Origin of the sequence: Corynebacterium ulcerans (genome assembly GCF_000767685.1) — a bacterium.
Taxonomy (GTDB): domain Bacteria; phylum Actinomycetota; class Actinomycetes; order Mycobacteriales; family Mycobacteriaceae; genus Corynebacterium; species Corynebacterium ulcerans.
In genome coordinates, this window is sequence record NZ_CP009622.1 from 517680 (window position 1) to 748365 (window position 230686).

Sequence of the window (230686 nt, forward strand, 5' to 3'; positions counted from 1 at the left end):
TTAAAGGAAACTTTACGGGTTTCAATAAAGAAGCCATGGCTATTTTGTCGGAGACCAATGACACCATGAATGCCACTACGATTTTCATGGACAACGCAGGACACTTTCTTGATTCTTTGAAAGACTTTGAAACGCGTGGGACTGGAGCGGGGAAAACTGAGTCGACAAGTAGGGGCGTCCGGGCGGGCAATGCCACCACGGCAAGCGGTCAAGATTCTGGAAGGAATCGTCAATTCCTTCCTAAAAACGAGACTCAAACCGCCCCCCAGCCTTCCCAACAACCTTCTGGAAGCACCAACTCTCAAACATGTGAAGCCGGTTCTGTAGGAATCCAGAGCGCTTCGGCTCGCTGGGGCGTAAAGAAGTCTTTCCAGTCGTATATCACCGGTTCGATAGCAAAAGGAAAGTGGAGCTTGGACCAGGCGACTCACAGTGGTGGCCAATTTGTATTTTCAGGGAATTCTGGAGCCGTGGATGTTTCGAAGCGTTCAGGGAAAATTAAATTTGTGGGTGGAGTGAACTTTAGCGGTCACAATGGTGTGTTGGATTTAAGTATCTCCAACGTTGAAATTGGATTTAATGGACGCAGTGGCGTGCTCTATGCCGATGTTCGTTCGTCTGATATGCAGGGCAATAAGAGCGATTATGGGCATATACCGCTGGCTAACCTGAACTTTAGTTCGTTGGATTTTTCAGACTCTAAAGTTTCGGGCAAGGCTACTACGACCTTAACTAAGGAAGGTTCTGGAGCTTTCGCTGGTTTTTATGAAGCGGGAACGGAACTAGATTCTTTAGATTTTGATGCTGCTTTGGGTGGTGCCGCAGATTGTGCTTCTGGCGCTGCTAAAGCAAGCGGAGCAAAGAACGGCAACAAAGCATCTGGTGTTGCGGCATCCGCTGGAATCGACCAAGAGGATAAAGATAATAGTGGCGCGTCGGTTGCGGACGATCAGAGCCTGAATGAGTCTGGTTACAAGAATGGTGCAAAGAACTTTAAGATCCGACCAGCCGCTGACGATAAAGAAGGCATCGATCCCAACATGTATCTGTTGCTCATCGTTGCTGGGTTTGTGATCGCCGGAGGTAGTATGGGGCGTTTAGTGCTTAATAATCCGTCGTAGTTGCAGGTTTTCCGTTACTTATTGCTGGTTTGTATGTGATCAACGCTGTCGGGTCAACCATAGGTAAAAGGCTATGGAGCTAGACGGGCTCGACAGCGCCGAGAATAGGATTTTTGATGAATAAGTTTGTGCGCGTAGCTGCATCAGTGGCGTGTGCGTTGTCGTTGATAAGCTGTGGCGTTCAAGGATCGTATGATTCCACTAAGGAGTTGCGTGAATCCCTTCCTACGGATGTGAAGGATCCTCGAAGCTTTAAAGGGGTATCGGAAGTAAAGAACTTTGACGACGTTCAACCGGTTGCAGACTCAGTTTCCCCAAAGCTGCCTGTGAAGTTGACTGATGCTGATGGTCATGAGGTTGAGGTCACGGATGTTTCACGAATTCTGGCTTTAGACATCTATGGCACATATACCAAAACACTTGAGGGCCTAGGTCTGACAAAGAACATCGTAGGCCGTACGGTGTCTTCAACGGAGAATGCGTTGAAGGATCTTCCTGTAGTCACAGAAGGTGGCCACACCATTAACGTGGAGGCTGTACTGAATCTTCGGCCTTCGTTGGTTATTGTGGATCACTCTATTGGGCCGCGGGACGCCATTGATCAGATACGTGCTGCTGGTGTTACCACCGTGGTCATGGAGCCAACACGCACTATTGACTCAGTGTCTGAGGACATTAAAAACCTTGGTGGGGTTGTTGGGCTTAACGACGAAGCCGCGAAGCTAGCAGAACGAAGCATCAATGAGATTAACTCTGCACGGGAAACTATTAAGAACATTGCGCCAAAGGACCCAATGAAGATGGCATTCCTTTATGCGCGTGGCAACGGCGGAGTCTTTTTCATCATGGGTGACGGTACGGGTGCTAAGGATCTCATCGAAGGCTTAAGCGCTGTTGACCTTGCTGCTGAGCACAAGCTTTCTTATGCAGAACCTGCCAATGCAGAAGCGCTGGCCAAGATTAATCCTGAAGCAATCATCATGATGTCGGGAGGTTTGGAGTCTACAGGCGGCATCGACGGTTTGTTGTCTCGTCCAGGCGTTGCCCAAACGACTGCGGGTAAAAACAAACGAGTGATCACGATTCCTGATGGACAGTCTTTGGCATTTGGCCCGCTGACTGGACAGACTCTTCTCCGAACCGCACAGGCTTTGTATGCTCCACAAACGTAATACTTTGGTCCAGGATGTTTTTGAGCACCGAGCTAGGCGCAGGACGATACTTTTTATCGTCCTCGCCGGTTTGGCGTTCGTAGCGTTTGTCACCTCTCTTGCGCTGGGTCAATACTATGTTCCACTGCAAGATCTGCCTTTTATCTTATTGAATCGGGGCGACGAGAGTCTTACCACCAGTGTGGTGTGGGAGATTCGACTGCCACGTATTGTTTTAGGCTTTTTGGTCGGTGCTTGTTTGGGCGTTGCCGGCACACTGATGCAAGCAGTGTTTGCAAACCCACTTGCGGAACCTTCCATCATCGGTGTGACCTCAGGAGCCGGTGTAGGGGCTGCTGCCGTCATCGTGTTTAATATCGGTTTTCTAGGGACTTTTACTGTCCCTGTTGCTGCGTTCATGAGCGCAGTTTTGGTTACCGTGATTATTTATCAGTTGGCACGTCATCAGGGAAAAGTGGCCGTGGTCAACCTCATCCTTACGGGCATTGCGATCAACGCCGTATGCAACGCGTTGATTTCTTTCCTGGTTTACTTAGCCCCGACCGCAAACCGCGAACAGATTGTCTTTTGGCAAATGGGTTCGCTTAATGGATCGCAATGGAAGCATGTCTGGGTGGTGCTGCCGATAGCAATAGCTGGAGTTTTGATAGCCATCAGGTTAGGCCGTCAACTTGATGTTCTTGCGTTAGGTGAACGAGCAGCTGTCCACACGGGTATTCATGTTTCACGATTACGGATTATCGCTATTGCGGCATCGACGATTCTGACCGCCGGTGCGGTTTCCTTTGCTGGCCTGATTGGATTCGTCGGCCTTATCGTTCCACATTTGTTGCGTAGTATCGTTGGGCCGGAAAACAAGATTCTTTTGCCGGCCTCTGCGCTAACGGGTGCTGTGCTCATTGCTTTTGCAGATGTTGCGGCCCGTACGTTGATTCCTTTTGCTGATTTACCCATCGGCATCTTCACTGCAATAGTTGGCGGGCCAACATTTTTTGTCTTGCTTCGTCGTATGCTCAAGAAAGGTTCGGTCCATTGAGTAGGCAGCCTGCAGTCGTCGTAAGCGATCTTACCGTCGCCGTCGGTGAGAAAGTTCTGCTGGACAAGGTCACTTTTGAAGCCCGTCGAGGAGAAATCACCGGCCTGATAGGTCCTAATGGTGCGGGAAAATCGACGCTTCTTGCCGCAATCAGCGGTGACCTTGAGCGAACGAGGGGCACCATCGACATCTTGGGCCACGACCCCGCAACTAGCTCTCCGAAAGATTTGGCGCGGGTCCGTGCCGTCATGATGCAAGATGTGAGTGTCTCTTTTGAGTTCCTGGTACGCGATGTAGTCGCGATGGGTCGACGTCCTTGGGAGGGCACAGAAAAACAGCTTTTCGACGACCACCTCATCGACGCCGCTCTCGCCGCCACGGATGCTGCTCATCTTGCTGGACGCGATGTCATCACTCTGTCTGGGGGCGAACGTGCGCGTGTGGCTTTATCTCGAGTCTTAGCCCAACAGACACCGGTAGTGATGCTCGATGAACCAACTGCTGCGCTAGATATCCGCCATCAAGAACAAGTTTTAGGTCTTATGCGTACGATTGCTCGTGAAACGAATGTAGCGGTGATCGTTGTGCTTCATGATCTCAACGCGGCCGCCGCATACTGCGATCGGATAGTCTGCTTAGCCAATGGCTGCGTTGCGAAGGAAGGAATCGTCGATTCCGTCTACACAGACGAGAATCTGTCTACGGTATACGGATGGCCGATCCATGTAGAAAAACGTGCTGATGGTTCTCTTTCCGTCCACCCTGCACGCGATCAGGGGGGTAAACAAGAATCAGATTTCGTTTCCCTGGTGCATCAGGCAGAGGCCACTGCTCTCTAGGGAAATGAAAAGTGAGGTTGGCTTGCCGACGGTTTAACGCCACAGGGGTATTCGGGGTGAGTCTTTAGTTCTTGAGTTAGGTAAGGCATGCCCTTTTTTAATAAGGTATGCCTTGCCTTTAAAAATCTCTAAAGATAGGATCCCCGCGTGTTTAAGCGACTTGCTGTCCCTGTGGCAGCCACCATGATTGCTGCCGGTATTGCCGTCCCTCAGGCTGTGGCATCTGAAAAATGTTCGATCGAAGTTGTAAGCGGAACGCTAAATTGGGGAATTAAGACTAGTTTTCGAAACTATATTCTTAATGAGAGATTGGCAAAGGGAAATTGGAAGTCTGAAGGTGCGGTAACGGAGTCTGGCTCTAATAAGGCTGGAAATAATTACCAGTTTAGTTTTGAGATTGATCCGGATCATTCTTCTATCCATCTCGAAGATGGGAAGGTTGTTAGTTCTGATATTAGAACTAAGGATTCTTCACTGACCTTCAGTGGGCACCATGGTGCCCTGCATACTGTGATTAAGTCTCCCTTCGTGAAAACCTCAGGCCTTGACCTGGAAGCTGGCAGTGGCTACGTGGGGTATTACGTTCCTGGAAAAGCGATGACTGAGTATCGAGAATCTGATCGGACCTTGGAAAATAAGAAAGAAGGCGAAGGCGTTTTTGCGCATGGAAAAACTCAGGGATGGAGCCTGAAGGGGGAGACCTTGACGGCTAAGGGGGAATCGCTTCGTTATCGGCCTCAACCAGGTACAAAAAATGGCGTGATAGATGGAGTGGACGTTATATTTATGGGAATTTATAGTGCAGAATATAATCCCGAAATTGACGACGTAAACATTGAGCTAACAGTTAAAAACAACTGCGGAATTAAAGACGGTCGAGTCCCTGATGCAGGAAAACCGGATTCTCCGAAAGACCCTTCGCTCGGTAATTTCCCTAAGATTTGGAGCATCGTCCTGGGAGTCGCTGGACTGGTGGCTACGGTAGCTGTTTTGTTCCAGGTTGCAATGAAGTCCGGCGTTTTGCGGAATCTTCCATTCATGAACGTGTAAACTGTTCAATAGACTTTGGGTGGGGCGGGCTAAATAAAGCACGTGAGACAAGAAACAAAAATCTTGTCTCACGTGCTTTGTCTTATCAGATAGCGCTAAGGCCTGCTTGTAGGTCGGCGATTATGTCTTCGATTGACTCGATTCCGACTGAAATACGCACTGTGGCAGGCGTAATGCCAGCAGCTTCAAGGGAAGCTCTATCGGATTGGGAGTGAGTGGTGGTGGCTGGGTGAACTACCAGCGAACGAACGTCTCCGACATTAGCTAGGTTTGAATGGAGCTTGAGGGCGTCGATAAAGCGCCATGCTTCCTCTTGTCCTCCGCAGATATCAAAGGACAAGACTGAGCCTGTGTGGGAAAGATTGAGTTTTTCTTTCGTAGCAAACCACGGGGAGTTGGGGAGTCCGGCGTAGTTAACTTTGGCTACTTTAGGGTGTTTTGCAAGGAACTCTGCGACGGCCTGTGCATTTTCATTGTGGCGCTGGACGCGTAGTGAGAGTGTATCCAGGCCTTGCGCGGTTACCCAGGCATTAAAAGGGGAGGGGGCTGCGCCGGTATCGCGAAGTAGTCCGACACGTGCCTTGAGGCCAAATGCCGCTGGTCCAAGGTCTATGTATCTGAGGCCGTGGTAGGCGGGGTCGGGGGTTACAAAATCAGGGAAGAGGGGTTTTCCGTGCTTTTCGACGCTCCAGTCGAAGCGGCCGCCGTCGATAAGCACTCCGCCCAGGCCTGAACCGTTGCCGGTGTAAAACTTTGTAAGGGACGCTACGACGACGTCGGCGCCAAGATCCAGCGGTCGAACGAGTGCTGCGGTGGCAAGGGTGTTATCGACGATCAATGGCACGCTGTTTCTATGTGCGACGTCTGCGATTGCGGGAATATCAAGAATGTCGGCTTGGGGATTAGCAAAGGTTTCGCCATACAGGGCGACAGTGTTGTCCTGTATAGCGTTTTCCCACGACGCGGGGTCGTCAGGATTATCCACGAAAGTCGTTTCTATTCCGAGGCGCGCAAGAGTGGCTGTAAAAAGGGTTTCCGTGCCGCCGTAGATTCTTGGGGAAGAAACGATGTGAGAGCCGGCGCGTGCGATGTTGAGAATCGCCGCGGTCTCTGCAGCCATTCCGGAGGAAAATAGGACGGAATGGACACCTCCTTCCAGGGAAGCGAGTCTTTCTTCGACCGCATTGACTGTTGGATTAGTGAGCCGGGAATACACCGGTCCTGCGTCGGAAAGGTTGAAACGATTCGCAGCATGTTCTGCGTTGTTGAAAACGTAAGAGGACGTGAAATAGATGGGGAGATTCCTCGCGCCGGTGTCCGTGTCGACGGTTTGGCCGGTATGGATAGCGCGGGTATCAAAGCTCCATTGAGCAGATTGGGAGTTGTCGTACTTGGTAGTCATTTCTTGCCTTTCTGAATAATGTGCATTGGCAAGAACGCTAGACTGCATCAATGAAAAAATAAACAGCTTGGTCTATTTTTTGAAGAAAATGCAGGCAGTGAGTGAATTAAAATATAGACTAAGCGGTTTTGGGGATGGGAAAAGCCGCCCTCACGTGTGAGTGCAGGGCGGCTTTTTAGGAGACTACTTTATGGAACTAATGATGTTGTTGTAGCTAGCGACGGGACGCATGATCGCGGTGGTCTTGGCGTCATCGGGCTGGTAGTAGCCACCAAGATCGGCAGGGGTGCCTTGAACTGCGAGCAGTGCATCGGCGATTTCATCCGAGTGCGCCTCCAAGGCCTCTGCGACAGGTGCGAATGTGGCGGCAAGGTCGGCGTCTTCGGACTGAATCGACAATTCCTTCGCCCAGAACTTGGTAAGGAAGAAGTGAGAGCCACGGTTGTCGATTTCGCCCGCCTTGCGCGATGGAGAGTAACCCTCGTTGAGAAGGGTTTCGGTGGCGCGGTCGAGGGCGTCGGCAAGTATTCCTGCCTTGGTGTTGCCTTCGGTGTTGGCAAAGTGGCGCAGAGATTCTGCTAGGGCGAGGAACTCTCCAAGAGAATCCCAACGGAGGTGGTTTTCCTCGACAAGCTGTTGGACATGCTTTGGAGCGGATCCGCCGGCGCCTGTCTCAAAGAGTCCGCCGCCAGCCATAAGCGGAACTACGGAGAGCATCTTTGCGGAGGTGCCGAGCTCAAGGATTGGGAAGAGATCTGTGTTGTAGTCACGGAGTACGTTTCCGGTAACCGAAATGGTGTCCTCGCCGCGGCGGATGCGGTCGATGGAGAACTGGGTGGCGTCGACAGGGCTCATGATGCGGATGTCGAGTCCCTCGGTGTCGTGGTCGGCGAGGTACTTTTCCACGAGAGTCGTGAGGTTGCGGTCGTGCGCGCGCTCAGGATCGAGCCAGAATACTGCGGGCATACCGGACAAGCGTGAACGAGTAACTGCCAGCTTAACCCAGTCCTGGATAGGGGCATCCTTGGCCTGGCAGGCGCGCCAAATGTCGCCGGCCTCTACGTTGTGCTCGATCAGGACTTCGCCAGCGGAGTTAACAACCTGTACGGTGCCGTTAGCTTCGATCTTGAAAGTCTTATCGTGTGAGCCGTATTCCTCAGCTTTTTGTGCCATCAAGCCCACGTTGGGGACGGTGCCCATGGTGGTTGGATCGAATGCGCCGTTCTTCTTGCAGTCTGCGATAACGGTTTGGTACACGCCTGCGTAGGAGGAATCGGGGATGACGGCCAGGGTGTCCTGCTCTTCATCGTTCTTGTTCCACATGTGGCCAGAGGTTCGGATCATAGCCGGCATGGAGGCATCAATGATGACGTCGGAGGGGACGTGGAGGTTAGTGATGCCCTTGGCGGAGTTGACCATGGCGATGTCGGCACCCGATTCGAGGGCTGCATCGAAAGCTGCTTTGATCTCGGCGCCATTGGGGAGAGGCTCTAAACCAGAGTAAATCGCGGCAAGGCCGTTCTCGCCATTGAGCCCGGCTGCCTCTAGCTGCTCGCCGTAGGTTGCGAACACGTCTGCAAAGTAGGCGCGGACGACATGGCCGAAGATGATGGGATCGGAAACCTTCATCATGGTGGCCTTGAGGTGTGCAGAGAAAAGGACGCCTTCATCTTTGGCGCGCTTGACCTGCACTGCTAGGAATTCGTCGAGGGCGCGGGCAGAGATGAAGGTGCCGTCTACGACCTCGCCTTTGAGGACCTTAAGTCCTTCTTTGAGAACCTTTTCACCGTTGTCGGTCACCAATTTAATGGTGAGGGTGTCGTCGGAAGGCATGATGACGGACTTCTCGTTATGGCGGAAGTCGTCGCTTTCCATGGTGACCACGTTGGTCTTGGAGTCTGCCGACCATGCACCCATGCGGTGAGGGTGCTTCTTGGCAAAGTTCTTCACTGCGATAGGTGCGCGACGATCGGAGTTGCCCTCGCGGAGCACTGGGTTGACGGCCGAGCCTTTGACTGCGTCATAGCGGGCGCGGATGTCTTTTTCCTCGTCAGTGGAGGGAGAATCTGGGTAATCCGGAAGTTTGTAGCCTTGGGACTGCAGCTCTGCAACCGCGGCTTTGAGCTGAGGGACGGAAGCAGAGATGTTAGGAAGCTTGATGATGTTTGCTTCCGGAGTCTTGGCAAGATCGCCGAGTTCCGCCAGTGCGTCGTCGACCTTTTGGTCCTCCGCAAGGAATTCGGGGAATTGCGAGAGGATGCGGCCTGCGAGGGAGATGTCGCGGGTCTCCACCTCAATGCCTGCGGTGGAGGCGAAGGCCTCAACGACAGGCTTGAGAGAGTAAGTGGCGAGAAGCGGTGCTTCGTCGGTGCGAGTGTAGATGATCTTTGCCATGAGTCTCCTCTTTATTCGGGCTCGTTGTACAAACAAAAAGAATACCTGTTGTACAGCACAAATGCCTCCCCACTGGGGAGAATATGGCCATATGCTGGGGATAGTGGTTGGGGAGTCGGGGGTAAAAACAGTACAACTGTCCTGTTTATCAGGCGGGGGCTCTGCGCTAAATGTCCGCTTACGGTGGTCTGGCAGTAGAGGGCTCAGCCCTCTTGCGTAAAAACGAGCTCGTTAGCTGTAAGGTAGTCCGATGTGCAAAAAATGATGCGTCGCCCGATTCCCCGACAAACTGAAATTTCCGAGCAACATCGGCTCGCCACCATGATCGCCTTGGCGCTCGGAACATTTGGCCTGGGGATCACGGAGTTCGTCACAATGGGGCTGCTCAATCAGATCGCCGCAGATTTTCGTGTCAGCGAAGATACCGCAGGTCACGTCATTGCCGCTTATGCCCTAGGTGTGATGATCGGCGCGCCTCTCATTACCGCATTAACTGGCATGATCCCGCGCCGTAGGCTCCTCCTCATCCTCACATTCGCTTTTGTGGCCGGCAACGCATTGACTTTCTTCGCCTCCAGTTTCTCTGTGCTTATCGTGGCGCGTGTCATTGCAGGATTGCCACAAGGTGCGTTCTTCTCCGTCGCAAGTTTGGCCGTTGCGTCGATGGCCCCTGAAGGCCAACGGGGCCGTTCGCTTGCGTTTGTTGGGATGGGGCTTCCTATCGCCACCGTTCTTGGCGTACCTGCCGCACAAGCTCTGGGACATGCCACAAGCTGGCACGCTGCATATTTGCTGGTTACTGTCGTAGGACTGATCACGCTTGGCTTGCTCTGGTTCCTTATGCCTCATATGACCAAGATGAAGCCAACCAGCCCTTTGACGGAATTGGGAGCTTTGGCCCGTGGGCAGGTCTGGGCGTCGCTGCTCATTGGTTCTGTGGGATTTGGTGGCATGTTTGCCGTCTATACCTATATCTCTTGGACCATGACCCAACAGGCTGGTCTGCACGAAAACCTTATGTGGCTCGTGCTTATGGCTTATGGAATCGGAATGATCGCCGGAAACTGGCTCGGTGGACGTTTGTCTGATTGGAGCGTGGAATACGGAATCTTCTGGGCATTGATTGCCATCGTGGTCACCCTGGCCGGTTTCTTCTTTACAAGCCATAACGCTGTCCTCGCAACGATCAACTTTGGGCTCATCGGGCTTTCCGGCTCGTTGCTGATTCCCTCTCTGCAAATCCGTTTGATGGACGTTGCTGGCCGAGCACAGACCTTGGCTGCTGCCCTCAACCAGTCTGCTTTGAACATCGCCAACGCGGCAGGGGCACAATTCGGAGGCCTCGTGATCGCTGCCGGCTACGGCTATTCTGCACCTGCGCTCGCTGGCGCCGCACTAGGAATCGCAGCCATTATCTTGTGGATCCCCGCTCATATTTTCCGCGTGCGATCTGAGCAGGCGTTGGCGTCGACAAGCTAAGCCCACGACGGATTATCCACATCAACGCCCCCGCGCCGCGCAGCATCACGAACAAGCTCCAAAAGATAAGGCGCAAGACCCTGGTAGTGGGCGGCAAAACGCTCGTCGCTCACGTACATGTTCGCCAAAATGAGCTGTTTTGAAAGCGACGACTCATACCATTGAGCAATTTGCTGGCTATGTAGCTCAACAATGCGGTCCGCGGCTGCGGTGCCCGGACGCACGCCCGCTTGCCATGCGCGATGTAGCTCGGACACAAAAGCTGCATCTGAGGCCTTAGCTTGCTGCCAGTCGCTCGCGGACATCGAACGCGCTGTGCTTTGCGACGCCGCCCACTCCTCCGAATCGCCCCAACGCGACTCCGCCTCATCCTGGTACTCGACGTAATTCTCGCTCCAGTCATGGGAAAAAGTATCGGCAAAGTCTTGTGGGGTCATGGGGGTTTCTCCTCGGAGTAGCTTTTCGACGGAAAGAATTGTCGATTCTTTCCTAAAAATCTCTTGTTTAAGCAGCTTTAGCTGTCTCTGAAGATGCTCTTTTTCTGTTGACGGTTCTTCCAAAATCCTCTGGATGGTTTTTAAGCTCAGCCCTGCTTCTCGATACACCAAGATGGTAAAAGCCTTTGTGAGGTCTTCTTCGGTGTAGAGCCGGTAGTCGCTATGGTTGCGCCATTGAGGTTCCAACAGTCCAATCGCGTCCCAGTGCCGCAGTGCTCGTGTGGTTATGCCGAGGAATTCGGCTGCTTCACCTATGGTGAGTTCGTTCATGCTTCTATTGTGACGCTTGACGCTGGGGCAAGGTCAAGGAGCACAAATTAAAGTTAGGATGAAGATCATGCAGATTACGACGGTCAACGTTAACGGCATCCGCGCAGCCGTGAAAGAGCGCAGTGAAACAAATCTGGGCATGCTCCCATGGTTGGAAAGCGCCGGTTCCGACGTAGTGCTTTTGCAGGAGGTTCGGGCTTCTGAGAAAGACACCCTGGCAGCACTTGCCCCGGCGCTTGATGCTGGTTGGCATTATGTAGGAGCACCGGCGGCTGCTAAAGGCCGCGCCGGGGTGGGGATCTTGAGCCGTTCTGAGCTTTTCGACGTCCACGTGGGCATCGAAGGATTTGAAGATTCTGGTCGGTACATCCAGGCAACGCTTCGCGACGGTACTGATGATGTGACAGTCGCCTCGCTATATCTACCTTCTGGTTCCGCCCAGACGGAGAAGCAGGATGAGAAGTATCGCTTTTTGGACGTCTTCGAGCCTTTCCTTGAACAGGCAGCTAAGGACCACAAATACATGGTGATAGGTGGAGACTGGAACATCTGCCATCGTCGGGAAGACCTGAAGAATTGGAAGACCAATAGAAAGAAATCGGGATTCCTTCCAGACGAACGTGCTTTTATGGATTCAGTGTTTGGCACATTCCCTGACGCGGCCTCTCAAGTAGAGGATGCTGGGCAATGGGCTGGTGCTGTGGAGTATGCGTCGGATGCGAAGCGTAAGCCTGCGCTAAATCCTCAATGGTTTGATGTGGCGCGACGGTTACAGCCTCAGGATGCTCCTTACACGTGGTGGACGTATCGCGGTCAAGCCTTTGACACGAACGCAGGGTGGCGTATCGACTACCAGGCTGCGACACAGGCGATGCTAGATCGCGCAGAAAAGACATGGGTGGATAAAGCAGCTGCTTATGATCTGCGATGGTCCGATCACTCGCCATTGAGCGTTATTTACCATTAAAAGGTGGAGGCTTTCGGCACTCACAGAATTTTCGAGTAGGATACACCGGGTTGTCATTCCTGTGTACGTTATTTTCTAGGAGCTTTCATGCGGGTTAAGAGTTTCATTGCGATTGCCGTTGGTCTTGTTTTGTTTGTTGGGTCTCACTTCATGATTAACGCACATGACATTAACTCAATGATTGCTTCCATCATTATGGGAATCGGGGGAGCGATAGTAGTCGGCGGAGTAGTAGGAGCTCTTTGCAAAGAACCGCGAAAGCAATAACACATACTTTGTGTAGTCTTCGGATTAAGGCCTGTCGCTTATAGCGGCAGGTCTTTTGCTTATGCATAAGCTTTGCGACGCCCCTCACCAACCAAATTTATTTCCTAAAACAGCATTTAGTTTTCTTATGTTGGAAAACCATATTCCATAAGTGTTTAGTGACTTAAAAGCGCAATATATTAATTTTATTTTTTATTGACCTCTTAAAGGGGTATTCCTGCTAAAATGCTTGCCAACATCTGGGAAAGAGGTAGCTTTATTTTTAGTTTCCTTTTCGCGTGTGGGGGTGTGGGGTCCTTTCTATAGGTGCGAAATGGAAAATTACTTTTATTCATTTTTGTTTTTTGGAACGTTTTAGCGGAATGTGAAAATGATAATTCGTAAGATCGCTACTTTATGCACTATCGGAATAACTGTGCTGGCTTGTGCTATCACTCCAGTTCAAGCAATGGAAGGGGGAGTGGAAGTAAGTAGTGATGATCAATTAGCGCAGATGGTCATACGGGTTCGGCATTGCACCGGGACCGCAATTGCACCGCATTGGGTAGTGACAGCAACACATTGTTTTCCGGAAAATGCGGAGAAAAGCTATGTTCGTTTAGGTATTGAACGAGGAACAACGGGAAATCACGTAGCAATTGACCGTTTTGTAGAGGCGGATAAACCATTGTTTATTCCTAATTCTGACGTGGCATTGCTACACACCACTCAAGACATGAAACTTCCTCGTTATGCGGAGCTGGACTATAGCCCTATAAGCCCTGAAACCCGCGGCACAGGATATGGCTGGGGGAAAGGGACTGGCAATGTGCTTAAAAAGGGAGAACTCATTGTTAAAGCGGTAGGAAAATCCACGTACCGCGGGCCTGCTCTCGAGGCTTATCACACAGATAACAGCAACACTCAGTCTGGTGATTCGGGTGGGCCATTATTTGTCAATGGAAAGCTAGTCGGCGTGGCTTCCCACAAGCCGTGGGGGTATACATCTCAATGGGTTAATTACTCGCCTCTCAACGGTCTTGAGCATGCGATAACGCAAGCGAAAACCTCAGCAACTTTTTCAGAGACCGATCGGGGTCCGTTTCAGCGGAGATGGAACAACGGTCAATGGGAGGACATGGAGTCCACTGATAGCTCTGAATTTTTAGACACTACAGAAGAAAAAACAGAGCAGCCGCCTTTGCTGGAGGTACGCACGGAAGACTTGTTGAACTCAGAAGGCGAAGAAACGAAGAAGCCGGATGCTGATGTAAACGCACATAGCCCCAACCTTGCTGAAGAAAAGGAAGAGTCGCAGACACAGAAGACGACGGGGATCGTAGGAATTGTCATGGGAATACTTGCTGGTCTCGCAGGTATTGGTACTCTTATCGCTTTCTTCCTGCAGCACATGAAAATTTGGGGCTAACGCTTAGTACGTCTGAGCGTGGCTCGCTCATAGCGACGCGTGACTTTATGCTCAGCGTGGGGCGTCGAAAAGCAATGACGGATTAAGCGATTCCCATAGGGGACGACAGACTACGCAATACTAGAATGGCAACCATGACTGAACCGAAAGCTGTAAAAAAGCAACGAGTGCTCTCGGGAATCCAGCCGACTGCGGATTCCTACCATCTAGGTAACTACCTCGGTGCTTTGAAACAGTGGATTGATCTCCAAGATGGATATGATGCGTTCTATTTCATCCCAGATCTTCATGCCATCACCGTAGATCAAGACCCTAAAGAGCTACGTCAGCGCACAATCGCAGGAGCTGCGCAGCTTTTGGCACTGGGCATCGATCCCGAAAAATCGACATTGTTTGTCCAATCGCATGTCCCAGAACATGCTGAACTGGGATGGATCATGACATGCCTTACCGGTTTCGGCGAGGCAAGTCGCATGACGCAGTTCAAGGACAAATCCGCGAAGCGCGGCGCCGACCGGACGTCTGCCGGCCTATTCACCTACCCCATGTTGATGGCAGCGGACATTCTCCTGTATCGGCCTCAGCTCGTTCCTGTTGGTGAAGACCAGCGCCAGCACCTGGAGCTGACTCGTACCCTTGCAGAGCGCTTTAACTCGCGTTTTAAAAAGACCTTTGTGGTTCCAGAAGGAATCATTCCGGAAGGCGCTGCCAAGATTTACGATCTGCAGGAGCCTACATCCAAGATGAGTAAGTCGGGAACGAATCCTAAGGGACTCATCAACCTTCTCGACGACCCTAAAGTATCTGTGAAACGCATCAAATCTGCCGTCACGGACAGTGATGGCGAAATCCGCTACGACAAAGCTAACAAGCCAGGCGTCTCCAACCTCCTTGTTATCCAATCGGCGCTGACAGGTAAAACGATCGATGACCTTGTAGCCGGATACCAAGGCCAAGGCTATGGCGCCCTCAAAACCGACACGGCCGATGCCCTTGAAGCTTTTGTGACGCCACTCAAAGCCAAATATGACATGTATATGTCTGACCGGGCAGAGCTTGAGAGAGTGCTTGCCCTTGGAGCGTCTAAGGCGCGCGAAGTGGCTTCCCGCACCCTCGCGGATGCGTATGAGCGCATCGGTTTTCTGAAGGTTGGGAAAGAATAGGCGATTCTTTCCAGAAAACATCTAACAAGTTGACAACGATCCGGCCCCGATAGCTGAAATCTCGGGCCGGATTTTGCTTGTCGTCTCTATCGTGGAAGAAGTTAGTAAGAAAACTTTTGTCAAAAGGAATCCCTCATGTCCACAACTCCCACCTCAACCCGCCAAGATAAAAACAAAACTGACGAATACGGGATTGAGCGATCCAATGCCGATGAGCCAGGATTTGTGGATAAGTATCGGAATAAATGGCAGTGGTTCGACCACATCATGCGGATGAACGAGCGGTATAGCAAAGAAGGCGGCAATCAGTACTCCGCTGGTATTACATACTTCTCAGTCCTGTCGATGTTCCCCTTGTTGATGCTCATCATGGCAATTGCAGCGTCGATGCTGGCGCAGCGTCCTGACTTGCTTGCTCAGATTCAGGAGAAAATTGTTGCTTCTGTCGATGGCTCGATTGCTGAGACGTTGACCAAGATTTTGGATACCGCTATTGATCAGCGTGGTGCCATGTTTGGCATCGGTGGTTTAACCGCTTTGTGGTCGGGGCTCGGGTGGATGGCTAACTTGCGCTACGGAGCGTCGAAAATGTGGTGCTATCCCGTTACCGGAGAAAATTTCTTTAAGGCAAAACTGCAGGATTTGCTTGGGCTAGTGGGCCTCCTTTTAGCATTCATCGTGGCCTTCGGCGTTACCGCGATTGGCTCTTCGGGCCTCACAGAGCGTTTGCTCGTTGCGTTTTCGCTTGACGACGTCCCCGGTATCTTCCTTCTCACCTTCGCAGTTGCCATTCTGCTGGGACTCGTCGCTAACTTCTTTGTTTTCTTGTGGATGCTTAAATACCTTCCACGCGGGGAGGTCCCCATGAAATCTGCAGTGCGCGCAGCCGTCATCGGGGCGGTCCTTTTCGAGATCTTCAAACAGCTTGCCGCACAGTTCTTCTCAAACGCTTTGAACAACCCAGCGGGTGCTACTTTCGGCCCGATCATCGGTGTAATGGTTTTGTTCTACTTTGTTTGGCGAATCCTGATGTATTGCTCTGCATGGGCAGCCACAACAGAAGAAGCTTTGGCGATCGCTAAGCTTGATGTTCCAGCGCCTGCAGTGATTCGAGTGCGTGAAGAAGTTCGGATCAGTAACGATAAAGGTAAAGGAATCGGAATTGGAGTGGCAGCAGGCGCTGCGGCTGCGGCAATAGTTACTGCTTTAAGGAAAAAATAAAATCAGGGGAGCCATTCATGGGCTCCCCTTTCTTTACGCTTTCTTGTCGTTCCTTTTCCTACCTAGGAGCCATGTCAGCGTCCCTAACATTATTAACCCTAGGATTGCGCCTCCGATGACAAGAGCCGGGGCATGATTTCGGTCGCGGCTAGGAGCATCGCCCTCGCCAGGTGTAGGTGGAGTCGGTAGCTCTGAGGGGGAAGGTTGGGAAAGAATCGACGTTTCTTTCAGATTCCCCACCTTTTCACCTTTTGGAACAGCGTAGGCGGCGTCGATAAGCTTTTGGGCCTGTTGCCACGGGCGGCCCTGTTCCACGGTGGTATCTAAGATCACTGCGGCGAGGCGGCGACCGTCGATATCTTTCGCTCCGACAAAGGTGTGGTGGGCGTCGTCGGTATAACCGGTCTTTCCGCCGATGCCGTGCTCGTCGTTGAGGAAGAGCCCGTTATCGTTCCATACCTGGAATGTGGGCGTGGCGGCGTTGCCGGGAAGCTCTATGTGTTCTGTGGCCACCATTTTTGCAAAAGTTGGATTCTTCCAGGCATGGCTATAGATAAGTGCTAAGTCGTGCGCGGAGGTGGACATTCCGGGGGCGTCGAGGCCGGAATAGCTGGCGGCGTAGGTGTCCACGGTTCCCAAGGACTGGGCGAGAGCGTTGACCTTTTCCAGGGTTTTGTCATTGCCACCAAGCCGTTGCGCGAGGGCGTGTGCTGCGTCGTTTCCGCTATTGAGAAGCAGGCCGTAGAGAAGCTGCTCGTTGGTGTATTCGACGCCGTCTACGTAACCCACCGCAGAGCCTTCTTGGTTGGCGTCTTCAGCGGTGATCTTTACTTTTGCTTTCAGATTGAGTTCGTCGAGTGCAACAAGCGCGAGCAGGGCTTTGATAACGGAGGCTGGTCTATAACGTCCGTGCGGGTCTTTGGTAGCGATGACGTCGCCATTGTCCAGATCAAAAACCATCCACGCAGAGGCCGTATTGGCTGGTTCGTTGAATCCTTTGGCTTTGGTCACACCGCAGCCACCCGGGTATTCATTAATGACCGTAGGTCGAGGCGTGGGGGCAACTTGACCAGGCTTTAGCTGTTCAGAAGTGGTTTCTGCGGGTGGGGGAGTAAGCGCGTACTCGCAGTTATTGGTGTTAGGTGCCGATGATCGCGGGGTAGGGTCGGCTAGCGCCGCGGGGGTAAAAACAAACGCTAATGTAAAAGATGATGCAGTTAAGGCTGCGATCGTTGATGACACTTTCATATCAATGATCGTGCCTGTGCCTTAATGTTATATGCATGTACGACACCCCAGATTTTCGAACAGAGTTTAAGATCCTAAAACCGGAGTTGCTTCACGCAATGCCAAAGGTCATTCTTGGCGACGCCGGTGACGCAGCTTACCTCAAAGCCCGGATTCGGGAACTGGGCGACGACACCGTTGCTTACTACGAATGCACAGTGCCTCTCGACGCCGCTGACGCCGCCATCGCAGCCGCGGACTCTTCGCCCTTCCCCGTGGGCATAATCCTCGATCTTGGCGATCAACCAGCCCCACTCGACCGCCTCCACACACCCGGCGATCTTAGCTGCGTGACCTCCGACGCCCATACCGCCCGTGTGCTGCGAGAAAACCTCATCGCTTACGACTTCACTGGCCCGCTCGAACAACAAATACATGCCGGCGCCACCCGTATCACCCACGGAATAGAGCTTTTCGACGACTTCTGCGTCACCGACGGCGACCTTAAACCCGGACAACTTTCCGCATGGGTTCTGGACCGGCGCATCCCCGTGCTGACCAATCCCTTCGACGATCTCGACTCCGGAGACATCGACGACCTCTCAGATCATCCGCTGCCCCTCATGCATAAGCTTGGTTTCAACGCAGCCTCAGCTCTACTAAGCAGTGATCGTATGAACGAGCTCGTCGAGCACTTTGACTACTCGATCGAAGACCTCTACGCATTAACCATGACGGCGGTCTCCGCCTCCTACCTGCCAGAGCCTGCCCGGATTCAACTGATCGAATCAACCATTAGTCCTTTCTTCGCCAGCCTCAGCGACGACGATAACGGCGGAGCAGAAGATCTTGCGGAAGATACTGAGGATATTAAAGATCTTGAGAAGGTTCGGAAAGAATCGTCGATTCTTTCCGAACCACCACTAGAACTCATCGCTGAGATGGGCATCGATCTCAAGGATCTCGGTCTCAACGAATAGATCCCAGAGAAAAAGCCCTACGCATTATGCGTAGGGCCGGAAAGAATCGACGATTCTTTCCGATTCTTTAGAACTTACTAAAACGCTTGGTCAGCATCGCTTCGAGTTCTTTCCAACCTTCTGCGTGGTCGTCGAAAGGCGGGGTTGGGGTGTAACCCGATGTTTCGCTGGACCCAAGCATGTAGGAGATGTAATCCTGCATGCGGGGGTTGGCCAGGAAGTAGGAGTTAAGAGAGTCGTCTGCGGCCCAGTCGGCGGCGTCGGCAAGCAGTTCGTAGGCGCGAGCCATCTGATCGGTGTCTACTGCATCGACACTGGAGTTGATGTCGCGGGACAAGCCGTTGAAGGAGTAGACGTTGTCGGAGTGCACGGTGACATCGAGCTCTCCGGCGTTAAGCGGAACCATGAGGTCTTCCCATGTGGAGACTTTTGCGAGGTCGTGATCGTCGTGTTCGACGAGCCAACGCAAGAGCGCTTTGGACGATGAGAAGGTGAAGATCTCACCAAATTTTCCGAGGAAAACGGGCTGCGCCTCAACATAGGTGCGCAATGTGTAGAGGGTGCGGCCGTCGATTGAGACCTTGATAGGGTCGATGCCGGATGCTGCCCAAGCGGTGGTGTCGTAGGGGTCGACCTTTTCGGCGTTGGCCTTCTTTTCCTCTTCAGCCTTTTCGCGTGCGACGCGAGCTGCTTCTTCAGCGTCTTTGATCCGGGTAGAGGCATCCTCGATGGAAGCGGAATCGCCTGTGAGATCTTTGATCGTGATCAGAGTGTCTAGGCTGTCGACGACAGTGTCCCAGTTGCTCAGGACCACACGTCCGATCGCGCTCCATTCCCCAAGGCCGTTTTCGCCTGCGAAATGATCGACGCCGCGCTCGGGGTTGCTCAGGATGGAGTGGGAGGAGAAGAAGACGAGGATATCAGTGGTGCCGGTGACGTCGCCAAGGCTGCGCGCAATCTTGAAGTTGCGAGCTACTGCGGAGACGTTGTCATAAGAGGGGCGCTCGGCAAGTAACTGGGGCGTGCCGACGATGTCGAATTCTTGGCGTGCAGTGGGAACAACGCGGTTGGCGGCTCCTGCATTAAAAGAATTCCACTTGGGGTGGTCGCTAAGATCGTGCTTTGCGCCGGATTCGAGGAAAAGTAGAAGCTCTTCAGGGGATGCGAATACGTAAAGATCGTCATCTTTTCCGAGGAATGCTTGCCATTCTGCGCCGTGTTCGCGCCATTCGGGCGCCCAGAGAGTGTAGAAGTCGCCCTCAGTCAGCGACAGTTTGACGGGAACGATTCCTTTATTAGCCATGGCTACGTATCCTAGCGGGTTTAGCCCGTTGGTCGGAAGTAACCCTTAAAAGCCATTCCCATATTCGTTGTACGTAATGGATTTATTTGAACGGGGTCTCCGGCCTCGATGATAGTTCCGTCCCCTGCATACATTGCTACATGCCCGTCCCAGACCACGAGATCGCCAGGGAGGAGCTGTTCATGGGTTACTTGTGTGCCCACTGTTTGTTGCTCCGCCAGGCGGGGGAGCTCTACGCCGGCTTGTCGCCAAGCCCATTGGGTGAGACCAGAACAATCGAATCCTGCAGTGGAGGTTCCTCCCCACTGATATGGAGTTCCCAAGGCGCTTTTGGCTGCAGTGACTGCCAACGCGCCGGGCAATTGGTGTATTGGTGTGCTTTCGTTGAGATTAGGCGTATGTGGCTCAGAAGAATCGGAGGCAACGCTGCCTGTCTCGATGGTGTCTACCCCGATGCTGGCTAACCGGTTCAATTCAGTGGTGACGTCGGAAAGCTTGGTAGAAGCTGTATGCAGGCGCGCGTAGGCAAGTCGAACATATGTGTCCGGTAACGCCGTGATTTCTGCCAGTGCGGGTACTGAAATAGCAGGGATTGGACTAAAAACGCGGGGTAATAACAGCGCTGCTTCTTTAAGGAAATCAGCCGCCATGTGGCCTAGCTCTGCACGAACTGCATCGATTTCGGCGTGGGCTCGGGGGAACACTCGATGTGCTTGGTCTATGTCGGTTGCTAGTCTGCGCGCGTCGTCGACAAGCTTTGGATGAGAGCCGAAAGCTGCGGCTAGAGGAACAGCAGCGTGGAAAAGTGAGACGCGGGGCAGCGTGAGTCGTTGTGCAGGCGGCGCGAGTGCGCTCAGCATGGAAACGACTGCTGCGAGGTTAATCACAATGACTCCAGTGAGGCTGCAAGGGAGGTGTCAGTGTTCTCTATAGTTTCGAGGTTGCGTAGCGCCGTGGCCGCGAGGTTTTCTGCGCGGGAACATTGCTCTGTAGCACGCGCCATAAAAGCCTCAACGCAGCTGTTATAAGCAGCGAAGAAACTGCCAAGCTCGGGCAGATTTGCTCCAGCATTGCGCACAATGGGGGCAGGGGCGGTGGCGTCGTCGACAAGCTGCGCAATGAGCGTGCGTGCGTGGTCTGGCTCGATCCTCATGAACACTTAGACGTTTGCGAGCGTAGTTCTGGTTCCCTGTCATAAGGAGGCTACGATGGAGGGCATGGAGATTACGATCGTTGACCACCCCCTTGCGGCGTCCCGACTAAGTATTATGCGAGATAAGCGCACCGATAACGCCGGCTTCCGAGCTGCGTTGGCCGACCTTGGAGCGATGCTGATCTATGAGGCTTCCCGAGAGTTAGAGGTGGAAAACTTTCCGATGAGCACCCCTGTGGCTGAAACCCAGGGGATTAGACTGCAAGATCCACCCATCATTGTCCCTATCATTCGCGCAGGCCTGGGCATGGTAGACCCAGCATTGTCGATGATCCCTGACGCTCAGGTTGGTTTCCTTGGGCTTGCTCGGGATGAAGAAACCCATGAGCCGGTGCCGTACTTGGAAGCGCTTCCGGCGGATCTTTCTGGGCGCACAGTGTTCTGTGTGGATCCTATGCTGGCTACGGGTGGATCGCTGCTGCATGCGATTAAATTGTTGGCAGACCGTGGTGCGACGGATATTACTGCAGTGTGCATGGTGTCTGCTCAGGCCGGAGTTGATGCCCTTGCTAACTCGGGGTTGCCGTGTCGATTGGTCACAGCAACGATCGACCCGGAGCTCAACGAGAACGCCTACATTGTGCCGGGCCTTGGTGATGCTGGCGACCGCCTCTACGGGCCGAGAAATATCGATCTCTAACACTTAGCTTATCGACGCGCCAGGGCGCGTTTTTCCAGGTGTACACAGCGCCTGCCACTGCCTATAACACTTAAATTATTGGTCCACCGCAAGCCATATTAGGATTGGAGAATATTTTCCAACAGGGATCCGGTGGCAATGGTCAAGGTATTGCACAATATATTGTGCGGACTTTGCCTATTGCGGTGGGCAGTGTGTGTTGCATGGTGAATGGTTGGCAGCAGTGGCCGAGTTTTGGTCACGCGTTGAGCGTGCGGTTGCGCACCCTTCGCAAGATGCGTGGCCTAAGCCAGGACCGGCTTGCAGAACTTTCTGATGTGAGCCGCAACCAAATCTCCAACCTTGAGCGCAATGAGAATAGCGCCACTAAATCCGCTGATCCCACGATGTCCACAGTCTATCGCTTGGCCCGGGCTTTGCATGTGCCACCTGCAGTGCTTTTACCTGCAGCGACGGACATTGTGCAGGATATCTGCAAAGATAACGCTGCTGATCTTGAAGTGGACCTCGTATGGCCCGCAGCCCCTGAAGACACACTGGCTTTTGATATTCAGCATCTCTACGGGCTGCGTATGGGGGAGAATCCACGATTCGTTGATCCTTCCGGGCCTCAAGCAGTACCGGGGGATATCCCAGACTGATTTCCAGGGGACGCGTAGAGCTACGCTAAAACCACTGAACAATCGCTAAAAGCGCAGCGCACGATTTCGTACCTCGTTGCACAACTGTGCAAGGAGCTCTTCAGCTTGTTCAACACTGGTAGCCTGTGACACCTCCACATACATTTTGACTTTAGACTCAGTGCCCGATGCCCGAACAATAGCTCTAATTGAGGCGTATTTGTTGCTGCCGCTGAGCTTGAGTCCACGAATCTCCGGCAGTTGTGTAGCTGTGACGGTAATACCGGCAAGGCACTCCGGTGGGTTGGCGATCCAATCGGAAACAAGCTCTGTGGGGTCGATAGTCCTCACCGCGATCTGGGTACCGGTGAAATAACCATATTGGCGATACAGATCATGTAGCGCACGATGCAATCCCACTCCTAACCCCTTAAGCTCTGCGGCCCATGCGCAGGCCACGAGGGCCGTGACCACGCCATCTTTGTCCCCCACTCGATGCAAATCGGGGGCCACGCCGTTTGCTTCCTCACATGCATAGGCGATCCCGCCATCGTGCGCAACGGAAGCTGCTGCGGCTGCCAGGTTTTTAAAACCAGTGGGGGTTTCTTGATACAACCATCCTCGATCCTTGGCCATCACACTAAGAAGCTGAGAAGAGACGATAGTAGTAGCTACGACTGGTTGCGGCTGAACATCTTCTGGAGTCCAATTGGGAACAAGACGAGCCGCAAGTAATGGGCCTAACTCGTCGCCTCTGAGCATGCGGAGGGTACCGTCTTCGGTGCGGATTCCCACGGCGCAGCGATCAGCATCTGGGTCTAGTGCGATGAGAATGTCGGCGTCGGTGGCTTCCCCATGCTCCAGTAACGCTGCCACTGCCGCGGGTTCCTCTGGGTTAGGAAAGTCCACCGTGGGGAAAGTGGGGTCGGGATACAACTGGGAATAGACGGGAAAGACGTGTGCAAACCCTGCGGCCTGAAGGCACACTTGTAACGTACGTCCGCCCACGCCATGCATGGCAGTAAAAGCGACGCGAAGATTAGCGCGGTCGGAATTGACGCGTAAGAGATCTGATTGGGCGGGGATGATCGTGGAGACTGCGTCATCAATGTAGCGGCGTAGGAGATCTGAGCTTGGTCGCACAGAGACGCGGGGTATCTGGAAAGAATCGTCTATTCCATCATAAATAGCTTCGATGCGACGCGCGCTGGCGTCGATAAGCTGCCTGCCGTTGTGGCAGTAGACTTTGTAGCCGTTATCCGCAGCGGGGTTGTGAGATGCGGTGATCTGAACGCCGCCATCGAGATCCCAAGTGCGGATGAGCCAGGGGATGAGTTGGGTGGGGGCGGGCATAGGCATGAGGAAGACCTCAAAGCCGGCGCCGGCGAACACCTCTGCTGTTGCAGTGGCAAAGGCATGTGAACCATAACGGGCGTCGTACCCCACGGCAACGCGCAGTGGAGCGGCATCATCGTGGAAGACGTCGCCGATTCCCTTGACCGGATCCTGAGGATACGTTCTTGCGTGATGTGTAGGGGAAGCTGCGGCTTCCTCCGCTAACCACATGGCCACCGCTGATGTGAATTTAGTGACGTTTCCTACGTTCATCTGATTGGAGGCTGGACCCACGGGAGCACGGACGCCTGCTGTGCCAAATCTTAAGGACATGTTTTGCCTCTTTTCTTACGTGAACTGGTGGAACGGATAAGAGCTGTGAAGTCACGGAAGGATCGACCGAGGTGTCGCTAACCTGAATTTATAAGTTTAGAGATTTCTTTCCTTGTGTGTCGGAGAATCAACTCTGCTCCCGGTCGGATGGTGGCCTTAGCGTGGTTTGTCGTAGTAATCCCGCATATATAGGTGTGTGCCAGTTACCACGCGCCCCGAGACATTGCTGCTGCAGTACACCGGAAGTGCGCTTGCAGTACATTTGCTACGCAATGCTAGCGTGGCCACCATATGGGTAGCTTTCCGCGGTTGACCCTCTAGGATGATCAGTCGAGGATGAAAGGGGTTGGTCGTGGCTACTTCGATTTCCGAGCATGTGAACGCTTGGATCGCGGATCATCAGGAGGAGGTGATCGGGTGGCGCAGGCATCTGCATCGTCACCCTGAGCTATCCCATATGGAGTTTGCTACCACTGACTTCATCGCAGAGACTCTCATCTCTTATGGACTGACCCCGCACAAGTTTCCCACGACTGGCTTGATGGTGGACATTGGCCCAGAGACGGAAGAAAAGTTGGCGTTCCGGGCAGACATAGATGCGCTGCCCATTAGCGAGCAGAACGACCTTGACTTCGCCTCCACCAACGCCGGGGTCATGCATGCGTGTGGGCACGATATCCACACAACAATAGCCCTAGCTACTGCTTGTGCACTCGCATCGGCAGAACTGAGCATGGGTGTTCGCATGATCTTTCAGCCAGCAGAGGAAGTCATGGATGGCGGTGCGCCGGATGTTATTAAGTATGGGGCGCTGGAGGGGATAGCCAATATCTTTGCAATCCACGCCGAGCCCAAGCTTAAGGTCGGATACGTAGGGGTGCGTGCAGGCGCCATTACCAGCGCATCTGATGTTGTTGAGGTTCATGTTGCGGGGCCAGGTGGGCATAGCTCGCGTCCGCATCTCACGGTGGATATTGTGTATGCGCTTTCCAAGCTGGCGATCGACCTGCCCGGTTTACTTTCTCGACGTGTGGATCCCCGCACCGGAACGGTATTAGTATTTGGATCTATTAATGCAGGGTATGCGCCAAATGCTATTCCAGAATCCGGTTCGGTAACCGGTACGATTCGCACAGCGGACATTACCGTATGGCGGAAGATGGGGGAGCTTCTGCGCGAGCTTATTCCACAGATTCTTGCGCCTACAGGATGCGAGGTATCTATCGTTCATCACAAGGGGGTTCCCCCGGTGCTCAATGATGACGTGGCTACAGCAGTGCTTGCCGACGCCGCCCGCAGCATAGATCCCAACGCAGTCGTGCAGGCACCGCAGTCATCGGGCGGCGAAGACTTTTCGTGGTACCTCGAACATGTGCCGGGCTCGATGGCGCGGCTGGGATGTTGGGACGGGGTAGGAGAGCCCGGTGACCTGCATCAGGCGGACATTCTTATAGATGAGCGCTGTATTGCTGTTGGGGTTAAATTATTCGGTGCAGTTGCGGAGAGGTATAACCACAACGCTGAACTCTTTTCAAAGCCTTCGTTGTGAGACGAGGGGGTGGCGTCGAGAAGCTCAAGGCTGAGCTGCCCCTGTTTTACCCACGACTTGTCGTATGTCACAAGGCATGTCTTGTGCTGCGTTAGACTATGTGCGGATTAACTAACCAGCCCACCCATGTCTGGAGGAATTTTGACTCGAATCGTCATTATCGGCGGCGGCCCCGCTGGATACGAGGCCGCACTTGCTGGTGCTAAATATGGTGCCCAGATCACTATTATCGAGGATCGCGGTTTGGGTGGGGCGGCCGTCATCAACGATTGTGTGCCATCAAAGTCCTTTATCGCGGGCGCCAATATTAAGACTGACCTGCGGCGTGCGGATGACATGGGGCTGAACAAAGGGATAGGCGAGGCCAATCTTCTTCTGGACGCGCTGAATGCCCGCGTGCAGGCCTTGGCAGGGGAACAGTCTGGAGATATTCGCCGTTCCATGATCAATCATGGGGTGCGGGTGCTCGATGGGCGGGGATCGTTCGACGATTACAACCCAAAGCAGACCCTCCACTACATCAAGGCCGAACTAAACGACGGCACCGTGGAAACGATTGAATGCGACCTGGTCCTCGTGGCCACTGGTGCCACCCCGCGTATCCTCCCTGGTGCGCAACCAGATGGAGAGCGCATTCTTACTTGGCGACAGGTCTATGACCTTAAAGACCTTCCTGAGCACCTTATTGTTGTCGGCTCAGGCGTAACGGGCGCGGAATTCGTATCGGCGTTTGCAGAACTAGGCGTCAAGGTGACCATGGTGGCTTCCCGCGACCGCATTTTGCCTCACGACGATGCCGACGCCGCCGATACACTTGAAGCCGTGCTCGCTGAGCGGGGCGTCTCGTTGGAGAAGCATGCTCGCGTGGACTCGGTTTCTCGTACTGAAGACGGCGGTGTCTGCGTACGCACCTCCGACGGCCGTGAGATTTTTGGTTCTCATGCGCTTATGACCGTAGGTTCTATCCCCAATACCAAGGATTTGGGGTTGGAGAAGATCGGCGTAGAGATGACTCGCTCGGGACATATTCATGTAGACCGTGTCTCTCGCACCAACGTTCCCGGTGTGTACGCCGGTGGTGACTGCACCGACCTTTTCCCGTTGGCTTCTGTCGCCGCCATGCAGGGGCGTATCGCCATGTATCACGCGTTGGGTGAGGGTGTGAAGCCGCTTCGTTTGAAAACCGTTTCCACGGCAGTGTTCACGCGCCCGGAGATTGCAGCAGTAGGTGTGACACAGCATCAGATTGAGTCCGGTGACGTCAATGCACGCACGGTGATTCTTCCGCTAGAGACTAACCCGCGGGCGAAGATGCGTTCCTTGCGCCATGGTTTTGTCAAGATGTTCTGCCGTAGGCACTCGGGCATTATTATCGGCGGCGTTGTTGTGGCGCCTACTGCGTCGGAACTGATTCTTCCGATCGCAGTGGCTGTAACTAACCAACTCACGGTGTCTGACTTGGCAGAAAGCTTTGCCGTATATCCTTCTCTGTCTGGTTCCATTACAGAGGCTGCACGCCAGCTTGTGAGCCACGACGACTTGGAGTAAAGCTTTTGGCTGAAGGTCCTTCCTATCGTTCTTTCTGCCTTTTTCGATCCTGTATAGATTGGAAGCCCAGCGTGGGCGGAGGGAACGGTGGCGGCTCGTTGCAGGGATCTCCTAGGGGGTGCAACGGGCCGGCGACTGGAAGACGTGTGGCGATGCTCCCCGTTGTAGGGGCATCCTCAACGAATTGAACAAAAGAGGGGTGGGGGAGAGCACGTTTTATGGGGAACGCTCTTGCGCTGTTGCAAGAAAACTCCATTTAGGCGCTTACATGTGTTGCCTGGTGCGGATGGAAAAAGCTCGGCAAATTTTGCATAACAGGTGTAGTAAAAGCGTGAAATATACCGCTAACCGGAAACCTATGCTGATTCTTTTGTTGCGGGTGGGTAGACTCAACAACCGTCGTTGTAACTCTGCTCACAAGCTGGGTTTTCTGCCTGAAGGAACACCTTTTTGGGGTTGTTCTTGAGGAGATAACTAGGCCTTGAGGGCAAGGGTTACGTGTCTCGTTAAAACACAAGGACTCTTTAGCCGTGCATCACTCCACGCAGAAAACCGCGACGCACCACCCGACGTCGTTTTCCAAGATTTTGGTCGCTAATCGCGGCGAGATTGCAGTTCGTGCTTTCCGTGCCGCATTTGAGACTGGGGCTTCAACGGTAGCTGTCTACCCAATGGAAGACCGGAACTCCTTCCACCGGTCATTTGCCTCCGAGGCTGTTCTCATTGGTGAGGGCGGGTCCGCAGTTAAGGCATACCTCGACATTGATGAGGTCATCCGTGCCGCTAAACAAACAGGCGCCGATGCCGTGTATCCAGGCTATGGATTCCTTTCAGAAAACGCCCAATTGGCCAGGGAATGTGCAGCAAACGGACTTACCTTCATTGGCCCGCCTCCTTCGGTGCTCGACCTGACGGGCGATAAGTCTGCAGCTGTAGCTGCAGCACGCGAGGCAGGTCTTCCGACTCTCACTGAGACCGAGCCCACAGATGATCCGAAAGAATTGGCGATTCTTTCCAAAGACCAGGTCTACCCACTCTTTGTCAAAGCCGTTGCAGGCGGTGGCGGCCGAGGGATGCGTTTCGTCGAAAAGCCAGAGGATCTGGAGAAACTAGCGGCGGAGGCTTCTCGTGAGGCCGCTGCTGCATTCGGCGACGGACGCGTCTACGCTGAGCGCGCTGTGATTAATCCACAGCACATTGAGGTCCAGATTCTGGGTGACGCCGAGGGCAATATCGTTCACCTCTACGAGCGCGATTGTTCGCTGCAACGCCGACACCAGAAGGTCGTGGAGATTGCGCCAGCGCAGCATCTCGATCCTGACTTGCGTGATAAGATCTGCGCAGATGCTGTGGCTTTCGCTCGCCACATCGGCTACATGGGCGCAGGAACCGTGGAATTTTTGGTTGATGAGGACGGAAACCACGTCTTCATTGAGATGAACCCCCGCATCCAAGTGGAGCACACGGTGACTGAAGAAGTCACCCAGGTGGACTTGGTTAAGTCGCAGATCATGATTGCGGCTGGCGCGACGCTAGAGCAGCTGGGGCTGCGCCAGGAAGACATCCATACTGAAGGTGCGGCTTTGCAGTGCCGCATCACCACGGAAGACCCTAATAACGGCTTCCGCCCAGATACCGGAACTATCACGGCGTATCGCTCCCCAGGTGGCGCCGGTGTGCGTCTCGACGGCGCTGCCATGCTTGGCGGAGAGATCAGCCCGAATTTCGACTCCATGCTGGTAAAGATGACCTGCCGTGGCGCGGATTTTGAAACGGCAGTTGCCCGTGCGCAGCGTGCGTTGGCGGAATTCGTGGTTTCTGGTGTGGCTACCAACATTGGTTTCCTGCGTGCTTTGCTGCGCGAAGAAGATTTCCAGTCCAAGCGTATAGCCACCGGCTTCATCGCTGATCACCCATGGCTGCTCCAGGCACCTCCCGCGGATGACGAGCAGGGCAGGATCCTGGATTACCTTGCAGACGTGACCGTGAATAAACCACATGGTGTGCGCCCCGCTGTGGTCAATCCGGTGGAGAAGCTTCCTGCGGAATCCAAAGAGGAACTCCCCAGGGGCTCCCGCGATCGACTTCTCCAGCTAGGTCCGGTGGAATTTGCACGCGCCCTGCGCAAACAAGACGCACTCGCGGTTACTGACACCACGTTCCGCGACGCGCATCAGTCGCTGTTGGCTACGCGCGTTCGTTCTAACACGCTTATCGACGCCGCCCGCCACGTCGCACGCCTCACACCTGAGCTCCTCTCTGTTGAAGCGTGGGGCGGTGCAACCTACGACGTTGCCATGCGATTCCTCCACGAGGACCCGTGGGAGCGCCTAGACCACCTGCGCGAGGCCATGCCCAACATCAACATTCAGATGCTGCTGCGCGGGCGCAATACCGTGGGCTACACCCCCTACCCAGATTCCGTGTGTGCCGCTTTTGTCAATGAGGCAGCACGCTCAGGTGTAGACATCTTCCGTATCTTTGACGCACTCAATGACGTCTCCCAGATGCGCCCCGCTATCGACGCAGTCCTCAACACAGGAACCACCATTGCCGAAGTCGCAATGGCCTACTCTGGTGATCTCACTGACCCGAACGAGAAGCTCTACACGCTGGATTACTACCTCAAGCTTGCAGAACAAATCGTTGACTCAGGCGCTCACATCCTGGCGGTCAAGGATATGGCTGGGTTGATGAAGCCAGCCGCTGCCACCAAGCTGGTTTCTGAGCTGCGCAAGAACTTTGATCTGCCGGTGCACGTTCACACTCACGACACAGCAGGCGGCCAGCTGGCCACGTACTGGGCTGCGGCAGCCGCCGGCGCAGACGCTGTGGATGGCGCTTCCGCACCGCTGTCGGGTACCACGTCGCAGCCGTCGCTCTCCGCCATCGTGGCGGCCTTTGATAATACCTACCGCTCGACGGGGCTTTCCCTCGACGCTGTCGGATCTCTGGAGCCGTACTGGGAGGCTGTTCGCAAGCTGTACGCGCCGTTTGAATCCGGAACCCCCGGGCCAACCGGACGCGTCTACCTCCACGAAATCCCTGGTGGTCAGCTTTCCAACCTACGGGCACAGGCCATTGCCCTAGGCTTGGCTGATCGCTTTGAGCTCATCGAAGACAACTATGCAGCTGTCAATGAGATGCTCGGACGACCCACTAAAGTCACCCCGTCCTCCAAGGTCGTTGGCGACCTAGCCCTTTACCTGGTCGGCGCGGGAGTCGACCCCAAGGACTTTGCAGCCGACCCACAAAAGTACGACATCCCTGACTCTGTGATCGCTTTCCTCCGGGGAGAATTGGGAACTCCTCCCGGCGGCTGGCCAGAAGAGCTGCGCAACAAGGCTCTCGCCGGACGCAAAGAGCCAAAGGACACCCTTGCTGAGCTTCCTGCCGAGGACGCTGCGGCACTGGCGGACCAAGCTACCGTTCGCGGGACTTTGGATCGTTTGCTGTTCCCTAAGCCGGCACAGGAGTTTTCGGAGCACCGTCGTCAGTTCGGCGACACCACAAAGCTGGGTGACGCAGAATTCCTGTACGGCCTGGTGGAGGGCAAAGAGACCGTCATCCATACCGCGGACAGCAACGTTCCTATGATCGTAAGGCTCGATGCAGTGGGTGAGCCTGATGAGAAGGGCATGCGGAATGTTGTATGCAACGTCAACGGGCAGATCCGTCCGATCCTGGTCCGGGATCGAAACGTCGAATCCATCACAGCCTCCGCTGAAAAGGCGGACGCATCCAACGTTGGACACGTTGCAGCACCATTCTCTGGTGTGGTTACCGTGACTGTAGAACCTGGCACGAAGGTTGCGGCAGGAGATCCCGTTGCAGTTATTGAAGCCATGAAGATGGAAGCCACCATTTCGGCCACCACAGATGGAATTGTGGAACGCATCGTGATGACGCAACCCACCAAGGTTGAAGGCGGAGACCTACTACTGGTTATTGCCTAAGGCTCACACAGCCTCAAAGGGCGGCCACTCGTATGTGAGTGACCGCCCTTTGAGCGTCGATACGCAAAGTTATCATTCAGGTTGAGTCGAATGGACCTTAGTCGCAGCAACAGGCGTGATAAACAATGAAGCCGCCAAAATTAGTCCAGTGAAAACGGTGCCCGCCACGAACGCGGAGGTCGTGCCTTCTGCCTGCGCTACTGCAGGAGCAGCCGCAGAACGCGTTGCGACGATAGCCATAATTCCGATCATCACCGCAGTCCCCATAGCGCCGCCTAGCTGCTGAAGCGTATTCACGATCGCCGAGCCATGTCCATAGAGGCGTGTAGGAAGGGACGACAAAGAGACTGCCATCAAAGGGGTCATCACCAAAGCAAGTCCTACACAGAAAAGGCAATCAACAACGACCACAATCAGCACTGAAGCCTCAGCCGTGAACATGAGAGCCGCAGCAAGCATTGACCCGAACATCAAGATCGCGCCGGGAATTACCAGGGGACGAGGGCCTGCGCGGTCGTAGAAACGGCCAATAAAGGGTGAGACCAGACCCTGAAATAATCCGCCGGGCAATAACACTAGGCCGGTGGTGAGGGCAGAAACGCCGATTCCTTCCTGCAAATAAATCGAGATCACATTTACCGTTCCCAAGAGCGCAGTGAGGCCCAGCATGAGGACTATTGCTGATAAGACGAAGTTGCGGACAGCAAAGGGAGAAAGGTCTAAAAGTGCACGGCCTGATTGCGCCAACCGTAGCTGTCGGCGCACAAAGATCGCTAAAGCCCCTAGACCCGCGAAGAAGACTGCGGCGGGCAGCCAGTGGCCGTCGACAAGCTCGCGCATGGTGGAAAGCCCGTAGATCATCCCTCCGAATGCTAGGGCTGAGAGAATTAGTGAGGCTGTATCGAAGGGCACGCGAGAGACTTCTTGCACATTGGTTACTACAACAAAGCCCAGAATAAAGACGGTCACAGCGATCGGGATCACGACCCAAAACAGCCAGTGCCATGACAAAGAATTCAGAATGAATCCAGACAAGGTTGGGCCAAAGGCCGGAGCTACTGAGATAACAACTGCGTTGACGCCCATTATCGTGCCGCGTTTGGCTGGCTCCACCAGCGTGATCGTCATGGTCATGAGCAAGGGCAGAACTATGGCGGTGCCCATCGCCTGGACAATTCGCCCTGCGACCAATACCCAGAAAGCAGGGGCGATGGCACACATCAGTGTTCCCAGGATGAACAGACCCACGGCAGTTAAAAAGTTCATCCGGGTAGTAAACCGTTGTAGTAGGAAGCCGGTTGCCGGAATGACGACGGACATAGTGAGCAGAAACCCAGTGGCCAACCACTGAACGACGTCGGCGGTAACTCCAAAATCGGTCATGATTGATGGAAGTGCCACCGACAGCACCGTTTCATTCAGAATCATGATCATCGTCGCGACAACGACGACGCCAAGAATTAATCCCACCCGTGGTTTTGGAGATGTTGTGGTTCCCTGAGTTGGCTCGGGGATGCGTTGCGGTGAAGTCGCCACGGGACGTCCTATCTTTGTTTTGATTACTCTTCTGTGGTGCGAAGGGGAAACGCGTAAGCCGCCACAAAGCATGACAGCTTACGCGGCGGCGGGGAGTTTGGGAAAGAATCGTCGATTCTTTCCCACAAAGATCATCTTGTCAGGGTGATCCCATGCGCAGCGCACCACCGCTCGATGGGCCCCCGGATTTCCAGAACACCGTCGCCGACCGTCTTTTGGTCGAGGATGGGGTCGTTGGGTAATTCCCGTGCGGGGTCACCTGCGGGAGCGATGTCGAGTATGCCGCTGAGACCGTGTTCTGTCGTAGTCAGATGGAGAACCGCGAGAGCAATCATATCGATGTTTGTCTGTTCGCATACTGCCCAGGAGTACATGGAATTGTCGTGCCAACGGTGGTGGGCTTCATCCACATCAAAGTGGGCGTCGATCAGACGGATGGCGGGGGTGTCATCGATTCGGTCGTCGTTATGCAGGGGGCGTGCATAGAAGCGTCCGCCGTTGATATCGGTTGGTTCCATAGCAAACATTCTAGAACGTTGTTCAATGATCGCACAGACACACAAAGGCCGCATGCTTTTCGACGAAACATCGATGAGCACGCGGCCTTCAAGCAGATAAAGCTGGTGTGGCTTGCTACTTAATTTCGAGTAGAACCTGTCCCTTAGTCACACCTTCGCCTGCTGCGGCGACAAGGCCGGTGACGGTGCCGGACTTGTGGGCCTTGACGGGGTTTTCCATCTTCATAGCTTCGAGCACTACAACGGTGTCGCCTTCGGCAACGTCAGCGCCTTCTTCTACGTTGACCTTGATAACGGTGCCCTGCATTGGTGCTGCGACTGCGTCACCGGAGACTGCAGCCTTGGAGCCGCCAGCACGGCGCTTCTTGGCCTTCTTCTTTACACCGCCGGAGCCACCAAGTGCGAGGTCGCCAGGCAGGGCGATCTCCACGCGGCGGCCGTCGATTTCCACGACGACCTTTTGGCTTGGGGTTGCTTCCTCGTCCTCAGCGACGTCCGCGGGATCGACGTACGCAGGGATTGGGTTATCCCATTCTTCCTCGATCCACTTGGTGTACACGTCAAAGCCGGTGCCGTCGCCAACGAAGGCGGGGTTTTCAACGATGTGGCGGTGGAAGGGGAGGACGGTTGGCATGCCCTCTACGACGTATTCATCGAGCGCGCGACGCGCGCGCTGGAGAGCCTCATCACGGGTCTCTCCATAGACGATGAGCTTTGCCAGCATAGAGTCGAATTGTCCGCCAATGACAGACCCCTCAACGATGCCGGAGTCCATGCGTACGCCGGGGCCCGAAGGCTCAACGTACTTAGTGACCTTGCCTGGGGCTGGCATGAAGTTGGAGCCTGCGTCCTCACCGTTGATGCGGAACTCAAAAGCGTGGCCGCGTGGTGTGGGGTCTTCCTTGATGTGGAGTTCTTGTCCCTCGGCGATACGGAACTGTTCGCGGACAAGATCGAGTCCGGTGGTTACCTCGGTAACTGGGTGTTCCACCTGGAGTCGGGTGTTGACCTCAAGGAAGGAGATGAGGCCATCGGCGCCCACGAGGTACTCCACGGTGCCGGCGCCATAGTATCCGGCTTCACGGCAAATCCGCTTTGCAGACTCGTGGAGGGAAGCACGCTGTTGGTCTGTGAGGAACGGGGCAGGGGCCTCTTCGACGAGCTTCTGGAATCGACGCTGCAAGGAGCAATCGCGGGTGCCTGCAACGACGACGTTTCCATGCTGGTCTGCAATCACCTGGCACTCAACGTGGCGGGCTTTGTCCAAGTAACGCTCGACAAAGCACTCACCGCGGCCGAATGCGGAAACAGCTTCGCGGGTAGCGGACTCGTAGAGGTCTGCGACCTCGTCCATGGTGTAGGCGACCTTCATACCGCGTCCGCCGCCGCCAAAGGCTGCCTTAATGGCAATGGGGAGACCGTGCTCTTCTGCGAAAGCCACAACCTCGGCTGCATCCTTGACCGGTTCTTTGGTTCCGGGAGCCATTGGTGCATCGGCTTTAAGAGCGATGTGGCGAGCCGTAACTTTGTCTCCCAGGTCACGGATGGATTGCGGGGATGGTCCGATCCAGATGAGTCCTGCGTCGATGACTGCTTCTGCAAAGTCACCGTTTTCGGAGAGGAAGCCGTAGCCGGGGTGAATAGCGTTGGCGCCGGACTTGCGGGCTGCGTCGAGAATTTTTTCTACAACGAGGTAGGACTCAGCGGAAGTCTGTCCGCCGAGCGCAAATGCCTCGTCTGCCAGGGACACGAAAGGGGCCTCGGCGTCTGGCTCTGCGTATACAGCAACGCTTGGGATGCCGGCGTCGCGCGCGGCGCGAATGACTCGAATGGCGATCTCGCCGCGGTTAGCAACGAGAACCTTCGTGATCTTCTTCTGTTCCACAGACACTGAAGCTCTCCTAGTTCTTGTGAAAGTATGGTGACCAATGTGACGATGGCCTTCGTAGCCACGTTAATCGCATAAGTCCGAACGGTTATCGATTATGCAGAGTGGCCTACCGAATTTTTCAGCAGGCCGTTGAATATCGATGCGTTGTGCATCACATATTGTTGCACATTCGGCACTTTTTCAAAGCAAAAACTCCTAGAGATTTCACTGCATGAGCTTTTGCTGCCGAAAGTAATTATAGACTCCTAGGCTTGGCCCGGCTCATCTCCGGTGGCGATGGGCATCTTGACCATGTTGCCCCATTCTGCCCAAGAGCCGTCATAGTTCCGGACAAAATCGTATCCAAGCAGGTGTTTTAGTACGAACCATGTATGGGCTGCGCGATCTCCCACTTGGCAGTAAACGATTGCTTCGGAGTCCTTGGGGACCTCTGCATAGAGTGCGGCGAGTTCTTCGGCGGAACGGAAGCGGCTATTGGGGTGTACAGATTTTTCCCAAGGAATATTCACTGCGGTGGGGATATGCCCCCGCCTTAGGACCCCAGAAGAGGGGGAGCCGGCGTCGGCGGTGCCGTTGTATTCTGCGGCGCTGCGGACGTCGATAAGCTTTGGTGCGCCGAGTTTTTCTAGGAGTTCCTGAACGTAAATGCGGTCTGGATGGTCGGCACGCTTAACCACTGGATAATCGGTGGCGGGATATTCCGGTACGGCGTAAGAGGTGTCGCGTTCTTCTGCCATCCAGGCGTCGCGTCCGCCGTTGAGGATGCGGACGTCTTCATGTCCAAAGAGTTCAAAAATCCACAGGGTGAAGGCTGCCCACCAGTTGGACTTATCTCCGTAGATAACCACCGTGTCATCGCGTGCGATGCCCTTGGCGCTCATGAGCGCGGCAAAGTCTTCGCCGGTGATGTAGTCACGGACCGTCTTGTTATTGAGGTCTTTTGCCCAGTCGATGCGGACGGCGCCGGGGATATGTCCGATGTCGTAGAGCAGGGAGTCCTCGTCAGACTCCACTACTCGGAGTCCCTTCGTGCCCAATCGTGCACTGAGCCACGAGGCGGAGACGAGTTTCTCGGGATGTGCGTAGTCCTGGAATAGGGGATGGGGATCGTAGGGTGCGGGCATTGGACGACCTTTGCGCTTACGTGAAATTACGGATGATTGATGAATTGTGGATGCACTTCTTGATAGATATCAAAAATTTTAAACCACTCGGCGGAGAGAGGTCAGTGCCTTAATCGCCACGATGTGACCACTGTAACCATTTTTGGTCATGTTGTAGTGGTAGGGAACGGACATTAAGAGCCCCCGTGACGATGTCGTCTAGTGCGCTCCTTTTGTGCAATTTCCCATTTCCTGCACTGTGAGGTCAGGCCTGAACTTTTACAACCGAGATACTTCTAGCTTATGCAATATAAGGGTTCTACGTCACCGGAAAAAGTAGATGTGTTTTTCATTACTGCAGTCTTTGTTGTGATCCCTCGGAGCCTAGAGATCTAATACGATGAAAGTGAGGTGTGTGACACGAGACTATGAATCCGCGCGTCACGCCAGCAATAACATGGTCAGGCCTGTGCAATTGAAATCTCGAAACTTTTAGTTTGTGGTCTGGCTTCCGTTGGCGTCGTAAAGCTTGCAACGGCAACAGCGGTTAACGGTGGTGTGTCGCGGGGGTGGGTTTGAAAAAGTAGTGCCACGTTATGTGCATTGTTGTGTCCTGTTGATCGCTGATCCTCTCTAGGCGACTGGGTAGCAGTTGTCTCGTTTAATAGTTCGAGGTGCTTTTTGGAAGGCATCGCGAGCATGCGTAGGTCCGGAGGGCCTCCGAAGATCCCCGAAAGGTTAGATACATGCACAAGAGCATCGTTGTATTCGAAGTAGAAGGCGGAAGTGACAAGCAGTTCAACGGTCACCGCAAAGATACGCTGCCCATCGTTGACGCAATCAAGGAAAAAGGGTGGCATTCTGAGGTAGTTTTCTACCGTCCTGAGTGGTCTGAACAGCTGTTTGACTATGTATCGCAGAACTTTGATGGCTATATTTCTCGCGTTAACCCAGGCAACATTCCTGGCGGAGAAAAAGGCTACTTTGAGCTGCTTACTAAGCTTTCCGACGCCGGCCTCGTGGGCATGTCCACCCCGGCAGAGATGATGGCCTACGGTGCAAAGGATGCCCTGGTTAAGCTCAACGACACAGATCTAGTCCCCTCGGATACCGCCGCTTATTACGACGTCGAGTCCTTCCACAGCACTTTCCCCACATCCCTGTCGTATGGCGAGCGCGTACTCAAGCAAAACCGCGGCTCCACCGGTTCCGGTATTTGGCGCGTGCAGCTGGAAGATAAAGAACTTGCAGCTTCTGTCGTTCCAGGAACCGCGCTGTCACTCGATACCAAGCTGCGCTGCACCGAGGCAGTGGACAACCACACGGAGATCCGCGAACTCGGTGAGTTCATGGACTTCTGCGACCAATACATCATCGGCGACAACGGCATGCTGGTAGACATGCGCTTTATGCCGCGCATTGTGGAAGGTGAGATTCGCATTCTCCTCGTCGGCCCGCATCCAGTCTTTGTTGTTCACAAGAAACCAGCTGCAGGCGGAGACAACTTCTCCGCGACACTCTTCTCCGGCGCAAAGTACACCTATGACAAGCCAGAGGCATGGCAGTCGCTCGTGGATATGTTTGCCGACGCTCGCCCCGTGATCGCGGAGAAGCTCGGCGGCGACAACATCCCACTGATCTGGACTGCCGATTTCATGCTTGCCGACGGCGCCGACGGCGAGGACACCTACGTTCTAGGGGAAATCAACTGTTCTTGCGTTGGTTTTACGTCTGAATTGGACATGGGAATCCAAGAGCTCGTAGCCCAAGAGGCAATCCAACGCGTAGAAAAGAAGTCGGAAGCTAAGAACGCTTAACCGTCCCCTTTCGCGATGTAAAAGCCATGTTTTAATGCGTGACGTGTGGCGTATTTTCACGCGTCCTCGTAGGTTTGTAACTCCAACTCCCGCCTTACCCCCAACCAGGGGAGGGGGCGGGAGTTGCTTGTGACGATGGTGTTTGACGCAAAGTAGCAAGAACTTCCTATGTGTCGACCATGCAACCGTGTGCGGAATAGGTAAAGCGGTGCCGATTTGGTAAGAAATAAAAGGACTTTTTAGGCACCACAATCGGGATAGTTTAAAGCTCAGGTATCAATGGCCGCTGGGACAACTCAACAATCGCAAGCGAAAGCTACCAAATACAGGTTTGATCTTGACGGCCTGCGCGGTATCGCCATCGCTTTTGTCGTCGTATTCCACGTTTTTGTCGGCCGTGTTTCTGGCGGCGTTGACGTCTTCCTCTTATTGTCTGGCTACTTTTTTCTCGGCTCGCAGCTGCGTTATGCAATCAAGCCAAACGCGAGCCTGAACCCATGGTGGCCTGTCTGGCGGACGATCCGTCGTCTCTTCCCCGCATTGCTGGTTACGCTGATGTCCACGATATTGGCGGTGCATCTGTGGATACCAGAGCTACGAACCACCAACTTATCGGACCAGTTGCTGGCGTGCATCGGTTATTTTCAGAACTGGGAGCTTGCCACCCAAGGTGCTGCCTATGGCGCGGCGTCAAGCACGACAAGTCCGCTGCAGCATCTATGGTCGATGGCAGTTCAAGGGCAGTTCTACCTCATGGCCATTGCCTTTGCCTGGCTGCTAGCAATTGGTGTGAAACTGATGCGTCGTCGACGGAAAGTCGTTACGACGCTGCGTATAGCAGCGGGCATCCCGTTGATCCTGATAACCCTAGGTTCATTCGGCTATGCGGTGTACCTGCATTCAGTAGATCAATCGCTCAACTACTACTCCACATGGTCCCGTTTGTGGGAGCTCACCCTCGGCGCTGTGCTCGTTTTATACGCCGAAAAACTCCGGATTGCTAAGCGACTAAGCGTTGTCTTTACCTATCTGGGGTTGTTGATGGTGGTTTCTACGGGGCTGCTTTTCGACGGTGCAACGCTCTTCCCCGGCCCCGCAGCGCTTTTCCCGCTCGGCGGTGCTGCCCTTGTGATCCTAGGTGGCGGGCAAGGTGCGACCTGGCTCAGCAGTCGCTTTATGTTGTGGCTAGGAAAGATTGCTTATCCGCTGTATCTCTGGCACTGGCCCATTCTGATTGTCTCCACTGCTTACCTTGGTGAAAAACGGCCTAGCGTGGCATTGGGCCTTGGCGTGGTTGTCGTCTCAATCCTTGTGGCACAACTTACTCACGTAGTAATCGAGGAACCATTTAAACAGCACGCAAAGCGTCCGGTTTCTTTGGAAGGTCGTAGTCGCATAGCAGTGGCTTCTCTTTCCACCCCCAGCGGCGCGATTCGTGCTGTAGCGGCGCTGTGCGTGGCGACTCTGTGCTGGACCGCAGTGTGGATTCCTTCTGTCTGGCAAGAGGAAGTTGACCGTGTGAGCGGAACACAGCTCAACCCGGTGCTGTACCCGGGTGCCGCTGCCCTCAAAGGTGTTCGAGTTCCCAACGTTCCTTTTGAACCGGATCCGTTTGTACTCGCAAATACGCTTTCACCGGCGTGGACCGACGGCTGTATTTCTTTGCTTGGCGACGACCCCGAGATCATCGCCAACGATAACCTAGGTCCTGACCACTGCTTGTACGGTGATATCCACGCTAAAAAAGTGGCATACCTCGTAGGTGGCTCTCACGCAGAGCAGTGGATGGCTGCATGGGACGAGATAGGCAAACAACATGGGATAAAAATTGTCCCCTTTGTGCGCCAGGGATGCCCTATGTATAAGGAAGAAAAAGACGACGTCTTTTCTGAAGAGTGCACGACTTTTAACCAAAAGGTTATTGAGCGGATTACAGAAGATCGTCCTGATTTGGTGATCAGCAATTCCACCCGACCACTTCTGGAAAAAGGTCACACTCGTGATGAAGTTCCCCAGAGTTATCCCACGTTCTGGGAGTTTCTGAAGAAGGAAAAGATTCCGTTCATCGGGCTAAGGGATAATCCTTGGTTCGTCCTGGCAGAGGGCGAAGGCTGGATGGTCTCCCAATGCGTAGAAAACGGTGGAAGCATCGAAGAGTGCGGGCTGCCGCGTTCGCACGTGTATGCCGATACTGATCCCTCCCAGAAGTTTTTTACCGAAGACTCGATGCTATCTGTGGATACTGCAGACTGGTTCTGCCCAGACGATTTTTGTCCAGCGGTCATAGGCAATATCTACATCTATCGCGACGGCAACCATATTTCTGACGCTTACGCGTTGTCCTTGGTGCCGCTTCTCTGGGCTCAAATCAGCACGTTTGTGAGCAAGATTTAGGAAAGAATCGACGATTCTTTCCTAAAAACAGCAATGTTTAAAGCAGCGTTGCTACTGACTCAGGGTCGGCGTCGGAAAGCATTTGTCGGCAGCGGTCGTATTCGGCTTGATCGCCAATGAGCTGGGAAGCGCGTGCCAGAGCGGCGATGGCGCGCAGAACACCTCGGTTAGGCTCATGAGAGTAGGGCACAGGACCCCATCCCTTCCAGCCATTCGCGCGGAGCCGGTCAAGGCTGCGGTGGTAGCCGGTCCGCGCAAAGGCATAAGCGGCTGCGAGAGCGTCGAGATCAGTGGTTGTGACAGCGTCGAGTTGAGCTTCCGCTAGACGCGCCCATGCTAGGGGGCTCGCGGGGTGTCGGAGTGCAACTGCTGCGGTGATTTCGGGCTCAGCGGCGGCTTCGTCGACGGGAAGCATGACGGGTGGGGGCGCGAGCATGTCGTTGAATTGGGTCATGCCGTTATTCTTCCAGACTCTGTATATTCCAGAAATCCGAAACGTTGAGTCCAAAGGAATAAAGGGCTCGACGAACCACAGGCAGAGAAAGGCCAATGACGCTGGATGGGTCTCCGTCGATGGCGTCGATAAACCAGCCCCCAAGCGCTTCGAGGGTAAAAGCCCCGGCACACTGCAATGGCTCACCGGTCTGGGCGTAGGCTTCGATGTCGTCGTCGCTTGCCTGTGCAAAACGAATCTTGGTAACAGACGTCTCCACATGTTGATAGCTTGTCGACGCCCCATCAACACCGTAAACAATGCAGTGCCCGGTAATGAGGTGGGCAGTACGGCCGCGCTGCTCTTTCCATCGTTGAATCGTGCGTTCGACGGTGTGAGGTTTTCCTTGTAGCTTTCCGTCGAGGAGCAGCATGGAATCTCCGCCGATTACAATGTGGCCGGGATGTTGGCCAGCCACGGCGTGTGCTTTTGCTGTGGCAAGCTGCGCGACAATCTCCTCCGGTTGCAGGTCCTTGCATTGTTCAAGGAGGCTGTCCTCATCAATGTCAGCGGGGTCGATGATGGGATCCACGCCGGCAGAACGGAGGATCGCGCGTCGGGATGGTGAAGAAGATGCAAGGACGATTCTCATTCCTTACATCTTATTCGGGCTAACTGGGGAGTTCAGCGTCCGCGTGTGGGTAGGAGGCTTGGGCGCCTCGATACTGCACGGCGTAGGCCCCGACACGGACCGCATGCTGGGCGGCTTCCACAGACGACGCCCCACCGAGCAATTGGGCTACAAAGTCTCCAGCGAAGGCATCGCCTGCTCCGGTTGTATCCACTGCTGTTACTTTTGGCGAAGGCACCATGACTCTGGACGCAGGGTCTGCCACAAGTGCACCCTTGCTTCCTAGTGTGAGGACAACTGAGGCAAAACCCTGGGCCAATAGTTCTTGAGCGAGCTCGTGCGGATCATCACTGTTGATGCTACTGCCGAGCTGTTCCAGGATGAGGTTGGCCTCGTGCTCGTTAGCCATGATGGGGTCTGCTTTGAGCAATGCTTCGCGATCCACAGGAATAACGGGAGCAAGATTGACCACAACGCGACCAGTTGCGGCCTCGATTGCTTCCCGGAATCCATCGGCGGGGATTTCTCCCTGCAGGAGCACGATGTCTGCGTCTGCAATGGTTTCCGCATGCGTGGCGACGCAGTCGGCGTCGACAGTGGCATTCGCGCCAGGGATCACAATGATGGAGTTTTCCCCGTCTTCAGAAACCGTGATGACTGCGGTGCCCGTGGGGCCTTCGACCTCCGAGATGTGGTCCAGACATACGTTGGAAGTACGCAGTAACTCCAGGGCTGGTTCTGCGTAGGCATCTTTGCCCACAGCGCCGACAAAGATCACTTTTGCCCCTTGGAGAGCTGCTGCTACTGCCTGGTTGGCGCCTTTGCCACCGGGGGAAACGGAACTATCCATGCCGAGGACGGTCTCTCCCGGGTTGGGATGCCGCTGAACACGCACGCTTAAATCTGCGTTGATAGAGCCTACGACGGCAACAGTCTTTAGCATGGTGAGTTACTCCTAACTGGTGGGCGGGCACTGTGTCTTTGTTTACCGCAACCGATGCACAATCAGATCACATGTCCTTTTAAGTAGCTAACACATAGCCCTGCGACTACCTTAAGCAACCAGAGAAGTCACAAGTTTTGTGTTTCCCGTGAAACATGTAAACAAAAAATATAGAGGCACAGTGAAAATGCTCGTTATTTAATTCTATTGTAGGAACACGTTTTTTAGCTTAACGTGTGGGAATCTCTGACTTTGAGCACCGTAGGGATGACAACGGACTCAGGTGTTGCATCGTTTTTCATGATGGAATACAGCATCTCAAAGGCCTTCTGTCCGATGGCCTCCACTTGCTGATCGATGACAGTAAGCGGCGATTCTTGGAGCGTGAATACGGCAGCATTATCAAAACCGATGAGTGCTACGTCCTTGCCAATTTTCAGTTTGCGAGAGTAGATAGCACTCAACGCGCCGACTGCCATCATCATGTCGCCTGTGAGGATGCTGTTGACTCCGCGGTCTAAGAGCTCAAGAGTCCCTGCGCGTCCGGCGTCATAGTGGTATCCGCCGAAATAGACGTCGGGGGAGGGGATACGTAGGTCTTCCTTGATGGACGTAATTGCTTCAAGGCGCACTCTGCCGGTGGACGTGTCTTGGGGTCCTGCTAAGTATCCAATTTTTGCCTGGTTGTTGAGGCTGAGAAGCCTGATAGCTTCCTTCATTGCAGGAAGTGGATCTGAAGTGACCGAAGGGACAGAACCTCCAAGAACGCTTCGGTCTGCTGCGACGATGGGTACTCCGGCATCTGCAAGCTCTGTGATTTTCTCTGCAGATTGAATATGCGGGACGACGATGATGCCGTCGACTTGCTGGCTGTTCATCGTGTCGAGTGCGCTGTTGAGGACAATGGGAGATTCATCTGTATTGGAGAGAATCGTACTGTATCCCTTAGCGCGTGCGGCCTGCTGGATCTCAAAGGCCAGGGTGTTGAAATATGGGTTGCAGATGTTAGGTAGTAGGACGCCGATGAGGTTCGTTTTTTGGTTGCGGAGTGCTTTCGCTTGAGCGTTGGGGCGGTAATTGAGTCGTTTGGCGGTTTCCGCGACGATAGTACGTGTGGACTCTGGGATTACCGGATTGTGTGCAAGGGCGCGGGACACTGTGCTGATAGAAAAACCTGTCTCAGCGGCAATGTCTTTAAGTGTTGTTGACTGGCGCCGACGGCGCGGATAAGACGTAACGGGAGTGCGGGGAGCTTCCATAAAACCTGCTTTGGTGCAAACGTTTGCAATCTGAACTTAACTAAAATTAACTTACACCAGCGCGATGGTCAAGTGGAGAAAAGTGGCAAAATGGCTGTTATCCACAAGTAAACCCCCTTCTTCTTCCATGTGTGGAGTGTGGCAAGAAGGGGGTCTGATGTTAACGTTTTATAAGTTTACTTAGTAAAAACTTACATTCCTGAAGGCTGTGGGATTGTACGTTATGGGCTGCTGTAGTCGTTCTTCAACGTTGCCCCAGAGGTTACGATCACGGTCTTTAGCGGCGGCTTTCTCTGCATCTTGGACCAGGGAAGCAATCACAGTGGTGATCGCAGCCACTTGGACATTGTCTGGATTGCCTTTTACCACGGTAAGAAAGGGCTTCTTAGCCGGAGTGGTTTCTTCAGTCGTGGTGGACGTATCAGACATAGAAAATCCTTTTTGCCATCGGGTGAATAGGATAAGAACGTGGCGCGGTTAGGTATGTAGCTACTAACGGCACCACGCCCTAAAAGCATATTCGAATATTACAGCGGGATGTTACCGTGCTTCTTGGCCGGCATATTAATAACCTTGCGGTCAAGCAGGCGCAAGCCTTCGATGATCTGGCCGCGGGTCTCGCTCGGTGGGATTACAGCATCCACGTAGCCGCGCTCCGCTGCCATGTAAGGATTGACGAGGGTTTCCTCGTATTCCTTTTCGTATTCCTTGGCCAGCGCAGCGACATCTTTGCCATTGGCAGCGGCGTTCTTCAGCTCCTTGCGGTAGATGAATCCTACTGCCCCTGAGGCGCCCATGACAGCGATCTGCGCGGTAGGCCATGCAAGCACGATGTCCGCGCCCATATCCTTTGACCCCATCACACAGTAGGCGCCGCCATAGGACTTACGGGTGATCACGGTGATCTTGCCGACGCTCGCCTCGGAATATGCGTACAGTAGCTTAGCGCCACGACGGATAATGCCATCGTATTCTTGGCTGGTTCCGGGCAGGAAGCCTGGCACATCCACGAACTCGATGATCGGAACGTTAAAGGCATCGCAGGTGCGAATGAAACGGGCTGCCTTCTCTGATGCTTTGATATCCAAGCAGCCGGCGAACTCGGTAGGCTGGTTGGCAACGATTCCTACGCTTCTGCCCTCTACCCGGCCAAAACCGATAATGATATTGCCGGCGTAGTGCTCCTGAACCTCAAAGAAATCTCCGTCATCAACGATGCGGGTGATGACGTCCTTCATGTCGTATGGCTGGTTCGGGGAGTCTGGGATCAGAGTGTCTAGTTCAAGATCGGATTCGGTGATGTTCTCCTGAATCGACCCCACCATAAGTTCGGCAGCTTCCCGAGGGGCTTCTGCGCGGTTGTTGGATGGCAAGAATCCCACGAGATCGCGAACCCAATCCAATGCGTCTGCGTCATCAGATGCTGTGTAGTGGGAGGTGCCAGAGGTAGACATGTGGGTGTGCGCTCCACCCAATTCCTCTTGGGTGACTTCCTCGCCAGTGACGGTCTTGATCACGTCAGGGTCAGTGATGAACATCTTGGAGGTCTTATCCACCATGATGATGAAGTCGGTGAGAGCGGGGGAGTAAACGTGACCACCTGCGCAAGCGCCCATGATGAGGGAGATCTGTGGGATAACACCAGACGCCAACGTGTTGCGGTAGAAAATCTTGGAATAAAGACCAAGGGAGACAACGCCCTCTTGGATACGAGCTCCAGCGCCTTCATTAATACCGATGAGTGGAACGCCGGTTTTAATGGCTAAATCCATGATCTTGACGATCTTCTCGCCGTAGACCTCGCCCAAAGCGCCGCCAAAGACAGCGCCGTCTTGGGAGAAGACACAGACTTTGCGGCCCTCAATGGTGCCGTAGCCGGTAACCACGCCGTCAGTGACCGGGCGCTTGGCGTCAAGCCCAAAGTTCTTGGAGCGATGGCGCGCTAGTGCGTCGACCTCGACAAAGGAATTGTCGTCGAGGAGGTATTCAATACGCTCGCGAGCGGTCTTTTTCCCCGCTGCATGTACCTTTTCAATCGAGGCCGGGCCCATGGGGGCCACGGTCTCAGCGAGGCGGGCGCGAAGATCCGCGAGCTTTCCGGCAGTGGTGGTGAGATCGGGAGCTGGAGTTCCCTGATCGTTGATCGTTGCGGCAGTCATGACTCAATAGTGTAAAGGTAGTACCCAAAAATTGTGAGGCGTTTCAAAAAAACTTCGGTATGTTCCTGAAGGATTTTTCTGCTATATAGAGCCGCAATGAAAATTAAGACTCTTGACCTGCAAAAATTTCCCTCTTTGGGGGTGTATGCTTTGAAGTTTTCTACAGATATATGGGGGTAGTAGGGGAAGGTGCTGCTGTGAAAAACTCTTCAGAAGTGAGGTTGATGCTGTCTATAGCGGGATGTTTCCGTGCTTGCGCGCCGGGCGCTGAACATGCTTGTTCTTGAGGAGTCGGAGGTTGCGTGAAATATGCCCGCGGGTCTCGCTGGGCAAAATCACTGCGTCGATAAGCCCACGCTCGGCAGCTAGATAGGGGTTGAGCATGTGATCTTCATACTCCCGTTCTAGGGCTTCGCTGAGAGCTACAACGTCATCGCCATTCTCTGCCGCTGCGATAAGCTCGCGCCGGTGTAGGAATCCGACAGCTCCTGCCGCTCCCATCACGGCAATTTGGGCGGTTGGCCAGGCAAGGTTGACGTCGGCCCCTAACCCCTTAGATCCCATGACGCAATACGCTCCGCCGTAGGCTTTCCTCATGGTGACGGTGATCTTTGGGACCGTAGCCTCGCCGTAGGCATACAGTAATTTAGCGCCACGACGCAGGATACCGTTATGTTCTTGCCCTGCGCCGGGTAGGAAGCCGGGGACGTCGACAAACATCACGATAGGAATATTGAATGCGTCACATGTGCGGATAAAACGGGCGGCTTTCTCTGAAGCGTCAATGTCGAGGCAGCCGGCAAGCTGGGTGGGCTGATTGGCAACAAAACCTACTGATTCGCCTTCGATGCGGCCGAACGCTATGACAACATTTTCTGCGCGATCTGCCTGGATCTCCAGATAACCGCCGTCGTCTGTGATTGATTCGATGACGCTGCGAACATCATAAGGAATTGACGGAGAATCTGGGATGATGTGGTCTAGCCGCAGATCGTCCGGGGTGAGATTGTCCTCTATGCTGCCCTCTTCTTGGTCATAGTCCTCGCGTGGGGCGACACTGCGATTGTTCGAGGGGAGGAAGCTAACAAGGTCTTGGACAAAATCGAGGGCTTCCTCGTCATCTGCTGCAGTGAAGTGGCTGTTGCCAGCGGCAGTCATGTGAGCGTTGGCTCCGCCAAGTTCCTCTTGAGAGATGATTTCTCCGGTTACTGTTTTAATAACATCCGGTCCGGTGACAAACATCTTGGAGGTTCGGTCCACCATCACCACGAAATCGGTGAGAGCGGGGGAATAGGCGTTTCCGCCCGCGCAGCTTCCCATGATGACAGAGATCTGGGGAACTACTCCGGAAGCATTGATGTTGTGGTAAAAAGTCTGCGCGATGAGGTCTAGGGAGACTGCGCCATCTTGAATGCGGGCGCCTGCACCCTCGTAGAGGCCGATGAGGGGGCGTCCGGTGGCAACGGCAAGTTCCATAATCTTGATCATTTTTTCGCCGTATACCTCGCCGAGCGCGCCGCCGAAAACGGTTCCGTCTTGGGAGAAGATGCATACTTCGCGGCCGTCGATCGTGCCCCAGCCGGTTACGATTCCGTCGGTGACAGGGCGTTTTTTATGCATACCAAAGTCAAAGGTGCGGTGGCGTGCGAGTTGATCGGTCTCGATGAAGGAACCTTCATCCAAAAGGTAATCGAGTCGTTCACGGGCCGTGAGCCTGCCGGCTTGTTTAACTTTATCCAGAGCTTTTGCGCCCATAGGCTGACCTGCTTCAGCGCGTCGCGCCTTGAAGTCTGCGATCTTGCCGGCAGTAGTGGTCATGTCTTTGAGTGCGGCAACATCAACAAAAGGTGAGGAAAGTGTCATGTTTGGCAGCATAGACTGGTATGGCGACAGTTTCCAGAGCAAAACGTTAAATTTTTTCCGAGGAAAGTGTGTTTTCCCACCGCATGCTGGTTATTTTGTGTACAAAAAATTTTTTCTGCATGTCTCCTAGTGAGCCTTAGAAGGACTCATTCCGCCCACAGGCCGGCATTTATTCCGGCATTCAAACCCAAGATTGCACCAGTAATGAGGACTCAACGAGTTGGGAGGCAAACGGCTAAAATGATGCGAATGAGCACAGGGTCAGGAGAAAAAGTGGATAAGGACGCGAGGCACAGCGCTCTCGTAGAAAACGGCGGCGGTAGCCGTGACTCGCGGACCCCTCTCAACGTCGGGTGGCTGCGCGAACAGCTAATAGATGACGGCCCCTTCGCGCGTATTCTTCATTCATCAACGACGGGTTCCACTAACACGGATCTGGTCGCCGCCGCGCATGAGGGAGCACCTGCGTGGACTGTCGTTCTCACAGAACACCAAACCTTGGGCCGCGGGCGCATGGGGAGACGCTATGAGGCACCAGCGGGTGCGCAGCTCACCCTTTCCGTACTTATCCGGCCACCGCGAGAATCGGTTTTCCGGCTCGGAACGATGCCATTAGCCACTGGATTAGCGCTTATCGACGCCCTCAAAGGTGTAGAAGGAGTCGGCCTCAAGTGGCCCAACGACCTGCTGTGTGAGGGACGTAAGCTGTGCGGGATCCTCGCTGAAGCCGTGAGCCTAGGAGAAGAACCCGCCGTGGTCATAGGCCTTGGCCTTAATACCTCTCTCACGCGTGAGGAACTTCCGGTGCCGCATGCCACAAGCCTGGAACTAGAAGGAATACCTTACGAGCGCAACGAACTAGCGGTTCGAGTACTGACAGCGCTACACCGACGGCTGCGCCAATGGGAAGACAACGACCCCACCCTGATGTCTGAATACCGCCAGGTGTGCACCTCTATAGGCGCTGACGTTCGAGTAGTCCTATCGGAAAACGAGGAACTCCTCGGCGTAGCGGAATCGGTCTCCGACGCCGGGCTTATCTGCGTTCGCGACTCACAAGGAGAGCTCCACGAACTCATGGCCGGAGACGTGACCCATTTGCGACTTCAGGATAAATAAGTGGCACGAGTCCGAGTTCTACCCGACGAAATTGTGCGTGTCGACGTCACCCGCTCACTTGTCTCCCTGATCTATCCCGTCTGCGAGCTCCTACTCATCACAGGCGTGTGCTGGATGCTCATCGGATACCTGGATCGTGACCCCCAGGACTCCATCCAACTGCGTAACGCCGTGGTAGGTCTATGGGCAGCGCTGGCCCTCTGGCGTTTTGCGCTGCCCGTGCTGCGTGCCCGCAAAGAACGTGTGATTGTCACCGATCAACGAGTGATCCTGCGTGCTCAGGGCATCATGGGAGCTAGCGAATCAATACCGCTGCGTGCGGTGCGTCATGTGGGCCGTAAGCGCAAGAATATTTCTTTGGCTGTCTCTGGCTACCAACGTCCCATCATGTTGGCAAACGTAGCCAAAGCCAAGCACGTGGTTGCGTCTATTGAGGAAGGCATGAATCAGGGGCGTGGATATTGGGGTTAGAGGGGCCGGCCACTATAGGGACGGCAAGGACCCCTGTTTGCGACTTTGGCGACTCACGGGCACGAGCGTTCCCGTCGCGATGACGAGGAGTACTACGCAGCAGAAAGCGTCGTAACGCAGTGATGCTGCAGTAAGGGACTCTAAGCTGCGTGCTAGCGGGACATAGTGCAGTAGCGAGCTGAACGGTTGCGGATAAAGTGATATAGGCACGATAGTTCCGAGGGCGATGGGGAGAAACGGAACCAGTAGGTTAAGCACAATATACGGATCTGACCATAGAAAAGCTGCGGTTGATGCGCACAGGCCCAAGCCTATTCCTAATGCGATGGCGATCGGGAAAAGCGGCAGAGACGCACTGATAACCGAAATAGACGGCGGCATTGCGATCCATAGAGCAAGAGCACTGATACCGGCACTCGTGGCGCTGACACCGCCCGCAAAAAGTGCGATGGCTACGAAGTACGCAGAATCGAGACGGCGGCGAGTCACCACCTCCGTGAGTACACCGCAGGCTCTGTCATGGGCGATTGTCGTGGCAATCAACATCGCTGTTGTTGCCACTGTGCACATGATTATTGCTCGAACAAAAATGCTTCCTGGATTGGGAGAGCGCAAAGCTGAGCCAAGTAAGAACATCCCCAGGATCTCAAGGAGCGGAGCCAACCCTATTGTTATGATTGCGGCGATGGGGGTACCTAGCAATGGCGAAGAAAGAAAAGCCATGCGCATAGTGGAAACGCAGCGTGCAAACCACATGAATAAGGAGTTCCTCTCAGGGAATAAAATAATTAAATGGTGAGGCTGGATAACGTAGCAGTAGAAAGTTTCTTACTGACTGTTCTAAGTAAAACTATTCCCAGCAAGAACCACATTGCCGCGGTAAAGAGAGAACACACTAATCCCAAAAGTGTGACGGCTTGTGGAGCCATGAGAAGGTGACTAATCCGCATCGTTGGCGATACTACGAGCAGCAGTTGTTCAAGAATCGGATGTGACAGAGCCGGAACTCCAAAGACCCCGGAGACCATATACAAAGGGATAAGAAGCAAGGCCTCAAATGCTGGGGCATTATCGCTCAGCACAAATAATGACGCGATTACCATGGACACACCCATCCCCGCGATCCATATGATTGTTAAACCGAAGATAAACAATGCTAGGAATGCAGCATCATAGTGAATGGCGATACTGGCAGGGCCAGGGATAACCCAGAGACCTAGAGCTATAAGGAATGAAAGAATCCCGCTGCATGCGATGGATAGAATCAACGCCATGAGCGGTTGAATAGCTCCAATTCGTGCACTGAAAAAGTAGATCAGTGTGCCTTTAAACTTTTCAAATCTAATAATCCCGCCAGCGGCGGTGATCGTAGCCCATGTGCCAATTAAACCCGTACGGACAAAACTGGCGTAGGGGTCAGCGCCCCAAGCAGATACCGCCAATCGTTGAACGATGGCCGATACTATCGTCGCGACCAACATCAGCTGCACAAAATAAGGGAAAGTAAGGAATTGGCGCATATGAAACAGCGTCATTCGTTTAAGTCGCGTTAGTTGCTCCCATGTAGTCATGCAGCACCGGTTTTTGTGTCATGGGATAGGAGAATATAAGCATCCTCCAGCTCGGGATTTTTATCTATGACGTTATCTACCGCTGTGATGCCTTGGGATGTGAGCTCAGCTAGGAGTCCCTCATGATCAGGGATGTTCCAATAAGCGGTGAGACACCATTTGCTACCAATAGGCCGTACCGCTGCGTGCCCTAAACCTGGAACCGCAGCTCTGAGTTTTGATATATCGGGCTTAGCGTGCGGTGGAATGTGGAGCATAGTGACGCGGCTAAGTCCGGCTTTTTCTACGATTTGTGGGACTGTTCCTCTTGCAACGATGTGCCCTTCTTTGAGTAATAAAACATGTTCGGAAAGTTCTGCGACTTCTTCCAGAGAATGGCTTGCTAAAAATACAGCAGTTCCATTCTGTGCAATGCTGGCGATAAGGCTGCGTATATGTAAAGAAATATCGGGGTCTAAACCGCTAGTAGGCTCATCCAAAATTAGTACGCTTGGGCTTCCTAGAAGCGCTCGCGCGATATGCAAGCGCTGAATCTGTCCGCGTGATAAAACTCCTGCTTTCTTATCCGCATGAGAGCTAAGATCAACGGCTTTTAACACACGAGAGACCTCAGCCGGAGAAGTTTTACGTGATACCCCTGCCAAATCAGCGAAAAAGAGAAGATTATTAAAGACCGTTACGCGTGGATAGAACCCCTTATCGCCGCCGAAAGCTACTCCTAGATGTTTTCGGGCTTCGAAAGGTTTTTTGAGCGCGTTAACTCCATGAACAGTGATCGAACCGCTGGTTGGTTTTAGTAAAGAGGCACACATTTTTAGCAGAGTGGTTTTTCCCGCCCCATTGATGCCCACGAGGCATGTGACTTGTCCTGCGGGGACGCTAAAGCTCACGTTGTTAACCGCAATGGAATCATTTTTTGCAGAGGAGAAAATGCGGCTGAGGTGGGATACTTCCAGAGGCTGCATGGTTACGGCTCCAATGATTATGACAATAGGAAAACGATGCCCGAAGGATCTTGTTTAAAGACTCCTGAACTGACGAGGCTGTATGTATTTTCTTTGGTTTTATACATGACACTAAAGAAACTTTTCGGGCGGAATATGGGAAGACAATGCGCCAGTTATTGAAGAGATATAGTGCGTGTTTATTTAAATGTTCTAGCGAATCGTCGGGAATGGATTAGATAGAAAAACTATGGCAACACAGTCGTGGTATTCCCGACATATACGGAAGAATTGTTTTACGTATGTGTGACCACACAGTGCGGACTATACAGAGAATGATTTTCTTTTAATTTCGGCTAAAGATAGTGAAACTTTGTTTTCTTCGTCAAGGTGGTTTCCCTCATTTTTTAGCTTTCTTTCATCGTAATGAGTGGATACTAAAGAGAGCATTGCGAGAGGCTGGATTGTGAAGGTGCTTGTGAAGAGACCCTAAGCAGACAGGCGATGCTTTCTTGCCACCAATGCAGAACACCCCTTCTCTTCTGCCCACAAGCTATAGTTGTTACCCGTGACTCACAGCAGCGGTAATCCAGCAGCACACGCACCAGACATGCCAATTCTGTGTGTGATCGGCGACGGGCAATTGGCACGCATGATGCACACAGAGGCCATTGAACTGGGGCAATCAATTCGGGTTCTGGCAAGCTCTCATGATTCTTCCGCCGCTCAAGTAGTCGCTGACGTGATCATCGGCGATTACACCAACCTCGACGATCTGCGTCGCGTTGTGGCCGGATCGAATGCCGTGACTTTTGACCATGAGCATGTGCCATCTGAACACCTGCGCACACTTATCGCTGAGGGCTACAACGTGCAGCCCCAGCCCGATGCTTTGCTCAACGCCCAAGACAAACTCGTAATGCGTACGCGTCTTAAAGAAATGGGCGCGCCAGTCCCGCCATTTGCTCCGATCACCAGTGTGGAAGACGCGCGCGCTTTCTGGGAATCGGTGGATGGTCAGGTGTGCGTGAAGGCGTGCCGGGGTGGCTATGACGGGCATGGGGTGTGGTTCCCGGATTCGGTGACGGAGTTAGAAGAGCTCGTCGACAAGCTTCTTAGCAACGGAACTCCGCTGATGGGTGAGAAAAAAGTCCAGCTTGTTCGTGAACTCTCCGCCATGGTGGCGCGCACCCCCAGCGGTGAGGCGCAAAGTTGGCCCGTGGTGGAATCGGTACAAACTGACGGGATTTGTACGGAAGCGGTTGCACCCGCGCCGGGCTTGAGCGAGGCATTAGAAAACCAATGTCGCGAGCTTTCCATCCGCATTGCCACTGAGCTCGGCGTCACGGGAGTGCTTGCCGTGGAGCTCTTTGAGACTCGCGGCGAGGACGGACAACCAGAGATTTTTGTCAACGAGCTAGCCATGCGTCCGCACAACACTGGGCACTGGACGCAAGACGGATGCGTGACCAGCCAATTTGAGCAGCACATTCGTGCAGTATTGGATTATCCGCTCGGTGCTACTGATCTCACCGCGCCGGTTACTGTGATGGCGAATATTCTTGGAGCGGCAACCGATCCGGCTCAGCCGATGGCGGAGCGCGTTGCAGAAGTTATGCGTCGTTTTCCTAACGCAAAGGTTCACCTGTACGGGAAGACCTATCGAGCTGGCCGTAAGATAGGACACATCAATCTCACTGGTACTGACGTTGAAGCAACGCGTGCCGACGCCCGCCTCGCCGCACAGTATCTAGTCCACGCAACGTGGGACTAACCTCGGTTCTTTGCCGGCTTTTTACCAAAACTAGGAGAAAACATGTCCCCTCTCGTCGGCCTTATTATGGGCTCCGATTCCGACTGGCCCACAGTGCAACCAGCAGCAGAAACCCTGGCTGAGTTTGGCATTCCTTTTGAGGTCGGTGTTGTTTCAGCACACCGCACTCCCGAAAAGATGCTGGCCTATGCCAAGTCGGCTCACACGAGAGGGCTGAAAGCGATTATCGCTTGTGCCGGGGGTGCAGCTCATCTGCCAGGTATGGTTGCCGCGGCCACGCCACTGCCCGTGATCGGTATCCCGCGTGCGCTCAAAGACCTCGATGGTATGGACTCTTTGCTTTCTATCGTGCAGATGCCGGGAGGCGTTCCAGTGGCCACGGTTTCCATCGGCGGAGCAAAGAATGCGGGACTTCTTGCTGTACGCATTCTTTCTGCGGGTGACCCGGCCCTGACGGAAAAAATGGTTGCGTATCAAGACACAATGCGTGAGGAAGTCGAGCAGAAAGACGCTAACCTCAAGCGCACATTGATGGGCGAGTAAGACTTTTGTCGGCTGATTTCTGGAAAGAATCGACGATTCTTACCCTCGGCTCTAAAGTGCGCGGTGCCGAACCCGGGCATGTGTTGTTGTGGCGCCTCCAGCATGCCTTGGAGTTGTCGCAACAAACGTCAGGCCCTGTTGTGGTCTCGGGAAAAGGCGAGGCCGCTGTGATGGGGGACTGGCTGGTGCGTCACGGATTAGATCCACAACGGTTGATAATCGAACCCGAGGCGACCAGCACCAACGAGAACTTGGAAAACGCGCACGCCCTCCTACCCGAAACCCACATATGGATCGTGGTAACCAGCGATTTTCATAAACTCCGCACCCTCGCGTGGGCGCGGCACCTAGGAATTCCCATAACGGTAAGCTCCGCGGTGACCAAGCCGCCCTTTAGAGTGCGGAATTTTGTTCGTGAGCTCTTTGCGTTGCCGCATTCGCTGTTGCGGATAGCGTGGCGTCGAGTAGCTTAGCTTTGCGACGCCCCGACAAACCCGTGAAGTACGTTGGTTAGGGCATGTCAGGCCCCTTTGCTGTCACCCCCTTGATTTAGCCCCACCGATTTAGTTCATAGCTGGAATTTATCGCTGTAATTAAATTTTTCTGATGATTTTGATTGCAGATGCGTCTAGATGCCTTCCAATAGTAAATCTGCTGATAGCAGCCACTTTAAAGTAGTGATGATGCTATAAAGAAGGCTCTTTGAGGTAGGCCGGGGAGTGGGGAGCAGGTTTCTTGAGTGGGGCATCTCGGCAGGTAGTAAGCATTGTTCCGTCTTTGTGTTTAGCGCAACAAAAATAGGGCCCTCAACATTCCATTGTTACGTTGAATGTGAGATTTTGGAATCGAGAGGGACTATGAAGAAAATATTTGCGCTCTGGACCGCGATGTTCGCGGTAGTGGCGTTGGCTTTATCGGGATGTAGCACAGCTCCAGAAAAAGCTGCACAAGAAAAATCCCAAGCGGCTGGCATCACTGTGACTGACTTTCATGGTCGTCAGGTAAAACTTCCCAAGGCATCTGAGCGTTCTGTGTTCCTGGTAGAAAACGCGATGAACACCATGATGGCTGTGGGTGGTAGCAAGAAGATCGTGGGAACGGGCGAAGTCTGGGAGCCTACGTTTAAGAAGGATTTCCTTGAAGCCGTTCACCCGGGTTTTTCCAAGCTGCCGGTTATCGCTTCTCAAGACGGCAGCTATGACTTGGAAGCACTTGCCGCTTTGAAACCCGATTTTGTGGTTCTGTGGGCAGAGTCTGCCGACGATAAAGCGATTGCTGCCATCGAGGAGACCTTGAAAGTACCGGTGTACGCGGCATTCCTGACCTCCTTTGCAGACCTGGACAAGTTGGCCGTCGATATGGCTAATGTCAATGGGACCCCGAAGCGTGGTGCTGAAGTCAATGCGCTTGTGAAGAAACAGATGGACAAAATTGCGGAGAAGACGAGCAAGATTGAAAAGAAACCTTCTGTGTTCTGGATGTGGGGCGACGCTTACGGTACCGCTGGCACAAAATCCAGTGCTAATGACCTGATTGAGGCTGCTGGTGGAACCAACGTGATTGCTAAGTGGGATAACTCTGCCAAGGCTTCCGAGCATCCGGTTGTTTCCCTGGAAACCCTGGCCAAGCTCAATCCTGATGCGATCTACATGTGGTACAACTCGGAGATCGATCCTTCAGATGTCATTGAGGGCAAGAACGTAGGCGGAGTTGATTTCTCTGCGTGGAAGAACCTCGATGCGGTGAAGAACAAGCAGGTCTTTGAGCTTGATGATCCATTCCTCTATGACATGATGACTGGGCGCCTGCCAATGGCGACTGCCAAGGTCGCACAAGACATCAACCCTGAGTCCTTCAAAGACTGGGATAATTCTGCAGAAACTGATCAGTATTTTGTAGATATGTACGGCCTGCATTACCCAGGATTCAAACCAGCTCAGTGAATCCACAACGCTTAATGAGCGGCCGCAAACTCCTTATTCTCGGGCTGCTTCTTTCTCCACTCGTGGCATTCTTTGTGTCCATGATGCTCGGCAGTTATGGAGCCAGCCCGAGTGAGGCGCTTGCGGCTCTTGCCGCGCGGTTATGCGGTAGCCAAGAAACTGTCTCCGTGGTGATAACCGATATTAGACTCCCCCGGGTAGTGACCTCTTTACTGGTAGGCATGGCTCTATCGATTTCCGGAGCGACGCTACAGGGAGTTCTGCGTAACCCGCTGGTGGATCCGTATATTTTGGGCTTGTCTTCGGGCGCAGCTTTTGGCGCGGCTTTAGCTATCGCAGTATGGCGCTGGATACCCGTGTCCATCAGCGCTTTTGTGTTTGCTCTTGTAGCTTTAGCCATGACCTATTTCATGGCGCGAACAAAGAACTCGGTTCCAATAGTGAACTTGGTTCTGTCGGGTGTCATCACCTCAGCGGTGTTTACTGCTTTGCTCTCGATTGTTCAAATAACATCGCATGAGAAGTCGTTGCAAGCCATCGTGTTATGGACCATGGGAAGCTTCAACGGGGTGACGTGGTCGACTCTTAAGCCCACATGGTTACTGATTCTTCTCGGTTGCTTTTTCATGATTGGTTTGCGCTGGCGACTCAATGTTTTAACCATGGGAGAGACCGAAGCAAAAGTGTCGGGGATGCACGTGGAGAGATACCGTGTTCTCTTTATCGTCTTATCTGCGTTGGTGTCAGCTTTGTCTGTTTCTATGGTGGGAGTGGTGGCGCTTTTGGGGCTTATTGTCCCGCATATCGTGAGGATGCTTCTAGGCCCGGACCACCGAGTACTTATCCCGGTTTCTGCTGCTTTGGGGGCGGCGCTGATGGCGGTCATCGATACTGTAGCTCGGACAGCTACGGGTTTTGAGATCCCCGTCAGCATCATCACCACGCTCGTAGGCGCGCCGGTTTTTTGGTTGTTGCTGCGATCAACAAAGGCGGGTCAATGGCAGTAGGAATGAGTATGGAGTCAGTGAGCGTCGGCTATGGTCAACGCTTAGTGATTCGTGATGTGACGGATACCTTTCCCGCCGGGAAAATTACAGCGCTTTTAGGTGCTAATGGTTGCGGCAAATCGACGTTACTCTCAGCGGTCGCTGGCCTTACTCCGGTGCACAGCGGCGCTATTACCGTTGATACCCCAAACGCAGTCTTGGGATTTGTGACCCAAACACACGCAGTGTCTTTTCCTTTTGACGTAGTAGATGTTGTTTTGACAGGGCGAGTGCGGTTTATCGGGGCGTTTTCTTCCCCAGCTCCCAAGGACGTCGATGCAGCGCACAGCGCCTTGGACATGCTGGGCGTGGGGCATCTGGCGCGCCGGCAATACACAACGTTAAGCGGCGGCGAACGCCAGATGGTGATGATCGCACGAGCATTAGCACAAGAACCAGATATTTTATTGTTGGATGAGCCGACGACCTATTTGGATCTTTATAATCAGCAACGCGTGCTGGAAGTTATGGATATGCTGCGCGGACAAGGCATCACTTTGCTGGCGACACTCCATGACCCGAATCATGCTCTAGCACTTGCGGATCATGCTGTGACGCTACGGCGTCTGAGCGAGGATGATTCGCGTACGAGTCTGATCAGTTCGGGAGCACCCTCGGACATTGTTCACGCAGAGACGATTCGTGCCATGTATTCAGTGCAAGCGGAGTTCATTACTACCCAGCGTGGGCCAGCCATGCTGCCGTGGATGAGCACTGTAGATAGCTAGATTTTCGATGCAGCGTTAACGCCACGCTCGCCACAGGGCGATAGTCGCGATGACCAAAATGAGGGCAAGGAATGCTGGCCAGAGCGAGGGCTGTGGCTGAAACAGATTCACTACGGCCTGAACCAGAGCGAGAAACGCGAAAAACCCCACGAAGCCTAGGATGGAGTCGCGTACGAGTTTCTTCCTAGTCTCTTGGGGTTGAGGATCGCGCGGTTTCATGCGGATGATTGTACTGCGCCTAGTACCCGAAAGCGGTAATTATGCTTTCACTCCACCTGCCGTCAGACCGGAGACAATACGGCGCTGGAAAGCAAGCACCATGATAATAAGGGGGATGGTCACCAGGGATCCCGCAGCCATAATGGCTGCGTAGGGGAACTCAAAGGCACTGGGCCCGGAGAAACGAGCGATAGCGACGGTGACAGGTTCGGTCGCTGTTGTGGAGAGCTGACGAGCAAGCATGAACTCGTTCCACGTAGCAATAAAAGCCAAGATGGCGGTGGTAAACAACGCAGGCGCCGCAAGTGGCAGCAGTACGTGGCGGAAGGCCTGGCTGCGAGTGGCGCCGTCGACAAGCGCTGCCTCCTCTAATTCCCACGGAAGCTGCCGGAAGAAGGACACGAGGGTGTAAATAGTCAGCGGCAACGCAAAGGAAATGTTGGGGATGATGAGTGCGCGGTAGGTTCCTATCCAGCCGAGGTCGCCAAAGAGCTGGAAAAGTGGGGTCACCAGGGCGATGCCGGGGAACATTGAGGCGGCAAGCACAACGCCCGTGACTATTCCTTTCCCACGAAACTCGATGCGAGCCAGCGCATATGCGGTGAAGACTCCGACAAGGACTGCGAGGAGAGTGGTGGCAAGACCTACCAGCAAAGAATTGACGATTGCGCCGAGGAAATCGTTTCCTTTGTCGGTGGACAGCGCGTCGCGGAAATTCTCCAGGGTTACATGCGTTGGCCACGGCGTGGTTTCAAAGGTGTAATCCTTGTTTCGTAGCGCGGTGATCAGCATCCAGTAGAACGGCGCCAGACCCCAGATCAGGATAAAGACCACACCGATATAGTTGGCTAGTGCTGCACGAATTTTGTGATTCATGGTGCGGTAGCTGTCCTTTCTTTGGGAGTCGTGGAGTTATCTAGCTTCTGATGTTTTTCGCTTTGATGCCGTTGATGTCGCTGACGACGCTGCCGGCGCGGCTTGGGGGCGTCGCCACGGCCCGTGATGTCTGCGCCAAGGACGCGGATCATCAGGAAGGCAACGGCGAAAATGAGGAGGAAAATCAGCGTGGAGAGCGCAGAAGCCGAGTTGAAGTGATTCTGACGCACGTCTTCGACCACAAGTTGGGAGATCGTAGCCGTGGGGGAGTTTGACGACGATGAGATCAAGATGACCGGAAGATCGTACATGCGCAGGGCATCGAGTGTTCTAAAAAGAACAGCGACCATGAGGGCGGGCCTGACCAGCGGGAGCGTGATCTGTGTGAATTGTTGCCAGGTGCTGGCGCCGTCGACACGCGCTGCCTCGTATACGTCTTTGGGGATCATCTGTAAACCCGCGAGAATCAGCAGAGCCATAAAGGGCGTGGTCTTCCATACGTCGGCAATGATGACGGCAAAGCGTGCAGCCCATGGGTCGGTAGTCCATTGGATTGGGGTATGCAGGAGCGAGTTGACGATGCCCTTATCTGCAAAGATAAACTGCCACAATTTTGCGGTCACCGCCGTAGGGATTGCCCACGGAATGAGCACTGCGGCTCGAACTAGCGCCCTACCGCGAAACTCCCTGTTCATGACCAGAGCCATGCCAATACCTAGAACGATTTCTAGCGCTACCGTGACCACGGTGAAAAAGAGCGTGTTGCCTACAGCTGGCCAAAAGTCAGTGGATATGACTCCGGGCGGGCACGCGATGGCACTTCCTGATGACGTGCCGCAGCGTTGCGTTAGCCAGTAGGCATAATGCTCCAACCCGGCGAAACCGCCTTGGGTGAAAAGCCCAGTAACTGGGTCAAGGCCTTTGTCTGCCTGGAAAGAGAGGTAGATAGCCCTGACGATGGGATAGCCAATAACGATAGCTAGGACGATGAGCGTGGGGGCGATCAACAACGCAGCGTTGCGGTGCTGTTTCCGGCGCGCTTCGACGATTCCTTCCCGAGAAAGAACTTTTCGCGCTGGGCGCGTTGTGTCCACGGTACCTCCTTTGTCTGATGCTGGTCCGCTTCAACCTTAAAGCACTAAAGGAAGCCCGCGGTAAGAACATGTTCGTGGAGCATGAGCTTACCGGTGCAGGCTTCCTTGATAAAGATATTGGAGCTTAGTGCGAACCGTCTATGTGGTTATGAGTGTGTGAGCGTATGAGCTCAGTGGAACTGGCACTACTTCTTAGATGCGTTCTGGATCGCAGCCCGCATGTCCTTGGTAGCGTCTTCTACACTCTTGTCACCCTTGAGCGCAGCATAGGCGTTGTCTTGAATAGCTTTGGAAATAGCAGGGTAGAAGGGGCTGACTGGGCGAGGTGCCGCATTCTCCAGGGACTTCTTCAGCGCTGGGAGGTAAGGGTACTTGGCCACGAGAGCCTCATCATCGTAGATGGATGCGAGTACTGGTGGGAAAGAGTTATCAGCAAAGGACTTCTGGTTGTCCTCGTTCACGATGAACTTCATAAAGTCCAGAGCTGTAGCCTTGTTCTTGGAGTTCACGTTGATGCCGTTGTTGTAGCCACCCAGGGTAGAGACACCCACGCCGTCTTTGCCAACGAGTGGGGAAACCTCAAACTTGCCCTTGACAGCGGAGGTGTTCTCGGCAGCATTGGTGTACATGTATGGCCAGTTGATGGCGTAAGCGGTTTCTCCTGCCACAAAGGCCAGGTTGGTTTCTTCTTCTGTAGCGGAGATGGAGTTCTTAGAAATAGATCCGTCTTTGTATCCATCCACGAGCGCCTGAACGCCGGCTTTGGAGTCTTCAGAATCTACGGCGGGTGCGCCGGAATTATCCAGGATGTGTCCGCCCCAGCCTTCGATGAAGCCTGCGGTGTTGACCGTGAGACCCTCGTACTGCTTGAGCTGCGTAGTGAGGCAATCTACGTGCTTGGCTTTTGCTGCTTCACAGCTAGCGGTGAGGTCTTTCCACGTGGCCGGTGCTTCTGGAACGATCTCGGTGTTACGGAACAACAGCTGGCCGTTAGTGTTTTGCGGCAAAGCATAGAGCGTGCCGTTATAGGTCGCAGAGTCGACAGTTGCTTTGAGAAGTCCGGAGGTGTCTACCTGGAGAGCATCTTTGAGCGGAGCCAGCCACTGGTTGGCGGCAAAGTCAGCAGTCCAGACAACGTCGAGTGCCATTACGTCATAATCAGAGTTGCCGGCCTGAAGCGACTGCACGAGGGTCTCACGCTGATCATCGGCCTCGCCGGCGAGTTCTTTGAGCGTGACCTTTTCATCGGGGTGTGCGCTATTCCACTTCTCAATAATCGGAATAACTTTATCCGTGTCGTTTTTACCCATGGCAAAGGTGATGGGGCCGCGACCGTCAGTGTTCTGCGGTGCTGGCGCGGAGGAATCGGAGGAGCAGCCTGCGAGGGCTACCGAAGCAAAAAGCGCTGTGGCGGCAAGCGACGCGCCGGTCTTGGAGACGTTCATCGAGAGGATCACCTTTCCGTTGAGTTCTCTCACTAAGGTAGTGATCCTCCGGTGGAAGTAAAGGACTTATGGCCCTTATCACCCCGTAAATAGGGTGTTAAATATGAATGAACCTCGTTATCAATCTCCGACTATTCACCCCATATGCGCGAGAAGGGTTTACGACAACCGGATTGTGGCCTTTTCGGCTCGCCCGATAGCGTCGAGACGCTGATCGCTAGCCACACCCGTGACAACAACAGCCGATCCGACTGCCGCAAGCGGCGCTAGTACGGTGCGTTCCATTTCTGTCAAGGTAGTCCAACCAGTGCTCAGAGCGCGTGCGCCAGGGGTAATCGCGGCAAGGGCTTGCTTATCCACGCTCTCCTCAATCCTCGTACCGGGTTCAAAGAATTGGTCACCGTAGAAGCGCACAGTGGGGCCAAAATCGATCATCCCATCGGGAACTATTCCTCCGCATTCCACAACACCGCGCCCAAAAGGATCTTGTGTGACAAGTACAACGTCTCCAGAGAATGTGGGGGAGGCGTCGATACGCTCGGAATCTATAAAAGCTACTGCACCCTGAGCTTGCTCGATGGGGCAAAACTCAACGTCGATTCCTGCTGCCATTGCACCTAAAACTATGGCTACGCATTGCCAGCTTGCGGGAAGATCGAGGCTGATAAGTGAGCCCTGCTCAAGGTCTAGTTCCTCACGCAGCATGTTTGCCACTTTCGCCGCCCAGTTATCCAACGTTTGAGCAGAGAAATCGAGCCGAGCTCCGGTCGATTCGTTGTAGACCGTCAGTCGTGGGGTAGCGGGGTCTGAGGAGAGTATGGTGCGCAGAAGTTCCATGAGAATCCATCGTAGGGGAAATAAGAATTTGCTGTGCATGGAAAAGGGCTGAGGGCATCGACAAGCGGAAAAGTCGATGCCCTCAGCCCATAGGAAATTACAGAGTGATTGCTAGTTGACGCATCGCGGTCCGTTTCCGCCGGCATCAATTTCTGGGGAGACTATTGCTTGCCCTTCGTCTGCTCCAGGTTGTCCCACCACAGAGGTTGTCGTTGACGTGCTGGTTGTAGATTCGGCGCTCTTTGGCCCCGCATAATCACCGGCCGCAACTACCACGTAGGAATGCGGATCGAGTCCGTCATGTTGTACGACCGGAATGCCTCCGAGTTCCTGGGAAAGGTGCTTGGCATCGTCAGACTCCGGGTCTGCGGTCAAGATTTGGCTATGAGAATACAAGCCTTCGGGTGCATTGCCGGTTTCTGCGATGGTGTATCCCTTGGTCTTTAGATGCCCTGCTACCTCGGCGGCAAGCCCCGATGTAGTGGTGGCGTTAAGAACATCGACAGTGGTGTTGGGGTGCACCGTATGATCGGTGGACTCGGAAGGAGTCTCGCTGGAGGGCTCTTCTTTTGGTCCTCCATTCAGTAGCTGGTCAAAGAACTTATGTACCTGCTGCACATCCACGGTAACAACGGATTCGCCGTAGTCTCCGGTGCCATCGATCGAGGTAACCGGGATGGTATTGAATCGGACGTTGCCGCCGGCAAGATTTTGCAGTTGGTTGGCAAAGCTCATCACGTCCCAGTTTTGGTCGATAACAACGGAACGCTCCACAGCCTTACCCATGTCTGATAGCTTCTGCGGGTTGGTCAGGGTTCCGGAGGACAGCACTTTGTTGACCAATGAGGCCATAAACGCTTGCTGACGAACAATACGATCCAGGTCGCCACGAGGAAGGCCATGCCGCTGGCGCACAAAGGCAAGCGCCTGTCCGCCTTTAAGCGTTTGGCGTCCAGCACCGAAATCAGCGCCGGAATACTCGTCTTTGACGCTATCGTTCAAACAGACCTCGACGCCGCCCACAGCTTCTGTCAAAAGAACAAAGCCCAGGAGGCCAACCTCGGCATAGTGGTCGACAGTAATACCGGTGAGATCGGATACCGCGCCGATGAGAGCCTGACGTCCGGCTTGCTTAGAACGCTCATCGAGAGTCTTTTGATCGCTGATTCCCTCAGACAGAAGCTTGGTTGCTTCCTTATCTTTATAGTTTTTGTACACGCCGTTGATTTTGAGGTTTCCCAAGTTATTGTCGTGCACATACGTATCGCGAGGAATGGAGATGGCGGTTGCCGAGGAACCGTCGTTAGGGATACGAATCACCATGATGGTGTCAGTATTATCGTTTTCCTCATCACCTGCGTGCAGCAGTTCAATCTCCTGCGGGCTAAGTGGATTGCCCTGGGCGTCGGTACGCGAATCGGAGCCTACGAGGAGGATATCGGTTGCGCCGTCGGCAGCTTCCTTCATTCCCTTGTCGCCTCCTAGGGAAAGATTGCCGGCAGAAGCAACAGTGTTACCTAGTTTTCCAATGGTGAAGTAACCGGCGCCAGATATGACCAGCACTATCGACGAGATCAACGCGAGGAAGATCTTAACGGGCCGGGGGCCCATTTGTTTGGTATCGGGCATCGCTGATGGCGGCGCCTGAATGTCGCGGTTACGACGGTATTTGTCGGTCATATTTGTTGGATCTCCATGAAGAAAGGAGTAGAAACAGGTAAAAGTCTAGGTGAAGTAGGGCTAAAAGCCGTAGTTTTTCTGCGAAATTGTTTTTATTGTGTGTTCGGATTCCCAACGATGAATAAAAGCGTGGCAGATCTCGATTCCCGGATATGCCCGACTAAGCTCAAGCGGGTGACTACAACAGATGCCAAGCCGATAGCCGTGATTACGGTTACTTTCTCTCCCGGCGATCACCTTGCAGCCTTCCTAGATTCTGTACGCGAAGCGACCGCGCGGGGTGCGTATACCGTCCTCGCGGACAACGGATCCACAGATGGAACCCCTCAGGCTGCTGCGAAAGAACGGGACGGCGTGGAGTTTTTTGCTACCGGCGGCAACATCGGCTACGGCTCTGCAATCAACGCGGCGGCTCGTCACCTCAAAGACAAACGAGAAAACGGTGACATAGAGCCGGAGTTCTTCGTGTTAGCCAATCCCGATGTGGTCTTTGACAAAGGCTCAATCGACGTCATGCTTGAATGCGCGCAGCGTTGGCCGAATGCTGCTGCAATCGGTCCTTACATTCGGCAAAGCGATGGGTCTGCGTATCCCTCGGCGCGTGCTATTCCTACGCTAAGCAACGGCATCGGGCATGCATTATTTGGTGCGATATGGCCGAATAATCCCTGGACAAAGGCGTATAAGGACGATGCTGACATGTCCACTGAGCGCACCGCCGGGTGGTTGTCAGGCTCGTGTTTGTTGGTTCGATGGGACGCTTTTGATGCCATAGGTGGTTTTGACGAGCGTTACTTTATGTATATGGAAGACGTAGATCTGGGTGACCGGTTTGGCCGCGCAGGTTTTGAGAATGTCTTTTGTCCTTCTTCTTTTATCACGCATGCCGTGGGACATGCGGCAGGAAAGCATCCGGAAAAGATGCTCCCTGCGCATCACGAGTCGGCGTATCGATTCCAAGCGGATCGTCATCCCCATGCATGGCAGTTGCCCATACGTGTTGTTTTAAAACTGGGGCTCCAAGCTCGTGCTTTTGTGGCGGTAGCGTCGGCGAAAATGAAAAAGTAACGCCTGGATCGGGAGGCATGGGCCGCGTTTCCGTATGTGTGATAGCGGGTCGTGTCGCTGGACATTCTGTGTGGAACCATAAACTTCAGGTTCTGTCAGGGTAGTCTGATTGAGTCAATCCGGAGGTGCACGTCTAGGCGTGCGTGACAAGCAAGAAAAGTAAGGACATCAAAAATGACCACAACGACGCTGCGCGGTAACACAGATGCCGTGATCCTGGTTGGTGGCAAAGGCACGCGCCTTCGTCCGCTGACGGTGTCGACTCCGAAGCCGATGCTGCCGACTGCGGGTGTGCCGTTCTTATCGCACCTCCTTGCACGAATTAAGGCTGCCGGAATTAAGCACGTCGTGCTAGGCACATCTTTCAAAGCGGAGGTCTTTGAAGAGTACTTTGGCAATGGCGAAGACTTGGGCCTGGAGATCGAATACGTTGTTGAGGATAAGCCGCTAGGTACTGGCGGTGGTATCCGGAACGTTTATGAAAAGCTTCGTGCAGATACCGTCATGGTGTTCAACGGAGACGTGCTTGGCGGTACGGATCTGGGCGGAATTCTCGATGCACATCACGAGAAACAGGCCGATCTGACCATGCACCTCGTTCGAGTCCCTGATCCGCGGGCTTTCGGATGTGTTCCTACTGACGCTGAGGGACGTGTTTCAGCATTCTTGGAAAAGACGGAAGATCCTCCTACGGATCAGATCAACGCTGGCTGCTATGTTTTCCGCCGCGAGCTGATTGAATCGATTCCTGCTGACCGCGTGGTATCCGTTGAACGTGAGACTTTCCCCAAGCTGCTGGAAGAGGGGCGTCGCGTCTTTGGATATGTGGATAATGCATACTGGCGCGATATGGGAACACCGGCGGACTTTGTTCGCGGTTCTTCCGATTTGGTTCGTGGCATTGCGCCGTCGCCGCTGCTTGAGGGGCGCACAGGCGAATCGCTTATCGACGAGTCCGCCGGCGTGAAAGATGGCGCGCTCTTGCTGGGCGGCACCGTTATCGGCCGGGGTACGGAAGTCGGTGCAGGTTGCCGTCTCGATGACACCGTGGTTTTTGATGGGGTGACCATTGAACCAGGGGCAGTCATTGAAGACTCCATCATCGCCCATGGTGTTCGCATTGGTGCTAACGCTCGAATCAAGGGCTGCGTTATTGGTGAAGGCGCTCAGATCGGTGCACGCTGCGAGCTTTTGAACGGGCTACGAGTATGGCCAGGAGTTGAGATTCCCACCGCTGGAATCCGCTTCAGCTCTGACGCCTAGAAAAATGTGTCGACCATCTCAATTTTAGTAGCGTGTGTTTGTGCCCTTGAGGACATTTTGCTGCTAAAAAAATAGAGTGGTTGAATAAAAGTTGGAGAGTCTTTCGGAGGGGCTTCAAGGTACATGTGAAAGTTCTTTAGCGTGCGATAGCACGAGAGAATTTGATAGGTGTAGCGACACGCTGGTTGCTACGTGGTCAGTAGTGACTCTGGGTCAGGGATACTAGATCTAGTACCCCTGACGTCCGCCCCCGAGAAATATGTTGTGTGAAAGATGTGACTCGTGAAGTTTGCGAGCTGGGGAAATGCATTTTTTTCAAGGGGAAATCCACTCTCAGGTTGACGGCATCTTGTGTTGGAGTGTTGAATTTCAAGTATGTAATTCGCTGCATAGTCTTCTTATATGGCTTTACATATCCCGCTAATCCTGCGTGAGTGTGCTGTGTATCTATGTGGCGTGTTGTGGGCTGACGTGGTTTCCCTTCGCGTAAGAGCTCGCATATGAGAACATGAACGAGGAGAGGAGGGTGGCGTGGAAGATATGGCCAGTAACGCCGCGCCTCGGACTCGCACACCCCTAGAGCTGACGCTAGATGACCTGTTTGGTGCAGTTGAACAGGAGTGGCAAGAGCAGGCCCTGTGCGCCCAGACAGATCCGGAAGCTTTCTTCCCTGAGAAGGGTGGATCTACACGTGAGGCAAAGCGCATCTGTCAAGCATGTGCTGTGCGTGATGAGTGCCTAGAATATGCGCTAGAGCATGATGAACGCTTTGGTATCTGGGGCGGTCTTTCTGAGCGTGAGCGCCGGAGACTCAAACGGGATATTGGTTAAGACTTTGTAATATGAAGGACCTACTAGGTGCGATGCCTGGGCGGTCCTTTATTTGCGTCTGTATGGAGGGGCAACGGGGGGATCTTCTGACTATGGGTTAGTGCCATAGCGCGAGTTCTGCACCATCACTGGTAATGCCTTACGGCGGTTTTACCACTGAAAATCTGGGTCGATATCCGTGGGGGACACGTTGAGATAATTGGCTACGAGGGAAGTGAGAACCATGGTAAGCAGCTCTTGGCGCTCTTGCGCTGAGTTGGTTCGTTGCTCTATCGGCATGCGGAAAAGGACGATTCGGGCGCGGGTGGGACTCCCTAAGTGATCTATTCCTGCTGGAATGACGCGGCCTAGTGGGACAGGTCCGTCGGCAGCGACTTCGTCCGGCAATAACGCGGCATTGGCATTGAGTCGCATACGTGGAACCGTGTCTACCGCAATGTCTAGATGTGCAAGTTGTTGGGCAAAACTTTGCTGGATGGGCGCATATGCCTCAAGCACTGCGGCGTCGAAAAGCGAACGCCGTGAACGGTAGCGCGGAACGGCCGTGGGGAACGCGGGGCCTCGTAGCCCTCTGCCGTGGCGGTCTCGATTCAGGCGGTAATCCATGCTGATAACACTAAAACTAAGAACGCTATAGGTTGGGAGAACGCGCCGAAGTCCCCCTGGGCTACCTAAACCTCAACTAGGAGTCTAGACTTTATGGACGTGAATCAGTTTCGTCGTTGTTCTCGCCCCGGTTGCGGTAAGCCTGCCGTAGCTACGTTGACTTACGCGTACGCACATTCAACCGCTGTGGTTGGCCCTTTGGCTCCTAACAGTGATCCGCATAGTTGGGATCTGTGTGAATTCCACGCGTCCAAGATTACAGCTCCGCTGGGATGGGAGTTGCTGCGCGTCGATGCGGTTGACGACGACGACGAGGACCTCACAGCCCTTGCAGAGGCAGTGCGGGAAGCCGGCAGAACTACTAGTGGGCTGATCGATTCCAATCAAGATTTTGGAGTTAATCACCCTGTTCACCGTGCGCAACGCAGACAGGTGTCAAAGAACACTAGGCGTGGACACCTTTCGGTTGTTCCTGACCCGGAGGATGATTACTAAAGGACTCATTGCCGGCTGCGCGGCAGCGCGCACGACGCGTTATCCACCGCCACACTGCTGGCGATGGGAAGAATCAGAGTACAATCTCTTCGGAGTACTTTTGTTCATCCCTGAAAGGTGGGATTTGGTAGATGCGTACCCGTGAATCGGTGACCAAGGTCATCAAGGCTTATGACGTGCGAGGCGTAGTCGGCGTTGACATCGATGCTGACTTCATCCGCGAGGTAGGCTCGGCTTTTGGCCATCTGATGCGTAACGAGGGCGCTACTAAAGTCGCCGTAGGCCACGACATGCGGCCATCGTCACCCGAACTCACTCAAGCTTTTGCAGACGGAGTTACCGCGCAAGGCGTTGATGTGATTGCGCTGGGACTCACCTCAACAGACCAGCTGTACTACGCTTCTGGCGTCATGGACTGCCCTGGTGCAATGTTCACCGCATCCCACAATCCTGCCGAATACAACGGCATCAAGATGTGTCGCTCTGGTGCACGACCTGTGGGGCAAGAAACAGGCTTGGGCACGATCATTGACATGCTTGTGGAGGGTGTTCCTGCTTTCGATGGCGAACCCGGCACCATCACGCAGAAAGATACCCTCGCGGATTACGGTTCCTTCCTTCGCGACCTGGTAGACCTCTCGGACATTCGTCCGCTCGTTGTTGCCGTGGATGCGGCAAACGGTATGGGCGGGCACACGGTTCCTGAGGTTTTTGCAGGGCTCCCGCTGGATGTGAAGCCTCTCTACTTTGAACTAGACGGAACGTTCCCTAACCATGAGGCCAACCCGCTCGATCCCAAGAACCTTGTAGATCTGCAAAAGTTCACCCCGGAGGTAAAAGCAGACATTGGTCTAGCTTTTGACGGCGACGCAGATCGCTGTTTTGTGGTTGACGAGAATGGCGATCCGGTGAGCCCCTCGGCTATTTGCGCCATCGTTGCGGAACGGTACCTCGCGCAGCGTCCAGGAAGCACAATCATCCATAACCTGATCACCTCCAAGACCGTGCCAGAGGTCATCGCAGAAAATGGTGGCGTCGCCGTACGCACGCGGGTGGGACATTCCTTTATCAAGGCACAGATGGCGGAACACGGTGCTGCCTTCGGCGGCGAGCACTCTGCGCACTACTATTTCTCTGAATTCTTCAACGCCGATTCTGGAATCCTTGCGGCAATGCACGTGTTGGCGGCTCTGGGCGGACAAGACAAACCGCTCTCAGAGCTGATGGCAGAGTATTCTCGATACGAGGCATCGGGTGAGATTAACTCGCGTTTGGCTAGCGCTGAGGCACAGGCTGAGCGTACGCAAGCCGTACTTGATGCTTTTGCGAATCGCACTGAAAGCGTTGATCGTCTCGACGGCGTTACGGTGGAGCTCAAGGACACCAAAGCATGGTTTAATGTCCGTGCTTCCAACACGGAACCGCTTCTGCGCCTGAATGTTGAAGCTCCTACCTCAGAAGAAGTGGATGCCCTCGTTACTGAAATCCTTGGGGTTATTCGCGCGTAATAAGCTCTAACAAGAGGATCCTAAGCAGTAACTTTTCCTTAGCTTTGTACTGTGAGCATCTGACTCCCAGGGAACATGCAGCCATGTATGGCGCTATCCCCGGGAGTTTTTGCGTATTTTGTTAAGGGCTGCGCAGAATGTGCCTTCCGGTTTAGACCTACAATTGGAAGGAAATGAATACACAGGAGATGTTCCGCGAGAGCGATGCTGCCGTTATACCCAGTCATTCCTATGACCCAGAAGCCGTGGCATTTTACGATATAGCGCATGAAGGCGCGCAGCTACGAGTGGTTGCAGAGTTTGTTCGCTCCGGCGGGCTTGATGCTGTGCAAGGAACTCAACCACGAAGCCTCGTTGTAGTGACCACAGAGGCAATTGCTACGTACTCAGCGCAGGCGGCTATAGCTTTACATGCTCCGCTGAAGGTTCCCGTCACCGTTACCTCAGAATTACCGCGTTACGTGGGACCTCTGGACATCGTGATTATTGCTACTGAGCGTTCTTCCTCGGAGCACCTATCTCAGGCTCTCATTACTGCGGAACGTCGAGGCTGCACAGTAATCCTTGTTAGCGCTGCAGAGGGGATGCTTCACGACGACGCTAGCCAAGACACAGCCGTTGTGCCGGTTCTTCCTCTGGCGCAGGGACCAAGCCCTCTTCGCGTTATCGCCGTAGCGATGGCAGTGCTGGGGTTGCTTGACCACGATGCAGAAGGAACTGCTCGTGCTTTGGAGGAATATGCCTCTTGCGTGGACACGGAGATTCTACAGTGCTCGCCAGAACGCGATGAGGACACCAATAGAGCGCGTCAGCTAGCTCAGATAACCGGACACATCATTCATACCGGTGCCACCGCCCCTGCTGTGGCAGTGGCCAATCTCATAGCTGTGTTATGGACTAGTTATGGGAAAGAATCGATGAGTCTTCCCGCCGCGGAACTTGGGGCTGCCCTGGGACGTTTCTCATATGCACCTAAAGATATATTTTTTGATCCTGACTTGGATAAAGCTCCCGCGGGGCAAAACGTGACAACGATTGCGTGGTGCGAACCCGAACAGAATGCGTGGGAGCGGACAGAGTTTGTCGACGCTGGACTCATGGGCACTCCACTGCGGATGATCGCTCGAGGCTTCGCGGCGACTGCCTTTCTATCGAGTTAACAAGTATTCTCTTACATCGGTGCCAAGACTGGTACGGAATATCGGAAGGAATGACATGCAGTTGCTGTCCCCAAGTGCGCAGGCCTATGCCTGGGGCTCTAGGACACTCATCCAAAAACTTAGAGGCGAAGAGCAAGGAACCAGCCCAATCGCTGAACTTTGGTATGGTGCCCATCCGGGCGGGCCATCGCAGATTGGTGATGAGTCCCTCGCCGAGCACATCGCCGCCGCTCCTGAGCAACAGCTTGGGCATCGCGTGCACAGTGAATTTGGAGAGAGGCTTCCATTCCTCCTGAAAATCCTGGCAGCGGATCAGCCGCTATCTTTGCAGGCCCATCCTTCGTTGGAGCAAGCTCAGGAAGGATTTGCTCGGGACAACGAGCAGGGAATTCAGCTTGGGGCTCATAATCGGAATTACAAGGACGATAACCACAAGCCTGAGTTGCTGATCGCCTTGACCGAGTTTCATGCGATGGCAGGATTCCGTCCATTGGCTAAGACCCTGGAGATGCTGCGATTCCTCGACTGTGAGGAACTAGAGCGCTACATTGCGATGGTCGTGGATAATCCGCTCAAGGAATCCGATAATCTGCGCGCGCTGTTTACTACATGGATTACGATCCCCACTGCTCATCGCCGCGGTCTCATCGCCGCGGTAGTGGCTTCTGCGAAAGAAAAAGCAGACACTGCCCCGGAGTGGATGAGCGCTGCGCTGAAGAATATCGTGTTGCTCAATGAGCAGTATCCCGGAGACGTGGGAGTATTGGGCGCAATCCTGCTCAATTATGTTGTTCTCCAACCCGGGGAGGCTATTTACCTCGATGCAGGTAACTTGCACGCTTATGTTCGAGGCCTTGGCGTGGAGATCATGGCAAACTCCGACAATGTTCTGCGTGGCGGGTTGACGTCCAAACACGTTGACGTGCCGGAGCTCGTGCGAGTGCTGAAGTTTTCCTCTTTAGAAGACCCCATTGTGGAGGCAGAATCTGGAGTTTATCCAGTACCTATTAACGAGTTTGCTATTAAGCGATTCGACCTTGATAACACCGCAGAGAAGATCGCTCACGACGGCCCTGCCATCCTTTTGTGCACGGCCGGAATGGTGGAAGTCGACGGAGTGGCCCTAGGGCCAACTCAAGCGCTGTGGCTTTCTGCAGCTGATGCTGAGGTAGAGGCGCGCGGACAGGGCCAGCTTTTTGTAGCTACCGTGTGACCTGATTTTTAGCACGATACAAGAAAGAGGGAGCAGCACGTGCAAGCTGCTCCCTCTTAACAATTATCTGTTTTAAGGCTGCGGAACCGGTGCTTTTTCTGCGGTCTGGACTGGCGCGGCAGGCTTAGGTTCAGCTTCTTGTGGCGCAGTAGTGCGAGGCTGCGCATGCGGGTTAAGAAGAGTTCCCGCAGAGCTCAGCGCTTTGCGCACGGTGGAAGGGTCCACCAAAGGGGCAGTGGGCTCTGTGATGATTTCCGTGGGAGCTGGGCTTGGTTCCGCCGAAGTGCTGCTTATGCTTTGGTCCGGCTTCTCCGAAGACTGTCCTGGACTGGAAGAAGACCCCTCTACTACCGGGGGAATCGAGGTAGGCGGCTGAGAGCTTTGGCTTTGCGAAGTCTCTTCTTCAGGCTCGTGGATAACAACAGGTGAGTCTGTCTCTGGAATCACAGTTGTTGTCTGTGGTTGTGGGGTTGAGGGGGCAGAGACCGTGGTGGTCGGGGTAATTGCCTTTCCTCCGGTTCCCACATGAGCATTGGGTGGCATGAGAGGGTCGTGACGTACCTGAGGAGCACGGTTAGGGGCTACTGGGTAGGGCGTATGAACAGCGTAGGAGTCGTCTTGAGGCGATGAAGCTGCTGGAGCCTGGGTGCTGCTTGCTGCCTGAGGTGCGGCACTGGAGGAAGACGTTACTGCGGCTTCTTCCAATTTTTGTGGGCCAGCATCGGAGACTGTATTTGATGCAATGGTCTGGGGGCTTCCGAGCTTCCAAACCAAGATACCGATGGCAACAGCTAACGTGGTGCCGGCAGCAATGAACAATAGAAACCGGCGGGTGTAAGTGTTGTCCACGTCGGCTCCTCTCAACGTCGTAATGGATGTCGTACGTCGGCATCGTGGTGTGTGGGTTCTCTCTATATCGTTCGTTAGTAGGGGGGGGCGGCTCTTCGTCGGCCCGCTCAAGAACGATGCGAGAAATCCAATCACGATTTGATAACAAAAACGACCGTAGCATACCTTTTAGCACTCTGTAACCTGAGCGTGATCTGGGCGGTGCTGGTGTTTGCAAAAAGGACGCGCCAGGAGGATCGCCAGCAAAAGAAGATCATAGGTATCCATAAGAGCTCTTCTTGCAGATGAAAATAAGTTTTTTGATCGTTATTTGATGAACGTCGTAATGATTAGGAGTATCAGTTATTCCTATAGGGAAAATCATAAAATAAGTTTTTGTGAGCCAGTAGCGGCTGCCTTTGCGGAGGTGTAATAAAAGAGGTACGTACGTGATCGAAAGCTGCGGCGAACCCTTGATTGAGATGCCTGTCAAAGATTGCGATGTTCCTTTTGGTATGTATCGGGAGTCTCCGGCGTCTTTCCCTGTGGTGCTGTGCCAAATCTGACAGGAGGGGCGGTTTAAAATCTCGAATGTCCATTGAATAGAGTTAGCTCAGCGATGACTCGTCGATGCGCCGGATAATTTGGTTAAAAATAAAATGTAGTGAAAGGAATAACCCATGAGCACCTGGGAGAGTGAGATTTTCTCTGAGGAAGTTAACGTTGATTTTCTCGACGAGCTGAACGATCTAGACGGCGATGACGTCGTAGAAGCTGTGCGCGATGCCTGTGTTTTAGCAACGGGAACAGGTCGAGTTTCTGAAGACGAGCAGCTTAACGGCCTGGCTGCGGCAACGATCGCTGCTATTTGGGCAGGAGCACCTTTTAGCGACGGCGACTTGGTGGGTGCCTATCCCTTTATCCGGGAATATATTGGGGAAGGCGATGAGGCTTTGCACGAATCTGCAAGCAAGCTGCTAGAAGAGGCCGATACAGAAGAAGACCTTGAGGCTTTCCTAGAGGCTTTGAGCTAATCCAGGGGTGGCACTTTTGGCCAGCGTGCGGTTATAAGAAGTGTTGTTGGGGGAGGGGCGTCGTAACGCCCCATCTACACACGCGTTATGAAAGACTTCTAGGAAGACACCACTAGGAATGTCGTCGGCATACGTTGATAGAGCTTCGATGTATTAGGTGCGCGGCACTTGTGAGAAGGAATACTTAAATGACCTCTTTTGATTTCAAGGTGAAAGATTTAAGCCTCGCGGAAGCAGGCCGCCACCAAATCCGTCTCGCAGAGCACGAGATGCCTGGTTTGATGCAGCTGCGGGAAGAATACCGCGAAGAGCAGCCGCTCGCCGGAGCACGGATTACTGGTTCGATCCATATGACGGTTCAGACGGCTGTGCTGATCGAGACGCTCGTGGCTCTGGGTGCGGAAGTGCGCTGGGCATCGTGCAACATCTTCTCCACCCAAGATGAGGCGGCAGCTGCGGTTGTCGTTGGACCTGAGGGGACCGTAGATAACCCACAGGGTGTTCCGGTTTTCGCCTGGAAGGGCGAGACACTCCAAGAATACTGGGATTGTGTGCATAAAATTTTTGCATGGCCGGGTGAACAGCTTCCCAATATGATCCTGGATGATGGGGGAGACGCAACCATGGCGGTCATCCGCGGCTGCCAGTATGAGCAGGCCGGCGTTGTGCCGCCGAGCGAGGAAGGGGACTCCGACGAGTATCAGGCGTTCCTGGAAATGCTGCGGGCAACGCTGGAATCAGATCCTGGCATGTGGACGGCTATCGCATCATCTGTGAAAGGCGTCACCGAAGAAACCACGACAGGTGTGCATAGGTTGTATCACTTTGCAGAAGAAGGCGTGCTGCCCTTCCCTGCAATGAACGTTAACGACGCCGTGACCAAGTCCAAGTTTGATAACAAGTACGGCACGCGCCATTCGCTTATCGACGGCATCAATCGCGCCACCGACATGCTGATGGGCGGCAAGAATGTCTTGATTTGTGGCTATGGCGACGTGGGCAAAGGCTGCGCAGAGGCAATGGCTGGTCAGGGCGCTCGCGTAAAAGTCACAGAAGCTGATCCGATTAATGCTCTTCAGGCGCTGATGGACGGATTCTCTGTGGTCACAGTGGATCAAGCCATCTCTGAAGCAGACATCGTGATCACTGCGACAGGGAATATGGGCATCATTTCCTTCGAACACATGCTGAAGATGAAGGATCATGCGGTTCTTGGCAACATCGGCCACTTTGATAATGAGATAGACATGGCCTCGCTATTGCACCGCCACGACGTCTCGCGCGTGACAATTAAGCCGCAGGTTGATGAGTTCACGCTGCCCAATGGCAACGCAATCATCGTGCTGTCAGAAGGACGCCTCTTGAATCTAGGCAACGCCACTGGGCACCCCAGCTTTGTGATGTCCACGTCCTTTGCAGACCAGACTATTGCTCAAATAGAGCTTTTCCGCAACGATGGCCGCTACCGCAATGAGGTCTACCGCCTGCCCAAGATCTTGGACGAGAAGGTAGCCCGAATCCATGTTGAGGCTTTGGGCGGACAAATCACTGAGTTGACCAAAGAACAAGCGGAATACATAGGCGTGGATGTCGCGGGACCTTATAAGCCGGAGCACTACCGTTACTAATGATTATTGCTATTGAAGGAATCGACGGCGCGGGCAAGAATACGCTGGTCCGCGCCCTCGTCGAAAAGCTTGATGCACGAGTTTTAGGTTTTCCACGCTACCAAGACTCCATTCATGCCCAGCTCGCGCAAAAGGCCTTATACCAGGAGATGGGCGATGTCAGCGACTCTATCTATGCCATGGCCCTGCTCTTTGCGCTGGACCGTAGGGAGATAGCGGAGGAGCTTCAGACATATAAGGGGAGCAAAGACATTATCTTGCTCGATAGGTATGTGGCCTCCAACGCTGCGTATTCAGCCGCCCGTGCGCAGGACTGGAACCTGGTGACATGGGTTTCTGACCTTGAGTTTGGGGAGTTTGGGCTTCCTACCCCCGATATACAAGTGCTTCTGAACACCTCGCCTGAAGTAGCGGCCCAGCGCGCTGCACAGCGGGAGGAACAGGACGAGGATCGTTCTCGCGACTGCTATGAAACCAATGATAGCCTGCAGAATCGGACCTCAGATGCGTATGCCAGATTGGCGGAGGAAGAGCAATTTTCCCCTTGGATTGTGGCGCAGTCGGGAGACTCTGTCGATGATGTCGCGCTCAGGATTATCCAAACCCTGGGTACGATGAAATGAGTTAGTTTTAAAATCATTATGGAAACCCGCTAGGCGGGATGTGACCTTCTTCTGGCGCTCCTGTGTGAGCAAAGCTCGCACATAGGGGCGACGGCGGTGGGTATTCCGCGCTTGTTTGAGGAAGGACTTCAGGCAGATGCCCCAGAAGATTCTCGTCGTTGATGACGATCCAGCGATCTCTGAGATGCTTACGATCGTGCTGGAAGCTGAAGGTTTTAATACCGTGGCTGTCACCGATGGTGCGCTAGCAGTAGACACCTTTAATCGGGAAGAACCTGATCTCGTTCTTCTGGACCTCATGCTTCCGGGCATGAACGGCATTGATATTTGCCGCTTGATCCGCCAGAACTCGACGGTGCCCATAGTGATGCTCACGGCCAAAACGGACACCGTTGATGTGGTGTTGGGGCTGGAAACCGGAGCAGATGATTACATCACTAAGCCTTTTAAACCCAAGGAGCTTATTGCTCGCTTGCGGGCACGGCTGCGTCGTACCGATGATGCACCCGCGGATGTTATTGAGATCAGCGACCTTGCTATCGACGTCCCCGGCCACGTGGTAAGCCGCGGTCGAGAAATTATCCAGCTCACCCCGCTGGAGTTTGATTTGCTTCTTGAGCTGGCAAGTAAGCCCGGCCAAGTGTTTACCCGTGAAGAATTACTGCAAAAAGTGTGGGGATACCGGAACGCGTCGGATACTCGCTTGGTCAACGTCCACGTGCAGCGTTTGCGTGCAAAAATTGAGAAGGATCCAGAAAATCCTCAGATTGTGCTCACCGTCCGAGGCGTCGGATATAAGACTGGGCAGGAGTAAGTTCTATTTCTGCGTATGGCCTGAAACGGTTGCGGCATCGCTTTGTTGAGCTGTGGCGCACCTCGCTCCAATTCAAAGTTCTCGGATCTATCTTCGCGGCGTCGCTGGTAGTCATGATGATCCTGGCCTTTGTGTTGGTCAGCTTTGTTACCCAGCGGTTAATCAACACCAAGTTGGACATCGCAAACTCGGAGATCGACCGTGCACGCGTGTCCGTGGAGCAACAAATCAAGGCCACCGGTTCCTCCAGCAGCGTGCAGGTTCGCCTCAACTCTGCCCGTGCTGCGCTGGCCAATAAGGTGGCGTCAGCAGAGGATCAGGCGGTCTATGAACCAGTCATCCTGGTCAACAATCCTGATGGGACTGTCATCGCTTCCCCAGAGGGCTACCGCATCCCAGAGCGGCTTCGGAGCTTTGTGGATCAACGGCAGGTTTCCTATCAATTTGCCACCATTGACCGCGCGAACGGCACAACCTACAAGGCCCTCATCATCGGGACCCCCACAAATTCCGATATTCCTAACACTCAAGTCTATTTAGTGATGTCCATGGAATCCGACGAGGCAACCCTGGCGCTCTTGCGCGGTTTGTTCTCTGGTGCGGCCATCGTTCTTGTGGTGCTGCTCGTGGGCATCACCTGGCTGCTTACTCAGCAGGTGATCACACCGGTGCGTTCTGCCAGCCGTATTGCGGAGCGTTTTAGCTCAGGCCACTTACGCGAGCGCATGGTAGTTGACGGGGAAGACGAGATGGCGCGTCTGGCGATGAGCTTTAACTCCATGGCCGAGTCGCTGTCCAAACAAATCGCGCAGCTGGAAGAGTACGGAAATCTACAACGCCAGTTCACCTCCGATGTCTCCCACGAGCTAAGAACCCCGCTTACCACGGTTCGCATGGCCGCAGACATGATCGCAGATGGTTCCGACGACCTCTCGCCTGGCGCGAAGCGCGCCTCCGAACTTATGGTGCGAGAGCTTGATCGCTTTGAGGCGCTGTTGGCGGACCTCCTAGAGATTTCGCGTCACGACGCAGGCGTTGCAGACCTCGCAGAAAGCAACCTTGATATTCGCGCGTGCATTAACGCGGCGTGGCAGCAGGTCGAGCATCTTGCGCAAGAGCTGGGCATCGAGGTGCGTTTCGACATCCCCGCCGAGCCAGTAAACCTGGTGGGAGATTCACGCAGAATAGAAAGAGTATTGCGTAATCTTCTGGCTAATGCCGTTGACCATGCGGATGGAAAGCCTGTCGACGTTCACTGCGCCGTTACCGAAGACGCCGTAGCCGTGGCTGTTGTAGACCATGGTGTGGGGCTTAAGCCTGGTCAAGAAGAGCTGGTGTTTAATCGGTTCTGGCGTGCCGATCCATCCCGAGTCCGTCATTCTGGCGGTACGGGGCTGGGATTGGCGATTTCCCGTGAAGATGCGGTCTTGCACGGCGGTACGTTAACAGCAGCAGGCGTGCCGGGGCAGGGCACCATGTTTTTGCTTACTCTGCCACTCACCCCACGTTCCGATATCACGACTGCCCCCATCGAACTTGCAGCTCCGGGCTCCTTAACACCCGAAGAATCGGAAACACCCGGTGACGTTGAAACACCCGCAAGAGAAGAGATAGCGGAAGAACCTCTGCGCCAGGATGTGCAGCAAGGCGAAGACACCGAGGAAAGGCTGGGGAAATAGTATGGCTAGAGTGGTTCGCTTAGGGCTATCGGTCGGGCTCGTCGGTGCTCTGGTGAGCGCTTGTACAACTCTGCCCAGTAGCTCGGATCCTCAGGCTCTCCGAGGTTTTGACGTGAGCACTTCTACTGAGCAGCAGGCACCAGTTGCAGGGCAAGAACCTGACTTGCTGCTGCGCGATTTCTACGAGGCGAGCACGAACCCCTCCCAGCGTTATAAACATGCACGAGGATATCTCACCGGTGCTGCTTCTGAGAGGTGGTCTCCCAGTACAAGCGTATTGGTGTTGGACGGGATCGATATTAATTCCTCTGCGAGCAGTTCAGCGTCACGCCGAGTATTTGACGTGCGGGGCAACATTGTGGGCTCGCTTGAAGAAGGGGGATCGTATGTTTCTAAAAACGAGAGTTACAGCACCACTATCACTTTGGAAAGGGTTAATTCTGAGTGGCGGATAGCTGAGCTGCCCGACCAGATTGTGGTGCAGCGCAATGAGTTGTGGAACCACTATGACCCAAAGCAGCTGTATTTCTTTGATACCAGCGGATCGACGTTGGTATCGGATCGACGTTGGGTGTTCAAGGATTCGAGTGCATCGCGCAACAGCGTGGAGAGCGCGCTGCTTACCTTGATGATTGGAGGGCCTTCGCGCAATCTCACCCCTGGCGTAGTCAATGAGGTGCCTTCCGGTGCATCTTTTGCGGGATTGAGTAATGGCTTTTATCAATTCACTGGTATGTCCGGCTTGGGGCAAGATGAGATACGGAGACTCTCTGCGCAATTTGTGTGGACGCTTGCGCTTTCGGGGTCTGCAGGGCCATTCAAATTTGCCTTTGATGGGGTTCCGCTTAAATCTGAACGCCGATATAGTGAAGAACTCACCGTGGATGACTTCGCGGAATATAACCCACAAGCAGGAGCATCCGTGTCCACGGAGACCTACGCGTTGACTAACGGCAGCTTGCGTAGTGTCGTAGGAGGCCAAGCAGCACCAGTGGCTGGTTCTTATGGGACGGTGCATGATATTGAGTCAGTGGCGATCTCAAGCAAAGATAAGGTCACTGCAGCAGTTCGCGCCGTGGGGAGTGGGGACACGAAAAAATCTAGTTTGCTGCTGGGAACCGTGGGAGGAAATTATTCCGAAGTTTTGTCGGCTAAGACGATGACTAAACCGACATTCGAACCAGGGGCGTCATCCTTGTGGACGGTGCAAGATGGACGCAAGATTATTCGTCTTGCGCGTTCTTCCTCTGGCGGGGACATCGTGGAAACGGAAGTATCCATGGATGGGCTTGAGGAATCCGCAAGCGGTATATCCATGCTGCAACTCTCGCGCAGTGGCGTGCGTGCTGCGATGATTATCGGAGGCCGCGTATATATCGGCATTGTGTCGCGCCCCAACGCCGGAGAGCGCAAGATCACCAATATCCATGAGGTCATGCCAGCGATCCAAGACACGGCAGTGTCTCTTGATTGGGAGAGCAATGGCTCGTTGATCGTGGGGACGTCGAGTTCTGAGGCTCCAGTGTGGGTCATCGCACAGGATGGTTCTATCGCAACCAAACTTTCTGCTGGAAATATTGTTGCGCCTGTGGTCTCGGTCGCCTCGAATTCCTCTACCCGATACATCACGGATGCTCGCGTGGCCCTAGAACTCCCTAACTCTGATTCCGCTACAGTGTATTGGCGCGAGGTCCAAGGGCTAGAAGGCGGGCGTTCCGTTATTGTGGTGCCGCGTTAAAAGCGCTAGGGGGGATATGGTGTGGGAATTTCTTTTCCCGCAGGCATGTGTGGGGTGCGGAAAACCCGGAATGCGGATGTGCGGGGAGTGCATGGGCGAATGGTCGCGTGCTCCACAGCGGGTTACCACTCTGACCGACCCACACGTACCTGTGTGGTCACTGGGTGAGTTCGGCGGAGTACGACGCAAAACGATCATCAATCTCAAGGAGCGAGGGCGTACAGACGCGGTGCGTTACCTTGGTCCGGTGGTAGCCGCAGCAGTCGAACATCTTAAGGCTTTAGGGGAGGTAGAGGAAGACATCGTGTTGCTTCCTGCGCCGACTCGTATGCGTTCTGCGCAACAACGTGGTGGTGATCCGGTTGAGCTTATCTGTCGGGCCAGCGGTCTACGTACTGAACGCGTCTTATGGCACCGTCCGTCCGTGGCAGATTCTGTGGGATTAGATGTTTCTCAGCGTAGGAGAAATCTTTCTGGAAACGTTTTTCTGACCAGGATCCCCTCGTCTGCGGTGCTTATTGTTGACGATGTGATCACAACGGGAGCTACCCTTGCAGAGTCGGTGGCTGTTTTAACCAGCGGAAACGTAAAAATTAGGGGAGCCTTGGGGCTATCGAATGTGTAGTAGGACAAAACCGGTGGCAAAATGGTTATGACCAGATGTACTCTGGTTCTTGGAAGTTGAAACCCGCCGATATAAGGGAAAGCTGAGTAATCCCACTCATCAAAAACCGGGCGGCTGATACAGGAAGGTACGTGATTATGACCACGCCTGCTGGAAACAACGAGACTCTGAGCCCTGACGTCCAGGTTTCGATCACTGGCCGCAATGTTGAAGTTCCGGAGCACTTCGCGGAACGTGTTAATGCCAAACTCGCCAAGATAGCTCGTCTTGATCCAACACTCACCTTCTTCCACGTCGAGCTGCAGCACGAGCCTAACCCACGTCGCTCTGAGCAGTCTGACCGTATTCAGATCACAGCTACCGGCAAGGGACATATTGCTCGGGCTGAGGCTAAGGAAGATAGCTTCTATGCCGCGCTGGAGACAGCACTGGCTCGTATGGAACGTTCTCTGCGTAAGGTGAAGGCTCGTCGCTCCATTTCCCTGTCGGGGCACCGTGCGCCTAAGGGAGCCGGAGAGACTGCTGCTGAACTGGTACAGGAAGCGGAGACGGCTCGCGCTGACTCCCAATACGATCACGATCCATATGCAGATTCAGTAGAAGAAGTGTTGCCGGGTCGAGTTGTTCGTCACAAGGAACACCCATCCACCCCGATGAGCGTCGATGATGCTCTTTCTGAGATGGAGCTTGTGGGCCATGACTTCTACATGTTTGTTAATGAGGAGACGGGTCGCCCATCGGTTGTCTATCGTCGTCACGCATTTGACTACGGCCTTATCTCCTTGGCAAAAGAGAGCTAAACCTTAGCTTTCCCTGTGGAAACGAGATAATGCAGAACCCGGATTTCCTCTAACAAAGGTGATCCGGGTTCTTTAATTTGTTTCGCCTGTGATTACAATGGCGAAGTTACAGCTATAAACCACATATTTAAAACATTTCTAAGGACTTAGTGCACGTGTTTGGACTTTCCAAGATGCTCCGCGTTGGCGAGGGGCGCGCTGTTAAGCGGCTGAAGAAAATCGCTGAAGATGTTATCGATCTCGAGCCTCAGTTTTCTGAGCTTTCCGACGACGAGCTCAAGGCAAAGACTAAAGAGTTCCAGGACCGAATCGCGGCAGGTGAAACTGTCGACGACCTCCTGCTAGAGGCATTCGCTGTTGCGCGCGAGGCGTCGTGGCGTGTTCTGGGGCAGAAGCACTATTTAGTTCAGATTATGGGCGGTGCAGCACTGCACTTTGGCAACGTCGCCGAGATGCGTACTGGTGAGGGCAAGACTCTTACCTGTGTGCTTCCCGCTTACCTCAACGCCCTGGAGGGAAAGGGCGTCCACGTTGTTACCGTGAACGATTACTTGGCCAAGCGTGACGCTGAGTGGATGGGTCGCGTGCACCGGTGGCTAGGCCTTGAGGTTGGTGTCATCCTGGCCAATATGCAGCCTACTGAGCGTCGTGCGGCCTATAACGCAGACATTACGTATGGCACGAACAACGAGCTGGGTTTTGATTACCTTCGTGACAACATGGTGCGTTCGCTCGACGAGTTGGTGCAGCGTGGACATCATTACGCGATCGTGGATGAGGTTGACTCCATCCTTATCGATGAGGCTCGTACCCCCCTCATTATTTCCGGCCCAGTCGATGGCTCTTCGCAGTGGTACAGCGTCTTTGCTCAGATCACTCCACGCCTGACTCGTGACATTCACTTTGAAGTGGATGAGCGTAAGCGCACCGTGGGCATTAAAGAAGAAGGTGTGGCGTATGTCGAGGATCAGCTGGGAATCGACAACCTTTACGCGCCTGAGCACTCGCAGCTGGTGAGCTACCTCAACAACGCTATCAAGGCACAGGAGCTGTTTACCCGCGACAAGGACTACATCGTTCGCAATGGCGAGGTTCTTATCGTGGACGACTTCACCGGCCGCGTCTTGGATGGTCGCCGCTATAACGAGGGCATGCACCAGGCCATTGAGGCCAAAGAAAACGTGGAGATCAAAAACGAGAACCAGACTCTGGCTACGATCACCCTGCAGAACTACTTCCGTCTGTATGAAAAGCTCGCGGGAATGACGGGTACCGCGGAGACGGAAGCCTCTGAGCTGCACCAGATTTACAAGCTGGATGTCATCCCGATTCCGACTAACCGGGATAATCAGCGTGAGGACATGACAGACCTGGTCTATAAGACTCAGGAAGCTAAGTTTGCTGCCGTTGTGGATGACATCGCAGAGCGCGTTGCCAAGGGCCAGCCAGTGCTCGTGGGTACCACGTCTGTGGAGCGCTCGGAGTACCTCTCCAAGCTGTTGCAGCGCCGTGGTGTGCGACACAGCGTGCTCAACGCCAAGTTCCATGAGCAGGAAGCTCAGATCGTGGCGCAAGCCGGCTTGCCAGGCGCTGTCACAGTTGCTACTAACATGGCTGGCCGCGGAACGGACATCGTGCTGGGCGGTAACCCAGACATCATCGCGGACATCAATCTGCGTGAGCGTGGACTCGATCCTGTGGAGACCCCGGAGGAGTACGAGGCCGCATGGGATGAAGAGCTGGCCAAGGTGAAAAACCGCGGTGAGAAGCTGGCTGAAGAAGTACGCGACGCTGGTGGTCTGTATGTCCTAGGCACTGAGCGCCACGAGTCTCGTCGTATCGACAACCAGTTGCGCGGACGCGCTGGCCGTCAGGGCGACCCAGGGACCACCCGTTTCTACCTGTCGATGCGCGATGAGCTGATGGTTCGCTTTGTCGGGCAGTCCATGGAAAACATGATGAATCGTCTCAACGTTCCAGACGATGTGCCCATTGAGGCAAAGATGGTCACCAACTCCATCAAGGGTGCCCAGGCTTCCGTGGAGAACCAGAACTTTGAGATGCGTAAGAACGTCTTGAAGTACGACGAGGTCATGAACGAGCAGCGCAAGGTTATCTACAGCGAGCGTCGTGAGATCCTTGAGTCCGCAGATATTGCTGACAACATCCAAAGAATGATCGATGACACCATTGGTGCTTACGTCGACGGCGCAACCGCACAAGGCTACGTCGAAGACTGGGACCTTGACGCGCTCTGGAACGCACTTGAGTCCCTTTATGGTCCTTCCATGCAGGCCCAGGAGCTTATCGACGGCACCGAGTACGGCGCAGCAGGCGAACTGTCCGAAGCGGACTTGCGCGCTGCCGTCCTTGAGGATGCGCACAAGCAGTATGCCGAGCTGGAAGAAAACGTTTCTGCCATCGGTGGAGAGGCCCAGATGCGCAACATCGAGCGCATGGTGATCCTCCCCGTTATCGACCAGAAGTGGCGTGAGCACCTTTATGAGATGGACTACCTCAAGGAGGGTATCGGCTTGCGCGCTATGGCGCAGCGCGATCCTTTGGTGGAGTATCAAAAAGAAGGTGGCGATATGTTCAACGCCATGAAGGATGGAATCAAAGAGGAAACTGTGCGCCAGCTCTTCTTGCTGCGCAAGCAGTTCCAGGCGCCAGCCGTAGATGAGACTGTAGAGGCTTAAACAGCGCTACGCTCTAGATAACCCGCAGGCTTCGCATTCGCAGCCTGCGGGTTGTTGCGTCGAGAGGCACAAACTGGGCGAGATAGCCGATGTGTTGGTTGTCTATGTTGGCGGAGCCGAGGGCGTCGATAAGCTGACCGCGTGGACGCAGATGAAGTGCTTCCAAGACGATGCGCCCGCGTACGGCTGGCATTGAGCGGCGACGAGCGGTGATGAGACGGTGTACTTGATCGTCGAATTGTTCGTGACACAGTGGAGAGATGGAACGGATGCCAAAGGCAGCGTTCAATGCCATAAAGATCAGGGACTTGGATTCTTTGTGCACGTAATCGGGCAGCTGTAGGCGTTTAAAATCCGTTGGTGCGTAGGAAAACTCGCGGGGATGTTGGGATGAATCCACTGTGAAGGTTTTGAGGTAGCTGAGTCCAGGAATCGGGACAAGCATGTAGGCTTTCCTTAAGAGAACACGATTCCAAGGCAGGCTCTGTGTGTTTTGCAGCCAAAAAAGACACGTGGGCGTGCGTTCTCTTTGACTAATGTGAAACAATAGCCAAGGTCAATTCTTTTTTCCAGAAATAATTACGTGAGGTGTAGGCAAGCTGTGCGCGGCTTAATCGTCGATTATGTAGGTGTCCTTGATGGGCCGGTAGAAGACCAGCGACGCTGGCGCAATCTCTTATCCGCTGCGCGGGCGAATGGGATCGGCACTGCGGTGCTGTCGAATGATCCAGGTGGCCCTGGCGCAGACCCTATTCGTGTTCTTCAGACGCAAGGAATCGTCGATGCCGTCATTCTCAGCGGTGAGATCGGCGCAGAGAAACCCGAAGAGGCTGCGTTCCAGGCTGCTGCTGATGCAATTGGTTTGCCTATGCGTGACTGCGTGATGGTTGATGATTCGATTCTGAACGTCCGCGCAGCAGTAGAGTGCGGCCTTGTGGGAGTCTTTTACCAGCAATTTGATCGCACCGTCGTTGAGCTTTCGGGGCTGTTTGGTCTAAGCGGTGACTTCTGATGCGCGTCTATGTTCCTGCGACTTTCTCCCTGCTTAAAGAATTGAGCGAACAAGGGGAAATCTCTGCGCGATCGGGGTACGGATTTGCGGTGACCCCTGCGCTTCGGGAATTTTATACGTCGGGTGATGAGGACGAGATAGCCCATTCGGCGTTCGAGGATGCGGCTTTGGCTTCTATCAGGTTGCTCGCGGTCGGGGATGAGGAGAAATTCCCGCACCGTAGGGTCGTGATTTCTGCAGATATTGCGGATGAGAATGTCTCCTTAGACCCGGAGATGGGGGAGTCCGTGGTCAAGCTGTCTCCGTCCGCCGTGTCTTTGGATTCGGTGGCTGCAATCCACGTTGACGTTCAATCGTCTGAGGAAGCCACGGCTAAGGCTATTGAGGCTATTGATGAGGCTGATTTGGGCGTAGAGGATGCCGAATTGATTGTTGGGGACGCGCTGGATAATTTCCTTGCGTGGTATGACCCCAGTGAGTTGGGCGCTCTGATTGAGCTGCTCTAGCCTCTGAGAAAATCATGTTATATCGGAGGATATAGCGGGTTTTAGTTTTCAACCGTTGCGTTGGTCCTTGAAAGGGCTGTACGCAACGGTTTTCTTTATTTTTCCCTGGAATAGTGGACAACAAACCTACGGATACGTAAGCTACTGCAAAGTAACTTTTACTAGGGAAACAATTTGAGGTTTATCCATGGCACGTGACCGACTAGCATCTCTTCGGGGAGTGCTCAAAAGATTCACCACACCGCTTTTGCCCGATGACTACTCCGTCCTGGTTAACCCGTTATGGAGCACCCGCGAACTACGTGGGCAAATACAGGAGGTGCGTCGTGATCGCGACGTTGTTCACCTCTCAATCATTCCGGGATGGGGAGTGGAAACAGATTTCCACGCAGGCCAATACATTGGGATCGGAGTAGAAATTGATGGTCGCTTTGTATGGCGAAGCTACTCGTTGACCAACGCTCCCGATCCACACGCACGCATATTAAAAATCACTGTTCGTGCGGTGGAAAAAGGAAAGCTTTCCACCCATTTGGTGGGCTCCGTGCGTCCGGGCACGACCATCCGGATGCTTGCCCCAGCTGGGGACTTTCATCTGAGCGAGCCGGTTCCTAGCAAGATTGCTTTCTTGGCTGCCGGGACTGGAATCACCCCGATCATTTCTATGGTACGCACGATGGCTGAGCGTAAGCAGCTAGAGCGTTGTCACGCAGTTTTGGTGTATTGCGTCCACGACTCCGATCATCTGCTCTTTGATCAGGAGCTCACGCGATTGGAACAAGAAAATCCACAGCTGCAGGTCATCCGTCGTATTACAGCTCGCGAGGGGCGGCTTACTCCGCAGGATTATGAGCACGTTATACCTGACATTACGTCACGCGCGATCTTTGCTTGCGGTCCTTCGCGCATGCTTGACGACGCTCACGCGTGGGCAGAAAAACGCGGCGTCAGCATCACCTCAGAGAGGTTTACTATCGACCGCGCCAGTGACGCACAAGGTGGAGTGATCACATTCGGAGACCGGGGAAATACTCACGCAGATGGTGCGACAACCCTTTTGGAAGCTGGCGAAAAATCAGGGGTTAACCTTCCGTTCGGGTGCCGCATGGGGGTGTGCCATACCTGCGTCAGGCCGCTGCTTGAGGGGCATGCTCACAATCTAGTCACAGGGGAAACCCATGAACCAGGAAGTCGCGTACGAACATGTGTATGTGTGGCGGCTGGCGATCTCACCATAGGCGTATAAAGGAGTCTTGGCACAATGGCAATTGATAACATTCAGGCGTACTCGCATCTCAGCGACGACGATATAGCGGAAATCGGAAGGCGTCTCGACGCAATCAAACTAGAGGTCACTGAATCTTTAGGAGAACGCGATGTCGCCTACATTAGAAGGCTTATTCGAGCACAGCGAGCCTTGGAAGTTGCTGGGCGCATAAGCCTTATCTTTGCCGGCAATAAGAAGTGTTGGTGGGCCGGAACCGCTTTTCTTAGCACCGCAAAGATTTTGGAAAACCTAGAGATAGGACACAACGTCTTGCACGGGCAGTGGGACTGGATGAATGATCCAGAGATCCACTCGACGACGTGGGAATGGGACATCGTGTGTCCTTCTTCCCAGTGGATGCACTCACACAATTACGTTCATCACACCTACACCAATGTGTTAGGGATGGACCATGACGTGGGATACGGCGTTCTTCGTGTTACCCGTGACCGACAATGGACACCGCTGCATGCCTTCCAGCCTGTGATCAATCCCGTGCTTGCCACGATGTTCCAATGGGCCGTGGGTTACTACGATGTTGAACTTGGAAAGTTCTTTTCCAAGCGGACCGACTGGGATGAAACCAAAGGAAAGTTCTGGGAGACCACCTCTAAAGCTGCCCGGCAAGTATCACGAGACTATCTCTTATACCCAGCACTAGCAGGTCGGAATTATCCACGCGCCGTGGCCGCAAATGCGCTAGCCAACTTCACCAGATCAGTGTGGGCGTATGCCGTGATTTTCTGTGGACATTTTCCTGATGAGACTGAAACATTTACCAAGGAACAGTTCAAAAACGAAGACCGCAATCAGTGGTATTTACGCCAAATGTTAGGGTCAGCCAACTTCCGCGGCGGAAAGCTCTTGACTCTCATGTCCGGAAATCTGAATTATCAGATCGAACACCACCTCTTCCCTGACATGCCGTCGAATCGGCTAGCGGAGGTGGGGAAGAAAGTTCGTGCGATCTGTGAAGAATACGATCTTCCTTACAACATTGACTCTTTCCCCGTGCAATTGTTCAAAGTACAAAAGACTTTGCTCAAGCTTGCCCTCCCCAATAAATATTTGGTGGCCAGCCCCGACAACGCCCCAGAAGTGAGGTCAAACAGAGCATTTACGGACAATCCTTGTATTGAGGGGCAACTAGGAGTGGACAGCTCCGGCAAGCGTGTGGGACTGAAAACTGGTCTGCAGCTGCTCAAGCGGATTCGTCCTGGTGTCCGCGATGTCATACGGGCGTACTCCGGCAGATCCACACGAAAATAGAAGAAACCCGCTAATCCCATTCGGTGTTGGTGCGCAGCGAGGCTAGCAGCTTGCGCACCGCGATTACTCGCCGACCCGTGGGAGAATCTGCGTCAAACTGATCGAGCGCACATTCGGGGTCTGCAGGAGGGCCTGCATGAGTGCATCCGCGCGGGCAGTTCTCAGCAGCTGCGGAGAGATCCTCAAAAACCCCGACCACTGCGTCTGCGTCGACATGCGCGAGGCCGAAGGATCGGATACCGGGGGTGTCCACGATCCAGCCGCCGTCGGGAAGCCGCAAAGCTACTGCTTGAGTTGATGTGTGGCGACCTTTCCCTACCCCTGATACGCTGCCCGTTTCACGGAAAGCATCGGGGACGAGTCGATTGACTAGCGTTGATTTGCCCACACCAGAATGTCCGATGGTTGCGGTAACGGATTGGGTAACAAGCTCCTGAACTGGCGCGATCGGGTCGTCGATACCGCAGACGACCACCGGGACATTTAAAGAGCTGAATTCTTCCGCGAACTCGGTCGGGTCTGCAAGATCAGACTTGGTCAAACAGAGAATCGGTTGAAGATTGCCCACAAAAGCAGCAACGAGTGCCCGCTCAACAAACCCTGCACGGGGCGGGGGATCGGCAACCGCGCATACGATGAGCAAGCGGTGCGCATTAGCGACGACGATTCGCTCATAAGGGTCAGTATCATCTGCCGTGCGCCGCAGCACGCTGGTGCGTTCTTCCAACTTAACAATCCGTGCGAGTGAACCAGCACGGCCAGAGGTATCGCCGACAACTCCTACCCGGTCACCTACCTCCACCGCAGCGCGTCCCATTTCGCGGGCTCGCATACACACAATGGGCTCTGCCGTGGGATCCGCGGAATCCAATACTACGCCCCATCTTCCTCGGTCTTTAGTTACGACCATGCCAAAAAGGGCGTCGTTGTGGCTCGGCCGATCTTTGGTCCTGGGGCGAGAGCCTTTACCCGGCCTGACTCGTACATCGGATTCATCCCAGCGGTGCGTTGATGATTTTCGTGCCATTAGTTACTCACCATCTCAGACCACATGGTGTCAAAATCCGGCAGGGTCTTTGCTGTTGTTGCGATGTTTTCCACGCGTATGTCCGGCACCGCGAGCCCGATGATCGCTCCTGCAGTAGCCATGCGATGGTCAGCATACGAGTGCCAGGTTCCCCCATGGAGGGGGCGAGGAGTGATGCGGAGGCCGTCGGCAAGCTCCTCGCAATGTCCGCCGATGCGGTTGATCTCATCTGATAACGCTTTGAGCCGGTCAGTTTCATGGCCTCGAAGGTGTGCGATACCTCTGAGCTCAGAAGGAGTTGCAGCTAAAGCGGCAAGCGCTGCGACCGTGGGGGTGAGTTCGCCGATATCCGCCATATCGAGGCAGAGCCCGTGAAGCGCGCCGGAAGGGCCTGTGACCTGAAGGGCTGGTGTGCCCTTATAGGTGGTGAAGGATACCTCGCAGCCCATGTGGCTCAGGATGGAGCGAATCGCGTCCCCTGCTTGGGTGGTCTGCTGCGGCCATCCCGGGATGATGACAGTGCCGCCTGTGACGGCTGCCGCAGCGAGGAAGGGGGTGGCGTTGGAGAGATCTGGCTCGATATGCCAGGTACGACCAGAGATACGTCCTGGATGAACCGTCCACTGATTGCCCACGGAGTCGTCGACCTGCACGCCTGCGCTTCTTAGCATGTCCACGGTCATCTCAATGTGCGGGGTGCTGGGAAGTGTGTCGCCTATGTGCCGGACGGTGAGGCCATCGCGATAACAAGGTGCGGCGAGGAGGAGCCCAGAGACGAACTGCGAAGAACTAGAGGCGTCGATGTCGATGACACCCCCGCGCGGTGCCCCCGTGGAAGAGACACTAAAGGGGAGTGAGTCTCCATGGACATCCACACCGATTCCGCGCAGCGCATCTAATATTTGGTTCATGGGACGCGTACGCGCTTGGGGATCACCATCGAATTCCACGGTGCCCTGAGCAAGTGCGGCTAAGGGCGGAACAAAGCGCATGACGGTTCCTGCGAGACCGCAGTCGACAGCACCGCCGTGAAGAGGAACTGGGGTGACAATAAACGATGAGGGGGCGTTGACACGCACATCTGTGCCCAAAGCTGCCAGCGCCTGGGCCATTAAATCAGTATCCCGGCTGCGTAATGCGCCTTTTATCTGTGAAGGTGAGTCTGCGAGGGCTGCCAACACGAGGGCACGGTTGGTCATGGACTTAGAACCTGGGACTGTTACCACTGCCGATACCGGGCCCGTAACAGTCGGAGCATCCCACAAAACACACATTCCACCATCATAAGGCCATAATGAGGTATATGTGCGGTCGATTCGTATTGTGTACCACCGATGAACAGCTTTTGCAGGTGCCTGGCTTTACCGTGGTGCACGCTCCCATGGGTTTGCCGGCACCCAGATACAACATCGCTCCGACCCAAAAGATCGCGATCCTAAGAACTGGAGACGCGCCGGGGGAGGCCGTAATAGAGCCTGCGCGCTGGGGGTTACTTCCGAGCTGGAAGCAGGATGATTCTGGGACTCCGCTTTTTAACGCTCGCGCAGAAACAGTGGCAGAGAAACCGAGCTTTCGTGCTGCTTTTGCTTCTCGACGCTGCCTTATACCCCTGGACGGCTATTACGAGTGGCATAACAAACAGCCCTATTGGATCACTACCGGATCAGTCGTATGGGCAGCCGGACTCTGGGACACCGGAGCCCAACAACTATCGGCCACGATGATTACTACGGACTCACTCCCGCCGTTAGACCGCGTGCATCATCGAATGCCGCGCTTCTTGGCCGCGGATGAACTCATGGTGTGGTTGCAGGGGAGCCCGGGCCAAGCGGCTCGTTTGTTGTCTCCTGGCGATGCTGGAGATTTTTCTCTCAACCCTGCGGATAAGGCAGTGGGGAACATAAGAAACGATTATCCGGAACTAATTGGCTTGAACGTCGACAAGTTGCCCATCGACGAGTGACGCGAGCGACTCTGCGCTGAGCTCTACGTCCATGCCGCGTCGTCCTGCAGACACAAAGATCGTGTCAAAGAGGATTGCGGTTTCATCGATAACGGTAGGCAGCGCTGTTTTTTGTCCTATGGGGGAGATACCGCCGGGGATATATCCGGACGATTTTGAGGCGTCATGAGGGTCCGCCATGGTTGCCTTGGGGGCGCCAAGGGTCGCAGCAATCTTCTTCAGGCTTAATTTAGAAGTGACAGGAACACACGCCACTGCTAACTGACGCTTGGGTCCTTTCCCCGCGGTGAGATCAACAACCAGTGTCTTAAAGATGCGTTCAGGTTCCACCCCCAGAGCCGCTGCTGCATGATCCCCAAAATGATCGGTCCCGCCTTCAAAACTGGAGACCTTATAGTCCACGCCGGATGAAGCCAGCACTGCCAGCGCGGGTGTTGCTGCCGAATGCTTCTTCTTACTCACGGGGTACCTCCTACTAGACTTGATAGTGTCCAATTCTAAGGAGATCAGTGGCAACGAAAACAACTGAGCTAGAGAAGCGCTTTGAAGCTGAGGCCCTTCCGCTCCTCGATCAGCTCTATGGTGGTGCGCTGCGGATGACACGGAATCCCGCAGATGCCGAAGACTTGGTGCAAGAGACCTATATCAAGGCCTTTCAAGCGTTTGCTTCTTTTAAAGAAGGAACCAACCTCAAGGCATGGCTCTATCGAATCATGACGAACACCTATATCAACTCCTACCGCAAAAAGAAACGCCAGCCGGTGCAATCCTCCGCGGAAGATGTGACTGACTATCAGCTCCTAGCTACTGCTTCACACGACTCCACGGGGTTGGAATCCGCTGAGGTGGAGGCACTGAAAAACCTTCCTAACCAGCGTATTGCGCAAGCGATGAATGAATTGAGCGAAGACTATCGGATGGTGGTCTATTACGCGGATGTGGAAGGTCTCGCCTATAAAGAGATCGCTGACATTATGGAGACCCCCCTCGGCACAGTGATGAGCCGATTGCATCGGGGAAGAAAACAACTCAGAGAAGCGTTGAAAGACGTGGCACGTGACCACGGAATTGGCGTGAGCGAAACTGCGTCTGCGAATGAAGACTCGGTTGCTTCTCACAGCTCTGGAACCATGGATACAGCAGCGGAGAATCATAAAGTTGGAAAGGCGAAGGCATAATGTCGGAAAAAGACTCGCATGATTGCGGCTGTAACTGTGAGGATCTGCATGTGCACATGTATGCGCTTTTAGATCGGGAGCTTACTGAGGTCGAATGCGCACGGCTTAATGCCCATATTGCCCAATGCCCAGGATGTGCCGAAATGATTGCGGCGGAAGAAAGCCTAAGGAGACTGTTAAAGAAGTGCTGTTGTGGGCCAGCGCCCGCGAGTTTGCGAGAGAAAATTTCCTATTCCATTCAGGTTGAGCGGACTACGATCATCACTCAACGCGAGCTTTAGTTGTGTTTCGACCACAAGCAAAGGGCGCTCACCTTAAGGTGAGCGCCCTTGACTAGTAATAGACCGTGACTTTAAGAGTTGGGTCGTTTACCGTGGTTTGCTTTGTTCTTACGGCGATCCTTGCGCTTACGTCCACGCTTGCTCATGTGGTGCTCCTTCGCTAGCTAATTGTGAATAACAGAAGACCACTTTAGTAGGTGGCCGTAGGTCTCAGGAAATCGATAGATTAGAGAGAGATACGAGCGCGTCCGCGTCCGCGGTTTTTACGGCGCTTGAGAGCGCGACGCTCATCTTCGCTCATGCCGCCCCAGACACCAGCGTCTTGACCGGTTTCTAGTGCCCATGCGAGGCATTGCGAGGTGACAGGACAACGGTTGCACACAACCTTAGCTGCTGCTACCTGAGCTAGCGCTGGGCCGGAATTGCCCACGGGGAAGAAGAGCTCGGGGTCTTCGTCGCGACAAATGGCTTCGTGGCGCCAATCCATGGTGATCTCCTAACGTGCTACAAGTGTAAGAACAACGGGGGGCGCGCAAAGAAAACCCACCATAAAACTGGCGGTAAAAATAGGGACACGTCTTTTATGCAAGCCATAGGGGGGTGTGGCTGCTCAAGTATCAGTGGGGACGTGTGGTTCCTTCGCGGTAGCCCGAAGTATTGGCGAATGCATTGTTTGCTCGCCTGAGGTACCTGCAAATAATGACATGTCCGCTCACGCTTGGCTAGGGGTAAGAGCAAAATGTGTGTAGGATCACACTTTGATATCGGTTGTGGATGTGTCTCAATCTTGAGGTTTTGCAACTTTGCAGACGGTTGTCACTCTTCTCACCTGGTGTTTTTATAGTTTGTATAGGAGTGTGCGGGGAGGCTTCGCGTCAAATTGGGGTGGTTGACAGGTATTAGAGGAGGGTTGGCGAAAGCTGGGTGAGGGCTAAATGCAATGCTTTGCATGGGAAATTTTCTTCACTGTAGGGGTGCTTTGTTAATTTAGCAAAGCCTTTATTTGCTAAAAGAGTGAATTGATGAAGGCTGTATATCCGATGGCGTCCTCGAGATTGTGGGAGAAACTGATGATTTGGGCACGGCGTTGAGCTACACTCAATCGCCGTGAACATGAACACTCATTTCCCCCCACGACCAGTGCTCTATGCTGGTTGGGTTGCCGCTATTCAGTCGCTTATTGGCATCGCCTATGCGATTCTTCTCATTGTGCGGGAAGCAACTGGTCACCGTGATGCGTCGATTGTCTATGAATCTGATAATGCCAATACATGGGTCGGGTACGGGACCGCGGTGTTCTTTCTTATCGTCTTTGGGGCTGTTTTGGCTGGGGCTCTTATGATGAACCGGGGTAAACGATGGGGGCGGGGGCCTGTAATTATGCTCCAAATCTTGCTGTTGCCCATTGCGTATTACATGTTCAACGGTGGTGCACTTCTTTTCTCTGCGGTAACGGGCCTGACTGCGGTTGTAGCTTTAGGCATGCTCTTTAGTCCGCGTGCTGTGGATTGGGCTGCACGTAATTATTAAAAAATAAAGATAAGCGTGATGCCGGCAAGGGGAAACTTGCCGGCATCACGCTTATGTGAGACTTGTTACTGCTTTGCCAAAATGTTTGCTACGTATTTGTGTCCGCGGTCATTGAGGTGGAAGGGGAGGTTCGTATGGCCTGCGGTGCCGTCGATAATGCCTGACCACATACGTTGATTATCTGGAGCGCACATGTGGTTATGCCTGGTTGCTCCTTTGAGGTCTACAAATTCGACTCCGGAAGCCGCTGCTGCGTCTCGTCCCATGTCCTGGGCGAGCTGCTCAAGATGCGCGATCTCGGGGGCAAAGGTTCGGTCGTGGAGATTATTTCCAACGTGGAATAAACATACGGAGCTGTTATCGGTAATTTGCGGATAGCCGATGAGTTGAATGCGGGCATGTGGTGCTAGTTTGCGGATTCGTGCAGCGTCTTGTCTGATCTTTGCGGCAAACTCATGGCGGATTTGTTCATCAGTGCGACCGCGCGCGAGTTGTGAATAAGTATCGTTAAAGCCAAGCGAGATGAATACGCGCTTGGTGTTTTTGTTGAGTGTTCGTTGACTCTCTGCCTGATCGATCTGGAGAGACACTGAACGTCGGCTAGCTGAGAAAAGCGATTTATCTCCCAGCGCTACGGCGCCTGGGCAAGAGTAATTATCTGCTCGGAGTTTAAGGAGCTCGGCGGCCACAATTCCAAAGCTGTGTGGAGACGTTGGACATTCTCCTCGCTCGGTAGCGGGCTGCGGAGTGGGGATGTTTAACCATGTCGCGCCATAGCGAATAAGGTCTGGATTGGCTACAACCGAATCCCCAAAAATAACTGCATTATGGATTGGCGCATGTGCATAAGCTGGGGTTATAGCTGCGGGAATTGCTGCGATGAGTGAAAGAATCGCTGCCCCGGCTTTGAACAGTCTGTGTCTCATTTCACCAGTATACAGGATTCCTATCAGTATTCTTTTAGGTTAAATGAAGTTTCCAGATTTTTCGTTGTTGGGGAGACGTTTTTATAAAGATACTCTTAGCTCAACGCTAATCCGACAAGGTGATCGCCTCGTTTTTCTATTACATGGTCACCTGCAAGGCCGAGAGAAACTAAGCCGGCGTAGCGATCTCTATCAACAGCAAAGACGGATTCGGTTTCTCCGGTATCCCAGTTAATTACTGCGATTCCATCTAGCACGGGTACATAAAGCTTGTTATTAATAGCGACTCCTGTGCCAAGAACATTATCGATGACATGCTCAACATGCAGGGACGATGGATTGAATAGATAAAGGCGTTCACCATCGAACCAAGTGATGTGGTGTGGCAGATCTGCCACGGCAGGGCCGTGATCCCATGCATCGTTATTCACTGCGGGCACCTCGATAGATGCAGTGCGTTCTCCGCTGTTACTAAAGGAATCGATGCGGGGTTTTGGGGTGGATACAAAAACAGCTGCGGACTCTTGGCCGATGGCAATGATGCGTGCGTTGTCGCCAGAAATGTGGATATCGTGAGTGATTTCTGGGACACGAGAGTCTTCTGGAACCGTTTTTTGAAATCGCAGCCACCAGGAGTGCTCGCATTTTTCGGTTACGCCTAAAAGCGTTTTTCGGGAAAGAGCTGAAGAAATTTCGCAATCTTCATGTGGTTGTTGATTCGCCTCTTGCTTGATCGGGACGTCACCGTATTCCACGGTACGCACGAGGTCGGAGCGCCAAAGCTCCACTCGCTCAGAAGACACGGTACCCACGTTGTCATTGGAGGAAAGCGGCACCACAGCATCGCTAGCGCTGGCACTTCTCGTTGCTTTATACGTTCCGGAAGCTGCATCGAGGGAAACAACATCGCCGCAGCCTCGTCCGGTATGAAAAGCCAAAACGACACTGGACCAGGCTTGACCCAAGGAACATAGCGGCTCAGGGCGTGCGTAAGACCATACGGGAGTACCCGTCGCGGGGTTAATGGCGTTAACGCTGCGTCCGTCGTAAGAAATGGCCAGGCCTGCCGCGATGATGGGTTTGGTGGTTAATTGATCGGCGGGAGTTTCCCATTGCTGCGTTAATGAGTGCACCGGAACTGGCGGAACTGCTGGGGACCTCATTGATTGGGCAGCAGGGGAGTGCGTGACCTTGTTAATCGGAGCAGTGGCCCAGACAATACTTACACCTGTAATACTGATCCCCGCGATAATCGTGGCAGCGATCAGGTCCTTCCGCGTCCTGCGCAAGCTCTTAGTCATCGGCGACGGCGCCTCCGTGTTGCTGATGCGGCATCGTTGGATCGCTGACTACTACTCGAGCGCCTGCTACTGGTGGCGCCTCTGTTGCTTCCGGCTACTTTAAGCGGCTGACCGACTGACTCCCCGGCGGTTTCTGGGATTGAGAGGGCGTCGAAAAGCTCTGGGGACGTGGAGAACCATTGCGGCGGGTTTGGGTTGTCTAGTCCCAGTTCATCGCTAATGATCTTCCACTTGGTGAGCTCGTCGTATCCCACAAGAGTAATTGCTGTGCCGGTATGGCCAGCACGTCCTGTCCTACCAATGCGATGTACATACGTCATGGGGTCATCAGGAGTCTGATAGTTGATCACATGAGTGACATCGTCAATATCAAGACCACGCGCTGCAACATCGGTGGCAACTAGTATGTCTACGCGGCCATCACGGAACATACTCAACGATAATTCGCGTGCTGCCTGGCCCAAGTCGCCATGTACACCTGCGACTCGGAAGCCTCTGCCAGCAAGGTCCTCTGCCAGCTCTGCGGCAGTGCGCTTGGTGCGCGTGAAAATAATAGTTTTTCCACGTTCGTGTGCCTGAAGCGCGCGCGCAGTAATTGCGGTCTTATCCATTCTGTGTGCCTGGAAAACAACCTGTTCGATACTCGCGTGAGTATGGGATGCGTTGACTTCCTCAGCCCGTATATGGATAGGGCGCAACATAAAGGTCCTGGCGAGGGTGAGCACTGGTCCCGGCATTGTTGCAGAAAATAAGAGCGTCTGATGCTGATGAGTCAGAGCCCCCAGAAGTTTCTCAATATCGGGGAAAAACCCTAAGTCCAGCATTTCGTCGGCTTCATCTAACACAAGAATGGCGACGTGATCGAGGATCAAATGGCCTTGCTGATGCAGATCAATCAGCCGGCCAGGGGTGCCCACTACAACGTCAACGCCTTTATCCAGAACGTGGATCTGCTCCTCATACGGACGCCCGCCGTATACGGTGGTAACTCTCACCGGCGTGTGCCGGGCTGCGAGCTCTAAATCTTCGCCTACCTGCTGCGCCAGTTCCCTGGTAGGCACAACGACGAGTGCACGCGGGGTCCCATCGAGCTCAGCGACATCCGCAGCGTCGAATACTCTATCCAAAAGCGGGACACCGAATCCGAGTGTTTTGCCCATTCCGGTGCGTGCTTGACCGATAATGTCTCGACCGTCAAGGGCTATAGGAAGCGTAAGCTCCTGAATCGCAAACGTATGTGTGATTCCCTGTTCAGAAAGCGCGTCGACGATCTCAGCAGCGACACCTAATTCGGCGAACGTGGGTTTATGAGTAGAAACTGACACTCTTCCGATACTAATGGGAATACGAAGGAAGAGGCCAAGGAGGTCCTGATACTGGGTGAAGTGTGAGGAGAAGAACGCTCTATAAGACGTTAAACTAGCAGGGCACAGTGATTGTCTCTGTATTCAACGTGAAGCAACATACAACGGTATGATGGGAGAGCTATTTAGGCGCCGTTGAGATTGCGGTATGTACTAGTGCACGGAAGCACAGAGACATGAGCTGACATGTACTTCAGGTACAAGGGCAAACTCACAACGGTAGGACCATCAGAACAATAAACTTTAGGAGCGAAGATGGACATTAAAATCGGGTTCTCTGATTCCCCGCGCGAGCTTGTTATATCTAGCCGCGAGACCCAAGATGAGGTCGTGGCGCGAGTATCTGAGGCATTAGCTAATGACACTGGCCTGTTGACGCTGACAGATGAGAAGGGAAATCAGTACCTGGTGCGTAATTCTCGAATCTCTTATGTAGAGGTCGGGACCTCGAGCGCCCGTACCGTAGGCTTCTCTGGAGCCTAGCGTTGAAGAGCCCACACGAGGAAAGCTTTTTTGTCCGATTCGCTCGCGATTATGGATGGAGAGCATATGCCATTCCTGTACTCGCCGTAATCACCGTGTGGGTACTTGTCGACGTTTTTGTCACCCACCCCAGCGACGAAAAATCAGTCGCGCACCCGGTTACCGAGTCCGCCATTCAAACCTCGGAAACAGGGCAGCCTCCTCTCAAAGGCCCCAATCCAGCAGACCAAGAACAGCCTAAGATTGCAGCAGTTGAGCTGCCTGCAGGGGCCGAGTTCACACAAAAAGGCGAGGGGACTTATCGAGTGGTAGGAACCCCAGGTGCGAAAGCCGGACAAGGGAAAGAAAAAAAGTTCACTTACGTGGTTGAGATTGAAAACGGCATTAAAGCTGAGACCTTTGGTGGTGACGATGCCTTCGCCGCTATGGTTGACGCTACGTTGACCAATCCCAAGAGTTGGGCGCACGATGAAAAATTCGCGTTTGAGCACGTAGCAGATAGCCCGGATGCTCAACCGGATCTCAGAATCCAGCTATCGTCGGTGGATACGACGCATGGGTTGTGTGGGCATGATATCGCTATGGAGACCAGCTGTTTTTATTCTGACGGCAACCGCGTAGTGATTAATGAGTCCCGGTGGATTCGGGGAGCAACTCCTTTCCAAGGCGACTTAGGCGCATATCGTCAATACCTCATCAATCATGAGGTTGGTCACGGTATTGGATACGCGGCTCATGAACCATGTGGAGGCAATGGTGAGTTGGCACCCATCATGATGCAGCAGACATTAAGCCTGTCTAACACAGAACTATCTAAGATAGACGCTACGGAAGTGTACAAAGACGACGGTGCAGTGTGTGCCGCAAACCCTTGGCCTTATCCTTTTGGCTAAGAGTTATCACGATTAACGCCCTCGTTGGCCCGGCATTCTATTAGGCTACAAATCATGGATTTCACGGCTCTTCCCCCTCACGTCCGCAATGTTTTTCATGCGCCGGATGAACCTGCTCGCGCCATGGGCGCAGCATGGGATTACGGTTGGAAAGTCGGGTCAGTAGTTTTTTCGCAGGTCGCGCATCCCGTGCGTGCGGCTTGGTCTTCTCGGATTAGAGAAAAATTACAGCCAGAAGGCGTACGCATCGTTCGTCCGATCAAATCCACCGACGGTAGGTTTATCAACGCAGGATGGCGTGCGTCGAGTTTTGTACCGGGAATACTTACTCGACGTGTCGATGAAACCGTGGCAGCTGCACTACGCCTAGACCTTGCGCTGAGCACCGTGGACGTACCCGCTTCTTTTAGAGAGGTGGATGACACCGACATTTTTTCCATTGCAGACCATATAGCGTGGCATGAGTCCCCGACATCGGCGATTGATTTACAAGATTCAATCCCGCGTCATTTAACGGCAATCAATATCATGCCCAAAGTCGAACTTTTGTTACGCGACGTAGATGCTCCGAACCAGGTTGTTCATGCCGATATGTTTGCCACGACGCTCTACGCCGGCGTACAGGCACCCACCGTGACAGATGTGATGGGGGTAGCTCGCCCTTATGGCTATACGGCCGCACTAAGCATTATCGACGCCCTCTGCGTCGGTGCAGTAGACGAGGGGGTCATTGGACGCTTTTCCCATGTTCCTCACCTTGACCAGCTACTCTTACGTGCTTTGGCGTATCGCACAGCAGTGCACGCTCTTCATCCTGATGCCACATCGAATACAGGAACGAATTTAGAGTGGGTAGCCAAGGCCGTGATGTCAAAGGTATCTGTCACACTATGAGGCATGAACTTCTCAGCGACCTCGGAAACACCTTTGGCACCAGAGGCGGCGGCTACCTCGGGCTATCCGAATTCTCAACGAGCAGCTTTTAGGCAGCCACCTGCGCCGCGGGTACGCATCGTTTCTGCACACCACCATGTAGAGACACAGGACTGGGACAATGATCTCTTTAAGGATCAAACCGGTCTATGGCGTCTTATTGGCCCTGCTGGCTCGGGCGTGTCTACGTTGATCATGGATACTGTCGCAGAACGTCTGAGACGCGGAGTAGATCCTTCAAGCATTCTTGTTATTGCAGCCTCAAAGGAAAGCGCTACTCGTTTGCGCGCCGGGATTGCTGCACGTCTTTCTGGAGAGTCATACACGGCTGCCACCACGATGGTGCGCTCTGTGCACTCTCTTGCTTTTGCGTTATTACGCAGCTTAAGCGGAGAAGAATTGAGGCTTATTACAGGTGCTGAACAAGATGCGGTGATTAGGGAGCTGTTACAAGGCCACAACGAGGATCCAGAAGCAGCACGCATCTGGCCGCAGGAGACTCGTGATGCGCTAGGCCTTGTTGGTTTTGCTCGTGGTCTTCGAGATTTTCTCTTACGTGCAGTCGAACGAGGGCTGAGCCCAGAAGACCTGGAAAGACTCGGGAATATGCATCGTCGGCCGATGTGGAGCGCTGCCGGGGCTTTCTTGCGGGAATATGAGCAAACGATGGCTCTGGGCGGAGCGAAGAGCCTGAGTGCTTCCGAACTCGTAAGTACTGTGCTTGAGTATCAGATTCCAGATCAGGGGTGGAAGACAATCATTGTTGATGATGCTCAGCACCTTGACCCTAAATCTGCACAACTTATTAGCGAGCTGCTGCGCTACGCAGAATTTGGCATCATCGGTGGAGACCCAGAACAGTCGGTGTTTCATTTTCGTGGCGCAACCCCAGAGTTTCTCACTACGTATCCTGTGGATCATCAGTTGGTATTGGAAGCTTCTCGACGGCTACCTGAGACTACGGCGCGGATTGTTGAAAACCAAGGGCAACACTTTGAGTACATTGCAGACACAATTCGTAGGACTCACCTGATTGACGAGGTTCCGTGGGATGAGATTGCAGTGATCGTGCGTTCTACGGGACTGGTCACGCCTGTTCGGCGTGCGCTTCTGGCCGCAGGCGTTCCGGTGCAGGTTGATCCAACAGACATCATTTTGAGCGAACAGCGCATCGTCTCCTCGATGATTCTTGCCGTGAGGGCGATATACGGGGAGCTCAACAACCGTGACATTGAAGACCTCCTCCTTGGTCCCATCGGTGGCGCAGACTCTGTGACCCTGCGCCGGCTTTATCGCGGACTGCGTAAAGTTGAGATGAGACGTGGCGGTAGCCGGCGTGCCGTAGAACTATTAAAAATACTCATTAACCCCCGCCCTTCAGACGAGCAGGCTGCCCTAGCGGGAGAAGCTGAGGAAGTTCTTTCTGAAAGAGAACTACAGATTCTGGAAAGAATCAGAAACGTGCTGTCGCGGGGGGCCCAACCCGGTAGTGTCGAAGAAATCCTGTGGGCGATTTGGCATGAGACCGGTTTGGCCAATCACCTTCAGGCAGTAAGCCTAAGGGGTGGCGCCGCAGGCTCTCAGGCGGATCGTGATCTTGATGCCGCAATGGCGCTTTTTGATGCTGCGGGCGACTGGGTGGAGCGACGCCCCACTGCCGGCATTGTGTCCTTTATGCGACACATAGCGGAACAAGAATTACCCACAGGGGTGCGCGACCGACGCCAAATCCGCACACAAGCGGTACAGCTTCTGACAGCGCATGCGGCGCTCGGACAGCAGTGGCATACGGTGGTAGTTGCGGGAGTGCAGGAGGGGAGTTGGCCTTCTCTTGGTGAAACCGGGACGCTCTTTGGCCAGGAAGAGCTGACGGATCTTGTCGATTCAGACATCGACCCTAATACCATCGTCATGCGTTCTAAAGACCGTCTGGACGAGGAACGACGTCTCTTTCACGTGGCTAATAGCCGGGCCACGCAGCGTCTTTATATCACCGCTGTAGAAGCTCCTGACGCTAACGACGTAGCCGAGCCATCGCGTTTTATGGACGAGCTCGATCCTTCCTGCTTCCAGCAGCCCTCGCAAGAGAGTGAGACGTCGTACACTGGTCTTTCTGTGCCTTTGGCACCCGAGGCCACAGGTTTGGAAGACTATATTCGGCTCTTGAGCGTTCCAGCCATGGTGGCGGAGTTGCGTCGAGAAGTCCGCAATGGTGACTCACCCCAGCGGCGTCGAGATCAAGCTGCTCGTCAGCTCGCACGACTGGCAGCGGCAGGAGTTCCGGGGGCTCATCCTGAAGAATGGTGGGGTGAAGGTGGCCCCTCTACGGATCAGCCGTTAGACCAGAGGTCTATTTCGCCTTCTCTGATAGAGAAAGGCTTGGCGTGCCCTTTGCGTGCCCGACTCGATGCCGTTGTGGAGGAAGAAGAGACACCATTCCAGATGCTCAAAGGCTCTTTGGCGCACGCATACGCGGAAGCACTTGCTCGGGGAGTGGACTCGGAGACAGCGAAGAAGCTCACCACTGAAGCATTCCTTCAGTTGCTTAATGCCCCTGCGTGGCGGCAAGAATCTGAAGAGACCGCATGGATGCACATAATTGAGCGGCTAGAAAAATGGATAACGGAATCTGCGGCAAAGTATGAGCTGGTGGGAGTAGAAACCTTAGTAAATACGCGGATTGCAGAAGGCATCACCATCAGAGGTCGCATAGACAGACTAGAGCGTACGAGTGACGGGGATTATCGGATCATCGACTACAAGACGGGATCCAACGTACTCAGCGCAAAGGATGTCTCAAATCACAAGCAATTGACGGCATACCAGCTTGCGTTGAGTAAAGGAAAGCTTAGCGACAACGGCGATGTGATCAGCGGAAACGGTGATGGATCGCTGAAAGTCGATCAAGCGGTACTGGTGTACCCAGGCTCGAAAACAAAGACAATCAGCACTCGCGAGCAAGCGACAAAGACTGCAGAGGAACTACAGGAATTTGCAGACTTGTTGCCGCCGTTGGTTCAGAGTCTGACTGGCCCCAGCCTTGTAGCAATTGTTAACGATGGATGTTCACAGTGCTCGATAAAAAACATATGTCCAGCGCAGCCCGAAGGAAGGATGACCCCGGCATGATAGATCCGATTGAGTTATCGCGGTTACTCAAGCAGAAATTCCCTCCTACGCCGCAGCAAGCGGCTGTCATAGGCGCTGAACTCGGACCTATGCTGGTAGTAGCTGGTGCGGGTGCTGGTAAGACGGAAACCATGGCTGCTCGCGTGGTATGGCTGGTGGCCAATAACATGGTGGATCCCGATCGCATCTTAGGGCTGACGTTCACCAGGAAAGCTGCCCAACAGCTCTCTCAACGTATCCGAGGCAGGCTTGAACAACTTGCAGGTATGGATGCGTTGAAAGACATTGATCCAAGCGGGGAGCTGTCTCATAAGTTAGAGGCTATCGCCCCAACGGTCTCTACATACGACTCCTATGCTGGTAGTTTGATCAGCGAATATGGTTTGCTTTTACCCGTGGAGCCCTCATCACGGTTGATCACAGAGACTGAGCTTTTTCAGATCGCCTATGACATCGTTATCAACTATTCGGGGGCCCTAGACGCGCAGACTCAACCGGTGAGCGCGACGGAAAAACTCTTGTCTTTGGTGTCTGACATGGACAACCATATCGTTTCGCCGCAAGACATTGTGGAAGAGACGGATGCATTTTTATCGGTGCTGGATGACGTGGAGGCGACGTCGAAACGCGGGTTGAACCAGACCCTTATTGGGTGGAAACAGCGGCAGATAATTCGCAAGCAGATGCTGCCCATGGTTGCGATGCTCAAGCAACACCTGGCTCAGAATAATCTCATGACATTCGGGGAACAGATGTCGCTCGCCGCTAGGCTTGCTGAGGAAAATCCGCAGGTAGGAGCTTCCCAAAGAGATAGATATTCCGTGGTGATGCTGGATGAGTACCAGGACACCGGTCACGCGCAGCGAGTATTGTTGCGTAGCCTCTTCAGCGGAGCTGCAGTCACCGCAGTGGGAGACCCGATGCAGTCGATCTACGGGTGGCGTGGGGCTACTTCTGCCAATCTTGAGCGCTTTAGAGAGGACTTTGCTTTAGGCGATGACCTCGCTCAAAAACGCGAGCTAACAGTGAGCTTCCGTAATCCTCCCGAGGTTCTTCAACTGGCCAATGAGGTATCCAGGGAAGTCCTTGGCGCCCCGGATAATCCTCGCCGAACAGTACAGCCGCTCTCTTCCCGTGAAGGTGCCCCACACGGGGAAGTGACCTTGGGCTTTTTCCCTAGCGCGGAAAAAGAGCGAGAATTTATAGCCGACGAGTTGGCGGAGGCTTATAGAAATCGGGGCGAGAACTTTACCGCCGCTGTGTTGGTCCGAAAAAAACGGCACTCTGCTCCCATCGCTTTAGAGCTGCAAGCGCGGGGAGTCCCCGTGGAAATTGTTGGCTTAGCTGGGCTTATCGATGTCCCCGAGGTGGCCGATATGATCGCAGTTGCGGCGATGCTGATTAGACCCCAAGACACACAATCTGCGCTGCGGATCCTAGCCGGTCCGCACGTGGGGCTGGGGGCAGCAGATATTCTGGCGCTGGCTAATCGTGCGGCTAACCTCGCGGGACGAGGAAAAGACGATAGAGAAGAGAAAAAGACTGATCCACTTGAGCGTCTGGAACAAATAATCGCGGAAACTTTGCCTAAGGCGCCGGAAGCAGTTGTGGGACTGGCAGAGGCCGTCGCTGACCTTGATGCGCCGAGAGAAGAGGACAGTTCAACTCGCTATAGCGATGAGGGGCTGCGGAGGCTGCGCTTGCTGGCATCCGAATTGAGGTATCTGCGTACCCATAGCTTGGGGCACTCATTGCCGGATCTTTTTGCAGACATCGAGCGAGTATTCGGGATTCGTACCGAAGTGCTACAACGAGAAGACCCCCATGCCGACGGAGCCCCGGGGACTGCACATCTTGATCGTTTTGCAGAGGTCGTCTCGGATTTTGCTCGGGTTCCCCATGCCACGCTGAGCCAGTTTTTGGATTACCTTGAGCTCAGTAGAAGCCATGAGGACGGCCTAGAACCCGGCGAGGTGCAGGTTCGTTCTGACCGTGTTCAGATTCTTACTGTGCATAAAGCTAAAGGCTTGGAGTGGCAGATCGTGAGCGTTGCGCATGCAGATTCCAGCACCTATAAGACAAGAACGTCGACATGGCTGAGCAACGAGTCCGCCGTGCCATCGGCGCTTCGCGGAGACGCACGAGAAGACGACTCTTTGGTGGGAGCTCCTGTTTGGTATATCGATTCCCCAGAATCCCCAGCTGATCTGAAAAAGCAGGGAGACGCCCACATTGCAGAATTTCGAGCTGTAGAGGAAGAAGAGAATGCGCGGTTGTTCTATGTGGCATTGACCCGTGCAGAGGAACGCGTACTGGTTACAGCATCAACGGATATCACCAAGGCTTCCCCTCCGGGGCCTTACACGCATCTTGAAATGTTGCGCACTAAAGTGCCAGACTCCGTGGTGGAGTGGTTTGACGGCGATACCGATGATGCCCTCGAACCTCCTCTTCCAGAAACTGGAGTTTTCCCCCAAGAGTTGCGGCCCGAGGGAGTAGATGCGGTCAAGAAAGCCATGGTGGAGCTTCCTGCGCTGATAAAAGATGGAGATCTTTTTGAGCGATGGGAACAAGAGGTCACCGCGCTTATCGAGGAACATCAGCAGCTGAGCACTCCGGTTGTGCCTGTGGAATTAGGCCTTGAGCTTACGGCCTCGGACATCGTGAACCTTTCGCAGGATCCCCAAGCTTTTGCTAGACGACGTCGCCGGCCAGTTCCTTTCAAACCCAATAGCTATGCCAAACGCGGAACTGCTTTCCACCAGTGGATTGAAGACCGTTTTGGTGCCACGGCTTTGTTGGATGCTGATGAGCTTCCTGGCATTGATGATGCCTTGGACGGAACAGAATTGGAGACTCTGAAAGCCCGATTTTTGGACAGCGAGTGGGCGGACCGAACTCCTGAATACGTGGAGCATCCGTTTGAAGTGTCTATCGGCGAGCATATAGTCCGAGGACGTATGGACGCTGTGTTTAAGAACGCGGATGGACAATGGGTTGTTGTTGATTGGAAGACAGGACAGCCGCCGGCAGAAGCCGCGGAGCGTCGTTCTGTATCGCTGCAGCTGGCAGTGTATCGATTAGCGTGGGCTCGGCTGCAGGGCGTTGACCCATCAGAAGTACAAGCGTTGTTCCATTATGTGGGGCGCAATTTTAGTTATCAGCCCAGCGAGCTTCCGGATGAGGCGTCGTTAGCTCACATGCTTACGTTGAACATGTAATCTTGATGAGCACTTTGAGAAGAACCTAGGAGCATAATGCCGTTGACCAACCGCGATGCGGGTCGATACCTCGGGGATGAGGAACTCACCGAGTTGCCAGAGCATACCCTGCTCAACGTTATTCGTATCCCCGGAAACCCGTTGATCAGCCCAGTGCGGTTGATTGCTCGGCGTTTTGGCTATGCGTTGGTGCTGATTCTCCTTGTGGCCTTGATTGTTTACTTTGACAAAGGTGGCTACAGCGAGCATCTGACCTTCATCGATGCGCTTTATTATTCGGCGGTTTCTTTGTCCACCACCGGTTATGGCGACATCACACCGGTGACGCAGGGGGCACGTCTTCTCAACATCATCATTATCACCCCGCTTCGGTTGACATTCGTTATCCTCTTGGTCGGCACGACGTTGTCGGTGCTCACAGAGGAATCGCGCCGAGCATGGAAAATCCAGCGCTGGAGGAAACGCATGCGAAACCACACCGTGGTCATTGGATATGGAACTAAAGGACGTTCGGCAGTTTCGGCACTGCTGGCGGACGGTGTGTCTCCTAAAGAGATCGTTGTCGTGGATACCGATCCGGTAGCTCTGGAGACTGCGAATACCGCGGGGCTTGTGACAGTTAATGGTTCTGCCACTAAATCAGAGGTGCTCAAACTTGCCGGCGTTCCCAAGGCAAAGGCTGTCGTCGTAGCACCCAATATCGACGATACCGCGGTGCTCGTAACGCTTTCTGTGCGAGAGCTGGCGCCGAGTGCGTGGGTTGTTGCTAGTGTGCGGGAATCCGAGAACCAGCACCTTTTGGAGCAATCTGGCGCAGACTCAGTGGTGATTTCTTCTGAGACCGCAGGCCGCATGCTTGGTTTAGCCACGGTAACGCCTTCGGTGGTGGAGATGATGGAAGATCTGTTATCCCCCGATGAGGGATTTTCCGTTGCGGAACGCCCGGTGGGTGAAGATGAGGTAGGCGCTAATCCTCGGCACTTGGCAGATATCGTCCTTGGCGTTGTGCGCTCTGGCGAGCTGTATAGGATCGATTCTCCAGAGGCAGAGACCGTGGAACCTGGCGATCGGCTGCTGTATATCCGACGAGTTTTCAGTGAGGATGTTTCCGATTAAGAAGTGCCTGCTGGTTGATCCCGCTGGACGAGTTCCCGTCCGTAAGGGCAATCCAGTGCTGTCTTCTCCTAGGCCGGATGTCCCTGCCTTTAACGTGACGGATCAGCTGTTAGTGCAACGAGTCGCCCCTGATGTGGTGGATTCGATAACAGGCACAGCAGCGCGGTCTCACATCCCATGGGTAACAACGGCTATTGCAGTCCTACGTAATCGTGAAGTAATGGTCTATGACCCAGCATCTGGGGAACAGCTGGAATACAACACTCCTACCGTCGGCCGAACACCCGACGGAAAGGACGTGTTTCCTCGCATTGATCCTGCTGTGATTGGACTGATTACGTCAGAGTCTGACGAGTATGTACTTTTGGGAGAAAATACTCACCGCCGTGGGTACTTTTCCTTGATCGCCGGATACCTGGGAATGGGGGAGACGTTTGAACAAGCACTGACCCGAGAAGTGTGGGAAGAAACTGGAAGACGTATCTCTCATGTTTCCTATGTAAAGAGTCAATCGTGGCCTTATAGTGGGGCCATCATGGTGGGGATGACTGCACGGACAACAGACATGGATGCTGTGGTACAACCCGATGGTGAGCTCACAGAGATTCGCTGGGTAACACGTAAAGATATTGTTCGAGGCACCATCCAGCTTCCAGCTCCGGGCAGTATCGCGCATGACATGATGTGGGATTGGGTAAACAAAAACGATGATTGATCTCAATGATCTGGATAGCGACCAAAGGGCTGCCGCTAGTGCTCCTCGCGGGCCGGTAGCCATTCTTGCGGGTGCCGGAACGGGTAAGACTCGAACGATTACCTATCGGATTGCCAACCTTATTGATCGTGGCATGGCTAGTCCTAATCGCGTACTGGCGGTGACGTTTACACGTCGTGCTGCGGGGGAAATGCGGCACCGGCTGGGCGTCATGGGTGTAGGAGGAGTACAGGCGCAGACGTTCCACTCAGCTGCGATGCGCCAGTTGTCGTATTTTTGGCCGCAAGTGGCCGGGAATCTGCCGTGGAAATTGCTGGATAACAAGTTTCCGCTTGTCGGCAAGGCTGCGCGCTCAGTAGGCATAGAAACGACTACGGAAAATGTGAGAGATCTCCTAGGCGAGATCGAGTGGGCAAAAGCTACGTTGATAACGCCTGACCGCTATGTGGCGCACGTGAAGGATCGTAAGATTCCCGCAGCCGCAGATAAAATCGCTGAGGTATACCGCAGATATGAGCAGGCTAAAACAACAAGTGAGGGCATGCTCCTAGACTTCGATGACCTGTTATTACACACAGCAGGAGCCATTGAAAATTCGACTGCGATTGCAGAGGAATTTCGGGAGCAGTATCGCACTTTTGTGGTCGACGAATACCAGGACGTTACGCCGTTGCAGCAACGAGTGCTTGACGCATGGCTGGGGGAGCGCGATGACATTACTGTGGTTGGGGACGCTAATCAGACCATTTACTCTTTTACGGGAGCGACTCCCAATTATCTTTTAGGGTTTTCTCGTAAGTATCCTCACGCGACGGTGGTCAAGCTACAGCGAGATTATAGGTCGACTCCTCAAGTAACGGACCTTGCCAATACAGTGATCGGGAAAGCGCGGGGTCGGGTGGCGGGCACTCGCTTGACTTTGGAAGGAATGCGCCCGCCTGGCCCGGAACCAGAATTTTGCACTTTCGACGATGAACCCGCTGAGGCACGTGCCGTAGCGAGCAGGATTAAAGAGCTCCTGAACAAGGGAGTCGCAGCGTCGGAAATCGCGGTGCTTTATCGAATTAATGCGCAGTCGGCGGCTTTTGAACAAGCCCTCGCGGATGCCGGGATTGTGTACCAGGTGCGCGGTGGCGGTGAGTTCTTCCAGCGCGCGGAAATTCGTCAAGCAATGTCTCAACTGGTTCGCGTTGCACAGCGCGCAGGAACAGAGTCGATTCATGGTTCCGCCTTGGAGACCTTGGTGCGCTCGGCGTTAGCACCTCTGGGATTAACCCCGGAAGAACCAGAAGGCACGCAGGCTCGTGAACGGTGGCAGTCCCTAGAGGCCCTCGCTGAGCTCACAGTGGAGTTGACTCGAGCTACACCGGATCTGGATATCCAGGGACTTCTAGACCAACTCAATCAGCGAGCAAGCGCAAAACACCCTCCGACGATGCAAGGAGTGACGTTAGCGTCTTTACATGCGGCTAAAGGCCTGGAGTGGGATGCGGTGTTCCTTGTAGGGCTTGTCGACGGCACCCTCCCGATCACCCACGCGATTAAGGGGGGAGACTCGCACATTGAAGAGGAGCGCCGGCTTTTCTACGTCGGTGTTACTCGTGCCAGGGAGCACCTTGTGTGCTCGTGGGCAAAAGCTCGTCAGGAGGGCGGACGCGCGACACGGAAGAGAAGCCGGTTCTTTGACGGCATTGTGGAAGAGCCTATCGATATCGCCGTCCCACCACGCAGTAAGCGTTCAAAGCGCTGTCGTGTGTGCGGCGCATCCCTGGGCTCCCCCTCAGAAATCGTGATGAGAAGATGCGTCGATTGCCCGTCGGGCGTTGACGAGGAGGTGTTTGAGACTCTGAAGGCGTGGCGTCTAGACATGGCTAAAGAAGGCGGTGTGCCTGCTTACATAGTCTTCACAGACGCAACCCTGCACGCTATTGCTGAGGCCAGCCCAACGACCACAGATGACCTACTACAGATTTCCGGTATCGGTCAGATGAAAGTAGAAAAGTACGGCAGTAGCTTGCTGGAAACTTTGGCTCAATTCCGCTGATCCTCACAACCCCAGCAGAACGGGCACGCTGGGTGAGCAGAAAGGCGAGGAAGCTTTTCTGTGGAATAGGCAGAAACTTGAAGGCTGTCGCCGGGGATAAGCGATGGTGAGATAACAGCGTAGGTGTTGTCAGGCTGTGAGAGAAGGCTTTGAGCAACAAAGCTGGCGTGCGCGGCGGTGGCTGCGATGAGGTGCGGGGTCGCGGGAAAAGGGCGACCAGAAAGCATCGATTGGGCGCGAAGCGCCGGCCACTCGGGGTCGGAATCAGTGCGGTAGAGATCGCCGCAGGCGAGACATGGGCCACTTCCTTCTAATCGGACTGGGCCGACGATACCGTGGGCGTCGATAAGCCGTACCGGCAGGAGGAAACCATGCGTGTTAACTCGATCTTCGATGTTGGACTCTATTCCGCGCGGATTGCACACAATCACGAGGGTTCGACGCTGGATATGATCCATAAAATCGTCTGGACTGGGAAAATTGGTTGAACGCAGTACGTTCATCCCGATTTTTTCTAGAAGATCCGATATAGCGTCTGCCAGCGGGTCATTGCCGATAACTGCACTCGCCCGGGGTTTGTTCTGTGTCCTGATGACGCCGTGGGCGAGGAGGTCTTCCAGGAGTCCTCGCGCAGCAACAGGATGGAGTCCTGCTGAAGTAAGTTCAGAAATTATCTGACCTTTTGCCCGCGGCTCGCGTAAGCTGCGAAGTATCGGAACTAGTGCATCGATAAGCTCGCGTGGTGCTGGGAAAATCCCTGCACGCGTTGAGTCGAGTCCAAACTGAATCCCCTCAGTCCGCACCAATACTTGATGACTGGGACTGAGAACTACGTTTCCCCCCGTGTTCATGACGGTAATTTCAGCACAGAGAGCCATTTTTGTCATGCCCCGTAAAAACACCCCCGAGCTTCCTGTGGAAGTGATCCGCTCGAAGCGTCGGGTACGCACCGTTTCTGCTCGGCTTATCGACGGGCGCGTGCAAATCCGAATCCCGGAGTCAATGAGCAAAAGCGATGAACAGCGAGTGATCGCTGAGATGTCCGCAAAAGTGAAACGAAAGACCCAATCCACCGCAGAATCGAATGATGAGCTCTTCCAGCGCGCGCAGTATCTGAATCGACGCTACCTTGATGGGAAAGCTAACCTAAGCTCCATCAAATGGGTCACCAACCAACGGCGGCGCTGGGGGTCGTGCTCACAAAGCACGGGAGAAATACGAATTTCTCATCGGTTACGAGAAGTCCCCGATTACGTTGTGGATTCTGTGATTATCCATGAGCTCGTGCACACGTTCATTCACAACGGACACAGCAAAGAGTTTTGGGAATGGGCAGATCGTGCTCCCTATGCAGAGCGGGCGAAGGGGTTTTTGGAGGCTATGCAACGGGTGAGCGGTTAAAGATACGAGAGAACCCCGAGCTAGCGTGCAGTCTAGGAGGCTAGCTCGGGGTTTAACGGTTGTTAGGGCTTCTTGGGACCTTGATCGTCGGAGTCATCTTCCGGCTTGGGGTTTTCCTTGCTTTCGGGGTTTTCACCCTCAGAAGCGAGCATTTCCTCCAACTTGGTGATTTCTGCGATGGGATCAAAATCGGTGCCAGAGGAGTCGTCGAGAAGCGCGTCGATGAACTCAGCGGAAGATTCGAGGTCCTCGGCGGTGGGCAAGAAATCTGGGTGATCCCACACGTGGTCGCGGCGCTCAGTACCTACGGCGACCCCTACTCGGCGCCACAGTTCTTGAGCTTCAGCGACCTTGGGAGCAGCGAACTCAATCCCTACGACTTTGGCGAACGCTTGCTCTGCAGAACCTCCGGTAGCACGACGACGACGCCATGCCTCGTTCAGGGCGGCTGTTGACGGGATGCGGTCTCCCATGGCCTCAGTCACCACTATTTCCACCCAGCCCTCGATCAGTGCGAGAAGAGTCTCTAGCCGAGACGCTGCGTGGGAGTTACGTGAGGTAATACGAGGGCTCATGTCGAGGCCCTGGAGCTGTTCCATAGCGTTTTGAATCGCAGTGGGGTCGCCAGACTCCAGGTTTAAGTCACGCATGGCTTCTTCGATATGAGACGTGTCGATAACGAGTCCTGCTGCGTACTCCTCAACGGAAGAGACGAGCCGTTCTCGCAGCCATGGAACGTGCTTAAATAGTCGCTGACGAGCTGCCTCACGTGCGCTGAGATAGACCATGACCTCGCGGTCCTCAATTTTTAGACCAGAGGTTTCTTTGCGCAGGTTAGCGGGCAGTACGGCGGTGACACCTGTCGGGGCGATAGGGAGACCGAAATCTGTGCCAGCAATAGTCTGAGTAGCAAGATCACCTAGTGCGTGGCCTAGCTGCATGCCAAAATTCATGCCAGACATCTGATTCATGATCTGCATCATGGGGCCCACCATCTCGCGAGCCTCTTGAGGTAGCGAGTCCACCTGAGCCTGAGCCATGTTCTCAGCTACCGGGGTGACGAGTCGTTTCCACATGGGAAGAGTCTTCTCTAGCCACAAAGAAGCATCCCATGCTGCCACGGTATTGCCGGATGCGGGCAGAATGGTGGCGTCGTCAAGCCATATTTCCACGAGGCGGACGGCTTCTTCTACCGCGGCGGTGTCATTGGATGACGCAGCAGCAGAAGAGCCGATCTGTTGCCGTGCAATCCGCTCGGCGAGCGCATAGTTCACTGCGCCCTGTCCCTCGGGAGAATTCATCGTGGAACCCATTCCAGAGAGCATTTGCCCGAATTGGTTCAGCATGTCTCCCAAGCCACCGGCGCCAAAGGGGTTGTTGTTGCGGCCGTTGTTATCATCATCGCCATTGCCGCCGAAGTTGAAAGAAAAACCGAATCCATTGGTATTCATGCTTCATAACCGTACCGATTCTTGTGCTATTTGTGCCATGTTGGAGGCAACGCTGTGAGCGAACATGTACCCTAAGGACTCGTGAAACGTCGTCTAAGCACTCTTACACTGGGAGCCCTTCCCATCGTCGTCTTGGGAACCCTTGTCACCATCGATCATGTTCCTGGGACTGATATTGATTTGACCGTGCCATATGCGGCGGAAGGCCCAGGTCCTACGTTTAACACGCTCGGGCAGATCGACGGGCAAGATGTTGTGGAGATTGGTGGCGCAGACGTTGATAAGACTCGCGGTAACCTCAACATGACAACGGTGTCTATCCGCAGCGGGATGACCCTGGCTCAGGCGCTTAGCCGATGGCTGTTTACGGATGACACGCTTATCCCTTTGGAGCGCATCTATCCCAAGAACAAAACTCCGGATCAGGTTAACCAAGAAAACCAGATTGCCTTCTCCTCATCGGAAGCCTCCGCGACCATCGCTGCGATGAATCATCTGGGTCGTCCTGTAGAAACAGAGGTCGCGAGTATCGTCGAAGAATCTGCTGCACATGGGATTCTCCAAGAAGGCGACGTGATAATGGACATCGACGGCACAGCTGTTGGCGGCCCCAAACAAGTCCGCGAGACAGTTCGGAAGAAAAAGGTCGACGATAGCGTCACCATTACGTATCGACGTGACGGACAAAAACACGAGGCTACAGTGAAACTGGGCAAGAATCCCAACGATCCCGCAATTCCGTTCTTAGGGGTGAGCATGGCCGCTAAACCCGCTGGCGGAATCACGGTCGATTATCACCTTAAAGACATCGGCGGCCCCTCGGCTGGGCTCATGTTTTCACTGGCTGTGGTGGATAAACTCAGTGGAGGCGACCTCAACGGCGGAAAGTTTGTGGCCGGTACTGGCACCATCGATGATGACGGCACCGTGGGCCCTATTGGCGGAATCGCACATAAAGTTCAAGCGGCTAAAGACGCTGGTGCAGAGCTTTTCCTTGCCCCTGCCAAGAACTGCTCAGAGGCCGTAAGCCGAAATCATGACGGCATGACCGTCTTGAGCGTTGATTCTCTGGACGATGCCATCAAACAAATGGACGCTTATAACACTGGCGGCGAGTACACGACGTGTAAAAAGTAAATGGCTAGGGCTTAGCTTTCGCAGATTCTGTAGTCGCAGGAGTCTCCATAGCGGAGCTTTCTGCCTGCGGACGCTGCGCTAAGCCCAGCGCATAGATCTGTTCCGCTGGATCTTTTTCATCGGTAGAGACCATTTGCTGCATAACCAGGCCCTCATCGTTGTCCACCACCGTGATAACTGCGGTACTCCCCAGCGTGGACCACCCAACAACGCGACGCCCAGTATCTTCTACCACCCGTGAGCTCCTAAGCTCCGTGAGCAGCTGCGTTGTAGATGCGGCTTTAGAATCGGACTTAAAAAATTGGAATTGACCAATTTTTTCCCCAGAACAAGCCATCGAATTTTGAACTCCGTTTGCATCGCACGAGTCAAACTGATCAAAAAACTCCTCAGGTGCGAGTGCCCCAAATTGCTTGCGGGCCTTCTCCAGATTGGGATTCTTCTTGGCCTTTTCCGAGCTTGTCGACGCCACCCCGCTGGTCTCTTGCTCACTAGGCAGAGCAGTCTTCGTAGTTTCTGCCACAGACTGGGAGGACGTTTCTGATGCCTCAGGGGTCGGAGTCTCCTGATTGCTGCCACACGCTGTCACCCCTAGAAGACCGCACAGCGCGAGGGCACATGCTGGGCGTCGAAAAGCACGAATACTCAGCGGCATGCGGAGAAGAGTGGAGGGAAACACAGAATCAGCTCCTGAGGCATAAGTCGGGCAGAAACAACTCGATTCTAATCCAATGTCATGCGCAAAGCGGCGATAACGCCAGGTGCGACCCCTGGTCCGCCCCTAAGCTCGATCTCATCGGCGGCAAAAGGACCGCGTGCTTCCAACTCTTCTTCTGAGGGACGCATCTGCAAAAGAGTCAACTCATGATCGCCCTGGAGAACACCGGAGAAAAGGCGCGCCGGGCGGGGGCCTGCTGTGGGGTCAGAGGAATCCCTAAACATGATCTCTTGGGCCAAAACAGCGCCTATCACTTGGCTCGGCCAAGATATGCGGGAGATGTAATCCCCAAGTTCTTCTGAACCTGGTTGTATATGCTCCGGGAGATTATCTTGGACCACGAGCGCGAGGGGAGAGTCGTCGTCTTCCGGAATGGCTGAACCCACTAATTCCGCTGGGACCAGGGCAAATAGTGTAGGGGAGGCGTCCCATCCTTCGGCGTGAATGAAGTCGACTGCCTCAAGCATTGCCTTATTTAACGCTTGGATGGGGTAGTCAGGAGTGCTCATTAAAAAATCCTTTACATTCACCTGTGAAGAAACTGCCGTAGACTAGGACATTACCTTGTCCATCGTAGAAAACTTTTGCATGGGATCCCTGTTGATTTCCGCGAATGTGCCCCTACACAGAATGAAATAAAGGAGTTCGAGTTGGCGAACGGCCTTACGCCTCCGTCCCCCTCGATCGGTCGTCCACCTAAGCTGTTCACCCGGATTGTGGTCCTTCTGGTGATTTTGGGTGCGCTGGTCCCCACAGCAATTGGTCTCTACACCAATTGGCTGTGGTTCGGTGAAGTTAATTTTAGGGGGGTGTTTAACAAGGTCATACTGACTCGAATTGCGTTGTTTGTGGTGTTTGCGCTGGTGGCGGGAATCATCACATGGATTTCCGGATGGCTCACATATCGCGGGCGCCCCGACGAACTCGATGTTTTTGACCTAGAGGGACCAATTCCGCAGTATCGCGCGGTGGTTGAACGCAGCGTTAAACGCTTCTTGACCATTATTCCCATAGTTATCGCTTTTGTCGCAGGCTTCCTAGGTCAGCAGAACTGGCAAACTGTTCAGCTATTCCTTAACCGCCAAAGCTTTGGTGTGTCGGATCCTCAGTTCGGAATGGACTACGGTTTCTACGCCTTCATGCTCCCGGCGCTGCGTCTGGGACTGGGCACGCTATCGATCCTTGTTGCAGTAGCGTTCCTTCTTTCTTTGATTGGGCATTACCTTCTAGGGAGTATCCGAGTAGGAAACCAAGCTGCAGGGGTCCGGGGAAGTATTTCTTCCTATGCGCGAGTTCAGCTTTCCGTAACTGCAGGTTTGTGGATGCTTCTGAAGGTGGCTTCCTATTGGTTTGACCGCTATGACTTGCTCAATAACCGCCACGAGACCTTTACCGGTGGTAGCTACACAGACATCAACGCTGTTCTTCCAGCCAAGATTGTGCTGCTGGTTATTGCTGCAGTGGTAGCACTCTGCTTCTTTTTGGTTGTTGTGCTTAAAGACCTCCGAATCCCGGCTGCGGCCACCGTCCTCATGGTGGTCAGTGCGGTTTCTATCGGCAGTATCTGGCCGCTCATGGTGGAGCGTTTTTCCGTTTCCCCGAACCGCGCGGAGAAAGAATCAGAATTTATCTCCCGCAACATTCAGGCGACTCGATTTGCCTATGGCATCACTGATGACCAGGTAAGTTACTTGAATAACTGGGGCGCTCAAGGACCTAACTCGGAGAAAGTAGCCTCGGATTCTGCGACAGTGAGCAACATCCGCCTGCTGGATCCAGAGATTATTTCCCCGACCTTTACCCAGCAGCAGCAGTTGCGAAACTTCTACGGCTTCCCTAAGTCACTTGCGATGGACCGCTATGTTATCGACGGGGAACTACGCGACTTTGTTGTCGCAGCCAGGGAACTTGATCCGAATGCGCTTCAAGAAAACCAGAAGGACTGGATTAACCGGCACACGGTGTACACCCACGGAAATGGCATCGTCGCAGCCCAAGCGAATCAGGTGGACGAGGTAGCTCGCGACGTTGGATCCGCACGCGGTGGCTACCCCGTGTACACAGTGTCGGATTTGCAGTCGACAGACGCAGAAGCAAAAGAACTCGGCATTGTGGTCAAAGAGCCTCGCACGTACTACGGCCCCGTGATCGCGTCTGCTCGCGACGGCGCAGATTACGCAGTGGTGGGCTCTGACCAGGGCAATCCTGTGGAATATGATACCGACTCTTCTACCTACACGTATAAGGGTGAAGGTGGAGTTAACATCGGTAATCTCTTTAACCGTTTGGCATTTGCTGTCCGCTACCAGGAACTCAACCTTGTTCTGTCGGATCGCGTTAATAAGAACTCGAAGCTCCTCTTCAACCGTGATCCCCGCGAGCGCGTACATAACGTGGCTCCGTGGCTGACCACAGACTCCACGACATATCCTGCAGTAATCGACGGACGCATCAAGTGGATCGTGGACGGATACACCACGCTTTCCTCTCTGCCGTATTCGGAGCGAACCTCTATGTCAGAGGCGACTACCGATACCACCGCACAGGTTGGCAACAGCGCACAGCGCCTTGTCACCGACAACGTGGGATACATCAGGAACTCCGTGAAAGCCGTAGTAGATGCTTACGACGGCAGCGTGGATCTCTACGAATTCGATGAGCAAGATCCCGTACTCAAGGCGTGGAAGGGTGTATTCCCAGACTCCGTGAAACCAAAGTCGGAGATCTCCGAGGCTCTGATGAACCACCTGCGCTACCCGGAAGACATCTTCAAGGTGCAGCGTAAGATGCTGGCTCGCTATCACGTCGATGACGCTCGCGACTTCTTTACCAACGACCGCTTCTGGTCAGTGCCAAGCGATCCATCTGCATCCGAAGGTCAGCAGAACATAGCGCAGCCTCCGTACTACGTGGTTGCTGCAGACCCTCACACCAAGAAGCCGAGCTTCCAGCTGATCACCCCGTTCCGTGGTCTTCAGCGTGAGTATCTAGCCGCGCACATGTCTGTGAGCTCAGACCCTGACAACTACGGCAAGATCACCGTGCGCGTCCTGCCCACGGACACCCTGACTCAGGGCCCCAAGCAGGCTCAGGACACCATGATGTCTTCAGATCAGATCGCCTCTGACCGCACACTGTGGCGGGACACAAATGATCTCTTCAACGGCAATCTCTTGACACTCCCAGTCGGTGACGGCGAGATCCTCTACGTGGAGCCTTTGTACTCCCAGCGTAAAGACCAAGCCTCGGCGTTCCCCAAGCTTCTCCGCGTGCTTGTTTCCTACCAAGGAAAGGTTGGCTATGCCCCAACCATTTCTGAAGCGCTATCACAGGTAGGAATTGACCCCAAGGCTGCTCAGGATCTTGGCGAGGCTCGGAACCTAGACAAGACACCAAAGGCAGACGACGCCAACAAGGACCAATCGAATCAGAAGGAATCGCCTAAGCCATCAGCGCCTGCCTCTGGCACCGGCGCAACAGGAGATGCGATCCAGAAGATCAACGACGCGCTTAAGGGCTTGGAGGCTGCTAAGGGCAAGTCCAATGAGGAGTACGGTCGTGCTCTCGACCAGTTGGATAAAGCTGTCCAAGATTATCGCCACACCACAGGCGGGTAGTCCAGAAAGCTAATCAAGATCCCCAGCGCTCGGTTATATAGCCGTTGTGCTGGGGATTTGCCTGTTTGATTGGTTCTATGTAAAGTTACTCCTCGTTGCACAGGACAGCTTGTTCTAAAGCAATCGTCGCGGGGTGGAGCAGCTCGGTAGCTCGCTGGGCTCATAACCCAGAGGTCGTAGGTTCAAATCCTGCCCCCGCTACTAAATTGGAACCCTCGGTTCGTGAAAACGAATCGGGGGTTTCTTGCGTTTGGGGAACGCGATGGGGAAGAAGATCCGCGACTGCAAATTAGTTTTGACCTTGAAAAACCTATTAAGGTCGAGTAAGTTCAACTCGGAAGCAATAGGGGTGGTCACACGAAAAAACTGCTTACTTCGGTAAAATCCCTTGGCCCCAGACCTATCTGCGGACGGCTGGGGCTGCTTTGTTATCCGCTAGCAGCAGCCGTAAGAAGGATCATTGCTCGTAGAGTCTAAAAGCGTTATGGGTTATAGGTCTTATCACGTGATCTCCATTCTGAGAATTTCGCGAGTAGAGATGCGTGACGTTGAAAGTGAAATCATCAGTGTTGTTGAGCTCTTTCAGAACTAGGTTCGTCCCGTCACATGGAGGGATTAAGCCGTACACTTGTGGTTTGGCACCTTTGTCACACGTGAGAGCCAGCGCGACATTCGGTTTAAAGACCAAGTAGCCTGCTTTCTTAAACAAGCTGCAGGCTCGATCGTTTTCTGTGACGGCGAGGATTGCTTTGCAACCGTCGCTGATCGCTATAGATTCGACTACGGAGAGGATCTTGGCTGCGATGCCTTGACGACGCTCTTGGCGTGTGGTGGCGATTAATTCAACCATTAAAGTCCTGCTCGCCAACCAAGTCTGTGCATCGTGGCGGGTGTCTGCTTCGATGTTCGTGTTGTGTATGAGTGTATCGGCTTCTTTACACAGTGGGCGGATAAAAGCTGCCCCTTTGAGAACATCTTGGTCCCAGCAACCGACGAGGTATCCGAGACTATACCGGTCTTGAGGGGACCGAGGGAAAGTGAGAAATAGGCTTTCTGGACCCATTTCGTTGGTCAAAAAAGTGGTTATCTCGCGGCACTGTTCATCCGTTGTCGCAATAGTAATCATTCTTTCAATCTAGAGGGAAAAGGGGAGAACATAAATAATTTTATGAGGCACAATGAAGCCGTATCCCCTCAAAGGTGAGCCTCGCTTCAGCATAGACATCAGGCATAGCGTGTCTTCTGCATCTTTAAACACCAACCAAATGAGAATACGATGTGGCTATTAGTTGTTATAAAAGGTGAAGGGGCTTGTTATGGAAACTTCTAAGATCACAGAGTGGATCTTCTTCGAAGAAATCCCAATTCCCGAGGACGTTGTCGGAGTTCTTGTACAAGGGGAACAGGCCTATGCGGCGTACAAAACTCTGCGAGACTCGGCGATTTTCACGTCCAAACGTCTGATCGTTCGCGATGCTCAGGGAATTACCGGCAAGAAAGTGGAAATCTATTCGATCCCGTATTCCTCGATCATGATGTGGTCGACTGAGGACGCGGGGCGCTTCGACTTCAACGCGGAGGTTGAACTATGGACAAGAGCCGGAAATCTCAAAATTAAGCTTGATAAGAAGATCGACGTGCGGCGCCTTGACCATCTCATAGCGACGTGTTTGCTCGCCTCCAATTAGTTTTGGAGGCGGATGACCCCAGATCACGGGACACCGGCTCGGTGCTCTGAACAGCGTGGGCTGGTGGTGTGAGAGGAACATACAGAGGAGTTATGTAAAGTGCCGACTGAGAATGAGAACATGCCGGTATGGCTGTGTCCTTCAGGACTATCTCACATGACTTGACGCACGCCATCGTGGACTTTTGAACCAGACCAGTGCCTCCGACGTCTCTCATTCGATGGACGTCTGTCGATGATTCCCCTGCTCTGTTCTCAATCTGGTCAGTACATAGAGCTGCAGCAGGACCGGGTAGAGGTGGCCAACGATCCCGATCACTAGGAGGGTTATAAGGGGCACCCACCCTCCAGTCACACTCGCCCAGACCGCAGTGGCGGTATGGAGTAGGAACGCCCACGCATGACCAGCTGCCGCTGCTCTCATAGGCCGTGGGTCCCAGTCTTTCCCTGTCTTGGATGCTCGATCCCCCCGCATGGCGAAGATGAGTCTGTTCCATCCGATCCATGACAGGACAGCGTTGAACAAGTGCACTCCCCATCGGCGGCTGGCGTCACGTGAGAAGGATATTCGATCCCATTGGTAGCCCGGGATACGGCGCTCCAGTGATTCGCCGACGAAGAGAGCAAGGCCAAACCCCATGAGAGTTACCGTGATAACGAAGCCTGCAGAGTCAGCGCCAGTCGCATCGGCCGCGATGACGAGGCCGCCGACGGCGGCGACCGTTAGCAGCAGAGCGACCATGTAGGATCACCGCTCCGAAGGGCTCGGAAGCCCTCCGTGCCTGCAGAATTGTCGAGGAATGCCAACGGCTCGGCGACATCGATCTGATCCATCTGCTCCCCACACTCTCTGCAGTGATACTGCCGCTTCGGGTATGAACAAGTTAGTCCGGAATGACGACTCATCGTCACGAGGTCGCCCCTCCCTCTCAACGATTTTCAGGCGATTTTCTACACTCACGGGATGGCCATGATGCTAGCAGGTTTGATACTGAAATGTAACAGACATAGGCATTAGCGTCTTGAACCACCAACAGGAGAGCCTGTGGCGGAGAACGACAGGTATCCCACAACCTGAGTGTTTCGAGAGTCGGACATGCGCGAGTACATGCAGGGGCGTCAGGACTCGGTCCTATTCGTATCCACCGGGAGAGTATTCATCCGAGCCAGGTGTATCATCAGACGCCCGTAACGATGATGGACCACTAAGCCGATGTCCTGGTCTCCATACTGTCCGACGGGAGTGGCAGCCGAGGGACAGTTCATGGGGACAATCAATTCCAATAGAGCGATTCACGAGACTTCTCACCAGATTGGTCCCAGTCAAAGCGGACAGACTGCGTTTGCTTGTTGTTCTCCGAGTCTTGATTTTTAGGGAACACTCCGATGCTTCCGCGTGCGTAGACATGGTTAACCTTCAGCTGTGACTCCGATGTCGGTATGCGGTTGGATGCGGGGATACCGCAAGCGTTGTCTGCGCCACCGTTGAGATGGAGGGCATTGTCGCCCGAGTCAGTTGCTGGCATCAGGGTAGGGGCGGTGACGGCCGTGTGTTCGGCGTCGGCAAGCCCGGAGAGCGCGAGAGGATCGTCAGAACCTTTGGGGATTGTTCCTAGGAATTCAACGTCGTAGGCGTAGCACATGAAATGTGAAACCTCGTCAGTTTCACTGGCGTTGAGGAGGCTGACCCGCTCTGATGGTAGGCGAACGCCGTCGTGGGCCGTGACAGCCCAGACGAGATAACGGCCTTCAGTGTCCTCAGTAACTACATGCGCGGGTTCACCGAATTTCAGTTTTGTGCCAAAAGGAGTCATTTTGACTTCTTTACCGTTGGGATAGAGCAATACTGCTTGTTCAGAGAGTTCTTCAGAAGGCTGTTCAGCGTTTGCCTTATTAGGCTCTGGAAGGTCCTTCTTGTTCACCACATCGTTATGTTTATTAGCGGTGACCTTTTTCTCCAACGTTGGCTTGTCTTTGTTAGACGGATGTGGGTGGAATCCTGCCCGTTCGTCTGCTCCGCATGCTGCGATCAGAGTGGTAAGTGCGGCGACGACGGAGAGTTTAAGGGCCGAAGCTCCCAATGAGTAATGCGTTTTAGCCCAGTGCGACTTTGACATGGTGTTCTCTTTCTCAGTTAGTTTTCTGCAGCACTGACGGTTTTGGGATGAACTGGGATGAGAGTCTTGCTCACCCGTTTGGAGATTTTTGACACGATCTCTTCTAGCGGTCCACGACCTATAGCAAGTTGCCATGCGGTGCCAAAGAGTAAAGCGCCTAGAACGTGAAGAATGAACCAGAGCGTGGGTAGTGCCTCGGTAGAATCTTTGAACGCCGCCATCAAAAGTATGTGTGAGATATACAGTGTCAGCGTCATTGCTCCAGCAGAGATCAGAGGGATGAATAGATTCTTAAGCATCCGGGTGATCACGAGAAAAGAACCGAGCGCCAAGGTTGCTGCTCCAAGAGAAGTGAGCAAGGAGAACGGTGTGTTGACGTGGGGGCCATTAATAGCCAGCCACCACCATGTATCTGTGGGGATATGAACCTCCGGACCGAAGTCAATGACCCGAAGAATGTCCTCTACATCGTAATTATCGGTGTGGTAGTACAGCTGGGTGAACCCACCTACATAGTCAATAAGGAAAGTTGAGCTAAGGAATCCGGTGATGGTGGCGACCGCACCGAGAGCGATGAGCCTGGTTTGCGTAATTAACCAATGCAGATTCATACGCCCCAGAGCTATGCCCACACAGATGTATGCCATCCACGTGACTACCGGGTAGGTTCCACCGACAAACAGCGTGATGATGGTGTCAACAGGCAGGCTAATCAATGAAGAGAAGCTGGGATTAAGCGTAGTGGTGTATCCGCCCCAAGAGTTGACCGCGAAAATCGCTAGGGGACCAGTCGTAATGAATACCGCTGCGAGGATAAGCAGAGTGCGAATCCGTAGAGAGACAACCCCGACAGCAAGCAGAAACAGCAGACCGTAGTAAGGCAAGATGTTGGATACCGGCAGATTGATCTCGTCGAGAGCTAGGCCGAGCACAAAGACGATCAGTGCGCGGACTGCCAGCGATATGCGGTCACGGTGAAGCGAGCTACCGACATGAGGCATGTTTCCGCCGGTAAGAAGCGCAATAGTCACTCCCGCGAGCAGCGCAAACAAGGCAGAAGAATGCCCACCAAACAACTGCCAGATCAAAGTGGGTTGGTCAGTGTATTTGTTATATGCCGGCAGCACATGCACGGCGATCATTCCTACGAGAGCGAATCCACGGGCTGCGTCAATACCAATGATTCGTCGCGGGTCAGCCGACGGGCCAAAAGCAAGTTCTTTGTTCCATCGGGACGGACGAATTTCAGGCTCTGGCGGCGGGCTATATGGCTGGGGTAGTACCTCGGCTTCGCCATCCCAGATAGGACGGACACGTGCTGGGCCTGGTTGTGGCCTGGTTGCAGCATCCGGTGTTTGAGGCTGCGTAGATATCTGTGATGTCATTGTCGATTCCTTGGATGTGGTGAAATCAATCCACTAGCTGGTAAGAACGGCTTCTTTAGGGTGAGTGTCTTGGATGGTGCTATCAAAAGCGGTGATGCTTTGAGGATCTTCGACGTAGGAAACAGGGTTTCCTGACCAGACGCTGTCGTTAGGGATAGCATCTTGACGCAAGATCAAAGATCCAGGGCCGATAGTCGCCCGATCGCCGATTGATGAGCCCGGAAGAATGAAACTGTTGGGGCCAAGCGTGGAACCTGTTCCCATGGTTACTGTTTCCAGAGCCATAACCCGGTCATGGAATAAATGGGTTTGGAGGACAGTGCCTCGGTTGATCGTTGACCTATCAGAGAGGGTGATCAGATCGAACTCCGGGAGCCACCAAGTCTCGCACCATACGTCACGCCCGATGCGCGTACCCATGAGGCGCAGCCACCAGTTGTAGAGCGGTGAGCCAAGCGACATTCTGATGAGCGAAGGCACCGCTAGAAGCTCAGCGATATTATCGATGAGCTCGCCGCGCCAAACGAAGGTGGAAAATAGTGTTCGATGTCCTGCAGTAAACCGACCTATAAGCAGCCATTTCAACACGATTGGTACGAGGCTGGCGATAATTCCTGCTCCGAGAACGATGGGGAAAGCCCAAAGCAAAACTGCCTGGATTCCTCCCCACCCACGTCCGCCCGACATGTATGCCAATGTGCCTAGCCAGACGATGAGGAGGTCAAGATAAGCAGCGACGATGACTGGTAGCAGTCGGAACAATTCGACGAACGCTCGGGCTACTTTGAGACCGGTAGAAGGATTAAAGGTGCGTGCGACGTCGGCGTCGATATGCGCGCGCGGGATTTGTCTCGTCGATCTGCCAAGCCACGATGTGCCTTTGCCTGGGCGCTCGGGAGTCGAAGAGAGAACCGCAACCAAAGACTCGGCGGGGAGATCGTGGTCGGGGCCGACGATCCCGGAGTTGCCCACGAATGAACCATCACCGAGGACAGTCGTGCCGACGTGGACCCAGCCGTTGTTGTAACGTGCCGATGTACACATGGAATGATCTGCAAGGAAGCAACGGTCGCCGATGGCTGTTAAGTGCGGAATCGTCTCGACTGTAGAGATCTCAGTGTCTTTGCCAACGCGGGCACCGAGGAGCCTAAGGAAAGCAGGTGTGAGCCAACCGGCGTATACAAAATACGTGGAAGTGAGCGTTTTCTGTAGCAGGGTGTGCGTCATCCATAGAGCCCAGCCAGTGCTGGAGTGAATCGGGAAATAACCTGGCCGGATCAACAGCGAACACAGGCGAACCAAGATGACGACCAACGCTAGCCAGCAAACGATGGTGAGAATCGCGAAAAATGGCGTCCATGCCGCCAAGATCAGGAAGACTTCTTGGTACTGGAAGTTATTGATTACCGTGGGCAAGATCAGGAAGGTCGCTGGTAGCACTGCCAGAACAGGTAGTACGTTCAGCAACGACAATCCAAGGATGTACAGCAGGTGATGGGAGAAGAATCCCAATCCGGTGACCATGCCGTCGGCGATAGCTTCCTTGGGCGTTTGGCTCGGCCAACTGGTCCTGCTTGGACCGTTGTCGCTTAGCGGATTTCCGCTGTAGCACCGGCCTTCGGCAACTGCTCCGGTGACGCAGGAGCCAGGAATGATTTCTACGTCGTTGCCAATGGTCGATCCAGGGGAAACGAAGGTTCGCATACCAACGCGCACCCGCTCACCGATGGTGATAGGCCTGAGATAAAAGGTATCGCCGTCGATCCAGTGTCCGTTGATATCGACTTCGCTTTCTAAAACTGAACCCTCGCCGATTGTTGCTAGCCCAGTGACTGGTGGGAACGTTGCCAGCGTGGTGCCTTTACCTACTGTGCAACCAAAGAGACGGAACAAGAGCGACATTGATGGAGTATCGAGGAGCGGTTCTAAGCGGAGATAGGCTAAGAAGCGTTCGGCCGACCAGATGCGCAGGTGAGTCCAGCCGCCACGTGGGTAGTCGCCAGGTTGGATACGGAAAGTAGCGACGCGAGCCACAACCGCGGCCTGCAGAATTTTTCCTGGAGTGGAAAAGAGCACGACCATACCGATGAACACCGGCCAGAATGGAACGGTAGGAACCCATGCTGCAGAGAAGAAGAATCCGAGTGCCCAGACAACAAAAATCGTTCCGACGACATAGCGAGCAACGTTGACAGCGTAGATGCCACAGACGACCAGGAATTGAACGATACCGGACCACCATGGGATTTTCTGTGGTAGTGGCCGCTGTTCGGTGTCAGTGTGGAGCGTATCTACGTAGTCGGCCATCATCGACAAGGTGGGATTGTCGTATAGTGCTCCGATGTCCAACGCGGGATGCGATTCCCTCAGAGCGATGGCTAGTTTTGCGATAGCAACGGATGAGCCACCGAGGTCAAAGAAGCTGGAGTCCGCTTCGATCGGAACAGGGCCAAGTTGGTCTATCCATTTATCGGCAAGCCAACGTAGATGTTGCGGCAAGGCTTCAACAGAGTCGCGGGAATCCGGTAACGGCCAAGGAAGAGCCTTACGGTCAACTTTGTCGGAGGTCTTCATAGGGAGCTCGTCGACAATGCACAAGGTTGGCGCGATTCCACCAGGTAGAACAGTGGATAGATGGGTGCGAGCTTTGTGCAGATCGATAGTGCCGGGTTTGCCGTTGTCTTCTTCGGGGACAACATAACCGATGATGACGTCGGATCCTGCGGTCGTCGTCTGCTTAGCTGCTGCCGCTGCAGCTACCCCAGGTACGGAGGCTAGGGCTCGATCGATTTCACCAAGCTCCATGCGACGTCCACCGAATTTGATTTGATCGTCGGCACGGCCTGCAAAGATGATTCCTTCTTGTTCTGCTACAACAAGGTCACCGGTTCGGTAGGCGCGTTCCCAACCTAGGGACTCCAGAGGAGCGTAGGCTTCGGCATCTTTTTCTTGATCGAGGTATCGGCCTAGACCAACACCTGTTACAAGTAGCTCACCAGTTTCTCCCCAACGTACGGGTTCACCGGTCTCAGGATCCACGATGGCTAATTGCCAGCCGGGTACTGGTCGGCCGATTCGGACGGGTTCTTTATCCGTTATTGGTTTCATGAGATGGCCGGAACAGATGATGGTTGCTTCTGTTGGGCCATAGGTGTTCCATAGCTCGCGCCCTGGGGCTGCGAGTCGGTTGACAAGCTCTACGGGAAGAGCCTCTCCGCCAAAAATCAATAGGCGCACTGCGGTCAAAGATTCAGTAGGCCAGAAGGAAGCGAGGGTCGGTACCGTGGAGACAGCGGAGATTTTGTTTCTTGTAATCCATTCACCAAGAGCATCCGCGGAACGAACAATATCCCGAGGGGCAGGGACCAAAGCGGCTCCATAACGCCAGGCCAGCCACATTTCTTCACAGGAAGCATCGAAGGCTACGGAGAGGCCTGCCATGACACGATCTTGAGGACCAAGTGGGTCATTGACTAGATACATGCGTGCTTCAGCATCGACGAGTGCTGCTGCAGAACGGTGGGATACGGCTACGCCCTTGGGCTTACCCGTAGATCCGGAAGTGAAGATGATCCATGCGTCGTTTGCTGTTGTGGGCTCGCAAGGAGTAACCGGAGCGAGATCGTTGCCTCGGAGGTCGAGGGAAAGCTCTGCACCATAGACCGCGGTGACATTGGCTTCTTCCCAGACGGTGTTTGCACGAGAGTCCGGGTCGTCCCAGTCAACAGGTACGTAGGCCGCTCCCGCGCAGATCGTGGCCAGAATTGCTATGTAGAGATCGGTGGTACCTGATGGAACTCGAATGCCAATACGGGCTCCACGCCCAATACCAAGCTGAGCAAGACGCTCTACTTGGTCGTCGATGCGCTCTGCCAATTGGCTATAAGTCAGAGATTCGTTTGTGCCAATAAGCGCGGTGGCGTTGGGATAGTGATGTACGGTCTCGCGGAAAATATCAACGAGTGTGCGTGGGTCGGGGACTGTATCGACGCCGTAAATTGCACAGGTACGGTCGTCGGACGGGAATGGATTTCCCACCGAAAGAGTTCCTTTCAATTGGGTTGGGATTGCCTCCAAAATCGCTATTGGAGACCCTGATGCCAGTGGGCTGTCGCCTCAGATGTAATCTGTATGCCTTGTATGCTCAGTGTTGCTGAATAAGAAGATAAGAACACTGGGATCTCAATCTAATAACATCTTCAGTTTGTGTGCAAATTGATGAAAAATTGGTATTTACACTAGTTGTAATAGTTATTTTCTTAAATTTGCTGGTCATGGAAATTTTTCCACTAACATCCCAAGTGGACTTTATAAAAAGTCTAAATGTGAGTTTGGACGCATTCGCGGGGGTAAACATGGGGATAGGGTGCAATTTGACAGGGGGGGGGAGTAAACAATCTTTTGGATAACCCTGCATTTTTATTTGAGGGAAACTATCAGGGGTGGATTTTGGAATGTCCGGTAGGGAGATCTGCGAATATCTTTTTACTTTGATCCGTTTTGCTTGATTGTGTGGCAAATATTTTGGATAGCTTTGTGATGCAAGCGTTCCTGTTTTTAAAAAGTTACCGGGGTGAATAAAGGGCCGTATTTAGTTCTATTGGGGAATCTGGCCGGGGTGTATGTGGGGAATTGGCGTTTTTGACCTAAAGGTTATTGTAGGACGCTAATTAATTGGGTTTTCTTAATTAATTGATTCAAATGCTGAATTTTGTATATGTCTGACGCAGGCGGGTTAAGGTTACTTATTTGTTATTTTGGAAAATAAATTGATGAAAATCTCAGTTTATTGTCGATGTCCTGGCTTTAACGGAATTGGGAATAAATGCATAGTGACTATCACAGGCGCAGAGGACGATAACGCGGTCAGCTTTGAAGCGATTAATCGTCTATGGGAAGGCTGTAGGCACTTTCTAGATTGGGGAGCAGTTGGTGGGTGTGTGGAGGGCGTCGTTAAGTAACTGGAAGGTCGCGGCTGTATCTTCAAATACACCTCGGTAATGATGTTGAAGCTACCGTAAAGGTCTCTAAGGTTAAGCCGGTTGAGTCTCACAGGCAGTATTCCCTGGATGCTGAGTGTGCGGTGAGGGGAGAAGGCGCCAGGATCAGCGGGGCACAGTGGAAACACGCCATCTCTGATCATGGGAAGTTCAAGATTTCTAGCGCACATGTGACCTACAAGGTAACGGTGGTCAATGGCTATGAATCGCTCAATTTCCTTCCGATCCTCCCGCTGATACCGCTCATCCCGTTGATACCTTTTATTGTTGGGTCACCGTCACAACCACCGGTGATTACACCTGTAGCGCCGATGGAAAAGAACCCGACGGCGGAGAAACCTCGTGAGGTAAAGACCGCTTCCAAGCGTGATAAGCCTTCATTGGCAAAGACTGGTGCTAATACACTAGGAATTGCTTTGGCTGCGTTCTTGCTAGTGAGGATAGGCATGTTGTTGGTACGTCGCAATCGGTGAAACACAATAGCTACACAAGAATCAATCGGGGAAATTAGGAACTAATAGTTTTCTATAACTCGAAATAACTGGAGTATGTCGCGTATAAAGACATACTCCAGTTATTTTTATGTCACGAATATCACACAGGTAAATAAGGCTGAAATCTTAGTGCTAGCGGGAGAAGTCAACGCCTACAAAAGGGATATTTTCGATGGGAAAAGATAAAAATAGGACACTGTGTTATTTCACACTAATGAAAGAATGTGTCCTTTGTGTGGGTCTATGCGGGCGGGGAAATTTCAAAGATTTCCGCACCTGCCTGCGTAAATAAAGTTTCTTCCAGGGTTTAGGGACCTCGCAGTTCTGATTCTTTTTTTAAAAAAAGTGACAAAAACCTCAGTCTACTAAGCGGAATTTATTAGGATAATTTTAGTTTTTGCGAAAAAAGTGTAAGTTCCTAAGTGCACTGATCGGATGCATTTCATTTTAATTTCCACTTCTATCTAGGGAGAGTTTTATCTTGAAGATTCGTAAGATCACCCTTACCATTGCGGGCGCAACTCTGCTGGCGGGCTCTGCAGCAGCGATCACTTCGGCACAAGCTTCTACGTATTCACCAGAAAAACACTCATTTGAGTGGTGTCACGAGACCTTTGGTGAAAATCAGCATGATCTTTGTAATTATTACAACTGGGCCAAGGAGAACGCTCGCATCTTGCGACAGAGTGCTGATCCTCAAGCTGAAGACTATCAATTCCAGGCGGATGAGGCCTTGCGTCGTCTTTATGCAGAGCAGAAGCAAGGCATCTAGTCTTATATTTTTGTAGCTCTGGCTATTGATTTTCGTTACTTGTCATCAAGCCCCTTACGGTTCTTTCACCGCCAACTGGAAGACCTGTAAGGGGTTTGCCGTTGTGAGGATTAAAGAGAGGTTTCTGTGTGCTCTGTAGCGCGGTCTTATCGTAGGGCTGTGCAAAAGACGTATTTTCGTGTTTTTACTGTCTTTATTAGTGCGCTAAAAACTTTTAGTTGAATTGTGATCTTCATTGCAGCTATGTTGCTATGTCTTTTTGATGAAAGTGGCTTTTAGCTGCACAATGTGGCGAAAGTCTGTGCGGCGGCGTCGAAAAGCTTTATCGATAACTATTACTTGATAGCTTTCGCCGTGTAGTTTCTCTTTATCGCTTAGTGCACAATGTGCTGGGCTTGGTCCGAAAAGGTCGGTCAGATTTTATGACTCATACAGACTCCTCATTTCTTACAGCGGATCAGGAGGGATACAAAACAACACTGAGTTCACGTCATATCCAGATGATGGCACTTGGTTCTGCGATTGGTACGGGACTCTTTATGGGGGCCGGTGGGCGTTTGGCCACTGCGGGGCCATCGTTGGTTTTGGCGTATCTTATCTGTGGTTTTTTTGCTTTCTTTATTTTGCGTGCCGTAGGAGAACTTGTTTTATACCGCGCGTCTTCCGGTGCTGTTGTCTCCTGGACTCGTGAATTCATGGGAGAGCGGGCTGGTTTTGTAGTGGGATGGGTCTACTTCATGATGTGGGCCTTGACAGGAATTGCGGACACTACGGCTATCGCGATTTATCTAAAATTCTGGAACCTCTTTTCGGATATCCCGCAATGGGTACTTGCTTTAGCTGCATTGGTTATTGTGCTGCTCCTTAATCTCATCTCTGTTCGGGTATTCGGTGAGATGGAATTTTGGTTTGCCATGATTAAGATCGCAGCGATCTGCTTGTTCATGGCTGTTGCAATCTTTTTTGTGGTGACGGGCCGCATCGTAGTGGACCAACCGGCAGGCTTTGCCAATATTGCTGAACACGGCGGAATTTTCCCCATGGGATTCCTGCCTTTGGTCGTTGTTATCAGTGGCGTGGTGTTTGCGTACTTTGGCATTGAGCTCATTGGTACGGCGGCAGGGGAGACCAAGGACGCTGAGAAAGAAATGCCTAAGGCCGTCAACAGTGTTATTTGGCGCATCATTGTGTTCTACTGCGGCTCGGTTATGCTGCTAGCTTTGGTGCTTCCATATACTGCGTATTCTGCGGGCGTCTCGCCGTTTGTGACCTTCTTTGACTCGATAGGCGTTCCTTCTGCTGGCACGATTATGAATCTGGTCGTTATTACTGCGGCTTTGTCTTCGCTCAATGCTGGTCTGTATTCCACTGGGCGCACTATGCGTACCATGGCACGTGCTGGGACGGCTCCGGAAATGTTGGGGGCTTTTAATAAGCGAGGTGTTCCTTTTGGTGGCATCGCGTTGAACTCTGCAGTGGTGCTTATCGGCGTGGTCATAAATTACCTTGTTCCGGGTAAAGCCTTTGATATCGCGCTTAATATGACTGCAATCTGTGTGGTTGTTAACTGGGCCTTTACCATCGTGTGCCATATGCGGATGATTAAGGCGGTAGAGGAACGCCCTGCATTCCGGATGCCGTGGGCTCCTGTGACTAACTGGATAACTCTGGGCTTTTTGGTATTGATCGTTATTTTGATTGCTGCTGGTTCCTGGGATGGATTCCTGACGGTGGTGGCATCTGTATGCACGGTTCCGCTGTTTGTACTGGGATGGTATGCAACCCGTGGGCAGGTAGAAAAGCGCCGTGCGGAACACGCACGGGAAATTGCAGAAAAACGAGAGAGCGTTATAGAGGTTTAAGCTTGTCGACGTTCACCGGGTCGCGCGGAACAGTACGTTACTGCGTGGCCCGGTTTTTATGCGTATGGCTACACCGGTAATTCATTGTGACCAATTTATGATTTTTTCATTTTAGTGAAAAACTTCACAGGTAATTTTCGGGATATTTGATCGGACATTCTCGAGCGCAAAAAGCCGTTTTACCTTAGAGAATAACGCAGTCTGGTCGGTTTTTTATTTGGGTTTTGTTGGTTTTGTGATCTATTCCGTGTGAATCTGCCGTGCAACTGAACCTAAATCCGCATAGATTGTGAACTATGAGCCCAAGAAAAATTGGAGTGACCGAGGTCGCTTTACGCGATGCGCATCAGAGCTTGTTTGCAACTCGTATGGCCATGGAAGACATGGTTGACGCATGCGAGGACATAGATAAGGCAGGATTCTGGAGCGTCGAGTGCTGGGGTGGTGCAACGTTTGACGCATGCATCAGATTCCTTAACGAGGATCCCTGGGAAAGACTTCGCACCTTCCGTAAATTAATGCCAAATTCCAAGCTCCAGATGCTGCTCCGTGGGCAGAACCTTCTGGGATACCGCCACTATGAAGACTTGGTGGTGGACAAGTTCGTTGAGAAGTCCAAGGAAAACGGCATGGATGTGTTCCGTGTCTTTGACGCTCTCAACGACCCACGCAACCTGGAGCACGCTATGCGTGCGGTGAAGAAGGTCGATGGACACGCTCAGGGAACCATCTGCTACACCGTTTCACCGCTGCATACCGTCGAAGGATATGTTGAGCTTGCAGGCCGGCTTCTAGACATGGGGGCAGATTCCATCGCGCTGAAGGACATGGCAGCGCTGTTGAAGCCTCAGCCGGCATACGATGTTATCCGCGCGATTAAAGAAACCTATGGCGAAGAGACTCAGATTAACGTCCACTGCCACTCCACGACTGGCGTTACCCTCGTGACCTTGATGAAGGCCATTGAAGCTGGCGCAGATGTTGTGGATACTGCCATTTCTTCGCTCTCCCTCGGCCCGGGACACAACCCCACTGAGTCCCTTGTAGAGATGCTTGAGGGAACCGACTACACCACAGATCTAGACATGGATCGTCTGATCAACGTCCGCGATCACTTTAAGGCAATTCGCCCGAAGTACAAGGAATTTGAGTCCAAGACGCTGGTGGATACCAACATCTTCCTCTCCCAGATTCCTGGCGGCATGCTTTCTAACATGGAAAGCCAGCTCACCGCCCAAGGTGCGGGAGATCGTATTGATGAAGTGATGCGGGAAGTCCCCATCGTCCGTAAGGATGCCGGATACCCGCCGCTGGTCACGCCGTCTTCCCAGATCGTGGGAACCCAGGCTGTCTTCAACGTCCTTATGGGACGTTACAAGGTCATGACTGCAGAATTCGCGGACCTCATGCTTGGCTACTACGGCGAGTGCATCGGCGAGCGAAATCCTGAGATCGTTGAACAGGCAAAGGCTCAGACCAAGAAGGAAGCCATTACTGAGCGTCCGGCTGATCTCCTTGAGCCAGAGTGGGATCACCTTGTGGAGGAAGCCAACAAACTTGAAGGCTGCGATGGCACGGACGAAGACGTGCTTACCAATGCTCTGTTCCCAGGTGTTGCTCCAGGGTTCTTTAAGAACCGCCCCGAAGGGCCAAAGAACGTGGGTAAGGACCCATCAAAGATCAAGACCCGCGAGAATGAGGCCGTTCTCGAACCAATTACCTACAAGGTCACCGTGGGCGGCCGCAGCCAGACCGTCAAGGTCGAGCCCGCCGAGTAAAGGAGAACCGAAGACATGTCTCAAGAACCTACTATGTCTGAGCGCCTAGACCAGCTCGCTAAGGCTCGTCATGAGATCGAGCTAGGCGGCGGCGAAGCCAAAATCGAAAAGCAGCATGAAAAGGGCAAACTGACAGCTCGTGAGCGCGTCGCAGCGCTTCTCGACGAAGGCACATTCCGCGAAATCGGCATGTTTGCCAAGCACCGCACCACTCACTTTGGCATGGATAAAGCAGTCGCACCAGCAGACGGCGTTGTCACTGGCTCGGGAGCGATTTTTGGTCGTGCCGTCCACGTAGCATCGCAGGACTTCACCGTGATGGGCGGATCGGCTGGCGAGACTCAGTCCAACAAGGTCGCAGCGATGATGGAAGCTTCTGCGACCACTGGAACTCCTTTCATCTTCATCAACGACTCCGGCGGAGCACGCGTGCAAGAGGGAATCGACTCCCTTTCGGGCTACGGCAAGGTGTTCTACCAGAACGTTCTTCTTTCCGGACTCGTACCACAGGTTTCGATTATCTCGGGCCCATGCGCTGGAGGCGCTGCATATTCGCCTGCTTTGACTGACTTCATCATTCAGACTCGTAAGGCCAACATGTTCATCACTGGCCCTGGCGTGATTAAGTCGGTCACGGGTGAAGAGGTCACCGCAGATGCTCTAGGCGGAGCAGACGCTCATATGTCTAAGGCCGGAAACATCCACTTCATTGCTGATGATGACGAGCAGGCGATCCTCATCGCGCAGAAGTTACTGAGCTTCTTGCCACAGAACAATACGGAAGAACCACCAGTTGTTGAGCCAGATCCAATCGTTACTCCCGATGAGGAGCTGCGGGAGATTGTTCCGGTCGATGGAAAGCGCGGTTATGACGTTCGCGATATTATTTCGCGCGTTGTAGACCGTGGCGACTTCCTTGAAGTGCAGGCTGGATATGCACAAAACCTCGTCGTGGGATTTGCCCGCATCGTAGGCCGTACCGTGGGCATTGTGGCTAACCAACCAAACGTGATGTCCGGTGTGCTGGACATCAATTCCTCGGACAAGGGAAGCCAATTCATCCGTTTCTGCAACGCCTTTAACATCCCGCTGGTGACTTTTGTGGACGTTCCAGGCTTTATGCCGGGTGTTGCTCAAGAACACGGTGGCATCATCCGACACGGTGCCAAGATGCTGTACGCGTACTCGGCAGCCAGCGTGCCAAAGATTACGGTGGAGCTGCGTAAATCCTACGGTGGAGCGCACCTAGCTATGTGCTCGAAGGACCTGGGAGCTGACCGCGTATTTGCATGGCCCACTGCAGAAATCGCAGTGATGGGCGCAGAAGGCGCAGTCAATGTGGTCTTCCGCAAGGAGATCGAAGCCGCAGAGGATAAGGAAGCCAAGCGCGATGAGCTCATCCGCCTGTACAAGGAGACTTTCTCCACTCCGTATATGGCAGCCTCCCGTGGCTTGGTTGATGACATCATCGATCCCGCAGAAACCCGCCTGCATATTGCAGATGCGCTTGAGGTCTTGACCAACAAGCGAGTAGTTCGCCCTGCCAAGAAGCACGGCCTAGGTCCGGTATAAGGAGCAACGGTGAGCGAATCAAACAGCGAGCAACTTGCTCAATTAGTCGCGGAACTCTCAGCGCGGCTTGATGCGGCGGAAGCTGAGCTTAAAGAGCTGCGCAAGCGTTCCGACGCTTCCATCCCAGAAGACGTCATCATTGCTATTTCTGCTGCGGTGTCAGCCTTCATGGGCAATCGCGGCACTATTAAGGCAGTCCACTACTCCCGCGAAAGAACGTGGGCAGCGCAGGGACGGCAGAAGGTCCAGCATCACATTCCGGGTCAGCTGTAGGCATCCGAAGGTAGAAGGTAAAACATGAAACTTAACGTGACAGTCAACGGGATCGCCTATTCTGTCGAGGTCGAGGTGGAAGAGGAGAAGCGTCAGATCGCTCCCATCTACTTTGGTGGCGGCTCAGGCGCAACCCATTCTGAACCAGCCAACGCGAGCGTCTCCGGTGTATCGGCAAACGCTGTCGTCGCTCCGCTTGCCGGATCGGTCTTCAAGATCTTGGTTGAAGAAGGTGAAGAGATCGAGGCCGGCCAGGTGCTCCTGATCCTCGAAGCCATGAAGATGGAGACCGAGATTACGGCTCCTAATGCGGGCACCATCAGTAGCGTTCGCGTTGCCGTCGGTGATTCCGTTCAGGGAGGTCAGGCGCTTATTACCATCGATTAAATTCGCGTCGGTGTGGCGGGCTATGCGTACGCTCAAATACATGGTTATATGAGTGGGAAATGCTCGTCTGAATAGCGAAAAGGAAGCCTCGGTACATGCGAAACCGCAACCACCATACCCGCCGTTTGTTTATCACAGCAGCAATCACAGGGATGGCGGTCTTCGGTTCGCCAGGTGCCGGGGCTTCTGAGATTATGCCGCAGCAGGCTCCGGTTTCCACGTGGGTGAATCAGGTGGCTGAGCAGCTGCGTGGAGCAGGCATCGTTGCCCCTCCTGTAGACCCTGCAGCGGTTGCCTCTGCAGACGCAGCGGTTGCTCGTATACAATCTGACATGGACGCTTTTAATGCGAATGTTCAAGCAGCAGGGGCACAGGCACAAGCAGCTCTAGGACAAGCGTTGCAGCCTCATAAGCCACAAGCTATTCATCAGACACCGACTCCGCGTGCACATACCCAGCCAGTGCACAAAGATGCGCAAGGCCGTACGATCCCCGAGGTCGTACAACGGGAAAAGACCTTTGAGCCCATCATTGATGGCCCTAACTATCACTGGCGCACGGATCTACTCTCGCAGTTCATGGCACAACACCCCGGGAAAGTCCTCAATCGGGTAGCCGGTAGCTGGTTCAACTCGCCAGATATCCCAGCTGAATCCTTAGCCGCAGAACAACGCGGGATGTCCCTGTACGGCCCAGGAACCCCTGTGTATGTGGGAAAGCATTCTCTGTGTACCGTCGCTGCGACGGGACACGATGCCGCAGGGCGCGCAGTAGCCATTACCGCGGGGCACTGTGGTGCAGTGGGGCAAAGCGTGGAATCCGCTGACTCTTGGAGGATTGGTCCAAGCGGAACGGTTGCCGTTCGCGGTGAACATTTGGACTATTCGGTTATTGAGCTTGGTTCTAATGCGCAGGTAACCAATGAGTACAACGGGACTCGCGTTAATTCGGTGGGAGGCCACAACCCTAATGCCGGAGAAACAGCATGCAAGCAGGGTGTGGCCACCGGACACTCCTGTGGACATATCTGGACTAAAGACGCGCGCACCTCAATGTCACAGATCTGTGCTCGCCAGGGCGATTCTGGTGCACCGGTGATCGTGGGAGATCGCGTCGTGGGGATCATCAAGAGAGGTGCTATCAATAACCAAGCTCTTGCATGCCATACCCCATGGCAGGGGCCGATGTTCATGCCTACGATTTCCACCAATATGGATGCCGTTATCGCAGATATAAACGCCAAGAATGGTGTTGGCGCTGGCTTTAAAATCGTGAAATAGAAGATAAAACAAAGGGCAGGTGTCGCTGAGTAAACAGCGGACACCTGCCCTTTTAATAGTTAATCTTGGGAGCTAATCACATGACTCTTGTTTTTGCGTACCCAAAACATCCAGCGCCGGGGCGTGGAGTAGGCCGTTGGACGCAATCGCACTACCGCCGTGCGGTCCTCGTTCACCCGTGAGAGAGGTGAAAGTGCCGCCGGCTTCCTCTACCAATACGGTTAAGGGCGCTAGGTCCCAGAGTGAGACCTCCGGTTCTGCTGCGATGTCCACCGCGCCTTCTGCGACGAGACAGTAAGACCAAAAATCTCCAAAACCACGTAGTCGCCACGTGCGCTCGGTTAAGTCAATAAAGCGCTCGTCCAAACCTAGGGTTTGCCAACCGCTGAAGGAAGAAAACGAGAGGGATGCGTGGTCTAAGTCTGCAACGTGAGAGACCGACAGCCTTGTGGGGGTTCCGCCGTTGAAGGTGCGCCATGCCCCTTGACCGGAGGCCGCCCACCAACGGCGCGCTAGAGCTGGCGCTGTGACCACACCGACTACCGGGGTGCCGTCGACAAGCAAAGCGATAAGCGTTGCCCAGGCAGGGACGCCTCGCACAAAGTTCTTTGTGGCGTCAATGGGATCAATGACCCACTGTCGTCCCTTTAACTCCACGTCACCGCCAAATTCCTCCCCGAGGATGGCGTCGTCGGGGTAACGCGCGGTGATGAGTGCTCGGAGGGCCTTTTCGCAGGCGAGGTCGGCATCGCTTACGGGGGTCATGTCTGGTTTGGAATCTACAACCAGGTCGCTTGAGTCGAAGCGTTTGAAGGTTATCGCATCGGCGGCGTCAGCAAGTGATAGAGCAAATTCAAGATCAGAATTATAAGAAGTCATACACACCAGCTTTCCTGAGATGCGTTGTAAAAACTAGGGTCGGATTAATTCGCAGGAGGTAAGGTGCGAAGAATCGTTGCAATTTCATCAGCTGCCTGCGGATTCGCAGCAATACACCAGGTCACACCCGCGGCTTCAACTTTGATGCACGTGCCGCCTACGCCTTCCACGAGAGCACGGCCGGGGAGCCAATCCCAATCCTGGACAGTGTGTTGGACATAAGAGCCCAAGGCGCCGTCAGCAACTCCACCCAGGTCAACCGAACCCGCCCCGATCATTCTCCAGCTGAGGAAGCTCTGTGCGAGGGAAAGCCATGCGTTAAGCAGTGCCGGCTCAGCGATGAAAGGAGGGTTGAGATACGTGGCCATGCTGATGAGCTCAGTGGATTTATTCTCTAACGCTGGCAAGGCTTTGCCGTCGCGGGTTGTAGGAATATCTTTGCCACCAAACCAGGTGTATCCCATCGCAGGCCTGTGTACAGCACCGAAACAGACCTTATCCGGATGCGCAGGATCGCCTTCTACCAGTGCAAGGGCGGAACACCAATAATCTGAACCGCTAATAAAGTTATAGGTTCCATCAACTGGGTCGATGACCCATGTGCGTCCGGAGGTTCCAGCTTTGTGGGTGCCTTCTTCGCCGAGGATGCCGTCTTCCGGCCGAAGCGCGCTAATCACACCTGTGACAAACTGCTCGGCTGCACGATCTGCATCCGTGACTACGTCGGAGAGGGAGGTCTTAAAGTCTGTAGATACTCCCTGCTCGCGCATCCTCCACGCCAAGCGGCCCGCATTGAACACCAGCGCTTGTGCTAGGTGCTCATCAGAGTCTTGATCGTGGGCGATAACAAAAGTCTTGGTGATCGTTGCGATCATGTCAGCTAACGAGGAATGTAATGCAGTATCCCGAGGTTGATCCATATCTACCATTGTCACCTTTTCCCAGGAGAGTTGCCAACCGTGGCGGAGTAACAACCCCACAAAACATGAGGAATAGGTCCTTGGATTTAGCTTCCTCGCTGATTATCGCAGCACAGTGTCTATTTGTCTGTTAAAAAGCAGCCGGAACAGCGGGTGCAAAGCAGAAGATGGATATGTATCCTGCTAAACTAGTTCTTCATGCGCCCGGAAATTCTCGCTGCTCTCAATGAACTTGATGCAACCTTGACCACGATCGAAAAGGTCATGGACCCCGAGGAATTAGCATCGCGCGTCCGTGAGCTGGAGCAACAAGCCTCCGACCCCACGTTGTGGGATAACCCTGACCATGCTCAGAAGGTGACCACGGAGCTATCCTCGGTGCAAGCACAGCTGAAGAAACTTACAGGCCTGCGGCAGCGTATCGACGACATCCCGGTGATGTACGAACTCGCCGAAGAAGAGGGCGACGGCACCGAGCTTGCCGACGAAGAGCTGGCCGAGCTCACCGCAGAGATTGAGTCTCTAGAAGTGAAAACCATGCTATCCGGCGAATATGATTCCCGTGAGGCCGTGATCAACATTCGCTCTGGGGCAGGCGGCGTTGACGCTGCAGACTGGGCAGAGATGCTGATGCGCATGTATGTCCGCTGGGCGGAAAAGAACGACCGCAAGGTCGACATTTATGACATCTCTTATGCGGAAGAAGCGGGTATTAAATCAGCGACGTTCGTTGTCCACGGTGAATACATGTATGGCCAGCTCTCTGTGGAGCAAGGCGCACACCGGCTAGTAAGAATTTCTCCGTTTGATAACCAAGGACGCCGCCAGACCTCATTCGCTGAGGTCGAGGTTCTCCCGGTGGTTGAGCAGACGGACCACATCGACATTCCAGACTCTGAAGTGCGTGTGGACGTCTATCGTTCCTCCGGGCCCGGCGGGCAGTCCGTGAATACCACTGACTCGGCTGTGCGGTTGACGCATATTCCTACGGGGATCGTGGTCACCTGCCAAAACGAGAAATCCCAGATCCAAAACAAGGCGTCTGCCATGCGAGTTCTCCAAGCTAAACTCCTGGAGAAGAAGCGCCAAGAAGAGCGAGCTGAACTCGATGCCCTGGGTGCTGGTGGCAACGCCTCGTGGGGAAACCAAATGCGCTCCTACGTGTTGCACCCGTATCAGATGGTGAAAGATCTGCGTACCAATTATGAAGTCAATGATCCGCAAAAAGTGCTCGACGGAGACATCGATGGCTTGTTAGAAGCCGGCATTCGCTGGCGTATGGCACAGCAGCAGGAACAATAACGAGGGGAAGCCCTGGAGAGGGGCGTCGAGAAGCTATGCTATCGACGGCGAATCTCAGTTTTTCCCGGATACTTCTTCGCGATCTCCAGGTAGTGCTTGCGTTTTGCCCTTGTACACGAGTCCCACAGCACCCATGTAAGGAAAGTAAAGTCAACTTTCTCCGGGCATCCCGCTGCCATATCTGGTCGCGTTGTGCCGTAGTAGCAGGCTAAACGACGCACAACTCGCCATAATCTGATCACGCGCGGTGCGAGAATCACGATGATGCGATCAGCCTCAGCTAGTCGACGCTCCTCAGATAAAAGCGAGTAGTTGCCGTCGATGATCCAATCACTATGCGTGTTGAGAAACGACTCGGCGTCTGCGGTTTCTTCTGCGAGGTTTCGCTCCACCCAGTCGGCTGAAAAATGAACCGAATCAAGATGCAAAACTGGGACATCCAGCTGGGCGCCTAAGCGGCGGGCAAGCGTTGATTTTCCGCCGCCGGAATACCCCATAATTGCAATCTTCATCGCTTGAGGATAGCTCAGAGTAGCAGCTTAGCTCTTAGAATTTGGCCTTATCCATAATGAATAGGTGTTCCAGGGCCGATAGGAATACCCAAGAAGTACCACAAGACAAAGAACAAGAACCATCCCACCAGCATGGATATGGAATAGGGAAGAGCTAGGGACATGAGGGTTCCCACACCCGCAGGCTTGTAATAGCGCTGGAGGAACGTCAGTGCTAGAGCAAAATAAGGGCTCATAGGAGTAATGATGTTTGTCGGAGAATCGCCTATGCGGAAGAGCATCTGCGAGACCTCTGGAGAAACCCCTATGTACATCATCATGGGAACAATCACCGGTGCCATAAGGGCCCACTGGGCCGAGCCCGAGGTAATAGCCAAGTTGAGCAAAGCGACCATAGCGACCAGCGCGCCGAATAATACGTAGACCGGCAGGTCCCATTGCTGGAGCAACTCCGCCCCTTTAATCGCAGTCCACATGCCCAGATTTGACCATTGAAACCATGCCAGGAACTGCGCGACCATAAAGAACAAGACGATCATAGGAATGAGAGTTTTGAGCCCACGCCCCATGAACTCGGGAATATCTCCCAGTCTTGTGATCGTTTTAGCAGCAACGCCATAGACGATGCCTAACCCTAAGAACATCATCGCGATGGGAACCGCGATGGCTTTAATCAAGGGGCTCGTCAGTGCTCCCTCTTCTGAATACAGCGGTGACGCTGGGATAAACAGCAGCGCAAAGTATGCGGCAAGCATGAGCACAAAAACACCACCGGTAAACGCAAGGGCGCGGGCCTCGCCAGGATGGAGCTTGATTTCTTCGGCTAAATCGTCATCTGTCTTATCTTTGTGAGATTGCGCGCCGGGAGATCCGTCCGCATTCTTGGAAAACGTGAGCTCGGAATGGTCGATGCGGTCATGGTCTACTAACTCGCGGGCTTTCTTTTTGATAAAAAGCTCAGTGACCAGCGTGATGATCAGAGCGAGCACGATAGATGAGGCCACTACAAAGAAATAGTTTGCCAGGGGAGAAACGTGGTACTCGGGGTCCACGAGTTGTGCCGCAGATGTGGAAATTCCGCCCAGTAGTACGTCAGTGATGTTCAGAATCAGACTGGCGTTAAAACCTGCCGATGATGCAGCGAAGGCCACCATTGCACCCACGATCGGCGATCTTCCCAGTGCTCGAAAGCTCATGGCGCCTAAGGGGATAAGGATGACATAAACGGCATCCGATGCAATAGAACCGGTGACTCCCGCCAGTGCCACAACAAAGGTCAGTGTGCGTGGCCCGACTTTGGCTACCATGGCTCGAATAAGTGCACTAATAAAACCAGAGTGCTCGGCTACAGCGACTCCGAGCATAACTGTGAGGATGACTCCGAGAGGTGGAAAAGACACAAAGTTATTCACCGCCTCAGTAAGCATTGTGCTTATTCCCTCTTTGGTGAGGAGATTGGTGACGGCAACTGGGGAATTGTCCTGGGGATTAATGGCGCTCATGCCAGCTTTTGACCCCACCCAGCTACTGATGGCTACCAGTCCAGCGAGAATAACAAAAAGCCAGAAAGGGTCGGGGAGTAGGTTGCCCACGCGCTCCACAAACCCCAGAAATCCTTTCGGCTTGGGAGGCGCGTCGTGCCTTTTTTCTAGCTTCTGCTCTGAAGTCGTGCTCATTTCTGGGCTCCGATCTTTGGGGAAGTGATGGGCGCCAGTCTAACGCGATAAAAGTGATGCGTCTCATAGATTTATGAAAACTTTATCCATTCGGGGTGATTGAGGGGAGGGGAGATATCTAAACATATAGATGTAATTATGTGTACGGCCAGGGTGGCGGTGTGATATCTCCATGGCGTGGCGCATGTATGGGGTGCGGGGGGGGGGGGCGTCGTTACGCATGGCGCCTGTAGCGCTAAATTCGATCCCATTTGTCACAAACGTTTCAATTGCCACAGTGGTTTGGCTAAGGTGTTCAAGTGTGATCACGTTCGACAAAGTCACCAAGTCATATAAAACGTCTACCAGGCCGGCGCTGGATAACCTCTCGCTCACTATTGATAAAGGCGAGTTTGTTTTCCTCATCGGCCCTTCCGGCTCGGGAAAATCAACCTTCTTGCAGCTCATGATCAGAGAGGAGAACCTCACGAGCGGTGATCTCTACTTGTCCGATTTTCACGTGAATAAGCTGCATGGCCGGCAAATTAACAAGCTGCGCCAGCACATCGGTTACGTCTTCCAGGATTTCCGTCTTTTGCAACAGAAGACGGTCTACGACAACGTGGCCTTTGCGCTAGAAGTTATTGGGACACGGAAAAGCCGCATTAACAAACTAGTGCCCGAAACTCTTGAGATGGTGGGTCTTTCTGGAAAAGCACACCGTATGCCTCATGAGCTTTCTGGCGGCGAGCAACAGCGCGTGGCCGTAGCCCGCGCCTTTGTCAACCGGCCGTTGCTTTTGCTTGCCGACGAACCCACCGGCAACCTGGATCCCGAAACTTCCGACGGCATCATGGTTTTGCTGAACCAGATCAACAAGACGGGTACAACCGTGGTTATGTCCACTCACAATGCGAGGGCCGTCAATGACATGCGCCGTCGTGTTATTGAACTGAACCTGGGCAAGCTCGTGCGTGATGATGCCCACGGTGTCTACGGCGAAGCTCAATAGATGCAATAGGTAAGGAACCTCATGAAACTTGGATTTGTATTCCGAGAGGCCTTCCGCGGGCTCGGACGTAACATAACGATGACCATTGCGCTCATCATTACCACGGCTATTTCTCTAGCACTTCTGGCTACCGGTTTTCTAGTCACACACATGACTGAAGCCACAAAAAGTATTTATCTTGACCGCGTAGAAGTCATGGTGCAGCTGAACGAGGACATCTCTGCCAATGACAAAGACTGCGCATCGGACGCATGCAAGCAGGTGCGTGAAAAGCTCGACGGACAAGAAGGAATCGAATCTGTTACCTTCCGCAGCCGCGAGCAGTCATATCAGCGTTTTGTCGAGGTTTTCAAGGACACAGACCCGCAGCTTGTCGCAGAAACATCTAAAGATGCACTGCCGGCGGCGCTGCACGTTCGCCTTGTAGACCCGCTAGACACCAAGCCACTTGATGCGGTCCGTGGCCTGGAACAAGTAACCACCATTGTGGATCAGGTAGATGATCTGCGTGGGGCGACGAACAACCTTGACGCTATTCGCAACGCAACGTTCATTTTCGCGGCGATTCAGGCGATTGCGGCAGTGTTCTTGATTGTGAACATGGTGCAAATTGCTGCATTTAATCGTCGTGAAGAAATTTCGATCATGCGCATGGTGGGCGCGTCTCGCTGGTATACCCAAGCCCCCTTTGTGCTTGAAGCCATGATCGCTGCACTCTTTGGCGCTGTGCTCTCCGGAGTGGCTTTGTTTGGCGGCAAGGAATGGGTGGTGGACAAGACCCTTAAGGGACTCTACGATTCCCAGCTCATTGCACGGGTGACGAGCTCCGACATCTGGGCAGTGGCCCCGGTTGTGGCAGTGATCGGAGTGGTCTTTGCAGCGATCACCGCTCAAATTACGCTCCGCTGGTATGTGCGTAAATAACCACGCATGAGCCGCTGGTTGTAAACTGGCGCAGTAGCGTGAGAACTTTAACCTTCCACATCAAGCTGGTGTGGAAGGTTTTTGCATGTGCAAGGCGGGCACAAGGTACGATCAGTGGCATTATGGCGAAGAAGAAAAAAGCTGCAAACAACAATCCTGTGATCGCGACTAACCGCAAGGCACGCCATGATTACAAGATTCTAGAGACCTACGAATGCGGCATTGTCCTCCTCGGTACAGAAATTAAATCGCTGAGAGAAGGCAAGGCCTCCCTTGTCGATGCCTTCGCCACCATTGACGAGGGCGAGGTCTGGCTCCGCAACCTCAACATCCCGATCTATTCCATGGGCTCGTGGACCAACCACAGCCCCAAGAGGACCCGTAAACTGCTGCTGCACCGCCGCGAGATTGACTCGCTGATGGGTAAAGTGCGCGACGGCAACAAGACGCTTGTGCCGTTGTCTCTCTATTTTTCTGGCGGACGGCTCAAGGTGGAACTTGGCCTTGCCCAAGGTAAACAGGATTATGACAAGCGCCAAGACATCAAGCGCAGGACCGAAGAGCGCGAAGTGGTTCGGGAACTTGGTCGCCGCGTTAAAGGCATCCACGCATAAAATATCCCTGTCTTTGCAGCTTATCGACGTCCCCTCGACAGCACGTACCGCAGGAGGACTTGAAGCTGCTCATTGCACGGAGTAGGATAATCCAAACTACGGATATGCTGCACAGCATCCCAATCCGTAGTCGCATGAGGGGCTGATTTTGGTTTCGACTGCGTAGATTGAGCCAGGGGAAGCGTGCCGGTGCAGGCTAGAGACCACCGTAAGCGTCGTAGCAAACTGATAAGCGCCGAGAAGACTCAGCGCGACTACGCCCTCGCTGCCTAATTTGTAGCGACCTGCGTGTCTGTCAGCCTAGGTTTGTCTCTGACCTAGTGTCTGGCATCGACTAAGAGACTTGCTGATTCCATCGTGTCAACGGGGTGGGTCGGGACTTTTACCGATGACTGGGCTCATCATCCGGATGTGTTCGTCCTAGCCGGAGAGCCGAGTAGAGATCTATGCGCGGACTGCGCACGGAGAAGCCCTGGCGAGGTTGCGTAGGACCCGGGTTCAATTCCCGGCAGCTCCACCACCTAACCCCGCTTACCGCCTTGGTAAGCGGGGTTTTACTTATTTACCTGTAAAACACAAAATGCAGAAGATAGATGATGCGCTACAAATATCTTCATATGTGGCCCACACGTGGCATGAAGTACCTATAGAAGGCGAACCTATGGGACGATATTTTGTTGGTCGAGTCTCGCGACATTGACGACATATCGGCTCTGTACATTTATGTTTTCGCACCGATTTTAAGAGAGTTTTCTCACAGATGCTCGTAGTTAGTGCAGCCTTAGATGCTACGTGAATAGGTGTTGCTGTTTTCTCTGCTCACGTGATGTTTCTGCTTTGTTAGTACGGGATTGTGTGTTTGTCTGATCATCGATCCCGTTGTTTGTTTCAGCTCGTCGGCTAGAACAAAAATGCTATACCTTTGAATCAAAAGTACGACTAGAGACTGGAGCTTGCACATGCCTACAAGGAAGTCATACAGCCGTCGCCAGATTTTACAGGCCTTGGGATTCGGGGCGGGGGCCACAGCCCTTGCCGCCTGCACAACTGAGCCAACCAAAGCAGCCAGTGGTACTGGTGATCCTATTATCGATGGGATCAACAAATTTGAAGACTCCACCTACCCGGACAATAAAAAACTCTATGAGGGCTTGGCGGATTCTCAATCCCCGCACACGCTCGTAGTCACATGCTCGGATTCGCGCATCGATGCGGAGACCCTCTTGTCGGCCAAGCCTGGTGAGTTGTTCCACCTACGCGATATTGCCAACATTATCCCGCATGCTAGCAAGCCAGAGTTCGGAGTTCTTGCCCCGGTAGAGTACGCGGTGTCCAGCTTGGGTGTTTCCACTATCGCTGTTATCGGACACTCCAACTGTGGAGGTATGGCAGCGCTGCAGCATCTCGATGAGTATGCACAGAAATTGCCGGCTACTCATGATTGGTTGACCCGCTCAGAGGGAGTGCTCGCCAGCCTCGATGGGGATCGTAACGCTGAAGATTTCTCGCTTCGCCTGGAAAAGGCTAATGCGGCGGCTCAGCTGGATAACTTGATGTCTCACGCTTTTGTGGTGGATCGGGTGAAAGCAGGTGACCTCAAGTTGGAGGCGTATCACTACGACATCGGCAAGGGTGATGTGACCAAGTTTGATCAAGAAAAAGGCATTTTTGTGGATGTCTAGTTGATCTGCTTGATGCACATGGTATGGGAACGGGGCGGCTCACGCCATGTGCAGAACAGGCTGTGTTGTTCTATGCAGCCTGCGCCCTAACATCGGGTTCCGCTGCACGTAGATCAATCCCAAACACGTGTCGGATTGTCGAGATAGCGTTATGGATTGCCCTATGGCACGACGGAGTCTTGGCAAAGGCGCACATACGTCCGGGGTGTTGGGGATGTCTTGCCTTGTAATGGGTTTTTCCATTCTCGACTGTAAAGCCGAATTCTTTCAGAACTAGAAGGAATTCTTTTGTATTTTGGGGCACGGGCCTGCGAGTAGGTTTTTGTGTTTTACGTGGGGGAATAGGTGCATGGTGGCGTCGATAAGCAGGCTTTGTTGTTGATTTTGTAGCGCTTTCTTCGTGCGCGTTGAGCAACGTAGCGCCGTCGGTAGTAAACCAAAAGGAAAAGTTGTCGGCGTAGACAGCGATATGGCGCTCTGTTTGTATCGTGGAACTAGCTTGGGCAATAAGTTCTATAGCGTGGCTGTGCTCAATCCCAAGTTGTTCCAGATCGAGAACGGCGCTGGGTGCAATAGAAAAATTGTCTTTTACCGCGAGGTTGCGCTCGGTTACTGGCGCGGAGCGGAAGCGCTGTTGAAGTGCGTTTATGGATGCTGCCAGGTCTTCTTGAGAAATGGGAGGCTCGTGTGGCGCAACCGGAGTGTGGCTGTGGTGGTCTGTCTGTACCTCTTGGTGATCCTGAGATTTTTGAAGATCACTATGAAAGGCCACCGTGATCAGCATTGCCGCGGCGGCAATCATTAAAAGAACAACGATGACGTTAAAAAGCATGGTGTTTCCTTTCGTACTGTGCGTATGTGCTCAGTATGGGAAAAGGATGTGACATCGATGCTTGCTTGTTGGCCTACATGTTCGAAGAAAGTGGCCGATTGTAGAGAGGCTTTACGGCATCCACGGGAAACGCCTCAGCCGGGGTTGCAGACACCTCACTCCAAGAAAGTTCAGTGAGTCAAACTATTATCTTCATTGCTAACTCCAAAAGTGGGGAAGTGAGTGAATGCTCTACCTCTTTTGGGTGTCTGGGGGTAAGTAAGTTTACCCCCTTATGGGTTCAGGCTTTTGTTTTACTAGCTCGTGACCTGCATGGATAGGGGCGGGGTGAAATGGCCGGCTGAGGGGCATTCAAAATTCTTGTCTTTTCCTGAGGGTCTCTATAGCTTGGATCGAGTGAAAGCAAGCCTGTGCTTACTGAGGCTTGCCAATCCATCTCGATAAGGATAAGGGTCTTATGGTCTCCAGATTTACTAAGTTCGCTGCGGTTTTTACGGCGGCTGGCCTTGCATTGAGCGCTTGTAGCGATTCCGGTACTAAAGACAGCGCTACCAACGCGCAGTCGAGTGCAAATACCGTGACCGTTCAGGACAACTACGGAACAGTCGAGATTAAAACTCCTGTTGAGCGGGTTGTTGCTACGGATAACCGCACGTTCCAAGTTTTGGATCAGTGGGGCGTAACTCCTGTTGCCGTACCTAAGCCGATCGCGCCGTCGACCGTGCCTAACTTCCTTAACAACGATCAGATCGTGGACCTGGGAACTCACCGTGAGCCCAATCTAGAGGCAATGGTGGCTACCGACCCGGACCTGATCATCTCCGGCCAGCGCTTTTCCCAGCACTACAAAGAGATGAAGAAGCTTAACCCCGGTGTCCCTATCGTGGACTTTGAACCTCGCGACGGCGAAGCCTTTGACGCAGAACTTAAGCGCCAAGTGACGGAAATGGGCGTTATCTTTAACAAAGAAGGCGAAGCCAAGAAGCTTGTGAAAGACTTCGAGGATGCCGTTGCTCGGGCAAAGAAGGCTTACAACGGATCTGACAAAGTCATGGCTGTGAACGTATCCGGTGGCGCAATCGGCTACATCGCACCGCATGTTGGCCGTGTATACGGTCCCGTTTTTGACCTGTTGGGTCTCAAGCCTGCCCTACAGATTGAGGGTGCCTCCTCAAACCACAAGGGTGATGACATTTCTGTCGAGGCAATCGCGGACTCGAATCCTGACTGGATTCTTGTTCTCGACCGCGATGGAGCAATCATGGCTGACGATGCAAAGTACACCCCTGCTAAAGACGTGATCGCTAAGAATCAGGCGCTAGCAGGAGTTGCTGCGGTAAAGAACCAAAAAGTACTTGTTGCCCCGCAGGACACCTACCGCAATGAGTCGATCATCACCTACACGAAGATCTTCAATTCGATTGCCGATGCTTTCGAGCAAGGTAAATAACATCTGTGCCGTGTGCGGTGGACTTTATTAAAAGACTGGGGATTGCTAGCCGAGAGGCTGAGCAATCCCCGTTCTGCCGTTCATCACGGGTATTCGCTCGTAGAGCTCGATTTTTATGAAAACACATACTACGCTGATGCAGCGTTTCAATGTCCGCCTTCTTTTGGCCACGTGTGCCGTCGTCGGATTGCTTATAGTGTCTCTTCTCACTGGCGAATATGACATTTTCTCTGGCGGAGAAGTAGACATTTTTGGAATTACTCGGATTCCAAGGACCGTAGCGCTTGTCTTGGCAGGAGCTGCGATGTCTATGTCTGGTCTTGTGATGCAAATGATCACGCAGAACAGATTCGTGGAACCAACTACCACAGGAACTACGGAATGGGCGGGGCTGGGGCTGTTATTTTGCATGCTGACGTTCCCTCAGGCCAGCATTCTGGATCGAATGCTTTCCGCAGTGCTCTTTTCTTTTGCCGGAACAATGGTCTTTTTCCTTTTCTTACGCAGAGTCTCCCTACGTTCTTCGCTAGTAGTTCCGATCGTTGGAATCATGTTGGGCGCCGTGGTTAGTTCGGTTTCTACTTTTGTTGCACTAAAAACTGACACCTTGCAGACCTTAGGGGTGTGGTTCCAAGGAAGTTTCACCTCTGTGTCTAAAGGACAATACGAGGTTCTGTGGGCGGTAGCACTAGTGGTTGTCGCGGTCTTTTTCTATGCGGATCGTTTAACTGCCACGGGCTTGGGGGAAGATATAGCAACCAATATCGGTGTCAATTACAACCGTATGGTGCTCATTGGTACGTCGCTGATCGCTCTTGCGACTGGCGTTGTCACTGTAGTCATCGGCAATCTGCCGTTCTTGGGGCTTATTATTCCCAATTTGGTTTCCATCTTCAGAGGAGATGACCTGCGGGGAAATCTACCGTGGGTGTGTCTGAGCGGAATAGGCCTGGTGACTATCTGCGATCTTCTTTCGCGCACCATTATTTCTCCTTTTGAAGTGCCGGTTTCCGTGGTGTTGGGCATGTTTGGAGCAGTTGTTTTTGTGGGGCTCATTGTGAGGCAGGTTCGACGTGGTTAGGGGACTGGAACAAGAAACAAGCGTGGCTGATACACAGGGCTTAACCGCCAATCGACGATCCGGGGCGTTTCAGACGCGCCGGGAGCAAAAGCGTTATTGGATAATTCTTTCGATCATTGTTTTTGCAGGTTTGTCTTGCGCATTTGGTCTTTTGGTATACAAAAATCCGATGCCTTTTGGTACGCAGCGTTTTTGGCTTATCGCAGAACGCCGAACAAATGCCATCATTGCGATGGCTCTAGTGGCTTTTTGCCAATCCTTGGCCACAGTGGCGTTCCAAACGGTGACAAATAATAGAATCATTACACCGTCGATTATGGGATTTGAGTCGCTATACCGTGTGATTCATACGTCGACAGTGTTTTTCTTTGGTTCCGTGGGGCTTATGCAGTCACGTACTGTGCCAATGTTCCTTCTGCAACTTGCGCTGATGATTGGTCTGTCGATGGTACTTTACGCATGGTTGCTCACCGGTAAGAACTCTAATATGCATGCGCTGCTGCTCATCGGAATTATTATCGGCGCTGGTCTAGGTAGCCTCGCTACGTTTATGCAACGATTGCTTACCCCGAGCGAATTCGACGTGTTAACCGCACGGCTTTTCGGGTCAATCAGCAATGCAGACCCCGTATATTTCCCGATCGCCATACCTTTGGCACTCGTGGCTGGTGGGGCGCTGCTTGTGATGGCAAGGCAGCTCAATCTACTGCAGCTGGGACGCGAAGTAGCAATCAACGCCGGAATGAATTACAAAGTGCTATCAGTACTTACTTTGGTGTTGGTGTCTGTGTTGATGGCTACCTCAACTGCACTGGTTGGGCCCATGACATTCCTGGGATTCTTGGTAGCTACGTTGGCGTATCAGTGTGCGAATACTTTTGACCACAGGTACGTCTTTCCTATGGCATGGGCGTTGGGATTTGTGATCCTGACCTCTGCATATTTTGTAATGAACCATATTTTCTATGCCCAAGGTGTGGTCTCCATCATCATTGAACTAGTGGGCGGAATTATTTTCCTTATCGTCATTCTGAAAAAGGGGCGCCTGTGATTCAGCTAGATCACGTAGCAAAGAACTACAACAGCGAAGTCTCCATCGGTCCTGTGGACCTTGAGATACCTCAAGGCGGCATCACGGCTTTCATCGGCCCTAACGGAGCAGGGAAGTCCACGCTGTTGACGATGATCGGAAGACTTTTGCCTATCGACGCCGGTCAGATCGCCGTAGCCGGCTACGACGTTGCAGCTACCAAATCCAAGGACCTTGCAAAGATTGTCTCCATTCTGAGACAAGAAAATCACTTCATCACCCGGCTTACCGTGCGCCAGCTTGTCGGCTTCGGGCGCTTTCCCTACTCAAAAGGGAAGCTAACCGCACAGGATGAGGAGATCGTTTCTAGGTACATCGATTTTCTTAACCTGCGTCCACTAGAAAATCGCTACCTCGATCAACTCTCAGGTGGACAGCGCCAGCGCGCGTATGTGGCTATGGTGCTGGCACAGGAAACTGACTATGTGCTTCTCGACGAACCCCTCAATAACTTGGACATCGCGCATTCCGTGGAAATGATGCGTCACCTGCGCGATATCGCACGGGACTTAGGACGAACAGTCATAGTGGTTCTCCACGACATCAACTTTGCAGCGCGCTATGCCGACTACATTTGTGCGGTTAAAGACGGAAACGTAGCGCATTTTGGTCCAGTAGCTACCGCGATGGATAGCGAGATACTGAGTCAGATATTCAATACTCCTGTACGAGTCATAGATGGACCCGATGGGCCACTGGCCTGTTACCACTAGCATCAAAGCGCCGTAGGAACTCCTTTCCTACGGCGCTTTGATGCTTTCTACGGCCTTGTTGATTGAACATTGCTTAAAGAATGCGTGAAAAACACGTTCTGACCTGGCAAGTTGTGTGTTCTTTATGTGGTGTGTAACTTTATGTGAGTCGCCGCGACCGACAGCGCCCCTCACAGAGGCAAACACCACGAAGGTGGTTGTGAATCAGTGAGTGTAAGGCGAGAGGAAAACAAGCAGGCGATAAACAAAAATTATTCTTACATCTCAGTACACGCCAATATCGTTGGTGTGTGGGGTGTGGGTGTGTTGTTTGAGAACTCAATAGTGTGCCAATGTACTTATAAATATATTTTATGGTTGACATGGTGATAGCTACGTTTTGTAGTTAAACAATGATGCGTTATCACATGATGTTTTATGTGATGATCACGGTGTACACAGTTTTGGCCGGCAAGTGTGGCTTGCTTGTAAAAATGTTGTGCTAAGGAAATGAGTTGTTTATGCGAAACATGGTTGTGTTTCATGCTTATGGCCCTGTGTGGGTTGTGGTGTGGGATTCCATGTGAACAAACAATAGTCACACAGTGTGTGGGTGTTGGGTGGTTGTTGTGTTGTCTCGTCAAGGCATCGATGATCACTGTTTTTTGCTTTACTTTTTTCATTATTTTTTTGATGAATGATCAATGGATTATTTTTTGTTGGTTGTTTGTTTTTTTGCCAGTTTTGGTTGGGCTTTTCACGAAGCCTGGTTGGTCTTTTATTGGACTGATTTTTTGTGGAGAGTTTGATCCTGGCTCAGGACGAACGCTGGCGGCGTGCTTAACACATGCAAGTCGAACGGAAAGGCCCCTTCGGGGGTACTCGAGTGGCGAACGGGTGAGTAACACGTGGGTGATCTGCCTCGTACTCTGGGATAAGCCTGGGAAACTGGGTCTAATACTGGATAGGACCGCACTTTAGTGTGTGTGGTGGAAAGTTTTTTCGGTACGAGATGAGCCCGCGGCCTATCAGCTTGTTGGTGGGGTAATGGCCTACCAAGGCGTCGACGGGTAGCCGGCCTGAGAGGGTGGACGGCCACATTGGGACTGAGATACGGCCCAGACTCCTACGGGAGGCAGCAGTGGGGAATATTGCACAATGGGCGCAAGCCTGATGCAGCGACGCCGCGTGAGGGATGACGGCCTTCGGGTTGTAAACCTCTTTCGACAGGGACGAAGCTTTTGTGACGGTACCTGTATAAGAAGCACCGGCTAACTACGTGCCAGCAGCCGCGGTAATACGTAGGGTGCGAGCGTTGTCCGGAATTACTGGGCGTAAAGAGCTCGTAGGTGGTTTGTCGCGTCGTCTGTGAAATTCCGGGGCTTAACTCCGGGCGTGCAGGCGATACGGGCATAACTTGAGTGCTGTAGGGGAGACTGGAATTCCTGGTGTAGCGGTGGAATGCGCAGATATCAGGAGGAACACCGATGGCGAAGGCAGGTCTCTGGGCAGTAACTGACGCTGAGGAGCGAAAGCATGGGGAGCGAACAGGATTAGATACCCTGGTAGTCCATGCCGTAAACGGTGGGCGCTAGGTGTGAGGGTCTTCCACGACTTTCGTGCCGTAGCTAACGCATTAAGCGCCCCGCCTGGGGAGTACGGCCGCAAGGCTAAAACTCAAAGGAATTGACGGGGGCCCGCACAAGCGGCGGAGCATGTGGATTAATTCGATGCAACGCGAAGAACCTTACCTGGGCTTGACATATACAAGATCGGCGTAGAGATACGTTTTCCCTTGTGGTTTGTATACAGGTGGTGCATGGTTGTCGTCAGCTCGTGTCGTGAGATGTTGGGTTAAGTCCCGCAACGAGCGCAACCCTTGTCTTATGTTGCCAGCACGTTATGGTGGGGACTCATGAGAGACTGCCGGGGTTAACTCGGAGGAAGGTGGGGATGACGTCAAATCATCATGCCCCTTATGTCCAGGGCTTCACACATGCTACAATGGTCGGTACAACGCGTTGCGAGCCTGTGAGGGTGAGCGAATCGCTGAAAGCCGGCCTCAGTTCGGATTGGGGTCTGCAACTCGACCCCATGAAGTCGGAGTCGCTAGTAATCGCAGATCAGCAACGCTGCGGTGAATACGTTCCCGGGCCTTGTACACACCGCCCGTCACGTCATGAAAGTTGGTAACACCCGAAGCCCATGGCCCAACCAGTTTTCTGGGGGGAGTGGTCGAAGGTGGGATCGGCGATTGGGACGAAGTCGTAACAAGGTAGCCGTACCGGAAGGTGCGGCTGGATCACCTCCTTTCTAAGGAGTTTTATTTTTCCAGCATTCACTGGTTGGTGTTTGTTGTTGTTTATTTGTAAATCCGGGTGGAGCAAAGTTGTGTGTGATTGTGTGCTGCTAATCAGATGGTGGCTGTGCATGGTTGTGTGATGGTGTGTTGTTGTGTTGTGTTGGTTGTAGGATTGTTTGTTTGTTGTGTTGGCATGCTGTTGGGTGTCTGGGATGATGCACTGTTGTGTTGATTCTTGTGGCTGCTTTTGTGCTGGTGATGGCCTGTGTGGGTTGTTGTTGGTGTGGGGGTGGTTGTGTTGTGTGAGAACTGTATAGTGGACGCGAGTAATAATCTTTATTCTTTTTAGTTCTTGGTATTTTTTGTTTGCATATTTTGTGTGTGTTGTTTTTTAAGGGCACACGGTGGATGCCTTGGCATTATGAGCCGATGAAGGACGTGTAAGGCCGCGATAGGCCTCGGGGAGTTGCCAATAGAGCGTTGATCCGAGGGTGTCCGAATGGGGAAACCTGGCCATAGTTATGTGTGGTTACCCTTCAGTGAATTCATAGCTGTTGTGGGGGTTTACGCGGGGAAGTGAAACATCTCAGTACCCGTAGGAGAAGAAAACAATTGTGATTCCGTTAGTAGTGGCGAACGAACGTGGATGAGGCTAAACCATGTGCGTGTGATACCTGGCAGGGGTTGCGTGTGTGGTGTTGTGGGGTGTGTGCGTTAAAAAGGCTGCCATCTTTTTGCTGGTTTGTGCATGTGTTAGCGGAAGTGGTGTGGGAACGCCTGCCGTAGAAGGTGAGAGTCCTGTACGTGAAAGCATGTGTGCGCTGGTTGTGCATGTCCCCGAGTAGCAGCGGGCTCGTGGAATCTGCTGTGAATCTGCCGGGACCACCCGGTAAGCCTAAATACTTGTAATGACCGATAGCGGATTAGTACCGTGAGGGAATGGTGAAAAGTACCCCGGGAGGGGAGTGAAATAGTACCTGAAACCGTGTGCTTACAATCCGTCAGAGCCTCTTTTGTGGGGTGATGGCGTGCCTTTTGAAGAATGAGCCTGCGAGTCAGCGGCATGTCGCGAGGTTAACCTTTTGGTGGGTAGCCGTAGCGAAAGCGAATCCTAACGAGGGTGTTGTTAGTGGCATGTCCTGGACCCGAAGCGGGGTGATCTACCCATGGCCAGTGTGAAGCAGAGGTAAGACTTTGTGGAGGCGCGAACCCACTTAGGTTGAAAACTGAGGGGATGAGCTGTGGGTAGGGGTGAAAGGCCAATCAAACTCCGTGATAGCTGGTTCTCCCCGAAATGCATTTAGGTGCAGCGTTGCGTGTTTCTTGCTGGAGGTAGAGCTACTGGTTGGTTGAGCGGGACTACAATCTTAGCAATGTCAGCCAAACTCCGAATGCCGGTAATGTTATAGCGTGGCAGTGAGACTGCGGGGGATAAGCTCCGTTGGTCGAGAGGGAAACAGCCCAGATCGCCGGTTAAGGCCCCTAAGCGTGTACTAAGTGGAAAAGGATGTGGGATCGCGAAGACAGCCAGGAGGTTGGCTTAGAAGCAGCCATCCTTGAAAGAGTGCGTAATAGCTCACTGGTCGAGTGGTTCTGCGCCGACAATGTAGTGGGGCTCAAGTACACCGCCGAAGCCGCGGCAGTCAACATTTTTTGTTGGTTGGGTAGGGGAGCGTCGTGCATGTGGTGAAGCATTTGGGTGACCGGGTGTGGAGTGTGTGCGAGTGAGAATGCAGGCATGAGTAACGAATGAAAAGTGGAAAACTTTTCCGCCGGATGACTAAGGGTTCCTGGGTTAAGCTAATCTTCCCAGGGTGAGTCGGGACCTAAGGCGAGGCCGACAGGCGTAGTCGATGGATAACCAGTTGATATTCTGGTACCCGTGGTGATGCGACAAGTGGTGAATCAGTGGTACTAACCGCCCATTAATTGCATGTGTTCATACTTTGTGTGGGTGTGTGTGGTTGTGCGTGGGACCTTCGTTGGTAGTAGCCAAGTGATGGGGTGACGCAGTGAGGTAGCCGAGCCACTTATTGGATTGTGGTGTAAGCGTGTGGCCCGTGGCATAGGTAAATCCGTGCTGCATATAGGGTGAGGCGTGATGCGTAGACCTTTTTGGTTGATGTTGGTGATCCTGTACTGTCGAGAAAAGCCTCTAGCGAGTGTCATTATGGCCCGTACCCTAAACCGACACAGGTAGTCAGGTAGAGAATACTAAGGCGATCGGGTGAACTGTGGTTAAGGAACTCGGCAAAATGCCCCCGTAACTTCGGGAGAAGGGGGACCATTGTTGGTGACAGACTGATGGAGCTGACGGTGGTCGCAGAGAATAGAGGGAAGCGACTGTTTATTAAAAACACAGGTCCGTGCGAAAACGTGGAAGTTGATGTATACGGACTGACGCCTGCCCGGTGCTGGAAGGTTAAGAGGACCTGTTAGATCCCTTGTGGGGTCGAAGCGGAGAATTTAAGCCCCAGTAAACGGCGGTGGTAACTATAACCATCCTAAGGTAGCGAAATTCCTTGTCGGGTAAGTTCCGACCTGCACGAATGGCGTAACGACTTCCCTGCTGTCTCAACCACAGGCCCGGTGAAATTGCAGTACGAGTAAAGATGCTCGTTACGCGCGGCAGGACGAAAAGACCCCGGGACCTTCACTATAGCTTGGTATTGGTGTTTGGTTCGGTTTGTGTAGGATAGGTGGGAGACTGTGATACTGCGCCGCTAGGTGTGGTGGAGTCGCAAGTTGAAATACCACTCTGATCGGATTGAGCACCTTAACCTTGGCCCATGATCTGGGTTGGGGACAGTGCCTGGTGGGTAGTTTAACTGGGGCGGTTGCCTCCTAAAATGTAACGGAGGCGCCCAAAGGTTCCCTCAGCCTGGTTGGCAATCAGGTGGTGAGTGTAAGTGCACAAGGGAGCTTGACTGTGAGACTGACAGGTCGAGCAGGGACGAAAGTCGGGACTAGTGATCCGGCACCTACTTGTGGAAGTGGTGTCGCTCAACGGATAAAAGGTACCCCGGGGATAACAGGCTGATCTTCCCCAAGAGTCCATATCGACGGATGGTTTGGCACCTCGATGTCGGCTCGTCGCATCCTGGGGCTGGAGTAGGTCCCAAGGGTTGGGCTGTTCGCCCATTAAAGCGGCACGCGAGCTGGGTTTAGAACGTCGTGAGACAGTTCGGTCTCTATCCGCCGTGCGCGTTGAAACTTGAAGAAGGCTGTCCCTAGTACGAGAGGACCGGGACGGACGTACCTCTAGTGTGCCAGTTGTCACGCCCGTGGCAGGGCTGGTTGGCTACGTACGGAAGGGATAACCGCTGAAAGCATCTAAGCGGGAAGCCTGTTTTAAGATGAGGTTTCTTTTGAGGTTCCCTCTAGACGAGGGGGTTGATAGGCCAGATCTGGAAGAGTGGTAACACTTGGAGGGTGACTGGTACTAATTTACCGATAAACAACCACCTTATGTGGTGTGAATGTGTTGTGCCTGGAGCGTTTAAAAAGAAGAAGAGTTTTGTTGCTTGTGTTCACTGTGCAGTGTCTGACATGACACGTGTGTGTTGTGTTATATAGGATGTGTTGGTGGTTATAGCGTCGGGGGTACGCCCGGTCCCTTTCCGAACCCGGAAGCTAAGCCCGATTGCGCTGATGGTACTGCACCTGGGAGGGTGTGGGAGAGTAGGTCGCCGCCAACCAAAAAATTTGATACAAACAAAAAAATTATGGAGAGTCTAGGTATGATGCCTTACCCTGTGGGGGTGGGTGTGGTGCTTAGACTCTCCTTCTTTTTGTGTACCCACAAACAAACCCCTTAGCACCCCCTCGAATAGAAGGGGTGCTAAGGGGTTTAAACTTTTTAGAAGGGTGCGAACAACCCCCCTAAAAAGCAGGGGCAATCAGTCGCTCAATCGCTGTGAGGATCTCTTGGCTGTCTCTGCAGTATGCAAAGCGAACAGCGCTGTTCCAGCCCACGGAAGAGTCTGTAAAAGGCTCTATGGGGATGGCCGCTACGCCTTTTTCTTGAGGAAGATCGAGGCAGAATTGGTTGCCGTTTTTATCAGTAATAGAGGAGATATCGGCGACAACGTAGAAGGCGCCGTGAGTGTCGTAGACGTTGAATCCTGCTTGGCGCAGGCCGTCGGAAAGCAGAACGCCTTTAGCTTCGGTCTCTGCAACGGTGCTGCGGATCCACGCGTCTTCATGTTCTAGCGCGTAAGCGATAGCGGGCTGGAATGGGGTGGCACCGACGTAGCTCATGAATTGCTTTGCCTTGAATACTGCGTCGAGTAGCGGTGCGGGGGCTAGCGCCCATCCAGTTTTCCAGCCGGTTACGTTGAACGTTTTAGCCGCGGAGGAAACTGTAATGGTGCGTTCTCGCATACCTGGAAGGCTCGCTACCGGGACATGAGTGTGATCACCGAAGGTGTAATGTTCATAAACTTCATCAGAGAGGACGAGGAGATCATGCTCAGCGCAGACCGAGGCGAAGGCCCTGAGTGTTTGTTCACTAAAAACAGCGCCCGTTGGGTTGTGCGGTGAATTGATGATCACCATGGACGTACGAGGGGTAATAGCAGCTGTAAAAGCATCTATGTCGAGTGTCCACGAGCGTCCATCTGGAATGAGTGGAACAGCTATACGACGCGCCCCAGCGAGCGCGATGGACGCAGCATAAGAGTCATAATAGGGTTCAAAGACTAGGACGTCTTCGCCGGGTTCTACCAGACCCAATATCGTGGCGGAAATCGCTTCGGTTGCGCCCACCGTCACAAGTACTTCGGTATCAGGATCGTAGGAGACACCGAAGTGCCGTTCTCGGGCTCTGGCGATGGCTTGGCGCAAAAGAGGAATCCCACGAGCGGGCGCATACTGGTTGTTGCCTTGGGCTATTTCTTGCTGAGCACGTTCGAGCATGGCCGCGGGGCCATCGCTTTCGGGAAAACCTTGACCAAGATTGACCGCATGAAATTCTGCAGCCTTTGCACTCATCGTGGCAAAGATGGTCTGGCCAAATTCGTTCAGGCGTTGCACGCCGGGAGTATGCTGCATTAGTCGATCACCAGCAAATCAAATTTGGTTTCTTTAACGTCGTCCAATCGGGTGAGGTTTTTGTGCAATGTGTTCCACTGATCATCAGGTATTTCCTCGATGGCGCGTTCAATGATGGTGGGATCAGTGGTAGCCCAGCCGATGGGCATGGGAGAAATCTGATCCCAGGTACCTTGGCTGTGTACAGAGCGTTGTCCTGCAACAGCGACCACCGGGACGCGTTGGCCCACGGTGCGCTCTACGCCTTCAAGATTGGTGATGTTGCGGGTAGCCAGAGCCCACGTGGGAGGAGCCTGATCATCAACATTTGCATTGACTAATGCCATGACAACAAAATCGCGGGGATTAACTTCTGCGATCATTCCTGCTGCTAAAGGATAGTTCTGGTAGAGGCTTTCTGCGGTTCCTACTTTTTTAGGGATCACGGTTATCATCGCAAAGCTAATCAGGGCCATGATCGCAAAAATTGCAAAGACTATCCCGCCAAAAGTCCCTCCTAGGGCCAAGAACAAGGCGATGCCGATGGCAAGCTGTATCAGTCCAAAAAGGCCAGCTGAAAGCTGTAAGCGTTTGGTGTCCTTTAACAACTCATTATTCTTTTTGGCGTAATTGGAGTCGATAGGGAAAGAAAACTTGTGCATGATTGGTCAGGTTCCTTGGTAGAAATACGCGGAAAGCAGCCTTGGACTGCTTTTATAGCTTAACTGTCTAAACTAGGTCGGCTGCATCTATGATCCGGTATGCATAGCCTTGTTCGGCTAGGAATCGTTGTCTGTGGGCTGCATACTCACTATCCAGGCTGTCGCGGCTCACAACGCTATAGAAGTGCGCCTCTGAACCATCGGACTTTGGGCGTAACAGCCTTCCTAGCCGCTGTGCCTCCTCCTGCCGCGAACCGAAGGTGCCGGACACCTGGATGGCTACTGCGGCTTCCGGCAAATCAATAGAGAAGTTAGCTACTTTGCTGACCACGAGAGTGGTGATGTCACCAGCGCGGAATTTGTTAAACAGCTCCTCACGCTTTTTATTGCTTGTCTTCCCCTCAATCACAGGAACACCAAAACGTGCCCCGAGTTCTTCTAATTGGTCGATGTAAGCGCCGATGATGAGCGTCGGCAAGCCTTGATGGCGCTGCAGGAGCGTATCGACGGCGCGAAGCTTGGAGTCCGCGCAGGCAGCAATGCGATAGCGATCTTGGTTTTCTGCCGTGGCATAGAGCATGCGCTCTTCTTCTGTCATGGTCGTGCGGACTTCAGTGCACTCTGCAGTAGCGATAAACCCGCGTTGTTCTAAGTCTTTCCAGGGGGCATCGTAACGCTTTGGCCCAATCAAGCTAAATACATCGCCTTCTCGACCGTCCTCCCGGACAAGCGTTGCAGTAAGGCCTAAGCGTCTGCGGGATTGGAGATCGGAGGTCATCCGGAAGACCGGTGCCGGAAGAAGGTGAACCTCATCGTAGATAATGAGCCCCCAGTCACGAGAATCAAAGAGTTCAAGGGCACGATATTCTCCTTTGGTTTTACGCGTGACCACTTGATATGTTGCGATGGTCACCGGTCGAATCTCCTTTTTCTCCCCGGAATATTCGCCGATCTCCTCTGGTGTTAGCGTTGTACGCCGTAGCAGCTCATCGCGCCATTGTCGTCCGGCTACGGTGTTGGTGACCAAAATAAGAGTAGTGGCCTGTGCCTGGGCCATGGAAGCGGCTCCCACCATGGTTTTTCCTGCCCCACAAGGGAGCACGACTACGCCGCTTCCTCCTTCCCAAAAAGAATCCGCAGCCATCTTTTGGTAGTCGCGTAGCTCCCAGTGCTCATGCTCCTGAGACAACGCAATCGGATGAGCCTCACCATCCACATAGCCTGCGAGATCTTCAGCCGGCCAGCCGACTTTGAGCAGCTCTTGTTTGAGTCGACCTCGCTCAGAAGGATGCACAACGATCGTTTCTTCATCGATCTGTGCACCTAACATGGGACGGATCTTCTTATGGCGAATCAACTCAGCGAGAATTGCCGGTTCTGCCGATTCCAGAATAAGACCATGCGCAGGATGCTTGTGCAGCCGTACTCGACCGTACCTAGACATGGTCTCGGCGACGTCGATAAGCAAAGCCTGCGGGACGGGGAATCGCGAGAATTTTTCTAATACATCGACAACGCCTTCTGCGTCATGACCTGCGGCACGGGCGTTCCATAAAGCTAAAGGAGTGATCCGATAGGTATGAATATGCTCAGGAGCTCGCTCCAACTCCGCAAAGGGGGCTAGCGCAGCTCGCGCTGCACCGGCTTGGGCGTGGTCGATTTCTAACAAAACGGTTTTATCCGACTGAACGATCAGCGGACCGTCACCAAATGCCACAGGGAAACACTCCTCAACCCTCAAGGGAAATACAGACTGTCCATTATGGCATTGAGCGACTTGGCATCCCAGCTTTTATGCACGAATACGCTGTTATATCGGCAGGATGTGGGTTGTTACTCGGACTGGTTGATTACTACCTCGGTGATCCTGTGAATGGTAAAACGGTGCATGGCGCCGTCGACAGGATCTACAGCAGAAAGCTGACCGCTAGAAACAGTGATGGGTGTGACCAGCCTATGCACTGCGTGTCCATGTTTGTCCACGAATCCGAGCGTGACGGTGCGTTTAGCACGAATCGCAGACTGCAGCGCGCTGAGAACTCCTGAACCATGAACCGTTGCTTTTGTACCAGCCGCGACGGCTTCCTTGGCCGCATCATGTCGCAGAATAGACGTTATAGCGGCAGCAATGTGCGCCTCATTGTCTTCTTCTGGGTGCTGCGACCGCAGTGGTGTGGACACACGAGAAGGCGCGGGGCGGATATCGATACTGATGCCATTGGCATCTTCAGCAACCGGATGGAAACCCTCATCGCGCAGCACCTGCAGTACCCGAGCCAGAGGCGCCTGCGATATAGCAACCGTGGGTGCGATGAGTCTGAGCCCGACAGCTTCCGCCGCGGAGGTTCGGCTTACCTCTAGCAGTAAAGCTTCATCGGCGCAGCGTAGATAACTCATGGCGGGCCCGCCCCTTAAAGAGCCGTGCCGACGCGCAACGTCGGTGATGAGATACTCGATAGATTGTGGCAGCTCACCCAGGACATGAGCTCTGAGAAAACCTGTGAGCTCTTCAGGCGTACGCCCTGCGTCTAAGGCACGTCGTACGCTTGATTCCGTGATGCGATAGACGCTAGCCAGCCCCATTGATTCGGCCTCGCCCAAAAGTGTCATCTCTTGCCTAAGAAGCTGGGGCAGTGGCCCAGGCGCAAGGATTGTCATATCGGCCTGCGGGATGAGCTGCGTGACTTCGGCAGGAGTTAAGGATTGCGTGATCTGATCAAGACAGGAAAGCGCGGTGGCTTCGGTTCCGTTGACAAGGGCATCCAGTACAGAAGTAGTGCCATTGCTTGCGGTAAGCACGCCGATCCAACGTGCTTCTGCAATGAGTTGATCAATATGCTCAGGGGAGACCCTAGACACACGCAGTGGGGCTGCAAAACCGATATGTGCTCGGAGTGCATGGTCGGAAATGCCTGAAGACGTGGAATGCTGTGCAGCAGTCCGCAGGGTTAGTTCACGCAGCGACGGTAGTTTTTCATTCCATGTGGCTGGTGAAAGGAAGCGCTGGGGTTTGCCCTTATCATCTAGGGTATTGACCACCCAGGGGCGCAAAACCCCATGGAAATACCAGCCGTACACTAACTGTGACCATTGGTGAGACAGCGGAGAAACGAGCCATTCGTCGGCGCGGTGAGTAGGGCAGAGATAGTCACCTCCTGTGTCGTCGGCGGGGAGAGGATCTGGTACTCCTCGGGCGACCAAATCACAGGACATGGCCAAGGACATAACCCGGAGGGCTGTGAGCTCGTCGGAATCAAGAATCCGGGTGAGCGTGGTGACGCTACGAACTCCCAAAACTTCGTCTTTTAGCAGAGGCATGGGATCATGCCCGAGCTCTCGAAGAAGTATCCGCATAAGGCGTACTACCTCTAGACCAGTTCCTGCGCTGTTCTCGTCATTCTTGCTGGACGCAGCGAACTCCACGCGGGTACTCGGTAGCACAGGGATAAGCGGTGGCTGTTGGCCTCTCAGAAGGTATCTCACAGGCATAGAGAGGCGAACAGTCGTGGAGTCAACCCGGATAAGAAGCCCTTGCGCGATCAGGCGCGGTATCTGTCGCTGAGGGTCTGCGTCAGGAGCAGCATCTTTGGTTATTCCTGTGCCTCCGGATCGATCAAGGGTAGCGAGGATTTTATGATCGCGTTCATCCAATGCATCCAGAATCTGCTGGAAATCAGTTTCTTCTTGTGCGCTCACTCCAAATAATTGCCACCCGGTAGGAAGCGCATTCATCGCCTCAGGGACAACCTTGAAAGACGAGGGGGAACCATACATGAGAGCGCGCAGTACAAGTGCGGTGACAGCTTCTTTGACGAGTACATCGAGGTTGTCAGGGGCTTGTCCCCCAAGATAGTGGCGGATTGCATCCACCAGATTGGGGGCAACCACAGGTTCGAGTTCCGCTCCAAGGGAACTGGCCGCCTCAAGCGTTAAGAGCTCGAATGCGTTGAGAGACATCAATGCACGTGCCAATGATGCACGTAATTGTAAACGAGCAGCTAATGAGGATATTCCGGGAGGAAGCGGGTGGGTGACGTCGGGCCTATTTTTCAGGATGGCTGCGAGGTTTTCCTCGTCGAGGGAACTCAACCACTCGCGGAAACTAAGGGGCCACGTATAAGCAGCAGAAGAAGAGCGCATGATGGTATCCCAGTTTAGTTGCTCTTTCAGATGACTTTTACCCCTAAAGTTTGAAACAATAGGACACATGGCAAACATGGAGAAAAAAGGATACGTCGATCCGGGCTGGCCTGCACACGTCCCGGGTGGCGGGCACGCTGTGACCGAGCTTGTGGCTAAAGTCGCTGGTGCTAATAGCCCGTGGGGCGACATCGAGCTACCTGTCCCTGCAGAAGAAACTGGTTATGTTCACCCTTATACCCGGGTGAATAAGTAACCTGTAGCTCCACTATCTGCGGCGCCTTCCTTGTCTAACAAGTGAGGGCGCCGCGTTTTTGTACGCAAAAAGAGATAAGTCCCGTTACCGCCAAAGAGATTGGCGTAACGGGACTTAAATTTTAGGCGTGTTTTACATGCCCATAACGGTATCAATTACCTGGCGATTTGCCTGGTAGAAGGCATCGAAATTGTTGTTGTTTGCCTGGTAGAAGGCATCGATTTCAGGGTGAACCCCGATGCCATAGCCAGCAAGGCGCTCCTTGACTACCTTGTAAACCGCATCGACGGCAAGTTTATCGGCGTTTTGGCCGGATGCAGCTGCGTAGTTTTGTGCGTCATCAACAATCTGCTGTAGCGGTGCTGGTGCGGATGCTACAGAATCGCGTGGCGTGGGTGCCGAGTTAAGCCCGAGCTTTGCTGAGCAGGAAGGCCATGCGCCCCAGCCCTGAGAAGCAAGAACCTTTTCTGCGACGGCGATTTGCTGCTCACGGGTAGCTTTATCGGCAGTTGGTGCGTACTGTCCACCGCCAAAGCCGTTCCATGTGCTTGCAGAGAACTGGATGCCACCGTAGTAGCCGTTGCCGGTGTTGATTGCCCAGTTACCACCGGATTCGCAACCTGCAAGGCGATCCCAGTCGGAATCTGGTGCAGCAGAAGCTGTAGGAGCGAATAGGGTAGCGGCTGAGCCGACTGCAACAGTAGAAGCTGCAATCTTAGCCAGCGCAGAAGCGGACTTACGAGCGTGACGTGCCATTAAAGAAAGTTTCCTCTCGTTGTGCCGCCGAGAATCATGGTAAGTGCCAGAGGCGTGTGGTTTGTCTCTAGGACAAAACGCGCATCTGACGAGAATGAACCGCACACCCGATGCGTATGTACCGAGTGTGGTGGCCAACCACGAGCCCCTGTCTGCTGAGTGAGTTGTGTGTAGTTGGTTGGGCCGGAGCCCAACCGCGAACGGTCAATTCCTCTGCACCTTGTGCGTAGACCGGCTCGATATCCAGACAGGGGCTGGCGAAGATATCGGACGGTGGCCTACGCGATGCTCGATTGACCACGGTACTGGTTTATAACGGTTGTGTCACGTTTTTCTTTCTTGTTAGTGGCGAAATTCCTGGGAGTTTTTTGGAAAAACGCTGGTCAGATGCTGTTGTTATGGGATGGAAATTTTTTATCACAGAGGCTAAAAAGAAGGCGTTTTTTAGAAATCTGCACCTTATCGCTGTTTTTATTGTGATCGTGTGAGGTGGATGTGACAGCGTCTTGAGAGGTTCTTGAAATGAGCTATACTTTGACTTTTACTGTCTCAAACTTTCCCTGGGAAAATAGTGCATAGGCCGCCGCATCGTCTGAGGAATAATAATCAGTCGCGGTGGTTTCTTTTATTGCTGGCTTCAGTGGGAAACGTGCGATAAATCTCGGATCGGCGGATAAGGCTGGTGTGGGAGTCAGTGAAACTAGGTACCTGTCATACTTGACTCTGAGTGTTTGATTGCGTGATTTGCTGCGGTTTTGTGTGCGAATATCGCAAGATAACCATGAGGATCATGTAGATAAAATATGGAAGGAGTCTTGTCGTGCCGATTGGCAGAGTTCGGTGGTACGACCCCGAAAAGGGCTACGGATTCGTTTCTAATCCTGGAGACGAAGACTGCTACGTGGGCAAGAACGTGTTGCCGGCGGGCGTCGATAAGCTTGAAAAAGGTCAGCGAATCGAGTTCGATTTTGCGGACGTGGGGAAGAAACCTCAGGCGTTGCGTATAAAAATCCTGGAGGCCCCCAAGACGCGTAGGCCACAGCATCGGCATAAGCATAGCCCTGAGGAACTTCACGGCATGGTGTCGGATCTTGTGACCATTTTAGAGCTCAAGGTGCAACCAAGCCTGAGAAGCGGTCGGTTCCCAGAGCGTAAAGACGGACGTCAGATTGCTGGAATCCTTCGAGCAGTGGCAAAGGAACTTGATTCCTAGAAGCATAAGAAAATACCGACTATAAAGAACGAGATGTCTTTATAGTCGGTATTTGTCTTTTAAAGAAACTTTTTAAGTCACTGTGGTGCGTATAGACCAGGTAACTGTATAAGGAGTTTCCTCGCCTTTCTCATCGTGGCCTATGAGCACGGAAGAGACTTCTATAACAACAAGTTTTGTGCGATCCTGGGAATCTTTTTTCAGGGGAGTGGAAACCGGAACAGTGACTTCGGATGTCTCATGTGCGGTGTAAAAAGACTGGTCATTTGCTACGGGATCGTCATAGATTTTCAGTAAAGACCAGTCATGGTCAGAAACCTGTGGTGGAACTTTGACGGTGAGCTCCTGATCCGCGTTCACAGTTATAACCGGAACGGTGTTTTCCGGGCATGTGACGCCGGGTTCGCAGATGCTAAAAGGAAAAACCTCTTGGCTAGATGAGGGCGAAGAAACCTCGATCGCGACTTCACGCGGTTCCTTTTCCGGACGGTTATTCCACCACGTTTGGAATGCTATCGACCCCGCTACCACTATTGCTACAGCCACGATGAGGGCGGTAATTTGGATGAGGTTTCTGCGTCGAGTTTTGCGACTAGCCATGGTGAGCAATATTACCTCGCCTGGAGAATTACGGGGATATGCGCTGGACAAACCGGACGCGGTAGAGATCCGGCCACCGTTTGCCAGTGATATAAAAGTTGTCTGTGCCAGATATATGGGCAATGCCGTTGAGCACATTGTCAATGTCTGGTTGTGCGTTGTTGGGGATATGGGAGGCGTCGATACGCTCTCTGACAACACCACTGGTCGCGTCGATGCCCAGAATGTCTGTGGACAAAAACTTATTTGCATAAACGGTATCGGTTTGTGCCTCCGAGCTTGCAGGAACGCACTCCAGCTCGTTGATTCCTTCTACTGGTATGGATTGTCCCTGGGCGTTGGACATACGAACAGAAATCCGCTTTATTTCCTCAAAAGTTAGTGGGTCGAGAATGCGTAGGCTGCTCGTGCCATCGGACATGATTAAGCGATCTGGAAATGCGCATAATCCCCAGCCTTCACCCGAATACGTAGCACGTGCGGTTTCCTCCAATGAGTCAGGATCGCGTTGGATTGCAATATTATTTTTCCACGTCAGCTGCCATATTTTTCGTGATTCACCTTTAGTTACTGTGATGCCCTCACCAAACAAAGAATCGGGAAGCGCCTCGCGTAGTGTCTGGGCATTGTCCACAGAAGCGCGGTAGATCGAGCTGGTTCCGTATCCGCCCGTTCCTACGATTAAGGATTCACCGTCTACTTCGAGTCCTTGAGTAAACGATTGTGGGTCGAAATCATGGCGGGAGATTATTTCTGCTTGTAGCTCTAACGGCGGCTCGAGAGGTTCTTGTGATGGTTGGGAAACCTCAGCGGGAGAAGTGCACGACGTAATGCCAAGTGCGATGGAGAGCATCCCCATGGAAAAAACCTTTATGCCGGGTGTCTTCCTACGCGGAGGACGTGGCTGCTGTAGCAGTGGCAGCAGTGAGGTAAAGGATTTCATCGTGTGGGTGAAACGGTGCAATCGCATAGCAGTTATTGTGCCCTCAATGTGATGATTGTAGGTAGATGCTGGATAATAGGGGAGTGCCGAACAGACGTAATACTAAAAATAGCCAGTCCGGCCCGTTATTGAGTGCTAAGGCGCTTTCAGTCGCACGACACGCCCTAGAGGAACTGGGGGAGGGCGGAGTCGGAGCCCACATCGGGGTAAGAAACGTCAGTGAGACCTCTGCGACACATCGCTTTGTCGCCGACGTGCCTGGGTATAACGGCTGGGAATGGAACGTGGTGGTCGCATGTGCAAGTGGCTCCCGCTGGGTAACTGTGAGCGAACTTGCTCTTGTGCCTGGACAAGAAGCTTTGCAAGCTCCTGATTGGGTTCCTTACCACCAACGAGTCCAGCCGGGAGATCTTGGTCCTAATGACTTTATGCCGCCTCGACCAGATGACCCGCGGCTTACTGAAGACCCAGAACAAGCCGCGTATGATTTTGGCACTCCGAAGAAACTCACAAAGGTGGGAATCCAGACAGCCTCGGAGCGGTGGAAAGACGGAGCTTTTGGGCCTTCATCGGAATACGCGAAAAAAGCAGCCCACAACTGTGGCGGATGTGCGTTTTATTTTCCGCTCGTAGAACCAGTAGGAAATGATTTTGGCGTATGCGTCAATGAGTACTCGGCAGATGGCCGGGTAGTGCATACGACTTATGGATGCGGTGCGCATACCGATACCCCGCCCGCTGAGCCGCTTGGGGTAGCAGAAAATAGCCCCTTTGATGATGAGAAACCAGAAATTTTTTCAGCTGGTACTAACCAATAAATATGGTGGTTTTAACCCCCACCTCTGGGCAGCAGCTTTGTCACCGATTATGTCCCTTTTGAGGTACAAGAAACGACAAAAATGACTCGTTTTAGGGACGAATCCGCTGTGTGTCGGCTATTTTCGGTTTGATCCAATTGCTCCTGAATGGGAATATCTTTTTTGCGGAAGTTTTTCCGAGGTATCCCTCTTTTAAAACATTTGGAGCGAATCAGATGGCTTCTATGCCTACTTCTGATCAAGCAGCGCCGAAGCAGACTGAGAAGTCTCGCGGCGCGTTCGATCGCTATTTCAAGATCAGTGAGCGTGGTTCAACAATTGGAACCGAAGTTCGTGCAGGTGTGGTCACGTTCTTTGCGATGGCTTACATCATCATCCTTAACCCTCTCATCCTAGGGACGAGTCCTGACTCCGAGGGAACAGTACTTGGTATTCCGCAGGTGGCCGCAGCTACTGCTTTTGTAGCTGGCGTAATGACGATTCTTTTTGGCGTTATCGCCAAATACCCCTTTGGTATCGCGGCTGGCCTTGGCATCAACACCCTTGTTGCAGTCTCCATGGTCTCCACTGAGGGGCTGACCTGGGCAGAGGCCATGGGCCTGGTAGTCCTCGACGGCGTGATCATCGTCATCCTGGCGGTTTCTGGTTTCCGTCAAGCGGTTTTTGACGCCATTCCTAAGCCGATGATCGCCGCTATGAGCGTTGGTATCGGCATGTTCATTGCTCTTATCGGGCTTGTCGACGCCGGCTTTGTGCGTCGCCTCCCAGACGCTGCACACACTACTGTCCCAGTCGGATTGGGCACCAATGGTTCGATTGCTTCGTGGCCTACCTTCGTCTTTATCATCGGCCTGCTGATTTGTGGCTTCATGGTAATCCGCAACATTCGCGGCGGTCTTTTCATCGGCATCGTGGCTACCACAATCATCGGCATGATCGTAGAAGCCTTGACTGGTGCTGGCTCTTCCGTGGATAACCCCACCGGAGGTTGGAGTCTTGCAATCCCGATGATCCCGGAGGGCTTTGGCGGAATCCCAGATCTTTCCCTCGTCGGTAATGTCTCTCTCTTTGGTGCTTTTACCAAGGTTGGCGCCCTAGCAGCTACCTTGCTGCTGTTTACCCTCGTGTTGGCTAACTTCTTTGACGCAATGGGAACCATGACGGCACTAGGAAAGCAAGCACGGCTTGTCGACGACAACGGCGTACTCCCGGACATGAAGAAGGCGCTTGTTGTTGAAGGCGCAGGCGCAATTATTGGTGGCGGCGCCTCTGCTTCCTCTGCGACTGTTTACGTTGACTCCGCTGCTGGTATTGCAGACGGTGCTCGTACCGGCCTGGCTAACGTGGTCACTGGTCTTCTCTTCCTCCTCGCGATGTTCCTTACACCGTTGTATGAGATAGTGCCGATTGAAGCAGCTGCACCGGTCCTCGTCGTGGTCGGCGCAATGATGATCGGACAGGTGAGCGAGATTGACTTTACAAAGTTCAACATTGCGCTCCCAGCCTTCCTCACCATCGTCATCATGCCTTTTACCTACTCGATCGCTAATGGCATCGGAGTCGGTTTCATTGCCTTCACCCTGATGACTCTCTTTGCCGGAAAAGCCAAAGAAATCCACTGGATTATGTGGCTGGTCTCCGCATTGTTTGTGATGTACTTCTCCATAGACCCGATTATGTCGGCTCTTGGCTAAGCATTAAGGGACAGCGTTATGTCCCATGAGACTCCCGATTACGGCATGCCTGTGCCTGATCGGGAGTTTTTTATTAAATGAGGAACTCTTGACGTTCTCACAAGGGGTTCTTCGAGCTACCGAGGCGCTGAAGAATCCCCACCCGCGATAACATGTAATGCGTGACTGAACAACCAACTCCATCGGCGCTCAACATTGTGCATATCACAGATGCCGAAGACCCGCGTCTTGATGATTTCCGAGACTTGAATCATTCCGACAATCGGCCAGATCTTCCTGGCGGCAAAGGTTTGGTCATTGCCGAAGGGCCGCTGGTGGTTGGCAGGCTTATGCAATCGCGTTTTCCGGTTCGGTGTCTCATTGGTTTTCCCGCAAAACTCGAATCATTTCTTAGCGATCCTGCGATGGCCGAGCTGGTACGCGATATTCCCGTCTACTCCCTGGACCGAGAGACGCTGGCGAGCGTGGCTGGTTTTGACATGCACCGCGGACTGCTAGCAGCAGCCGACCGTGTGACGGGGCTATCCATCACAGAAGCCATATCTGAAGCACGCACTGTTGCCATACTCGAGGGGGTAGGCGACCACGAGAACATTGGCTCAATGTTCCGTAATGCCGCAGGGATGGGCGTTGACGCCATCTTGTTTGGCAATGGTTGCGCGGACCCTCTCTACCGCCGCGTCGTGCGTGTTTCCATGGGGCATGTGCTCCGGACACCTTTTGCTCATTTTGGTGGTAAAAGAACAACATGGCAGCGAGAACTAGAGGAACTGAAAGAAGCAGGCTTCCATCTGGTTTCTCTGACCCCTCATCCCGAGGCCGAACACCTTGCAGATGCGCTTGTCGACGCCACCGGGCGCCCGTATGACAAAGTGGCACTCTTAGTAGGTGCCGAAGGCCCAGGACTTACCGAGCACGCTATGCGCGCAACTGACGTGAGAGCTCGCATTCCGATGGCACCCGGAACTGATTCGCTTAACCTTGCCACGTCTGCAGCTATTGCCTTTTATGAGCGTGACAGGTCACTGAGGTAATTAGGGGCGGTCGGTGTGTCTCAGTTTTTCAGCTAGCTTGCGGGAAAAAGTTCGAATCTTTTTCCCTGCAGCAACAGCGAGGTGCTGGGCCACATCCTTTGACACTTCCGCGTAACGGGCCAGCTCTGCGGTGACCGGCGGCTCGGAGCCATGCTGTTCATAGTCGTCATAGTCATTTCGGGATTCTCCCAGTCCGAGTTTGGAAGAAGCTGTGGTGACCAAAGACTGAATGCTCTTTTTCTGGTCGGAAGGATGATCCACGAGTTTGGGCTCGGGTCGGCCGTCAACGGCAAAGGCTGCTACGTTGATGTCGGATGCATCCTCGACGTCAAAACCGAGCCATTGCCTTTGGGCCTCATACACGAGTTCAATGGGCCAGAAAGGCAGGGTAATGCCTCCGGTATCCTCTGCTTTTTCTCCTGCCCAATAGGGGTTTTCAAAGGGCTCCGGCAGCCCCAGATCCTCATATACTCGCTCTCTACGGGCGGAAAAGGACCGCCGCAGGGCATCGCCGGTCCAATGTGCAAAAGCTCCCAGTCCGGTCTCCTCGTTGATTGCAAAGGCGTAGACATCTGCTGCTGGGATACAAGAACGAAGTTTTGGATTAAGTTCGGATAGGTTAGTGGCGTCGGCTACACCTGTTTGGATGATCGAAAGCCCCTCAAATCCCGCGATATAGAATTCATGAGGGGAAGCCTGCGCTGAACGATTCAAAGAAAACTGGCCAATGGGAGTGATTGGCCAGCGCGGATTTAGTTGGGCTAGTAGTTTTCGGCCAAACCCCCGGTCAGCTCGGGGCTGCTTTGCTATAACCGCGCCGGGGTCTGCGGTTGTAACAAACCACAAGGTCACCACGGCGTCGTGACGCGGAGCTGAGGGATCTCCATAATCGGGTGTGCTCATAAGAATCGTTCCTTATCGCAAAGAAGTAAAAGGGGAGGGAAGCGATAAAACGGGGTGGGAGTTAATTAGGATCGGGGACGCTTAGTGTTGGTGCGTACACCAAGTAGGACGTCTTCCCAGTGGGGAGTTACAGCTTTGCGGCGACGTTTAGAGGGGGCTTTAGGCTGTTGCTCTGGACGCTGGAAGAATCCCTCTCCAGAAACTTCTATGGAATCTTGAGAAGAAATCTCTCGCTGCGGCTCTTCGACATCTGTGATAGGGGGAAGATCATCACGAGTTTTTTCAATCTCCGACTCGGCGTGTGGGTCATCGGAAACCTCAGGAGACGGGGCAGCATCAAAGACCTCAACCGCGCGTGGCCTTCCTACTGGGGAGATTGTTCGCACGGGTTGGATGAAATCGGGATCGATAAGATCTGCGGCAATTCCGTTTCGTGCAATTGCGGTGGTAGAGGACATACTATTGCGGTGGTAAGACCACTCTGCGGTGAGGTCGCTGACACCAGATTTCCATGACACGGTAGCGATCCATTGTCCGGAAGTGTCGCGATATGCATCCCAGCGTGTGGTCGATAGATCAAGACCGCGAGCTGCAAACGCAGTGGCCAATACTTCCCATAATGTAAGACGTGCTGGCCCGTCATCGCGTACGGGATGTGACTGCTTAGCCATATCTGCGATGCGTGCACGCTCCAGCAAGACTGGGTGTGCATAGGGCTCAATACGAGATTCTGTGACCCCGTTTTCCTCTGCGAGCTGAGCTACAGTTGCGCCTCCGCGGATCCGATCCTGGATTTCCCGCGGTCTCATGGCTAGCGGAGTAGAGAGTCGAGGGTCCATTTCTTTGGCGCGCAGCTCTCGTTGTCCATGTGCGTCTGTTGCCGGGGGAACCGTGGCGATCTCAGCAGGACGAACCTGTTCCAGTTCGGAGGACATCTCTGTCGTATCTGCTGGGGAATCAGAGTCAGCGGTATCCTCCGCCGCAGAGGATTGATCCTCGGAGGTCTTTCCCAACAGCGCGGCACGCAAGGAGTCGTCGACGACGAGGAAGTACTGGTCCTCAGGGGACTCAGCGGCGTGGAAGACAAGAGACGTCTTCGTGGACTCGCTTGGTATGAGAACGAGTTCCTGCATCAGTACTCCTTTGCTGTGATGATGGACATAACCATCCTCTACTTTAACGCAGCGATGCTTCCAACGGCCGGTGCTTGGCCGGCATGTGGGATGAATGCTTGTGGAAGCGCCATGGGGTGGCTGTCATGGGCACTGAGAGAACTGTGGGATCTTAGGTGGCGTCGTTAAGCTTTTCGACGCCACCTAAGGGGTGTTGCCGCCGTTACGCGAGAGCGAGTGAATTGTCCAGGATGTAATCGATTGCGGATGTCAGGATTCTGACGTCTGAAGTCTCGATAGCTGGGAACATGCCGATGCGCAGTTGGTTGCGTCCGAGCTTGCGGTATGGCTCGACATCAAGAATCCCATTCGCGCGAAGAATTCGAGCCACCTGTGCAGCATCGATGGAATCATCAAAATCAATGGTTCCCACAACAAGAGAGCGTTTTTCTGGTGCAGCAACAAAAGGCGTTGTTTCCTGACGAGCCTCAGCCCATTGGTAGAGAGCATCGGAAGAAGCGATTGTGCGCTGCACCATGGCAGATAACCCGCCCTGGCTGTTCATCCACTGAACCTGCTGTTCCAACATGAGCAGCGTGGATACCGCAGGTGTGTTATAAGTCTGATTTTTGCGGGAATTATCGACGGCTGTTTGCAGGTTGAGGAAATCTGGGATGAATCGATCGGAAGAATTGATCTTCTGGATACGTTCTAAAGCTGCCGGGCTCATCGCGGCAAGCCAGAGACCGCCGTCGGAGGCAAAGCATTTTTGGGGTGAGAAGTAATAAACGTCAGCTTGATCGATCTCTACGGGAAGTCCCCCCGCTCCTGAGGTTGCGTCAATGACTACCAGTTGGCTCTCGGAACCTGTCGGACGGGTTACTGGAACCATAGCGCCCGTGGACGTCTCATTATGCGCCCAGGCTAAAACGTCACAGCCGTCTAAAGCAACGGGGGTTGGTGCATCGCCAGGTTCTGCGGAAATGACAGTGGGTTCTTGTAGCCAGGGGGCTTTGGCTGCTGCACTAGCAAATTTTCCAGAGAATTCGCCGTAGGTGAGGTGTCCGGATTTGGATTCGATCAGGCCAAAGGTAGCGCAATCCCAAAAGGCAGTAGCTCCGCCGAGAGAAAGGACGATTTCATAACCATCGGGCAGATTGAATAGGGAGGAAAGTCCTTCCCGAATGTTGCCCACAACGTTTTTGACTGCGGGTTGACGATGTGAAGTTCCCATAATTGTGCGACCTTTTTCGGTGATCGCTAGGAGTTGCTCTGTGCGGACTTTTGAAGGGCCGCATCCAAATCGAGGGTCAACGGGGAGAAGGTTGCTGGGTAGTACGGGGAACTCGTTCATGCTCATGCTTTCTAGAGATTGGACGCTGCCTCGGACTCTCACGGAAACGTGTGAGTTGAATGTCACAGCCAGTCCGAATAGTACCGGCAAAGTGCATAAATTACTAGGTCTTTTCTGTTGATAATTAGGTTTGATAATTAGCAAATTGCATCATTGCAGGATGGTCTTGGGGCGGGGTTGCTTAAGGGGGTGTGGTGGGTGATTCTTGCAGTATGTTGTGGGTTATGGCTGGGGGTGAAGTGACACACTGTAGGGTGAGTCACAAAATTTGCTAAGCTGTGAATTGCTCGACCGAAAAGCTGTAAAGCTGGCCAACATCTTTATGAGCGAAGTGACGCATAAAGTGAACTTTGTATGTTCAGTTGTTGGCTCATACTCGGCTGGGATGGGTGCAGTTATTTTGTGAAAAGAATGACGGCGCCTAGTGCTAGATTGCTCTGACTGAGTGCGGTAACCTGCACTTATTTAGATACTTTCCCGATGGACACTACGTGCTGAATGGGGGTAGCGATACCTTCCAGCCGTCGTATAAGGAGACACCGTGCCGATGCTAAAAGTCCGAAAAGGTTATAGTTTTGGGCAACGGCGTCTCGCCTTTAACGATTAATACGGCGTCCTTCTACACCTGAATAGGCGTTAATTTAAGTACAAATTGAAAGGGAAGCTGTGGCTACTGACAACAAAGACAAGGCTGTACTCCACTACCCCGGTGGTGAATATGAGATGGATCTCATTCACTCATCTGAGGGTAACGACGGCGTTGTGTTAGACAAACTGCTCTCTGAGACCGGTCTCGTTACATTCGATCCCGGTTACGTCAGCACCGGTTCGACCGAGTCGAAAATTACGTACATTGACGGCGACAACGGCATCTTGCGCCACCGCGGCTATGACATTGCGGACCTTGCAGAGAACGCAACCTTCAATGAGGTTTCTTATCTACTGATCAAGGGACATCTCCCGACGGTGGAGGAGCTGCACAGCTTTAACTCTGAGATCCGTCACCACACGCTCCTCGATGAGGACTTCAAGGCACAATTTAATATCTTCCCGCGTAACGCTCATCCGATGTCTGTTCTTGCATCATCGGTGAACATCCTTTCCACCTATTACCAGGACCAGCTCAATCCTCTGGACGAGGCACAGCTGGATAAGGCAACGGTTCGTTTGCTGGCTAAAGTTCCGATGCTTGCGGCTTATGCGTACCGTGCTTCTAAGGGCGCTCCGTACATGTACCCGGATAACTCTCTGAACGCTCGCGAGAACTTCCTGCGTATGATGTTTGGCTATCCCACAGAGCCTTATGAAGTCGATCCGGTCGTTGCTAAAGCCCTGGACAAGCTGCTTATCCTGCACGCAGATCACGAGCAAAACTGTTCTACATCGACAGTCCGTATGATCGGATCTGCTCAGGCCAACATGTTCGTTGCTATCGCAGGTGGTATCAACGCGCTGTCTGGCCCGCTGCATGGCGGTGCCAACCAGGCTGTTCTGGAAATGTTGGACGATATCGCTCAGAACCATGGCGGCGACGCAACCGACTTCATGAACCGCGTGAAGAATAAAGAAAAAGGCGTTCGCCTCATGGGCTTCGGTCACCGTGTGTACAAGAATTACGATCCGCGTGCGGCGATCGTGAAAGAAACTGCTCACGAGATCTTGGAGCACCTGGGCGGGGACGAATTGCTGGATCTGGCTATGAAGCTAGAAGAGATTGCGCTTTCTGACGACTACTTTGTCTCCCGTAAGCTCTACCCCAACGTGGACTTCTACACTGGTTTGATCTACCGGGCAATGGGCTTCCCGACGGACTTCTTCACCGTATTGTTTGCTATTGGTCGCCTTCCAGGCTGGATTGCACAGTACCGTGAGCAACTGGCCACCACGACCAAGATCAACCGTCCTCGCCAGATTTACACCGGTGAGACTTTGCGTAAAGTGACGCCACGCGAACAGCGCTAAGCGACGCAAAACCAGCTCCTCACAAAGCTTGCTGAGCTGCATTTTGAGGCCGAGCGCGCGAATTCCCAGTAAAGTGGAATAAACGCGCTCGGTTTTCGCGTGCCTCGTCTTGCCCTCAGCTGTTCGAGGCAGGCTAGGAATCCGAGTTCATCCCCATTCAACGATCCTAGGAGTTAGAGATCCATGGAAAAGCCCCAGATTGAGGTGCCCGAAGGTCCGGCGCCAGAGGACATTGTTATCCTTGACGTCGTCGAAGGTGACGGTCCGGAAGCGCAGCCTGGTGGACTCGTCGAGGTTCACTACGTGGGTGTGGACTTTGAAACCGGCCAAGAATTCGATTCCTCATGGGATCGTGGCCAAAGCATCGAGTTTCCGCTGTCTGGCTTGATCGCAGGCTGGCAAGAAGGAATCCCAGGAATGAAAGTGGGCGGACGTCGTCAGCTCACCATCCCGCCAGAGGCAGCATACGGTCCAGCAGGTGGAGGACACCCATTGTCCGGACGCACGTTGGTGTTCATGATTGACCTGCTCAACGTAGGCTAAGTCTTTCCACGTAGAATAAATTAAGAACCGCGCTGTTTGAAGAAACAGCGCGGTTCTTGGTTTTATTGGCTGCTAGCTGAGGGCGTCGGCAAGCTTTTCATAGTGACGTAAGCGCTGTTCTCTTCCTACTCGCTGGGGTGCGAGCTGTAGCTCTGTGAACGCGGCGGAGATACTATGGAGAACTCGTTCGCAGAACAACTGGGGTTCTTCTGCGGCATCGGGGAGCTCGGGGATAATTGCGTCGACAATGCCTGCCGACGTCAACGCGAAGGCGGACACTCCCTGTTCTTCCATCATGGCTGGGGCGTGGTCAACGTCGCGATAAATGATGGCGGATGCCCCCTCGGGCGGCAGTGGGCTTAGCCACGCATGAGTGGCGGCCAAAACCTTATCCGCGGGAAGCAGTGCCAATGCGCCCCCGCCGCAGCCCTGGCCCAAAATAACGGAGACCGTGGGAACATCAACAGAGACGAGCTCTCCCAGGGTACGAGCGATTGAGCCGGCCATCCCGGTTTCCTCGGCATGCGCGCTCAGCTCCGCGCCGGGAGTATCAATGATTGAAAGCAACGGTAATTGCAGATCGTGGGCTAGCTGAATACCTCGTCGGGCGCATCGTAACGCCTCTGTTCCCAGTTGGGAATCTGCAAAGGGGGGTTGTGCGTGTCTATCTTGTCCAACGACGACTACCGTGCGGCCTTCAATCCGGGCCAGGGCGACGACAACAGATGGTGAGATTCTTCCATCGCCGCTTCCTGATAACTCAATGTAGTTCGCTTCACCTATTGCAGATAGGAGCGACTGGATTCCGGGGCGATCGTTTCTGCGCGTAGCAGTAATAGCTTCCCACGCGCTGGGAACGGAGCTTTGTTCAGGAGTTGGGAGCTGCGTATGGCTGCTCGTGGTGGAAGGAATAAGCAGCACATTGACTATCTTGTTAAGCGCTGCTCGTAGCTGTTGGGGAGAAACTACTCCGTCTATAACGCCTTTGGCGGCAAGATTTTCGCCAGACTGCACCCCTTGGGGAATCGGACTTCCTGTGGTGAGTTCTACTACCCGAGGCCCCAGAAAACCTAAGAGTGCTTCTGGCTCTGCAAAAGTGAAATGTCCTGCGGATCCCCAAGAAGCCATTACTCCGCCGGTGGTGGGGTTACGCAGATATACCAAAAACGGCAGGTGCGCATCCTTATGTCGATAGACCGCGGTGGTAATGGACACCATAAGCGCGAATGCAGGAGTGCCCTCTTGCATTCGCGTCCCTCCTGAAGAAGGAGAAATAAGTAGGGGGAGGCGTTCAGCCGTAGCACGATGGATGGCGTTGATAATTCTGCGAGCAGTAGCAGCGCCGATAGAACCACCGAGAAAAGAAAATTCACTGAGGATAATGGCTACGCGATGCCCGCAGATGGTTCCTTCCCCTGTGATAACAGATTCATCCACACCAGATTTTTTGCGGGCAGTAGCCAGGGCCTCTTGGTAACTCTCGGAAATATCTCCATAGCGTGGGGGAGTATCCCAAGAACAAAAAGAGTCGCAGTCTAGAACGTCAGTAATCAATTCGTGTGCGGATGTGCGCGTCATGTGACCACGATAACGGTTTTAAAAGGGAAAAGACGCGTGAATCTGGACAAAAGCGTGTCTGGGGGTACCTGGTGGGAATCGTCCGAGTAGGCGAAAACCCGTGCACACATGAGAACGGGGAAGTCCTGTGCACGGGTTTGCTGTTTGGGTTAGAAGGCAAAGCCGGAGGCTTTAGAAGTCCTTACTTCTTGGTGATGATGCCACAAGCGATACGTGCGCCGGCATCACCAGTCTTGAGGGTTTCCTCATCTGGGCCGTTGGGAGCGTAACGTTCTGGGATGTTGGCGTAGTTGTCGCGTCCTTCATGAACAATCAAGGACGTGCCGTCTGCGCCAAAGAGCAGGTCTTCATCAATAGCATCGGTGACTACCTCAAGGTGTCCTGTGCCGTCTGCATTTACTAGCAGAGAGGGAAGATCGCCTGCGTGGGGGTGGTAGCCCTCACTATGCGGCTGGTTTTTACCGTGCAGGTGTTCGCCGGCAGATTTAAAGTTGCCCTCACAAACTCCCTTGTCATGGACATGGAAGCCGTGGAAACCTGGGGTAAGGCCCTTTGCTGACACTGTAATTTTGGTGCCGGCAGCGGTTTTGTCGAACTCGACGGTGCCTACACCTTCACCGGATTGGTTCTTTAGCTCAGCGGTAGCAAAAGCATGCGAGTTGGCTGCGGTGGAAGCCGCGGAGGTCATGGCTTTGTCTGCGGAGTCCTTTGTTGCTGTTGAGTTCGAACAAGCACTGAGGACCGCAATGCTTGAAACTCCGACCAGTGCTACTGCAGCGCGGAGTGCCAATGTGCGAGACATGTTTTTCCTTTCGTGGAAATTACCTATATAAAGGCCTAACCAGGGGTGTGGTTAGCAAGACAGTATGCGCGTGCGCGATAGCTGTTGGGTACATTGTAGCGAAAACTGAGAATTGTATATATATCGCTCTTGTTCTTAATGCTCCCGTATTGAAAATATTTAGCCCTGAACTGGGTGTTTTCGTTTCGGGAAAGTTTTTCAAGGCTGAGATGAACGTCAAAGATATAGGTAAAAGCATTGGAACAAGGGGGATAGATTGAAGCATTGTGATTAATGGGTTACGGGTTAACGCATAGGTATGTCAAGGGTGCAGTCGTAACGTCTCTCGCTCTTCTCTTTTGTCCCGCCATCGTTGGGCAGAAGGATGTGCTTGGGTGAAGTGAAAAGATAGAGAACGGATGAATACCAAGCGAAGCTTCTTGGTTTTCTCTAAGATCGGCTCCAAGGCAGTATTGCGACGCTCAACGGGCGATCTTCAAAGAGAGCTGTTGATTAACGTCTTCAACGTTTAAGCCTGCGGGACTCCTGAGAGGTGAATGATGATGATTGATGCACAATCCGTTCCTACCGTGACACTCAATGATGCCACCGAAATGCCGATTATCGGGCTGGGAACGTGGGAATTACGCGGTGAGGATGCCGTCACTGCAGTGCGCAGCGCAATTGATCTCGGATATCGCCACATAGATACCGCCGCTCTGTATAAAAATGAGCAGGAAGTAGGCCGAGCTATTCACGATGCAATTGTTGCTGGCGATGTGACTCGAGATGAGCTCTTTATCACCACTAAAGCATGGAATGACATGCATGGTGCGGATAAAGTTCAGCGTGGGTTCCAGGATTCTCTTACAAGGCTCGGTCTCGACTATGTCGATTGCTATATGGTGCATTGGCCGTGTCCCCAAAAAGGGTTGTATGTGGAAACATTTGAAGCTGTGGCAAAGCTGCAGGGTTTGGGGCAGTTGCAGTCGGTAGCCGTAGCCAATTTCTATCCTGAAGTACTTGAAGAGATAACTCATGCGACGGGCATTGCTCCTGCTGTGAACCAAGTTGAATTGCATCCGGGATTCTCTCAACCTGATCAACGGGAGATTCACCGCAAGTTGGGAGTGGTTACGGAAGCGTGGTCGCCCTTAGGGCACGGGGAATCTTTGCGGGAGCCTGCGGTGGCTGCAATTGCACAGAAGTACGGAAAAACACCTGCTCAGATTATATTGCGATGGATTGTACAGCTGGGGTGCTCGGTTGTTCCTAAGTCGGCTCACCCTGATAGGCAGCGCGAAAATATCGATATTTTTGATTTTGAACTCAGTGAAGAAGAGCTCAAGGCCATGACCGCGCTCGACGCGACCGGCGGAAGGGCCTTCCCGGATCCGCGCGAATGGCCGGGTCTAGAAGATTAAGCTTTTCGACGCCCGCCAGATGTGCAGTGGGTGATCTAGTACAGAGCGCTTGTGCTGTGAAGAGTGAAAAGGACCCCGTGTAGGAGGAGAGATGGGATTGCTTGAACACGCTCGGGAGGGCGATGCCCCGCGGGCTCTGGGTGGGGTGGAAACTGTCAAGGTATCGTCTGATGGCTTTGTGCGGCACATAGTTATGGATAGGGATGAGCGTCGGAACGCTCTCTCGCGTGAGATGTGCTTAGCAATTGCGCATGCGGTTGCTGAGGCGTCTGCTGCTGCCGTCGATAATGCGTCGGTGCGCGCGATCGTGATTAGCGGGGTGGGCCGGGCCTTTTGCGCAGGCGCAGATCTTGGTTCTTCTGTGGGTGAGCAAAGCTCGGATGGGGCAGTGTATGGCTCCGATTTTCATGATGCGCTCTTTACTATGCTGCGTTCGATTATTCAGGCTGATGTGCCGGTAATAGCCAATGTGCAGGGGCCTGCGGTGGGAGCTGGAATGCAGCTTGCATTGGCATGTGACCTCCGTGTCGTTGGGAAATCGGCCTGGTTTAAAGTTCCGGCCGTGTCTTTGGGCTTTGCGCTTGATGGGTGGACGATAGGACGTGTCCAAAAGCTCTGTGGAGGTGCTTTTGCTAGGAATCTACTCCTTGCCGGTGCCACCTTGACCTCGGATGCGGCCCTGGCTAGTGGCTTTGCCGTAATCCGGGGTGATCATGCTGCAGCGGTTGCTTTTGCTCATGAGATGGCGGGGCTGGCGCCCCTTGCTGTGCGCCAACTCAAGGGGGCGCTGAACCATGGTGAGACTGATTATGGGTTGGATGAGCGATCGCAAGTGTTATTTTCTCAGTGCTGGTCCAGTGAGGATATGAAGGAGGCGCGGCAAGCACGGGCAGAAAAGCGGGTGCCGCAGTTTAAGGGGCGATAACTCTGGGGTTGGTACTGCGGATAAAAGGTGGGCCTTCTGTCGGGCCCACCTTTTCTGTGGTCAGAATGGGGCGGTGAAACGTGGCGGGTGGGACTTCAAGATAGAGGGAAGAAATCGGAAAGTAAAACCGCAAAAACTTGTGGATATGGGATTAACAAAATTTGCAAAAGTCTGATTGTGGAAAATTTGGGGGTGGGGTTGCGTTCTTATTTATGCAGTAAAAGAATGTTTTAGGGGGTGGCTGGTGTGCTGGAGTGGGTCATGTTCGGGAAATTTACTATCCAAATATCTTGTGACTTAGGTAACTTTTACCCATTGAGTTTGTGACCCGGCTCTCACGGGTTGGACTCTCAACGTCTGAAACCCCCGAACACTTCAGAGGAAAGGAGCATTCGAGATGAGTGCACCAACTGAGGCGCATGGCGTGCGGCAGCCAACTGCAGCAGAGTTTCGTGCCATGCAAGTGAGCCCCCAGTTCAAGGAGCTGAAGCGAACATACCGTTCCTTCACCTTCCCGATGAGCATCGCGTTCTTCGTCTGGTACCTCGTATTCGTTATCGCAGCGACCTATGCTCCAGATTTTATGGGTACGAAAGTGGTTGGCTCGATCAACCTAGGTGTGATCCTAGGAATGACGCAGTTTCTGACCACCTTTGTGATCACCTGGGTTTACATCAAGTATGCAAACAAGAACATCGAGCCGCGTGCACGTGCGATTCGTGAAGAAATGGAGGGCTAAACATGACTACCTCTTATCTAGCAGCGGAATCGTCTGCCGGAAATCCAGTCCTTAACATTATCGTCTTCGTCGCTTTCATCGTGATTACGATGGCCGTCGTCTTGCGTGCGGGTAAATCCACCAAAGAAGCCTCCGACTTCTACACCGGTGGCGGAACCTTCTCTGGAAAGCAGAACGGTTTGGCTATCGCAGGCGATTACCTTTCGGCTGCCTCCTTCCTAGGCATCGTTGGAGCTATTGCACTCAGCGGTTACGACGGATTCCTCTATTCCATTGGCTTCTTCGTTGCATGGCTCGTCGCTCTGCTCCTCGTCGCAGAGCCACTACGTAACGTCGGGCGCTTCACTATGGCTGATGTTCTGTCTTTCCGCCTTAAGCAGAAGCCAGTCCGTGTGGCTGCGGCTTTTGGTACCTTGTTTGTTTCGCTGTTCTACCTGATCGCTCAGATGGCGGGTGCTGGTGCGCTGGTCTCCGTGCTTCTTGACCTGCACAGTAGGGCAGCTCAGTCGATCGTCGTTGCTGTTGTGGGCGTTATCATGATCGTCTATGTTCTGATCGGCGGTATGAAGGGCACGACCTATGTTCAGATGATCAAGGCAGTGCTTCTCGTTGGTGGCGTGACCATCATGACAGTTCTGGTTTTTGTGATGGTAAAAGGCGGTCTCTCAACCCTTCTTGATCAGGCTGTTTCCACGCATGGAGCTTCCGAGTACTTGGCAAAGAAGGGTTACGACGCCTCCCAGATTTTGGAGCCAGGCCTAAAATATGGAGCTACGGCAACATCCAAGCTTGATTTCCTCTCACTAGGTATTGCGCTGGTTCTTGGAACGGCTGGTCTGCCACACGTGTTGATGCGCTTCTACACAGTGCCTACCGCAACGGAAGCACGTCGTTCAGTCACCTGGGCAATCGTCTTGATCGGTGCTTTCTACCTGATGACTCTGGTTCTCGGATTCGGTGCTGCCGCTCTCGTTGGTCCGGACCGCATCATGGCCGCGCCAGGTACTGCGAATGCTGCAGCTCCACTTCTCGCTCTGGAACTTGCCGGTCCTGTCTTCATGGCTCTGATTTCTGCAGTCGCCTTTGCTACGGTTCTCGCTGTGGTGGCTGGCCTCGCTATCACCGCTTCTGCATCAGTGGCTCACGATATCTACGACGCAGTGCTCCGCGATGGACAATCCACCGAGGAAGAGCAGGTGCGTGTCTCCCGGATCACCGTTATCGTGATCGGTGTCGCGGCTATCGCTCTGGGTATCCTGGCAATGCAGCAAAACGTGGCCTTCCTGGTCTCCCTTGCCTTTGCTATCGCTGCTTCTGCAAACCTGCCGACGATTCTGTACTCGCTGTACTGGAAGAAGTTCAACACCACAGGTGCCGTTGCCTCGATCTACACCGGACTCGGTGCAGCACTGCTGCTGATTATCTTCTCCCCAGCAGTATCGGGGTCGCCTACATCGATGATCCCAAGCGTCGACTTTGCTTGGTTCCCGCTGACCAGCCCCGGCATCGTCTCCATCCCGCTGGCCTTCCTGGCCGGTTACATCGGAACCTTGGTGGGCAAGCCCGATAACTTTGATGACCTGCAGGCTGAGATGGAAGTTCGTTCCCTCACCGGTGTTGGTGTCGAAGCCCCAGTGGATCACTAGTCCCGAACCTAGTCGTATCCCCGTAACTTCATGGATTTCCGTTCATAGACCTCCGCGGTGAGTCATCACCGGAGCTTGCCGCGGTGTTCGGGGTATCTGGTGGTGTCCGGCGTTGAGCGATCAGCGTCGGACACTATTATTGTCCGCATGGATAGTGGTTCGGGTGCGACAAAATATTGCGCGCCGTATCTACCGCGGTGGAAGTGCGTGCCGCTGATTGTTTCCGCGGCCGCTCTTATGGCCCTTCCCTTTGTATCGGGGGAGGGGCCTTCTGGTGATTCTGCCCTTGCCACACTAGGGCAACCTAAGGCCTCAGCCGCAGATATTCCCAGCGCTCCACTCGTGTTTGATACCGCAGAGCCATTGCAATCGCCTGGTGTGGATTGGCTTCGGGACCAAGTTACATATGTGAATGTGCGCACGGGAGAGCACCGTGGAACTGCAGCAGAACGAACTGCACGGCCTGCTCTGAGTCTGAGCAAGCTGTATATCGCGGACTACGTTTTTGAGCATGGAACTCGTAAAGAACAGATAAAAGCTGTTCGGATGATCCAAAAATCGGACGACGATATAGCAGACGAGCTTTTCGACGCCTACCCAGATTGCATAGACGTGACAGCCAGGAAATATAACTTAGAGGCTACAAAAACTGTTGGCCGCTGGGGCTATTCGTATACGTCAACGTATGATGTGGTTCATTTTATTGTCCAACTGCTGCGGGAAAATCCCGAGTCTAAGGTTCTTACAGCCATGCGCTCGGTTGCGAGCAAAGCAAGCGATGGCACTGTGCAAGATTTTGGTACGTACACGCTGCCTGGGGTGGAGGGAACCAAACTTGGCTGGTCAAATGATGGAGTTCTACACTCGTCGGTGTTTTTTGGAGCCGATTTTGTTGTGGCTGCAGCTGTGGTGGGAACGCAAAAAGACTTGACTGATCTAGTTCAGCATCAGATCTTGAGGAAATAACTAAGCGGCGACCTTGTACTAGGCCGCCGCTTTATGTTTGCGCTAGCGCAGGTTAATCATCTTGAGCAAGTCAAGTACAGCGTTAATCTGCGCCTGCTGTGGTGCAGGAATATTGACAGGAAGCTGGGACGAGAGCTGCTGGAGATCAGGGAGGCCCGGAATTACAGGAGCAGGGTTCCCGGGAATAAACGGTGGTGCTGCCGGAGCTGCGCCGGGGAGCCATTGGCCCCAATCCGAGGCGTACACATTGTTGATGTCCACGCCGATGCCGGAGATTTTGCTTGCGTATCCAGCTTTCTGGTGGATCGTGGTGCGTGGGTGGATTCGGCCGTTGGAGCCCCAATCATGTTGCCAGAAGAAAGAACCAAGACGATCAGCAATAGCCCAGTCGATCACGTTGTAGTTGCCGTAGATACCAAGACTATAACCAGCGGCATTGAGTGCCGAGCCAAAAGCCTGCAAATATGGGCGGATCTGGTGGTCGTATTGGGCGCGCGTTGGGTTGTCATCAATGGCCACGTAGATCGGGCGACCTTTAGGGCCTCCTGCGGCGATGTGGAGAGCGATAGCTTGTGGTGCATGGACTACCGCACCGGCGGCACCCTGTTTCCAATCTGCAGTAGCATCCTTGCCAAACTGGTAAACAGACGCAGTGGCGAGTCCTAGAGTGGCATTCGTTGTGGTCTCTGCGAGCGTAACTGGTTTACCCAGCATCCAGCCTTCAGTGCCGGGGCGGCGTTGGGAAACGTATCGGACGGCTCCAATATGTCCTGCTGCTTTGACGTCGTGTGCGCGAGGGACTCCGGCGGCAAAATCGATGACAGTTCCCAGGATCGGTCCGGGTGCGGCAGATGCGGCAGGAGCCACTGCCAGTGCAGCAGCGCCACCGACAAAGGCAGCAGATGCCTTGAGGAATCCACGCCTGGAAATCGGAGTATCAAAGTTGGGCATGCTAAATGACTTTCCTGTCTTTCAAGCAGTGTAAAAGTGCTGGGTCGATCAGAGATATGCAGGCGGCAGCAAAACTCAGATACATGACACAAATGAGGTTTTTGGGTGTGTTTAAGCCTCATGAGGTGAATTTTGATGCTACAGGCAATAGTTTTAACTACAGTAACACCTCGGGGCGTAAAGAACGAGGGGGAGCACGCCACAAAAGGCTTGCTCTCCACTCTTAGGAATGTGAGACGTCCTGAACCTGTTGCGGGGACTCCGTATAAGCTTTCGCTGGCTTGAGATGACTAGCGAGTAATGGGAAGAGAAGGACAGTGATAGAGCCCGCAGCTACCATGATGGACGCATTCTCATGGCTCAATATGTGGGAAGCCGTGGCGACTTCCGTAACTGCCACGATGATGGGTAGAGCAGTCGCTGCGAACAAGCTCAGCTGTAATTTTTCTCTCCGATCTTTAAGCCCCGAGCCGGTATTAAAGAACATCTCCCGTAGGAAGACTGGAAGACCACGCGTGATGTAAATCAGCGGAATAAGAATGAGGAGGAACCAAGGTTTTTCTGCTACCGCTGCGGGGTCAATGGCCATGCCTGAACAAATGAAGAATACCGGTATAAGCAGGCTGTAGCCGACAATATCTAGACGCTGTTCCAGCGCTACCCGATACTTTTGCGGAACCATTTGTCGCAGGATAAAACCTGCAGCAAAAGCTCCGAGGACCACATCTAATTCAAAGACTGCTGCGACAGCCATCAAGATGGCAAGCATTAATAAGATGAGTCGCAGGACTGTCTGGTTTGTTGATCCCGCCCCATCGACCATCGCACGTCCCATCCATGGGAGGAACAATTTAACGGTTTTGGGGACAATAGCCACCACAATGGCGATGAGGAAGAACGCAAACAAGACAGCAGCTGTCGTCCATGTTGAGCGGGCGGATAGCAATAAGGCCATGGCTAGAATGGGGGCGATCTCTCCGATCGCGCCGTGGATCATGAGGGAGGACCCCACGGAGGTGTTGAGTAGATTCTGTTGCTTCATAATTGGCAGCAACGTTCCAATCGCCGTGGACGTAACGGCGATAGCAAGCACGATCGCTGTGGAAGCGTTATCAAAGCCCAAGATGGCAAAAGCTCCAAGGAAGCTCAACACCGCACACATAATCCATGTGGAAAGTCCGGATCGTCCTTCCTTTCCTCGGAGGGTTTCCGGATCAATCTCATAGCCGGCAAGAAGAAAAAGCATACCTAGGCCGATTTCTTTGATTAATCCAACGCCTCCGGCTTCCGACGCCAGGCCCAGAACGTGGGGGCCAATGAGGCATCCGAAAGCAATGAGTAACACGACGGCGGGGATACGTTTTCCCGTGGCGTAGGAAAGCAGCGGGGCTACAAGCGCGGCTGCCATGATCCACGCAAAGGACACAAGGGTATCTGTCTGGCTTGTCTCGGCTACCAGAGTAATCTCCGCAGAAAACGCGGAAGAAGCATACAACATGGAATAAATGGTAGAGCCACCATTGCCCAAAAACCTTATTGGCGGGGCAAGGTGGCTCGATACCGGGCTACTATCTCAAGTAGCAATATTACTGCGGAAGGTTGTCTACAGCATAACGTGCCTGCTCAGGGGTGAATTTTTCTCCGTATTCAGAGATTAACTGGTCATAAATTGCATCAGAAGACATCGCCATAGTGTCTTGGTATTTCTTTGCTGTTTCCAATGCGTTTGTGTTCCAGTCGGCTTTGATCGTATCAACTGCATACTGTGCTGCTTCGGGGCTGAACTTCTCCCCATACTCGGATGTTAACTGGTTATAAATACCGGCTTTAGACATGTGCATGAGCTTTGAATACTGTTCGGCGCTGCGCAATGCATTTTTGAATTCACGTGGGACATCGGGGGTATCAGCGACGTCGTTTTTCTGAGGCGTGGTGGCAACGTCGTTGTGCTGCGGCGTTGCAGCAATGTTATTTATAGCTTGCTGCTGGGTTGTTGGGGATTCCGCAGAAGTGTTGGTGTCACCGCCACCGCCCAGAGAAGACGCAATTCCGAGGACGAGGAGACCGCCACCAACGATGGCGCCCCATTTAAAGCATCCACCTTTCTTTTTGGCAGGAGGCTGTTGGGTGTATGGGTTATCGGTTGGCTGAGGGGTAGGTGCAGACATCGGTGCTCCTTTGAACATGGACTATGAGGGAATAGTCAGCGATTGTTATGGGCGACAAACACCGCGAGCACAGCATCCGCAGAAAATATAGGTCGCGGTTTCCACGAAAGTCTGGACCGCGGTGCTTGTCTGATATAGAAAATATGAAGCCCCTATGACATTGGATGTTCAGCATGCGATGGATTGTTCGAAGAAAGAAATGGGATAGGGTCTACACCAGCGGAAATGCTAAATTTTTAAAATTTTTTAGCTGAAGTGTGTTGGCGTCTTAAATGAATTTTTGAGGCATATACGTAGAGAAAAGAAGATTGGTAGCTGTTCCTGAATCACAGGACAGCTACCAATCTTTGTCGTATGTGTACCCGCAGGTAGCGGGTCTACGTTTCTTCTAAAGCCTGGGTTTTTCGTAGGAAGGTAGTCCATAAAAGGAATGCCGACGTTGCTAGTCCGGCGACTAGACCCCACCAGATTCCATGGGGGCCGAGATGAAAACCGTAGGCAAACGCTAGGGCAGCGGGAAGCCCTACAACCCAATAGCCTACGAGGGAAGCTTTAAGGCCTGTTGAGGTGTCATTGATGCCGCGTAACGCCCCGATTGCTACGTTTTGGCCAGTGTCTACGAACTCCATGAGGGTGCCGATCATGAGCAAAGACACCGCGAGAGCCAGTGCTTCGGGGGTGGCATCGCGCATAAAAGGACGGAGTACAAATTCGGGTGTGAAAAGGAAAAAAATCGCGGATATGGATACGACCCCCATCATGGTGGCTAGCGCTTGCAGGCCGATACGTCGGGAGAGGTGGACGTCGTGAAGCCCAAATGCACGACTGACCAATATTGAGCTGCCGTGGGAAAAACCGATTCCGATTTGGAAAACAATGAACGTAACTTGGTACACCACATTGTGGGCCGCAAGAGCATCCGCGCCGAAAGACCCCATGATGAGGGCTAAGACCGAAAACATGCCGGCTTCCGCGCCGTAGGTGGCTGAGACCGGAGCACCTAAACGCAGCTGAGTGCGTAGCTGCGGTAGGAGCTGGGAGCGGAATGAGGTTGCGTCGCGACGCCAAAAGTCGATGGCATGGAACGAGTTAATGTCGGGATTTCTGTTGATTAAGACGAAATAAGCGGCTGCAGACGTGCAGTGAACGAGCGTGGTGGATAGGCCGATTCCTACCAAGCCAAGCTCGGGAAACGGCCCGTAGCCAAAGGCGAAAGCAAAGTTCAGCAAAGCGTTGACAACGACCATGGCGAGGGTGATCCCCAAGAGGGATTGCGGTTTGCCTAGTCCTACGCAAAACTGCCGTGACACTTGAAACCAGAGACACGGAATGAGGCCAGGCGCTAGAGCCCACATCATGGGGATAGCGGCGTCAGTAACCGCTGACGGCTGGCCGAAGAATGGCAGTGCGTAACTAATCAGGACGAGAAGGATTGCACCAATAATCCCGCTCGCTGTTGCTAAGAACAGGCCAGTGCGCGTGAGATTGCGAATCTCTTGTTGCAGCTCAGTGCTGGGATTATGCTCGTATCGCGCATGGACTTGCGCAATACGGTTGCCCAAGGGAGTGAGAAGCCCGACCGCCATCGTGCGAATTTGGTTAAACCAGATCACCGCCAGACCGCCACCTGCCAGGGCCGCAACGCTGAGATATCCCATCACGATGGTATCCGTAGTGGATAACGCGATGTTAGCCAGCTGAGTTCCAGCTAGGGGGAGGGAAAGCCGTAGAAGTTGCCTCTGCAAAGAGCCGGGATCTTGTGAACCAGAGCTAGCTAGACGCACGTTTTTTCCTTTGACCAAGAGACTCGGGTGAGTTTTAGCGGGGCAGGGGATTCTCCCTCACGCAATGCCGTTATATGCTTCCAGATTTGTTCCTCAAGGTCGGAATCAAGCAGGTTATGAGAGTGCATCCACGAGTCATTGAAGACAGTATCTAAGTATTTTTCGCCGCCATCGCAGACCATGGTTACTGACGTGGAGCCAGCCGGCAGCGTAGGAAGCAACTCTAATGCAGCAATAACGGCTCCGCCGGCGGAACCCCCGAGGAGCAGTCCGGTGTGCTTTGCTATCGTCCGGCAAGCCGCGAAAGCAGCGATGTCAGAGACTTTTGCCCCCACATCGAGGAGATCATAGCGCACCGCAGTGCCGATAACGGCTCCCTCAGGAGTACCAGTACCCGATTGCCGATAGTCATGCGCGGGTCCGCCAAAAGCGATTGACCCTTCAGGTTCTACCCCTATAGTGTGTGGCCGATAGCCCAGCTCATTAAGTCGTTCGGTCACCCCGAACAGGCTCCCTCCTGTGCCCACCGCGCTGATCAGATGCGACGGACAGTGTCCGAGCGTTTCTATGATTTCATCTGCGGCGGGGTAGTAGCCCTTGGAGTTGGCCTCGTTGTCGTGTTGCTTCATAAAAACCCATCCGGGTTGTTGGCCAAGTTCTTCGGCGTAGTCCTCGCGCGCTGAGGTCGCAAGCGCGTCATCGCCTTCTGCAGCAACGTATTCGAGGTGAGTGTCCATTGCACTCATGGCATTGAGTTTGTCTTTACAGGAGTGATTATCCACCACAGCCACAAATTTATAGCCGCGCTCAACCGCAAGAATCGCCAGACCTTGCCCCGTGTTTCCTGAGGTCGACTCGACAATCGTGCCGCCAGCCTGGAGCCTGCCCTCTGCTTCTGCGGCATTGATCATGGATTCTGCCATGCGAATCTTTGCGCTTCCGGAAGGGTTAAATTGTTCGAGCTTGAGCAAGACTCGGCTTCCGGAAGGTGTAGCGACGAGCTCGAACAACGGGGTGTTGCCAATGAGCTGGGATACGCGGGTAACAACGGTGTTGGTCATGAAAAATCCTCCGTGAAGTGATGATGTGGGGTAGCGGAAAAGACAAATTTTTTGGGAGGCTCTTTGCCGTGAAACGCGGATTCGTTGGAATCCATTTGATAGCCCGCCGTATCGGGGTAGACCAGAATGTCACCGGGTTGGGGACGATCGGGGAAGCGGATAAACCTCCGGCTTAGGTAATCGCCATCCAGGCAGGTAGATCCCGCCACGGCGGAGCTCGTGGGTTCACCTTGATCAAGGATTCTCCCCGCACGGATGAGATACGGATCCGGGTAATACTCGGAGTCAAACCACTGCTCAGACAGGCTAAGGCTGGTGCCTTCTACAACGGTTACGTTTCCCTCTGCGTTGGGAAGCCTATGACAGGAGAGTACGGGAAAATAGCTTGCTCCTGCTGCCTGGCACAAGCTTCTTCCCGGCTCGGCCAGTAGCGTGATTCCGTGGGCAATGGCCCTGTCTTTAACGCTTGTCTTTCCTCGGGTGAGGATATGCCGTAGCGCCTCTGCGCCTGCGCAGTCGGAGGCAAAAGGATATTGGTCACCAGGAATTTTTCCGGTGACAAACATGAAAGGCATAAGCTGCTCGGTCACGGTATCCCACAGTTGCGGGGAGACGCTCGATGTTGGGAATCCACCGCCGATAGATACAACTGAAGCCGGAGACCATTCTCTCAGTTTAAGCACGGTGTCTATCGCCGTATGAGACATCTGAATACGTTCGTCTACGTCGTATCCATTGCAATGAAAACTCACACCAATGATGCTCACAGGAAGTCCTCGGTGGTGACCAGACTCTAACGACTGCGCTAGGGCGTAACTTTCTTCGGTGCTCATGCCAAAGCGTGTGTGTGGTCCGCGAGAACTAAGACGGAGCATGATCCTAAGCTTTTTTATCGGCTGTATATCGTGCATGACCCTGGCTATCGCGTCAAGGTCCTCAGGCCTAGAGACCGTGAGAAGAGAACCGTGGTAGGTAGCAAGCCGGATAAGGTCAGCGGTTGGCGTTGGGCCGGTAACCACGAGTTGTTTCCCGGGCACTCCTGCGCAGAGAGCAGCGTGGAACTCGTCGGTGCTGGCAACGTCGATTCCGGCGTCGTATCCCTGGGCACATATATCGGCGAGGCACCGAGCAAAGCATCCGGATTTGTTGGATTTCTTGCCAAAGCGCAGACCAAAAGCGATTCCGGTGTCTGCAGCGGTGCCGAGCCAGTGTTTCGCGGTGTCTGTGAAAGCGCGCGGGTACAGGACATGGAAAGGCCCACGGGCGACATGCGCGATGCTTTCCAAGGTCGGTGAATGCGCTAATTCTTCTTGCCATGCGGGGACCGGCATACGGCAAACGGGAGCAGCTACCATAGGTCCACCTCCACCCCGCGGTTTTGTTCTATGGCTGCGGCCGCGAAAACAGAACCCACTGCGATGTCTGTAAGGACAAGGCCGCTGTTGTAGCAGAAAGTAATGCCTGACGACGCCCCCAATGGGCTCTGGTCAGCTAAAAGCGTGGGAAGCTCGGCAGTTATTTCAGGCATGACACCTTGCTCATCTGCAAAGTCTGTTCCGGTGAGATGCATCTGCTGCTCGCTTGTGGTGATAATCCGCTCCGCTTGATGGCAGACGCTGGCATCGATGCCATGACCCACCACCACGACGGTGGCATGTTCTTGGAGATCCTGGGCGGTAACCACCGCGGGAGTATCGGGCCCGGCCGCTCCAATAACAAGATCACATTCACGTGCTACTGGCGCAGAGTTATCGACCAGATCAACGGTGATCTCCCTTCCTAGTGACGTTGCTGTTTTAAGCGCAAGGTCCTTTGCTTTTTTCACACTATCCGGGTGATGCCCTGAGAGTATGAGCCGGGACAAGGTGGGAAATTCTGTGAGTAGGAAGGGGGAGGCTTGTTGTCCTTGGACCCCTGAACCGATAACGAGTGCCGATGTAGGTCTGCATCCGGCGGCTCGTGCCAAAAGTGCAGATACGGCGGGGGTTCTTAACGCGCCGATGGGGGCACCATCCATCATGGCGATGGGGGCGCCGGTGGTGTCGTCGTAAAGCGTGAGTGTAGTTGCGTAGGATTTTTCGCGGTGCCCGTCGACGTTGCGTGGTTTCCAATGTGTGAAAGAAGTCTTAAAACCCACGGTAGATAGCGCCGAGCTGCGGCCCAGCATCGAGTAGCTCACGCTGGTGGGTACCTTGACTGTGATTTTCTCGGGGCATTCGGCACTCCCGTGCCCCAGTTCTGTAAGTGCAGTACGTACGGCGTTGAGAACTGATTGGGGCTCGACTACAACGTGGGAGAGATCTGTACTGCGGAGTATACGGAGTGTGCTGGTCATAGGACCTGCCCATCGATGCAACGGATGCGCTGTCCGTAACCGGGTTCCGCTGATTCAGTGGTTAAACGCTGGGTATTGTGCTCCATCATATTAATGCGGAGCATCCAACGGTCGGTCCCGTTATAGTCTGCCGTGAAAGGGACTCGGCCGTGTACGCAGGTGTCATTGTTGATGATTACTAGCTGCCCTGGTGCAATAGGTACTGAATATGTCACGGAATCGAGTGCTGCGGCGAGTTTTTCATAGGCTTGCCACCAGCGCCGTGACCCGGTTGAACGATCAGTGTAAGCGGGATCAAAGCGCAAACCGAGACCATGGTCGCGTTCCCATACAGCAGTCATGGAGTCTGGGGCGGAGTTGTCAAAGTCAGAGTAGGAGTCGTCGGGCAGGATGACCGCGCCGGGAGTCATAAGGATTTTGCGGGAATCCGAATCTAAGCGTTTCCAGGCTTGATCACAAGGAGCTAGAGTCGTCCCTACTTTTTTGGGGTTGCGGAGTCCAAACAGTGCAAAGTGAGTGGAACGCCGAGGATGAAAAGCATCCTCGGTATGCAAGGTGAGCGGGGTGCTGCTGCTGGCACCCACCTGTTGTGCTTCTTGGCCTTTGGTAGGCACGAGATCTGTAATGAGGCGTCCTTCTTGCTGTCCTAGCCAGCCGAAGGGACGTCCCACCGCGGATGCCACTATGGCAAGCATGAATCGCCACGTTCGGACTTTGCCGCGGCATTCTTGCCACGAGGCCGGGGTGGGTCCGTTGACTGCGGGGAAGGGGAGTCCCGAAATGAGGGTGGCGTGTTGGCGTGGATCGAGGCAGATAACGTCGCGTAGATCGGCGAGTTCATTGTCAAGAAGCGTATCGATAGCTGCGGCAGATTCAGGACTGTTAACGGACGAGAGTGCGGCGAGTTCGTCGGCAGACTTAATCAACTGGTGTGAGAGCGCATGATCTATAAAGATTTTTTGCATGAAGGTGAGGCTAACCTTTTTGCAATCATGCGTAAAGACTTAAATGATATTTATTTCCAATTTCGCTGGTGGGGCGGGTTACATTTAGGACAGCCTTGCCAGATCATTCCAGGCGTGGGAAGATGGCCTGCGGTTCTTTAAGTCAAATTAAAAATATTTGTTGGAATTCCGAAACAATCAGGGTGGAAAATGAGCAACCTTTCTCGTCGCCAGTTCTTAACCAGCATCGCGGCGCTCGGCCTCGGAGCCTTTACCGTGGCGAGCTGCACTTCGGGCAACACCTCAAACAATGGTTCGTCGGGGAAAAACTCGGAGGCCTCGGGAAAGGTCCTTAAAGTCGGCGCACTAGGTAAGACCGCAAGTGCTCAGCGAGACCCCTATAAGCTGCTGCCCAATGATTCCGACATGCTTATCTGCTCTCTCATCTGGGAGGCTCTGACGGTTCCCGGCGCAGACAAGATTGTTGCCCCACGCCTCATGGAACAGTGGAAGCAGCTTAATCCCATGGAATGGGAGTTCACCATCGCCGCTGGCGCAAAGTTCCACGATGGTTCTGCAGTCACACCTAAAGACGTGGTGTGGTCGCTGACGAAGATGCTTTCCGACGAAGCCAATGGTTTTAGACTCCCCGTGGAACCAGAGTCCATCGTCGCTTCGGGCGAACGCGCCGTGCGCATGAAGACGGCGACCCCCAACAGCCAACTGCCGATGCTCGCACGCCTGATGACTTTTGTAATGAAGGAAGGCTCCTCGCCGGAGAAGCCAGTGGGATCAGGCCCCTTCCAGCTGATGAGCTGGGATAATGGATCGGCAAAGCTGAAGCGATTCGATGACTATCACGGCACGGTAGCAGGCTTTGAAGAGATCCACGTTGTTCCTTTTGAAGACACCACGGCTATGACCAACGCACTGCTCGCTGGACAGATTGATCTTGCACAGGCCGTAGGCCCTATTGCGGCGCGGTCTGCAGAAAACAACGATAATGTTCAGATCATTAAGCGTTCTCACGACTCCGTGATTCCTTTGATCATGCGCACGTCCGATGGGCCTTTTGCCGATCCGAAAGTCCGCGAGGCCCTGCGCCTAGGCGTTGATCGTGAGCAGGTAGTGCAGCGGGCGTTGTCAGGATACGGCAGCGTTGCTCATGACATCCTGGGTACCGGTGACCCCAATATCGATTCATCACTGGTGCGCCACCGTGATGTGGAGAAAGCAAAGACATTGCTGGATCAAGCCGGTTTTGATACCTCCAAGACCTACGATCTTTTTGTCACCCCAGAAGCTCCCGGCCAGGTCGAAGCGATGAAGGTTATCGCCGAGCAGCTGGGGGAGATTGGGGTGCGCATTAAGGTGGTAGAGCAGGAGTCTGGCCAATTTTATGACAGCACCTGGACCAAAGCGGACCTGTATTGCGGCTACTGGGGAACCAACGATTCTGTGCTCTTCTTTGCTGGAAAAGTACTTAACGGGGCAGCTAAATCAAACGAGTCCAACTTCCACGATGCCGAGTTCGATGCTGCTTATGCTGAACTGCTCGCGTCTACCGATCAGGCAAAGATTGATCAGCTCAGCAAAAAACTCCAAAAAATTGAGTTCGAGCGTGGCGGCTACTTGGTCTGGGGCGCATCAGACGGCGTGGACATTGCTGCCAAAGGCCTGTCCGGTTTGCCCAAAGCTCCCGGTTACGGACGTGTTCTCCTAGAGACCGTAAAAAAGGCCTAAAACGTGCCAAAAGCAGTTTCCCGTGCTTGTACCTGGCTTTTTCCACGGCTCGCTATTCGCGCGGGTGCACTGCTCGTGGTTTTAGGTCTTGTCTTTTTGGCTATCGATCGACTTCCAGGAAATGCAGCAGCCGCGCTTTTGGGCGCAAACCGAACCCCCGAGGCGATCGCTAGTCTCGAACAAAGCCTGGGGTTAGACCGACCTCCCGCGACGCGATTTCTCCACTGGCTAGGGAAAGCGTTGACCGGTGACTTTGGGGTATCTGTTCACGGAAGGCCTATCTCCGAGCTCTTGGCCACGGCCTTGCCAGTCACAATCACCACCACGGGAATCGCCTTTGTGCTTACCGCGGTCCTATCGATCGCAACCTCTATCTGGTGGGTTCAGCGGCCACCTCGGTCGGGGCTGTCCCGGGGATTAGAGTGGGCGTCGACAAGCATTATTGCGCTCCCGGAATTCGTGATCGGTGTCTTTCTCGTGGCGGTGTTCGCCCTGGGGCTAGGGGTGCTGCCAGCCGTCACGATTATCGACGGCGGCCTACCCAGCTCAATGGCTATGTACGTGTTGCCCGTGCTCGCGCTTGTGATACCTCAGGTTGCGTGGAATTCCAGAGTGCTACGCGCAGCGCTTATCGACGCCACCTCCACGCGACCTGTCCAAAGCGCCGTCCTTGCGGGAATCACGGGTACGAGCCTGCTACGACGACACGTGCTGCCGTTGGCGATTCCTAGCTTTGCCACCTCAATGGCAACTTCGGCCGGTGTTCTCATTGCTGGCACAGTCTCAGTAGAAGCGCTCTTTAACCACCCTGGCGTGGGGTTACTCGTGGCCACGGCCGTTTCTCAGCGCGATGTTTCCGTGCTGCTGGCGGTCCTGGCGACGACTGGCGCACTGATCCTCCTCCTACTGACGATGGCGGACATTCTCAAAGTCGTGTGCACCCCGAAAGTGAATGTATGACACGGAAAATACTTGCACTGCTCGTATTAGCTACAGCCATATGCGGGCCGCTCGTCACCCAGCTTTTTCATCTGCCCGCGCCGACTGCGGCGGCAGGCCTGCCCTTTGATACAGCAGGAAATAGCGCATTATTGGGTACTGACCATCTGGGGCGCAACGTAGTCAGTGCTGTACTGCATGGAGGACAAGCGCTTATCCTCACCGCTGTGGTTGCAGGAACGTTGACCACAGCGGTAGGGGCTGTCGTCGGCTGCTTTGGTGTTTTAAGGCCAAAGTTAGGCTTCATCGTAGAGACAAGCGCCGACGCCACGATCTTGGTGCCAGCGGTTATCGTGCTTCTGCTTGTCTCCGTGCTGTATCCGGATTCTGGCCTATGGCTTTTGGTCGCAGTAGCAGTGGTCGTCGGTTCGCCCTACGCTGCACGGGTCATCGCTGCTGCAGCATACCCGGTAGCGCACTCGGGGTATGTCCAAGCTGCTCGTAACGCGGGGGCTTCTGATATCTCCGTGATTATGCGCGACATTTTGCCCAACATGTCTGCAGTAGTGCGTTCAGTATGGGGCTTAAGAGTGGTGGAGGCATTGCACCTACTAGCCGTGGCAAGCTTCCTTGGCGTGGGAGCCCGTTTGGGGGAGTTCGCCTGGTCAGCCATGGTGCGCGACAATGCCGGGGGAATCTCCCTCAACCCCTTTGCCGTCCTGGCTCCGGCAATCATGCTGGCGGTGGTATCCATCGCGGTCATGGCTTTGATAGGGAAGAAGGAGACCCGATGACAACGCCATCCAACGGCCCTCTTATTCGGGCAGATATCGCAGTGACTCTGGGGGCCAGTGAGCTTGTTCCCGCCACCTCAGTATGCGCCCAGGCTGGCAGCATTACGGCACTCGTTGGGCCTAGCGGATGCGGGAAGACCACCCTCTTGCTTGCCCTGATTGGAGAGACACCAGCGGGATCTGTGGTAACCGGGACTCTTTCCGTATGTGGAGTCGATCCCACTGGACTCAGTGCTGCGGAACGTGCGCGCTTTCGCCGCGAAGAAGTCGCCTTTGTGGGACAAGACCCAGGCGCCGAACTCCCACCTCTCATGACGATCCACGCGATGCTCACCGAGCTAGCTCCTACAGCGGATGTTCCAGAGCTCCTATGCAGCGTGGGACTACCCGCTGAAACTGCAGCAAAGCGCCTCCACCAACTTTCCGGTGGACAACAACGCCGAGTGGCCTTAGCCCGAGCACTTTCTAGGAAACCCCGCGTTATCGCGCTAGATGAGCCTTTTGCTGGTCTTGATCCCGTAACAGCCAAGACCATTGCATCCCTCCTACGCAGCGTGGCCGACTCCGGGGTTGCCATCATTATCACGGGGCACCGGCTTGGGGTTTTTCGCGATCTGCTGGATGCGCATGTTTATGTTGGCGATAAGGGGGCTGGGGATGCGGGTGTTGCTGCTGGTGGTGTGATTGGCGATGTGGCGGGTGCTGCCGGCGGTGCGACTGCTGATGCTGTTGGAGATGCGGCGCAGACTCTGCGCGGGGAATCGGCGGCAGGCATGGCGTTGCAGGAAGAGCCGAGCTTATGTTTGCGGGCCTCGGGCCTAAGCTATGCAACCGATGAGGGGACGACCCTTTTCTCAGACCTATCTTTTACCGTTGTGCCTGGCCGAATACTTGCCATTATGGGGGCATCTGGCAGTGGAAAATCAACACTGTTGAGGTGCTTAGTGGGAAGCAATCTTCAAGGACGAGGAACAGTGGAATGCAGCGGCATACACCGTGAGGCTTCCACACCGTGGCCGCGATCGCATGCGAAAAAATTGCAGATAATCCCTCAAGATCCGGCATCCACCCTTAACCCAAAGATGCGAGCTGTCGACGCGGTTGCTCGTGCCGTACGCGATGCCACTACCCAGAAGCGGTGGTTAGGGAGAGCAGGAAAACGGCGGATGATTGGCCGTAAAGAGGCTACGCAACAAGCGATAGAGCTGCTCGAACGCGTAGGCATATCTAGGGAACTTGCTTATCGCTTGCCTTCGGGACTTTCTGGTGGGCAACGACAACGCGTTGCCATTGCCCGAGCCCTAGCCACACAACCGGCAGTTCTCCTATGCGACGAGATAACCTCTGCGCTTGACCCAGAATCCGCAGCACGCGTAATGGCGGTGCTGCATGATTTGTGCCGCAGCGGGATAGGAGTTGTTTTTGTTACCCACGATGAACAACTCGTAGCGGAACATTGCGGGGAAAACAGCAGAGGTTTCCTCTGAGGCTGTTGTATTCGCATGTATTCGTCGTTTTTGAGAACGCTATCGGGAGTTCGTGTGTGAAAACGCCAGGTGGGGATTTCTAGCGTTCTCAAAAACGACAATTTTTGGGGAGGCGGGGTGCCGTAGCCTGCATTTCCATAGACAAAAGGGGACTTTGCGGCGTGATATGAGGAGTTTGTCTATGGAAATGCAGGCTCGGGAGGGATGCGTCCGGCTGTTCTTCAAACGGAGTGCGAAGGATTAAAGCTATTTTTCATCACTAGGAATCTGCCTGGGTTTTTAGCGTGAAAATCCTATTCAAACTGGTGTGGGATTTTTGTCTGCTGGGATGCGTAAAAAGAAGCACACAATCAATCTTAATTTTACATAAGCTAAGATTAAGTTTTATGGTATTTTTGGAAGAAATTACTATGAGTTAAGGGATATGTGTGAAAAGTTGGAAAAAGTTTCTTAGTGTGGCGCTGGCTGTGTCTTTATTTACCACTTCAACGCCGGCATTAGCCGAAGCGGAGATGCCACGTGCAGGGGATATGCTTGTCAAACCGTTCTCGGCTACATGGTTGGATAAAAAGTGTGAAGGGTTCTCTGCAGAAATCCAATCTATTCAAGTTAAAGGGCAGGAACAACGTCATGTTCCTGCGTTTTTGCGCGCGAAGCCAGCTTTGAATGATCTAGTTGAGACTCGCGTCAAGTTCACTAACAATAACTACGACAATGGTTTCGGCACTGGTACGCAGGCAGATGGTGAGGCTCACCTTGTTGGAGATCCTCTGGTGATGAAAAACGGTCAGGCATTCACCATTGAACCTAGGCCTGCACTGGAATGGTCGAACCCTGATAAGAACAAGAATTTCATCCTTGGACATGGTGACTCGGTAACGTTTACGTACAGACACATTGTTACAGAAGATGACTTGGCCAATCGGAGTGTGCCGGAGGGGCCGAACTATCCTATAAGCAGTTCGCCGAGTGGGACACCTGCATGTGTTGTGTCTCCGGAGGGTGTATATGGCTGGTCTTCTCTTGCTAATGCTCTTCCTGGCCTGGTTGATTTTTTTAGGTCGATTTTTTTGTTCTTTAGACGTTAAAGTTTGAGGTAGATGAGCGGAACGCTTCTGCGTTGGTTGTATTCCATCGTGGAAGCGTTCCATATTTTTATAGCTTTGTGTCCTGCTATTAGGGACACCCCTGTTAAGCAAGAAGATTTCAATGGCCACGAATCTAGCTTTACCAGCTCATAGGGATCCCACTAGTAGAGGCTGATTTTGGGCTAGGAGGAGTTCAGACCATGCTTACGAGGCATATAAATACAACGATTTAGGCTGCGGAAAAGTAGCGAGAATGGGATTTTCGTATATGCTCTTCGCTTTTTCCGAGTACTGCCACAATTTCAAGATCTGGATCGTGGTTCTCTTTATCAAGTTTGAGACGCATTTTTGTAGCTTCAACAAAAGAATCGAAGGCTTGGATGTCAAGGACGCCGCTACGGCGCTGATATTTAATCAGAAATGAAGACATCGAACTTACCTCTTGCTCTAGCTTACTTTGTACGGATTTGCTTTATTGCGCTATGGATGCGGTTCATTATGTCATATGCAGACTGGCGTAGTTCCTTCAACTCTTGAGTTGTTTTGCCTTTTACATCTGAAAGTTCTTCTACCCGCCTAGCAAGGGTCGACAAATCATGTAATTCTCTTACCATTTTATCTGCACCAGAAGGTATTTCGGCGCCTTCATGGAGGTACCTGATGTCTCGGCCAAGTACGTCGCCGGCTTCTTCATACAGGTTGGCCCATTTTGATTGTAACGCGGTCCGGATTTGTAATTCAGCCCGTCCTGCAGCTGATCGTATGTGTAAGTGAACGGCACGATATCCGGAGTGTGGCTCCAGCCGAAAATCTTTAACGTCTACTCTAGTTGCGCCTGCTTCACGGATGTTCATGGCAAAAGTATTCGGCAAGTTCGAGTTGCTCAGATAAAGACATATCTACAGTCAAATCGGATACCGGCTACATCATGAATATTTAGTACGGGAGTGGTCTTCAATCTTCGCAGCTTCACTAACAGAGTGTCTTTGGTCTTAACTCGAGCAGTGAGGACATAAGCGTCTGAATCCGGTTCTATGGAGGAATCAACAGATTCCTCCATAGGGCGAAGGAGACATCCAATAGCGTTTTGGATAATTCTAATGAGCTCTTCGATCAATTCTGCGTTATATGCTAAGAACTCATCGAGGACGTCAGAATTAAATTTTTCTCCGTCCCGCCATTGGCTACCCTGCTTATTAACTTGGGTCTTTGAAAACGGAGGCTTTCTGCTTAGGAATGTAGAGTGCATGGATGGCGGTTGTTCGCCTCCGTGGTTGTAGATACTGTCACTCTTCATGTCAAAAGTTTTAGCATGCTCCGTCCTGAACATCAGGAATTCGTGTGTTCGCGGAAGAGCCTACCCCGGGAAACTGTCTGTGCTGAGAGACTCCTAGATGGGGAGGCTAGCGCATGGGAGAATATATATCCCACGATAAAGCATCCCGAAAAGCCCAAAACAGCAAAAATAAAATCCTCTTCTACCCATAAAGTGCAGGTAAAAGAGGTTCTTAAAAGTGCCCCAGAGAGGAATCGAACCTCCGACACCGGCTTTAGGAGAGCCGTGCTCTATCCACTGAGCTACTAGGGCGCAAAGGCATCGAGGAAGATCATGGAGATCTAAGAGCCTTCGGCAAAAAGAATACCGCACACTGCTAGGAAGTTAAGAATTGGCTGGTATTGGGAAGTGAAAAGCTTCCCGCAAGTGTGCTTTGGCCTCTATGCTGGAAGCAGTTGCTCGTTGAGAGATTCAAAGTGTGGAGGAAAATGTCATGACTGACAAGCACCCTATTTTTCACGATGTTGAGCGTCGTGCCATTACCGCGACTGTGGTTGAGGAAAAAGGAACTGCCGTTCTTGCTCTTGATGAGACTACAGAGGACGGAACCAGCCGTCGGATTTTAACGCTTAATAAGTTTGATGCAAAGCAGCTGTCTGCAGTGTGTGATCGCTACCTTCATCAGCAGCATTCCATCGATTATGCCAACGTGAACGCTCTTCTCACCGAGGTTGATCGCGCTGCTTTGTACGATGATGAAGACGACGAATAAACAACTGTGCGCACAATACTTGTTATAGGAATTGGCGCAGGTAGCCCCGAGTTTTTGACCTTGCAGGCAATCTCGGGGCTTCGTCGCGCTCAAGCGGTGGTCGCGCTTGATAAGGGGGAGACCAAATCGGATCTGCTGGCTTTACGCCAGGGGATTGTGGATGCGCATGCGCCAGGAACGCCGATTGTGGCGGTGACCGATCCGGAGCGGGATCGTGACCCTAAGGATTACGATGCAGAGGTACTGCGCTGGCATAAAGAGCGCGCGAACCTCCTTGCAGAGGCGATCCGGGGTGCATCTTCGGAGGGCGGGACCGTAGCGTTTCTTGTGTGGGGAGATCCCTCACTTTATGACTCCACATTGCGGATCATCGAGCATATGCAGAAGCTCGAGGACCTTGAGTGCGCTGTTGAGGTAATCCCCGGGATTACCGCTGTTCAGGTTCTTACTGCGGCGCACGGGATTCTGCTCAACCGCATCGGCGAGGCTATTCATATCACCACGGGACGCAATCTTGCGTCTACGTCGGAAAAAGATCGCCGGAATTGCGTGGTCATGCTTGACGGCAAGTCGGCATGGATGGACGTTGCCACCGAGCACACTTACATGTGGTGGGGCGCTTTCCTAGGCACGCCACAGCAGACCATCCGGGAGGGATACGTCAAAGAGATCGGCGCGCAGGTCGCTGATCTGAAGCGAACGCTGCGCGCCGATCATGGGTGGATTATGGATACCTACTTGCTCCGTGAGCTGACGGATTAAGCGGTGAGTTCTTCCAGCTTGCGGCGAACGTCGGAGGCTGGAGGATTGGTCGCGGTGGTGCCGTCCGAGTACTTGACAGTGGGGACGATGCGGTTGCCGTTATTAACGGATTTGACCCATTCGGAGGCCTGGGCATCGGTCTCGACGTCGACAAGCGTAAACGGAGTGTTGGTGCGCTTGAGTGCACCGATGAGTCGCTGGCAGAAGGGGCACCAGTCGGCCGCGTAAATAGTTACGTGTTCTTTCATCCCACCATCATGACTGGTTCAGGGAGTGCGTCGCAACCTTTGGAATTTGTAGTGCAGCGGCTGTGGGGAAGTTGCTGCTTGGTAGTCTTCGTGCACTTTTCCGCTTATCGACGCCATCCACTCAGTTTCCGATACGATCTCAAACTCGGGGCCAAGCGCAGGGGCGGAAACCGCGGAGTCGCCGAGGACGTCGAGAAGCTCAATGCGCACGATGGTGCGTACTACTTCATCCACCTTAGGTAGGGTTGCCGCATAAATTTGTCCGCCTCCCATGACCCACGCGTCTGTGACGTCGGGTAGCTCGCTCACCACGCAGGCACCGGTGCTCCACTGACCAGCTGCGGAGCGGGAAAGTACGTAGTTGTTGCGCCCAGGCAGCGGGCGAAAGGCTGGCGGCAGTGACTCCCACGTCTTGCGTCCCATGATGACTGGGCAGCCAAGCGTGGTTTTTTTAAAATGAGCGAGATCCTCGGGCAGATGCCAGGGCATATCCACCCCATTGCCGATGACCCCGTCGCAGGACTGCGCCCAAATTGCCCGCAACATTAGACCGCGACCTCAGCGCGAATTGCTGGATGTGGGTCGTAGCCGATGACCTGGAAGTCCGCAAAGTCGTAGGAGAAGAGGTCCTTGGCCTTTGCTAGCTCTAACTGCGGGTAGGGGCGAGGCTCACGGGCGAGCTGGGTCTCCACTTGTTCGCGGTGATTGTCGTAGATATGGCAATCACCTCCGGTCCAGATGAACTCACCGACCTCCAAGCCCGCCTGTTGCGCAAACATATGCGTGAGCGCTGAGTAGGAGGCGATGTTGAAGGGCACACCTAGGAACATGTCCGCACTGCGCTGGTATAGCTGGCAGCTGAGCTTCCCATCTGCGACGTAGAGCTGGAACAACAGATGACAAGGAGGCAGTGCCATATTCTCTAGCTCCGCGACGTTCCACGCTGAGACAATATTGCGTCGGGAATCCGGATTATGCTTGAGCATGTCTAAAGCGCCGCTGATCTGGTCAACATGGGTGCCATGAGGCGTAGGCCAGCTGCGCCACTGCACGCCATACACGGGACCAAGCTCGCCTTCTTCGGAGGCCCATTCGTCCCAAATGTGGATGTTATTGTCTTGCAACCACTTGACGTTTGATGAGCCTTGCAGGAACCACAAGAGCTCGCCCACAACGCCTTTCCAATAAACCTTTTTTGTAGTGATCAGAGGGAAAGAATCGCTCAGATCAAAGCGCATTTGCTGTGCAAAAAGGCTCGTGGTTCCGGTGCCAGTGCGGTCATCCTTGTGAGATCCTTCAGAAAGAATTGTGCGCAGGAGGTCCTCGTAAGGTGTGGAGATCATGATGCCTGATCCTAGTCCACTTTCGTGGTGGCTTCCTAACTATTTCTCTAGGGTAGTTGGGAAAGATCAGTACAGGACTGCGTCACGTTAGTAGTTTAAAGTCCGTACGAGGGGTTTATTAACGTGGTGAAGACTCGTTGCGAAGGAACCCAAGCCTTCTTCAAATACTAGTTAACGATGTCGCAAAACCAGCTGCCGGACCTATCGGCACGGCTCAAAGCTCGTTGAGGTGTGCGTGGATTTGGACTACTGACGGTGCCTTGGTGCTAGTGTTTTTACTCCGGTCGCGACATAAGCGTGAATCGAACCTGGCTGATAAATGACCGCGGGAATTCATCTTCATCCGCAAGCAGCATGTCTTCCCACAACCGAGAAACAGCTGTCCCTGGAGCAATCGGCTCGTCAATCGTGCCCAGCACCGTGGAGTAGCTGTACAAATCCCACTCATCTTCGTTGAAAGAGCCACCACTCTGGTTCCGTAAATCAAACAACAAGTTTTCGCGAACCAGAGCATTCGACTCGGGATATTCCATGTCAGCAACGAGATAAACTGTCGTGAATTCTTTGACACGTTCAACCCGCTCCAAATAACGGACGTAGCACTGAGGAAGATCATGCTTTCTGGCTAGGAAATAAGTCCTAGCCAGAGTTATCTCACCAGCTGTCATTTTGGGTTCCAGTTCGTGTTACAAGCTCCCGATGGGCGATATTTGTTTTGCGGATAGCTGTGCCGCTTGTGCGCATTACCAAACTTGAGTAATCCGAGTGGGAGGCAAAAGAAACTAGTACGAGCCGTTTTCCTCGCGGAAGGCGGCTGCCATGGAGAGGATGTCGTCGGCAAGCTCGGGGCGGCAGACGAGAACATCCGGCAGGTAGGTGTCCTTGTTGTTGTAGGTCAAGGGGGAGCCGTCGAGACGCGAGCAGTGCAGTCCTGCAGCAAGGCTGACTCCAACGGGGGCCGCAGAGTCCCATTCGTACTGGCCGCCGGCATGAATGTAGGCGTCGTAGTCGCCAAGAAGCACGTGCATGGCTTTTGCACCTGCAGAGCCGAGCGGCTCGGCGGTGAAACCTAGTTTTTCAGCGACGTGGGTGGCTACAGCAGGAGGGCGGTTGTGCGAGACTGCGATCTTCTTTGCGTAGGGGCCGCGCACCGCGCGAACCTCAGACGTGTGGAACACCACTCCCAAGTCGGGGAGGTTAACCGCAGCGTGGGTTGGTATGCCGTTTTCCACCAAAGCGATGTGCACAGCCCAGTCCTGACGCCCCGTAGCAAACTCTTTGGTTCCATCGAGCGGATCGATAATCCACACGCGATCTTTGCCTAGGCGCTCTGGGTTATCTGCGGCTTCTTCGGAAAGGAATCCATCATCGGGACGGTGCTGTTCCAGCACACGCGCAATCCAGTTTTGTGCCAGATCGTCTCCTGCGTCGCCTAGTTCACGTCCGCGCAAAAGACCTACGTTTCTTACCCCTTTGAGTATTTCGCCCGTTCCCTGGGCAAGTCGCTTGGTTAGGGTCGCGTCGTCAAAGTGAGCAGTCATGACTCTAAAGTTTAGTGGAGCGCGGGCGTTTCGCACTACTAGAACACCAGCGTATTGGTTTTGTGAGTTTTTTCATTGCTTCTTGCCCCCTCTTGCCTACGGGCTCAAGAAAAATCATCCGCGGAACAATAGGGACAACAGGAATAACCGCACCATAATGACGCCGTCGTCTCCTCATATGGTTCATACGGTGTTAAATAAGGGCATGTCGTCGGATGAACACCACGAGCAACCGCAGCCCGAGCAATCCCAGCCCCATCAACCGCAGACGCCTCGTGCTGCTGCCCATGAGGACTCTTCCTACGAGCGCTCTGAGGAACAAGCTCCGGTGCTGTCACGTTTTAACCCCCAGGTAGCAACGTGGTTTGCAGAGGTCTTTGCGGCTCCGACACCTGTACAAAAAGCTGCGTGGGAAAAGATTTCAGCCGGTGGAAACACCCTCATTGTTGCTCCAACTGGTTCTGGCAAAACACTCGCTGCGTTCTTGTGGGCGATCAATGGTTTGACCACGGCAGGTGGTCAAACCGTGGCTTTCCCTGCACCCCATAAGGGCTCTTCAGCGGACAAAGGCACGGGCCAAGGCGTCAAAGTGCTCTATATATCACCACTGAAGGCATTGGGGGTAGACGTAGAAAACAACCTTCGTGCACCACTTACCGGTATCAACCACGTAGCTGCCCGGTTAGGGCTGGACTATTCCGACATTAGTGTGGCAGTTCGTTCTGGGGATACCCCGGCGGCAGAACGCGCCAGGCAGGTGAGAAGACCCCCAGACATCCTGATTACTACCCCTGAGTCTGCGTATTTGATGCTGACGTCCAAAGCAGGGGCAATCCTGAAAAACGTTGAGACTGTCATCGTGGACGAGATCCATGCGGTGGCCGGAACAAAACGTGGAGCACACCTTTCTCTCACGTTAGAACGACTGGAACGCCTGGCAGGTCGACCCATCCAGCGAGTGGGCCTATCGGCAACAGTGCGTCCGATCAACGCAGTAGCGCACTTTTTAGCGGGAGACCGCCCCGTAGACATCGTGGATCCACCCGCAGAAAAGCAGTGGGATCTTACCGTCAGAGTGCCTATTCCAGACATGAGTGATGTGTCCATGGCACAGTCCGGTTCCGCCATCGGGGAAGCCGTATACGACGACCCCCGCAGTCTCGGATCCGCGCTATCGGAGACGGAACTTTTGTCAGAATCCGCCCTTCCTACGCAGGGATCGATATGGCCGTTTATTGAGGAACGCGTTTATCACGACGTGATGACGCATCGCTCCACGCTAATCTTTGTGAATTCCAGGAGGACTGCGGAACGGCTCACCAGCCGACTCAATGAGATTTACGCGCAAGAACACGACCCGGAATCACTTTCCCCGCAACTTCGCAGAACACCCGCGCAACTCATGAAGGCCAGTGACGTGGCGGGCCTAGCACCCACGATTATTGCGCGAGCACACCACGGGTCAGTCTCCAAAGATGAGCGAGCCTTGACCGAAAGAATGCTCAAAGAGGGCAGCCTGAAAGCCGTGGTAGCCACTAGCTCTCTTGAACTCGGCATCGACATGGGCGCCGTGGAACTTGTTGTCCAGGTGGAGTCCCCGCCCTCAGTTGCATCAGGGCTGCAACGAGTGGGGCGCGCCGGTCACATGGTGGGCGCTATTTCTGAAGGTGCTTTTTATCCGAAACACCGTGCCGACCTCATCCAAACGGCGGTGGTAGTGGGACGCATGGGTGAAGGCGCGATCGAGGAATTGAAGGTCCCTAGGAATGCACTTGATGTGCTGTTACAGCAGACCGTAGCAGCGGTATCCGTGGAAGACCTTGACGTAGAAGAATGGTATGCCACTGTTGTACGTGCGTATCCCTATCGGGATTTATCACGAGCGGTGTTCGACGCAGTCATCGATTTAGCAAGTGGCGTGTATCCGTCGACAGACTTCGCAGAGCTGAAACCACGCATTGTCTTTGATCGCATCACCGGCACATTGACTGCGCGTCCCGGAGCTCAGCGGGTAGCGGTCACAAGTGGCGGAACTATCCCAGATCGGGGCATGTTTGGTGTCTTCCTCGCCGGCTCGACGGGGGCCGACTCTGCCCCCAGGCGAGTAGGAGAACTCGACGAGGAGATGGTGTACGAGTCGCGGGTGGGCGACGTGTTTACACTGGGCGCTTCCAGTTGGAGGATTGAGGAGATTACGCGCGACCAAGTGCTGGTGATTCCCGCGCCGGGCCACACCGGGAGGCTGCCTTTTTGGACAGGAGACCAAGCTGGACGTCCTGCGGAATTAGGTAAAGCGCTGGGGGAGTTTCGCCGTAGGATTGTGGGGCGTCGTCACGCTTTAGCAGGCAGCGAACAAGATCGCAGTGACGATCTTGTAGAACTGGAAGAACTCGGACTCGACGCGTTTGCTCGTCAGAATCTTCTACAGTTTTTACGCGAGCAAGAGGAAGCCACGGGGATTGTGCCCGATGAAAAGACACTGGTGCTGGAGCGCTTTCGTGACGAGCTCGGCGACTGGAGAATCGTCTTACACACTCCTTATGGCAGGGGAGTCAATGCTGCGTGGGCGCTTGCTGTAGGCGCGAGAATATCTGAGCGCACAGGCATGGATGCACAGGCGGTGGCCTCCGATGACGGCATAGTATTACGTCTCCCGGAATCCGACGAGGAACCTGGAGCCGATCTCTTTGTGATCGACGCGGATGATATTGAAGCAATAGTTGCCGAACAAGTGGGCAACTCCGCGCTGTTTGCCTCCAGATTCCGAGAGTGCGCTGCTCGCGCATTATTGCTACCTCGACGTAACCCCGGTAAGCGTGCACCTTTATGGCAGCAACGCCAGCGCGCCGCGCAGCTTCTCGACGTCGCCCGCAAATACCCATCCTTCCCCATTATTTTGGAGACCGTCCGAGAGTGCCTCCAGGATGTGTATGATCTGCCAGCCTTGGTCGAGCTCTTGCAAGAAATCCAGCAACGGCGGATACGAATCGCAGAGGTGACTACGTCTCAGCCCAGCCCATTCGCTTCCTCCATACTCTTTAACTACACGGGCGCCTTTATGTATGAGGGAGACAGTCCGCTTGCAGAAAAGCGTGCTGCTGCCTTGGCCTTAGACCCCGCGTTGCTTGCCAGCCTCCTAGGCACCGTGGAATTACGTGACCTCTTAGACCCAGAGATCATCGCGGAAGTACATGACATCATGCAGCGTAAAGCCCCACACCGTAGGGCGAGGACCGCAGAAGAACTCATTGATACTCTTCGCGTTGTAGGCCCCGTGCCCGTGACAGATCTTCCAGAGATTACTGATCCTCCGATGACTCTGGAATACGTCATGGAGCAGCTGCGTGGGCGAGTGATGGAAGTACGAATAGCCGGAGTCGAGCACCTGGCTCAGACTCTGGATGCGCCCCTGTTACGAGACGCATTGGGCATACCCATCCCACCAGGTGTTGCCGCGCAGGTGGAGACAATCACCGATGCATTGGAACAAATAGTCTCGCGATGGGCACGGGTGCGAGGACCTTTTACCCTCATGGACGTTCAGCACTGCCTCGGGTTGGCCGCGGGGATCGCGCATGGGGTCGTCGAAAAGCTATGTACGCAATCCAAGCTCGTAGCAGGGCGTTTTAGGCAAGGCAGCGATGCTCCGGAGTATGTTGCCACTGAGGTTTTAAAAATCATCAGGGCCCGATCCCTGGCTGCGGTGAGGGAACAGACCCAACCGGTGAGCCATGCCACGTTTGGACGTTTCCTCCCTGAATGGCAGCATGTTGCGCCAGTAGGAGAAACCCCGGAGCTCTCTGGGGCGGACGGAGTATTTAACGCGGTAGAACAACTCGCGGGCGTGCGACTACCAGCTTCTGCGTGGGAGACATTGGTGTTGCCGCAACGGGTTCGAAACTACTCGCCGCTAGATCTTGACGAGCTCACGAATAACGGTGAGATTATCGTTGTCGGCGCCGGACGCGCCGGTGCACATGATCCGTGGGTGATGCTTCTTCCTAGCGATTACGCGGCAGAGTTGATTCCCCACGCGGAGGCGGCGACGCTATCCGAGACTCAACACAAGGTCATGACGCTGCTGTCTCGCGGTGGCGGGTTCCTTTTTGCCGATATCCACCGGGAAACTGCGGCAGATCTTGGACTCTCCTCGGATCAGTCGTCTGCTGCGGAGCTTGGTGCCGCTTTATGGGAGCTTTTTGAGGCTGGGCTAGTCAGCCCGGACGGGTTTGCACCGATTCGTGCACGACTTGCGGCGAATTCGGGAACAAAGACCGCGCATAGAGCCCAAAGACGACCCAATCGCAGTCGACTACGGATGGGGCGCACAGGCTTTGCGCATGCCCATAGACCAGCCCAACCGCCGGATGTGGTGGGACGCTGGTCCGCAACTATGGCAGCGGATGACAACGCCACAGCCAGGTCGGTTGCACACGGTGAGGCGTGGTTGGATCGATATGGCGTGGTTACCCGCGGCGCCGTTGTATCAGAGGACGTTGTTGGCGGTTTTGCCCTTGCTTATAAAGTGCTCTCTGGTTTCGAGGAATCCGGGAAAGCAATGCGCGGCTACATCGTGGAGGGACTGGGGGCTGCTCAGTTTTCCACGCCGGCGGTGATTGACCGGCTTCGCGGGCTATCCGATACCCCTGATGTTGCAGGCTGGCCTTCTGGCACCCGCTCGCCGAACGCATATGTGCTTGCCGCGGCAGATCCCGCCAACCCTTATGGGGCGGCGTTACCGTGGCCGGAGCAGGGGCCGACACGTGCGGCTGGTGCCATCGTTGTGCTCATCGACGGCCTCCTCGCCGCGCACCTTACGCGAGGTGGACGAAGCCTCACGTTGTGTGCACCGCCCACAGGAATCGAACAGCAAGAGTTCTTAAGTATCGTTCTCGACGCGCTTGCAGAGTCGGTACGGGCAGGCAGGATTCAGCCGCTAGTTGTAGAAAAAATAAATGGAGTGGCGGTCTTGCGATCACCCGAACTAGAGCTGCTAAGAGCACTGGGCGCTGGCGTGACACCCCGTGGGTTGCGGATAGCAGGTGGCTTAAATAACCAGAGTCACACACGTAGAGGGCGCAGCCTTGCATCTGCATTGGACGAGTTAGACTCCTCGGACTCTGCAGACATAGCAGGCTCAGGAGACCCACGGTCTGGGAGAGAACACCATACAAAGCCTCCTCATCGTGGCTTTAGATCTGGTGGATACCGCTAGCAGCTTAGCTGTGTGGTGGAGTGGTGGAATCCCATACCGCCCGCCATTGAGCTGCAAGCGAGTTAATCGTCTCATGGGCGTTAAGTCCGCTGGGTTGGGGGACAACCCACAAAGATACGTCCTTGGGCCATCCCTTAATCGTCTCTGTGTCTTGTAGACCTAGCACGGCTTTCTTCATTCCAAAGGCTGTACGAAAAGCCGTAATACCGGCCACTGCTACGGCTTGGGGTCGCAGCTCACACGCCAACTCGATGACGCGATGCGCGCCAGCTATCAGCTCGTCTTTTTCTAGTTCATCCGCGCGAGCAGTAGCGCGTGGGACCAGATTGGTCATAGCGATGCCGAGCTCATAAAGGGTCTGTTCTTGGGCATCACTCATGCCCTCGGATACGTCGAAAGCTGGAGACACGATTCCGGCTTTGTCTAAAGAAGGCCAGAATCTATTGCCGGGATAAGCAAAAGGGGCATCGACTGCAGCAGTCCACAGACCTGGATTGACCCCGACGATCAGCAACCGGAGCTCAGTACCGGGAGGAGGGAACCTGTCCGACACCGGTTTGTCTTTAAAATCGGCAAGCTCCGAGCGCTTAGGTCGGCGACCATCAAGGGGAGAAGGATGCGCAGTACTCATGGTGTCCGTTGTACCTGATAACGATTCATACGGTTGACGCAGCGGCAGGTACATCATGGCTACAATGCTGCTATGCCTGAAGGAGATTCCGTCTACCAGCTAGCCCGTCGGCTGAGTTTTATGGAAAGCCGAAAGGTTCTGGGAACCAGCATACGAGTGCCACAGTATGCTCTTGCCACCTTTACTGGGAGCACAGTGGAACGCGTATGGCCCTATGGGAAACACCTGTTTATGCAGATAGGGGAAGAGATCCTCCACACCCATCTGAAAATGGAGGGAACGTGGGCGGTGCACCTGAAAGGTGATCGGTGGACCAAACCCGCTCATACAGCTCGCGTGCAACTGCTGTTGGACGGAACACCGCATGAAGACCCGATTGAGGTGGTGGGCTTTTCTCTGGGATTTGTCCGCATTTTTCCCACATCCCATTATCCCGATGTCATCGCACATCTGGGCCCTGATGTACTGGGAGCTGATTGGGAATCCACAGGATACAACGAAGCTCGGCGACGGATACTCTCGGCTCCTGACCGTGCCATCGGGTTAGCCTTACTCGACCAAAGAAACCTGGCAGGAATAGGCAACGAGTACCGGGCGGAAATCTGTTTTCTCTGCGGAGTGCACCCTGCCACCCCGGTACGCGACACCGACGTAGATCGCATACTGACTATGGCACGTCGTCTTATGTGGGCGAACCGACTTTCCCCAGTTCGAGTCACAACAGGCATCAAACGTCCAGGGGAGACGACCTATGTGTTTGGGCGTAATCACAAGCCGTGTCGGCGATGCGGTACCCGGATTCTCCAGAGCACGCTTGTCGACGACCCCTCTGTAGAATTAGAGCGCATTATATGGTGGTGCCCGCACTGCCAGCCCTTTTATCCTGAACCCTAAACGCCCAAGCGTCCTTATTCAGAATTGATTAAGGTGGGGACTATGCGGCTTATACTTAATCTTCTCTGGCTTATTACTGGCGGTATCTGGTTGGCTCTTGGATACATACTCTTTGGCGCCATCGCGTGTATTTTCATCGTGACGATCCCCGCGGGCGTCGCTAGCTTCCGGATGGCTGAGTACGCGTTGTGGCCATTTGGTAGAACTGTGGTGAAGTCTACGAGCAGTTCCAACCCCCTCGCCGGCGTGAGTAACGTGATTTGGTTCCTCGTCGCGGGGCTCTGGCTCGCACTGGGGCATTTGACCACTGCAGTGGGGCAAGCGCTCACCATCATTGGTATTCCGCTTGCTATCGCGAATATCAAGATGATCCCTGTTACCTGCTTCCCCTTTGGCAAGAAGATCGTTGATAGCGACGCGATTCCCTTTGGCTACGAACCCATGGTGAAGATGTAAATAAACCTCATAAGCCCTGCACACTGCGTATGAGCAAGCACTGTGCAGGGCTTTGCTATGCCACGTTAATTGCGGTGAGCGCGGTACCAGCCGATGAGCTCGTCGGTAGAGGAATCTCCCGACTGTATGTCGCTATCTCCGGCTACTGCTGGCGCAAGGTCGTTGGCCTGTTGCTTGCCCAGCTCTACGCCCCACTGATCAAAAGAGTTGATATCCCAGATCACGCCTTGGACAAAGACGATGTGCTCGTACAAAGCGATAAGCGCACCGAGAACTGCCGGGGTGAGCTCTTCTGCCAGGATCGTTGTTGTGGGGCGATTACCTGGCATGACTTTGTGGGCGACGAGTTCTGCTGGAACGCCCTCGGCCGCAATTTCCTCGGCAGTCTTGCCAAAGGCCAGGACCTTGGTTTGAGCAAAGAAGTTGCTCATCAGCAAGTCATGCATGGAGCCTTCGCCGGTTGCCGTTGGAAGGTCCTGCTTGGGACGGGCAAAACCGATGAAGTCGGCGGGAACGAGCTTGGTTCCTTGGTGAATAAGCTGGAAGAACGCATGCTGGCCGTTAGTGCCTGGCTCTCCCCAGTAGATCTCTCCGGTCTCGGTAGAAACTGGAGAACCATCGCGGCGGACAGACTTGCCGTTGGACTCCATCGTGAGCTGCTGTAGGTAGGCCGGGAATCGGCCGAGATCCTGAGAATAGGGGAGTACAGCGTGGGTCTCTGCGCCAAAGAAATCGTTGTAGAAAATTCCGAGCAGACCCATGAGCACCGGGATGTTCTCGTGGAAGTCCGCAGTGCGGAAATGCTCGTCCATAGCGTGGAAGCCTTCGAGGAAGCGCATGAAGTCCATGGGGCCGATAACAGCCATCAGGGACAACCCAATGGCGGAGTCGACGGAGTAACGACCTCCCACCCAGTTCCAGAAGCCGAACATGTTCTTGGTGTCAATGCCAAACTCGGCAACCTTTTCTGCATTCGTAGACACAGCAACAAAGTGCTTTGCTACTGCCGATTGGTCACCGCCAGCGGCTTCAAGCAGCCAACGTTTTGCAGCATGAGCGTTGGCTAGGGTTTCTTGGGTGGTGAAGGTCTTTGAAGCGACGATGAACAGGGTGGACTCTGGGTCACATTCATCAAGAACTGAATGCATATCTGCAGGGTCTACGTTGGAGACAAACTTGGCAGAAATTCCTGCGGTTGCGTAAGTACGCAGGGCTTTGGTTGCCATGGCCGGACCCAAGTCCGATCCGCCGATGCCGATATTCACTACCGTCTTGATCGTGTGGTTGCTGTAGCCGCGCCATGCGCCACTGCGCAGTGCTGTTGCAAGATCGCGCATGCGGCCCAGCACCTCGTGGACGTCGGCTGCCACGTCTTGATCGTCGACCACTAAATCAGCCTCGACAGGAATCCTCAGTGCAGTATGGAGGACCGCACGGTCTTCCGTGTTGTTTATATGCTCTCCCGAGAACATGGCTTTAATGCGCTCGTGCAAATGCGCAGCCTTGGCGGTTTTTACAAACGCCTCGACGGTGTTGTCGTCTAGGAAGTTCTTGGAAAGGTCAACATGCAAACCGGCGGCGTCAAAGCTAAATTTCCGTGCACGGTCTGCGTCGGCAGCAAAAAGCTCTCGCAGCGACGTGGAAGCCGCTGTTTTATGGCATTGGGAAAGCTCGGTCCACTCTGGGGTAGCGGTGATATCGAAGGACATGGTTTGCTCCGTTCTTTTTGGCTTTATACGAGACCGTGACCGAGCGGGCAATAATCTGTGTCCGCTCGGAAAGTTACACACTCTCAACGGTATCTAAACTACCCCGAACATGTCTTCTGTCTTAGGGCAGCGTTGGTCACATCATGGCGAGAACGTCTGAATAAGCGCATAGTGGAGGCATGAGTGATGGTTCAAAAGAGAAAAAGACTATGCAGATGAGGCTGCCAGAGGGCGTACCCACGCAGATCTTTCTCGGCGGCGAGTTCACCGATGGACATGAAGGAGAAACCTTTGAGGTCCTTAATCCGTCCGATGGGAGCATCCTGGCGCGGGTGGCGTCGGCAAGCAAACACGATGCGGAGGAAGCCCTGAATAAAGCAGCAGCGGCGCAACCGCTGTGGGCAGCAACCTCGGCGCGCGAACGCTCAGACATCTTGTGGAATGCCTACAAAGCCCTCCTGGACAATTCGGAAAAACTAGCTGTGATCCAATCACTAGAGTTAGGCCGTGCATTGCCCGATTCTCGCGCGGAGGTCACCTACGCGGCGGAGTTTTTCCGATGGTTCGCAGAGGAAGCAGTGAGGGTACGCGGAGATTATCGGCATAGTCCCACAGGAAATGCCCGATTGATTGTGCATCAACAACCGGTGGGGGTGTCTTTGGCAATTACGCCGTGGAATTTCCCCTTGGCAATGGGAACTCGCAAGCTGGGACCTGCGTTGGCAGCCGGGTGCACAATGATTCTCAAGCCCGCGTCTAAGACTCCCTTGAGCATGCTTTATCTGGCACGCCTCCTCAAAGAAGCGGGTCTTCCGGAGGGCGTGGTTTCTGTTTTGCCCACGGCGGATTCTTCGGTGATCTCAGATATGCTGGACGATCCTAGGGTGCGCAAACTCACATTCACAGGGTCAACTGAGGTCGGGCAAAAGCTCGCGGCACGCGCTGCTCAGCACTCTATGAAAGTGTCCTTGGAGCTTGGCGGAAACGCGCCGTATGTGGTGCTGGCAGACGCAGACATCTCTGTTGCTGCCCAAGCTGTAGCAACCGCTAAGATGCGCGGTGCTGGACAAGTCTGCATCGCCGCTAACAGGTTCCTGGTGCATGAGTCGATTAAAGACGAGTTCCTGCACCGAGTCGTTGAGATCATGAAGTCCTTTACCCAAGGTCCCGCGACACAAGAAGGCGTGGATTTTGGTGCGCTTTCCGGCGAAGATCAGCTAGAAAAGGTCACTATGCTTGTCGACGACGCCCTCGCCCACGGCGCTACTCGGGTTCTAGGGGAGTCGCTGCCGGCAGGGCTTCCGGAGGGCGGCTTCTACTACCCAGCGACAGTGCTGGAGAATATTTCTCCGGATGCCCGTATCGCTCACGAAGAAATATTCGGCCCTGTGGTTGCCATCTCCACGTTCCAGGATGATGAAGAAGCCATAGCAATGGCCAATGACACGCCCTTCGGGCTAGCCGCATATGTGTTCAGCGAACAGATAACGCATGCGTTGAGTATCGCTGAGCGTATTGAAGCCGGCATGGTGGGCGTTAACAAAGGCGGGATCTCAGACCCATCAGCGCCCTTTGGCGGAGTCAAAGAATCCGGTGTAGGAAGAGAAGGCGGTTTCGAGGGAATCCACGAATTCCTTGAGCCAAAGTTAATTGCTTTGCCGCTTTAATCTCGTCGCAGACGCAATGACTCCAACGCGCTCCCTACTCAGGCTTAGCCGAGTCTGCCTCGACCGAGTCTGAGCAGGATAGCGGCGAGAGCTGGCCCCTCCTCGCCGATTTCCGCACGGAACTGGTTAATGATGGCTACTTCCCTGGTATGTACCAGCCGAGTACCTCCAGAACCCATGCGGGTCTTCCCGATGGCTCGAGAGATTTCTGTGCGGCGCTTAACCGCTGCAAGAATCTCTTTGTCTAAGCGGTCGATCTCCGTGCGGTATTGCTGGATTTCCGCATCGGAAAGGGGATCGTCGGTGCCCGTGGGGGTTCGTACCTTAAAGTTTTTCTCAGAATTCATGGAGATATTGTGCCACGGATGCACGTACTGGGGATAGGAAAACCAGAGAAAAACAAGAGAAGGATGATTTTCCCTGCTAGTAGCCTGAAAATAGTCACCGCAGTGGCGATGTCACAGCAACGTTGTAGGTTTGATAGCGATGAATAACTCGGACAATTTTCCTACACAAGAAGGTTTTGACTTCGGCGATTGGGCCGGTGAGTGGGCCACCTCCACAAAGACACCAGCTGAGTCGTCTCCGTTTAGCACTCAAGCCCAGAGCCCTGCAGCAAATCAGTCTCCGGCTCAAACAACGGACAAGCCTGCCGCCAGCTTGTCTGAGACCAGCGTGCCTGTGATGGCTGATGATCTCGTGCAGGGACTTAATCCACAGCAACAGCAGGCAGTAGAACACAGCGGATCACCGCTTCTTATCGTGGCTGGTGCAGGTTCTGGCAAGACAGCAGTGCTCACACGTCGTATCGCTTATCTCATGCGCATACGGGGCGTACAGCCAGGACAGATCCTAGCTATTACGTTTACCAATAAAGCTGCGGCTGAGATGCGAGAGCGCGTGGCTCACCTTGTGGGGCCAATCGCCAACAGAATGTGGGTGTCTACCTTCCACTCCACCTGCGTACGCATCTTGCGGGAACAAGCCCAGTTGGTCGCTGGATTAAATACCAACTTCACTATCTATGACTCGGATGATTCGAAGCGCTTGCTTGCGATGATCTCCAAGGACATGAACTTAGACATCAAGAAGTTCACACCGCGGTTATTGGGGGCGGGAATCTCCAACCTCAAAAATGAGCTGATTTCTCCCGAGACCGCAGTCGCAGAAGCCGAAAGTACAAAGAACCCGTATGAGACAACGGTAGCTGCCGTGTACGTCGAGTACCAGCGACGTTTAAGGCAAGCAAATGCCGTCGATTTTGATGACCTCATCGGAGAGACCGTCCGTATTTTCCAAGAGCACCCACAAGTGACCGAGTACTACAGGCGCAGATTCCGCCATGTGCTTATCGACGAATACCAGGACACTAACCACGCGCAATACGCACTCATTCATGAGTTGGTAGGCAAAGGCCCAACGGCCAGCGAACTATGCGTTGTCGGAGACTCAGATCAGTCCATTTACGCCTTCCGTGGCGCGACTATCCGCAATATTGAGGAATTTGAGCGAGATTATCCCGATGCCACGACTGTGCTCTTGGAACAGAATTACCGGTCAACGCAGACGATTCTCAACGCAGCTAACTCGGTGATCTCCCAAAACGAGAACCGAAGAAAAAAGAAACTGTGGACAGCCCTAGGCAGCGGAGAACCCATCGCCGGATATGTTGCGGATAACGAGCATGATGAGGCTCGTTTTATTGCCCAAGAAATAGACGCGCTCGCGGATAAAGGGGTGGATTACAGCGACATAGCCATCATGTATCGCACAAATAACTCATCTCGTGCAGTGGAAGACGTATTTATGCGTTCTGGTATCCCTTATAAAGTTGTGGGGGGAACCCGCTTCTACGAGCGCAAAGAGATTCGGGATGTCATCGCCTACCTACGGTTACTGGATAACCCGGAGGACACAGTCTCTCTCCGCAGGATTATCAACACTCCACGCCGAGGCATCGGCGACAAAGCGGTAGCGTTCCTCACTTTGCATTCAGAGAACCAAGGTGTGAGCTTCCAACAAGCGCTTATCGACGCTGCCGCAGGGCAGATAAGCCTTTTAGGGGCACGCGGGCGCAATGCGATTTCCGGGTTTGTGGACATGATGGCTGGGTTGCGGGCCGGTGCAGCCGAATCCGTCAATGAGATCACCGGAATGCCGGATATTGGTGATGTGATTTCTCAGATACTTGATATCACAGGATATAAAGCGGAGCTGGAAAAGAGTAACGATCCACAAGACGGCGCACGGTTGGACAACCTTAATGAGCTTGTCTCTGTCGCACGAGAATTTTCCTCGGAAGCAGCCAACCAGGTGGCTTATACCAAGATGGACGGCGGTGAACTCGAAGACTTAGGGGGCCAAGGAGAACCAGAACCGGGTAGTTTGCAGGCCTTCCTAGAGCGGGTCTCCCTTGTGGCTGATGCCGACCAAATTCCTGATAACGAGCAAGGATTGGTCACCCTTATGACGCTGCACACGGCCAAGGGGCTGGAGTTTCCGGTGGTCTTCCTTATGGGATGGGAAGATGGCCAATTCCCGCATCTGCGTGCGCTTGGGGATCCCAAAGAGCTCGCGGAGGAACGCCGGCTTGCTTATGTAGGAATAACACGGGCACGCAAGACCCTTTACATCACCCGAGCTATGCTGCGTTCTTCTTGGGGGAATCCCGTAACTAACCCGGCATCGAGGTTCCTGACGGAAATCCCCGAGGATCTTCTTGACTGGCGGCGCGAAGAACCAGAAAACTCTTTCGACTCATGGGGTCAGCCTTCCTGGGGGAGGAACACAGGTTTTGCTTCTGCACGCGGCGACTCGTGGGGATCGCCGCGGTATGGTGCTACTCCGAAGCCTAAGAAGACAATGCCAAACTATACAAAGAACAGCGATCTTTCGTTGGTTGTCGGAGACCGAGTGAACCACGATAAATATGGTCTGGGCACCGTAACCAAGGTTGATAAAGGTAGTCCCGCGGATTCCGTAACTATTGATTTTGGTTCTTCTGGAACAGTACGGCTTATGCTGATCGGCTCAGTTCCGATGGAAAAGCTTTAAACGGTGAGAAACACCAGCCTTTGGTCCTTCCGAGGCTGGTGTTTTATTAGCTTCTTAGGAGAGTCTGCACAAGATAAAACAAAACCGGATAGGAGAGAACTCCTATCCGGGGGCTTTATACGCTTATGCCTTTTTCATTGAGCCAGGGTACTGGGTCTACGGCAGCGCCACCGCCGGGGTGAACCTCAAAGTGGAGGTGCACGCCTGTGGAGAAGCCGCGGTTACCCATTCCAGCGATCTGATCACCGGCTGCGACAGTCTGGCCAGTTGAGACGTTGATGGTCTCTACGTGGCCGTACACAGTGACTGTGCCGTCGTTATGACGTACTCGAACCCACTGTCCGTAGCCGGACGCTGGGCCTGCATCAATGACTACACCATCCATGATGGAGTAAATCGGGGTGTGCATTGCGTTAGCAATATCAATACCTGCGTGGAGAGTGCCCCAGCGCATGCCGTAGGGGGAAGTAAGTGTTCCAGAAGCGGGGGAGTGCACAACAATTTTAGGCTTGCGTGCTTCTTCGTCTGCAAGAGCACGTTCTTCGTTGTAGTTGATAGCCTTTGTTAGCTGATCGGAGAGATTGGTGTTTGGTTTGAACTCTTGGATCGCCAGAATCTGGGGAGCAGAGTCACCAACTTTAGCGGAAGTATCTGCAGTGAGCTTGAAATCAGCGGTGTCAGTGTGGGAAGTGGTGTGAGCTAGTGCAGCACCCGTAGCGCCGGCAGTGGAGACAGCTCCGGTGGCCAGGGCAACGAAAGCAACTCGACCTTTTGCCTGAGAAGTTTGCTTGCGATGCTTGCCACTGACAACGTGCTGTGTCTGCTGCATGAGGCTTACTCCCTTTGACTATGTTTCTGAAGTTCATCTCGCCGCCGAATCGTTACTTCGGTAACGCTTTTGTGATCAACTTGTTATGTTCCGAGGGGTAACGATAGCGGTTTATAACAGTACGAGCAAGCTGTTTGGCCAATATTAGGGATAAATCATGAAAAGAAGTTGCTCGAACGCCTCGCCAATTGACTTAAGTAACACTAATTAACAGGAGATGATGAGGGATATCGCGTCGTGCCGAGACCAAAACTTGGATGTTACGTGGCACAGTTAATGGAATGAGTAAGAAGACGAGTCCTAACGCGAGACCATCGCGGCGACCTCGTTCGCGCCCTGTCTCTATAGGTGGCAGAGGAGATGAACGAAGCGGGCAGCTATCCCGTGGCGGTCAGCGTAAAGCGTCTGACACTGCATCTGCGCCGGAGAAAACAACGTTTGCTGCGAGCCTCCGTTCGCTGCTACCAACTGTGCTCATTCCCAACGTGATAGTGCTTATTGCGATCATTATCTTTTCTTTGATCGTGCTCATCGCAACCTCTACGCCCATGGCGGCGATGCCCGCTACAGTAGCTGAGACATGGCTGGCACTTAATCTAGCCCCAGTGTCTGGTCGAGGAATCTCTTTATCGTTGCTTCCTATACTCCCGGCGATCGGAGTAGTGACGCTGGTCGCCCGACGCGTCTATAAAGCAGTTAAAGATCGGATCAGTCTGCATGATCTACTGATCCTTTTTTGTGGGGCTTTGGCAATACCTGCTCTTATCACCCTTACGGCGTGTGCCATGTTGTGGGATGCCTCTTCGGTTTTTGATGTGGCTTCGCCCAACGTTTTTGCGGCGGTAGGAACAGCTATTCTGTTGCATGCTTGTGCCTTCATGATCGGAATGGGAACGCGTCTCTGGAGAGCGCTGGCGCGCCGTTATGGGGTGCCCTTGTGGGTTGTCGATTCAGTACTGCTGGCGGTGCGAGCCGTAGGCTATCTGCTTTTGGCGGCTTTTATTGTTTTTCTCGTTTCACTGGCCGTGCATTATCGAGCGTTCTTGGAATCGCTTCAGGGGTATTCGACTGCCGGCATAGTCGGGGTGATGGTCGTTTCACTTGCATATCTTCCTAATGCGATTGTTTCTTCTTTGGCGATTATCGTTGGTTCCTCGATGGAGTTAGGACGAGGCTCTGTCTCTCTTTTCGCTGCAACTCTTGTTCCTACTCCGCCTGTGCCAGTGTTTGCTGCATTGCCAGCATCGATGGCGCCGGCTGTTATGGCAGTAGTACTTGTTCCTCTCATCGCAGTCTCTCTAGCGTTGTGGAACCGAGTCAGCGATTTCTTGAATGCAGTGACAATCACGGTTGCCGCAGGAATTGGAACCTTAGTTCTTTCCTTTTTTGCAGGCGGATGCTTGGGTGTTTACGGCTATGTGGGGCCACTGATGTGGCTCACTCCGCTTATGGTCATGGTGGTAGTTGGCGTGGTGTCTCTGACGGTAGTGACCTTTGAGCGCTATAAGGAAAGCCGTAACAGCGCAAAAATCCTTGGTAGTACACACTCTGTTGCAGATCCAGCCTTTGAGGCTCCTGTGGCGGCCGCTAGTGCGCTAGGACAGGCACATGAAGGTGAGACTGAGGATGTCGCAGATGAAGAAGCGGAGTCGGGGCACAGGGAACAATCTGATGAAGAATCCACAACGGAGGAACAAGAACAGGTAGAAAGCTCTCCTGAGGAGGTTGCAGATGAGCCTTATGAGCTCAGCGCAGAGGGGCTCGATTCCGCTGAAATTTTAGAGGAAGCCGAGATGCGCGCGGCGGCTATGGAAGCGAATGGAGAACAGGAGCCGGAGGCTAAGGAATCAATGGCCGAAGGGAAAGAAGAATCAGCAGAAAGCGCCGATGCTCATGATATCCACGATCCTGAGGATCTCGAGGTCGTAGAGGATGAGGAAAGCGTTGAAACTGAGGCTCGACCGGAAAAAGAAAAGGATGAAGCCTAAAAAACGGGGGTGACGTCTATATGAGCTGTTTCCGGCTAACATTGTTTCGGTGACCAATGAAACGCGTTTAAAAACTGACTATAAGTCAGCCGCTTTACCGATAGTCGTCATGGCCTCCGGCTCGGGGACGCTCTTACAATCAATCATCGATCATCAGGGGGCTTACGAGGTTGTGGGAGTGGTCGCAGATGTGCCGTGTCCCGCAATCACTCGCGCGGAATCCGCAGGAATCCCTGCGGAAGTGGTCTCGTATGCCTCCGGAGACGATCGTGAAGCATGGAATGCGTTGCTTGCGGCGGCCGTCGAGAAGCATGCTCCGGCTCTCGTCGTTTCTGCCGGATTTATGCGGATTCTAGGGAAAACCTTTTTGGAGAAGTTTCCGGGGCGGATTATCAACACCCATCCAGCGTTGTTGCCGGCTTTCCCTGGCGCCCATGCTGTGCGCGATGCATTGGCATATGGTGTGAAAGTAACCGGTTCTACCGTGCATTTTGTTGATGAAGGTGTGGATACTGGAAAGATTATTGCTCAGGTCCCCGTATCTGTAGAGCCGGGGGAGAGTGAAGCCCACCTGCATGAAAGAATCAAACATGTGGAGCGTAAACTCATTGTGTCCGTGTTGAACTCCGCCACAACGGAGCAAAAATCAGAAGAGGTTTTCTTCACATATGAGTGATGACCGCAAGCAGATCAAACGTGCTTTGATAAGTGTTTATGATAAGACTGGACTCGAAGAACTCGCCCATGCGCTGAACCAAGCTGGCGTAGAGATTGTGTCTACAGGATCGACCGCGGCCACAATCGCGAAGCAGGGAATCCCTGTCACTCCCGTGGAAGACCTCACCGGTTTCCCTGAGTGCCTTGAGGGGCGCGTTAAGACGCTTCACCCTAAAATTCATGCAGGTATCTTGGCTGATACCCGTAAAGACGACCACCTCGCCCAGCTCGATGAACTGGGCGTTTCTCTATTTCAATTGGTGGTAGTGAACCTCTATCCGTTTACCCAGACGGTAGCTTCTGGTGCTGATTTTGACGCGTGCGTGGAGCAAATCGACATCGGGGGTCCCTCGATGGTGCGCGCGGCAGCCAAGAATCACCCCTCTGTTGCCGTTGTCGTTTCTCCTGAGCGCTACGCGGCGGTAGCTGAGGCTATCCAGGCCGGCGGCTTTACTCGGGCAGAACGTACGGAGCTTGCTGTCGACGCTTTCCGCCACACCGCTTCCTATGACGTTGCGGTTGCTACGTGGATGGGGGAACAAATCGCGGATGACTCGGAGGAGTACGCTCCGTGGATCGGCGCCTCCTACTCACGGGCGAATGTCTTGCGTTACGGTGAGAATCCGCATCAGTCAGCGGCACTTTATGTGGATCCGAACGCTCCTGCAGGTCTGGCTCAGGCAGAGCAGCTGCATGGCAAGGAGATGAGCTACAACAACTACACCGACTCGGATGCTGCGTGGCGTGCCGCATGGGACCATGAGCGCCCCTGCGTTGCCATCATCAAGCATGCTAACCCTTGTGGCATCGCAGTGTCGGACGCATCTATCGCAGAAGCTCACCGACTAGCCCATGCATGCGACCCGGTGTCGGCCTTCGGTGGCGTTATCGCTTCTAACCGTGAAGTATCCGTGGACATGGCGCAGCAGGTTTCGGAAATCTTCACCGAGGTGATTATTGCCCCTGCGTATGAAGACGGAGCCGTGGAGCTTCTCTCCCAGAAGAAAAACATCCGCATTCTTGTCGCACCAGAACCGCCGCAGGAGCAGGAAGAACAGCGTCAGATCTCCGGTGGCTTGTTGGTTCAGCGTCGAGATCTCGTGGATGCTGAGGGAGATGCCCCGGAAAAATGGACACTTGTTGCAGGTGAAGCCGCTAGCCCTGAGCTGCTTGCAGACCTGGAATTTGCGTGGCGCACCGTTCGCGCGGTCAAGTCTAACGCCATCCTCCTAGCAAAGGATGGGGCAACTGTCGGCGTGGGCATGGGTCAGGTTAACCGCGTTGATGCAGCTAAACTGGCTGTTGAGCGGGCTAATAGCTTGGCTGGAGAACAGCAGCGCGCTCAGGGAGCCGTTGCTGCCTCGGATGCGTTCTTCCCCTTCGCGGATGGTTTTGAAGTCCTTGCGCGCGCCGGTGTAAAAGCGGTAGTGCAGCCTGGCGGTTCCATTCGTGATGCTGAGGTTATTCAGGCCGCAGAGAAAGCCGGAGTGACAATGTATGTGACGGGTGCTCGCCACTTTGCGCATTAAAAACTAGAGCGAACACCGGCCTTGCGGGCATCTATATGGGGGAGATAGATGTCAGTGCAAGGCCGGCTTTGCGTTTGCGGATAAATGTGGGAAGCGTGAAGGGGAGTCTCTTGCACATGTGACTGCCATCACCCTTTTTGGGGTGGGTGAAAGTTTGATTCTGTGCAAGTAGTTGCAGTGTGTGGGGGTTTTGTTCATGCGTCCGCAAAGCTGAGAATATTCCCCTCTAGGAAAGTTGACCTAGGTCATTTACTCTTCTCGCTATGACTCAGAACACAGTCGAGCGTGGCTTGATGGTATCCATGCGGGGAGTGAACAAGTACTTTGATGACTTTCACGCTCTGCAGGACATCAATCTTGACGTGCCCAGAGGGCAAGTCGTGGTGGTCCTAGGTCCCTCAGGCTCTGGAAAATCAACGCTCTGTCGCACCATCAACCGGCTTGAAACCATCGATAGCGGAGAAATTTTTATCGATGGGCACAAACTACCGGAAGAAGGAAAACAGCTCGCAAAGTTGCGCTCCGAGGTCGGAATGGTGTTCCAACAATTCAACCTTTTCCCTCACAAGACGATCCGCGAGAATGTCACGCTTGGCCCGGTCAACGTGAAAAAGATGGCTAAAAAAGACGCAAGCTCGTTGGCGATGCAGCTACTGGAACGCGTAGGAATTGCCAACCAAGCGGATAAATTCCCGGCTCAGCTTTCTGGCGGGCAACAGCAGCGCGTCGCTATCGCAAGAGCACTTGCAATGAAGCCAAAAGTCATGCTTTTCGACGAACCCACCTCAGCCTTGGACCCCGAGATGGTTAACGAGGTTCTCGATGTTATGGCTGATCTTGCGCGTGAGGGAATGACAATGATCTGTGTTACCCACGAGATGGGTTTTGCCCGAAAGGCCGCAGATCGAGTGCTTTTTATGGCAGACGGTCGCATCGTGGAGGATTCAGACCCGGAATCCTTCTTTGCCTCCCCGCAATCGGATCGAGCGAAGGATTTTCTTGGGAAAATCCTGTCCCATTAAACCTCTCGAGACCTTATATATCCCTCTAGTTTTAAGGAAAGAAACAATGACACGCACGAACACTCGCATCATCGGAACCACAGTTGCAGCCACGTTGGCGCTTACTACTCTCTCGGCATGTGGCGGTAGTAGCGAAAGCGATGGTGCTGGCCTTCTGAGCCATATTGAATCTGGGAAGGTCACTCTGGGAACCAAGTTTGATCAGCCCGGTTTGGGCATCAAAGAATCAAATGGGGAGATGTCTGGACTCGATGTAGATATCGCCCAGTACGTGGTCAATCACATTGCTGACGCCAAGGGCTGGAAGCACCCAGACGTGGAATGGCGAGAGACGCCCTCTGCACAGCGCGAGACTCTCATCCAGAACGGGGAAGTAGACCTTATTGCGGCCACGTACTCGATTAACAAGAGTCGCGCAGAGTCCGTGAACTTTGGTGGCCCATACCTGCTTACTCATCAGGCATTGTTGGTGCGAAAAGACGACTCCGGGATTAAAGAAGTAAAAGACCTAGAACACGGCAAGATCCTCTGTTCGGTCTCGGGCTCCACGCCTGCTCAAAAGGTGAAGGAATCACTGCCGGGCGTGCAGCTCCAGGAATACGACACCTATTCTTCCTGTGTTGAGGCCTTGCGCCAGGGCAACGTGGATGCGCTGACCACTGACGCAACAATCCTCAATGGCTATTCCCAGCAAAACGAGGGATCCTTCAAGGTCGTAGAGATGTTTAAGGACGATGGCACCCCGTATACGGACGAGCACTACGGCATCGGTCTGAAAAAAGACGATACGGAAGCTACCAAGGCCGTGAACGAGGCCCTGGATCAGCTTAATTCTTCTGGCGAATTTGAAAAGTTAGTCAAGAAGAACCTCGGGGATGCTGCCGCAGGCGTGACATCCGGTAAGCCTGGCGACCTCACGTTTATCAAGTAACGATCCTTTTTCCTTGACCAGGAAGGCATAACCTCATGGACGCCATGTGGTCCCAGCTAGGGCCTGCTATTCTCCCCGCATTTTGGGTCACCATTAAGCTCACAGTGCTCGCAGCCATTGGAGCGATGGTGGGTGGGACCCTACTCACCGCTATGCGGGTGTCGCCCGTGCGTATTCTCCGCACGCTGGCCACACTGTACGTAAATACAGTGCGCAATACCCCTCTGACTTTGGTCGTGCTCTTCTGTTCTTTCGGGCTCTACCAAACTCTTGGATTGTCACTGGCTAGTAGAGGAAGCGCAACCTTTTTGGCTGATAACAACTTCCGGTTAGCTACGTTGGGCTTCATTCTCTATACCTCGGCATTTGTCTCTGAATGCTTGCGTTCGGGAATAAATACGGTTGATTTTGGGCAAGCGGAAGCTGCACGATCACTAGGGCTGAGTTTCTCTCAGACCTTTAACAAGATTGTTTTCCCTCAAGCTATCCGGGCGGCGATTGTGCCGTTGGGAAATACTTTGATTGCGTTGACCAAAAACACCACGATTGCGTCGGTGATTGGGGTAGGAGAGGCCTCGCTGCTTATGAAAGAGGTCATTGAAAACCACGCAAGCCAGCTCTTTGTGATCTTTGGGTGCTTTGCTTTAGGTTTCATGGCTCTTACTCTGCCCATGGGATACTTCCTCGGCGCGTTATCTACCCGTATGGCGGTGAAAAGATGAGTGTTCGCGCGACAGTGCTTTACGACGCCCCAGGGCCCAACGCTTTACGCAGAAACGCGATATATACGGTTCTTACGGTTGTAGTAGCTATCGTTCTTATCGGCTGGGTGTTGTTTGCTTTGCACTCTAAAGGGCAGCTCGATGCCGTGAAGTGGACTCCTTTTACGGATGCTAGGACCTGGAATACGTATTTGATTCCCGGACTCGTGGGAACGCTGAAATCAGCATTGTCTTCTGTGATTCTCGCGGTAGTTTTAGGCGTCCTTCTTGGCCTGGGACGGCTCTCCGGGAGTCGAGTGCTCCGATGGATATGCGCAGCGATAGTGGAATTTTTCCGGGCGGTGCCAGTGCTGCTGTTGATTATCTTTAGCTATCAAGCACTTGCCGTGTACAAAGTGGTTCCGCCGCGAGAGTTGGCGTTTACCGCAGTGGTGTTCAGCTTGACTATGTACAACGGAGCCGTCATCGCAGAAATCCTGCGAGCCGGGATCCGCGCCCTTCCTAGGGGACAAACTGAGGCTGCTCAGGCACTGGGCTTAAGCCACCGACAGACGATGCGGAAGATTCTCTTGCCACAGGCGGTCGCTGCAATGCTTCCGGCACTTATTGCTCAGGCCGTGATTGCACTTAAAGACTCCGCATTGGGATATCAGATTGGTTATGTAGAGATTGTTCGTCAGGGTATTCAGTCATCGGCAACTAATAGGAATTATTTGCCGTCGTTGATAGTGGTTGCGGTTCTTATGATCCTTATCAACTATTCCCTGACGGTGCTGGCAGAACGCGTTGAACGGCAACTCCGTGCGGGCCGGGCACGTCGTAATATCTTGGCCAAAGTTCCGGAACATCCGCACCAGGGACTCACTACCAAGGACAACGCCTATGTGGATTGGCACGACCCAGATCATCAGGAGATCAAGAATCCAGCCGAATAAGAGCTAGTGAAGGCTTGGAGAACTGTGCCTCATATCAAGCAGCATTTGGCCAGCAAGACCTTGAGCAAGGCGGTAGCCTCAGTACTTATGCGTACTGATTCTCTCAAGCTTGCTGGCCCCGCTATTCTTTTTGCCCCGGCTGATCGTGCAGAAATTATTCCTAAGGCTGCACAACGCGCGGATTTAGTGATCCTTGATCTAGAAGACGGCGCGGGGGACGTTAATAGGGAATCCGCATACCAAAATATTAGAAATGCACACCTTGACCCTACGACCACGTTTGTCCGGGTCGTAGGGCCTTCCGATGACCACTATGGTCAGGACATCGCTTTTGTTCGGGAGACAGAATATCGCAATATAATCGTGCCCAAGGTTGGGACGCGCTTGCCGGAGAACCTAGACGGCTTTAACGTCGTCCCTATCATTGAGACTCCCGCGGCGTTGGTCAATATTCAGCACTTTGCTGAGCATCCGCTTGTCGTGGGGCTTTATTGGGGGGCTGACGACTTAACAATAGGACTCGGGGGAGCATATTCGCGGCAGCGTAGCGACGAATCCACTCCCGGGCGTTACAGAGAAACCATGGCGTATGCGCGTTCGCAGACTCTGATTCATGCTGCTGCTGCCGGAAAGTGGGCAATGGATGCGGTGTATCAGGATTTTTCTGATGAAGACGGACTCTACCTAGAAGCTTTGGACTCCGCACGGATGGGGTTCGCTCTCTATCCCTGTATTCATCCTCGACAGGTGGACGTAGTACGGCGGGCCTTTTATCCGGGAGAAGAACAAATTACGTGGGCGCAACGGATTGTGGAGGAGTCCAGCCGACATTCCGGGGCATTTAAACTCGACGGGGAAATGGTGGATACTCCGTTGATTACCTTGGCCTTTAATCTGCTTAACCGCATCAAAGGCGCTGCCACATAATGCTAAGAGTAAAGGCGCCGGAGGGATGACCCACTGGCGCCTTGAGGAAGAGAATTTCTAAGCTTCAGAATGTTTTTTATCCACTGCAGCTAAGAGCTCCAGGGTACGTTCTATGCGATCCGCAGGGAGCTCGGCTCCTACGACTGCCAGGGCGGCGTCGGCAAGCATAATCGCCAGAGGCGGCAAACTATCGTCTTTGAGCGGCTCGGGGACAACACCGTTATTTGGTCGCATCTCAATGACTGACATCGCAATATGGAAGGGGAGATCAACTCGAGGATCATCGGAGCCAGCGATTTCCGCGGCGATATCGTGGAATACTTGTCGCAATTGGGTGCGCTGTGCGTGGTACTCCGAGAACTCAGGTGATGCCGCAACGGGGAGCTGATAAAGCCTGCCTACGTTCCACCGTGTAGACAGCAACAGCCGGCACTCGGCAGCAGTCAGCGCCCATAAGCGTAGCGGTGCGGGTACCTCGGCCTCACCTAGATCTGCCGCTAATGCAGTGGAGGGCTCAACTGTGGAGTTCAGCAGGGTGAGAAAGATTTCAGTTTTAGAAGGAAAGTGGTAATACAAAGAGGCTTGACGGATACCGACCGCGTCTGCAATCTGATGAGTGGAAGTGGTAGCAAATCCTTGGACAGTAAAAAGCTCCGACGAGGCATCCAA

General features: G+C 53.6%; 198 protein-coding genes, 2 tRNA genes, 3 rRNA genes and 1 other RNA gene (2 of these 204 only partly in view). 117 read left to right on the plus strand and 87 right to left on the minus strand.

Going from position 1 to position 230686, the window contains the following annotated elements:
* The 5 genes from CULFRC11_RS02450 to CULFRC11_RS02470 all read left to right on the plus strand — a co-directional run.
* Nucleotides 1-1121, plus strand: partial view of an HtaA domain-containing protein gene (locus CULFRC11_RS02450; protein ID WP_023635216.1) — the 3' portion only. 721 nt of this gene lie to the left of the window's left edge; only the last 1121 of its 1842 coding nucleotides appear in the window; its start codon lies off the left edge, out of view; the stop codon is at nucleotides 1119-1121.
* Between the two features lie 116 nt (nucleotides 1122-1237).
* A complete protein-coding gene (locus CULFRC11_RS02455; protein WP_023635217.1) occupies nucleotides 1238-2293 on the plus strand; it encodes a heme/hemin ABC transporter substrate-binding protein in 1056 nt (351 codons plus the stop codon).
* Nucleotides 2277-3329: a FecCD family ABC transporter permease gene (locus CULFRC11_RS02460; RefSeq protein ID WP_023635218.1), complete on the plus strand. Its 1053-nt coding sequence runs from the start codon at nucleotides 2277-2279 to the stop codon at nucleotides 3327-3329. The genes CULFRC11_RS02455 and CULFRC11_RS02460 overlap by 17 nt, the downstream gene beginning before the upstream one ends.
* Entirely contained in the window at nucleotides 3326-4168 is an 843-nt protein-coding gene (locus CULFRC11_RS02465) for a heme ABC transporter ATP-binding protein (RefSeq protein ID WP_023635219.1), read from the plus strand. Before CULFRC11_RS02460 ends, CULFRC11_RS02465 begins: the two co-directional genes overlap by 4 nt.
* A gap of 147 nt (nucleotides 4169-4315) precedes the next feature.
* A complete protein-coding gene (locus tag CULFRC11_RS02470) occupies nucleotides 4316-5218 on the plus strand; it encodes an HtaA domain-containing protein (RefSeq protein ID WP_023635220.1) in 903 nt (300 codons plus the stop codon).
* An 85-nt stretch (nucleotides 5219-5303) separates the two neighbouring features.
* On the opposite strand, the gene CULFRC11_RS02475 is transcribed toward CULFRC11_RS02470, so the two are convergent.
* Complete coding sequence (locus CULFRC11_RS02475) at nucleotides 5304-6620, minus strand: O-acetylhomoserine/O-acetylserine sulfhydrylase (RefSeq protein WP_031270048.1); 1317 nt, start codon at nucleotides 6618-6620, stop codon at nucleotides 5304-5306.
* A 183-nt stretch (nucleotides 6621-6803) separates the two neighbouring features.
* Nucleotides 6804-9014, minus strand: coding sequence for an NADP-dependent isocitrate dehydrogenase (locus tag CULFRC11_RS02480; RefSeq protein ID WP_023635222.1), 2211 nt, complete (start codon nucleotides 9012-9014; stop codon nucleotides 6804-6806).
* A gap of 252 nt (nucleotides 9015-9266) precedes the next feature.
* Between CULFRC11_RS02480 and CULFRC11_RS02485 the strand changes: the two genes are divergently transcribed.
* Entirely contained in the window at nucleotides 9267-10493 is a 1227-nt protein-coding gene (locus CULFRC11_RS02485; RefSeq protein ID WP_023635223.1) for an MFS transporter, read from the plus strand.
* Here CULFRC11_RS02485 and CULFRC11_RS02490 read toward each other — a convergent pair.
* Nucleotides 10490-11260, minus strand: coding sequence for a MerR family transcriptional regulator (locus CULFRC11_RS02490; protein ID WP_023635224.1), 771 nt, complete (start codon nucleotides 11258-11260; stop codon nucleotides 10490-10492). The genes CULFRC11_RS02485 and CULFRC11_RS02490 overlap by 4 nt on opposite strands.
* A 67-nt stretch (nucleotides 11261-11327) precedes the next feature.
* Between CULFRC11_RS02490 and CULFRC11_RS02495 the strand changes: the two genes are divergently transcribed.
* The 5 genes from CULFRC11_RS02495 to CULFRC11_RS02515 all read left to right on the plus strand — a co-directional run bounded on the left by CULFRC11_RS02495 (nucleotide 11328) and on the right by CULFRC11_RS02515 (nucleotide 16286).
* Nucleotides 11328-12227 (plus strand): exodeoxyribonuclease III, encoded by a 900-nt coding sequence (locus CULFRC11_RS02495; protein ID WP_031270051.1) that lies wholly within the window; start codon nucleotides 11328-11330, stop codon nucleotides 12225-12227.
* Nucleotides 12228-12314: 87 nt separating this feature from the next.
* Entirely contained in the window at nucleotides 12315-12494 is a 180-nt protein-coding gene (locus tag CULFRC11_RS02500) for a hypothetical protein (RefSeq protein WP_023635226.1), read from the plus strand.
* A 370-nt stretch (nucleotides 12495-12864) separates the two neighbouring features.
* Nucleotides 12865-13902, plus strand: a complete 1038-nt coding sequence (locus CULFRC11_RS02505) for a trypsin-like serine protease (RefSeq protein ID WP_023635227.1) — start codon at nucleotides 12865-12867, stop codon at nucleotides 13900-13902.
* 125 nt (nucleotides 13903-14027) lie between these two features.
* Complete coding sequence (trpS, locus tag CULFRC11_RS02510; protein WP_023635228.1) at nucleotides 14028-15065, plus strand: tryptophan--tRNA ligase; 1038 nt, start codon at nucleotides 14028-14030, stop codon at nucleotides 15063-15065.
* 135 nt (nucleotides 15066-15200) lie between these two features.
* The gene (locus CULFRC11_RS02515; protein ID WP_023635229.1) at nucleotides 15201-16286 is read left to right on the plus strand and encodes a YhjD/YihY/BrkB family envelope integrity protein; all 1086 of its coding nucleotides are present in this window, start codon (nucleotides 15201-15203) and stop codon (nucleotides 16284-16286) included.
* A gap of 33 nt (nucleotides 16287-16319) precedes the next feature.
* Here CULFRC11_RS02515 and CULFRC11_RS02520 read toward each other — a convergent pair whose 3' ends face one another.
* The gene (locus CULFRC11_RS02520; RefSeq protein WP_023635230.1) at nucleotides 16320-17534 is read right to left on the minus strand and encodes a D-alanyl-D-alanine carboxypeptidase family protein; all 1215 of its coding nucleotides are present in this window, start codon (nucleotides 17532-17534) and stop codon (nucleotides 16320-16322) included.
* A 35-nt stretch (nucleotides 17535-17569) separates the two neighbouring features.
* Between CULFRC11_RS02520 and CULFRC11_RS02525 the strand changes: the two genes are divergently transcribed.
* Entirely contained in the window at nucleotides 17570-18493 is a 924-nt protein-coding gene (locus CULFRC11_RS02525; protein WP_038620364.1) for an amidohydrolase family protein, read from the plus strand.
* Between the two features lie 67 nt (nucleotides 18494-18560).
* Here CULFRC11_RS02525 and CULFRC11_RS02530 read toward each other — a convergent pair whose 3' ends face one another.
* The 3 genes from CULFRC11_RS02530 to CULFRC11_RS02540 are packed head-to-tail and all read right to left on the minus strand — an operon-like array spanning nucleotide 18561 to nucleotide 20949.
* Nucleotides 18561-19796 (minus strand): SatS C-terminal domain-containing protein, encoded by a 1236-nt coding sequence (locus tag CULFRC11_RS02530; RefSeq protein ID WP_023635232.1) that lies wholly within the window; start codon nucleotides 19794-19796, stop codon nucleotides 18561-18563.
* Between the two features lie 20 nt (nucleotides 19797-19816).
* The gene (locus CULFRC11_RS02535; protein WP_023635233.1) at nucleotides 19817-20683 is read right to left on the minus strand and encodes a C40 family peptidase; all 867 of its coding nucleotides are present in this window, start codon (nucleotides 20681-20683) and stop codon (nucleotides 19817-19819) included.
* Nucleotides 20680-20949 carry a hypothetical protein gene (locus tag CULFRC11_RS02540; RefSeq protein WP_023635234.1) on the minus strand — a complete coding sequence of 90 codons (270 nt, stop codon included), beginning with the start codon at nucleotides 20947-20949 and terminating at the stop codon, nucleotides 20680-20682. The genes CULFRC11_RS02535 and CULFRC11_RS02540 overlap by 4 nt, the downstream gene beginning before the upstream one ends.
* 64 nt (nucleotides 20950-21013) lie before the next feature.
* On the opposite strand from CULFRC11_RS02540, the gene upp reads away from it, so the two are divergent.
* Nucleotides 21014-21649, plus strand: a complete 636-nt coding sequence (upp, locus tag CULFRC11_RS02545) for a uracil phosphoribosyltransferase (protein ID WP_014836047.1) — start codon at nucleotides 21014-21016, stop codon at nucleotides 21647-21649.
* A 203-nt stretch (nucleotides 21650-21852) separates the two neighbouring features.
* Nucleotides 21853-22290: a type II toxin-antitoxin system RelB family anti-toxin gene (locus CULFRC11_RS02550; RefSeq protein WP_023635236.1), complete on the plus strand. Its 438-nt coding sequence runs from the start codon at nucleotides 21853-21855 to the stop codon at nucleotides 22288-22290.
* A gap of 45 nt (nucleotides 22291-22335) precedes the next feature.
* Here the strand turns inward: CULFRC11_RS02550 and CULFRC11_RS02555 are convergent, their stop codons facing one another.
* Nucleotides 22336-23937: a phospho-sugar mutase gene (locus CULFRC11_RS02555; protein ID WP_023635237.1), complete on the minus strand. Its 1602-nt coding sequence runs from the start codon at nucleotides 23935-23937 to the stop codon at nucleotides 22336-22338.
* A 352-nt stretch (nucleotides 23938-24289) separates the two neighbouring features.
* Here CULFRC11_RS02555 and CULFRC11_RS02560 point away from each other — a divergent pair, with 352 nt between their 5' ends.
* From CULFRC11_RS02560 to CULFRC11_RS02570, 3 genes are all read left to right on the plus strand, one after another.
* A complete protein-coding gene (locus CULFRC11_RS02560) occupies nucleotides 24290-25486 on the plus strand; it encodes an amidohydrolase (protein ID WP_023635238.1) in 1197 nt (398 codons plus the stop codon).
* 126 nt (nucleotides 25487-25612) lie between these two features.
* Nucleotides 25613-27034, plus strand: a complete 1422-nt coding sequence (locus CULFRC11_RS02565) for an NAD(P)H-quinone dehydrogenase (protein ID WP_023635239.1) — start codon at nucleotides 25613-25615, stop codon at nucleotides 27032-27034.
* A gap of 530 nt (nucleotides 27035-27564) precedes the next feature.
* Entirely contained in the window at nucleotides 27565-30990 is a 3426-nt protein-coding gene (locus CULFRC11_RS02570; RefSeq protein ID WP_023635240.1) for a pyruvate carboxylase, read from the plus strand.
* Nucleotides 30991-31062: 72 nt separating this feature from the next.
* Here CULFRC11_RS02570 and CULFRC11_RS02575 read toward each other — a convergent pair whose 3' ends face one another.
* The 4 genes from CULFRC11_RS02575 to CULFRC11_RS02590 all read right to left on the minus strand — a co-directional run bounded on the left by CULFRC11_RS02575 (nucleotide 31063) and on the right by CULFRC11_RS02590 (nucleotide 36059).
* Nucleotides 31063-32526, minus strand: a complete 1464-nt coding sequence (locus CULFRC11_RS02575; RefSeq protein WP_023635241.1) for an MDR family MFS transporter — start codon at nucleotides 32524-32526, stop codon at nucleotides 31063-31065.
* 131 nt (nucleotides 32527-32657) lie between these two features.
* Complete coding sequence (locus tag CULFRC11_RS02580; RefSeq protein WP_031270054.1) at nucleotides 32658-33044, minus strand: hypothetical protein; 387 nt, start codon at nucleotides 33042-33044, stop codon at nucleotides 32658-32660.
* A 115-nt stretch (nucleotides 33045-33159) separates the two neighbouring features.
* Nucleotides 33160-34935 (minus strand): acetyl/propionyl/methylcrotonyl-CoA carboxylase subunit alpha, encoded by a 1776-nt coding sequence (locus CULFRC11_RS02585; protein WP_038620367.1) that lies wholly within the window; start codon nucleotides 34933-34935, stop codon nucleotides 33160-33162.
* 245 nt (nucleotides 34936-35180) lie between these two features.
* A complete protein-coding gene (locus CULFRC11_RS02590; protein WP_023635244.1) occupies nucleotides 35181-36059 on the minus strand; it encodes a sulfurtransferase in 879 nt (292 codons plus the stop codon).
* A gap of 725 nt (nucleotides 36060-36784) precedes the next feature.
* Here CULFRC11_RS02590 and CULFRC11_RS02595 point away from each other — a divergent pair.
* Together CULFRC11_RS02595 and CULFRC11_RS02600 are read left to right on the plus strand one after the other, a co-directional pair.
* Nucleotides 36785-37855, plus strand: coding sequence for a Cj0069 family protein (locus CULFRC11_RS02595; RefSeq protein ID WP_023635245.1), 1071 nt, complete (start codon nucleotides 36785-36787; stop codon nucleotides 37853-37855).
* Between the two features lie 279 nt (nucleotides 37856-38134).
* Nucleotides 38135-40249, plus strand: coding sequence for an acyltransferase family protein (locus CULFRC11_RS02600; RefSeq protein WP_023635246.1), 2115 nt, complete (start codon nucleotides 38135-38137; stop codon nucleotides 40247-40249).
* A 37-nt stretch (nucleotides 40250-40286) separates the two neighbouring features.
* On the opposite strand, the gene CULFRC11_RS02605 is transcribed toward CULFRC11_RS02600, so the two are convergent.
* From CULFRC11_RS02605 to CULFRC11_RS02635, 7 genes are all read right to left on the minus strand, one after another.
* On the minus strand, nucleotides 40287-40703 hold the full coding sequence (locus CULFRC11_RS02605) for a DUF3151 domain-containing protein (protein WP_023635247.1): 417 nt from the start codon (nucleotides 40701-40703) through the stop codon (nucleotides 40287-40289).
* A 4-nt stretch (nucleotides 40704-40707) separates the two neighbouring features.
* Entirely contained in the window at nucleotides 40708-41334 is a 627-nt protein-coding gene (locus CULFRC11_RS02610; RefSeq protein WP_023635248.1) for a Maf family protein, read from the minus strand.
* 19 nt (nucleotides 41335-41353) lie between these two features.
* A complete protein-coding gene (locus CULFRC11_RS02615) occupies nucleotides 41354-42256 on the minus strand; it encodes a ribokinase (RefSeq protein ID WP_023635249.1) in 903 nt (300 codons plus the stop codon).
* Between the two features lie 224 nt (nucleotides 42257-42480).
* On the minus strand, nucleotides 42481-43515 hold the full coding sequence (locus tag CULFRC11_RS02620; RefSeq protein ID WP_023635250.1) for a LacI family DNA-binding transcriptional regulator: 1035 nt from the start codon (nucleotides 43513-43515) through the stop codon (nucleotides 42481-42483).
* A 180-nt stretch (nucleotides 43516-43695) separates the two neighbouring features.
* Entirely contained in the window at nucleotides 43696-43944 is a 249-nt protein-coding gene (locus CULFRC11_RS02625; RefSeq protein ID WP_023635251.1) for an acyl-CoA carboxylase subunit epsilon, read from the minus strand.
* A gap of 98 nt (nucleotides 43945-44042) precedes the next feature.
* A complete protein-coding gene (locus tag CULFRC11_RS02630; RefSeq protein ID WP_038620370.1) occupies nucleotides 44043-45674 on the minus strand; it encodes an acyl-CoA carboxylase subunit beta in 1632 nt (543 codons plus the stop codon).
* A gap of 231 nt (nucleotides 45675-45905) precedes the next feature.
* Nucleotides 45906-47537 carry an acyl-CoA carboxylase subunit beta gene (locus CULFRC11_RS02635; RefSeq protein WP_038620373.1) on the minus strand — a complete coding sequence of 544 codons (1632 nt, stop codon included), beginning with the start codon at nucleotides 47535-47537 and terminating at the stop codon, nucleotides 45906-45908.
* A gap of 240 nt (nucleotides 47538-47777) precedes the next feature.
* Here CULFRC11_RS02635 and CULFRC11_RS02640 point away from each other — a divergent pair, with 240 nt between their 5' ends.
* The gene (locus tag CULFRC11_RS02640) at nucleotides 47778-48656 is read left to right on the plus strand and encodes a biotin--[acetyl-CoA-carboxylase] ligase (protein ID WP_023635254.1); all 879 of its coding nucleotides are present in this window, start codon (nucleotides 47778-47780) and stop codon (nucleotides 48654-48656) included.
* Nucleotides 48657-49127, plus strand: a complete 471-nt coding sequence (locus CULFRC11_RS02645) for a hypothetical protein (protein WP_023635255.1) — start codon at nucleotides 48657-48659, stop codon at nucleotides 49125-49127.
* A gap of 12 nt (nucleotides 49128-49139) precedes the next feature.
* Here the strand turns inward: CULFRC11_RS02645 and CULFRC11_RS02650 are convergent, their stop codons facing one another.
* The 3 genes from CULFRC11_RS02650 to CULFRC11_RS02660 are packed head-to-tail and all read right to left on the minus strand — an operon-like array spanning nucleotide 49140 to nucleotide 51663.
* Entirely contained in the window at nucleotides 49140-49883 is a 744-nt protein-coding gene (locus tag CULFRC11_RS02650; protein ID WP_038620376.1) for a multidrug ABC transporter permease, read from the minus strand.
* 32 nt (nucleotides 49884-49915) lie between these two features.
* Nucleotides 49916-50698, minus strand: coding sequence for a hypothetical protein (locus tag CULFRC11_RS02655; RefSeq protein ID WP_023635257.1), 783 nt, complete (start codon nucleotides 50696-50698; stop codon nucleotides 49916-49918).
* On the minus strand, nucleotides 50695-51663 hold the full coding sequence (locus tag CULFRC11_RS02660) for an ABC transporter ATP-binding protein (RefSeq protein WP_023635258.1): 969 nt from the start codon (nucleotides 51661-51663) through the stop codon (nucleotides 50695-50697). Before CULFRC11_RS02660 ends, CULFRC11_RS02655 begins: the two co-directional genes overlap by 4 nt.
* 547 nt (nucleotides 51664-52210) lie before the next feature.
* Between CULFRC11_RS02660 and CULFRC11_RS02665 the strand changes: the two genes are divergently transcribed.
* From CULFRC11_RS02665 to CULFRC11_RS02690, 6 genes are all read left to right on the plus strand, one after another.
* A complete protein-coding gene (locus CULFRC11_RS02665; RefSeq protein WP_023635259.1) occupies nucleotides 52211-53416 on the plus strand; it encodes a 5-(carboxyamino)imidazole ribonucleotide synthase in 1206 nt (401 codons plus the stop codon).
* Between the two features lie 42 nt (nucleotides 53417-53458).
* Nucleotides 53459-53959, plus strand: a complete 501-nt coding sequence (gene purE / locus CULFRC11_RS02670) for a 5-(carboxyamino)imidazole ribonucleotide mutase (protein WP_014525416.1) — start codon at nucleotides 53459-53461, stop codon at nucleotides 53957-53959.
* A 5-nt stretch (nucleotides 53960-53964) separates the two neighbouring features.
* Entirely contained in the window at nucleotides 53965-54432 is a 468-nt protein-coding gene (locus CULFRC11_RS02675; protein ID WP_023635260.1) for a YdcF family protein, read from the plus strand.
* A gap of 384 nt (nucleotides 54433-54816) precedes the next feature.
* On the plus strand, nucleotides 54817-55902 hold the full coding sequence (locus tag CULFRC11_RS02680; RefSeq protein ID WP_023635261.1) for an ABC transporter substrate-binding protein: 1086 nt from the start codon (nucleotides 54817-54819) through the stop codon (nucleotides 55900-55902).
* Between the two features lie 14 nt (nucleotides 55903-55916).
* Nucleotides 55917-56909, plus strand: coding sequence for a FecCD family ABC transporter permease (locus CULFRC11_RS02685; protein WP_023635262.1), 993 nt, complete (start codon nucleotides 55917-55919; stop codon nucleotides 56907-56909).
* Nucleotides 56900-57676, plus strand: coding sequence for an ABC transporter ATP-binding protein (locus CULFRC11_RS02690; protein ID WP_031270059.1), 777 nt, complete (start codon nucleotides 56900-56902; stop codon nucleotides 57674-57676). Before CULFRC11_RS02685 ends, CULFRC11_RS02690 begins: the two co-directional genes overlap by 10 nt.
* A 15-nt stretch (nucleotides 57677-57691) precedes the next feature.
* On the opposite strand, the gene CULFRC11_RS02695 is transcribed toward CULFRC11_RS02690, so the two are convergent.
* The 6 genes from CULFRC11_RS02695 to CULFRC11_RS02720 all read right to left on the minus strand — a co-directional run bounded on the left by CULFRC11_RS02695 (nucleotide 57692) and on the right by CULFRC11_RS02720 (nucleotide 63827).
* Nucleotides 57692-57895: a hypothetical protein gene (locus tag CULFRC11_RS02695; RefSeq protein ID WP_014525420.1), complete on the minus strand. Its 204-nt coding sequence runs from the start codon at nucleotides 57893-57895 to the stop codon at nucleotides 57692-57694.
* A gap of 39 nt (nucleotides 57896-57934) precedes the next feature.
* Entirely contained in the window at nucleotides 57935-58771 is an 837-nt protein-coding gene (locus tag CULFRC11_RS02700) for a carbohydrate ABC transporter permease (RefSeq protein WP_013910937.1), read from the minus strand.
* Nucleotides 58768-59865 (minus strand): carbohydrate ABC transporter permease, encoded by a 1098-nt coding sequence (locus CULFRC11_RS02705; protein ID WP_023635264.1) that lies wholly within the window; start codon nucleotides 59863-59865, stop codon nucleotides 58768-58770. Before CULFRC11_RS02705 ends, CULFRC11_RS02700 begins: the two co-directional genes overlap by 4 nt.
* 185 nt (nucleotides 59866-60050) lie before the next feature.
* Nucleotides 60051-61310, minus strand: a complete 1260-nt coding sequence (locus tag CULFRC11_RS02710; RefSeq protein ID WP_014836070.1) for an ABC transporter substrate-binding protein — start codon at nucleotides 61308-61310, stop codon at nucleotides 60051-60053.
* 159 nt (nucleotides 61311-61469) lie between these two features.
* Nucleotides 61470-62147 (minus strand): TIGR03089 family protein, encoded by a 678-nt coding sequence (locus CULFRC11_RS02715; RefSeq protein WP_031270061.1) that lies wholly within the window; start codon nucleotides 62145-62147, stop codon nucleotides 61470-61472.
* A 111-nt stretch (nucleotides 62148-62258) separates the two neighbouring features.
* Entirely contained in the window at nucleotides 62259-63827 is a 1569-nt protein-coding gene (locus CULFRC11_RS02720; RefSeq protein ID WP_023635268.1) for an LCP family protein, read from the minus strand.
* A gap of 117 nt (nucleotides 63828-63944) precedes the next feature.
* On the opposite strand from CULFRC11_RS02720, the gene CULFRC11_RS02725 reads away from it, so the two are divergent.
* From CULFRC11_RS02725 to CULFRC11_RS02735, 3 genes are all read left to right on the plus strand, one after another.
* On the plus strand, nucleotides 63945-64895 hold the full coding sequence (locus CULFRC11_RS02725) for a glycosyltransferase family 2 protein (RefSeq protein WP_031270063.1): 951 nt from the start codon (nucleotides 63945-63947) through the stop codon (nucleotides 64893-64895).
* A 174-nt stretch (nucleotides 64896-65069) separates the two neighbouring features.
* The gene (locus CULFRC11_RS02730; RefSeq protein ID WP_023635270.1) at nucleotides 65070-66158 is read left to right on the plus strand and encodes a mannose-1-phosphate guanylyltransferase; all 1089 of its coding nucleotides are present in this window, start codon (nucleotides 65070-65072) and stop codon (nucleotides 66156-66158) included.
* 531 nt (nucleotides 66159-66689) lie between these two features.
* Nucleotides 66690-66989, plus strand: coding sequence for a WhiB family transcriptional regulator (locus tag CULFRC11_RS02735; RefSeq protein WP_014300514.1), 300 nt, complete (start codon nucleotides 66690-66692; stop codon nucleotides 66987-66989).
* A 150-nt stretch (nucleotides 66990-67139) separates the two neighbouring features.
* Here the strand turns inward: CULFRC11_RS02735 and CULFRC11_RS02740 are convergent, their stop codons facing one another.
* Nucleotides 67140-67595: a metallopeptidase family protein gene (locus CULFRC11_RS02740; protein ID WP_013910944.1), complete on the minus strand. Its 456-nt coding sequence runs from the start codon at nucleotides 67593-67595 to the stop codon at nucleotides 67140-67142.
* Between the two features lie 93 nt (nucleotides 67596-67688).
* Here CULFRC11_RS02740 and CULFRC11_RS02745 point away from each other — a divergent pair, with 93 nt between their 5' ends.
* The 4 genes from CULFRC11_RS02745 to manA all read left to right on the plus strand — a co-directional run bounded on the left by CULFRC11_RS02745 (nucleotide 67689) and on the right by manA (nucleotide 71971).
* The gene (locus tag CULFRC11_RS02745) at nucleotides 67689-68090 is read left to right on the plus strand and encodes a DUF3499 domain-containing protein (protein ID WP_023635272.1); all 402 of its coding nucleotides are present in this window, start codon (nucleotides 67689-67691) and stop codon (nucleotides 68088-68090) included.
* A gap of 131 nt (nucleotides 68091-68221) precedes the next feature.
* Nucleotides 68222-69598 carry a phosphomannomutase/phosphoglucomutase gene (locus CULFRC11_RS02750; protein WP_023635273.1) on the plus strand — a complete coding sequence of 459 codons (1377 nt, stop codon included), beginning with the start codon at nucleotides 68222-68224 and terminating at the stop codon, nucleotides 69596-69598.
* A 173-nt stretch (nucleotides 69599-69771) separates the two neighbouring features.
* Entirely contained in the window at nucleotides 69772-70758 is a 987-nt protein-coding gene (locus CULFRC11_RS02755) for a hypothetical protein (RefSeq protein ID WP_023635274.1), read from the plus strand.
* A 55-nt stretch (nucleotides 70759-70813) separates the two neighbouring features.
* Nucleotides 70814-71971 (plus strand): mannose-6-phosphate isomerase, class I, encoded by a 1158-nt coding sequence (gene manA, locus CULFRC11_RS02760; RefSeq protein WP_023635275.1) that lies wholly within the window; start codon nucleotides 70814-70816, stop codon nucleotides 71969-71971.
* A 72-nt stretch (nucleotides 71972-72043) separates the two neighbouring features.
* Here manA and CULFRC11_RS02765 read toward each other — a convergent pair whose 3' ends face one another.
* On the minus strand, nucleotides 72044-72820 hold the full coding sequence (locus CULFRC11_RS02765) for a hypothetical protein (RefSeq protein ID WP_023635276.1): 777 nt from the start codon (nucleotides 72818-72820) through the stop codon (nucleotides 72044-72046).
* Between the two features lie 659 nt (nucleotides 72821-73479).
* On the opposite strand from CULFRC11_RS02765, the gene CULFRC11_RS02770 reads away from it, so the two are divergent.
* The 9 genes from CULFRC11_RS02770 (at nucleotide 73480) to secA (ending at nucleotide 84439) form a co-directional block, all read left to right on the plus strand.
* Nucleotides 73480-73833, plus strand: a complete 354-nt coding sequence (locus CULFRC11_RS02770; RefSeq protein ID WP_013910950.1) for a DUF4259 domain-containing protein — start codon at nucleotides 73480-73482, stop codon at nucleotides 73831-73833.
* Nucleotides 73834-74021: 188 nt separating this feature from the next.
* Entirely contained in the window at nucleotides 74022-75461 is a 1440-nt protein-coding gene (gene ahcY / locus CULFRC11_RS02775) for an adenosylhomocysteinase (protein WP_023635277.1), read from the plus strand.
* Nucleotides 75461-76084 carry a dTMP kinase gene (locus CULFRC11_RS02780; protein WP_023635278.1) on the plus strand — a complete coding sequence of 208 codons (624 nt, stop codon included), beginning with the start codon at nucleotides 75461-75463 and terminating at the stop codon, nucleotides 76082-76084. Before ahcY ends, CULFRC11_RS02780 begins: the two co-directional genes overlap by 1 nt.
* Nucleotides 76085-76220: 136 nt before the next feature.
* On the plus strand, nucleotides 76221-76898 hold the full coding sequence (mtrA, locus tag CULFRC11_RS02785) for an MtrAB system response regulator MtrA (protein WP_013910953.1): 678 nt from the start codon (nucleotides 76221-76223) through the stop codon (nucleotides 76896-76898).
* A 29-nt stretch (nucleotides 76899-76927) separates the two neighbouring features.
* Complete coding sequence (mtrB, locus tag CULFRC11_RS02790) at nucleotides 76928-78577, plus strand: MtrAB system histidine kinase MtrB (protein ID WP_023635279.1); 1650 nt, start codon at nucleotides 76928-76930, stop codon at nucleotides 78575-78577.
* Nucleotide 78578: 1 nt separating this feature from the next.
* Nucleotides 78579-80315: an MtrAB system accessory lipoprotein LpqB gene (gene lpqB / locus CULFRC11_RS02795; protein ID WP_023635280.1), complete on the plus strand. Its 1737-nt coding sequence runs from the start codon at nucleotides 78579-78581 to the stop codon at nucleotides 80313-80315.
* Nucleotides 80316-80331: 16 nt separating this feature from the next.
* Nucleotides 80332-80940, plus strand: a complete 609-nt coding sequence (locus CULFRC11_RS02800) for a ComF family protein (RefSeq protein WP_023635281.1) — start codon at nucleotides 80332-80334, stop codon at nucleotides 80938-80940.
* A gap of 137 nt (nucleotides 80941-81077) precedes the next feature.
* Nucleotides 81078-81740: a ribosome hibernation-promoting factor, HPF/YfiA family gene (hpf, locus tag CULFRC11_RS02805; protein WP_014525433.1), complete on the plus strand. Its 663-nt coding sequence runs from the start codon at nucleotides 81078-81080 to the stop codon at nucleotides 81738-81740.
* A gap of 155 nt (nucleotides 81741-81895) precedes the next feature.
* Complete coding sequence (secA, locus tag CULFRC11_RS02810) at nucleotides 81896-84439, plus strand: preprotein translocase subunit SecA (protein WP_031270068.1); 2544 nt, start codon at nucleotides 81896-81898, stop codon at nucleotides 84437-84439.
* A 13-nt stretch (nucleotides 84440-84452) separates the two neighbouring features.
* Here secA and CULFRC11_RS02815 read toward each other — a convergent pair whose 3' ends face one another.
* The gene (locus tag CULFRC11_RS02815; protein WP_023635283.1) at nucleotides 84453-84884 is read right to left on the minus strand and encodes a hypothetical protein; all 432 of its coding nucleotides are present in this window, start codon (nucleotides 84882-84884) and stop codon (nucleotides 84453-84455) included.
* A 156-nt stretch (nucleotides 84885-85040) separates the two neighbouring features.
* Between CULFRC11_RS02815 and CULFRC11_RS02820 the strand changes: the two genes are divergently transcribed.
* The 4 genes from CULFRC11_RS02820 (at nucleotide 85041) to CULFRC11_RS02835 (ending at nucleotide 88493) form a co-directional block, all read left to right on the plus strand.
* Complete coding sequence (locus CULFRC11_RS02820; protein WP_013241381.1) at nucleotides 85041-85451, plus strand: HAD-IA family hydrolase; 411 nt, start codon at nucleotides 85041-85043, stop codon at nucleotides 85449-85451.
* Nucleotides 85451-85957 (plus strand): DUF6912 family protein, encoded by a 507-nt coding sequence (locus tag CULFRC11_RS02825; RefSeq protein ID WP_023635284.1) that lies wholly within the window; start codon nucleotides 85451-85453, stop codon nucleotides 85955-85957. Before CULFRC11_RS02820 ends, CULFRC11_RS02825 begins: the two co-directional genes overlap by 1 nt.
* Before the next feature lie 187 nt (nucleotides 85958-86144).
* Nucleotides 86145-87203, plus strand: coding sequence for a ferredoxin reductase (locus tag CULFRC11_RS02830; protein ID WP_023635285.1), 1059 nt, complete (start codon nucleotides 86145-86147; stop codon nucleotides 87201-87203).
* 15 nt (nucleotides 87204-87218) lie between these two features.
* Nucleotides 87219-88493, plus strand: coding sequence for a fatty acid desaturase family protein (locus CULFRC11_RS02835; protein WP_023635286.1), 1275 nt, complete (start codon nucleotides 87219-87221; stop codon nucleotides 88491-88493).
* A 10-nt stretch (nucleotides 88494-88503) separates the two neighbouring features.
* Here CULFRC11_RS02835 and rsgA read toward each other — a convergent pair whose 3' ends face one another.
* Complete coding sequence (gene rsgA, locus CULFRC11_RS02840) at nucleotides 88504-89520, minus strand: ribosome small subunit-dependent GTPase A (protein ID WP_023635287.1); 1017 nt, start codon at nucleotides 89518-89520, stop codon at nucleotides 88504-88506.
* Nucleotides 89520-90794, minus strand: coding sequence for a 3-phosphoshikimate 1-carboxyvinyltransferase (aroA, locus tag CULFRC11_RS02845; RefSeq protein WP_023635288.1), 1275 nt, complete (start codon nucleotides 90792-90794; stop codon nucleotides 89520-89522). Before aroA ends, rsgA begins: the two co-directional genes overlap by 1 nt.
* A 20-nt stretch (nucleotides 90795-90814) precedes the next feature.
* On the opposite strand from aroA, the gene CULFRC11_RS02850 reads away from it, so the two are divergent.
* On the plus strand, nucleotides 90815-91483 hold the full coding sequence (locus CULFRC11_RS02850; protein WP_023635289.1) for an SOS response-associated peptidase: 669 nt from the start codon (nucleotides 90815-90817) through the stop codon (nucleotides 91481-91483).
* Here the strand turns inward: CULFRC11_RS02850 and ybaK are convergent.
* The gene (ybaK, locus tag CULFRC11_RS02855) at nucleotides 91442-91945 is read right to left on the minus strand and encodes a Cys-tRNA(Pro) deacylase (RefSeq protein ID WP_031270071.1); all 504 of its coding nucleotides are present in this window, start codon (nucleotides 91943-91945) and stop codon (nucleotides 91442-91444) included. The two genes, CULFRC11_RS02850 and ybaK, sit on opposite strands and share 42 nt — an antisense overlap.
* A gap of 47 nt (nucleotides 91946-91992) precedes the next feature.
* Here ybaK and CULFRC11_RS02860 point away from each other — a divergent pair, with 47 nt between their 5' ends.
* Together CULFRC11_RS02860 and rsrA are read left to right on the plus strand one after the other, a co-directional pair.
* The gene (locus CULFRC11_RS02860; RefSeq protein WP_023635291.1) at nucleotides 91993-92661 is read left to right on the plus strand and encodes a sigma-70 family RNA polymerase sigma factor; all 669 of its coding nucleotides are present in this window, start codon (nucleotides 91993-91995) and stop codon (nucleotides 92659-92661) included.
* The gene (gene rsrA, locus CULFRC11_RS02865; protein ID WP_013910968.1) at nucleotides 92661-92942 is read left to right on the plus strand and encodes a mycothiol system anti-sigma-R factor; all 282 of its coding nucleotides are present in this window, start codon (nucleotides 92661-92663) and stop codon (nucleotides 92940-92942) included. The genes CULFRC11_RS02860 and rsrA overlap by 1 nt, the downstream gene beginning before the upstream one ends.
* Before the next feature lie 71 nt (nucleotides 92943-93013).
* Here the strand turns inward: rsrA and CULFRC11_RS11470 are convergent, their stop codons facing one another.
* Together CULFRC11_RS11470 and CULFRC11_RS02870 are read right to left on the minus strand one after the other, a co-directional pair.
* Nucleotides 93014-93088, minus strand: coding sequence for a 50S ribosomal protein bL37 (locus CULFRC11_RS11470; protein ID WP_014300525.1), 75 nt, complete (start codon nucleotides 93086-93088; stop codon nucleotides 93014-93016).
* A gap of 80 nt (nucleotides 93089-93168) precedes the next feature.
* Nucleotides 93169-93429 (minus strand): WhiB family transcriptional regulator, encoded by a 261-nt coding sequence (locus tag CULFRC11_RS02870; RefSeq protein ID WP_013241391.1) that lies wholly within the window; start codon nucleotides 93427-93429, stop codon nucleotides 93169-93171.
* A gap of 620 nt (nucleotides 93430-94049) precedes the next feature.
* On the opposite strand from CULFRC11_RS02870, the gene CULFRC11_RS02875 reads away from it, so the two are divergent.
* Nucleotides 94050-94472, plus strand: a complete 423-nt coding sequence (locus tag CULFRC11_RS02875; protein ID WP_031270074.1) for a hypothetical protein — start codon at nucleotides 94050-94052, stop codon at nucleotides 94470-94472.
* Between the two features lie 65 nt (nucleotides 94473-94537).
* On the opposite strand, the gene CULFRC11_RS02880 is transcribed toward CULFRC11_RS02875, so the two are convergent.
* The 3 genes from CULFRC11_RS02880 to CULFRC11_RS02890 all read right to left on the minus strand — a co-directional run bounded on the left by CULFRC11_RS02880 (nucleotide 94538) and on the right by CULFRC11_RS02890 (nucleotide 98024).
* On the minus strand, nucleotides 94538-95398 hold the full coding sequence (locus tag CULFRC11_RS02880; RefSeq protein WP_023635293.1) for a GDSL-type esterase/lipase family protein: 861 nt from the start codon (nucleotides 95396-95398) through the stop codon (nucleotides 94538-94540).
* A 95-nt stretch (nucleotides 95399-95493) separates the two neighbouring features.
* Nucleotides 95494-96699, minus strand: coding sequence for an Rv3212 family protein (locus CULFRC11_RS02885; RefSeq protein ID WP_023635294.1), 1206 nt, complete (start codon nucleotides 96697-96699; stop codon nucleotides 95494-95496).
* Nucleotides 96696-98024: a DEAD/DEAH box helicase gene (locus CULFRC11_RS02890; RefSeq protein WP_023635295.1), complete on the minus strand. Its 1329-nt coding sequence runs from the start codon at nucleotides 98022-98024 to the stop codon at nucleotides 96696-96698. The genes CULFRC11_RS02885 and CULFRC11_RS02890 overlap by 4 nt, the downstream gene beginning before the upstream one ends.
* A gap of 294 nt (nucleotides 98025-98318) precedes the next feature.
* On the opposite strand from CULFRC11_RS02890, the gene CULFRC11_RS02895 reads away from it, so the two are divergent.
* The 8 genes from CULFRC11_RS02895 to CULFRC11_RS02930 are packed head-to-tail and all read left to right on the plus strand — an operon-like array spanning nucleotide 98319 to nucleotide 110597.
* Nucleotides 98319-98546, plus strand: a complete 228-nt coding sequence (locus CULFRC11_RS02895; RefSeq protein WP_023635296.1) for a DUF3107 domain-containing protein — start codon at nucleotides 98319-98321, stop codon at nucleotides 98544-98546.
* A 2-nt stretch (nucleotides 98547-98548) separates the two neighbouring features.
* Nucleotides 98549-99439 (plus strand): DUF3152 domain-containing protein, encoded by an 891-nt coding sequence (locus CULFRC11_RS02900; RefSeq protein WP_023635297.1) that lies wholly within the window; start codon nucleotides 98549-98551, stop codon nucleotides 99437-99439.
* Nucleotides 99440-99493: 54 nt separating this feature from the next.
* On the plus strand, nucleotides 99494-100333 hold the full coding sequence (locus CULFRC11_RS02905; protein ID WP_038620383.1) for a TIGR02569 family protein: 840 nt from the start codon (nucleotides 99494-99496) through the stop codon (nucleotides 100331-100333).
* Between the two features lie 3 nt (nucleotides 100334-100336).
* Complete coding sequence (locus CULFRC11_RS02910) at nucleotides 100337-103501, plus strand: ATP-dependent helicase (protein ID WP_023635299.1); 3165 nt, start codon at nucleotides 100337-100339, stop codon at nucleotides 103499-103501.
* Complete coding sequence (locus tag CULFRC11_RS02915; protein WP_038620386.1) at nucleotides 103498-106722, plus strand: ATP-dependent helicase; 3225 nt, start codon at nucleotides 103498-103500, stop codon at nucleotides 106720-106722. Before CULFRC11_RS02910 ends, CULFRC11_RS02915 begins: the two co-directional genes overlap by 4 nt.
* A 36-nt stretch (nucleotides 106723-106758) precedes the next feature.
* Nucleotides 106759-107838 carry a potassium channel family protein gene (locus CULFRC11_RS02920; RefSeq protein WP_013910978.1) on the plus strand — a complete coding sequence of 360 codons (1080 nt, stop codon included), beginning with the start codon at nucleotides 106759-106761 and terminating at the stop codon, nucleotides 107836-107838.
* 55 nt (nucleotides 107839-107893) lie between these two features.
* Nucleotides 107894-108553: an NAD(+) diphosphatase gene (locus CULFRC11_RS02925; RefSeq protein ID WP_031270076.1), complete on the plus strand. Its 660-nt coding sequence runs from the start codon at nucleotides 107894-107896 to the stop codon at nucleotides 108551-108553.
* Nucleotides 108546-110597: an ATP-dependent DNA helicase UvrD2 gene (locus tag CULFRC11_RS02930; RefSeq protein ID WP_023635301.1), complete on the plus strand. Its 2052-nt coding sequence runs from the start codon at nucleotides 108546-108548 to the stop codon at nucleotides 110595-110597. The genes CULFRC11_RS02925 and CULFRC11_RS02930 overlap by 8 nt, the downstream gene beginning before the upstream one ends.
* Here CULFRC11_RS02930 and CULFRC11_RS02935 read toward each other — a convergent pair.
* Nucleotides 110585-111484 (minus strand): bacteriocin biosynthesis cyclodehydratase domain-containing protein, encoded by a 900-nt coding sequence (locus tag CULFRC11_RS02935; RefSeq protein WP_023635302.1) that lies wholly within the window; start codon nucleotides 111482-111484, stop codon nucleotides 110585-110587. The genes CULFRC11_RS02930 and CULFRC11_RS02935 overlap by 13 nt on opposite strands.
* On the opposite strand from CULFRC11_RS02935, the gene CULFRC11_RS02940 reads away from it, so the two are divergent.
* Nucleotides 111483-111998, plus strand: coding sequence for a M48 metallopeptidase family protein (locus tag CULFRC11_RS02940; protein WP_031270080.1), 516 nt, complete (start codon nucleotides 111483-111485; stop codon nucleotides 111996-111998). The two genes, CULFRC11_RS02935 and CULFRC11_RS02940, sit on opposite strands and share 2 nt — an antisense overlap.
* A 62-nt stretch (nucleotides 111999-112060) precedes the next feature.
* Here CULFRC11_RS02940 and CULFRC11_RS02945 read toward each other — a convergent pair whose 3' ends face one another.
* Nucleotides 112061-113449, minus strand: coding sequence for a zinc-dependent metalloprotease (locus CULFRC11_RS02945; RefSeq protein ID WP_023635303.1), 1389 nt, complete (start codon nucleotides 113447-113449; stop codon nucleotides 112061-112063).
* Between the two features lie 81 nt (nucleotides 113450-113530).
* Between CULFRC11_RS02945 and CULFRC11_RS02950 the strand changes: the two genes are divergently transcribed.
* Nucleotides 113531-114586: a YlbL family protein gene (locus CULFRC11_RS02950; protein ID WP_023635304.1), complete on the plus strand. Its 1056-nt coding sequence runs from the start codon at nucleotides 113531-113533 to the stop codon at nucleotides 114584-114586.
* Between the two features lie 4 nt (nucleotides 114587-114590).
* Here the strand turns inward: CULFRC11_RS02950 and CULFRC11_RS02955 are convergent, their stop codons facing one another.
* The gene (locus CULFRC11_RS02955) at nucleotides 114591-115241 is read right to left on the minus strand and encodes a hypothetical protein (protein ID WP_031270083.1); all 651 of its coding nucleotides are present in this window, start codon (nucleotides 115239-115241) and stop codon (nucleotides 114591-114593) included.
* A gap of 68 nt (nucleotides 115242-115309) precedes the next feature.
* Complete coding sequence (locus CULFRC11_RS02960) at nucleotides 115310-115813, minus strand: PPA1309 family protein (protein WP_013910986.1); 504 nt, start codon at nucleotides 115811-115813, stop codon at nucleotides 115310-115312.
* Between the two features lie 141 nt (nucleotides 115814-115954).
* Between CULFRC11_RS02960 and CULFRC11_RS02965 the strand changes: the two genes are divergently transcribed.
* Nucleotides 115955-118921, plus strand: coding sequence for a UPF0182 family protein (locus tag CULFRC11_RS02965; protein WP_023635305.1), 2967 nt, complete (start codon nucleotides 115955-115957; stop codon nucleotides 118919-118921).
* Between the two features lie 127 nt (nucleotides 118922-119048).
* Nucleotides 119049-119122, plus strand: a tRNA-Met gene (locus tag CULFRC11_RS02970).
* 256 nt (nucleotides 119123-119378) lie between these two features.
* Here CULFRC11_RS02970 and CULFRC11_RS11420 read toward each other — a convergent pair.
* Entirely contained in the window at nucleotides 119379-120047 is a 669-nt protein-coding gene (locus CULFRC11_RS11420; RefSeq protein WP_023635306.1) for a GNAT family N-acetyltransferase, read from the minus strand.
* 190 nt (nucleotides 120048-120237) lie between these two features.
* Here CULFRC11_RS11420 and CULFRC11_RS02980 point away from each other — a divergent pair, with 190 nt between their 5' ends.
* Nucleotides 120238-120609 carry a PH domain-containing protein gene (locus CULFRC11_RS02980; protein ID WP_014525451.1) on the plus strand — a complete coding sequence of 124 codons (372 nt, stop codon included), beginning with the start codon at nucleotides 120238-120240 and terminating at the stop codon, nucleotides 120607-120609.
* Between the two features lie 213 nt (nucleotides 120610-120822).
* Here CULFRC11_RS02980 and CULFRC11_RS02985 read toward each other — a convergent pair whose 3' ends face one another.
* From CULFRC11_RS02985 to CULFRC11_RS03000, 4 genes are all read right to left on the minus strand, one after another.
* A complete protein-coding gene (locus CULFRC11_RS02985; protein WP_023635307.1) occupies nucleotides 120823-121350 on the minus strand; it encodes a glycosyl-4,4'-diaponeurosporenoate acyltransferase CrtO family protein in 528 nt (175 codons plus the stop codon).
* A 532-nt stretch (nucleotides 121351-121882) separates the two neighbouring features.
* Nucleotides 121883-122725 carry a hypothetical protein gene (locus CULFRC11_RS02990; RefSeq protein ID WP_023635308.1) on the minus strand — a complete coding sequence of 281 codons (843 nt, stop codon included), beginning with the start codon at nucleotides 122723-122725 and terminating at the stop codon, nucleotides 121883-121885.
* A gap of 17 nt (nucleotides 122726-122742) precedes the next feature.
* Nucleotides 122743-124110 carry a heparan-alpha-glucosaminide N-acetyltransferase domain-containing protein gene (locus CULFRC11_RS02995; protein WP_023635309.1) on the minus strand — a complete coding sequence of 456 codons (1368 nt, stop codon included), beginning with the start codon at nucleotides 124108-124110 and terminating at the stop codon, nucleotides 122743-122745.
* A 33-nt stretch (nucleotides 124111-124143) separates the two neighbouring features.
* Nucleotides 124144-128148, minus strand: coding sequence for a Pls/PosA family non-ribosomal peptide synthetase (locus tag CULFRC11_RS03000; protein ID WP_038620390.1), 4005 nt, complete (start codon nucleotides 128146-128148; stop codon nucleotides 124144-124146).
* 1045 nt (nucleotides 128149-129193) lie between these two features.
* Between CULFRC11_RS03000 and CULFRC11_RS03005 the strand changes: the two genes are divergently transcribed.
* The 8 genes from CULFRC11_RS03005 (at nucleotide 129194) to CULFRC11_RS03040 (ending at nucleotide 137528) form a co-directional block, all read left to right on the plus strand.
* Complete coding sequence (locus CULFRC11_RS03005; protein ID WP_230478257.1) at nucleotides 129194-129583, plus strand: LPXTG cell wall anchor domain-containing protein; 390 nt, start codon at nucleotides 129194-129196, stop codon at nucleotides 129581-129583.
* 502 nt (nucleotides 129584-130085) lie between these two features.
* Complete coding sequence (locus tag CULFRC11_RS03010; RefSeq protein WP_014836104.1) at nucleotides 130086-130376, plus strand: hypothetical protein; 291 nt, start codon at nucleotides 130086-130088, stop codon at nucleotides 130374-130376.
* 422 nt (nucleotides 130377-130798) lie between these two features.
* Nucleotides 130799-132238, plus strand: a complete 1440-nt coding sequence (locus CULFRC11_RS03015) for an amino acid permease (RefSeq protein ID WP_023635313.1) — start codon at nucleotides 130799-130801, stop codon at nucleotides 132236-132238.
* A gap of 296 nt (nucleotides 132239-132534) precedes the next feature.
* A complete protein-coding gene (locus CULFRC11_RS03020) occupies nucleotides 132535-134016 on the plus strand; it encodes a methylmalonyl-CoA carboxytransferase subunit 5S (protein ID WP_013910997.1) in 1482 nt (493 codons plus the stop codon).
* 15 nt (nucleotides 134017-134031) lie between these two features.
* Nucleotides 134032-135588, plus strand: coding sequence for an acyl-CoA carboxylase subunit beta (locus CULFRC11_RS03025; protein ID WP_013910998.1), 1557 nt, complete (start codon nucleotides 134032-134034; stop codon nucleotides 135586-135588).
* Between the two features lie 9 nt (nucleotides 135589-135597).
* On the plus strand, nucleotides 135598-135861 hold the full coding sequence (locus tag CULFRC11_RS03030) for a hypothetical protein (RefSeq protein ID WP_013910999.1): 264 nt from the start codon (nucleotides 135598-135600) through the stop codon (nucleotides 135859-135861).
* Between the two features lie 24 nt (nucleotides 135862-135885).
* On the plus strand, nucleotides 135886-136248 hold the full coding sequence (locus tag CULFRC11_RS03035) for a biotin/lipoyl-containing protein (protein ID WP_013911000.1): 363 nt from the start codon (nucleotides 135886-135888) through the stop codon (nucleotides 136246-136248).
* A 95-nt stretch (nucleotides 136249-136343) separates the two neighbouring features.
* A complete protein-coding gene (locus CULFRC11_RS03040; protein WP_038620392.1) occupies nucleotides 136344-137528 on the plus strand; it encodes a S1 family peptidase in 1185 nt (394 codons plus the stop codon).
* A 72-nt stretch (nucleotides 137529-137600) separates the two neighbouring features.
* Here the strand turns inward: CULFRC11_RS03040 and hisN are convergent, their stop codons facing one another.
* Both hisN and CULFRC11_RS03050 read right to left on the minus strand, forming a co-directional pair.
* Nucleotides 137601-138407, minus strand: a complete 807-nt coding sequence (gene hisN / locus CULFRC11_RS03045; RefSeq protein WP_023635316.1) for a histidinol-phosphatase — start codon at nucleotides 138405-138407, stop codon at nucleotides 137601-137603.
* A gap of 44 nt (nucleotides 138408-138451) precedes the next feature.
* On the minus strand, nucleotides 138452-139336 hold the full coding sequence (locus CULFRC11_RS03050) for an inositol monophosphatase family protein (RefSeq protein WP_038620394.1): 885 nt from the start codon (nucleotides 139334-139336) through the stop codon (nucleotides 138452-138454).
* Between the two features lie 189 nt (nucleotides 139337-139525).
* On the opposite strand from CULFRC11_RS03050, the gene prfB reads away from it, so the two are divergent.
* The gene (gene prfB, locus CULFRC11_RS03055) at nucleotides 139526-140629 is read left to right on the plus strand and encodes a peptide chain release factor 2 (protein WP_014525462.1); all 1104 of its coding nucleotides are present in this window, start codon (nucleotides 139526-139528) and stop codon (nucleotides 140627-140629) included.
* A 38-nt stretch (nucleotides 140630-140667) separates the two neighbouring features.
* Here the strand turns inward: prfB and CULFRC11_RS03060 are convergent, their stop codons facing one another.
* Nucleotides 140668-141141 (minus strand): P-loop NTPase family protein, encoded by a 474-nt coding sequence (locus CULFRC11_RS03060; RefSeq protein ID WP_023635318.1) that lies wholly within the window; start codon nucleotides 141139-141141, stop codon nucleotides 140668-140670.
* A gap of 47 nt (nucleotides 141142-141188) precedes the next feature.
* The gene (locus tag CULFRC11_RS03065) at nucleotides 141189-142817 is read right to left on the minus strand and encodes an AbgT family transporter (RefSeq protein ID WP_023635319.1); all 1629 of its coding nucleotides are present in this window, start codon (nucleotides 142815-142817) and stop codon (nucleotides 141189-141191) included.
* 301 nt (nucleotides 142818-143118) lie between these two features.
* Here CULFRC11_RS03065 and ftsE point away from each other — a divergent pair, with 301 nt between their 5' ends.
* From ftsE to CULFRC11_RS03085, 5 genes are all read left to right on the plus strand, one after another.
* Nucleotides 143119-143808: a cell division ATP-binding protein FtsE gene (ftsE, locus tag CULFRC11_RS03070; protein ID WP_014836108.1), complete on the plus strand. Its 690-nt coding sequence runs from the start codon at nucleotides 143119-143121 to the stop codon at nucleotides 143806-143808.
* A gap of 21 nt (nucleotides 143809-143829) precedes the next feature.
* Nucleotides 143830-144732: a permease-like cell division protein FtsX gene (gene ftsX, locus CULFRC11_RS03075; protein ID WP_013911008.1), complete on the plus strand. Its 903-nt coding sequence runs from the start codon at nucleotides 143830-143832 to the stop codon at nucleotides 144730-144732.
* Nucleotides 144733-144854: 122 nt separating this feature from the next.
* Nucleotides 144855-145346: an SsrA-binding protein SmpB gene (smpB, locus tag CULFRC11_RS03080; RefSeq protein WP_013911009.1), complete on the plus strand. Its 492-nt coding sequence runs from the start codon at nucleotides 144855-144857 to the stop codon at nucleotides 145344-145346.
* A gap of 138 nt (nucleotides 145347-145484) precedes the next feature.
* Nucleotides 145485-145866, plus strand: a transfer-messenger RNA (tmRNA) gene (gene ssrA, locus CULFRC11_RS10990).
* A gap of 439 nt (nucleotides 145867-146305) precedes the next feature.
* Nucleotides 146306-147028: a carbonic anhydrase gene (locus CULFRC11_RS03085; protein ID WP_023635321.1), complete on the plus strand. Its 723-nt coding sequence runs from the start codon at nucleotides 146306-146308 to the stop codon at nucleotides 147026-147028.
* A gap of 70 nt (nucleotides 147029-147098) precedes the next feature.
* Here the strand turns inward: CULFRC11_RS03085 and CULFRC11_RS03090 are convergent, their stop codons facing one another.
* A complete protein-coding gene (locus CULFRC11_RS03090) occupies nucleotides 147099-147860 on the minus strand; it encodes a hypothetical protein (protein WP_023635322.1) in 762 nt (253 codons plus the stop codon).
* Between the two features lie 457 nt (nucleotides 147861-148317).
* Between CULFRC11_RS03090 and CULFRC11_RS03095 the strand changes: the two genes are divergently transcribed.
* The 7 genes from CULFRC11_RS03095 to rrf all read left to right on the plus strand — a co-directional run bounded on the left by CULFRC11_RS03095 (nucleotide 148318) and on the right by rrf (nucleotide 158173).
* Nucleotides 148318-149310, plus strand: a complete 993-nt coding sequence (locus tag CULFRC11_RS03095; protein ID WP_023635323.1) for a siderophore ABC transporter substrate-binding protein — start codon at nucleotides 148318-148320, stop codon at nucleotides 149308-149310.
* 115 nt (nucleotides 149311-149425) lie between these two features.
* The gene (locus CULFRC11_RS03100; RefSeq protein WP_023635324.1) at nucleotides 149426-150391 is read left to right on the plus strand and encodes an ABC transporter permease; all 966 of its coding nucleotides are present in this window, start codon (nucleotides 149426-149428) and stop codon (nucleotides 150389-150391) included.
* On the plus strand, nucleotides 150384-151442 hold the full coding sequence (locus CULFRC11_RS03105) for an iron chelate uptake ABC transporter family permease subunit (RefSeq protein ID WP_023635325.1): 1059 nt from the start codon (nucleotides 150384-150386) through the stop codon (nucleotides 151440-151442). Before CULFRC11_RS03100 ends, CULFRC11_RS03105 begins: the two co-directional genes overlap by 8 nt.
* Entirely contained in the window at nucleotides 151439-152194 is a 756-nt protein-coding gene (locus CULFRC11_RS03110; RefSeq protein WP_023635326.1) for an iron ABC transporter ATP-binding protein, read from the plus strand. Before CULFRC11_RS03105 ends, CULFRC11_RS03110 begins: the two co-directional genes overlap by 4 nt.
* Nucleotides 152195-152966: 772 nt before the next feature.
* Nucleotides 152967-154486, plus strand: a 16S ribosomal RNA gene (locus tag CULFRC11_RS03115).
* Between the two features lie 370 nt (nucleotides 154487-154856).
* Nucleotides 154857-157942, plus strand: a 23S ribosomal RNA gene (locus CULFRC11_RS03120).
* Nucleotides 157943-158056: 114 nt separating this feature from the next.
* Nucleotides 158057-158173, plus strand: a 5S ribosomal RNA gene (rrf, locus tag CULFRC11_RS03125).
* The 16S, 23S and 5S rRNA genes sit together here, the layout of an rRNA operon.
* A gap of 184 nt (nucleotides 158174-158357) precedes the next feature.
* Here rrf and CULFRC11_RS03130 read toward each other — a convergent pair.
* From CULFRC11_RS03130 to CULFRC11_RS03145, 4 genes are all read right to left on the minus strand, one after another.
* The gene (locus tag CULFRC11_RS03130; protein ID WP_023635329.1) at nucleotides 158358-159527 is read right to left on the minus strand and encodes a pyridoxal phosphate-dependent aminotransferase; all 1170 of its coding nucleotides are present in this window, start codon (nucleotides 159525-159527) and stop codon (nucleotides 158358-158360) included.
* Nucleotides 159527-160168, minus strand: a complete 642-nt coding sequence (locus tag CULFRC11_RS03135; RefSeq protein ID WP_023635330.1) for a DUF3239 domain-containing protein — start codon at nucleotides 160166-160168, stop codon at nucleotides 159527-159529. The genes CULFRC11_RS03130 and CULFRC11_RS03135 overlap by 1 nt, the downstream gene beginning before the upstream one ends.
* Nucleotides 160169-160235: 67 nt before the next feature.
* The gene (locus CULFRC11_RS03140) at nucleotides 160236-161885 is read right to left on the minus strand and encodes a DNA repair helicase XPB (protein ID WP_038620397.1); all 1650 of its coding nucleotides are present in this window, start codon (nucleotides 161883-161885) and stop codon (nucleotides 160236-160238) included.
* Nucleotides 161886-162001: 116 nt separating this feature from the next.
* Nucleotides 162002-164308, minus strand: coding sequence for a helicase-associated domain-containing protein (locus CULFRC11_RS03145; RefSeq protein WP_023635331.1), 2307 nt, complete (start codon nucleotides 164306-164308; stop codon nucleotides 162002-162004).
* A gap of 67 nt (nucleotides 164309-164375) precedes the next feature.
* Between CULFRC11_RS03145 and CULFRC11_RS11295 the strand changes: the two genes are divergently transcribed.
* On the plus strand, nucleotides 164376-164564 hold the full coding sequence (locus tag CULFRC11_RS11295; RefSeq protein WP_014836117.1) for a hypothetical protein: 189 nt from the start codon (nucleotides 164376-164378) through the stop codon (nucleotides 164562-164564).
* Nucleotides 164565-164696: 132 nt separating this feature from the next.
* Here the strand turns inward: CULFRC11_RS11295 and CULFRC11_RS03155 are convergent, their stop codons facing one another.
* Nucleotides 164697-165320, minus strand: coding sequence for a resuscitation-promoting factor Rpf1 domain-containing protein (locus CULFRC11_RS03155; RefSeq protein WP_023635332.1), 624 nt, complete (start codon nucleotides 165318-165320; stop codon nucleotides 164697-164699).
* Nucleotides 165321-166140: 820 nt separating this feature from the next.
* Here CULFRC11_RS03155 and CULFRC11_RS03165 point away from each other — a divergent pair.
* A complete protein-coding gene (locus CULFRC11_RS03165) occupies nucleotides 166141-166533 on the plus strand; it encodes a cold-shock protein (protein ID WP_013911022.1) in 393 nt (130 codons plus the stop codon).
* 72 nt (nucleotides 166534-166605) lie between these two features.
* Here the strand turns inward: CULFRC11_RS03165 and CULFRC11_RS03170 are convergent, their stop codons facing one another.
* Nucleotides 166606-167133: a DUF2771 domain-containing protein gene (locus CULFRC11_RS03170; protein WP_023635333.1), complete on the minus strand. Its 528-nt coding sequence runs from the start codon at nucleotides 167131-167133 to the stop codon at nucleotides 166606-166608.
* Between the two features lie 28 nt (nucleotides 167134-167161).
* The gene (locus tag CULFRC11_RS03175) at nucleotides 167162-168103 is read right to left on the minus strand and encodes a glutaminyl-peptide cyclotransferase (RefSeq protein ID WP_031270119.1); all 942 of its coding nucleotides are present in this window, start codon (nucleotides 168101-168103) and stop codon (nucleotides 167162-167164) included.
* 56 nt (nucleotides 168104-168159) lie between these two features.
* On the opposite strand from CULFRC11_RS03175, the gene CULFRC11_RS03180 reads away from it, so the two are divergent.
* The 3 genes from CULFRC11_RS03180 to CULFRC11_RS03190 all read left to right on the plus strand — a co-directional run bounded on the left by CULFRC11_RS03180 (nucleotide 168160) and on the right by CULFRC11_RS03190 (nucleotide 171622).
* Nucleotides 168160-168894: a DUF3027 domain-containing protein gene (locus CULFRC11_RS03180; protein WP_031270121.1), complete on the plus strand. Its 735-nt coding sequence runs from the start codon at nucleotides 168160-168162 to the stop codon at nucleotides 168892-168894.
* Nucleotides 168895-169109: 215 nt separating this feature from the next.
* Nucleotides 169110-170588: an NCS2 family permease gene (locus CULFRC11_RS03185; RefSeq protein ID WP_013911026.1), complete on the plus strand. Its 1479-nt coding sequence runs from the start codon at nucleotides 169110-169112 to the stop codon at nucleotides 170586-170588.
* A gap of 161 nt (nucleotides 170589-170749) precedes the next feature.
* On the plus strand, nucleotides 170750-171622 hold the full coding sequence (locus CULFRC11_RS03190; protein WP_023635337.1) for a TrmH family RNA methyltransferase: 873 nt from the start codon (nucleotides 170750-170752) through the stop codon (nucleotides 171620-171622).
* Here the strand turns inward: CULFRC11_RS03190 and CULFRC11_RS03195 are convergent, their stop codons facing one another.
* The 3 genes from CULFRC11_RS03195 to serC all read right to left on the minus strand — a co-directional run bounded on the left by CULFRC11_RS03195 (nucleotide 171623) and on the right by serC (nucleotide 174991).
* Nucleotides 171623-172525, minus strand: coding sequence for a DUF6928 family protein (locus tag CULFRC11_RS03195; protein ID WP_023635338.1), 903 nt, complete (start codon nucleotides 172523-172525; stop codon nucleotides 171623-171625). It abuts the gene before it with no gap.
* Between the two features lie 65 nt (nucleotides 172526-172590).
* The gene (gene sepH / locus CULFRC11_RS03200; RefSeq protein ID WP_023635339.1) at nucleotides 172591-173658 is read right to left on the minus strand and encodes a septation protein SepH; all 1068 of its coding nucleotides are present in this window, start codon (nucleotides 173656-173658) and stop codon (nucleotides 172591-172593) included.
* A 202-nt stretch (nucleotides 173659-173860) separates the two neighbouring features.
* Complete coding sequence (gene serC, locus CULFRC11_RS03205; protein ID WP_023635340.1) at nucleotides 173861-174991, minus strand: phosphoserine transaminase; 1131 nt, start codon at nucleotides 174989-174991, stop codon at nucleotides 173861-173863.
* A 666-nt stretch (nucleotides 174992-175657) separates the two neighbouring features.
* Between serC and CULFRC11_RS03210 the strand changes: the two genes are divergently transcribed.
* Nucleotides 175658-176953, plus strand: coding sequence for a citrate synthase (locus CULFRC11_RS03210; protein ID WP_023635341.1), 1296 nt, complete (start codon nucleotides 175658-175660; stop codon nucleotides 176951-176953).
* A 183-nt stretch (nucleotides 176954-177136) separates the two neighbouring features.
* Nucleotides 177137-177496, plus strand: a complete 360-nt coding sequence (gene fkpA / locus CULFRC11_RS03215; protein WP_013241465.1) for an FKBP-type peptidyl-prolyl cis-trans isomerase FkpA — start codon at nucleotides 177137-177139, stop codon at nucleotides 177494-177496.
* Between the two features lie 72 nt (nucleotides 177497-177568).
* Here the strand turns inward: fkpA and CULFRC11_RS03220 are convergent, their stop codons facing one another.
* Nucleotides 177569-179074 (minus strand): carboxyl transferase domain-containing protein, encoded by a 1506-nt coding sequence (locus tag CULFRC11_RS03220; protein WP_023635342.1) that lies wholly within the window; start codon nucleotides 179072-179074, stop codon nucleotides 177569-177571.
* A gap of 181 nt (nucleotides 179075-179255) precedes the next feature.
* Nucleotides 179256-179876, minus strand: coding sequence for a superoxide dismutase family protein (locus CULFRC11_RS03225; protein ID WP_038620403.1), 621 nt, complete (start codon nucleotides 179874-179876; stop codon nucleotides 179256-179258).
* A 542-nt stretch (nucleotides 179877-180418) separates the two neighbouring features.
* Here CULFRC11_RS03225 and CULFRC11_RS03235 point away from each other — a divergent pair.
* The 5 genes from CULFRC11_RS03235 to CULFRC11_RS03255 all read left to right on the plus strand — a co-directional run bounded on the left by CULFRC11_RS03235 (nucleotide 180419) and on the right by CULFRC11_RS03255 (nucleotide 185555).
* Nucleotides 180419-181279 carry an aldo/keto reductase gene (locus CULFRC11_RS03235; protein WP_031270123.1) on the plus strand — a complete coding sequence of 287 codons (861 nt, stop codon included), beginning with the start codon at nucleotides 180419-180421 and terminating at the stop codon, nucleotides 181277-181279.
* A 91-nt stretch (nucleotides 181280-181370) separates the two neighbouring features.
* On the plus strand, nucleotides 181371-182204 hold the full coding sequence (locus CULFRC11_RS03240; RefSeq protein ID WP_023635345.1) for an enoyl-CoA hydratase: 834 nt from the start codon (nucleotides 181371-181373) through the stop codon (nucleotides 182202-182204).
* 397 nt (nucleotides 182205-182601) lie between these two features.
* Nucleotides 182602-182943: a DUF485 domain-containing protein gene (locus CULFRC11_RS03245; RefSeq protein WP_013911036.1), complete on the plus strand. Its 342-nt coding sequence runs from the start codon at nucleotides 182602-182604 to the stop codon at nucleotides 182941-182943.
* Between the two features lie 2 nt (nucleotides 182944-182945).
* Nucleotides 182946-184589, plus strand: a complete 1644-nt coding sequence (locus tag CULFRC11_RS03250) for a monocarboxylic acid transporter (protein WP_023635346.1) — start codon at nucleotides 182946-182948, stop codon at nucleotides 184587-184589.
* Nucleotides 184590-184736: 147 nt separating this feature from the next.
* Nucleotides 184737-185555, plus strand: a complete 819-nt coding sequence (locus CULFRC11_RS03255; RefSeq protein ID WP_038620951.1) for a hypothetical protein — start codon at nucleotides 184737-184739, stop codon at nucleotides 185553-185555.
* Nucleotides 185556-185597: 42 nt separating this feature from the next.
* Here the strand turns inward: CULFRC11_RS03255 and CULFRC11_RS03260 are convergent, their stop codons facing one another.
* The 8 genes from CULFRC11_RS03260 to CULFRC11_RS03300 all read right to left on the minus strand — a co-directional run bounded on the left by CULFRC11_RS03260 (nucleotide 185598) and on the right by CULFRC11_RS03300 (nucleotide 194819).
* On the minus strand, nucleotides 185598-186506 hold the full coding sequence (locus tag CULFRC11_RS03260; protein WP_038620405.1) for a DUF1906 domain-containing protein: 909 nt from the start codon (nucleotides 186504-186506) through the stop codon (nucleotides 185598-185600).
* 223 nt (nucleotides 186507-186729) lie between these two features.
* Nucleotides 186730-188004, minus strand: coding sequence for a cation:proton antiporter (locus CULFRC11_RS03270; protein ID WP_038620408.1), 1275 nt, complete (start codon nucleotides 188002-188004; stop codon nucleotides 186730-186732).
* An 88-nt stretch (nucleotides 188005-188092) separates the two neighbouring features.
* Nucleotides 188093-188674 (minus strand): Ltp family lipoprotein, encoded by a 582-nt coding sequence (locus tag CULFRC11_RS03275; protein WP_023635351.1) that lies wholly within the window; start codon nucleotides 188672-188674, stop codon nucleotides 188093-188095.
* Between the two features lie 377 nt (nucleotides 188675-189051).
* Entirely contained in the window at nucleotides 189052-190458 is a 1407-nt protein-coding gene (locus CULFRC11_RS03280) for an MATE family efflux transporter (protein ID WP_038620411.1), read from the minus strand.
* Nucleotides 190449-191519 carry a cysteine synthase family protein gene (locus CULFRC11_RS03285; protein WP_038620414.1) on the minus strand — a complete coding sequence of 357 codons (1071 nt, stop codon included), beginning with the start codon at nucleotides 191517-191519 and terminating at the stop codon, nucleotides 190449-190451. Before CULFRC11_RS03285 ends, CULFRC11_RS03280 begins: the two co-directional genes overlap by 10 nt.
* Complete coding sequence (locus tag CULFRC11_RS03290; protein ID WP_038620417.1) at nucleotides 191516-192874, minus strand: alanine racemase; 1359 nt, start codon at nucleotides 192872-192874, stop codon at nucleotides 191516-191518. The genes CULFRC11_RS03285 and CULFRC11_RS03290 overlap by 4 nt, the downstream gene beginning before the upstream one ends.
* Nucleotides 192868-193854, minus strand: coding sequence for an ornithine cyclodeaminase (locus CULFRC11_RS03295; protein WP_023635353.1), 987 nt, complete (start codon nucleotides 193852-193854; stop codon nucleotides 192868-192870). Before CULFRC11_RS03295 ends, CULFRC11_RS03290 begins: the two co-directional genes overlap by 7 nt.
* Nucleotides 193851-194819: a TauD/TfdA family dioxygenase gene (locus tag CULFRC11_RS03300; RefSeq protein ID WP_023635354.1), complete on the minus strand. Its 969-nt coding sequence runs from the start codon at nucleotides 194817-194819 to the stop codon at nucleotides 193851-193853. The genes CULFRC11_RS03295 and CULFRC11_RS03300 overlap by 4 nt, the downstream gene beginning before the upstream one ends.
* Before the next feature lie 189 nt (nucleotides 194820-195008).
* Between CULFRC11_RS03300 and CULFRC11_RS03305 the strand changes: the two genes are divergently transcribed.
* From CULFRC11_RS03305 to CULFRC11_RS03325, 5 genes are all read left to right on the plus strand, one after another.
* Entirely contained in the window at nucleotides 195009-196541 is a 1533-nt protein-coding gene (locus CULFRC11_RS03305; RefSeq protein ID WP_023635355.1) for an ABC transporter substrate-binding protein, read from the plus strand.
* Nucleotides 196542-196544: 3 nt separating this feature from the next.
* The gene (locus CULFRC11_RS03310; RefSeq protein ID WP_023635356.1) at nucleotides 196545-197501 is read left to right on the plus strand and encodes an ABC transporter permease; all 957 of its coding nucleotides are present in this window, start codon (nucleotides 196545-196547) and stop codon (nucleotides 197499-197501) included.
* Entirely contained in the window at nucleotides 197498-198274 is a 777-nt protein-coding gene (locus CULFRC11_RS03315; RefSeq protein WP_023635357.1) for an ABC transporter permease subunit, read from the plus strand. Before CULFRC11_RS03310 ends, CULFRC11_RS03315 begins: the two co-directional genes overlap by 4 nt.
* Entirely contained in the window at nucleotides 198271-199761 is a 1491-nt protein-coding gene (locus tag CULFRC11_RS03320; RefSeq protein WP_038620420.1) for an ABC transporter ATP-binding protein, read from the plus strand. Before CULFRC11_RS03315 ends, CULFRC11_RS03320 begins: the two co-directional genes overlap by 4 nt.
* Before the next feature lie 428 nt (nucleotides 199762-200189).
* Nucleotides 200190-200849 (plus strand): hypothetical protein, encoded by a 660-nt coding sequence (locus tag CULFRC11_RS03325; protein WP_023635359.1) that lies wholly within the window; start codon nucleotides 200190-200192, stop codon nucleotides 200847-200849.
* A gap of 229 nt (nucleotides 200850-201078) precedes the next feature.
* On the opposite strand, the gene CULFRC11_RS03330 is transcribed toward CULFRC11_RS03325, so the two are convergent.
* From CULFRC11_RS03330 to CULFRC11_RS03340, 4 genes are all read right to left on the minus strand, one after another.
* Nucleotides 201079-201279: a hypothetical protein gene (locus CULFRC11_RS03330; protein WP_013911052.1), complete on the minus strand. Its 201-nt coding sequence runs from the start codon at nucleotides 201277-201279 to the stop codon at nucleotides 201079-201081.
* Between the two features lie 22 nt (nucleotides 201280-201301).
* Nucleotides 201302-201703, minus strand: coding sequence for a hypothetical protein (locus CULFRC11_RS11215; protein WP_051373192.1), 402 nt, complete (start codon nucleotides 201701-201703; stop codon nucleotides 201302-201304).
* Nucleotides 201704-201732: 29 nt separating this feature from the next.
* Nucleotides 201733-202146 (minus strand): hypothetical protein, encoded by a 414-nt coding sequence (locus CULFRC11_RS11220; RefSeq protein WP_144245012.1) that lies wholly within the window; start codon nucleotides 202144-202146, stop codon nucleotides 201733-201735.
* A 218-nt stretch (nucleotides 202147-202364) separates the two neighbouring features.
* A tRNA-Arg gene (locus CULFRC11_RS03340) sits at nucleotides 202365-202437 on the minus strand.
* 181 nt (nucleotides 202438-202618) lie between these two features.
* Between CULFRC11_RS03340 and CULFRC11_RS03345 the strand changes: the two genes are divergently transcribed.
* Both CULFRC11_RS03345 and cobF read left to right on the plus strand, forming a co-directional pair.
* Nucleotides 202619-202897, plus strand: coding sequence for a cg0963 family protein (locus CULFRC11_RS03345; RefSeq protein ID WP_013911058.1), 279 nt, complete (start codon nucleotides 202619-202621; stop codon nucleotides 202895-202897).
* A 6-nt stretch (nucleotides 202898-202903) separates the two neighbouring features.
* Nucleotides 202904-203659 (plus strand): precorrin-6A synthase (deacetylating), encoded by a 756-nt coding sequence (gene cobF, locus CULFRC11_RS03350; protein WP_023635360.1) that lies wholly within the window; start codon nucleotides 202904-202906, stop codon nucleotides 203657-203659.
* Here cobF and CULFRC11_RS03355 read toward each other — a convergent pair.
* From CULFRC11_RS03355 to CULFRC11_RS03375, 5 genes are all read right to left on the minus strand, one after another.
* Nucleotides 203656-203907 (minus strand): mycoredoxin, encoded by a 252-nt coding sequence (locus tag CULFRC11_RS03355; RefSeq protein ID WP_013911060.1) that lies wholly within the window; start codon nucleotides 203905-203907, stop codon nucleotides 203656-203658. The two genes, cobF and CULFRC11_RS03355, sit on opposite strands and share 4 nt — an antisense overlap.
* Before the next feature lie 18 nt (nucleotides 203908-203925).
* Entirely contained in the window at nucleotides 203926-204453 is a 528-nt protein-coding gene (locus CULFRC11_RS03360) for a dihydrofolate reductase (RefSeq protein WP_023635361.1), read from the minus strand.
* On the minus strand, nucleotides 204453-205253 hold the full coding sequence (locus CULFRC11_RS03365; protein ID WP_115236753.1) for a thymidylate synthase: 801 nt from the start codon (nucleotides 205251-205253) through the stop codon (nucleotides 204453-204455). Before CULFRC11_RS03365 ends, CULFRC11_RS03360 begins: the two co-directional genes overlap by 1 nt.
* A 272-nt stretch (nucleotides 205254-205525) precedes the next feature.
* A complete protein-coding gene (locus tag CULFRC11_RS11290) occupies nucleotides 205526-205918 on the minus strand; it encodes a hypothetical protein (protein WP_023635363.1) in 393 nt (130 codons plus the stop codon).
* A gap of 114 nt (nucleotides 205919-206032) precedes the next feature.
* Nucleotides 206033-206791, minus strand: a complete 759-nt coding sequence (locus CULFRC11_RS03375) for a 3'(2'),5'-bisphosphate nucleotidase CysQ (RefSeq protein ID WP_014836141.1) — start codon at nucleotides 206789-206791, stop codon at nucleotides 206033-206035.
* Nucleotides 206792-206996: 205 nt separating this feature from the next.
* Here CULFRC11_RS03375 and CULFRC11_RS03380 point away from each other — a divergent pair, with 205 nt between their 5' ends.
* Nucleotides 206997-212006 carry an ATP-dependent helicase gene (locus CULFRC11_RS03380; protein ID WP_230478266.1) on the plus strand — a complete coding sequence of 1670 codons (5010 nt, stop codon included), beginning with the start codon at nucleotides 206997-206999 and terminating at the stop codon, nucleotides 212004-212006.
* A gap of 4 nt (nucleotides 212007-212010) precedes the next feature.
* Here the strand turns inward: CULFRC11_RS03380 and CULFRC11_RS03385 are convergent, their stop codons facing one another.
* The gene (locus tag CULFRC11_RS03385; protein ID WP_023635365.1) at nucleotides 212011-212637 is read right to left on the minus strand and encodes a mismatch-specific DNA-glycosylase; all 627 of its coding nucleotides are present in this window, start codon (nucleotides 212635-212637) and stop codon (nucleotides 212011-212013) included.
* 72 nt (nucleotides 212638-212709) lie between these two features.
* Between CULFRC11_RS03385 and CULFRC11_RS03390 the strand changes: the two genes are divergently transcribed.
* Both CULFRC11_RS03390 and CULFRC11_RS03395 read left to right on the plus strand, forming a co-directional pair.
* Nucleotides 212710-213531 (plus strand): DNA-formamidopyrimidine glycosylase family protein, encoded by an 822-nt coding sequence (locus CULFRC11_RS03390; RefSeq protein WP_038620424.1) that lies wholly within the window; start codon nucleotides 212710-212712, stop codon nucleotides 213529-213531.
* Nucleotides 213532-213573: 42 nt separating this feature from the next.
* Nucleotides 213574-213987 carry a YccF domain-containing protein gene (locus tag CULFRC11_RS03395; protein WP_023635367.1) on the plus strand — a complete coding sequence of 138 codons (414 nt, stop codon included), beginning with the start codon at nucleotides 213574-213576 and terminating at the stop codon, nucleotides 213985-213987.
* Between the two features lie 65 nt (nucleotides 213988-214052).
* Here CULFRC11_RS03395 and pgi read toward each other — a convergent pair whose 3' ends face one another.
* Complete coding sequence (gene pgi, locus CULFRC11_RS03400) at nucleotides 214053-215696, minus strand: glucose-6-phosphate isomerase (protein WP_023635368.1); 1644 nt, start codon at nucleotides 215694-215696, stop codon at nucleotides 214053-214055.
* Nucleotides 215697-215875: 179 nt separating this feature from the next.
* Between pgi and CULFRC11_RS03405 the strand changes: the two genes are divergently transcribed.
* Complete coding sequence (locus CULFRC11_RS03405) at nucleotides 215876-217363, plus strand: NAD-dependent succinate-semialdehyde dehydrogenase (protein ID WP_023635369.1); 1488 nt, start codon at nucleotides 215876-215878, stop codon at nucleotides 217361-217363.
* Between the two features lie 44 nt (nucleotides 217364-217407).
* Here the strand turns inward: CULFRC11_RS03405 and CULFRC11_RS03410 are convergent, their stop codons facing one another.
* Nucleotides 217408-217710: a chorismate mutase gene (locus CULFRC11_RS03410; RefSeq protein WP_023635370.1), complete on the minus strand. Its 303-nt coding sequence runs from the start codon at nucleotides 217708-217710 to the stop codon at nucleotides 217408-217410.
* A gap of 139 nt (nucleotides 217711-217849) precedes the next feature.
* On the opposite strand from CULFRC11_RS03410, the gene pcrA reads away from it, so the two are divergent.
* Nucleotides 217850-220417 (plus strand): DNA helicase PcrA, encoded by a 2568-nt coding sequence (pcrA, locus tag CULFRC11_RS03415; protein ID WP_023635371.1) that lies wholly within the window; start codon nucleotides 217850-217852, stop codon nucleotides 220415-220417.
* A gap of 115 nt (nucleotides 220418-220532) precedes the next feature.
* Here the strand turns inward: pcrA and CULFRC11_RS03420 are convergent, their stop codons facing one another.
* Nucleotides 220533-221246, minus strand: a complete 714-nt coding sequence (locus CULFRC11_RS03420) for a M23 family metallopeptidase (RefSeq protein ID WP_038620427.1) — start codon at nucleotides 221244-221246, stop codon at nucleotides 220533-220535.
* Between the two features lie 257 nt (nucleotides 221247-221503).
* On the opposite strand from CULFRC11_RS03420, the gene CULFRC11_RS03425 reads away from it, so the two are divergent.
* The 8 genes from CULFRC11_RS03425 (at nucleotide 221504) to CULFRC11_RS03460 (ending at nucleotide 230017) form a co-directional block, all read left to right on the plus strand.
* Entirely contained in the window at nucleotides 221504-223234 is a 1731-nt protein-coding gene (locus CULFRC11_RS03425) for a cell division protein PerM (protein ID WP_023635372.1), read from the plus strand.
* A gap of 49 nt (nucleotides 223235-223283) precedes the next feature.
* Nucleotides 223284-223910 carry a phosphoribosylglycinamide formyltransferase gene (gene purN, locus CULFRC11_RS03430; protein WP_038620430.1) on the plus strand — a complete coding sequence of 209 codons (627 nt, stop codon included), beginning with the start codon at nucleotides 223284-223286 and terminating at the stop codon, nucleotides 223908-223910.
* Nucleotides 223903-225480 carry a bifunctional phosphoribosylaminoimidazolecarboxamide formyltransferase/IMP cyclohydrolase gene (purH, locus tag CULFRC11_RS03435; RefSeq protein WP_038620432.1) on the plus strand — a complete coding sequence of 526 codons (1578 nt, stop codon included), beginning with the start codon at nucleotides 223903-223905 and terminating at the stop codon, nucleotides 225478-225480. The genes purN and purH overlap by 8 nt, the downstream gene beginning before the upstream one ends.
* 293 nt (nucleotides 225481-225773) lie before the next feature.
* Nucleotides 225774-226502 (plus strand): glutamate ABC transporter ATP-binding protein GluA, encoded by a 729-nt coding sequence (gene gluA, locus CULFRC11_RS03440; protein WP_173578895.1) that lies wholly within the window; start codon nucleotides 225774-225776, stop codon nucleotides 226500-226502.
* A 46-nt stretch (nucleotides 226503-226548) separates the two neighbouring features.
* Complete coding sequence (locus tag CULFRC11_RS03445; protein ID WP_023635375.1) at nucleotides 226549-227433, plus strand: glutamate ABC transporter substrate-binding protein; 885 nt, start codon at nucleotides 226549-226551, stop codon at nucleotides 227431-227433.
* A gap of 35 nt (nucleotides 227434-227468) precedes the next feature.
* The gene (locus tag CULFRC11_RS03450; protein WP_023635376.1) at nucleotides 227469-228155 is read left to right on the plus strand and encodes an amino acid ABC transporter permease; all 687 of its coding nucleotides are present in this window, start codon (nucleotides 227469-227471) and stop codon (nucleotides 228153-228155) included.
* On the plus strand, nucleotides 228152-229090 hold the full coding sequence (locus tag CULFRC11_RS03455; RefSeq protein ID WP_013911079.1) for an amino acid ABC transporter permease: 939 nt from the start codon (nucleotides 228152-228154) through the stop codon (nucleotides 229088-229090). The genes CULFRC11_RS03450 and CULFRC11_RS03455 overlap by 4 nt, the downstream gene beginning before the upstream one ends.
* A gap of 87 nt (nucleotides 229091-229177) precedes the next feature.
* On the plus strand, nucleotides 229178-230017 hold the full coding sequence (locus CULFRC11_RS03460; protein ID WP_031270134.1) for an HpcH/HpaI aldolase/citrate lyase family protein: 840 nt from the start codon (nucleotides 229178-229180) through the stop codon (nucleotides 230015-230017).
* A gap of 57 nt (nucleotides 230018-230074) precedes the next feature.
* Here the strand turns inward: CULFRC11_RS03460 and CULFRC11_RS03465 are convergent, their stop codons facing one another.
* Nucleotides 230075-230686: the 3' portion of a TetR/AcrR family transcriptional regulator gene (locus CULFRC11_RS03465; protein ID WP_013911081.1), read on the minus strand. Its footprint extends 72 nt past the window's final position; only the last 612 of its 684 coding nucleotides appear in the window; its start codon lies off the right edge, out of view; its stop codon occupies nucleotides 230075-230077.

What these genes read in the sequence shown, in the direction of transcription:
- CULFRC11_RS02455 (WP_023635217.1), top strand. Translation starts at nt 1,238, where the DNA reads ATGAATAAGTTTGTGCGCGTAGCTGCATCAGTGGCGTGTGCGTTGTCG.
- CULFRC11_RS02460 (WP_023635218.1), top strand. Translation starts at nt 2,277, where the DNA reads ATGCTCCACAAACGTAATACTTTGGTCCAGGATGTTTTTGAGCACCGA.
- CULFRC11_RS02475 (WP_031270048.1), bottom strand. Translation starts at nt 6,620, where the DNA reads ATGACTACCAAGTACGACAACTCCCAATCTGCTCAATGGAGCTTTGAT.
- CULFRC11_RS02480 (WP_023635222.1), bottom strand. Translation starts at nt 9,014, where the DNA reads ATGGCAAAGATCATCTACACTCGCACCGACGAAGCACCGCTTCTCGCC.
- CULFRC11_RS02490 (WP_023635224.1), bottom strand. Translation starts at nt 11,260, where the DNA reads ATGAACGAACTCACCATAGGTGAAGCAGCCGAATTCCTCGGCATAACC.
- CULFRC11_RS02495 (WP_031270051.1), top strand. Translation starts at nt 11,328, where the DNA reads ATGCAGATTACGACGGTCAACGTTAACGGCATCCGCGCAGCCGTGAAA.
- CULFRC11_RS02500 (WP_023635226.1), top strand. Translation starts at nt 12,315, where the DNA reads ATGCGGGTTAAGAGTTTCATTGCGATTGCCGTTGGTCTTGTTTTGTTT.
- CULFRC11_RS02505 (WP_023635227.1), top strand. Translation starts at nt 12,865, where the DNA reads ATGATAATTCGTAAGATCGCTACTTTATGCACTATCGGAATAACTGTG.
- trpS (WP_023635228.1), top strand. Translation starts at nt 14,028, where the DNA reads ATGGCAACCATGACTGAACCGAAAGCTGTAAAAAAGCAACGAGTGCTC.
- CULFRC11_RS02515 (WP_023635229.1), top strand. Translation starts at nt 15,201, where the DNA reads ATGTCCACAACTCCCACCTCAACCCGCCAAGATAAAAACAAAACTGAC.
- CULFRC11_RS02520 (WP_023635230.1), bottom strand. Translation starts at nt 17,534, where the DNA reads ATGAAAGTGTCATCAACGATCGCAGCCTTAACTGCATCATCTTTTACA.
- CULFRC11_RS02525 (WP_038620364.1), top strand. Translation starts at nt 17,570, where the DNA reads ATGTACGACACCCCAGATTTTCGAACAGAGTTTAAGATCCTAAAACCG.
- CULFRC11_RS02530 (WP_023635232.1), bottom strand. Translation starts at nt 19,796, where the DNA reads ATGGCTAATAAAGGAATCGTTCCCGTCAAACTGTCGCTGACTGAGGGC.
- CULFRC11_RS02540 (WP_023635234.1), bottom strand. Translation starts at nt 20,949, where the DNA reads ATGAGGATCGAGCCAGACCACGCACGCACGCTCATTGCGCAGCTTGTC.
- upp (WP_014836047.1), top strand. Translation starts at nt 21,014, where the DNA reads ATGGAGATTACGATCGTTGACCACCCCCTTGCGGCGTCCCGACTAAGT.
- CULFRC11_RS02550 (WP_023635236.1), top strand. Translation starts at nt 21,853, where the DNA reads ATGGTGAATGGTTGGCAGCAGTGGCCGAGTTTTGGTCACGCGTTGAGC.
- CULFRC11_RS02555 (WP_023635237.1), bottom strand. Translation starts at nt 23,937, where the DNA reads ATGTCCTTAAGATTTGGCACAGCAGGCGTCCGTGCTCCCGTGGGTCCA.
- CULFRC11_RS02565 (WP_023635239.1), top strand. Translation starts at nt 25,613, where the DNA reads ATGTCTGGAGGAATTTTGACTCGAATCGTCATTATCGGCGGCGGCCCC.
- CULFRC11_RS02580 (WP_031270054.1), bottom strand. Translation starts at nt 33,044, where the DNA reads ATGGAACCAACCGATATCAACGGCGGACGCTTCTATGCACGCCCCCTG.
- CULFRC11_RS02590 (WP_023635244.1), bottom strand. Translation starts at nt 36,059, where the DNA reads ATGCCCGCACCCTACGATCCCCATCCCCTATTCCAGGACTACGCACAT.
- CULFRC11_RS02595 (WP_023635245.1), top strand. Translation starts at nt 36,785, where the DNA reads ATGCACAAGAGCATCGTTGTATTCGAAGTAGAAGGCGGAAGTGACAAG.
- CULFRC11_RS02600 (WP_023635246.1), top strand. Translation starts at nt 38,135, where the DNA reads ATGGCCGCTGGGACAACTCAACAATCGCAAGCGAAAGCTACCAAATAC.
- CULFRC11_RS02605 (WP_023635247.1), bottom strand. Translation starts at nt 40,703, where the DNA reads ATGACCCAATTCAACGACATGCTCGCGCCCCCACCCGTCATGCTTCCC.
- CULFRC11_RS02610 (WP_023635248.1), bottom strand. Translation starts at nt 41,334, where the DNA reads ATGAGAATCGTCCTTGCATCTTCTTCACCATCCCGACGCGCGATCCTC.
- CULFRC11_RS02615 (WP_023635249.1), bottom strand. Translation starts at nt 42,256, where the DNA reads ATGCTAAAGACTGTTGCCGTCGTAGGCTCTATCAACGCAGATTTAAGC.
- CULFRC11_RS02620 (WP_023635250.1), bottom strand. Translation starts at nt 43,515, where the DNA reads ATGGAAGCTCCCCGCACTCCCGTTACGTCTTATCCGCGCCGTCGGCGC.
- CULFRC11_RS02625 (WP_023635251.1), bottom strand. Translation starts at nt 43,944, where the DNA reads ATGTCTGATACGTCCACCACGACTGAAGAAACCACTCCGGCTAAGAAG.
- CULFRC11_RS02630 (WP_038620370.1), bottom strand. Translation starts at nt 45,674, where the DNA reads ATGACTGCCGCAACGATCAACGATCAGGGAACTCCAGCTCCCGATCTC.
- CULFRC11_RS02635 (WP_038620373.1), bottom strand. Translation starts at nt 47,537, where the DNA reads ATGACACTTTCCTCACCTTTTGTTGATGTTGCCGCACTCAAAGACATG.
- CULFRC11_RS02640 (WP_023635254.1), top strand. Translation starts at nt 47,778, where the DNA reads ATGATGCGAATGAGCACAGGGTCAGGAGAAAAAGTGGATAAGGACGCG.
- CULFRC11_RS02650 (WP_038620376.1), bottom strand. Translation starts at nt 49,883, where the DNA reads ATGTGGTTTGCACGCTGCGTTTCCACTATGCGCATGGCTTTTCTTTCT.
- CULFRC11_RS02655 (WP_023635257.1), bottom strand. Translation starts at nt 50,698, where the DNA reads ATGACTACATGGGAGCAACTAACGCGACTTAAACGAATGACGCTGTTT.
- CULFRC11_RS02660 (WP_023635258.1), bottom strand. Translation starts at nt 51,663, where the DNA reads ATGCAGCCTCTGGAAGTATCCCACCTCAGCCGCATTTTCTCCTCTGCA.
- purE (WP_014525416.1), top strand. Translation starts at nt 53,459, where the DNA reads ATGTCCCCTCTCGTCGGCCTTATTATGGGCTCCGATTCCGACTGGCCC.
- CULFRC11_RS02680 (WP_023635261.1), top strand. Translation starts at nt 54,817, where the DNA reads ATGAAGAAAATATTTGCGCTCTGGACCGCGATGTTCGCGGTAGTGGCG.
- CULFRC11_RS02685 (WP_023635262.1), top strand. Translation starts at nt 55,917, where the DNA reads ATGAGCGGCCGCAAACTCCTTATTCTCGGGCTGCTTCTTTCTCCACTC.
- CULFRC11_RS02690 (WP_031270059.1), top strand. Translation starts at nt 56,900, where the DNA reads ATGGCAGTAGGAATGAGTATGGAGTCAGTGAGCGTCGGCTATGGTCAA.
- CULFRC11_RS02695 (WP_014525420.1), bottom strand. Translation starts at nt 57,895, where the DNA reads ATGAAACCGCGCGATCCTCAACCCCAAGAGACTAGGAAGAAACTCGTA.
- CULFRC11_RS02700 (WP_013910937.1), bottom strand. Translation starts at nt 58,771, where the DNA reads ATGAATCACAAAATTCGTGCAGCACTAGCCAACTATATCGGTGTGGTC.
- CULFRC11_RS02710 (WP_014836070.1), bottom strand. Translation starts at nt 61,310, where the DNA reads ATGAACGTCTCCAAGACCGGCGCGTCGCTTGCCGCCACAGCGCTTTTT.
- CULFRC11_RS02715 (WP_031270061.1), bottom strand. Translation starts at nt 62,147, where the DNA reads ATGGAACTTCTGCGCACCATACTCTCCTCAGACCCCGCTACCCCACGA.
- CULFRC11_RS02720 (WP_023635268.1), bottom strand. Translation starts at nt 63,827, where the DNA reads ATGACCGACAAATACCGTCGTAACCGCGACATTCAGGCGCCGCCATCA.
- CULFRC11_RS02725 (WP_031270063.1), top strand. Translation starts at nt 63,945, where the DNA reads ATGAATAAAAGCGTGGCAGATCTCGATTCCCGGATATGCCCGACTAAG.
- CULFRC11_RS02730 (WP_023635270.1), top strand. Translation starts at nt 65,070, where the DNA reads ATGACCACAACGACGCTGCGCGGTAACACAGATGCCGTGATCCTGGTT.
- CULFRC11_RS02740 (WP_013910944.1), bottom strand. Translation starts at nt 67,595, where the DNA reads ATGGATTACCGCCTGAATCGAGACCGCCACGGCAGAGGGCTACGAGGC.
- CULFRC11_RS02745 (WP_023635272.1), top strand. Translation starts at nt 67,689, where the DNA reads ATGGACGTGAATCAGTTTCGTCGTTGTTCTCGCCCCGGTTGCGGTAAG.
- CULFRC11_RS02750 (WP_023635273.1), top strand. Translation starts at nt 68,222, where the DNA reads ATGCGTACCCGTGAATCGGTGACCAAGGTCATCAAGGCTTATGACGTG.
- CULFRC11_RS02755 (WP_023635274.1), top strand. Translation starts at nt 69,772, where the DNA reads ATGAATACACAGGAGATGTTCCGCGAGAGCGATGCTGCCGTTATACCC.
- manA (WP_023635275.1), top strand. Translation starts at nt 70,814, where the DNA reads ATGCAGTTGCTGTCCCCAAGTGCGCAGGCCTATGCCTGGGGCTCTAGG.
- CULFRC11_RS02770 (WP_013910950.1), top strand. Translation starts at nt 73,480, where the DNA reads ATGAGCACCTGGGAGAGTGAGATTTTCTCTGAGGAAGTTAACGTTGAT.
- ahcY (WP_023635277.1), top strand. Translation starts at nt 74,022, where the DNA reads ATGACCTCTTTTGATTTCAAGGTGAAAGATTTAAGCCTCGCGGAAGCA.
- CULFRC11_RS02780 (WP_023635278.1), top strand. Translation starts at nt 75,461, where the DNA reads ATGATTATTGCTATTGAAGGAATCGACGGCGCGGGCAAGAATACGCTG.
- mtrA (WP_013910953.1), top strand. Translation starts at nt 76,221, where the DNA reads ATGCCCCAGAAGATTCTCGTCGTTGATGACGATCCAGCGATCTCTGAG.
- lpqB (WP_023635280.1), top strand. Translation starts at nt 78,579, where the DNA reads ATGGCTAGAGTGGTTCGCTTAGGGCTATCGGTCGGGCTCGTCGGTGCT.
- CULFRC11_RS02800 (WP_023635281.1), top strand. Translation starts at nt 80,332, where the DNA reads ATGGTGTGGGAATTTCTTTTCCCGCAGGCATGTGTGGGGTGCGGAAAA.
- hpf (WP_014525433.1), top strand. Translation starts at nt 81,078, where the DNA reads ATGACCACGCCTGCTGGAAACAACGAGACTCTGAGCCCTGACGTCCAG.
- CULFRC11_RS02815 (WP_023635283.1), bottom strand. Translation starts at nt 84,884, where the DNA reads ATGCTTGTCCCGATTCCTGGACTCAGCTACCTCAAAACCTTCACAGTG.
- CULFRC11_RS02825 (WP_023635284.1), top strand. Translation starts at nt 85,451, where the DNA reads ATGCGCGTCTATGTTCCTGCGACTTTCTCCCTGCTTAAAGAATTGAGC.
- CULFRC11_RS02830 (WP_023635285.1), top strand. Translation starts at nt 86,145, where the DNA reads ATGGCACGTGACCGACTAGCATCTCTTCGGGGAGTGCTCAAAAGATTC.
- CULFRC11_RS02835 (WP_023635286.1), top strand. Translation starts at nt 87,219, where the DNA reads ATGGCAATTGATAACATTCAGGCGTACTCGCATCTCAGCGACGACGAT.
- rsgA (WP_023635287.1), bottom strand. Translation starts at nt 89,520, where the DNA reads ATGGCACGAAAATCATCAACGCACCGCTGGGATGAATCCGATGTACGA.
- aroA (WP_023635288.1), bottom strand. Translation starts at nt 90,794, where the DNA reads ATGTGTGTTTTGTGGGATGCTCCGACTGTTACGGGCCCGGTATCGGCA.
- CULFRC11_RS02850 (WP_023635289.1), top strand. Translation starts at nt 90,815, where the DNA reads ATGAGGTATATGTGCGGTCGATTCGTATTGTGTACCACCGATGAACAG.
- rsrA (WP_013910968.1), top strand. Translation starts at nt 92,661, where the DNA reads ATGTCGGAAAAAGACTCGCATGATTGCGGCTGTAACTGTGAGGATCTG.
- CULFRC11_RS02870 (WP_013241391.1), bottom strand. Translation starts at nt 93,429, where the DNA reads ATGGATTGGCGCCACGAAGCCATTTGTCGCGACGAAGACCCCGAGCTC.
- CULFRC11_RS02880 (WP_023635293.1), bottom strand. Translation starts at nt 95,398, where the DNA reads ATGAGACACAGACTGTTCAAAGCCGGGGCAGCGATTCTTTCACTCATC.
- CULFRC11_RS02885 (WP_023635294.1), bottom strand. Translation starts at nt 96,699, where the DNA reads ATGACTAAGAGCTTGCGCAGGACGCGGAAGGACCTGATCGCTGCCACG.
- CULFRC11_RS02895 (WP_023635296.1), top strand. Translation starts at nt 98,319, where the DNA reads ATGGACATTAAAATCGGGTTCTCTGATTCCCCGCGCGAGCTTGTTATA.
- CULFRC11_RS02905 (WP_038620383.1), top strand. Translation starts at nt 99,494, where the DNA reads ATGGATTTCACGGCTCTTCCCCCTCACGTCCGCAATGTTTTTCATGCG.
- CULFRC11_RS02910 (WP_023635299.1), top strand. Translation starts at nt 100,337, where the DNA reads ATGAACTTCTCAGCGACCTCGGAAACACCTTTGGCACCAGAGGCGGCG.
- CULFRC11_RS02915 (WP_038620386.1), top strand. Translation starts at nt 103,498, where the DNA reads ATGATAGATCCGATTGAGTTATCGCGGTTACTCAAGCAGAAATTCCCT.
- CULFRC11_RS02920 (WP_013910978.1), top strand. Translation starts at nt 106,759, where the DNA reads ATGCCGTTGACCAACCGCGATGCGGGTCGATACCTCGGGGATGAGGAA.
- CULFRC11_RS02930 (WP_023635301.1), top strand. Translation starts at nt 108,546, where the DNA reads ATGATTGATCTCAATGATCTGGATAGCGACCAAAGGGCTGCCGCTAGT.
- CULFRC11_RS02940 (WP_031270080.1), top strand. Translation starts at nt 111,483, where the DNA reads ATGCCCCGTAAAAACACCCCCGAGCTTCCTGTGGAAGTGATCCGCTCG.
- CULFRC11_RS02935 (WP_023635302.1), bottom strand. Translation starts at nt 111,484, where the DNA reads ATGACAAAAATGGCTCTCTGTGCTGAAATTACCGTCATGAACACGGGG.
- CULFRC11_RS02945 (WP_023635303.1), bottom strand. Translation starts at nt 113,449, where the DNA reads ATGAATACCAATGGATTCGGTTTTTCTTTCAACTTCGGCGGCAATGGC.
- CULFRC11_RS02955 (WP_031270083.1), bottom strand. Translation starts at nt 115,241, where the DNA reads ATGCCGCTGAGTATTCGTGCTTTTCGACGCCCAGCATGTGCCCTCGCG.
- CULFRC11_RS02960 (WP_013910986.1), bottom strand. Translation starts at nt 115,813, where the DNA reads ATGAGCACTCCTGACTACCCCATCCAAGCGTTAAATAAGGCAATGCTT.
- CULFRC11_RS11420 (WP_023635306.1), bottom strand. Translation starts at nt 120,047, where the DNA reads ATGATTACTATTGCGACAACGGATGAACAGTGCCGCGAGATAACCACT.
- CULFRC11_RS02980 (WP_014525451.1), top strand. Translation starts at nt 120,238, where the DNA reads ATGGAAACTTCTAAGATCACAGAGTGGATCTTCTTCGAAGAAATCCCA.
- CULFRC11_RS02985 (WP_023635307.1), bottom strand. Translation starts at nt 121,350, where the DNA reads ATGGTCGCTCTGCTGCTAACGGTCGCCGCCGTCGGCGGCCTCGTCATC.
- CULFRC11_RS02990 (WP_023635308.1), bottom strand. Translation starts at nt 122,725, where the DNA reads ATGTCAAAGTCGCACTGGGCTAAAACGCATTACTCATTGGGAGCTTCG.
- CULFRC11_RS02995 (WP_023635309.1), bottom strand. Translation starts at nt 124,110, where the DNA reads ATGACATCACAGATATCTACGCAGCCTCAAACACCGGATGCTGCAACC.
- CULFRC11_RS03015 (WP_023635313.1), top strand. Translation starts at nt 130,799, where the DNA reads ATGACTCATACAGACTCCTCATTTCTTACAGCGGATCAGGAGGGATAC.
- CULFRC11_RS03020 (WP_013910997.1), top strand. Translation starts at nt 132,535, where the DNA reads ATGAGCCCAAGAAAAATTGGAGTGACCGAGGTCGCTTTACGCGATGCG.
- CULFRC11_RS03025 (WP_013910998.1), top strand. Translation starts at nt 134,032, where the DNA reads ATGTCTCAAGAACCTACTATGTCTGAGCGCCTAGACCAGCTCGCTAAG.
- CULFRC11_RS03035 (WP_013911000.1), top strand. Translation starts at nt 135,886, where the DNA reads ATGAAACTTAACGTGACAGTCAACGGGATCGCCTATTCTGTCGAGGTC.
- CULFRC11_RS03040 (WP_038620392.1), top strand. Translation starts at nt 136,344, where the DNA reads ATGCGAAACCGCAACCACCATACCCGCCGTTTGTTTATCACAGCAGCA.
- hisN (WP_023635316.1), bottom strand. Translation starts at nt 138,407, where the DNA reads ATGACTTCTTATAATTCTGATCTTGAATTTGCTCTATCACTTGCTGAC.
- CULFRC11_RS03050 (WP_038620394.1), bottom strand. Translation starts at nt 139,336, where the DNA reads ATGGTAGATATGGATCAACCTCGGGATACTGCATTACATTCCTCGTTA.
- prfB (WP_014525462.1), top strand. Translation starts at nt 139,526, where the DNA reads ATGCGCCCGGAAATTCTCGCTGCTCTCAATGAACTTGATGCAACCTTG.
- CULFRC11_RS03060 (WP_023635318.1), bottom strand. Translation starts at nt 141,141, where the DNA reads ATGAAGATTGCAATTATGGGGTATTCCGGCGGCGGAAAATCAACGCTT.
- CULFRC11_RS03065 (WP_023635319.1), bottom strand. Translation starts at nt 142,817, where the DNA reads ATGAGCACGACTTCAGAGCAGAAGCTAGAAAAAAGGCACGACGCGCCT.
- ftsX (WP_013911008.1), top strand. Translation starts at nt 143,830, where the DNA reads ATGAAACTTGGATTTGTATTCCGAGAGGCCTTCCGCGGGCTCGGACGT.
- smpB (WP_013911009.1), top strand. Translation starts at nt 144,855, where the DNA reads ATGGCGAAGAAGAAAAAAGCTGCAAACAACAATCCTGTGATCGCGACT.
- CULFRC11_RS03085 (WP_023635321.1), top strand. Translation starts at nt 146,306, where the DNA reads ATGCCTACAAGGAAGTCATACAGCCGTCGCCAGATTTTACAGGCCTTG.
- CULFRC11_RS03090 (WP_023635322.1), bottom strand. Translation starts at nt 147,860, where the DNA reads ATGCTTTTTAACGTCATCGTTGTTCTTTTAATGATTGCCGCCGCGGCA.
- CULFRC11_RS03095 (WP_023635323.1), top strand. Translation starts at nt 148,318, where the DNA reads ATGGTCTCCAGATTTACTAAGTTCGCTGCGGTTTTTACGGCGGCTGGC.
- CULFRC11_RS03100 (WP_023635324.1), top strand. Translation starts at nt 149,426, where the DNA reads ATGAAAACACATACTACGCTGATGCAGCGTTTCAATGTCCGCCTTCTT.
- CULFRC11_RS03130 (WP_023635329.1), bottom strand. Translation starts at nt 159,527, where the DNA reads ATGCAGCATACTCCCGGCGTGCAACGCCTGAACGAATTTGGCCAGACC.
- CULFRC11_RS03135 (WP_023635330.1), bottom strand. Translation starts at nt 160,168, where the DNA reads ATGCACAAGTTTTCTTTCCCTATCGACTCCAATTACGCCAAAAAGAAT.
- CULFRC11_RS03145 (WP_023635331.1), bottom strand. Translation starts at nt 164,308, where the DNA reads ATGCGCTCTTCTTCTGCTGCTTATACGTGGCCCCTTAGTTTCCGCGAG.
- CULFRC11_RS11295 (WP_014836117.1), top strand. Translation starts at nt 164,376, where the DNA reads ATGGCAAACATGGAGAAAAAAGGATACGTCGATCCGGGCTGGCCTGCA.
- CULFRC11_RS03155 (WP_023635332.1), bottom strand. Translation starts at nt 165,320, where the DNA reads ATGGCACGTCACGCTCGTAAGTCCGCTTCTGCGCTGGCTAAGATTGCA.
- CULFRC11_RS03170 (WP_023635333.1), bottom strand. Translation starts at nt 167,133, where the DNA reads ATGGCTAGTCGCAAAACTCGACGCAGAAACCTCATCCAAATTACCGCC.
- CULFRC11_RS03175 (WP_031270119.1), bottom strand. Translation starts at nt 168,103, where the DNA reads ATGCGATTGCACCGTTTCACCCACACGATGAAATCCTTTACCTCACTG.
- CULFRC11_RS03185 (WP_013911026.1), top strand. Translation starts at nt 169,110, where the DNA reads ATGGCTTCTATGCCTACTTCTGATCAAGCAGCGCCGAAGCAGACTGAG.
- CULFRC11_RS03195 (WP_023635338.1), bottom strand. Translation starts at nt 172,525, where the DNA reads ATGAGCACACCCGATTATGGAGATCCCTCAGCTCCGCGTCACGACGCC.
- sepH (WP_023635339.1), bottom strand. Translation starts at nt 173,658, where the DNA reads ATGCAGGAACTCGTTCTCATACCAAGCGAGTCCACGAAGACGTCTCTT.
- serC (WP_023635340.1), bottom strand. Translation starts at nt 174,991, where the DNA reads ATGAACGAGTTCCCCGTACTACCCAGCAACCTTCTCCCCGTTGACCCT.
- fkpA (WP_013241465.1), top strand. Translation starts at nt 177,137, where the DNA reads ATGGAAAAGCCCCAGATTGAGGTGCCCGAAGGTCCGGCGCCAGAGGAC.
- CULFRC11_RS03220 (WP_023635342.1), bottom strand. Translation starts at nt 179,074, where the DNA reads ATGACGCGCACATCCGCACACGAATTGATTACTGACGTTCTAGACTGC.
- CULFRC11_RS03225 (WP_038620403.1), bottom strand. Translation starts at nt 179,876, where the DNA reads ATGTCTCGCACATTGGCACTCCGCGCTGCAGTAGCACTGGTCGGAGTT.
- CULFRC11_RS03235 (WP_031270123.1), top strand. Translation starts at nt 180,419, where the DNA reads ATGATTGATGCACAATCCGTTCCTACCGTGACACTCAATGATGCCACC.
- CULFRC11_RS03240 (WP_023635345.1), top strand. Translation starts at nt 181,371, where the DNA reads ATGGGATTGCTTGAACACGCTCGGGAGGGCGATGCCCCGCGGGCTCTG.
- CULFRC11_RS03245 (WP_013911036.1), top strand. Translation starts at nt 182,602, where the DNA reads ATGAGTGCACCAACTGAGGCGCATGGCGTGCGGCAGCCAACTGCAGCA.
- CULFRC11_RS03250 (WP_023635346.1), top strand. Translation starts at nt 182,946, where the DNA reads ATGACTACCTCTTATCTAGCAGCGGAATCGTCTGCCGGAAATCCAGTC.
- CULFRC11_RS03255 (WP_038620951.1), top strand. Translation starts at nt 184,737, where the DNA reads ATGGATAGTGGTTCGGGTGCGACAAAATATTGCGCGCCGTATCTACCG.
- CULFRC11_RS03260 (WP_038620405.1), bottom strand. Translation starts at nt 186,506, where the DNA reads ATGCCCAACTTTGATACTCCGATTTCCAGGCGTGGATTCCTCAAGGCA.
- CULFRC11_RS03270 (WP_038620408.1), bottom strand. Translation starts at nt 188,004, where the DNA reads ATGTTGTATGCTTCTTCCGCGTTTTCTGCGGAGATTACTCTGGTAGCC.
- CULFRC11_RS03275 (WP_023635351.1), bottom strand. Translation starts at nt 188,674, where the DNA reads ATGTCTGCACCTACCCCTCAGCCAACCGATAACCCATACACCCAACAG.
- CULFRC11_RS03285 (WP_038620414.1), bottom strand. Translation starts at nt 191,519, where the DNA reads ATGACCAACACCGTTGTTACCCGCGTATCCCAGCTCATTGGCAACACC.
- CULFRC11_RS03290 (WP_038620417.1), bottom strand. Translation starts at nt 192,874, where the DNA reads ATGGTAGCTGCTCCCGTTTGCCGTATGCCGGTCCCCGCATGGCAAGAA.
- CULFRC11_RS03295 (WP_023635353.1), bottom strand. Translation starts at nt 193,854, where the DNA reads ATGACCAGCACACTCCGTATACTCCGCAGTACAGATCTCTCCCACGTT.
- CULFRC11_RS03300 (WP_023635354.1), bottom strand. Translation starts at nt 194,819, where the DNA reads ATGCAAAAAATCTTTATAGATCATGCGCTCTCACACCAGTTGATTAAG.
- CULFRC11_RS03305 (WP_023635355.1), top strand. Translation starts at nt 195,009, where the DNA reads ATGAGCAACCTTTCTCGTCGCCAGTTCTTAACCAGCATCGCGGCGCTC.
- CULFRC11_RS03315 (WP_023635357.1), top strand. Translation starts at nt 197,498, where the DNA reads ATGACACGGAAAATACTTGCACTGCTCGTATTAGCTACAGCCATATGC.
- CULFRC11_RS03320 (WP_038620420.1), top strand. Translation starts at nt 198,271, where the DNA reads ATGACAACGCCATCCAACGGCCCTCTTATTCGGGCAGATATCGCAGTG.
- CULFRC11_RS03330 (WP_013911052.1), bottom strand. Translation starts at nt 201,279, where the DNA reads ATGTCTTCATTTCTGATTAAATATCAGCGCCGTAGCGGCGTCCTTGAC.
- CULFRC11_RS11215 (WP_051373192.1), bottom strand. Translation starts at nt 201,703, where the DNA reads ATGAACATCCGTGAAGCAGGCGCAACTAGAGTAGACGTTAAAGATTTT.
- CULFRC11_RS11220 (WP_144245012.1), bottom strand. Translation starts at nt 202,146, where the DNA reads ATGAAGAGTGACAGTATCTACAACCACGGAGGCGAACAACCGCCATCC.
- CULFRC11_RS03345 (WP_013911058.1), top strand. Translation starts at nt 202,619, where the DNA reads ATGACTGACAAGCACCCTATTTTTCACGATGTTGAGCGTCGTGCCATT.
- CULFRC11_RS03355 (WP_013911060.1), bottom strand. Translation starts at nt 203,907, where the DNA reads ATGAAAGAACACGTAACTATTTACGCGGCCGACTGGTGCCCCTTCTGC.
- CULFRC11_RS03360 (WP_023635361.1), bottom strand. Translation starts at nt 204,453, where the DNA reads ATGTTGCGGGCAATTTGGGCGCAGTCCTGCGACGGGGTCATCGGCAAT.
- CULFRC11_RS11290 (WP_023635363.1), bottom strand. Translation starts at nt 205,918, where the DNA reads ATGACAGCTGGTGAGATAACTCTGGCTAGGACTTATTTCCTAGCCAGA.
- CULFRC11_RS03375 (WP_014836141.1), bottom strand. Translation starts at nt 206,791, where the DNA reads ATGACTGCTCACTTTGACGACGCGACCCTAACCAAGCGACTTGCCCAG.
- CULFRC11_RS03380 (WP_230478266.1), top strand. Translation starts at nt 206,997, where the DNA reads ATGTCGTCGGATGAACACCACGAGCAACCGCAGCCCGAGCAATCCCAG.
- CULFRC11_RS03385 (WP_023635365.1), bottom strand. Translation starts at nt 212,637, where the DNA reads ATGAGTACTGCGCATCCTTCTCCCCTTGATGGTCGCCGACCTAAGCGC.
- CULFRC11_RS03390 (WP_038620424.1), top strand. Translation starts at nt 212,710, where the DNA reads ATGCCTGAAGGAGATTCCGTCTACCAGCTAGCCCGTCGGCTGAGTTTT.
- CULFRC11_RS03395 (WP_023635367.1), top strand. Translation starts at nt 213,574, where the DNA reads ATGCGGCTTATACTTAATCTTCTCTGGCTTATTACTGGCGGTATCTGG.
- pgi (WP_023635368.1), bottom strand. Translation starts at nt 215,696, where the DNA reads ATGTCCTTCGATATCACCGCTACCCCAGAGTGGACCGAGCTTTCCCAA.
- CULFRC11_RS03405 (WP_023635369.1), top strand. Translation starts at nt 215,876, where the DNA reads ATGAGTGATGGTTCAAAAGAGAAAAAGACTATGCAGATGAGGCTGCCA.
- CULFRC11_RS03410 (WP_023635370.1), bottom strand. Translation starts at nt 217,710, where the DNA reads ATGAATTCTGAGAAAAACTTTAAGGTACGAACCCCCACGGGCACCGAC.
- pcrA (WP_023635371.1), top strand. Translation starts at nt 217,850, where the DNA reads ATGAATAACTCGGACAATTTTCCTACACAAGAAGGTTTTGACTTCGGC.
- CULFRC11_RS03420 (WP_038620427.1), bottom strand. Translation starts at nt 221,246, where the DNA reads ATGCAGCAGACACAGCACGTTGTCAGTGGCAAGCATCGCAAGCAAACT.
- CULFRC11_RS03425 (WP_023635372.1), top strand. Translation starts at nt 221,504, where the DNA reads ATGTTACGTGGCACAGTTAATGGAATGAGTAAGAAGACGAGTCCTAAC.
- purH (WP_038620432.1), top strand. Translation starts at nt 223,903, where the DNA reads ATGAGTGATGACCGCAAGCAGATCAAACGTGCTTTGATAAGTGTTTAT.
- gluA (WP_173578895.1), top strand. Translation starts at nt 225,774, where the DNA reads ATGGTATCCATGCGGGGAGTGAACAAGTACTTTGATGACTTTCACGCT.
- CULFRC11_RS03445 (WP_023635375.1), top strand. Translation starts at nt 226,549, where the DNA reads ATGACACGCACGAACACTCGCATCATCGGAACCACAGTTGCAGCCACG.
- CULFRC11_RS03450 (WP_023635376.1), top strand. Translation starts at nt 227,469, where the DNA reads ATGGACGCCATGTGGTCCCAGCTAGGGCCTGCTATTCTCCCCGCATTT.
- CULFRC11_RS03455 (WP_013911079.1), top strand. Translation starts at nt 228,152, where the DNA reads ATGAGTGTTCGCGCGACAGTGCTTTACGACGCCCCAGGGCCCAACGCT.
- CULFRC11_RS03460 (WP_031270134.1), top strand. Translation starts at nt 229,178, where the DNA reads ATGCGTACTGATTCTCTCAAGCTTGCTGGCCCCGCTATTCTTTTTGCC.